Annotated in this window: 200 protein-coding genes, 5 tRNA genes, 1 other RNA gene and 1 pseudogene (2 of these 207 cut by a window edge); 92 read left to right on the top strand and 115 right to left on the bottom strand. The window is 63.9% G+C overall.

The window, feature by feature from the left end; translation table 11 throughout:
- The 6 genes from AC1DKY_RS13580 to AC1DKY_RS13555 form a co-directional block, all read right to left on the bottom strand.
- A protein-coding gene (locus AC1DKY_RS13580) for a hypothetical protein (RefSeq protein ID WP_441604114.1) crosses the window boundary here: on the bottom strand, positions 1 to 86 show its beginning. It extends 115 nt beyond the left edge of the window; 86 of the gene's 201 nt are visible here — the first part of the coding sequence; its start codon is at positions 84 to 86; its stop codon lies beyond the left edge, outside the window.
- Positions 87 to 93: 7 nt separating this feature from the next.
- Entirely contained in the window at positions 94 to 1,851 is a 1,758-nt protein-coding gene (bcsE, locus tag AC1DKY_RS13575; protein ID WP_441604113.1) for a cellulose biosynthesis protein BcsE, read from the bottom strand.
- 31 nt (positions 1,852 to 1,882) lie between these two features.
- Positions 1,883 to 5,686, bottom strand: a complete 3,804-nt coding sequence (locus AC1DKY_RS13570; protein ID WP_441604112.1) for a cellulose synthase subunit BcsC-related outer membrane protein — start codon at positions 5,684 to 5,686, stop codon at positions 1,883 to 1,885.
- A complete protein-coding gene (gene bcsZ, locus AC1DKY_RS13565) occupies positions 5,668 to 6,831 on the bottom strand; it encodes a cellulose synthase complex periplasmic endoglucanase BcsZ (protein ID WP_441604111.1) in 1,164 nt (387 codons plus the stop codon). Before bcsZ ends, AC1DKY_RS13570 begins: the two co-directional genes overlap by 19 nt.
- A 3-nt stretch (positions 6,832 to 6,834) precedes the next feature.
- A complete protein-coding gene (gene bcsB, locus AC1DKY_RS13560; RefSeq protein ID WP_441604110.1) occupies positions 6,835 to 9,111 on the bottom strand; it encodes a cellulose biosynthesis cyclic di-GMP-binding regulatory protein BcsB in 2,277 nt (758 codons plus the stop codon).
- Between the two features lie 533 nt (positions 9,112 to 9,644).
- Entirely contained in the window at positions 9,645 to 10,430 is a 786-nt protein-coding gene (locus AC1DKY_RS13555) for an SDR family NAD(P)-dependent oxidoreductase (RefSeq protein ID WP_441604109.1), read from the bottom strand.
- 290 nt (positions 10,431 to 10,720) lie between these two features.
- Here AC1DKY_RS13555 and AC1DKY_RS13550 point away from each other — a divergent pair, with 290 nt between their 5' ends.
- From AC1DKY_RS13550 to AC1DKY_RS13530, 5 genes are all read left to right on the top strand, one after another.
- Entirely contained in the window at positions 10,721 to 11,044 is a 324-nt protein-coding gene (locus tag AC1DKY_RS13550; protein WP_441604108.1) for a hypothetical protein, read from the top strand.
- A gap of 4 nt (positions 11,045 to 11,048) precedes the next feature.
- Positions 11,049 to 11,432, top strand: coding sequence for a GntR family transcriptional regulator (locus tag AC1DKY_RS13545; protein WP_441604107.1), 384 nt, complete (start codon positions 11,049 to 11,051; stop codon positions 11,430 to 11,432).
- Positions 11,429 to 12,286, top strand: coding sequence for an ABC transporter ATP-binding protein (locus AC1DKY_RS13540; RefSeq protein ID WP_441604106.1), 858 nt, complete (start codon positions 11,429 to 11,431; stop codon positions 12,284 to 12,286). Before AC1DKY_RS13545 ends, AC1DKY_RS13540 begins: the two co-directional genes overlap by 4 nt.
- The gene (locus tag AC1DKY_RS13535; RefSeq protein WP_441604105.1) at positions 12,283 to 13,248 is read left to right on the top strand and encodes an ABC-2 transporter permease; all 966 of its coding nucleotides are present in this window, start codon (positions 12,283 to 12,285) and stop codon (positions 13,246 to 13,248) included. Before AC1DKY_RS13540 ends, AC1DKY_RS13535 begins: the two co-directional genes overlap by 4 nt.
- A 115-nt stretch (positions 13,249 to 13,363) precedes the next feature.
- Positions 13,364 to 13,924 carry a DUF2884 family protein gene (locus AC1DKY_RS13530; protein ID WP_441604104.1) on the top strand — a complete coding sequence of 187 codons (561 nt, stop codon included), beginning with the start codon at positions 13,364 to 13,366 and terminating at the stop codon, positions 13,922 to 13,924.
- A gap of 92 nt (positions 13,925 to 14,016) precedes the next feature.
- Here the strand turns inward: AC1DKY_RS13530 and AC1DKY_RS13525 are convergent, their stop codons facing one another.
- Complete coding sequence (locus AC1DKY_RS13525) at positions 14,017 to 15,414, bottom strand: class II fumarate hydratase (protein WP_441604103.1); 1,398 nt, start codon at positions 15,412 to 15,414, stop codon at positions 14,017 to 14,019.
- A 523-nt stretch (positions 15,415 to 15,937) separates the two neighbouring features.
- Here AC1DKY_RS13525 and purB point away from each other — a divergent pair.
- On the top strand, positions 15,938 to 17,305 hold the full coding sequence (gene purB / locus AC1DKY_RS13520; protein WP_441604102.1) for an adenylosuccinate lyase: 1,368 nt from the start codon (positions 15,938 to 15,940) through the stop codon (positions 17,303 to 17,305).
- 62 nt (positions 17,306 to 17,367) lie between these two features.
- On the opposite strand, the gene gstA is transcribed toward purB, so the two are convergent.
- Positions 17,368 to 17,982: a glutathione transferase GstA gene (gstA, locus tag AC1DKY_RS13515; RefSeq protein WP_441604101.1), complete on the bottom strand. Its 615-nt coding sequence runs from the start codon at positions 17,980 to 17,982 to the stop codon at positions 17,368 to 17,370.
- A 154-nt stretch (positions 17,983 to 18,136) separates the two neighbouring features.
- On the opposite strand from gstA, the gene AC1DKY_RS13510 reads away from it, so the two are divergent.
- Complete coding sequence (locus AC1DKY_RS13510) at positions 18,137 to 18,508, top strand: winged helix-turn-helix transcriptional regulator (RefSeq protein ID WP_441604100.1); 372 nt, start codon at positions 18,137 to 18,139, stop codon at positions 18,506 to 18,508.
- A 206-nt stretch (positions 18,509 to 18,714) separates the two neighbouring features.
- Here the strand turns inward: AC1DKY_RS13510 and cysK are convergent, their stop codons facing one another.
- Together cysK and cysG are read right to left on the bottom strand one after the other, a co-directional pair.
- Positions 18,715 to 19,656 (bottom strand): cysteine synthase A, encoded by a 942-nt coding sequence (gene cysK, locus AC1DKY_RS13505; RefSeq protein ID WP_441604099.1) that lies wholly within the window; start codon positions 19,654 to 19,656, stop codon positions 18,715 to 18,717.
- A 75-nt stretch (positions 19,657 to 19,731) separates the two neighbouring features.
- Positions 19,732 to 21,168 carry a siroheme synthase CysG gene (cysG, locus tag AC1DKY_RS13500; RefSeq protein WP_441604098.1) on the bottom strand — a complete coding sequence of 479 codons (1,437 nt, stop codon included), beginning with the start codon at positions 21,166 to 21,168 and terminating at the stop codon, positions 19,732 to 19,734.
- A 333-nt stretch (positions 21,169 to 21,501) separates the two neighbouring features.
- Between cysG and AC1DKY_RS13495 the strand changes: the two genes are divergently transcribed.
- A complete protein-coding gene (locus AC1DKY_RS13495; protein ID WP_441604097.1) occupies positions 21,502 to 22,521 on the top strand; it encodes a LysR substrate-binding domain-containing protein in 1,020 nt (339 codons plus the stop codon).
- Between the two features lie 311 nt (positions 22,522 to 22,832).
- Here AC1DKY_RS13495 and AC1DKY_RS13490 read toward each other — a convergent pair whose 3' ends face one another.
- The 4 genes from AC1DKY_RS13490 to AC1DKY_RS13475 all read right to left on the bottom strand — a co-directional run bounded on the left by AC1DKY_RS13490 (position 22,833) and on the right by AC1DKY_RS13475 (position 28,855).
- Positions 22,833 to 24,599, bottom strand: coding sequence for a bifunctional sulfate adenylyltransferase/adenylylsulfate kinase (locus tag AC1DKY_RS13490; RefSeq protein WP_441604096.1), 1,767 nt, complete (start codon positions 24,597 to 24,599; stop codon positions 22,833 to 22,835).
- 68 nt (positions 24,600 to 24,667) lie between these two features.
- Complete coding sequence (locus tag AC1DKY_RS13485) at positions 24,668 to 25,390, bottom strand: phosphoadenylyl-sulfate reductase (RefSeq protein ID WP_441604095.1); 723 nt, start codon at positions 25,388 to 25,390, stop codon at positions 24,668 to 24,670.
- Positions 25,387 to 27,081 carry an assimilatory sulfite reductase (NADPH) hemoprotein subunit gene (gene cysI / locus AC1DKY_RS13480; RefSeq protein WP_441604094.1) on the bottom strand — a complete coding sequence of 565 codons (1,695 nt, stop codon included), beginning with the start codon at positions 27,079 to 27,081 and terminating at the stop codon, positions 25,387 to 25,389. The genes AC1DKY_RS13485 and cysI overlap by 4 nt, the downstream gene beginning before the upstream one ends.
- Before the next feature lies 1 nt (position 27,082).
- Positions 27,083 to 28,855, bottom strand: a complete 1,773-nt coding sequence (locus AC1DKY_RS13475; RefSeq protein WP_441604093.1) for an assimilatory sulfite reductase (NADPH) flavoprotein subunit — start codon at positions 28,853 to 28,855, stop codon at positions 27,083 to 27,085.
- Between the two features lie 224 nt (positions 28,856 to 29,079).
- On the opposite strand from AC1DKY_RS13475, the gene AC1DKY_RS13470 reads away from it, so the two are divergent.
- The 8 genes from AC1DKY_RS13470 (at position 29,080) to pilH (ending at position 39,070) form a co-directional block, all read left to right on the top strand.
- Positions 29,080 to 30,273, top strand: coding sequence for a JmjC domain-containing protein (locus AC1DKY_RS13470; RefSeq protein WP_441604092.1), 1,194 nt, complete (start codon positions 29,080 to 29,082; stop codon positions 30,271 to 30,273).
- The gene (locus AC1DKY_RS13465; protein ID WP_441604091.1) at positions 30,270 to 30,803 is read left to right on the top strand and encodes a DUF7931 domain-containing protein; all 534 of its coding nucleotides are present in this window, start codon (positions 30,270 to 30,272) and stop codon (positions 30,801 to 30,803) included. Before AC1DKY_RS13470 ends, AC1DKY_RS13465 begins: the two co-directional genes overlap by 4 nt.
- Before the next feature lie 251 nt (positions 30,804 to 31,054).
- Positions 31,055 to 33,901, top strand: a complete 2,847-nt coding sequence (locus tag AC1DKY_RS13460) for a 2-oxoglutarate dehydrogenase E1 component (RefSeq protein WP_441604090.1) — start codon at positions 31,055 to 31,057, stop codon at positions 33,899 to 33,901.
- Positions 33,902 to 33,983: 82 nt separating this feature from the next.
- Positions 33,984 to 35,186, top strand: coding sequence for a 2-oxoglutarate dehydrogenase complex dihydrolipoyllysine-residue succinyltransferase (gene odhB, locus AC1DKY_RS13455; RefSeq protein WP_441604089.1), 1,203 nt, complete (start codon positions 33,984 to 33,986; stop codon positions 35,184 to 35,186).
- 147 nt (positions 35,187 to 35,333) lie between these two features.
- The gene (gene lpdA, locus AC1DKY_RS13450) at positions 35,334 to 36,758 is read left to right on the top strand and encodes a dihydrolipoyl dehydrogenase (protein ID WP_441604088.1); all 1,425 of its coding nucleotides are present in this window, start codon (positions 35,334 to 35,336) and stop codon (positions 36,756 to 36,758) included.
- 239 nt (positions 36,759 to 36,997) lie between these two features.
- On the top strand, positions 36,998 to 37,594 hold the full coding sequence (locus AC1DKY_RS13445; RefSeq protein ID WP_441604087.1) for an LOG family protein: 597 nt from the start codon (positions 36,998 to 37,000) through the stop codon (positions 37,592 to 37,594).
- A gap of 30 nt (positions 37,595 to 37,624) precedes the next feature.
- A complete protein-coding gene (locus AC1DKY_RS13440; RefSeq protein ID WP_441604086.1) occupies positions 37,625 to 38,632 on the top strand; it encodes an oxidoreductase in 1,008 nt (335 codons plus the stop codon).
- Between the two features lie 72 nt (positions 38,633 to 38,704).
- Positions 38,705 to 39,070, top strand: coding sequence for a twitching motility response regulator PilH (pilH, locus tag AC1DKY_RS13435; protein ID WP_121880941.1), 366 nt, complete (start codon positions 38,705 to 38,707; stop codon positions 39,068 to 39,070).
- A gap of 65 nt (positions 39,071 to 39,135) precedes the next feature.
- Here the strand turns inward: pilH and AC1DKY_RS13430 are convergent, their stop codons facing one another.
- Positions 39,136 to 40,044, bottom strand: coding sequence for a DnaJ C-terminal domain-containing protein (locus tag AC1DKY_RS13430; RefSeq protein WP_441604085.1), 909 nt, complete (start codon positions 40,042 to 40,044; stop codon positions 39,136 to 39,138).
- A 224-nt stretch (positions 40,045 to 40,268) separates the two neighbouring features.
- On the opposite strand from AC1DKY_RS13430, the gene AC1DKY_RS13425 reads away from it, so the two are divergent.
- Together AC1DKY_RS13425 and AC1DKY_RS13420 are read left to right on the top strand one after the other, a co-directional pair.
- Positions 40,269 to 40,748, top strand: coding sequence for a peroxiredoxin (locus AC1DKY_RS13425; protein WP_441604084.1), 480 nt, complete (start codon positions 40,269 to 40,271; stop codon positions 40,746 to 40,748).
- Positions 40,749 to 40,860: 112 nt separating this feature from the next.
- Positions 40,861 to 41,241, top strand: coding sequence for a DUF427 domain-containing protein (locus AC1DKY_RS13420; protein ID WP_441604083.1), 381 nt, complete (start codon positions 40,861 to 40,863; stop codon positions 41,239 to 41,241).
- Between the two features lie 54 nt (positions 41,242 to 41,295).
- On the opposite strand, the gene gyrA is transcribed toward AC1DKY_RS13420, so the two are convergent.
- From gyrA to AC1DKY_RS13205, 43 genes are all read right to left on the bottom strand, one after another.
- Positions 41,296 to 43,890, bottom strand: a complete 2,595-nt coding sequence (gene gyrA / locus AC1DKY_RS13415; RefSeq protein ID WP_441604082.1) for a DNA gyrase subunit A — start codon at positions 43,888 to 43,890, stop codon at positions 41,296 to 41,298.
- A gap of 138 nt (positions 43,891 to 44,028) precedes the next feature.
- Positions 44,029 to 44,439, bottom strand: a complete 411-nt coding sequence (locus tag AC1DKY_RS13410) for a GtrA family protein (protein WP_441604081.1) — start codon at positions 44,437 to 44,439, stop codon at positions 44,029 to 44,031.
- Positions 44,436 to 45,449, bottom strand: coding sequence for an S-methyl-5-thioribose-1-phosphate isomerase (mtnA, locus tag AC1DKY_RS13405; protein ID WP_441604080.1), 1,014 nt, complete (start codon positions 45,447 to 45,449; stop codon positions 44,436 to 44,438). The genes AC1DKY_RS13410 and mtnA overlap by 4 nt, the downstream gene beginning before the upstream one ends.
- Before the next feature lie 61 nt (positions 45,450 to 45,510).
- Positions 45,511 to 45,696, bottom strand: a complete 186-nt coding sequence (locus AC1DKY_RS13400) for a PspC domain-containing protein (RefSeq protein ID WP_121880953.1) — start codon at positions 45,694 to 45,696, stop codon at positions 45,511 to 45,513.
- 31 nt (positions 45,697 to 45,727) lie between these two features.
- Entirely contained in the window at positions 45,728 to 46,795 is a 1,068-nt protein-coding gene (gene phaC / locus AC1DKY_RS13395) for a class III poly(R)-hydroxyalkanoic acid synthase subunit PhaC (RefSeq protein WP_441604079.1), read from the bottom strand.
- 9 nt (positions 46,796 to 46,804) lie between these two features.
- On the bottom strand, positions 46,805 to 47,866 hold the full coding sequence (locus AC1DKY_RS13390; RefSeq protein WP_441604078.1) for a poly(R)-hydroxyalkanoic acid synthase subunit PhaE: 1,062 nt from the start codon (positions 47,864 to 47,866) through the stop codon (positions 46,805 to 46,807).
- 343 nt (positions 47,867 to 48,209) lie between these two features.
- Positions 48,210 to 50,315 carry a polyribonucleotide nucleotidyltransferase gene (gene pnp, locus AC1DKY_RS13385; RefSeq protein WP_441604077.1) on the bottom strand — a complete coding sequence of 702 codons (2,106 nt, stop codon included), beginning with the start codon at positions 50,313 to 50,315 and terminating at the stop codon, positions 48,210 to 48,212.
- Positions 50,316 to 50,398: 83 nt separating this feature from the next.
- Positions 50,399 to 50,668 (bottom strand): 30S ribosomal protein S15, encoded by a 270-nt coding sequence (gene rpsO / locus AC1DKY_RS13380; RefSeq protein ID WP_102304155.1) that lies wholly within the window; start codon positions 50,666 to 50,668, stop codon positions 50,399 to 50,401.
- Positions 50,669 to 50,813: 145 nt separating this feature from the next.
- Complete coding sequence (gene truB / locus AC1DKY_RS13375; protein WP_441604076.1) at positions 50,814 to 51,746, bottom strand: tRNA pseudouridine(55) synthase TruB; 933 nt, start codon at positions 51,744 to 51,746, stop codon at positions 50,814 to 50,816.
- A gap of 129 nt (positions 51,747 to 51,875) precedes the next feature.
- Entirely contained in the window at positions 51,876 to 52,271 is a 396-nt protein-coding gene (gene rbfA, locus AC1DKY_RS13370; RefSeq protein ID WP_441604075.1) for a 30S ribosome-binding factor RbfA, read from the bottom strand.
- A 193-nt stretch (positions 52,272 to 52,464) separates the two neighbouring features.
- The gene (gene infB / locus AC1DKY_RS13365; RefSeq protein WP_441604074.1) at positions 52,465 to 55,341 is read right to left on the bottom strand and encodes a translation initiation factor IF-2; all 2,877 of its coding nucleotides are present in this window, start codon (positions 55,339 to 55,341) and stop codon (positions 52,465 to 52,467) included.
- Between the two features lie 125 nt (positions 55,342 to 55,466).
- Positions 55,467 to 56,972, bottom strand: a complete 1,506-nt coding sequence (nusA, locus tag AC1DKY_RS13360) for a transcription termination factor NusA (RefSeq protein ID WP_441604073.1) — start codon at positions 56,970 to 56,972, stop codon at positions 55,467 to 55,469.
- A 49-nt stretch (positions 56,973 to 57,021) separates the two neighbouring features.
- Positions 57,022 to 57,537, bottom strand: a complete 516-nt coding sequence (locus tag AC1DKY_RS13355) for a ribosome maturation factor RimP (RefSeq protein WP_441604072.1) — start codon at positions 57,535 to 57,537, stop codon at positions 57,022 to 57,024.
- Between the two features lie 222 nt (positions 57,538 to 57,759).
- Positions 57,760 to 57,836, bottom strand: a tRNA-Met gene (locus AC1DKY_RS13350).
- A 124-nt stretch (positions 57,837 to 57,960) separates the two neighbouring features.
- Positions 57,961 to 59,400, bottom strand: a complete 1,440-nt coding sequence (nuoN, locus tag AC1DKY_RS13345; protein ID WP_441604071.1) for an NADH-quinone oxidoreductase subunit NuoN — start codon at positions 59,398 to 59,400, stop codon at positions 57,961 to 57,963.
- Positions 59,401 to 59,412: 12 nt separating this feature from the next.
- Positions 59,413 to 60,921 carry an NADH-quinone oxidoreductase subunit M gene (locus AC1DKY_RS13340; RefSeq protein ID WP_441604070.1) on the bottom strand — a complete coding sequence of 503 codons (1,509 nt, stop codon included), beginning with the start codon at positions 60,919 to 60,921 and terminating at the stop codon, positions 59,413 to 59,415.
- A 13-nt stretch (positions 60,922 to 60,934) separates the two neighbouring features.
- On the bottom strand, positions 60,935 to 63,016 hold the full coding sequence (nuoL, locus tag AC1DKY_RS13335) for an NADH-quinone oxidoreductase subunit L (protein ID WP_441611283.1): 2,082 nt from the start codon (positions 63,014 to 63,016) through the stop codon (positions 60,935 to 60,937).
- A gap of 4 nt (positions 63,017 to 63,020) precedes the next feature.
- Positions 63,021 to 63,326, bottom strand: coding sequence for an NADH-quinone oxidoreductase subunit NuoK (gene nuoK / locus AC1DKY_RS13330; RefSeq protein WP_046970165.1), 306 nt, complete (start codon positions 63,324 to 63,326; stop codon positions 63,021 to 63,023).
- Positions 63,323 to 63,976, bottom strand: coding sequence for an NADH-quinone oxidoreductase subunit J (locus tag AC1DKY_RS13325; protein WP_441604068.1), 654 nt, complete (start codon positions 63,974 to 63,976; stop codon positions 63,323 to 63,325). Before AC1DKY_RS13325 ends, nuoK begins: the two co-directional genes overlap by 4 nt.
- 12 nt (positions 63,977 to 63,988) lie before the next feature.
- Complete coding sequence (gene nuoI, locus AC1DKY_RS13320; protein WP_046970163.1) at positions 63,989 to 64,480, bottom strand: NADH-quinone oxidoreductase subunit NuoI; 492 nt, start codon at positions 64,478 to 64,480, stop codon at positions 63,989 to 63,991.
- A 6-nt stretch (positions 64,481 to 64,486) separates the two neighbouring features.
- Entirely contained in the window at positions 64,487 to 65,515 is a 1,029-nt protein-coding gene (gene nuoH, locus AC1DKY_RS13315) for an NADH-quinone oxidoreductase subunit NuoH (protein WP_441604067.1), read from the bottom strand.
- Between the two features lie 4 nt (positions 65,516 to 65,519).
- A complete protein-coding gene (nuoG, locus tag AC1DKY_RS13310; RefSeq protein ID WP_477179987.1) occupies positions 65,520 to 67,841 on the bottom strand; it encodes an NADH-quinone oxidoreductase subunit NuoG in 2,322 nt (773 codons plus the stop codon).
- Positions 67,838 to 69,148: an NADH-quinone oxidoreductase subunit NuoF gene (gene nuoF / locus AC1DKY_RS13305; protein WP_441604065.1), complete on the bottom strand. Its 1,311-nt coding sequence runs from the start codon at positions 69,146 to 69,148 to the stop codon at positions 67,838 to 67,840. The genes nuoG and nuoF overlap by 4 nt, the downstream gene beginning before the upstream one ends.
- A gap of 12 nt (positions 69,149 to 69,160) precedes the next feature.
- On the bottom strand, positions 69,161 to 69,688 hold the full coding sequence (gene nuoE / locus AC1DKY_RS13300) for an NADH-quinone oxidoreductase subunit NuoE (protein WP_046970159.1): 528 nt from the start codon (positions 69,686 to 69,688) through the stop codon (positions 69,161 to 69,163).
- A gap of 18 nt (positions 69,689 to 69,706) precedes the next feature.
- Positions 69,707 to 70,960 (bottom strand): NADH-quinone oxidoreductase subunit D, encoded by a 1,254-nt coding sequence (locus tag AC1DKY_RS13295; RefSeq protein ID WP_441604064.1) that lies wholly within the window; start codon positions 70,958 to 70,960, stop codon positions 69,707 to 69,709.
- Positions 70,961 to 70,962: 2 nt separating this feature from the next.
- A complete protein-coding gene (locus tag AC1DKY_RS13290) occupies positions 70,963 to 71,691 on the bottom strand; it encodes an NADH-quinone oxidoreductase subunit C (protein WP_441604063.1) in 729 nt (242 codons plus the stop codon).
- A gap of 17 nt (positions 71,692 to 71,708) precedes the next feature.
- Positions 71,709 to 72,266: a NuoB/complex I 20 kDa subunit family protein gene (locus AC1DKY_RS13285; RefSeq protein ID WP_046970156.1), complete on the bottom strand. Its 558-nt coding sequence runs from the start codon at positions 72,264 to 72,266 to the stop codon at positions 71,709 to 71,711.
- A complete protein-coding gene (locus tag AC1DKY_RS13280; protein WP_121880989.1) occupies positions 72,257 to 72,613 on the bottom strand; it encodes an NADH-quinone oxidoreductase subunit A in 357 nt (118 codons plus the stop codon). Before AC1DKY_RS13280 ends, AC1DKY_RS13285 begins: the two co-directional genes overlap by 10 nt.
- A 284-nt stretch (positions 72,614 to 72,897) precedes the next feature.
- On the bottom strand, positions 72,898 to 73,254 hold the full coding sequence (locus AC1DKY_RS13275; protein WP_046970154.1) for a PilZ domain-containing protein: 357 nt from the start codon (positions 73,252 to 73,254) through the stop codon (positions 72,898 to 72,900).
- Between the two features lie 98 nt (positions 73,255 to 73,352).
- On the bottom strand, positions 73,353 to 74,282 hold the full coding sequence (locus AC1DKY_RS13270; RefSeq protein WP_441604062.1) for a PIG-L deacetylase family protein: 930 nt from the start codon (positions 74,280 to 74,282) through the stop codon (positions 73,353 to 73,355).
- Position 74,283: 1 nt separating this feature from the next.
- On the bottom strand, positions 74,284 to 75,906 hold the full coding sequence (locus AC1DKY_RS13265; RefSeq protein ID WP_441604061.1) for a hypothetical protein: 1,623 nt from the start codon (positions 75,904 to 75,906) through the stop codon (positions 74,284 to 74,286).
- Positions 75,907 to 75,988: 82 nt separating this feature from the next.
- Complete coding sequence (holB, locus tag AC1DKY_RS13260; protein WP_441604060.1) at positions 75,989 to 76,924, bottom strand: DNA polymerase III subunit delta'; 936 nt, start codon at positions 76,922 to 76,924, stop codon at positions 75,989 to 75,991.
- Positions 76,921 to 77,559: a dTMP kinase gene (gene tmk, locus AC1DKY_RS13255; protein WP_441604059.1), complete on the bottom strand. Its 639-nt coding sequence runs from the start codon at positions 77,557 to 77,559 to the stop codon at positions 76,921 to 76,923. The genes holB and tmk overlap by 4 nt, the downstream gene beginning before the upstream one ends.
- Entirely contained in the window at positions 77,550 to 78,587 is a 1,038-nt protein-coding gene (gene mltG / locus AC1DKY_RS13250) for an endolytic transglycosylase MltG (protein WP_441604058.1), read from the bottom strand. The genes tmk and mltG overlap by 10 nt, the downstream gene beginning before the upstream one ends.
- Positions 78,584 to 79,408 (bottom strand): aminodeoxychorismate lyase, encoded by an 825-nt coding sequence (gene pabC, locus AC1DKY_RS13245; RefSeq protein ID WP_441604057.1) that lies wholly within the window; start codon positions 79,406 to 79,408, stop codon positions 78,584 to 78,586. Before pabC ends, mltG begins: the two co-directional genes overlap by 4 nt.
- Positions 79,408 to 80,760, bottom strand: a complete 1,353-nt coding sequence (locus AC1DKY_RS13240) for an aminodeoxychorismate synthase component I (protein WP_441604056.1) — start codon at positions 80,758 to 80,760, stop codon at positions 79,408 to 79,410. Before AC1DKY_RS13240 ends, pabC begins: the two co-directional genes overlap by 1 nt.
- A 5-nt stretch (positions 80,761 to 80,765) precedes the next feature.
- A complete protein-coding gene (fabF, locus tag AC1DKY_RS13235) occupies positions 80,766 to 82,004 on the bottom strand; it encodes a beta-ketoacyl-ACP synthase II (protein ID WP_441604055.1) in 1,239 nt (412 codons plus the stop codon).
- Positions 82,005 to 82,211: 207 nt separating this feature from the next.
- On the bottom strand, positions 82,212 to 82,451 hold the full coding sequence (gene acpP / locus AC1DKY_RS13230; RefSeq protein WP_019466215.1) for an acyl carrier protein: 240 nt from the start codon (positions 82,449 to 82,451) through the stop codon (positions 82,212 to 82,214).
- 304 nt (positions 82,452 to 82,755) lie between these two features.
- A complete protein-coding gene (gene fabG, locus AC1DKY_RS13225) occupies positions 82,756 to 83,499 on the bottom strand; it encodes a 3-oxoacyl-ACP reductase FabG (RefSeq protein ID WP_441604054.1) in 744 nt (247 codons plus the stop codon).
- A 67-nt stretch (positions 83,500 to 83,566) separates the two neighbouring features.
- Positions 83,567 to 84,514 (bottom strand): ACP S-malonyltransferase, encoded by a 948-nt coding sequence (gene fabD, locus AC1DKY_RS13220; protein WP_441604053.1) that lies wholly within the window; start codon positions 84,512 to 84,514, stop codon positions 83,567 to 83,569.
- 222 nt (positions 84,515 to 84,736) lie between these two features.
- Positions 84,737 to 85,711 carry a beta-ketoacyl-ACP synthase III gene (locus AC1DKY_RS13215; protein ID WP_441604052.1) on the bottom strand — a complete coding sequence of 325 codons (975 nt, stop codon included), beginning with the start codon at positions 85,709 to 85,711 and terminating at the stop codon, positions 84,737 to 84,739.
- 147 nt (positions 85,712 to 85,858) lie between these two features.
- Positions 85,859 to 86,053: a 50S ribosomal protein L32 gene (rpmF, locus tag AC1DKY_RS13210; protein ID WP_046970143.1), complete on the bottom strand. Its 195-nt coding sequence runs from the start codon at positions 86,051 to 86,053 to the stop codon at positions 85,859 to 85,861.
- 18 nt (positions 86,054 to 86,071) lie between these two features.
- Positions 86,072 to 86,551 carry a YceD family protein gene (locus tag AC1DKY_RS13205; RefSeq protein ID WP_441604163.1) on the bottom strand — a complete coding sequence of 160 codons (480 nt, stop codon included), beginning with the start codon at positions 86,549 to 86,551 and terminating at the stop codon, positions 86,072 to 86,074.
- Between the two features lie 173 nt (positions 86,552 to 86,724).
- Between AC1DKY_RS13205 and AC1DKY_RS13200 the strand changes: the two genes are divergently transcribed.
- Together AC1DKY_RS13200 and AC1DKY_RS13195 are read left to right on the top strand one after the other, a co-directional pair.
- Positions 86,725 to 87,180 carry a hypothetical protein gene (locus AC1DKY_RS13200; RefSeq protein ID WP_441604051.1) on the top strand — a complete coding sequence of 152 codons (456 nt, stop codon included), beginning with the start codon at positions 86,725 to 86,727 and terminating at the stop codon, positions 87,178 to 87,180.
- Positions 87,177 to 87,761, top strand: a complete 585-nt coding sequence (locus AC1DKY_RS13195; protein WP_441604050.1) for a Maf family protein — start codon at positions 87,177 to 87,179, stop codon at positions 87,759 to 87,761. Before AC1DKY_RS13200 ends, AC1DKY_RS13195 begins: the two co-directional genes overlap by 4 nt.
- Before the next feature lies 1 nt (position 87,762).
- On the opposite strand, the gene AC1DKY_RS13190 is transcribed toward AC1DKY_RS13195, so the two are convergent.
- Entirely contained in the window at positions 87,763 to 89,358 is a 1,596-nt protein-coding gene (locus AC1DKY_RS13190; protein ID WP_441604049.1) for an ArnT family glycosyltransferase, read from the bottom strand.
- Between the two features lie 41 nt (positions 89,359 to 89,399).
- Here AC1DKY_RS13190 and AC1DKY_RS13185 point away from each other — a divergent pair, with 41 nt between their 5' ends.
- From AC1DKY_RS13185 to AC1DKY_RS13170, 4 genes are read left to right on the top strand one after another with little or no spacing between them, the layout of a single operon-like run.
- On the top strand, positions 89,400 to 90,341 hold the full coding sequence (locus AC1DKY_RS13185; RefSeq protein WP_441604048.1) for an AAA family ATPase: 942 nt from the start codon (positions 89,400 to 89,402) through the stop codon (positions 90,339 to 90,341).
- Positions 90,341 to 91,297, top strand: coding sequence for a DUF58 domain-containing protein (locus AC1DKY_RS13180; RefSeq protein ID WP_441604047.1), 957 nt, complete (start codon positions 90,341 to 90,343; stop codon positions 91,295 to 91,297). Before AC1DKY_RS13185 ends, AC1DKY_RS13180 begins: the two co-directional genes overlap by 1 nt.
- Positions 91,297 to 93,264 carry a transglutaminase TgpA family protein gene (locus AC1DKY_RS13175; RefSeq protein WP_441604046.1) on the top strand — a complete coding sequence of 656 codons (1,968 nt, stop codon included), beginning with the start codon at positions 91,297 to 91,299 and terminating at the stop codon, positions 93,262 to 93,264. Before AC1DKY_RS13180 ends, AC1DKY_RS13175 begins: the two co-directional genes overlap by 1 nt.
- A 47-nt stretch (positions 93,265 to 93,311) precedes the next feature.
- On the top strand, positions 93,312 to 93,929 hold the full coding sequence (locus AC1DKY_RS13170) for a Slp family lipoprotein (RefSeq protein ID WP_441604045.1): 618 nt from the start codon (positions 93,312 to 93,314) through the stop codon (positions 93,927 to 93,929).
- A 61-nt stretch (positions 93,930 to 93,990) separates the two neighbouring features.
- Here the strand turns inward: AC1DKY_RS13170 and AC1DKY_RS13165 are convergent, their stop codons facing one another.
- From AC1DKY_RS13165 to AC1DKY_RS13120, 10 genes are all read right to left on the bottom strand, one after another.
- Positions 93,991 to 94,335, bottom strand: a complete 345-nt coding sequence (locus tag AC1DKY_RS13165; RefSeq protein WP_441604044.1) for a histidine triad nucleotide-binding protein — start codon at positions 94,333 to 94,335, stop codon at positions 93,991 to 93,993.
- Between the two features lie 17 nt (positions 94,336 to 94,352).
- Positions 94,353 to 94,760, bottom strand: coding sequence for a GNAT family N-acetyltransferase (locus AC1DKY_RS13160; RefSeq protein WP_441604043.1), 408 nt, complete (start codon positions 94,758 to 94,760; stop codon positions 94,353 to 94,355).
- Between the two features lie 4 nt (positions 94,761 to 94,764).
- The gene (gene recR, locus AC1DKY_RS13155; RefSeq protein WP_441604042.1) at positions 94,765 to 95,358 is read right to left on the bottom strand and encodes a recombination mediator RecR; all 594 of its coding nucleotides are present in this window, start codon (positions 95,356 to 95,358) and stop codon (positions 94,765 to 94,767) included.
- 136 nt (positions 95,359 to 95,494) lie between these two features.
- Positions 95,495 to 95,818, bottom strand: a complete 324-nt coding sequence (locus AC1DKY_RS13150; protein ID WP_046970131.1) for a YbaB/EbfC family nucleoid-associated protein — start codon at positions 95,816 to 95,818, stop codon at positions 95,495 to 95,497.
- Between the two features lie 20 nt (positions 95,819 to 95,838).
- Positions 95,839 to 97,527 carry a DNA polymerase III subunit gamma/tau gene (dnaX, locus tag AC1DKY_RS13145; RefSeq protein WP_441604041.1) on the bottom strand — a complete coding sequence of 563 codons (1,689 nt, stop codon included), beginning with the start codon at positions 97,525 to 97,527 and terminating at the stop codon, positions 95,839 to 95,841.
- A gap of 135 nt (positions 97,528 to 97,662) precedes the next feature.
- Positions 97,663 to 97,759: signal recognition particle sRNA small type (gene ffs, locus AC1DKY_RS13140), an RNA gene on the bottom strand.
- A 60-nt stretch (positions 97,760 to 97,819) separates the two neighbouring features.
- Positions 97,820 to 97,912: transfer RNA gene (locus tag AC1DKY_RS13135), tRNA-Ser, on the bottom strand.
- Between the two features lie 101 nt (positions 97,913 to 98,013).
- Positions 98,014 to 98,517: a DinB family protein gene (locus tag AC1DKY_RS13130; RefSeq protein ID WP_441604040.1), complete on the bottom strand. Its 504-nt coding sequence runs from the start codon at positions 98,515 to 98,517 to the stop codon at positions 98,014 to 98,016.
- 24 nt (positions 98,518 to 98,541) lie between these two features.
- Positions 98,542 to 99,300: an MBL fold metallo-hydrolase gene (locus AC1DKY_RS13125; RefSeq protein ID WP_441604039.1), complete on the bottom strand. Its 759-nt coding sequence runs from the start codon at positions 99,298 to 99,300 to the stop codon at positions 98,542 to 98,544.
- Positions 99,297 to 100,022, bottom strand: a complete 726-nt coding sequence (locus AC1DKY_RS13120) for a 3-deoxy-D-manno-octulosonic acid kinase (RefSeq protein ID WP_441604038.1) — start codon at positions 100,020 to 100,022, stop codon at positions 99,297 to 99,299. The genes AC1DKY_RS13125 and AC1DKY_RS13120 overlap by 4 nt, the downstream gene beginning before the upstream one ends.
- A gap of 56 nt (positions 100,023 to 100,078) precedes the next feature.
- On the opposite strand from AC1DKY_RS13120, the gene AC1DKY_RS13115 reads away from it, so the two are divergent.
- The 3 genes from AC1DKY_RS13115 (at position 100,079) to AC1DKY_RS13105 (ending at position 103,974) form a co-directional block, all read left to right on the top strand.
- A complete protein-coding gene (locus AC1DKY_RS13115; RefSeq protein WP_441604037.1) occupies positions 100,079 to 101,122 on the top strand; it encodes a glycosyltransferase family 9 protein in 1,044 nt (347 codons plus the stop codon).
- 295 nt (positions 101,123 to 101,417) lie between these two features.
- Positions 101,418 to 102,353, top strand: coding sequence for a glycosyltransferase family 2 protein (locus tag AC1DKY_RS13110; RefSeq protein ID WP_441604036.1), 936 nt, complete (start codon positions 101,418 to 101,420; stop codon positions 102,351 to 102,353).
- 1 nt (position 102,354) lies between these two features.
- Positions 102,355 to 103,974 (top strand): hypothetical protein, encoded by a 1,620-nt coding sequence (locus AC1DKY_RS13105; protein WP_441604035.1) that lies wholly within the window; start codon positions 102,355 to 102,357, stop codon positions 103,972 to 103,974.
- A gap of 152 nt (positions 103,975 to 104,126) precedes the next feature.
- On the opposite strand, the gene AC1DKY_RS13100 is transcribed toward AC1DKY_RS13105, so the two are convergent.
- Positions 104,127 to 104,525 (bottom strand): DUF6165 family protein, encoded by a 399-nt coding sequence (locus AC1DKY_RS13100; protein WP_441604034.1) that lies wholly within the window; start codon positions 104,523 to 104,525, stop codon positions 104,127 to 104,129.
- Positions 104,526 to 104,690: 165 nt separating this feature from the next.
- Here AC1DKY_RS13100 and AC1DKY_RS13095 point away from each other — a divergent pair, with 165 nt between their 5' ends.
- Positions 104,691 to 105,167: a glycine zipper 2TM domain-containing protein gene (locus AC1DKY_RS13095; protein WP_441604033.1), complete on the top strand. Its 477-nt coding sequence runs from the start codon at positions 104,691 to 104,693 to the stop codon at positions 105,165 to 105,167.
- Positions 105,168 to 105,238: 71 nt separating this feature from the next.
- Here the strand turns inward: AC1DKY_RS13095 and lpxK are convergent, their stop codons facing one another.
- The 14 genes from lpxK to AC1DKY_RS13025 all read right to left on the bottom strand — a co-directional run bounded on the left by lpxK (position 105,239) and on the right by AC1DKY_RS13025 (position 118,162).
- Positions 105,239 to 106,207, bottom strand: coding sequence for a tetraacyldisaccharide 4'-kinase (lpxK, locus tag AC1DKY_RS13090; protein WP_441604032.1), 969 nt, complete (start codon positions 106,205 to 106,207; stop codon positions 105,239 to 105,241).
- 9 nt (positions 106,208 to 106,216) lie between these two features.
- Entirely contained in the window at positions 106,217 to 107,989 is a 1,773-nt protein-coding gene (gene msbA, locus AC1DKY_RS13085) for a lipid A export permease/ATP-binding protein MsbA (RefSeq protein WP_441604031.1), read from the bottom strand.
- A complete protein-coding gene (locus tag AC1DKY_RS13080; RefSeq protein ID WP_121881045.1) occupies positions 107,986 to 108,417 on the bottom strand; it encodes an ExbD/TolR family protein in 432 nt (143 codons plus the stop codon). Before AC1DKY_RS13080 ends, msbA begins: the two co-directional genes overlap by 4 nt.
- A gap of 3 nt (positions 108,418 to 108,420) precedes the next feature.
- The gene (locus tag AC1DKY_RS13075) at positions 108,421 to 109,071 is read right to left on the bottom strand and encodes a MotA/TolQ/ExbB proton channel family protein (protein ID WP_441604162.1); all 651 of its coding nucleotides are present in this window, start codon (positions 109,069 to 109,071) and stop codon (positions 108,421 to 108,423) included.
- Positions 109,072 to 109,219: 148 nt separating this feature from the next.
- Positions 109,220 to 111,517, bottom strand: a complete 2,298-nt coding sequence (locus tag AC1DKY_RS13070) for a DNA internalization-related competence protein ComEC/Rec2 (RefSeq protein ID WP_441604030.1) — start codon at positions 111,515 to 111,517, stop codon at positions 109,220 to 109,222.
- Positions 111,518 to 111,628: 111 nt separating this feature from the next.
- Positions 111,629 to 112,339: a lipoprotein-releasing ABC transporter ATP-binding protein LolD gene (gene lolD / locus AC1DKY_RS13065; protein WP_441604029.1), complete on the bottom strand. Its 711-nt coding sequence runs from the start codon at positions 112,337 to 112,339 to the stop codon at positions 111,629 to 111,631.
- A complete protein-coding gene (locus AC1DKY_RS13060; RefSeq protein WP_441604028.1) occupies positions 112,332 to 113,579 on the bottom strand; it encodes a lipoprotein-releasing ABC transporter permease subunit in 1,248 nt (415 codons plus the stop codon). Before AC1DKY_RS13060 ends, lolD begins: the two co-directional genes overlap by 8 nt.
- A gap of 70 nt (positions 113,580 to 113,649) precedes the next feature.
- Positions 113,650 to 114,105, bottom strand: coding sequence for a protein YgfX (locus tag AC1DKY_RS13055; protein WP_441604027.1), 456 nt, complete (start codon positions 114,103 to 114,105; stop codon positions 113,650 to 113,652).
- Positions 114,077 to 114,325, bottom strand: coding sequence for an FAD assembly factor SdhE (locus AC1DKY_RS13050; protein WP_441604026.1), 249 nt, complete (start codon positions 114,323 to 114,325; stop codon positions 114,077 to 114,079). Before AC1DKY_RS13050 ends, AC1DKY_RS13055 begins: the two co-directional genes overlap by 29 nt.
- 185 nt (positions 114,326 to 114,510) lie before the next feature.
- Entirely contained in the window at positions 114,511 to 115,293 is a 783-nt protein-coding gene (locus tag AC1DKY_RS13045; protein ID WP_109125947.1) for a succinate dehydrogenase iron-sulfur subunit, read from the bottom strand.
- Positions 115,294 to 115,314: 21 nt separating this feature from the next.
- The gene (sdhA, locus tag AC1DKY_RS13040) at positions 115,315 to 117,102 is read right to left on the bottom strand and encodes a succinate dehydrogenase flavoprotein subunit (RefSeq protein ID WP_441604025.1); all 1,788 of its coding nucleotides are present in this window, start codon (positions 117,100 to 117,102) and stop codon (positions 115,315 to 115,317) included.
- A 4-nt stretch (positions 117,103 to 117,106) separates the two neighbouring features.
- Positions 117,107 to 117,520: a succinate dehydrogenase, hydrophobic membrane anchor protein gene (gene sdhD, locus AC1DKY_RS13035; RefSeq protein ID WP_441604024.1), complete on the bottom strand. Its 414-nt coding sequence runs from the start codon at positions 117,518 to 117,520 to the stop codon at positions 117,107 to 117,109.
- The gene (gene sdhC / locus AC1DKY_RS13030; protein ID WP_441604023.1) at positions 117,517 to 117,912 is read right to left on the bottom strand and encodes a succinate dehydrogenase, cytochrome b556 subunit; all 396 of its coding nucleotides are present in this window, start codon (positions 117,910 to 117,912) and stop codon (positions 117,517 to 117,519) included. Before sdhC ends, sdhD begins: the two co-directional genes overlap by 4 nt.
- A gap of 82 nt (positions 117,913 to 117,994) precedes the next feature.
- On the bottom strand, positions 117,995 to 118,162 hold the full coding sequence (locus AC1DKY_RS13025) for a DUF1674 domain-containing protein (RefSeq protein ID WP_204634504.1): 168 nt from the start codon (positions 118,160 to 118,162) through the stop codon (positions 117,995 to 117,997).
- Between the two features lie 157 nt (positions 118,163 to 118,319).
- Between AC1DKY_RS13025 and ygfZ the strand changes: the two genes are divergently transcribed.
- The gene (gene ygfZ, locus AC1DKY_RS13020; protein WP_441604022.1) at positions 118,320 to 119,090 is read left to right on the top strand and encodes a CAF17-like 4Fe-4S cluster assembly/insertion protein YgfZ; all 771 of its coding nucleotides are present in this window, start codon (positions 118,320 to 118,322) and stop codon (positions 119,088 to 119,090) included.
- Positions 119,091 to 119,554: 464 nt separating this feature from the next.
- Positions 119,555 to 119,989, top strand: coding sequence for a cell wall hydrolase (locus tag AC1DKY_RS13015; protein ID WP_046970111.1), 435 nt, complete (start codon positions 119,555 to 119,557; stop codon positions 119,987 to 119,989).
- A 78-nt stretch (positions 119,990 to 120,067) separates the two neighbouring features.
- Here AC1DKY_RS13015 and AC1DKY_RS13010 read toward each other — a convergent pair whose 3' ends face one another.
- Both AC1DKY_RS13010 and AC1DKY_RS13005 read right to left on the bottom strand, forming a co-directional pair.
- Positions 120,068 to 120,520, bottom strand: a complete 453-nt coding sequence (locus AC1DKY_RS13010) for an outer membrane lipoprotein (protein ID WP_441604021.1) — start codon at positions 120,518 to 120,520, stop codon at positions 120,068 to 120,070.
- Between the two features lie 11 nt (positions 120,521 to 120,531).
- The gene (locus AC1DKY_RS13005; RefSeq protein ID WP_441604020.1) at positions 120,532 to 121,116 is read right to left on the bottom strand and encodes a glycine zipper 2TM domain-containing protein; all 585 of its coding nucleotides are present in this window, start codon (positions 121,114 to 121,116) and stop codon (positions 120,532 to 120,534) included.
- Positions 121,117 to 121,256: 140 nt separating this feature from the next.
- On the opposite strand from AC1DKY_RS13005, the gene AC1DKY_RS13000 reads away from it, so the two are divergent.
- The 22 genes from AC1DKY_RS13000 (at position 121,257) to AC1DKY_RS12895 (ending at position 144,039) form a co-directional block, all read left to right on the top strand.
- On the top strand, positions 121,257 to 122,024 hold the full coding sequence (locus tag AC1DKY_RS13000; RefSeq protein ID WP_441604019.1) for a TatD family hydrolase: 768 nt from the start codon (positions 121,257 to 121,259) through the stop codon (positions 122,022 to 122,024).
- 75 nt (positions 122,025 to 122,099) lie between these two features.
- Positions 122,100 to 122,618, top strand: a complete 519-nt coding sequence (locus AC1DKY_RS12995; protein WP_441604018.1) for a MarR family winged helix-turn-helix transcriptional regulator — start codon at positions 122,100 to 122,102, stop codon at positions 122,616 to 122,618.
- Positions 122,615 to 124,120 (top strand): efflux transporter outer membrane subunit, encoded by a 1,506-nt coding sequence (locus tag AC1DKY_RS12990; protein ID WP_441604017.1) that lies wholly within the window; start codon positions 122,615 to 122,617, stop codon positions 124,118 to 124,120. The genes AC1DKY_RS12995 and AC1DKY_RS12990 overlap by 4 nt, the downstream gene beginning before the upstream one ends.
- The gene (locus tag AC1DKY_RS12985) at positions 124,107 to 125,318 is read left to right on the top strand and encodes an HlyD family secretion protein (protein WP_441604016.1); all 1,212 of its coding nucleotides are present in this window, start codon (positions 124,107 to 124,109) and stop codon (positions 125,316 to 125,318) included. The genes AC1DKY_RS12990 and AC1DKY_RS12985 overlap by 14 nt, the downstream gene beginning before the upstream one ends.
- A gap of 12 nt (positions 125,319 to 125,330) precedes the next feature.
- Entirely contained in the window at positions 125,331 to 126,884 is a 1,554-nt protein-coding gene (locus tag AC1DKY_RS12980; protein WP_441604015.1) for a DHA2 family efflux MFS transporter permease subunit, read from the top strand.
- Between the two features lie 147 nt (positions 126,885 to 127,031).
- Positions 127,032 to 127,517, top strand: coding sequence for a polyhydroxyalkanoate synthesis repressor PhaR (gene phaR, locus AC1DKY_RS12975; protein WP_046970103.1), 486 nt, complete (start codon positions 127,032 to 127,034; stop codon positions 127,515 to 127,517).
- A 99-nt stretch (positions 127,518 to 127,616) separates the two neighbouring features.
- A complete protein-coding gene (phbB, locus tag AC1DKY_RS12970; protein ID WP_441604014.1) occupies positions 127,617 to 128,378 on the top strand; it encodes an acetoacetyl-CoA reductase in 762 nt (253 codons plus the stop codon).
- A gap of 96 nt (positions 128,379 to 128,474) precedes the next feature.
- Positions 128,475 to 129,875: an FAD-dependent oxidoreductase gene (locus AC1DKY_RS12965; protein ID WP_441604013.1), complete on the top strand. Its 1,401-nt coding sequence runs from the start codon at positions 128,475 to 128,477 to the stop codon at positions 129,873 to 129,875.
- Complete coding sequence (locus AC1DKY_RS12960; protein ID WP_441604012.1) at positions 129,868 to 130,287, top strand: DUF3293 domain-containing protein; 420 nt, start codon at positions 129,868 to 129,870, stop codon at positions 130,285 to 130,287. Before AC1DKY_RS12965 ends, AC1DKY_RS12960 begins: the two co-directional genes overlap by 8 nt.
- A gap of 101 nt (positions 130,288 to 130,388) precedes the next feature.
- Complete coding sequence (gene ccmA, locus AC1DKY_RS12955) at positions 130,389 to 131,027, top strand: cytochrome c biogenesis heme-transporting ATPase CcmA (RefSeq protein ID WP_441604011.1); 639 nt, start codon at positions 130,389 to 130,391, stop codon at positions 131,025 to 131,027.
- A complete protein-coding gene (ccmB, locus tag AC1DKY_RS12950; RefSeq protein WP_441604010.1) occupies positions 131,024 to 131,710 on the top strand; it encodes a heme exporter protein CcmB in 687 nt (228 codons plus the stop codon). Before ccmA ends, ccmB begins: the two co-directional genes overlap by 4 nt.
- 4 nt (positions 131,711 to 131,714) lie before the next feature.
- On the top strand, positions 131,715 to 132,473 hold the full coding sequence (locus AC1DKY_RS12945; protein WP_441604009.1) for a heme ABC transporter permease: 759 nt from the start codon (positions 131,715 to 131,717) through the stop codon (positions 132,471 to 132,473).
- The gene (ccmD, locus tag AC1DKY_RS12940) at positions 132,470 to 132,655 is read left to right on the top strand and encodes a heme exporter protein CcmD (RefSeq protein ID WP_441604008.1); all 186 of its coding nucleotides are present in this window, start codon (positions 132,470 to 132,472) and stop codon (positions 132,653 to 132,655) included. Before AC1DKY_RS12945 ends, ccmD begins: the two co-directional genes overlap by 4 nt.
- Positions 132,656 to 132,676: 21 nt before the next feature.
- Positions 132,677 to 133,144 carry a cytochrome c maturation protein CcmE gene (ccmE, locus tag AC1DKY_RS12935; protein ID WP_441604007.1) on the top strand — a complete coding sequence of 156 codons (468 nt, stop codon included), beginning with the start codon at positions 132,677 to 132,679 and terminating at the stop codon, positions 133,142 to 133,144.
- Positions 133,141 to 135,114 (top strand): heme lyase CcmF/NrfE family subunit, encoded by a 1,974-nt coding sequence (locus AC1DKY_RS12930; protein WP_441604006.1) that lies wholly within the window; start codon positions 133,141 to 133,143, stop codon positions 135,112 to 135,114. The genes ccmE and AC1DKY_RS12930 overlap by 4 nt, the downstream gene beginning before the upstream one ends.
- The gene (locus tag AC1DKY_RS12925; RefSeq protein WP_441604005.1) at positions 135,111 to 135,653 is read left to right on the top strand and encodes a DsbE family thiol:disulfide interchange protein; all 543 of its coding nucleotides are present in this window, start codon (positions 135,111 to 135,113) and stop codon (positions 135,651 to 135,653) included. The genes AC1DKY_RS12930 and AC1DKY_RS12925 overlap by 4 nt, the downstream gene beginning before the upstream one ends.
- A gap of 92 nt (positions 135,654 to 135,745) precedes the next feature.
- Positions 135,746 to 136,174 carry a cytochrome c-type biogenesis protein gene (locus AC1DKY_RS12920; RefSeq protein WP_477179988.1) on the top strand — a complete coding sequence of 143 codons (429 nt, stop codon included), beginning with the start codon at positions 135,746 to 135,748 and terminating at the stop codon, positions 136,172 to 136,174.
- Positions 136,171 to 137,220, top strand: a complete 1,050-nt coding sequence (locus tag AC1DKY_RS12915; protein ID WP_441604003.1) for a tetratricopeptide repeat protein — start codon at positions 136,171 to 136,173, stop codon at positions 137,218 to 137,220. Before AC1DKY_RS12920 ends, AC1DKY_RS12915 begins: the two co-directional genes overlap by 4 nt.
- Complete coding sequence (metX, locus tag AC1DKY_RS12910; RefSeq protein WP_441604002.1) at positions 137,217 to 138,320, top strand: homoserine O-acetyltransferase MetX; 1,104 nt, start codon at positions 137,217 to 137,219, stop codon at positions 138,318 to 138,320. The genes AC1DKY_RS12915 and metX overlap by 4 nt, the downstream gene beginning before the upstream one ends.
- Before the next feature lie 67 nt (positions 138,321 to 138,387).
- Entirely contained in the window at positions 138,388 to 138,966 is a 579-nt protein-coding gene (locus AC1DKY_RS12905; protein WP_121881108.1) for a cysteine dioxygenase family protein, read from the top strand.
- Between the two features lie 25 nt (positions 138,967 to 138,991).
- Positions 138,992 to 139,077: transfer RNA gene (locus tag AC1DKY_RS12900), tRNA-Leu, on the top strand.
- 372 nt (positions 139,078 to 139,449) lie between these two features.
- On the top strand, positions 139,450 to 144,039 hold the full coding sequence (locus tag AC1DKY_RS12895) for an RHS repeat-associated core domain-containing protein (RefSeq protein ID WP_441604001.1): 4,590 nt from the start codon (positions 139,450 to 139,452) through the stop codon (positions 144,037 to 144,039).
- 425 nt (positions 144,040 to 144,464) lie between these two features.
- Here AC1DKY_RS12895 and AC1DKY_RS12890 read toward each other — a convergent pair whose 3' ends face one another.
- Positions 144,465 to 145,004, bottom strand: a complete 540-nt coding sequence (locus tag AC1DKY_RS12890) for a transposase (protein WP_441604000.1) — start codon at positions 145,002 to 145,004, stop codon at positions 144,465 to 144,467.
- On the opposite strand from AC1DKY_RS12890, the gene AC1DKY_RS12885 reads away from it, so the two are divergent.
- The 6 genes and pseudogenes from AC1DKY_RS12885 to AC1DKY_RS12860 all read left to right on the top strand — a co-directional run bounded on the left by AC1DKY_RS12885 (position 144,933) and on the right by AC1DKY_RS12860 (position 150,211).
- Entirely contained in the window at positions 144,933 to 145,658 is a 726-nt protein-coding gene (locus tag AC1DKY_RS12885) for an RHS repeat-associated core domain-containing protein (protein ID WP_441603999.1), read from the top strand. The genes AC1DKY_RS12890 and AC1DKY_RS12885 overlap by 72 nt on opposite strands.
- Before the next feature lie 261 nt (positions 145,659 to 145,919).
- Positions 145,920 to 146,741: an IS3 family transposase gene (locus AC1DKY_RS12880; protein ID WP_477179986.1), complete on the top strand. Its 822-nt coding sequence runs from the start codon at positions 145,920 to 145,922 to the stop codon at positions 146,739 to 146,741.
- A 46-nt stretch (positions 146,742 to 146,787) separates the two neighbouring features.
- A pseudogene (locus AC1DKY_RS12875) lies at positions 146,788 to 146,943 on the top strand (hypothetical protein); the annotation flags it as partial.
- Positions 146,940 to 147,515 (top strand): suppressor of fused domain protein, encoded by a 576-nt coding sequence (locus AC1DKY_RS12870; protein WP_441603773.1) that lies wholly within the window; start codon positions 146,940 to 146,942, stop codon positions 147,513 to 147,515. The pseudogene AC1DKY_RS12875 and the gene AC1DKY_RS12870, both read left to right, overlap by 4 nt.
- Before the next feature lie 964 nt (positions 147,516 to 148,479).
- The gene (locus tag AC1DKY_RS12865) at positions 148,480 to 148,794 is read left to right on the top strand and encodes a HigA family addiction module antitoxin (RefSeq protein WP_441603772.1); all 315 of its coding nucleotides are present in this window, start codon (positions 148,480 to 148,482) and stop codon (positions 148,792 to 148,794) included.
- A gap of 316 nt (positions 148,795 to 149,110) precedes the next feature.
- Positions 149,111 to 150,211: an acyltransferase family protein gene (locus AC1DKY_RS12860; RefSeq protein WP_441603771.1), complete on the top strand. Its 1,101-nt coding sequence runs from the start codon at positions 149,111 to 149,113 to the stop codon at positions 150,209 to 150,211.
- Positions 150,212 to 150,299: 88 nt separating this feature from the next.
- Here AC1DKY_RS12860 and AC1DKY_RS12855 read toward each other — a convergent pair whose 3' ends face one another.
- Positions 150,300 to 151,004: a DUF2968 domain-containing protein gene (locus AC1DKY_RS12855; protein ID WP_441603770.1), complete on the bottom strand. Its 705-nt coding sequence runs from the start codon at positions 151,002 to 151,004 to the stop codon at positions 150,300 to 150,302.
- 355 nt (positions 151,005 to 151,359) lie between these two features.
- Between AC1DKY_RS12855 and AC1DKY_RS12850 the strand changes: the two genes are divergently transcribed.
- Both AC1DKY_RS12850 and AC1DKY_RS12845 read left to right on the top strand, forming a co-directional pair.
- The gene (locus AC1DKY_RS12850) at positions 151,360 to 151,581 is read left to right on the top strand and encodes a TonB-dependent receptor (protein WP_441603769.1); all 222 of its coding nucleotides are present in this window, start codon (positions 151,360 to 151,362) and stop codon (positions 151,579 to 151,581) included.
- A gap of 49 nt (positions 151,582 to 151,630) precedes the next feature.
- A complete protein-coding gene (locus AC1DKY_RS12845) occupies positions 151,631 to 151,810 on the top strand; it encodes a hypothetical protein (protein ID WP_441603768.1) in 180 nt (59 codons plus the stop codon).
- A 49-nt stretch (positions 151,811 to 151,859) separates the two neighbouring features.
- Here the strand turns inward: AC1DKY_RS12845 and AC1DKY_RS12840 are convergent, their stop codons facing one another.
- On the bottom strand, positions 151,860 to 152,378 hold the full coding sequence (locus AC1DKY_RS12840; RefSeq protein ID WP_441603767.1) for a 2'-5' RNA ligase family protein: 519 nt from the start codon (positions 152,376 to 152,378) through the stop codon (positions 151,860 to 151,862).
- 135 nt (positions 152,379 to 152,513) lie between these two features.
- Positions 152,514 to 152,834 (bottom strand): hypothetical protein, encoded by a 321-nt coding sequence (locus AC1DKY_RS12835; RefSeq protein WP_441603766.1) that lies wholly within the window; start codon positions 152,832 to 152,834, stop codon positions 152,514 to 152,516.
- A gap of 1,266 nt (positions 152,835 to 154,100) precedes the next feature.
- Between AC1DKY_RS12835 and AC1DKY_RS12830 the strand changes: the two genes are divergently transcribed.
- Positions 154,101 to 154,742: a response regulator gene (locus tag AC1DKY_RS12830; protein ID WP_441603765.1), complete on the top strand. Its 642-nt coding sequence runs from the start codon at positions 154,101 to 154,103 to the stop codon at positions 154,740 to 154,742.
- Positions 154,743 to 154,955: 213 nt separating this feature from the next.
- Positions 154,956 to 155,171: a hypothetical protein gene (locus AC1DKY_RS12825; RefSeq protein ID WP_441603764.1), complete on the top strand. Its 216-nt coding sequence runs from the start codon at positions 154,956 to 154,958 to the stop codon at positions 155,169 to 155,171.
- Between the two features lie 207 nt (positions 155,172 to 155,378).
- Here AC1DKY_RS12825 and AC1DKY_RS12820 read toward each other — a convergent pair.
- Positions 155,379 to 155,455 (bottom strand) — tRNA-Arg (locus AC1DKY_RS12820).
- 114 nt (positions 155,456 to 155,569) lie between these two features.
- Between AC1DKY_RS12820 and amaB the strand changes: the two genes are divergently transcribed.
- From amaB to murB, 6 genes are all read left to right on the top strand, one after another.
- Entirely contained in the window at positions 155,570 to 157,105 is a 1,536-nt protein-coding gene (gene amaB, locus AC1DKY_RS12815) for an L-piperidine-6-carboxylate dehydrogenase (protein ID WP_441603707.1), read from the top strand.
- 93 nt (positions 157,106 to 157,198) lie between these two features.
- The gene (locus AC1DKY_RS12810) at positions 157,199 to 157,528 is read left to right on the top strand and encodes a hypothetical protein (protein ID WP_441603706.1); all 330 of its coding nucleotides are present in this window, start codon (positions 157,199 to 157,201) and stop codon (positions 157,526 to 157,528) included.
- Between the two features lie 84 nt (positions 157,529 to 157,612).
- On the top strand, positions 157,613 to 157,921 hold the full coding sequence (locus AC1DKY_RS12805) for a DUF4190 domain-containing protein (protein ID WP_441603705.1): 309 nt from the start codon (positions 157,613 to 157,615) through the stop codon (positions 157,919 to 157,921).
- Positions 157,922 to 157,946: 25 nt separating this feature from the next.
- Positions 157,947 to 158,714: a class I SAM-dependent methyltransferase gene (locus AC1DKY_RS12800; protein WP_441603704.1), complete on the top strand. Its 768-nt coding sequence runs from the start codon at positions 157,947 to 157,949 to the stop codon at positions 158,712 to 158,714.
- Between the two features lie 2 nt (positions 158,715 to 158,716).
- On the top strand, positions 158,717 to 159,754 hold the full coding sequence (locus tag AC1DKY_RS12795) for a quinone-dependent dihydroorotate dehydrogenase (RefSeq protein WP_441603703.1): 1,038 nt from the start codon (positions 158,717 to 158,719) through the stop codon (positions 159,752 to 159,754).
- 10 nt (positions 159,755 to 159,764) lie between these two features.
- Positions 159,765 to 160,784: a UDP-N-acetylmuramate dehydrogenase gene (gene murB / locus AC1DKY_RS12790; protein ID WP_441603777.1), complete on the top strand. Its 1,020-nt coding sequence runs from the start codon at positions 159,765 to 159,767 to the stop codon at positions 160,782 to 160,784.
- 1,467 nt (positions 160,785 to 162,251) lie between these two features.
- Here the strand turns inward: murB and AC1DKY_RS12785 are convergent.
- Positions 162,252 to 163,484 carry an MFS transporter gene (locus AC1DKY_RS12785; RefSeq protein WP_441611400.1) on the bottom strand — a complete coding sequence of 411 codons (1,233 nt, stop codon included), beginning with the start codon at positions 163,482 to 163,484 and terminating at the stop codon, positions 162,252 to 162,254.
- 127 nt (positions 163,485 to 163,611) lie between these two features.
- On the opposite strand from AC1DKY_RS12785, the gene AC1DKY_RS12780 reads away from it, so the two are divergent.
- Together AC1DKY_RS12780 and ppk1 are read left to right on the top strand one after the other, a co-directional pair.
- Positions 163,612 to 164,394, top strand: coding sequence for an AraC family transcriptional regulator (locus tag AC1DKY_RS12780; protein ID WP_441603701.1), 783 nt, complete (start codon positions 163,612 to 163,614; stop codon positions 164,392 to 164,394).
- A gap of 316 nt (positions 164,395 to 164,710) precedes the next feature.
- Positions 164,711 to 166,891 (top strand): polyphosphate kinase 1, encoded by a 2,181-nt coding sequence (ppk1, locus tag AC1DKY_RS12775; RefSeq protein WP_441603700.1) that lies wholly within the window; start codon positions 164,711 to 164,713, stop codon positions 166,889 to 166,891.
- 59 nt (positions 166,892 to 166,950) lie between these two features.
- On the opposite strand, the gene AC1DKY_RS12770 is transcribed toward ppk1, so the two are convergent.
- Positions 166,951 to 167,529, bottom strand: a complete 579-nt coding sequence (locus tag AC1DKY_RS12770) for an NADPH-dependent FMN reductase (RefSeq protein ID WP_441603699.1) — start codon at positions 167,527 to 167,529, stop codon at positions 166,951 to 166,953.
- A gap of 331 nt (positions 167,530 to 167,860) precedes the next feature.
- Here AC1DKY_RS12770 and AC1DKY_RS12765 point away from each other — a divergent pair, with 331 nt between their 5' ends.
- Positions 167,861 to 169,597 carry a GGDEF domain-containing protein gene (locus AC1DKY_RS12765; protein WP_441603698.1) on the top strand — a complete coding sequence of 579 codons (1,737 nt, stop codon included), beginning with the start codon at positions 167,861 to 167,863 and terminating at the stop codon, positions 169,595 to 169,597.
- Between the two features lie 76 nt (positions 169,598 to 169,673).
- The gene (locus tag AC1DKY_RS12760; RefSeq protein WP_441603697.1) at positions 169,674 to 170,108 is read left to right on the top strand and encodes a VOC family protein; all 435 of its coding nucleotides are present in this window, start codon (positions 169,674 to 169,676) and stop codon (positions 170,106 to 170,108) included.
- Between the two features lie 13 nt (positions 170,109 to 170,121).
- Here AC1DKY_RS12760 and AC1DKY_RS12755 read toward each other — a convergent pair whose 3' ends face one another.
- Positions 170,122 to 171,006 (bottom strand): AraC family transcriptional regulator, encoded by an 885-nt coding sequence (locus AC1DKY_RS12755; RefSeq protein WP_441603696.1) that lies wholly within the window; start codon positions 171,004 to 171,006, stop codon positions 170,122 to 170,124.
- A 194-nt stretch (positions 171,007 to 171,200) separates the two neighbouring features.
- Between AC1DKY_RS12755 and AC1DKY_RS12750 the strand changes: the two genes are divergently transcribed.
- From AC1DKY_RS12750 to AC1DKY_RS12730, 5 genes are all read left to right on the top strand, one after another.
- Positions 171,201 to 173,126 carry a CocE/NonD family hydrolase gene (locus tag AC1DKY_RS12750; RefSeq protein WP_441603695.1) on the top strand — a complete coding sequence of 642 codons (1,926 nt, stop codon included), beginning with the start codon at positions 171,201 to 171,203 and terminating at the stop codon, positions 173,124 to 173,126.
- A gap of 113 nt (positions 173,127 to 173,239) precedes the next feature.
- Entirely contained in the window at positions 173,240 to 173,902 is a 663-nt protein-coding gene (locus AC1DKY_RS12745) for a TetR/AcrR family transcriptional regulator (protein WP_441603694.1), read from the top strand.
- A complete protein-coding gene (locus tag AC1DKY_RS12740; RefSeq protein ID WP_441603693.1) occupies positions 173,899 to 174,867 on the top strand; it encodes an HlyD family secretion protein in 969 nt (322 codons plus the stop codon). Before AC1DKY_RS12745 ends, AC1DKY_RS12740 begins: the two co-directional genes overlap by 4 nt.
- Positions 174,868 to 174,874: 7 nt before the next feature.
- On the top strand, positions 174,875 to 175,804 hold the full coding sequence (locus AC1DKY_RS12735) for an ABC transporter ATP-binding protein (protein ID WP_441603776.1): 930 nt from the start codon (positions 174,875 to 174,877) through the stop codon (positions 175,802 to 175,804).
- Complete coding sequence (locus AC1DKY_RS12730; RefSeq protein ID WP_441603692.1) at positions 175,801 to 176,892, top strand: ABC transporter permease; 1,092 nt, start codon at positions 175,801 to 175,803, stop codon at positions 176,890 to 176,892. Before AC1DKY_RS12735 ends, AC1DKY_RS12730 begins: the two co-directional genes overlap by 4 nt.
- A 64-nt stretch (positions 176,893 to 176,956) precedes the next feature.
- Here the strand turns inward: AC1DKY_RS12730 and AC1DKY_RS12725 are convergent, their stop codons facing one another.
- The 9 genes from AC1DKY_RS12725 to AC1DKY_RS12685 all read right to left on the bottom strand — a co-directional run bounded on the left by AC1DKY_RS12725 (position 176,957) and on the right by AC1DKY_RS12685 (position 188,026).
- Positions 176,957 to 177,451 carry a DUF3761 domain-containing protein gene (locus tag AC1DKY_RS12725; protein WP_441603691.1) on the bottom strand — a complete coding sequence of 165 codons (495 nt, stop codon included), beginning with the start codon at positions 177,449 to 177,451 and terminating at the stop codon, positions 176,957 to 176,959.
- 261 nt (positions 177,452 to 177,712) lie between these two features.
- Complete coding sequence (locus AC1DKY_RS12720) at positions 177,713 to 178,114, bottom strand: RcnB family protein (protein WP_441603690.1); 402 nt, start codon at positions 178,112 to 178,114, stop codon at positions 177,713 to 177,715.
- 256 nt (positions 178,115 to 178,370) lie between these two features.
- Positions 178,371 to 179,879: a chemotaxis protein CheW gene (locus AC1DKY_RS12715; protein WP_441603689.1), complete on the bottom strand. Its 1,509-nt coding sequence runs from the start codon at positions 179,877 to 179,879 to the stop codon at positions 178,371 to 178,373.
- Between the two features lie 14 nt (positions 179,880 to 179,893).
- Entirely contained in the window at positions 179,894 to 180,370 is a 477-nt protein-coding gene (locus AC1DKY_RS12710) for a chemotaxis protein CheD (RefSeq protein ID WP_441603688.1), read from the bottom strand.
- Complete coding sequence (locus AC1DKY_RS12705) at positions 180,363 to 181,196, bottom strand: CheR family methyltransferase (RefSeq protein ID WP_441603687.1); 834 nt, start codon at positions 181,194 to 181,196, stop codon at positions 180,363 to 180,365. Before AC1DKY_RS12705 ends, AC1DKY_RS12710 begins: the two co-directional genes overlap by 8 nt.
- Before the next feature lie 11 nt (positions 181,197 to 181,207).
- Positions 181,208 to 182,905, bottom strand: coding sequence for a methyl-accepting chemotaxis protein (locus tag AC1DKY_RS12700; RefSeq protein ID WP_441611396.1), 1,698 nt, complete (start codon positions 182,903 to 182,905; stop codon positions 181,208 to 181,210).
- Between the two features lie 405 nt (positions 182,906 to 183,310).
- Positions 183,311 to 184,933, bottom strand: coding sequence for an alpha/beta hydrolase (locus AC1DKY_RS12695; protein ID WP_441603685.1), 1,623 nt, complete (start codon positions 184,931 to 184,933; stop codon positions 183,311 to 183,313).
- A 91-nt stretch (positions 184,934 to 185,024) separates the two neighbouring features.
- The gene (locus AC1DKY_RS12690) at positions 185,025 to 186,299 is read right to left on the bottom strand and encodes an alpha/beta hydrolase family protein (protein WP_441603684.1); all 1,275 of its coding nucleotides are present in this window, start codon (positions 186,297 to 186,299) and stop codon (positions 185,025 to 185,027) included.
- A 71-nt stretch (positions 186,300 to 186,370) separates the two neighbouring features.
- Positions 186,371 to 188,026, bottom strand: a complete 1,656-nt coding sequence (locus AC1DKY_RS12685) for a serine hydrolase (RefSeq protein ID WP_441603683.1) — start codon at positions 188,024 to 188,026, stop codon at positions 186,371 to 186,373.
- Between the two features lie 138 nt (positions 188,027 to 188,164).
- Between AC1DKY_RS12685 and AC1DKY_RS12680 the strand changes: the two genes are divergently transcribed.
- Positions 188,165 to 188,968, top strand: a complete 804-nt coding sequence (locus AC1DKY_RS12680) for a phosphatase PAP2 family protein (RefSeq protein ID WP_477179985.1) — start codon at positions 188,165 to 188,167, stop codon at positions 188,966 to 188,968.
- Positions 188,969 to 189,128: 160 nt separating this feature from the next.
- Here the strand turns inward: AC1DKY_RS12680 and AC1DKY_RS12675 are convergent, their stop codons facing one another.
- The 5 genes from AC1DKY_RS12675 to AC1DKY_RS12655 all read right to left on the bottom strand — a co-directional run bounded on the left by AC1DKY_RS12675 (position 189,129) and on the right by AC1DKY_RS12655 (position 194,476).
- Positions 189,129 to 189,653, bottom strand: a complete 525-nt coding sequence (locus AC1DKY_RS12675) for an Ivy family c-type lysozyme inhibitor (RefSeq protein ID WP_441603681.1) — start codon at positions 189,651 to 189,653, stop codon at positions 189,129 to 189,131.
- Positions 189,654 to 189,739: 86 nt separating this feature from the next.
- On the bottom strand, positions 189,740 to 192,007 hold the full coding sequence (locus AC1DKY_RS12670; protein WP_441603680.1) for a thiamine pyrophosphate-dependent enzyme: 2,268 nt from the start codon (positions 192,005 to 192,007) through the stop codon (positions 189,740 to 189,742).
- Positions 192,008 to 192,237: 230 nt separating this feature from the next.
- A complete protein-coding gene (locus tag AC1DKY_RS12665; protein ID WP_441603679.1) occupies positions 192,238 to 192,732 on the bottom strand; it encodes a nucleotidyltransferase family protein in 495 nt (164 codons plus the stop codon).
- Positions 192,729 to 193,268, bottom strand: a complete 540-nt coding sequence (locus tag AC1DKY_RS12660) for a GNAT family N-acetyltransferase (RefSeq protein ID WP_441603678.1) — start codon at positions 193,266 to 193,268, stop codon at positions 192,729 to 192,731. Before AC1DKY_RS12660 ends, AC1DKY_RS12665 begins: the two co-directional genes overlap by 4 nt.
- Positions 193,269 to 193,306: 38 nt before the next feature.
- Positions 193,307 to 194,476: an acyl-CoA dehydrogenase family protein gene (locus AC1DKY_RS12655; RefSeq protein ID WP_441603677.1), complete on the bottom strand. Its 1,170-nt coding sequence runs from the start codon at positions 194,474 to 194,476 to the stop codon at positions 193,307 to 193,309.
- A gap of 254 nt (positions 194,477 to 194,730) precedes the next feature.
- Here AC1DKY_RS12655 and AC1DKY_RS12650 point away from each other — a divergent pair, with 254 nt between their 5' ends.
- The 6 genes from AC1DKY_RS12650 (at position 194,731) to AC1DKY_RS12625 (ending at position 206,511) form a co-directional block, all read left to right on the top strand.
- Positions 194,731 to 195,606, top strand: a complete 876-nt coding sequence (locus AC1DKY_RS12650; RefSeq protein WP_441611392.1) for a DMT family transporter — start codon at positions 194,731 to 194,733, stop codon at positions 195,604 to 195,606.
- Between the two features lie 374 nt (positions 195,607 to 195,980).
- The gene (locus AC1DKY_RS12645) at positions 195,981 to 197,144 is read left to right on the top strand and encodes an efflux RND transporter periplasmic adaptor subunit (RefSeq protein WP_441603675.1); all 1,164 of its coding nucleotides are present in this window, start codon (positions 195,981 to 195,983) and stop codon (positions 197,142 to 197,144) included.
- Between the two features lie 19 nt (positions 197,145 to 197,163).
- Positions 197,164 to 200,274 carry an efflux RND transporter permease subunit gene (locus tag AC1DKY_RS12640; RefSeq protein ID WP_441603674.1) on the top strand — a complete coding sequence of 1,037 codons (3,111 nt, stop codon included), beginning with the start codon at positions 197,164 to 197,166 and terminating at the stop codon, positions 200,272 to 200,274.
- The gene (locus AC1DKY_RS12635) at positions 200,271 to 203,564 is read left to right on the top strand and encodes an efflux RND transporter permease subunit (protein WP_441603673.1); all 3,294 of its coding nucleotides are present in this window, start codon (positions 200,271 to 200,273) and stop codon (positions 203,562 to 203,564) included. Before AC1DKY_RS12640 ends, AC1DKY_RS12635 begins: the two co-directional genes overlap by 4 nt.
- Positions 203,561 to 205,024, top strand: coding sequence for an efflux transporter outer membrane subunit (locus AC1DKY_RS12630; RefSeq protein ID WP_441603672.1), 1,464 nt, complete (start codon positions 203,561 to 203,563; stop codon positions 205,022 to 205,024). Before AC1DKY_RS12635 ends, AC1DKY_RS12630 begins: the two co-directional genes overlap by 4 nt.
- A gap of 608 nt (positions 205,025 to 205,632) precedes the next feature.
- Complete coding sequence (locus AC1DKY_RS12625) at positions 205,633 to 206,511, top strand: aldo/keto reductase (RefSeq protein ID WP_441603671.1); 879 nt, start codon at positions 205,633 to 205,635, stop codon at positions 206,509 to 206,511.
- A 148-nt stretch (positions 206,512 to 206,659) separates the two neighbouring features.
- Here AC1DKY_RS12625 and AC1DKY_RS12620 read toward each other — a convergent pair whose 3' ends face one another.
- The 4 genes from AC1DKY_RS12620 to AC1DKY_RS12605 form a co-directional block, all read right to left on the bottom strand.
- Entirely contained in the window at positions 206,660 to 207,589 is a 930-nt protein-coding gene (locus AC1DKY_RS12620; protein WP_441603670.1) for a 5'-nucleotidase, read from the bottom strand.
- A 122-nt stretch (positions 207,590 to 207,711) separates the two neighbouring features.
- A complete protein-coding gene (locus AC1DKY_RS12615; RefSeq protein WP_441603669.1) occupies positions 207,712 to 208,473 on the bottom strand; it encodes an NAD kinase in 762 nt (253 codons plus the stop codon).
- A 127-nt stretch (positions 208,474 to 208,600) separates the two neighbouring features.
- Complete coding sequence (locus AC1DKY_RS12610) at positions 208,601 to 213,535, bottom strand: NAD-glutamate dehydrogenase (protein ID WP_441603668.1); 4,935 nt, start codon at positions 213,533 to 213,535, stop codon at positions 208,601 to 208,603.
- 338 nt (positions 213,536 to 213,873) lie between these two features.
- The gene (locus tag AC1DKY_RS12605) at positions 213,874 to 214,155 is read right to left on the bottom strand and encodes a hypothetical protein (RefSeq protein ID WP_441603667.1); all 282 of its coding nucleotides are present in this window, start codon (positions 214,153 to 214,155) and stop codon (positions 213,874 to 213,876) included.
- A 491-nt stretch (positions 214,156 to 214,646) separates the two neighbouring features.
- Here AC1DKY_RS12605 and AC1DKY_RS12600 point away from each other — a divergent pair, with 491 nt between their 5' ends.
- The 3 genes from AC1DKY_RS12600 to AC1DKY_RS12590 all read left to right on the top strand — a co-directional run bounded on the left by AC1DKY_RS12600 (position 214,647) and on the right by AC1DKY_RS12590 (position 220,368).
- Complete coding sequence (locus tag AC1DKY_RS12600) at positions 214,647 to 215,861, top strand: efflux RND transporter periplasmic adaptor subunit (protein WP_441603666.1); 1,215 nt, start codon at positions 214,647 to 214,649, stop codon at positions 215,859 to 215,861.
- Positions 215,862 to 215,876: 15 nt separating this feature from the next.
- Positions 215,877 to 219,167 carry an efflux RND transporter permease subunit gene (locus AC1DKY_RS12595; RefSeq protein WP_441603665.1) on the top strand — a complete coding sequence of 1,097 codons (3,291 nt, stop codon included), beginning with the start codon at positions 215,877 to 215,879 and terminating at the stop codon, positions 219,165 to 219,167.
- A gap of 139 nt (positions 219,168 to 219,306) precedes the next feature.
- Positions 219,307 to 220,368: an FUSC family protein gene (locus tag AC1DKY_RS12590; RefSeq protein ID WP_441603664.1), complete on the top strand. Its 1,062-nt coding sequence runs from the start codon at positions 219,307 to 219,309 to the stop codon at positions 220,366 to 220,368.
- Positions 220,369 to 220,372: 4 nt separating this feature from the next.
- On the opposite strand, the gene AC1DKY_RS12585 is transcribed toward AC1DKY_RS12590, so the two are convergent.
- Both AC1DKY_RS12585 and AC1DKY_RS12580 read right to left on the bottom strand, forming a co-directional pair.
- Complete coding sequence (locus AC1DKY_RS12585) at positions 220,373 to 221,317, bottom strand: GGDEF domain-containing protein (RefSeq protein WP_441603663.1); 945 nt, start codon at positions 221,315 to 221,317, stop codon at positions 220,373 to 220,375.
- A 426-nt stretch (positions 221,318 to 221,743) separates the two neighbouring features.
- Positions 221,744 to 222,904 carry an acyl-CoA dehydrogenase family protein gene (locus AC1DKY_RS12580; protein WP_441603662.1) on the bottom strand — a complete coding sequence of 387 codons (1,161 nt, stop codon included), beginning with the start codon at positions 222,902 to 222,904 and terminating at the stop codon, positions 221,744 to 221,746.
- A 255-nt stretch (positions 222,905 to 223,159) separates the two neighbouring features.
- Between AC1DKY_RS12580 and AC1DKY_RS12575 the strand changes: the two genes are divergently transcribed.
- Genes AC1DKY_RS12575 through metH form a run of 3 tightly spaced genes read left to right on the top strand, consistent with a single transcriptional unit; the run spans position 223,160 to position 227,885 of the window.
- Positions 223,160 to 224,086 (top strand): ArsR/SmtB family transcription factor, encoded by a 927-nt coding sequence (locus AC1DKY_RS12575; protein ID WP_441603661.1) that lies wholly within the window; start codon positions 223,160 to 223,162, stop codon positions 224,084 to 224,086.
- Positions 224,087 to 224,102: 16 nt separating this feature from the next.
- Complete coding sequence (locus AC1DKY_RS12570) at positions 224,103 to 225,182, top strand: homocysteine S-methyltransferase family protein (protein WP_441603660.1); 1,080 nt, start codon at positions 224,103 to 224,105, stop codon at positions 225,180 to 225,182.
- 6 nt (positions 225,183 to 225,188) lie between these two features.
- Entirely contained in the window at positions 225,189 to 227,885 is a 2,697-nt protein-coding gene (gene metH / locus AC1DKY_RS12565) for a methionine synthase (protein ID WP_441603659.1), read from the top strand.
- Between the two features lie 235 nt (positions 227,886 to 228,120).
- Here the strand turns inward: metH and AC1DKY_RS12560 are convergent, their stop codons facing one another.
- Positions 228,121 to 228,462, bottom strand: coding sequence for a lipid-A-disaccharide synthase N-terminal domain-containing protein (locus AC1DKY_RS12560; RefSeq protein WP_441603658.1), 342 nt, complete (start codon positions 228,460 to 228,462; stop codon positions 228,121 to 228,123).
- Positions 228,463 to 228,594: 132 nt separating this feature from the next.
- Here AC1DKY_RS12560 and AC1DKY_RS12555 point away from each other — a divergent pair.
- Positions 228,595 to 228,669: transfer RNA gene (locus AC1DKY_RS12555), tRNA-Val, on the top strand.
- A 632-nt stretch (positions 228,670 to 229,301) separates the two neighbouring features.
- Positions 229,302 to 230,686 carry the 5' portion of a ShlB/FhaC/HecB family hemolysin secretion/activation protein gene (locus tag AC1DKY_RS12550; protein WP_441603775.1) on the top strand. Its footprint extends 262 nt past the window's final position, so 1,385 of the gene's 1,647 nt are visible here — the first part of the coding sequence; it begins with the start codon at positions 229,302 to 229,304; the stop codon falls past the right edge of the window.

Here is a 230,686-nt window from a genome sequence, read left to right as displayed (position 1 = left end):
GAGCCCAGCCGGAAACGCCAGAACAGCCACCATAGCGGCGCCGCCAGTATCAGGCCCAAGATGAAGTACCCCAGGAAGGTGCTCATGCCCGTCTCACCTCCCTGCCTTCAGCGGCAGCGATGCAGGACGTGGTGGACGGCGCATGGTGGCGGCCGCCGCGTTGATCGCCTCCACGCTGCCGAGCAAGGGAAGTCCGGACGGTGTCGCCTCGGTCATGACGCTCTCTGCCGGTGATTCGGCGACCGGTGGCGCAGGCGAGGCGATCGGTTCGGGAGGTGCGACCAGGCCGGTGTAATCGGGCGGCGGCAGTTCGGCGATTTCCTCTGCGAGACCATTGAGCGTGGAAATAATGGTTTCGCGGTCACCGCAGCGCAGCTCGCCGCGAAACAGCTCCGATAGCGGCCGCTCGAACACCTTTTCCATGGCCTCGCCAGCGTTCTCCACGTGGCAGGCAAAAAAGAACAGATACAGACTGTCGCCGCTGGCCGTGCACAGATCGCCGGTGCGACGGATGCGGCAGGCCTGCAGCGCATCGATGCCGGCCACGTCCGGCTCCAGCGGCAGCCGCAGCAAGACGTTGGGCAGGCGTATCGGGCGACTGCGCTCCACAGCCTCGCGCACCAATTGGATGAAGCGCTGCGCCGGCACGTAGCCGGTGGTGGAATCGCGCATCGCCGCCGAAAGCGCGCCGAGGTAGTCGTCCGGCACGGGGCGCGAGAACAGCTGCCCTTGCACGCCATCCACCGCGATTTCGACCTGCGCCATCGGCATGCTGCGCGCAATGATGGCGTTGGCGCCCAAGGTCAGCATCAGCAACTCGTAGCGGATACTGACGTTGTCTTCGCGGATCAGGATCTTCAGTGCCTTGCCGCATTGGCGGCGCAGGTAGTTCACCTGCCTGGCCAACGAAGCGACGCTTTCGTTGATGCCGTAGTGCAGGATCACCGTGGCCGCCACCGCCCGACTGGCCGCCGATACCAACGCCTCATTGTCCGGCAACACCTGCCAACCCTTGGGCACCACCCGCTCGCGCGCCACCGTGCCCTGGGCCACCATCACCACGCTCTCATCGGGTGCGAGCATGCCGGCCACTTCGCCGCTGGCGGGATCGTCCGGCACCGCGATCAAACGGTGATCATTGGCCGAAAAGCGCAGCGGAATGGATTCGCTGGCCGATAGCGCCCCGCGATTGTCGCGCCAGAACGCCACCTCCCAACGAAACTCGCCTTGCACATGCACCAGTTGCGCGGCGCCCGCGAACTGGATCTGGAAATCCGTGAGCGGCCGGAAGTCACCGCTCTGCTCCACCAGCGGCGGCAACATCACCAGCAGCACGGTGTGCCGCGTCTGTGCGCACCAGCCTGCCAGTGCAGCACCCTGCCGGATCAGCGCCGCCCGATCCTGCCAGGCAAAACAGGTCGCCACGCCTTCGACCAGAAACTGGCTTGCGGGCGTCGCGCATTGCGCGGACAGCGCCTGCAAGGATTCCATCAGCACGTCGCAACCGTCGCGGTTCGGCGGGATCTTCAGACTGCACACATTGGACTTGGGATGCACCGCACCCGGGTGGTCGATATCCATGCCGTGCTGGTGCAGTGCCTGCGCGACATCCTCCGCCGACCGCGTGGAAAGCACGGTCACCGGCGTGAGCAGCGCATGCGCCGCGGTCTTCCAGAACAGCGCGTCGCGTGCCGGCGAGCGACTGGCGTACACCGCATACACCTGCCCGGTCGCCAGCGCCGACAACGACGACGGCAGGCCTTCGATGGCCAGCGACTGATTCAGTCGCAGCAACGCACGTGGCGTCGCTCGATCGGTCGATTCGTAAGGCGATGGAGGCAGGTTCGTCACGACTCTCGTCCCTAGCGGCAAGGTGATCCCGTCAGTACGTGGAATACGGTTTGACGGGGTTGGGCGGGAACGGCACGGGCAGCCGTTGCTGGTCGAAGAAGTAACGCAGGTAAATCGTGCCAAGGTTGGGCGCGTAATCGCGTGAACGATCGAGCTTGAAGCGCGTGCCGATCACCCAGTGCGGCGTGAGCCGGTATTCCAGCGCCGCTGCCACCGTATAGCTGAAGCCGCCGCCCGAACCGGTGCCGAAATACGGCGAGCCCACATCCGCGGCAGCCATGCGGGCCACCGCCTGCTGTTGGAGATCCGGGCGCGTGGGGAAGTACGGCGCCTCCTCCTCATTGGTGGAAGAGTTCCCGACCGAGGCCTCCAACTCCCATGACCAGCGCCTGTAACGACCGGTCCAATCCAACGGGATGGAGGCCGAAAAATAGCGACCGGGGCTGTAATAGCCGCCGTTGCCGAAGGTGTAGAAATGCTGGTTGTTGGCGTAGTGCCAGTAGTTGATCACCAGGCCGCTGGAAAACTGTTGATCGACGCCCACGTAGACCGGCACGTCGATGCCGGTGCGTACTTTGAACTCATGGTTGGTCTCGGTGTTCTCGCCGGTGAGCACGCCAAAGCCAACGGATGCGAACAGCGTCGTGCGGCCCAGATCCTGTGCGCCGCGCACGGTGAAACCGCTGCGCACCACGCCGCCCCAGGCCTCGCCGGTAACCGGATCGCGCGCTCCGGCATACGACACCAGGCTGCTGGTCACCGGACGGCGCGACACATCCAGCGTCACCGATGCATCGTAGAAATCGTGGCGATAGAGAAATCCGCCGAGGATGCTGTTGACGGTGAAACCGATCGGCGTACTGCCGATGTCGGCGCGCCAGCTGTTGCTCGCGCCGTTGAAGTCGTAGCCGGCCGCCAGCGCGACACCCTTGTCGGTCTGATCCAGGGGTCGCAGCCCGGCATTGCCAAGCGCCGCGATCTTGCCGAACTCGAAGGCAGGATCGAACCGGTCCGCCGGCAAGGTGCCGGCATTGAGCAGGACCGTATCGGCATGGAAAAAGTAGTGCCCTGTATAGCCATCTGGAAGACGCAGGTAGACCGGAATCTCCGTGGCGTCCAGGCGCGACATGCCGCTGCTGCCCGATTCATTGGACTGCAGCACACCGGTGGCCACCTGCCCTTGCCGGCGATCATCCAGACCCTGCAAGGCACGCTGCGCCGAGGTGAGTCCGTCGTCCGCGCTGGGGGTTTCGCCCTCGGCCTGCTCCTGCGTCAACGCCGTGCGGTACAGCTGGGCTGCTTCGTCGTAGTGACCTTGCGACTGTTCAATGCGACCCGACTGCAGGGTGACATCGGAGCGATCGGTATACGGCTGCCGCAAGGGATCGACCACGGCGCGCGCCTGCTCGTTGCGGCCCAGGGCGGTGTAACGGCGCGCGATGGCCAGACGCGTATCGACATCGTCCGGCGGGGTATCGGCCAGCACCTCGTCGACCATGGCCAACGCGGCCTTGCGATGCCCCATGCGCTCTTCCATGCGCGCGATGGTGAGCCGCGCGTCGGCATCGCCAGGATGATCCACCAAGACTTTGCGGGCATAAGCTTGCGCGCCGCGATAATCGCGATGGGCCTCGCGTAGATCGGCCTGGGCAAGCAGCCAGCGCTTTTCCTGCTTGCTGTGTTCGGGTACGTCGTCCAGCGTGCGGTCGGCTCCCGCGAGATCGCCTGCATCGATCTGCCGCGCGGCCTTGCGCATGGACAGGCGCAGCAGCTGGTCGTCGAACTGCGCCTGCTGTTCGGGCGTGACTCCGGGGCGTGATCGCGCATCGGCAATCCACCTGCGCCACTCCTCGTCACGATTGGCTGCACCAAGCAGCTCGCCATAACGCAGGCGCACGCCGACGGCGGGATCGTTAGGGTGCGCATCCAGCCAATCGCGCACCAACTTCAAGCCTTTGTCGGGCTCGCCCAGGCTGATCCACTCTCGTCCGACGCTCGCGAGCATTTGAGGATCATGGCGCACGTCCAGCGCAATCCGGTCCAGCAGCGCTCGCGCCTCCTCTTGACGACCTTGAGCTTCAAGCTGATGTACTTCGCGCAGGTCTCGTTGCGCCTTGAGGTTGGCCGCGAGTTCGCGCATGCCGTCGGAACGCTCGCTCGCTGGCACCTGGGCAAGCACGCTGCTGGCGGTGTCGATATCGTCAAGCGAATTGAGATAGAGCGCGCTGGCGTAGCGCATGTCGGGTGCGGGCGCCACGCGCAGGCCGTCTTCCATCACCGAACGACCCAAGGCGGGCAGACCCAGGTCGCGATATTGGCGGGCCAGCGTGTAGCGCAGCCAGGCATTCTTGGGCGTCAGGCGTACAGCATCTTCCAGCTTCAATACGGCTGCGCCGCTTTTACCGTCGGCAATCAGCTGATCCGCTTCGATGGACAGCAGTTGCGCGCGCAGGGTGATCATGGCGTCGCTGGAACCGTTATAGCGCTGCTCCACCTGCGCGATGAGTGGCGTGAGCTCTTGCGTGCGATGCGCGGCGATCAACACCTTGGCCAACAATTCCAGCGCATCGACGTCCGGCTGCTCCGCCTCCACCATCGGGCGCAGCACTGCCTCGGCTTGAGCCCATTTCTCTTGCGCGATCAGCGAGGTCGCCAGCACCTTCTTGGCATCGCTCTGGTTGGGCTGCTGGCGCAGCGCCTCGCGGGCGAGGGTTTCGCCCTGCTCCGGGTGCCCCTGATCGTTGGCCGCACGCGCCTTGGACAAGGTGCCCCAGAACGTCGCCGTGGCCATCAGGCTGCGCCATTTGCCGGCGTTGTCCGGATCGAGCTGAAGCGCTCGCGCGAACAAGGCACGCGCTTCGTCGTGCTTGCCTTCGCGCATCTTGGCCAGGCCTTGCTCACCAACCGCTTCGCCTTGGCGAGAGGTGGAGGAGCGCACTGGGGCAGAGGACGTCGTCGAGGTTTCGCTGGACGGCGCTGCACCCTTCGGCGGCGGCACGTAGCTGGCACCGCCCTTCTTGGCCAGCGCAGCGAGCGCTGCCTTGGCGCTGTCGTCGTTGGGCACTTCCTTGAGGTAGCGCTGATACCACACGTAGTACGCGGGATCGTCGCTGCCGGCGCTGTTGAGCGCGCGTCGCCACAGTTCCAGGGCTTGCGGACGGTTGGCATCCTGCCGCTGGTAGAGGCGATAGATGATGTCCAGGCCTTCCAGTCGCGTCGACGCGCGATCGGTCAGCATGTCTGCCAGCGTCATGGCCAGGCCCAGATCATCCGGATCCTGCCGCACACGTTCGCGCAGTTCATTCAAGGCCTTGTCGCGCTGGCCTGCCGCGGACATCGCGCGATAGTAATCGCCAGCCAGCGATCCGTTGGGCGCACCGCGCGGAAACAGCGCCTGCATCTGCTGCCACGCTTCTTGCGACTGGCCGGCGCGCATCGCCAGGCGCGCCTTCGCCAGCGCGGTCTTGTCGGTGGTCGCAAGACGATAGGCATCCGCCAATTCGAGCGTGGCCGGATGCCTGGGATAAAGCGCCTGCAGCCGCTGCAGCAACTTTGCCGCTTCAGCAGGTCGATTGGAGCTGAGCTCGATCTGCCCCATCAAGGCCAGCGCGTCCGGCTGGGCGGGATCGATCAGCAGGGCTTTCTCCACGATGCCGCGCGCCATATCCGGACGATTCTTGGCCTGCCATACGCGCGCTGAATCGAGCAGCTGTTTCATCGCCGGACTGGGTGCGCCGGCCGTGGTCTGCGCCAACGCCAGCGACGGCATGGCGCCACCGGCAACCAGCAGCGCGATGGCAGGTGCGAACAAATGATTCAGTGCGCCGCGGGACACGTCGAGGTCCAGGCAGGAACGACTGCACCGTTCGCATCGAAGCGGTACTGGCCATCGAGATGGCCAAGACCGAACAAGGTCAGCACCTGGCTGTAATAGCCCAGCGGCGACTGCGCGGCGAGTGTGCGCGTGCGTTGCACCTGCGCTTGCGCGAGCTCGTTGCGGCCAAGAGCAGCGAGATACGGTGCCACCGCGGCGGAAAAACCGGCATTGCCTTCGTTGCTGGCCGCGACGCCGGTTTGCGTGTCCACGCGCTCAGGCGGAAAACCATGCGCGGCGACGAATTCAGCCAGCGGGCGGAACGTGTCGAGCACCGCGGCACGCTCCGGCGCATCCGGCGCCAGCAGTCCGGCCCACAGATACACACGTATCGCGTTGTACGCACTTTCAGCCTTGCTGGCCGGATCCGCGACAAAGCCCTGGTCGCGCTTGTACATCACCCAATCGGGGGAGAAGCCATGCGGCGCCGTGCCGGTGACCAGCCTGGTCGAGCTGTCGAGGATGGCCTTCCATTCCGTTTGCTGCGGCAACGCACTCACCAGATGGCGCATCACCTGCAGCGGGACATAACTGGGATTGAGTCGCCACACGTCGTCCTGCGGATGAAAACCCACGGGACCGGGCAACACGGTGCGGCCGAGTCCTGGCAACACCGCCGTTTCCTTCGCCACGATGGCCTGAGCCAGCACGGTGCCCAGCGCGGTGTAGCTGCGCTCGTGCCACAGGCGCCCCGCTTCGAGCAGCGTATAGGCGATCCAGATATCGGCATCGGAGGCTGCATTGCCGTCGAGCACGCCCCAGACCTGGGCGGCATCCTTCTTTGTTTGGCGTCCCCACTGCCAGGCCGGCAGATGCCTGGTCAGATCGCCTTGCGCGAGGTTGTTCTGGGTCCAGTTGAGCACGCGATCAAACGTGGCCCGATCATTCGCCACCAGCGCGAAGAACAGCGCATACGCCTGCCCCTCGGACACGGTGACCTGTTCGGGCGTGCTTGCATCGACCACGCGGCCGTCGGCACTGAGCGTGCCCTGCTTGAAGTGCTCCCAGTCCGGCCATGCGCAGGATGCAGCCTGTACATGGCTGGAGGCGAAGGTCACGCCGACCACCAGCAGCGCGCGTAGCAACGGAATCGAGGCGCGGCGCATGGATCACCGCTCAAGTCGATGTGCGGCGAGCCGACCCAGCGCCCAGAACACGGTGAGTGCCACGAACAGTCCCGCAAGTATGCCGGCCAGCGCCATCAAGGCCGGATATCGGGAAATATGGATCCACAGCCAGGCGTACCACGGCAGATGTCCCACGTAATAGGTATCGCCCACGCTAAGGCCCACCACCACTTTCTGCCGCACCACGGTGAGGTCACCGCGTACCTCGCCGAGCTTGGTGTCGTCGCCGAGCACGTCGAGCAGATCACCCAGGCGATCGGACGCATTGGCCGCCAGCGCCACCACGCTCCGGCCCTTGGTGTACGGCGACTGGAAACCCACGAAGGCGGCGGTCGGTCCATTCACGCTCATCGCAGCGCGCGCCACCGGGCCCTGCCCTTTGGGGCGATCAGTGAGTTCACGCACGGACAAATCGTTCTCGCTGCGTTCGATCAGCATGGGCAAGCCCTTGCCCCACTTCGCCATCAGCTCCCCGGCGGTACCGGTGCCGATTACCAGCAGATCGCGGTCGCGCACCGATTCCACGGCGCCAGCAGGCACCACCGATACACGCAGGGCCGGCAGTCCGCTCCAGCGTCCGAGCTGTCCGAGCATGGTGAACAGTGCTTCCTGTTCGTGCGCGTCTGGCGCATCGGGAATCACCACGGCCGTATCGGCCATATCCGCCATGCGCGTAAACGGGAACCCGCTGGTGGCGAAGAACGCCAGGTTCGGCATCGCCGTGTAGTGCACGAACTGGCTGAAGTCGACGTTTGAATCGGGATCCACTGCCGCACGTGCGCTGTCGGTAGCCGCGGTAACGCATAGCCCGTTCTTCTGCGAATCCATGTGGAACTGGAACTGGAACTGGTTGGTGCTGCCGATGCGCAGCGCCGGCACGCGGATCTCTTCCGCGCCGCGCGCTTCCGAACTGGACAGCAGAGGCACATTGAATTGCCTCTCGACGCCGGAAGGATCGGCCGGGCGCAAGCGCAGCGAGCGCAGTAGCTGATCGTTGACGCCGATATTGAGCACCGAGTCGTTGTAGTTGGACGGCGCCGTATATCGGTAGTGCACGTTCAACGGCACGCTGTGGCGCGCCCATGCAAACAGATCGGGCGGCAGGCGCATGTCGACGCGGATCGGCTGCGGATTGAAGCCGGCCGCTTCGAGCTGCGCCGGATCGGTAACCAGTTCCTTGAAGCTGACCGGGCGATCCACCGGCGCCCAGTTCGGCGCATCGTACGGTCGACGCTCCGGCCCCAGATCCACCGACTTCACGATGGCCTGGTCACCGGACATGCCCACCTGGCCAATCACCAGCGCATTGGCCGCTTCCTGCAACTCCTTGGTGTCGCGCCCGGCCAGCACCAGCAGCTTGCGACCTGACTGCGGCGGGCTGGCCGGATTGGCCATCACGATGACCGTGGGGCCTTTGATATCGCCCAGCTTCACGCCCTCAGGCATCGCGTTGGGCAGGGCGAAGGCGATGGCATGCCCATCCGTCGGCGGCGTCTGCGCCACCGGGAAGCGTGCACCGCGCCAGCCAGCCAGCGCGCCGAACCATGACGACACCACGCCTGCCGCACGCAGCGTCTGCGCATCGGCATGTGCGGGCAGCAGGAAGGGAACCACCAACGACCGGTTGTCGCGGCGATCGAAGAAAGGCGCCGGCAGCAGGGCCAGGCTGTTGGGCAGCCCGATTTCCGAGGTAGTGAGCGTGAGCGTGGTATCGGGGCTGATGTCGGTCCACAACGAGGTGTGATACGGGTCCTCGCAGTGATCGAGCGAGTAGTGCGCAATCATCTGCACACCGATACGGTTGAAGTCGGTGAACAGGCGCGGATCGAGCACGACATCCTTGCTCACCGTCTGCCCCGCCTGCTCCTTGTCCAAGGGCAGCGTGGCGACCACCTCGCCGTTGAGGAACACCTTGAGGTGCGAGAGCGAATAGATCAGCGACGGCGAATAGGTATAGACCAGCCGCAACTTTGCGCCGGTCACCACTTCGTCGTTGCGCACGGCCACATTCAAGGTGCCGTTGGGGTCCTGCCCGCGCAGTTTGATGGCGCCGTAGACGCCCATCTGTTTCAACGTAAGGTCGCGGGCCACCCCGGCGGGTGCCACTTGCGCCGAGGCGTCGCTGCTGGGCGCCGAAGTCGCGGGAGCTGGCTGAGCGACGCCGTGCGCTGCGTCCTGGAGGGGCTGCGCATCGGCGCTCGCCACCAGCCAGCCTCCCACCAGCAGTAAACCCCAACAAACATGACGTAGCTGCCGCATGGAATGTCGCCCTGGGTCAGTGACGGAACGTCGGAAACGGGCTGGCTGATCAGGCAATCCCCGTCCCCTGCGCTGCTGCCTCTACCAACGAACCCACACGATCCGCGGAAACCGATTGGCCAACGCCAATGAACCCTGCCCTCTACGGCGTCTCCACGCTCATGCCCCTGCTGACGATGGCTTGCTCGGCATCCACGATCAGGTGCTGACCAGCATTCCGTGGAGCATGTGCGCAACGCATGAAATCGGGGCTTTCGACCGGTTTCGCGCGCTGGCACAGCGGCACCTCGTCACTCGGCAGAGACGATTAAAGAAACCGGCATAAAAGAAACGTGAATAGTCACACGAAGCACAACCTGGCAACGCCGAAGTGTGCGGCCGTGCATGAACCTGCGAATTCCCTGGCGCGGCGCAGCAGTTTCCGGTGACTACATCCGAAAGGCCGTAGCGTCGATCGCCTGGTCGATCAATGCATCCCATCCATCGCACACAACCGTATGGACGTCTTTACGTCCGATGACAAAAGGCAACCATCAGGCCACGCCGGTCTTGCCGCCATCCATGGGAATCACCGCACCCGTGACATAGCTGGCCAGCGGCGAGGCGAGGAACACGGCGACGTTGGCGATCTCGCGCGGCTCGGCCATGCGTCCCATGGGAATTTCCGCCAACTGGTCAGCCAGCACTTCGTCGATGGTCCGGTGGCTGGCGCGCGCCAAGGCATCGAGGCCCTCTTGCAAGCGCCCGGTATGCGTCGGCCCGGGATTGATCACGTTCACGCGCACGCCCTTGGACGCGTACGCACTGGCGTAACCCACTGAAGCGAGCATCAAGGCCGCATTGGCCGCGCCGCCGCCGATATGCACGGTACTGACCTGACGCCCGCCCTGCCCCACCACATTGACGATGCTGCCGTGGCCGCGCGCCGCCATGCGGCGGATCACCGGGTCGATCATGTGCATATAGGTGAAGTACTTCGCCTGCATCGCGTCATGTAGCGCATCGGCGTGCAGATCCGCGATGGGCGTGCGGCGCGCGGCGCCCGCGCAGTTGACCAGGACGTCGATCGGGCCGAATTCGTTCTCGATGTACTCGGCCACCATCTGCGCGGCGACGATCTCGCGCAGGTCCGCCGCAGCAACGTCCATGCGCAGTCCTTCGCGCTCGAGGTCGTGCTGTGCGGCATGCAGGTGCGCGAGGTTGCGCGAGATGCCCACCACCTTCGCCCCTTCGCGTGCAAACGCTTGCGCACACGCCAGGCCAATGCCCTTGCTCGCGCCGGTGATCACCACGACATGCCCAGCCAGACCGACGTCCATGCAGCGTTCCTTGTACCCATAGCAACGAAGGTCATTGAAGCACGCTGCCCGCAGCGCGCGCGTGGAGGTGATGCCTGTCACCTGCGATGGCTGATGGCTGGCCCTGCCGCCGGCCTGCCTCCCTGGACACCATAAGCGCCAGCTTCCGGGCCCAGGCCTGCCCCGGACCTCGTTCAGCTTTATAGGCCATCAGTCATGTTGCGAATTTCAATCCCAGCTATTGACGCCTCAGGATATGGTGTTATAGTTCACTACAACACCGGTCCACGAGAGCACTAAAGGAGAACGCCATGAAAGCGAATAACCTGCTAGCCCTGACCGCCGCCGCCTTGTTTACTACGGTTGGCCTGGCCGCCATCAACTCCAACGTCAACAGTCTCCCCGTCAGTGAGATCAACGGCGTCAAGGTCATCGACCTGGCTCCGGTCACGGTCCGCCCGTCCGCTGAAGACCTCCGCGCCGCCGCCATGCTGGCCGACGCCAACGTCGCCACCCTGAGCACTGCCCCGCTGCTGTCGGCCGAAGCCGCCTCCAACGTGGTGCTCGGGAGCCAGCTGGCCATGCCCTACTATTCTTTCGGTAGCACCAAGTTCGGCCGTATCAGCAAGGAATAACAGTATGACCATCACCTGGAACGACAGCGTCCCGATCTACCGCCAGCTCCGCGAACGCGTTGTGGCGATGATTCTGGACGGCGCCTTGAACGAGGGCGACCCGCTGCCGTCAGTACGCCAGGTTGCTGCGGATTTCCAAATCAATCCGCTCACCGTCTCCAAGGCGTATCAGGAACTGGTCGACGATCAACTGGTGGAAAAAAGGAGGGGATTGGGCATGTTCGTCATCGATGGAGCCAGGGAAGCGCTACTCAAGTCCGAACGAGAGCGCTTCCTGCGGGAGGAATGGCCCGCGCTCTTCGCCCGCCTGCAACGCCTGGGGCTGGACCTGAAGACCCTGCTGCGCGAAGCCCCGAACAACGCGGGCAGCGAAGGGAGCCAGTCATGAACGCGGTCGTCACGGCCACTGGTCTGAACAAGAGTTACAAGAATGCGCACGCCCTGAACGACGTGAGTTTTCGCATCGAGTCCGGCCGCATCGTGGGCCTGATCGGTCCCAACGGGGCCGGCAAGACCACCGCACTGAAGGCCATCCTCGGCCTCACCGATTTCAAGGGCGAGTTGAATGTGTTGGGCTTCGATCCACGCACGCAGCGCGACCAGCTGATGGAACAGGTGTGCTTCATCGCCGACGTGGCGGTGCTGCCGCGCTGGATCCGGGTAAGCGAGGCCATCGATTTCGTGGCCAACGTGCACCCGCGCTTCAACCGGGCCAAGTGCGAAGCCTTCCTGGCGCGCACCAAGCTCACCCCCAATCAGCGCGTGAAGCAGATGTCCAAGGGCATGATCGTGCAGCTGCACCTGGCGCTGGTGATGGCCATCGACGCCCGCCTGCTGGTGCTGGACGAGCCCACGCTCGGGCTGGACATCCTCTACCGCAAGCAGTTTTACCAGAGCCTGCTGGAAGATTATTTCGACGAGAACAAGACGATCATCGTCACCACCCACCAGGTCGAGGAGATCGAAAACATCCTCACCGACCTGATGTTCATCCGCGACGGCAAGATCGTGCTGGATACCGACATGGACACGGTTGGCGAACGATTCGCCGAGGTGATGGTGAGTGCCGACAAGGCCGCCACCGCCCGCAGCATGAAGCCGCTCGATGAGCGACAGGTGTTCGGCAAGAGCATCTTCCTGTTCGACGGCGCCGACCGCGCCACGCTGGAAAGCATGGGCGAAGTCCGTCGCCCGACGGTCAGCGACCTGTTTGTTGCCACCATGAAGGGAACCTACGCATGAAAACCTTCTACTGGTTGCTGAAGCGAGAATTCTGGGAGCACCGCGGTGGCTTCCTGTGGGCCCCGATTGTCACGGGCGGCGTCTTCCTGGTGCTCAACGTGATGGCCATCATCACCGCCGAAGTGCTCAGCGCGCGTCATGGCGTACGCATCGGTGGCAACGACATCCAGATGATGATGCAGCACGCCGATGCCGGCGACTGGAAACAGGTCGGTGCGGCGGCCGACGTGGCGATGATTTCCTCGATGGGATTCATCGGCATCGTGATGGGCATCGTGGTGCTGTTCTACTGCCTCGGCTCGCTCTATGACGACCGCCGCGACCGCAGCGTGCTGTTCTGGAAATCCCTGCCGATTTCCAACACGAGCACCGTGTTGTCCAAGGTCGTCAGTGCCGCCATCGTGGCGCCGGTCATCGCGGTCGTGGTCAGCATCATCTGCGGCCTGTTGCAGCTGTTCATCTTCTCCATCGTGCTGTCCTTCCATGGCATCAACGTGTGGCAGTTGCTGGCACTGAGCCATCCGCTGCGCGCCGTGGCCTCGCTGGTCAGCAATGTCCCGCTGTATGCACTCTGGGCCCTGCCCGCGGTGGGCTGGCTGATGCTCTGCTCGGCCGGCGCACGCAGCAAGCCCTTCCTGTGGGCGGTGGCGGTGCCGGTGGTGCTCGGTCTGCTGGTGAGCTGGTTCGGCATCATGGGCTTGTTCAATCTGTCCTCCGCATGGTTCTGGACCAACGTCGTACAGCGCGCACTGTTGAGCGTGTTCCCGGGCTCCAACCTGGTGTTCGACAGGCACAGCGCGCTGAACATGGGCGACATGAACGACAACGATCCGCTGGCAATACTGTCGCCAATGCACACCTACGGCCTGCTCGCCTCGCCTGACCTGTGGATTGGTGTGATTGCCGGACTGGCCCTGATCGCCGCCGCCGTGTGGTTCCGCCGGGTTCGCGACGACAGCTGATTGACGGTCTTGTCCCGCCTGCATCTTCCGCAAGGACGCGGGGTGCAGGCGGGACAAACTTTTCCCGCCGCCCAAGCTGCGGCAGACTTCACCCCTCACACCACGGAGTGTCGCCATGTCGTTCCGCTACCTGCCCTGCGTGCTCGCCCTTGCCGTGCTGACGTCCGCTTGCAGCTCAGGCAATGATGTCCAGATCTTCGGCGGCGATACCGATGTGATCAACGGCCACATCACGCTCCATGATGGACAAGTCACCATCAAGGCGTCCGGCGCCCCCGACGCCACGGTCGATCAGAACGGGCAGTTGGCCATCGATGGCCACGAGGTGGCGATCAACGACGCGCAGCGTTCGCTGCTGCAGCGCTACAACGGCGCGGCGCGGCAAATGCGCGAACATGCGATGGAGGCGGGCAAGGCGGGCGTAGCTACTGCCACCAAGGAGCTGGGTGCCGTCACCGGCAAGATGACCGGTGCCGACACTGCCGAGCAAACCAAGCAGAAAGTCGAGGAAGCCGCTGCAACCATCAAGCAGGCCGCCGCCAAGATCTGCGAGGACGTGGCGGACATGAAAACCGCGCAGGACGCGCTGGCGACCCAGCTCGATGCATTCAAACCGTATGCCACGGCGGTAAGCGACGAGAACGTCGAGAAGTGCCGCAAGGACACCAGGCACTGACGGAACCGCCTTTGTGGGAACGCACCCTGTGCGCGACTTGCGATGCGTCACCTAACGCACGAGCGTCGCGTACAGGATTGGCTCCCACATTGTCAGCCGCCGCTGCCACCGCCGCCGTGGATACCGCCGCGCGTGAGCGTCATCGGATCCAGCAGCTTCTGCAGTTCGCTCTTTGAGAGCCCGGTGGTTTCCAGCGCCACATCCATGATCGGGCGCTTCTCTTTGTAGGCCTTCTTGGCCGTAGCGGCGCCCTTCTCGTAGCCGATCACCGGATTGAGCGCGGTGACGAGGATGGGATTCTTGTCCAGCGCTTCCTTCACCCGCGCCGTATTCACCTTGAAACCGGCGATCGCCTTGTCCGCCAGCAGCACGCTGACGTTCGACAGAATCCCGATCGACTGCAGCAGGTTGTGCGCGATGAGGGGCAGCATCACGTTGAGCTGGAAATTGCCCGACTGACCCGCGATGGTGATCGCTGCATCGTTGCCGATCACTTGCGCGGCGACCATCGCGGTGGCCTCCGGAATCACCGGATTCACCTTGCCCGGCATGATCGACGAACCCGGCTGCAGCGCCGGCAGCTCGATCTCACCCAGGCCGGCGAGCGGGCCGGAGTTCATCCAGCGCAAGTCGTTGGCGATCTTCATCAGCGCGACGGCCAGCGCCTTCAGCTGGCCGGACAGCTCCACGGCGGCATCCTGCGCAGCCATGCCTTCGAAATAATTGTCCGCCGCATCGAAACGCACGCCGCTCAGCTTCTTCAATTCACGCGCCACCGCGGCACCGAACTTCGGATCGGCATTGATGCCGGTGCCCACGGCCGTACCGCCGAGCGGAAGGCGGCGCATGCGCTTGAGGCTGTCTTCGATGCGTTCGATGGCGCTGCCAATTTGCGCGGCCCAGCCGGAAAGCTCCTGGCCAAAGGTCACCGGCATCGCATCCATCAGATGCGTGCGGCCGGTCTTGGGCACGTTGCGCAATTCGCGCGCACGCCGGTCGATGGTGCGCTTGAGGTGCTTGAGCGCCGGCAGCAGTTGTTCGCTGGTGGTCAGCGTGGCGCTGACATGAATCGCGGTGGGAATGACGTCATTCGAGCTTTGCCCGTAATTGACGTGGTCGTTAGGGTGAATCTTGCCGCCCGCCTTGTTGGCCAGATGGGCAATCACCTCATTCGCATTCATGTTGGTACTGGTGCCCGAGCCGGTCTGGAATACGTCGATCGGAAACTGATCGTCGTACTCGCCCTCAGCCACGGCCAGTGCCGATTTGCGGATGGCGTGCGCCTGGTTCTTCTTCAGGTAACCCAGCAGGAAATTGGCGTCGGCAGCCGCGGCCTTGATCAGGCCCAGCGCGCGGATAAAGGAACGCGGCAAATGCATGCCGGAAATCGGAAAATTGTCGACAGCGCGCTGCGTCTGGGCACCGTAAAGCGCCTTCGCCGGCACCTTCAACTCGCCCATGCTGTCGTGTTCGATGCGGAACTGGGTCATGTCCTTGCGATTCCTCTCGGGGGATTTCGGGAATATAGGTCGGGGCGTGTTAGGGCGCCGCCAAGGGGGGATAGCGTCCCAGCTTGTCTGTGGGAGCGCACCCTGTGCGCGACAAGCACGCAGCGGTGTACCGCTCCGTAGGTCTGTCGCGCACAGGGTGCGCTCCCACAAAGAGCCGACCGGCAAGATTGATCCGCCCCGCTCAGGCCTGCGTCTCCCTTGTAGGAGCGCACCTTGTGCGCGACCGCAGCGCTGGCGTGTACCGCTCCGCAGGGTGTTCGCGCACAGGGTGCGCTCCTACAAGTGAGCTGCTAGCCCGGGTAGCGCCGGCCGTTGTTCGGCTCTTGATGTGGCTCTCGCCCCCGGGGTCCCCGTATGACGCGGCGGGCGGGTGAAGGAAAGCCCAAAGGGATGACGAGCAAAAAGCGGCCTGCGGCGCATTGACCACCAAAACCCACCCCCAAAACCCCCTCCCCCTCCCCTGTTGTAAAATTCCCCCTTTCCCGCCTCCGGAACACCCCCGATGTCCTCCCATGCCCTGACCGCCCTGTCCCCCCTGGACGGCCGTTACGCCAGCAAGGTCGAAACGCTGCGCCCGATCTTCAGTGAATTCGGCCTCATGCACCGCCGCGTGCACGTGGAAATCGAATGGCTGCTGGCGCTGGCCGCGGACCCGGGCATCGTCGAGCTGCCGGCATTCACCGCCGACCAGGTGGCCAGGCTCAAGGGCATCGCGGGCGACTTCAGCGTGGACGACGGCGCGCGCATCAAGACCATCGAAGCGACCACCAACCACGACGTGAAAGCGGTGGAGTACTTCATCAAGGAACGCATCGGCAACGATGCGTCGCTGGCGCAAGCCAAGGAATTCGTGCACTTCGCCTGCACCAGCGAAGACATCAACAACCTCTCCTACGCCCTGATGCTGCGCGATGCGCGCGACCAGGTGCTGTTGCCCGCGCTGGACGGCATCATCGCCCAGCTGCGCGAGCTGGCTCATGCCAATGCAGGCCTGCCGATGCTCTCGCGCACGCACGGCCAGACGGCGTCGCCCAGCACGCTCGGCAAGGAGCTGGCCAACGTGGTCGCCCGCCTGGAACGCCAGCGCAAGCAGCTCGCCGCGGTGGACGTGCCCGGCAAGATCAACGGCGCCGTGGGCAACTACAACGCGCACGTGATCACTTATCCCGAACTGGACTGGCGCGGCTTTTCGCAGCGTTTCGTGCAAAGCCTGGGCCTCGATTACAACGCCTACACCACGCAGATCGAACCGCATGACGGCGTGGCCGAGTACTGCGACGTCGTGCGTCGCGCCAACATCATCCTGATCGATCTGGCGCGCGACATCTGGGGCTATATCTCGCTGGGCTACTTCAAGCAGGCCTTGAAGGCCGGCGAAGTGGGTTCCTCGACCATGCCGCACAAGGTCAACCCGATCGACTTCGAAAACGCCGAAGGCAACTTCGGCCTCGCCAATGCCCTGCTCGGCCACTTCGCCGAGAAGCTGCCGATCAGCCGCTGGCAGCGCGACCTCACCGACTCCACCGTGCTGCGCGCACTCGGCACCGCGTTCGGCCACACCATGGTCGCACTCGAATCGCTGAAGAAGGGCCTGGGCAAGCTCACCGTGAACGCCGACCGCCTCGGCGCAGATCTCGACGCCAGCTGGGAAGTGCTGGCCGAAGCCGTGCAGACGGTGATGCGCCGCTATGGCCTGCCCGAACCGTACGAACAGCTCAAGGCACTCACCCGCGGCCAGGGCATCACCAAGGACTCCATGCGCACCTTCATCACCGGACTGGACCTGCCCGCCGACGCCAAGCAGCGCCTGCTCGACCTCACGCCGGGCGGCTATATCGGACTGGCCGAGTCGCTGGCCACGCAGATCTGATCGCGTAACGTTACTTCTGTTTCACTACGAGGGCCGCGCATCGCATGCGCGGCCCTTCGTTTTCAGGCCGCCTTGAGCAGCCCTTCTGCCTGCAACGCCGACTGCACCTTCGGACGCGAGGCCACGCGTTGCTGGAAGGCGACGATTCCCGGGAAGTCCGACAGATCCAGCTTCACGTGCTGCGCCCAGTTCGTCACGGTGAACAGATAAGCATCGGCCGCGGTGAACTGCTCGCCGATCAGCCAGTCGTGCGTGGACAGACGCTGTTCCAGGAAGGCATAGCGCTTGCGCAGATAGGCCTGGCGCTCGTCGCGCACGGCGTCCGGCGTGTCGGGCTTGAACAACGGCGAGTAGCTCTTGTGCAACTCGGAGTTGATGTAACCCAGCATTTCCTGCAAGCGATAACGGGCGGTGGTGCCATGGGCGGGCGCCAGGCCGGTCTCGGGCTTCAGATCCGCCAGGTACTGCACGATGGCCGGTCCCTCGGTCAGCAACTCACCGCTTTCCAACTGCAACGCCGGCACATAGCCCTTGGGGTTGATCTGCAGGAAGTCTTCGCCGCTCGCGGTGCGCTTGGCCTTGTTGTCGACCTTGATCAGTTCCACAGGAATACCCGCTTCCAGGGCAACGATATGCGGCGACAGCGAACAGGCGCCAGCGGCGTAGTAGAGCTTCATGGTGGTTCTCCTTGAGGGGACGGGATCAACGCGATCCGGGTTCGCGAAGGCCACCGATGCTAGCCATCATGGTTACTGTTGGATACCACCTAACCGCCGGTAACCTCTAAAATCCGGTAACCGCCGAGTTACCGAAGCCCCCCAGGAGCACCCCATGGGTCTGCCGCTACGCAAGAGCAAAGTCTGCCCAGCACCCACCTGCCCTCTCAGCGAAGTGCTGGGCCTGCTGCGCGGCGCCTGGGCGCCCAACGTGATCTGGCAACTCAGCGGCGAACCACGTCGCTTCGGTGAGTTGCGCCACGACATGCCGAAAATCTCCGCACGTGTGTTGAGTGCGCGTTTGCGTGAGCTGGAAACGCGAGGGCTGGTGACGCGGCGCGTGCTCGATTCGTCGCCGCCATCCGCGGAGTACTCCCTGACGACGCTGGGGCGCGAGTTGCTACCGGCCATCGATGCGTTGGCGAATGTGGGGAGGAAGTTGATTGAGGAGTGGGAGATGCATCAGCGGAGGGCGGCGGTGCGCTGAAGCTATCACCTTCGCCCGCTGAGGGCCTGTGGCGCCTTAGAACAGAGGCGCGTCATCCCGCCTCTCCGTGGGGCGGCTATCTCCTGTAGGAGCGCACCCTGTGCGCGACAGCCACGCCTGGGTGTATCGCTCCGTCGGTTCGTCGCGCACAGGGTGCGCTCCCACAGATTTCTGCCCACGCCCAAGGCTGCGGGCAGAACACATCTTCACTCCACCTCGTCCGACCCCTCATTAACTCCCTCGAACAGGAAGGTCGACAAGTAGCGCTCGCCGGTATCGGGCAACATCGCCAACAACACCGTCCCCTCCGGCGCATCCTTCGCCACCTGCAGGGCCGCAGCCAGCGTGGCACCCGAGGAAATGCCGACGAAAATGCCTTCCTTCTGCGCCAGATCGCGCGCCGTATCGCGTGCCAACACATCGTCGACAGGAAGGATTTGGTCGGCGACCTCGCGATTGAGCACCGCAGGCACGAAATCCGGCGTCCAGCCCTGGATCTTGTGCGGCTGCCATTCCTTGCCGGAAAGCAGCGCTGCACCGACTGGTTCGCTCGCGATGATCTTCACTTCCGGGCGCGCCACCTTCAGCACCTCGCCCACACCGGTGAGGGTGCCCCCCGTGCCCCAGCCGGTGACGAAGTAATCCAGCCGCTTGCCGGCGAAATCGCGCAGGATTTCCGGGGCCGTGGTATTGCGGTGATAGGCGGGATTGGCCGGATTGTCGAACTGGCCGGCCAGGAACCAGCCGTGCTTGTCGGCCAGCTCCTTGGCTTTGCGCACCATGCCGCTGCCACGTTCCGCCGCGGGCGTCAGCAGCAGTTTGGCGCCATAGGCGCGCATCAGCTTGCGCCGCTCGACCGAAAAGGAATCGGACATCACCGCCACGAACGGATAGCCGCGCGCCGCGCACACGGCGGCCAGCGCCACGCCGGTATTACCTGACGTGGCTTCCACCACGGTCTGGCCGGGCTTGAGCACGCCGCGCTGCTCGGCGTCGATGATGATGGCGTAAGCAAGACGATCCTTGACCGAACCGGCCGGATTGAATGCCTCCACCTTGGCGTACAGCGTCACGTGCTTGGGCGCCAGACGGTGAATGCGCACGATCGGCGTGTTGCCAATGGTGTCGAGGATGCTGTCGTAGATCATGAAGTGACTCCGGTACGCGGCATGGATGAAGGTGGCACGAGGCGCGATGGTGCACCCGTCAAGGGAAAGGTTGTGTCAAGCCGCAACCGCTTTCGACGAATGCGGCAGCGACGGGACGAGGGCGCCCAGCGGCCGGCTGCCGAACCATGACAGCGAGGTGGCGAGGCTGGCCACCTCGCCGATGATGAGCAGCGCCGGCGACCGTACACCGTGTCGCCCCGCCTGCTCCGCCAAGTTAGCCAGCGTGCCGACGATCACCCGTTGTTCCGCTCGCGTGCCGTTTTCCACCAGGGCGAACGGCGTGCTCGCTGCGCGGCCGTGCTCAACCAGCTGCTGCGCGATCAGGTCCAGCTCGCCGGTACCCATGTAGACCGCGAGCGTCTGCCGCTCCTGTGCCAGCGCCGGCCAATCGAGCGTGTCGATGGACTGCTGGCAGTGCGCCGTCACCAGCCGCACGGACTGCGCATGATCGCGATGCGTCAGCGGCACGCCGGCGTAGGCGGCACACGCCAGGGCCGCCGTGATACCTGGCACCACCTCATAGGCAATGCCGTGGCGGCGCAGGAATTCCAGCTCCTCGCCACCGCGACCGAATACGAATGGATCGCCGCCCTTCAGGCGCACCACACGGCGACCTGCAGCGGCATGTTCCAGCATCAGGGCGTGGATCTGCTCCTGCGTGGTGTGATGGTTGCCCGCCTGCTTGGCCACTTCGATGCGCTCGGCGTCGCGGCGCGCCAGGCCTAACACCTCCACGCTGACCAGGCGGTCATGCAGGATCACATCCGCCTCGTTCAATGCACGCAACCCACGCAACGTGAGCAGGCCGGGATCGCCGGGGCCGGCGCCAAGCAAGACCACCGAACCGACAGGCCTGGTTTCGGTCGCTTCGAGCAAACGCTCGGTCGAGGCTTCGGCCAGTGCCCATTGGCCTCGACGCAGCAGGCTTTGCACGGGTCCGCTCAACAGACGCTCGTAGAAACGACGACGCAACGCGACATCCGGCAGTCTCGCGCGGATGCGGTGACGCATCCGCGCCAACAAGGTGGCAACGGAGCCGACCACCGGATCGATCAACACTTCAAGCCGTTCGCGCAGCAGCCGCGCGAGCATCGGCGCGTGTCCACCGCTGGAAATCGCAATCGTCACCGGCGCGCGGTCAATCACGGCCGGCACGTGGAAGCTCGATTGCTGCGCGTCGTCGACGACATTGACGAAAATGCGCCGGGACTCGGCCAGGGCAGCGATATGCCGATGGAGCTCGGCATCCGGGGTGGCGGCGATCACCAGCCATGCCTGGTCAAGCCAGCCATCCTCGAAACGGCCACGCACCCATCGCACCCGCCCATCGTTGGCCAAACCGAGCAGCGCAGGCGTGAGGTCGGGCGCCCCCACCGTGACCTGCGCGCCGGCCTCCAGCAATGCGGCGACCTTGCGCTCACCCACCACGCCGCCGCCCACCACCAGGACCTGGCGGCCGGACAGATCGGCGAACAATGGGTAAAGCTTCATCGAACCTCAGGCTCCATGAGATGCACGGCTGGAGCACCCAAGCTAGGCACGCGCAGATGGCCGTACAAATGATTTCTGCTGCGCCAGACATGACGGCCCGTTATAAGGCGATCGGATCTACCGGCACGACGAAGTATTGACGCAACGCAGCAACCGCTGTATAGACGTCTAATTGTGACCGCCCCGTTACGGTAATCATGGACCATCATCGCCATTGGCTGAAAACCACCCCGACCGCCTGCCAGTGCAGCGCATCGGCGGATGAGCACGCGCGATGTATCCGCAGCGCGACACCGAGTCCCTACTCTCTCGATTGCCTGTGGAACCCCAACCATGACGCTGACCCAATTACGCTATCTCGTCGCCATCGCTGATGCCGGCCTGAACATCACCCTCGCGGCCGAGCGGGTGCATGCCACCCAGCCCGGCCTGAGCAAGTTGTTGCGCCAGCTGGAAGACGAGCTCGGCTTCCAGCTGTTCCACCGCAAGGGCCGCAGCCTGCACGCCATCACGCACGCCGGCACGCACGTGCTGGAACGTGCCCGCACCATCCTGGCGGAAGCGGCCAATATCCGTTCCATCGCGGCCAACCTGCGCAACGAATCGCGTGGCACGCTGCGCATCGCCACCACACATACGCAAGCTCGCTTCGCGCTGCCTTCGGCGGTGGCGGTGCTCAGTCGCAGCTATCCGCAGGTGAGCGTGCATTTGCAGCCGGTGAACGATTCGGACGTGATCTCCTTGCTCGAGGTCGGCCAGGTCGATCTCGCCATCGTCAGCACGGCCGCCAGCGGGCCGCCACCGAACGGCATCGCCCTGCCCGCCTACCGCTGGAACCGCAGCATCGTCGTGCCCAATGGCCACCCCCTGGCGCGACAAAAGCAGGCGCCCACGCTGGAACAGCTTGCTGCCCATCCGCTGATCAGTTACGACTCTTCATTGAAGCCCGAATCCTCATTGACCCGCGCCTTCCAAAGCGCCGGGCTCGATCCGCAGATCGTCATGACCGCCAGCGATGCCGACCTGATCAAGACCTACGTGCGCGAGGGATTGGGCATCGGCGTGCTGGCTGAAATGGCCTATCAGCCGGAGCACGACACCGACCTGTGCGAACTGGGCGCGGACCAGCTGTTTGCCGCTTGCACGACGTGGATCGTCTTGCGCCGTGAGAGTGTGCTGCGCGAATACACGCTCGATTTCATCAGTGTGTTTGCGCCGCACCTGGAGCGTCGTGCGGTGAGTCGCGCGCTTGCTTCCGGGGGCACGGGGACCTCGCATTGGGCGGGGGTGCCGCATTGGCGGGAACGGAAGGTGGCGCACAAAGCGACGGAGACGCTCGTCGAGGCGCAGTAATACGTAGAGGTTGTTGGGCCACAAAAGAACAACCATGACCCCGGCTGCGGGTGAATAGGTGCGGAGCGCTCCTTGTGGGAGCGCACCCTGTGCGCGACAAACCTACGGAGCAGTACACCCCAGCGCTGCGGTCGCGCACAAGTGCGCTCCTACAAAAGAACAACCACGGCCCCAGCTGCGGGTGAATAGGTGCGGAGCGCTCCTTGTGGGAGCGCACCCTGTGCGCGACAAACCTACGGAGCGCTACACCCAGGCGTGGCTGTCGCGCACAGGGTGCGCTCCCACAGACAAACCAAAGGGCGCTGCCACGCCTAACTGCGCAACAACCCCCGCTGCTCCAGCAGCGCCACAATATGCCCCGCCAGCACCAGCGGCTGCGACGCGCTCCCGTCAATCCGCAACTCAGGCTGCACGGGCTCCTCATAGGGATCACTGATCCCCGTGAAATGCGTGATCGCCCCGGCGCGCGCTTGCGCATATAAACCCTTGCGGTCGCGCGCTTCGCAAACATCCAATGACGTCGCCACATGGATTTCGATGAAATCGCCGTGCCCTTCCACCAGGGAGCGCGCTTCGGCACGTGCATCCGCATAGGGCGCAATCGGCGCGCAAACCGCCACGCCGCCGTGGCGTACGATCTCGCTGGCCACATAGCCGATACGCGTCACATTGGCATTGCGATCCTCGCGCGAGAAACCCAGGCCGCGGGACAGATGCTTTCGTACCTCGTCGCCATCCAGCACGGTGACCGCGCGAGCCGTGCGTTCCAGCAACTGCGCGACTACCGCCTGCGCAATGGTCGACTTGCCGGCACCGGATAGGCCAGTGAAGAACAAGGCGAAGCCCCGCGACGCCTGCACGGGATGGCGCTCGCGCAGGATCTTCACCACGTCGGGGAAGGAGAACCATGCGGGAATATCGCTGCCATCCTGCAGGTGGCGACGCAGCTGCGTGCCCGAGATATCACGGACTTCGTCGCCGGGCTGGACCTCATTGGAGGGCATATAGGCGTCGCGGTTGGCCACATACACCATCGCGGGGAACGGCACGATGCGGATGCCGAGTTCATCCTGGTGACGCTCCAGCAGATGTTGTGCGTCGAAGGGACCGTAGAACGGTTTGCCAGCGGAGTCGTTGCCAGGCCCCGCATGATCGCGCCCCACGATGAAATGGCTCGCCCCATAGTTCTTGCGGATGATCGCGTGCCACAGCGCCTCGCGGGGACCGCCCATGCGCATCGCCAGTGGCAGCAGCGAAAGCCGCGCGCTGTTCACCGGGTACTGCGGCAGCAAAGCCTGGTAGCAGCGCACGCGAGTGTAGTGATCGACGTCGCCGGGCTTGGTGCGCCCCACCGATGGCTGCAGCAGGAGTTTCGCACCCACTTGCTGGGCAGCGCGCAGGGTCAGTTCACGATGCGCGCGATGCATGGGGTTGCGCGTCTGGAACGCCACGATGCGATGCCAGCCCTGCGAAGTGAACCATGCTCGCAGACTGCGCGGTGTATCGCGCAGCGCAGCGAAGTCGTAGTGCGACGGTGACTGGATGCCGCGCACGCGTCCACCCAGATTCACCGGGCGATACCGATCCAGCAGGTCAGCCACACCGGGATGCCCGCGATCCAGCGTGCCGAACACGTGTTGTGCTTCGTGCTCGCGATCCGGGCGATAGATGTCTTCCACCTCGAGCACCGCGATGGGGACGCCTTCCACGTCGCGCAGGGCGACCTCGCTGCCTACGGTCAGGCGTTCGGCGAACGCCTCGCTCACATCCAGCGTGATGGGTATCGGCCACAATGTGCCGTCGGCCAGGCGGTATTCGGCAACCACCCGATCGTAGTCGCGCTGCGAGAGGAAACCTTCCAGGGGCGAGAACGCGCCATTGAGCAGCAGCTCCAAATCGCACAACTGGCGCGTATTGAGATCGATCGCCGGCAGGCCCGCGCTGCGCTGCTTGAGCACGGCGGCCTCTTCCGCCTGCAGATACAACTCCTTCAGCACGCCGCCGTGAGGCGCGATCAGCGAAACGGGGGCGTCGTCGAGCAGCGCAGCTTGGGGCTGCGCAAGGGCACTCTGGCTCATGGTGTCGTTCTTCTTCGGTCGGGGCGAAAACCGGCGGCGTGCGCCGGGGCGGTTCTTAGGGTGTTCGGTCAGGCCAGGCCGTGAAGCCCGCATTCGCGCTTCAGGCCAAAGAAACGGGTGGCATCCAGCTCGGAGCCAGGCTCCCAGCGGTGCGTGGTATGTACGTCGCCAATGGAGATGTAGCCCTGCTCCCACAATGGGTGGTACGGCAGGCCGTGCTTGCGCAAGTACAGGCCCACGTCGCGATCGGTCCAGTCCGCGATGGGATGGAATTTCCAGCGGTTGTCGCGACGCTCGGCATAGGGAATGGCAGCGCGCGTGCGTGCCTGGCTGCGACGCAATCCCGCGAACCACGAACCCGCTTGGAGTTCGCTCAGCGCTCGCTGCATCGGTCTCACCTTGCGCAGCTGGTTATAGCGATCGATGCCCGCCACGCCCTGCTCCCACAAGCGCCCTTCCCGCGCTTCGAGCCAGGCAGCACTTTCCGCCGCGCTATACACCTTGACGTTAAGCCCGAGTCGCTCGCGCAGCTCGTCGATAAAGCGATACGTCTCGGGAAACAGATAACCGGTGTCGATCAGCACGATGGGAAGATCCGGCCGCTGCCGCGTCAACAGGTGCAGCGACACCGCCGCCTGCGCGCCGAAGCTCGACGACAGCACATGCGTACCCGGTGCATGGGCCAGTGCCCAGATCACCCGCTGCTCCGCCTGCAGACCGCCCAGCCACACATTCAATTCATCGAGAGCGCGCTCGCCGTGCTGCGCATCCTCGAGCAGCGCCTGCTTCATGCCACCACCTCCAACGGGATCTGCCGTGTCGATGCGGCGATCACGCCGCTGCGCAGCAGGAAATCACCGAAGCCCTCATCGACTACCCGCTCATCCGCGTAACGTGCGAACAGCGGCGACAATGCATCGAGGATCGCCGGCTCGTCGACGTTCTCCCGATAGACCTGGTTGAGTCGCTGGCCACGAAAATCCGCGCCCAGTCGCAGGTCGTAGCGGCCCGGTCCACGCCCGACCAGGGCAATCTCGCCCAGATACGGGCGAGAGCAGCCGTTGGGGCAACCGGAGAGTCGCAGCAGGATGGGCGCGTCGCGCAGACCGAAGGACTCCAGCAGTGCTTCCAGCCTGGGCAGGATATCGGGCAGATACCGTTCGCTTTCCGCCATCGCCAGGCCGCAGGTGGGCAGCGCTACGCAGGCCACGGCGTGACGGCGGACACCGCTGTCGGTGCGATAACCATCCAGCCCATGTGCCGCGACGATCGCGTCGATGCGCGCACGCTGATCCGTACTCACGTTGGCGACAATCACGTTCTGGTTGCAGGTGAGGCGAAAATCGCCCTCGTGGATCTTCGCCAGCTCGCGCAATCCGCTGAGCCAGCGACGCTCGCCCACATCCGCAAGCCGACCCGATTCGATCTGCAGGGTCAGATGCCAGCGCCCATCCTCGCCTTCGATCCAGCCGTAGCGATCGCCGTTGTGGTCGAAGTGGTAGTCACGCTCCGCTTCCAGCGCAAAGCTCACGCGCCGTTCCACTTCCGCCTTGAAGACGTCCACGCCGCGATGATCGAGCGTGTATTTCAGGCGTGCATGCTTGCGCTCGCTGCGGTTTCCCCAGTCGCGCTGCACCGTCACGATGGCTTCGGACACGGCGAGCAGGCGTTCCGGCGGCACGAAGCCGATGATCGTTCCCAGCCGCGGATACGTGCTCGGATCACCATGGGTCGCGCCCATGCCGCCGCCGATGGCGACATTGAAGCCCTTCAGTTCGCCATGCTCGATGATCGCGATCAGACCCAGATCCTGCGCGAAGACATCGACATCGTTGAGCGGCGGGACAGCCAGGCCGATCTTGAATTTGCGTGGCAGATAAGTGCGGCCGTACAGCGGCTCTTCGTTTTCCGGCTCGTCGACCAGCGGTTCGCCGTCGAGCCAGATCTCGTGATAGGCGCGTGTACGCGGCGACAGTTCTTCGGAGAGTCGCGTCGCCCACGCATAGGCGAGCGCGTGGGCGCTCGATTCCACCGGATTGGCGGTGCTCACCACATTGCGCACGACATCACCGCAAGCGGCGATCGTGGTCGCCAAGGCGTCGTGGATGGCGGCAATGGTGGGCTTGAGCTTGTGCTTGATGATGCCGTGCCATTGAAACGTCTGGCGCGTGGTGATGCGTAACGTGCCGTTGGCGTAGTCGCGCGCAAGACGATCGAACACCAGCCATTGCGTGGGCGTGACCACGCCGGACGGCAGGCGTGCGCGCAGCATGAAAGAGAACGCTGGCTCGAGCTTCTGCTTGCGGCGTTCCTCGCGCTGGTCGCGATCGTCCTGCTGGTAGCTGCCGTGAAATTTCAGCAGCTTGTTGTCATCGTCGCTGATCGCGTTGGTGACCGGATCGCGCAGGCCTTCGACGATGCCGCCGCGCAATTGGCGGCTCGCAGCCTTGATGCGTTCGAAATCGGAGAGCGGTGTCGTCATATCAGTACACGTCGCGGGCGTAGCGGCCCTGCTGGAGTAAACCGGACAGCCATTCCTTCGCCTGTTCGTGCGATTGGCCGCCGTGCGTCACCGCCACGTCGATCAAGGCGGCATGAACGTCCTTGGCCATATGGTTGGCGTCGCCACACACGTAGATGTGGGCGCCCTCCTGCAGCCACGCATAGAGATCACGGCCCTGTTCACGGACGCGCTGCTGCACGTAGACCTTGGCGTCACTGTCGCGCGAGAACGCCAGGTCGAGCCGATCCAGTGAGCCATCGCGCAGCGCTGCCTGCCATTCGGTCTGATAGAGGAATTCGCTGGTGAAGTGACGGTTGCCGAAGAACAGCCAGTGGCGTCCACGCGCAGCCGTTTCGCGGCGCTCCTGCACGAAGGCGCGAAACGGCGCCACGCCCGTGCCCGGGCCGATCATGATCACGTCGCGGCTATCGTCCCGGGGCAGGCGGAAGCGCTCGTTCTCTTCGATGAAGATCGGCACGCGGCGTTCGTCGGTCGAAGCGGCAAGGAAGGAAGACGCCGCGCCCCAGCGTTGTTCGCCATGTGCCTGGTAATCGATCACGGCCACAGTCAGATGCACTTCGTCGCCCACCGCTTTCTGGCTGGAAGCAATCGAATACAGGCGCGGCGTCTGCGGACGCAGTGCGGCCACCAGTTCGTCCGCTGACCAACCCTCGGGATGGCGACGCCACAGGTCGATCGGTTGTTCGTCCGCCAACAGCGCGGCCAGGCGTGAGGATTGATCGGGGCGCAGCAGCCCCGCGAGTTCCTGATCGCCACTCACATCGGCCACCGCGGCGATCACCGGCCGACTCAGGCGCGTGAGCTCGCGCTCGTGCGTCAGCCACTGACGTAATGGCAACTCCCGACCGTCGTGGAACACCGCTCGCTCGCCGTCGAGCTTGAGCAGGTTCAGCCATCGATCGACCAGCGCAGGTGGGTTCTGCGGCCACACGCCCACGGCGTCGCCGGGCTCGTAACGCAGGCCCGATCCTTCGAGCGACAACTCCACATGACGTACGTCCCGGCCGGCGTCGCGCGCCACGATCGGCTGGTTGTCGAGGACCGGCGCGGCAAACGGGCGATCCCGATGATGGCTGGCGCGCGAAGGCACCGGTTGCAGCGTCGCCAGTCGTGCCGCCGGCTGGGTTGTACCAAGCGCCTGCCTGGCCTGTTCGAGCGTGCGCTCCGTCCATGGCACCGCGACCGCGTCGACGTCCACGTCCGCTTCGCCCAGCGGCGCCAGACGCGAGGCACCGAGTTCGGCAAAACGCTGATCGAGCTGCTGACCGATGGCGCAGAATTGCGGATAGCTCGAATCGCCCAGCCCCAGCACCGCGTAGCGCAGGCCGGGCAACTTGGGCGCGCGCTTGCCCAGGATGAACTCCACCAGGCCGCGGGCATCGTCTGGTGGCTCCGCATCGCCCTGAGTGCTGATCACCACGACCAGATGCGTTTCCCTGGCCAGATCGCGCTGGGCGTAGCCATCGGCCCGCACCAGGCGCACCGCCAGCCCGGCAGCTTCCGCACGGGCGCTGAGTTGGGTGGCGATGCGCTTGGCCTGCCCGGTCTGGCTGCCGTACAGAATGGTCAGCCGCTCGCCGATGGCTTTGGCCGCCTGCAACGGCACGATGCCTCGCTGCAGCTGGTCGGCGCGAGCCGCGCTCCAGGCCGCGACCCAGTAGAGCTCGGCGGGATTCAGCCCCTCGGCCAGGCGCTCCAGTGCCGACAACTTGTCGCCATCGATGGAGCCCATACCGGCTTGCGTTGCGACGACCGCGTTCACTGTCCACCTTTGGACGTCCAGACACCTGGACACTCAAACTAGTCATCACCTCTTGTCATGTGAAAGGACGTGTTGGCATAACCATATGTCCGTCGGCTCATTTCCGGCAGGCAGGCCGCCCTGACCGACCCGCCGTGGCTTTTCCCCTGACGACGATCAACGGGACCGTCATCGCCTTCGCTTAGAATGGGCAGATGACCAAGTCCCCCACCCTCCCCATCGAAGTCCGCGGCAGCGCCAAGCAGCCGCTGGGCATGAGTCCCGCCCAGTTCCTGCGCGATTACTGGCAGAAGCGCCCGCTGCTGATCCGCCAGGCGTTTCCTGATTTCGCCTCGCCGATCGAGCCGAACGACCTCGCCGGCCTGGCGATGGAAGAAACCGCGCTGTCGCGCCTGATCATCCACGACGAAGGCCGCGACCGCTGGAAGGTCAAGACCGGTCCCCTGACCGAAAAGGACTTCGCCAGCACGCCGGACAAGAACTGGACCCTGCTGGTGCAGGATGTGGACAAATGGGATGCCGACGTGGCCGCGCTGCTGGAAGACTTCAACTTCCTGCCCAGCTGGCGCCTGGACGACATCATGATTTCCTACGCCGAGCCCGGCGGCGGCGTCGGCCCCCACGTGGACCAGTACGACGTGTTCCTGCTGCAGGGCCTGGGCCAGCGCCATTGGGCGATCGACACCAACCCCGAAGCTCCCAAGGATTTCCGCCCGGACGTGGAACTGAAGCAGCTCCAGGTCTTCGAGCCAGACCACGAGTGGCTGCTCGAACCGGGCGACATGTTGTATCTGCCGCCGGGCGTGCCGCACGACGGCATCGCGTTCGGGGGACCGTGCCTGACCATCTCGGTCGGCATGCGTGCGCCGTCGCAGGCCGAGCTGACCGGCGACCTCGCCGACTATCTGGCCGAACGCCTGCCGGATGAGCTGCGCTACACCGATCCCGACCTGACCCCGGCCAAGGCCGTCGGCGAAATCGACCGCGCCGCGCTCGCACGCCTCAAGCAGGCCCTGCCGTTTGCCGCAGCGCTGGACGACGCCACGCTCACCGACTGGTTTGGCCGCTTCATCACCCGCTACCGTAGCGCCCAGCAGCCTGTGCCGCCGGAAAAGGAACTGACGGAAGCCGCCCTGCGCAAGCAACTGGACGCAGGCGCCGCCCTGCTGCGCCACCCCTGGGCACGCATGGCCTGGGCGCGCGCCAAGCGAGGCGCCATGCTGTTCGTCAACGGGCATGCCTACCCGACGTCGGTGGATGTCGCCGAGCGCCTGTGTGCCGAGCGCGAACTCACCCCGGGCACCAAGGTGCCGGAAGCCGAGCTCGCCTTGCTGCTCACCCTGGTCAACGACGGCCACCTGGTCGCCCACAAGCCGCGCCGCCGATGAGCGAGCGGGACGCCCACGACGATGCACCGAACGCGGGCGAAGGGCCGGCCACGCCGCCCCTGCCCGTGCGCGACCGCACCGAACTGGCCGATGCCCGCCTTCGTCTGCTGACTGCAGCCCGGCGACGGATCGCGATCTACCAGCCGGTCCTGAGCGACGATGTCTATGGCGGCGTCGCCGAGCTGGCCGAGCTTCGGCGCCTTGCCACCTCCGGCCGCGGCGCCGAAATCCGGCTGATCCTGCATGCGCCGGAGGACGCACTGCGCGACAACCATCGGCTGGTGGCCCTGGCCCAGCGCCTGTCCAGCATCGTGCTGGTGCGCACGCCGCTGGAAGAAGTCGACCTGGCCTACGCCTCGTCTTACCTGCTCACGGATCAAGGCGGCTATCTGTTCCTGCCCGATGCCCGCCGCGCCGACGGCCGCGCCGCGCTCGCCGATCGGGCCGCGCAGGCGCCGCTGCTGCAGCACTTCAACGAAGTGTGGGAGCGCTCGGCACGCGCCACCGCCTGGCTGCCGCTCGATCTGTAACTGAACGGAAGCCTCCCGTCGCGCCGGGCGGTGACATCGGCGCCAAACGCGCTTTCAACGATGCAAATCCGCGCTCTACGACGATCGTCGGTACCCGATAACTCGAAATATCGATCATCGACCCCACTTAGAGGTGCAACCTGGGTTGCCGCGTCGCAGCACCCCAAGGCTATAATTAACGGGATTTTTCCCAGCCATCCGGCCAACCCCGGTCGGAACGGCTGCTGCTTCCCTTCCTCACCGGTGGTGACGTGAGCACTAATCTGATCCGCGAGTTTTTCGAATCCTCCCAACTCGCCGGCGGTAACGCCGATTACGTTGAACAGCTCTATGAATCGTGGTTGGCAGACCCTTCGTCGGTCGAAGCTACCTGGAGCAAATACTTCGAGACTTTCAAAGGCCGCGAGTCAGGGGACGTTCCCCACTCTGCGGCCATTGCGCGTATAGAGGCCGCACAAAAGCAGCGCCGAAACGGGGTTGCCGTCGCCGGCGCTCCGGTCGACGACGCCCACGCCCGCAAGCAGGCCGGCGTCCTGCGCATCCTCACCGCCTACCGTTCGCGCGGCCACCTGGCCTCGAACCTCGACCCGCTCGGCCTGGCCGAGAAGCTGCCGGCTCCGGATCTGGAACCCTCGTTCCACGGTCTGTCCGATGCCGACCTGGACACCGAGTTCGACTGCGGCAACTTTGCCGGCGGTGGCCAGCGCATGAAGTTGCGCGAGCTGATTGCCCGACTGAAGAAGGTGTACACCAACACCCTCGGCGTCGAGTTCATGCACATCAGCAATCATGAGCAGCGCAACTGGATCTACACCCGCCTGGAGCAGGCCAACGGCACCGCCGGCCTCGACGCCGCGGGCAAGAAGCGCGTGCTCGCCGAGCTGACCGCTGCCGAAGGCCTCGAGCGCTACCTGCACACCAAGTACGTGGGCCAGAAGCGTTTCTCGCTGGAAGGCGGCGACAGCTTCATCCCGATGGTGGACGACATCGTCCGCGCCGCCGGCGACAACGGCATCAAGGAAGTCGTGATCGGCATGGCCCACCGCGGCCGCCTCAACATGCTGGTGAACATCCTCGGCAAGCCGCCGCGCACGCTGTTCAACGAGTTCGAAGGCAAGTTCGACCACCCGGATGATCCGGCGCACTCGGGCGACGTGAAGTACCACATGGGCTTCTCCGCCGACGTCAAGACGCCCAACGGCGGCACCCACGTGGCGCTGGCGTTCAATCCGTCGCACCTGGAAATCGTCAACCCGGTGGTGGCTGGCTCGGTGCATGCGCGCCAGGTCCGCCGCCGCGACACCGAGCGAAAGCAGTCGATGGCCGTGCTGGTGCACGGCGACGCAGCGCTGGCCGGCCAGGGCGTGAACATGGAATTGTTCAACATGTCCCAGGCCCGCGGCTTCAAGATCGGCGGCAGCCTGCACATCGTGATCAACAACCAGGTGGGCTTCACCACCTCCAACCCGCAGGACGCCCGCTCCACGCTGTACTGCACCGACCTGGCCAAGATGGTCAACGCGCCGGTGTTCCACGTGAACGGGGACGACCCGGAAGCGGTGATCCAGGCCACCCGCCTCGCCTACGATTTCCGCAAGCAGTTCCGCAAGGACGCCGTGCTCGACCTGGTGTGCTACCGCCGCCACGGCCATAACGAAGCCGACGAGCCGGCAGCCACCCAGCCGGTGATGTACCAGATCATCCGCAAGCGCCCGACCACCCGCGACCTGTATGCGCAGGAGTTGGTGAAGCAAGGCGTGATCGCCGAAGGCGACGGCCAGAAGATGTTCGAGGACTACCGCGCCCGCCTCGAGGCCGGCGAGCCGATGACCGAGCTGACCAGCTCGCTGGTGAAGGACATCGAAGTCGACTGGGACCGGTTCATCGGCGGCAAGCTGTCCACCGAGACCCCGACGGGTTACTCCAAGCAGCGCCTGGTGGAGCTGGCCAACCAGATCCTCAAGATGCCCAAGGATCTGACCCTGCAGTCGCGCGTGGCCAAGATCTACGAAGACCGCGCCAAGATGGCCGCCGGCGAGCAGCCAGGCGACTGGGGCTTTGCCGAAAACCTGGCCTACGCCTCGCTCATCGACGAAAACTACAACCTGCGCATCGTGGGCCAGGACGTCGGCCGCGGCACCTTCTTCCATCGCCATGCCGTGCTGCATGACCAGCAGACCGGCTACACCTATATGCCGCTGGCTGATGTGCGCAGCGGCGCCGACGTCGAGATCATCGACTCGCTGCTGAGCGAAGAAGCGGTCATGGCGTTCGAGTACGGCAGCGCCACCGCCGACCCGTACACCATGCACATCTGGGAAGGCCAGTTCGGCGACTTCGCCAACGGTGCCCAGGTCGTCATCGACCAGTTCATCAGCTCGGGCGAATCGAAGTGGAACCGCCTGTGCGGTCTGTCGCTGTTCCTGCCGCACGGCTACGAAGGCCAGGGCCCGGAGCACTCCTCCGCCCGCCTCGAGCGCTTCCTGCAGCTGTGCGCGCTGGACAACATGCAGGTCTGCGTGCCCACCACGCCGGCCCAGGCGTTCCACATGATCCGCCGCCAGATGGTGCGCCCGACGCGCAAGCCGCTGATCGTGATGACGCCCAAGTCGCTGCTGCGCCACAAGCTGGCCGTGTCCTCGCTGGACGAGCTGGCCAACGGCAGCTTCCAGCTGGTGATCCCGGAGCATCGCGAGCTGGCCGCCAAGAAGGTCAAGCGCGTCGTGCTGTGCTCGGGCAAGGTCTACTACGACCTGCTGGAAGACGCCGAAAAGCGCGGCCAGACCGACGTGGCCATCGTCCGCGTGGAGCAGCTGTATCCGTTCCCGCGTCCGCAAGTCACTGCCGAGCTCGAGAAGTACGCCGCCGCCAAGGAAGTGGTGTGGTGCCAGGAAGAGCCGATGAACCAGGGCGCCTGGTTCCAGATCCGCCATCACCTGCAGGCCTGCATCAACAGCAAGCAGAGCCTCTCGTACGCGGGTCGCGCGCGCTCGCCGGCACCGGCTGCCGGCCATCTCAGCACGCACGTCGTCGAACAGGCGGCGCTGGTTGAGCAGGCGCTGGTTACGCCGGTCGGCACCGACCATTCCGCAGAATAAAATCCTGAAAAGTGCGGCCATGGATGGCCGCTTTTCCACTTTTTAGCGTTCAGGGATGAGCGCACTTATCCAAGGAATCCACATGTCTATCGAAGTCAAAGTTCCCGTCCTGCCCGAGTCCGTCTCCGACGCCACCATCGCTACCTGGCACAAGAAGGCCGGCGAAGCGGTGAAGCGTGACGAAAACCTGGTCGACCTCGAGACCGACAAGGTGGTGCTCGAAGTGCCCTCGCCGGTCGACGGCGTGCTCAAGGAAATCAAGTTCCAGTCCGGCGACACCGTGAACAGCCAGCAGGTGATCGCGGTGATCGAGGAAGGCGCCGCCGCTGCTGCACCGGCTCCGGCCGCTGCCGCCCCTGCCGCTGCCCCGGCTGCTGCACCCGCCGCGCCGAAGGCTGGCGCTGCCGGCAATGCCGACCTGTCGCCGGCCGGCCTGCGCGTAGCCACCGAGCAGAACATCGATGCATCGAAGGTTGCCGGCACCGGCCGCGACGGCCGCGTGACCAAGGAAGACCTGCTCAACGTCGGCAAGGGTGGCGCCGCTCCGGCCGCCGCTGCGCCGGCTGCCAAGCCGACCCCGGGCTCGCGTCCGGAAGAGCGCGTGCCGATGACCCGCATGCGCGCACGCATCGCCGAGCGTCTGATGCAGTCGAAGAACTCCATCGCCATGCTCACCTCGTTCAACGAAGTGAACCTGGCCGAGGTGGTGAAGATGCGCAAGGCGCTGGGCGAGTCGTTCGAGAAGGCCAACGGCGTCAAGCTCGGCTTCATGAGCTTCTTCGTCAAGGCCGCTGCCGAAGCGCTGAAGCGCCATCCGCTGGTCAACGCCTCGGTCGACGGCAACGACATCGTCTATCACGGCTACCAGGACATCTCCATCGCCGTGTCCACCGACAAGGGCCTGGTGACGCCGGTGCTGCGCGACGTGCAGGACATGAACTTCGCCGACGTCGAGCGCGGCATCGTCGATTACGCCAAGAAGGCGCGTGACGGCAAGCTGGGCCTGGACGACCTGCAGGGCGGCACCTTCACCATCACCAACGGCGGCACCTTCGGTTCGCTGCTGTCGACCCCGATCGTGAACCCGCCGCAGAGCGCCATCCTGGGCATGCACGCCATCAAGGAGCGCGCCATCGTCGAGAACGGCCAGGTGATCGCCGCCCCGATGATGTACCTGGCGCTGTCCTACGACCATCGCATCATCGATGGCAAGGACGCGGTGCTGTTCCTGGTCGATATCAAGAACCAGCTCGAGAATCCGCAGCGCATGCTGCTCGGTATCTGATCGCGCGTACGGATCGTCTCGGCGATCCGTGCAACCAGGTAACGAAGCTCTGGCGGCGAGCGTTGGCATTGAATCCACGCTCGCCGCACATATCTCCCGCTTCATAAGTGACGAGCTCCCCGGCCCGTCACACAGCTAGGAAACATCATGAGCGAAAAATTCGACGTCATCGTCATCGGCGCCGGCCCGGCCGGCTATGTGGCCGCGATCCGCGCCGCGCAGCTGGGCCTGAAGACCGCGTGTATCGACGCGTTTGTCGGCAAGGACGGCAAGCAGGCTCTCGGCGGCACCTGCCTCAACGTGGGCTGCATCCCGTCCAAGGCGCTGCTCGATTCGTCCAAGCAGTACTACAACATCGCGCACAACCTGCCGGTGCACGGCATCACGGTGGAAGGCGCCAAGGTTGACCTGGGCACCTTCATCGGCCGCAAGGACAAGATCGTCAAGCAGTTCACCGGCGGCATCGGCCAGCTGTTCAAGGCCAACAAGGTCACGCCGTTCTTCGGCACCGGCAAGCTGCTCAAGGGCAACGACGTCGAAATCACCGGCAACGACGGTTCCAAGCAGACCATCAGCGCCACCAACGTGATCCTCGCTTCGGGCTCCGTGCCGATCGAGCTGCCGTTCGCCAAGTTCGACAACAAGTTCATCGTCGACAACGCCGGCGCACTGGATTTCACCGAAGTGCCCAAGCGCCTGGGCGTGATCGGCGCCGGCGTGATCGGCCTGGAACTGGGCAGCGTGTGGAAGCGCCTGGGTTCGGACGTGACCGTGCTCGAAGCGCTGCCGGACTTCCTCAGCGTGGCCGACGCGGACATCGCCAAGATCGCCTTCAAGGAATTCGGCAAGCTGGGCCTGAACATCAAGCTCGGCGCCAAGCTCACCAAGGCCGAGATCAAGGGCAACGAAGTCGCCCTGACCTATGAAGACAAGGACGGCGCGCACGAGCTCACCGTCGACAAGCTGCTGGTCGCCGTGGGCCGCCGCGCCTACACCGACGGCCTGCTGGCCGCCGACACGGGCGTGAAGCTGGACGAGCGCGGCCGCATCGTGGTCGACGAGCACAACCACACCGGCGTGAACGGCGTGTGGGCCATCGGCGACGCCGTGCGCGGCCCGATGCTCGCGCACAAGGGTTCCGAGGAAGGCGTGGCCGTGGCCGAGTGGATCGCCGGCAAGGCTGGCCACATCAACCTCGACACCGTGCCGTGGGTGATCTATACCGAGCCGGAAATCGCCTGGGCCGGCAAGACCGAGAAGCAGCTGAAGGACGAAGGCATCCCGTACAAGGTGGGTACCTTCCCGTTCGCCGCCATCGGCCGCGCCGTGGCCATGAACGAGGCCATCGGCCAGGTGAAGATGCTGGCTCATGCCGAGACGGATCGCATCCTGGGCGTGCACATGGTCGGCCCGGGCGTGTCCGAGCTGATCGCCGAGTGCGTGGTCGCGATGGAGTTCAAGGGCTCCTCCGAAGACCTGGCCCGCATCGTCCACGCGCATCCGACGCTCTCGGAAGCCGTGCACGAGGCCGCCCTGTCGGTCGACAAGCGCGCCATCCACAAGGGCAACTGAGGACACCGCGCCGCGCCTTCACGGCAGGCGACACGGAATCCGCGGCCCGCTCGTGGCAACATGAGCGGGCCGTTTTGTTTTTTCCGTCATTCCGGCGCAGGCCGGAATCCAGGAGCCGCAACGCACGGTTATCGCGAAAAAGGGCCGACCAACGGCTACGCGACAACCCAACATTGCCGCCACTGGATTCCGGCCTGCGCCGGAATGACGAATTTATTCCCACAGGTTCGTCGATCCCCATGCCCCAACCCACCGCCCTTTGCGTCTACTGCGGCTCCAGCAGCGGCAGTCACCCTGAATACGTCGAACAGGCCCGTGCCTTCGGTACGGAAATGGCCCGCCGCGGCATCGCGCTGGTCTATGGCGGCGGCAAAGTCGGCCTGATGGGCACCGTGGCCGACGCGGTACTGGCCGCCGACGGCAAGGTAATCGGCGTCATTCCGCGCCAGCTGGTCGATCTGGAAGTGGCCCACGTCGGCCTCAGCGAGCTGGTAGTCGTAGACACCATGCATCAGCGCAAGACGCGCATGTTCGAGTTGTCCGATGCCTTTGTCGCCCTGCCCGGCGGCTACGGCACCATGGACGAGATGTTCGAAATGCTGACCTGGGCCCAGCTGGGCCTGCACCGCTATCCCTGCGCCTTCTACGACGTACGCGGCTACTACACACAGCTGCGCGCCATGATGGATCACATGGTGACCGAACGATTCGTGCGCCCCGAGCAGCGCGAAAGTGTATGGTTCGGACAGGACATGGCGCAGCTGTTCGACTGGCTGGACAGCTACGAGGGCGTCCACACGCCCAAATGGATCGACCGCAGCAGCGTCAAAGCCTGACCCCGGCACGACGCCTTTTAAGGATTGGCCATGAGTACACCCAGCGCCTTTCGCGCCTTCCGTATCCATAACGATGACGCCGGCTATCGCGGCGGCATCGAAACCCTCGCCGCCGATGCGCTGAGCCCCGGCGAAGTGCTGGTGCAGGTCGCTTATTCGTCGATCAATTTCAAGGACGCCTTGGCCGGCACCGGCAAGGGCAAAATCCTCCGCCAGTACCCGCTCAATGGCGGCATCGACGTGTCGGGCACCGTCGTCGCCTCGACCGACCCGGCCTTCAAGGAAGGCGATGCCGTGCTTTGCACCGGCAGTGGCCTGTCCGAAACGCGCGATGGCGGTTATGGCGAATACATCCGCCTGCCCTCGGCGTGGACCATCCACCTGCCCAAGGGTTTGAGCCTGCGCGACAGCATGATCATCGGTACGGCCGGCTTTACCGCCGCGCTTGCCCTGCTGCGCATGGAAGACAACCGCCAGACGCCTGCGTTGGGCCCGCTCGCCGTCACCGGCGCCAGCGGCGGCGTGGGCATGCTGGCCATCGATATCTTCACGCGCGCCGGCTACGCTGTGCATGCGATCAGCGGCAAGGCGTCCCATTTCGACTTCCTGCGCGACCTCGGCGCGGCCGAGTGCATCGATCGCCACCAGCTCGTTTTCAGCGGCAAGCCGATGGATTCGGCGCGCTTCGGTGGCGCGCTCGACAACGTCGGCGGCGCCATGCTGGCCGGCCTGCTGCCGTTGATCGCGCCCTACGGCAACGTCGCCATTTGCGGCAATGCCGGCGGCATCGGCTTCGAAAGCACGGTAATGCCCTTCATCATCCGTGGCGCCAGCCTGCTGGGCATTGCCTCCGCCGGCACGGCGCGCGACCTGCGCGACCGCGTCTGGGAACGGCTGTCCAGCGACTGGAAACCGCAACATCTTGAGCGCATCGCCACGCGCGAAGTCACTTTGGAGCAGTTGCCCGACGCATTTCCCCGCATGCTTGCGGGCGATTCGTTTGGGCGTACCGTAGTACGCGTAGGTAGCGCAAGCTGAGCTTACGCTCAGCTTGGAAGCTCTGCCTCAGCGTCATAGAATCCAACGAAACAACAAGGGGAATTCCACCTTATGGCACGCATCCTGATCGTCGACGATTCGCCGTCGCAGCTGTTGGGCATCAAGCGCATCGTCGAAAAGCTCGGGCATGAAGCGCTGACCGCCGAGGACGGCGCCGCCGGTGTGGAGGCTGCCCGGCGCGAGCGCCCCGACCTGATCCTGATGGACGTGGTGATGCCCAACCTCAACGGCTTCCAGGCCACGCGCACCATCAGCAAGGATCCGGACACCCAGCACATCCCGGTCGTGCTGGTGACCACCAAGGATCAGGAAACGGACAAGGTGTGGGGTCTGCGCCAGGGTGCGAAGGCCTATGTGACCAAGCCGATCCGTGAGGAAGAGCTGGTGAGCACGCTGAAGGAACTGCTGCCGGCGTAAGCGACGCGGCTGGCTTCATGAAAAACGGCGCCCTCGGGCGCCGTTTTTCGTTGGATCGCTGGGGCTCAATGCCGCGGATCGTAATCGCCAAACTCCTCACGCAAGGCTTCGTACGCCTTCTTCTGCGCATCAGTGTCCGCCAGCGGTGCACGTATCGACAACTCCACCAGCTGATCGCCGGGGTGCGCGCCGGGAAGGCCGCGCCCTTTCAGGCGCAATTTGCGACCCGATTGCGAGCCTGCCGGAATGCGCAGATCCACCGTGCCGGCCAGCGTCGGCACCGGCACCGTGGCGCCCAACGCGGCTTCCCAAGGCGCAATCGGCAGCACGTGCAGCACGTTTCGGCCGTCCAGACGGAAGCGGCCATCGTCGCGTATGCCCACTTCCAGCAGCAGGTCGCCGTTGGATGCGCCACCCGAACCACTATGGCCCTGCCCAGCCAAACGTATCACCTGACCTGGTTGGATGCCTGCTGGAATCTTTACTTCCAATACGCGCTCGCCACCGCTGCCATCCTGCAGCGCCAGGCGCGTGCGACCGCCGTCAAAAGCGGTCTGCAGATCGATCTGCACATGCGCATGCACATCGCCGCCACGACGCGCGCGTGGCGCGCCGCGCGGACCGGGGCCAGCTCCGCCGCGTCCGCCAAACAGGCTTTCGAAAAAGTCGCTGAAGTCGCCGCCGCCGTCGCCGCCGAAATCGAAGCCGTGGTTCTGGTTCCAGCCCGGCGGCGGCCGGAACTGTTCGCCGCCGCGGTAGCCGCCAGCGCGCAGCTCATCGTAGGCACGACGTTTTTCCGTGTCGCGCAGCACTTCGTTGGCTTCGTTGATTGCCTTGAATTTCTCTTCCGCTCCCGCGTCTTTGTTCTTGTCGGGGTGAAACTTCCTGGCCAGCTTGCGATAGGCAGTCTTGATCTCTGCCTCGGTCGCTTCCGGCTTCACGCCCAAGATGTCGTAATAATCTTTGAATTCCACTGCCACTCCCCGGCAATTCAGCCGCCCAGACTCACGGGCGGAACGCTCGATCTGCACCCATCGGCCGGCACCCTTCGCCCGGCTCGCATGGGTCACGCATGGCGAGGCCCCGCCTGCGTCGCTATGGTCGACCACATGGGTGCGAAAACGGCGTGATTCAAGGCGACAAGCCGGCCCCATGGCGCTAGCATCGCCTCCTTCCCCATCATCACAGGCACTCTGCCATGAGCATCCAGGTCGGCGACACCCTGCCCGACGTCGAGATCCGCGTCGTCCACGATGGCATCGAACCCGCCCAGACAGGCGCCTTGTTCGCGGACCGGAAGGTCGTGCTGTTTGCCGTACCGGGCGCCTTCACGCCCACCTGCTCCAACAAGCATCTGCCAGGCTATGTGAAGCATTTCGCCGAGTTCCAGCAGCGCGGCGTGGAAGTGATGTGCCTGGCCGTGAATGACGCCTACGTGATGCAAGCCTGGGCCGCCTCGCAGAACGTGCCGGCAGGCATGTGGATGCTCGCAGACGGCAACGGTGCGTTTACCAAGGCGCTCGGGCTCGAACTCGATGGCAGCGGTTACGGCATGGGCCTGCGCGCGCGACGTTTCGCACTGTATGCCGAGAACGGCGTGGTGAAGCAGCTGCAGGTCGAAGCGCCCGGTGAATTCCGCGTTTCCACCGCGGAAGCCATGTTGGAAGCGCTGGGCTGATAACGGCGCCGCTGGTGCGGCGTCCCAGGCGTTGAACATCCGCTGCACTGTTTCTTGTCGTGACGGCGAGTAACGTTGGACCCTTCAGTTCCCATCAAAGCGGAGCCACGCCATGTCCAGCCGAGTTCAGCGCATTCCCGGACCCGATCATCCGATCGAGGTGACGCCGAGCAAAGACCACGTCGTCGTGCGCGTGGCAGATCGCGTCGTTGCCGATACGCGACGTTCGCTGAGCCTGCAGGAAGCGAACTATCCTGTAGTGCACTACATCCCGCGCGAGGATGTGGACATGTCCCTGCTCGAACGCACGGAACACAACACCTATTGCCCGTACAAGGGCGACGCTTCCTACTTCAGCATTCCCTCCGCAGGCGACCGCGGCACGAACGCGGTTTGGACGTATGAACATCCGTATGACTCGGTGACGCCGATCAAGGATTACGTGGCGTTCTACGGCACGCGTGTGGATGCGGTCGAAGTGACGCCGGGCTAACCAGGCAAAAAAAACCCGGCCGTAGCCGGGTTTTTTTCACCAAGCGAGCAAGGCTCACTCGCCGTCGGCAGGTGCTTCCGGAGCGGCATCGATCGGGCCTTCTTCGCCCTCGACTTCGCCGTTTTCCACTTCCGCATCGAGACGCACGACGCTCACCAGCTTCTCGTCGGACGGCAGGCGGATCAGCGTGACGCCCTGGGTGTTGCGACCCAGCTGCGAGACTTCCGCCACGCGGGTACGCACCAGCGTGCCCTGGTCGGAAATCAGCATCAGCTCGTGCGCTTCGCTGGCCTGGATGGCAGCGACCAGATTGCCGTTGCGCTCGGAGCACTGGATGCCGATGACGCCCTGGGTGCCGCGGCCCTTCTTCGGGAACTCGTCAAGCGTGGTGCGCTTGCCGTAGCCACGCTCGGTCGCGGTGAGGATATCGCCCTCGGCGGCAACGATCAGCGAGACCACTTCGGCGCCTTCGCCAAGCTTGATGCCACGCACGCCGGTGGCCGTCCGGCCCATCGAGCGCACTTCGGATTCATCGAAGCGTACCGTCTTGCCGTTCGACGCAAACAGCAGCACATCGCTGTTGCCGCCGGTGAGCGCGACGTTGACCAGCGCATCGCTCTCGTCGAGGTTGATGGCGATCTTGCCCTTCTGCAGTTGGAACGCGAACTCGGTCAGCGGCGTCTTCTTCACCGTGCCCTGCTTAGTGGCGAAGAACACGAACTGGTCTTCGGTGTATTCACGCACCGGCAGCACCGCCTGCACCTTCTCGCCCGGACCCAGCGGCAGCAGGTTCACCATCGGCTTGCCGCGCGCGTTCGGGCCGGACTCCGGCAGCTGATACACATTGAGCCAGTAGACGCGACCGCTGCTGGTGAAGGTGAGCAGCGTGTCATGGGTGTTGACCACCCACAGCTGCTCGACGAAATCCTCGTCCTTCAGCGCAGAGGCCGAACGACCCTTGCCGCCACGGCGCTGCGCGCGATACGTGCTGGCCGGCTGGCGCTTCACGTAACCGGTGTGCGACAGCGTGACCACCACGTCTTCCGGCGCGATCAGGTCGAGGACGTTGAGGTCTTCCTGCGAATGCTGGATCTCGGTGCGACGCTTGTCGCCGAACTCTTCCTTCACTGCTTCAAGTTCATCGCGGATCACGGTGAGCAGACGCGCCGGGTCTTCCAGGATTTCGATCAGACCACGAATGGTCTCCAGCACCTGGCGGTACTCGTCGGACAGCTTTTCCTGCTCCAGGCCGGTGAGGCGATGCAGGCGCATGGCGAGGATTTCCTGCGCCTGCACTTCGGACAGCTGATAACCCTCGGCCTTGAGACCTTCGCGCGGATCCATGTCCTCCGGACGCGAGGCTTCAGCACCGGCCGCTTCCAGAAGCGTGGCGACCATGCCCGGCTGCCACTTGCGCGCCAGCATGCGCTCGCGCGCTTCGGCCGGCGAGGCGGATGTGCGGATCAACTCGATCATCTCGTCGATATTGGCCAGCGCAACCGTCAGGCCTTCGAGGATGTGCGCACGGGCGCGAGCCTTGCGCAGATCGAAGATGGTACGACGCGTCACCACTTCACGGCGGTGGCGAATGAAGGCCTCGAGAATGTCCTTGAGGTTCAACAGGCGCGGTTGGCCGTCCAGAAGCGCGACCATGTTGATGCCGAACGTAACCTGCAGCTGCGTCTGCTGGAACAAGTTGTTGAGCACCACGTCGCCCATCGAATCGCGACGGATCTCGATGACCACGCGCATGCCGTCCTTGTCGGACTCATCGCGCAGTTCGCTGATGCCTTCGAGCTTCTTTTCCTTGACCAGCTCGGCGATCTTTTCGATCAGGCGAGCCTTGTTCACCTGATACGGCAGCTCGTGGATGATGATCGTTTCGCGGCCGTTCGACTCGGTTTCGATCTCGGCGCGTGCGCGCACCAGGATGCGGCCGCGACCGGTGCGGTACGCCTCGACGATGCCCGACGAACCGTTGATGATGCCGGCGGTCGGGAAATCCGGACCGGGGATGTAATGCATCAAATCGTCGATCGACAGCGTGGGCTCGTCGATCAGCGCGATGGTGGCCGACACCACCTCGGTGAGGTTGTGCGGCGGCACGTTGGTGGCCATGCCCACGGCGATACCGGCCGAGCCGTTGATCAGCAGGTTCGGCACGCGGGTGGGCAACACCAGCGGTTCGTGTTCGCTTTCGTCGTAGTTGGGACCGAAGTCGACAGTGTCCTTGTCGATGTCGGCGAGCAGCTCCTGCGTGAGGCGCGACATGCGCACCTCGGTGTATCGCATCGCTGCCGCGTTGTCGCCGTCGACCGAACCGAAGTTACCCTGGCCGTCGACCAGCATGTAGCGCAGCGAAAACGGCTGGGCCATGCGCACGATCGCGTCGTACACCGACGAGTCGCCATGCGGATGGTATTTACCGATCACGTCACCGACCACGCGGGCCGATTTCTTATAGGGCTTGTTCCATGCATTGCCCAGTTCGTTCATGGCGAACAGAACGCGGCGATGGACCGGCTTCAGACCATCGCGGACATCGGGAAGGGCGCGTCCCACGATCACGCTCATGGCGTAATCGAGGTAGCTCTGACGCATCTCGTCTTCGATATTGACGCGAATGACTTCTTTGGCGAGTTCTGCCATCAATCGGCTTCCATGATGAAGGTAGAGGGCCCCGGCGCGCTCCCCCAGGAACTAGGCGCGGGCTGCCTTGAGATAACCCGTGAAGTGTACCACGTTTGACGCGGGATTCACAGTATTTTCACTATATGGATCAATGGCTTACGCGGACGTTTTGGCGCCCTTGAAAAGCATCAGGCGCGCTGTCGAAAAATTGAACACGGCAGCCACGAAAGAACCGCCCGCGGTGGCGATGGCAGGCCAGCGGTGCAGCATCGGAAAGCCCATCAAAAGCGCGGCATAGGTGCCGTAATTGACCAGGGCGCCCACGCCCATCAGGGCCATCCAGTGCAGCCATTCGGAGAACAGCCCGCGCCCGCTTTCGCTGTGCTTGAAGGTCTGCCGGCGATTCCACAGCCACGTTGCGGTGGCCGCCAACGGAATGGAGACCAGACGCGCGTAATACGGATTCCAGCCATTCCAGCTCACCAGAGCCTGGGCGAGGCCGGCGTCAACGATGAAGCCGATGACGCCACCGATGGTGAAAAGGAAGAATTGCCGGGATAGCTTCATCGACCAAACAGCGCCTGCATGGCGATGGTGGTCGGACGCTCGATCACGCCGCGCTCGGTGACGATGGCATCGATGAGCTCGGCCGGCGTCACGTCGAATACCGGATTCCACGCATCGGCGCCTTCCACCACCGTGCGGCGGCCGGCCACCGCCAACAGCTCCGCCGAATCGCGCAGTTCGATCTCGATGTCGTCACCCGACGCGGTCGCCATATCGACCGTCGACGACGGCGCCACCACCATGAACTTCACGCCGTGATGGCGTGCCGCGATAGCGAGCTGGTAGGTGCCGATCTTGTTGGCGGTGTCGCCATTGGCGGCAATGCGATCGGCCCCAACAATCACCCATTGCACCGCACCCGAACGCATCAGATGCGACGCGGCGGAGTCGGCGATCAGCTTGGCGGGAATGCCGTCGCGCACCAGCTCCCACATGGTCAGGCGCGCGCCCTGCTGCCACGGTCGCGTTTCGCCCGCAAACACTTGCTCGATGCGACCGCCAGCCACGCCTGCGCGGATGACGCCCAGCGCCGTGCCGAAACCGGACGTCGCCAGCGAGCCGGTATTGCAGTGCGTGAGCACGCCCGAATGCGGCGCGATCAAGGCCGCACCCAGTTCGCCCATATGGCGATTGGCGGCGAGGTCCTCGTCCTGGATGGCCTGGGCTTCGCGTTCGAGTGCGGCAGCATCGGCGCCCGCGGCGATGCGCGACTTCATCCGATCCAGCGCCCACATCAGGTTGACCGCGGTGGGACGGGCTGCGCGCAGCATGGCCAGCGCCGGTTCCAGCGGTTGACCCTGCTTGGCCGCCAGCACCACACCCCACGCCGCCGCGATGCCGATCGCCGGCGCACCGCGCACAGCCAGGTCCTTGATGGCCTGGGTGACATCGGCGGCGTTGGCGCAGTCGATCCAGCGTTCTTCCTGCGGCAGCAGGCGCTGATCAAGCAAACGGAGATGGTCACCCTGCCACTGCACGGCACGGATGCGGTCGTAACGGTCGTAATCCATAAAGCAAAAACCCAGCGATGAAAACGAAAGTCGGCGGCGCGTCAGCGCGCCAGCCGGGAGATCAGGGGCCGTCGGGCATGACGAGCCAGAGAATGAGATAAGCCACGATGCCCGAGCCACCCAGGAAGGTGAGCACGATCCACAGCACGCGTACCAGGGTCGGATCCCAGCCGAGGTACTCGGCGATACCGCCGCAGACGCCGGCGATTTTGCGGTCCGTCAGTGATCGATGCAGGCGCTTTTCCATGACTGTGCCCTGTGGTTGCGGTGGATGAAACTCAGTTTCTCGTACTGAGCCACTGATGGATAGCCGGCGGCACTTCGCGCTGCGCGCGTCCCGACACATAGATGCCGATATGGCCGCCCTTGAAGGCGATCTGCGTGTAGTCGGTGCTGCCCACATGCTGCTGCAGTGCGCGCGATGCATCCGGCGGCACGAGGTGATCCTGCTCGGCGAAAATATTCAGCACGGGGTGCGTGATCATGCCCAAGTCCACCGGCTTGCCGCCGATGATCAGGTCGCCCTTGATCAGCTTGTTCTGCTGATAGAAGTCCTTGATGAATTCGCGGAACGCTTCGCCCGCCTGGTCCGGCGAATCGAAGATCCAGCGTTCCATGCGCAGGAAATTCTGCAGCTCCTTGGGGTTGTCGAGGATGTCGACCAGGCCCACGTATTTCTGCTGATTCAAGCGCACGGGCTTCAACGTGAGATACACCCAGTTGAGCAGTTCGGCGGGAATATTGCCCATGGTGTCGACAAACAAATCGACGTCCATCTGCTGCGACCAGCTCGACAGCATATTGTCCGGCGTCTGGAAATCGACCGGCGTCACCATGGTGATCAGGTTCTTGACCTTCTCGCCGTGCGTGGCGGTGTAGCACAGCGAGAATGTGCCGCCCTGGCAGATGCCGAGCAGGTTGATCGCGTCCACGCCCGCGTGCTTGCTCACGGCATCCACGCAACGGTCGAGATATCCGTTGATGTAGTCGTCGAGTCCCAGCCAGCGGTCGGCGGCATCGGGATAGCCCCAGTCGAGCAGGTAGATGTCTTCACCCTGTTCGAGCAGGTTGCGCACCATCGAACGATCGTCCTGCAGGTCGGTCATCCACACGGTGTTGACCAGGGCATAGACGATCAGCGTCGGCGTCTTCGCCGTCGGCTTGCCCTGCCCCTTCATGTGCCACACCGAGAGTTTGTCCTCGCGGTACACCAGCTCGCGCGGCGTATTGGCGTATTCGGGCTCGAGCTGGCGCTTGAGATGCTCCATGCCCGCAGCCAGCTTGCGCTGGAAAGCGGTGATTTCGCCCATCAGCGCGGCCGGATCGAGGCGTAGCGGTGGTTGCATAAATAGTCCTTACTTGCGCGTGCGCTTGACGCCGCGCGCAACGGTCTTGCGGGCGGCCACGGCAGATGATTTCTTCGAGCCGCTGACGTCGATGCTTTCGGTGGCCCGCTTGGTGCCGCGCGACGGCGCCTTCTTCTCGACCGGCTTGACGGTCTCTTGCTTGGTCGCCAGCTGGCGCTTGAGCGCTGCCACTTCGGCGCGAAGGCTCGTCAATTCATCCTCGCGCTGCGGTGCACGGCCTTCACGCAATTCGCGACGAAGCTCATGCAGGCGCTTGCCGAGCGCGGTGACCTCGCTGCGCGTCGGCATACCCATCTCGCGGCACAAGGCATCGAGCTGTTGTTGCTGCAACTGGCGCACGCGGCCCTGTGCATTGACCATCTCGCCATAGGCATGGCGGAATTCTTCCGACAGCGCGATCTGCGCGTAGGCCTCTTCGGCCGCATCCACCCACAGATCGTAGAGCGCCTTGAGCGATTCGATCTGCTTGGGCGACTCGGCCAACCCGGCCAGCTTGGACTGCAGGCGTTCAAAACCTTCCGTATTGGCGCGCTGGATCAGGGCCTGGTACTTGCCGGCCCATTCAGCGTAATCCTGCATGGCCGTCGCCAGCGCCTGATGCATGCGCTGGCGTTCGCGCGTGTAGCCAAAGGCGGCCATATGCTCGACGTCGAACTTCATGCCGCCAAAGCTCGGCGGGTTGGTTTGCATCCAGCCCTGCCACATCTGCGCGAAGCTCTTGGCGGCCTCGCTGTCGATGCTGGCAAAAGCATGCGCAAACGGCTGACCGCCCAGCGAAGAAAAGAGCTGCTGCAAGGACTGCTGCCAATCGGCGGGCCCCTGCCCAAGGCCACTGCTCGCGGCGCCTTGCAACCAGTCGCCATAACCCTTGAGCGCGGCCATGCTGCGCGCCATCAAGTCGTCGCCGGCGCCCATCGATCCGAACGGCGAGGCTCCTGCACCGAATGGCGCCGAAGCGGTCGGCTGCTGCAGATAGCGTGTCCAGGCTTCCCAGGATTGCTGCGCCATCGCCTGGTAGTCCTTCAGAAAGTCATTCGCCGGGTCGGCCATGCCCACGTCCTCTTCATGCTCAAGCCATCGTAGCAAAAGCCTGTTGCGACGGACGCAAAAAGCGCATTAGTTCGGGCCCAAACTCGAGCGCATCGCAGCGCACCATCAGCGGGCAGTCATGCAGGGCCCAAGAGCCTGTTGACGCTCTCCGCATGGCCCGCGCCGGGAGCTGTTTGCGCTCAGGGCAAGGAAGAGCGAAGGAGTGTACGTCCGTACACGACTGAGTGATGACGCCGACCTGTGTGCAAACAGACCCGGCCCGGGCCATGCGGAGAGCGTCAACAGGCTCTAAAGCAAAAGCCCGGCTTTCGCCGGGCTTCTGTTGGTACCTTGGATCGACGACTTAGGCGTTGGTGCCTTCGTCCTCGGTCACGGCCTTCATGGACAGGCGGATACGGCCCTGCTTGTCCACTTCGAGCACCTTGACCTTGACGATGTCGCCTTCCTTGAGCTTGTCGGAGACCTTTTCCACGCGCTCGCTGGAGATCTGCGAGACGTGCACCAGGCCGTCCTTGCCCGGCATGATGGTCACGAACGCGCCGAAGTCCATCAGCTTGGCAACCTTGCCTTCGTAGATGCGGCCCGGCTCGACGTCGGAGACGATCTGCTCGATGCGCGCCTTGGCGGCGTTGGCGGCTTCGCGGTTGACCGAGGCGATGATCACGGTGCCGTCATCGCTGATGTCGATGGTGGTGCCGGTCTCTTCGGTGATCGAGCGGATGGTCGCGCCACCCTTGCCGATCACTTCGCGGATCTTGTCCGGATGGATCTTGATGGTGAGCAGGCGCGGGGCATACTCGCTCATCTCGGTGCGGGCGGTGCTGATCACCTTGGCCATTTCGCCGAGGATGTGCAGACGACCACGCTTGGCCTGTTCCAGCGCCACCTTCATGATCTCTTCGGTGATGCCGTCGATCTTGATGTCCATCTGCAGCGCGGAGATGCCATCGGCGCTACCGGCCACCTTGAAGTCCATGTCGCCGAGGTGATCTTCGTCACCCAGGATGTCCGACAGCACGACGAAGTCGCTGCCTTCCTTGACCAGACCCATGGCGATACCGGCGACCGGCGACTTCAGCGGAACGCCCGCGTCCATCATGGCCAGCGACGAACCGCACACCGAAGCCATCGACGAGGAACCGTTGGATTCGGTGATTTCCGAAACCACGCGCACCACGTACGGGAACTCTTCGATGCTCGGCTTGACGGCCTGCACGCCGCGCTTGGCGAGGCGGCCGTGGCCGATTTCGCGACGCTTCGGCGCGCCGAAGCGACCGGCTTCACCGACCGAGAACGGCGGGAAGTTGTAATGGAACAGGAACGGATCCTTCGACTCGCCTTCCGGCGCATCGATGATCTGCGCATCGCGGGTGGTGCCCAGCGTGGTCACGACCAGCGCCTGGGTTTCGCCGCGGGTGAACAGTGCCGAACCATGGGTGCGCGGCAGCACGCCGACACGAATGGAGATCGGGCGGACGTCGTCCAGGTTGCGACCGTCGATGCGGATCTTCGTCTTGAGGACGCCGTCGCGCATGGTGCGGTACTCGAGCTCGGCGAACTCCTTCGACAGCTCGGCCTTGTCCCAGCCCTGGGCTTCGACATCACCAGCCAGCGAAGCGAGCACGTCGCTCTTGATGGCGGCGATGGCGTCGCGGCGCTGCAGCTTGTCGCGCACCTGGAAGGCGGCTTCGAGCTGGTTGCCGACGGCGCCGGTGAGGGCGGCGATCAGCGACTCGTTGCGGGCCGGAGCGGACCATGCCATGGACGGACGAGCCGCCTCGGTGGCCAGCTCGGCGATGGCGCGGACGGCCACCTGCAGCTGCTGGTGACCGAACACCACGGCGCCGAGCATCACTTCCTCGGACAGCAGCTTGGCTTCCGATTCCACCATCAGCACGGCGTTGGCCGTACCGGCGACGACCAGGTCAAGCTCGGAGGTCTTCAGCTCGGTGGCGGTCGGGTTCAGCAGGTACTTGCCGTTGGCGTAACCGACGCGGGCAGCGCCGATCGGACCCTTGAACGGGATGCCGGCGAGGCTCAGCGCCGCGGAGGCGCCCAGCATGGCCGGGATGTCGCCGTCGACTTCCGGGTTCAGCGAAACGACCTGTGCGATGACCTGCACTTCGTTCTTGAACTCTTCCGGGAACAGCGGGCGCACCGGACGATCGATCAGACGCGAGGTCAGCGTCTCTTTCTCGGTCGGGCGGCCTTCGCGCTTGAAGAAGCCACCCGGGATACGGCCCGCGGAGTAGAACTTCTCGACGTAGTCGACGGTGAGCGGGAAGAAATCCTGCCCTTCCTTCGCCTTGGCATTGGCCACCACGGTGACCAGCACAACCGTGCCGCCCATGCTGACCATGACGGCACCCGAAGCCTGGCGGGCGATTTCGCCCGTCTCCAGTGTGACTTCGTGATTACCGAACTGGAATGACTTGGTTACTTTCGCCACTGTCTTTTCCTGAATTGGGAAGTGCGGCCAGAGTTGGCCGCTTTTTGATCTTCGCGATCACGAATGAACGCGAACACCAACACTTAGCGACGGAGGCCGAGGCGCTCGATGAGGCCCTGGTAACGAGCCAGGTCACGATCCTTCAGGTAGGCAAGCAGACGCTTGCGCTGGTTGACCAGCTTCAGCAGGCCACGGCGGGAATGGTGATCCTGCTTGTGCTCTTTGAAGTGGCCGGTGAGGTGGTCGATGCGAGCCGACAGCAGGGCGACCTGCACTTCCGGCGAACCCGTATCGTTCGGCACGCGGCCGAAGTCAGCGATGATTTTGCCGGTCTGTTCAGCGGTAAGGGACATTGGTATCTCTTCCTAAAAAAGCGGTGCGAAGCTTGCGCAACATCACGTGGGTGACGTTGCGCAAGCTTCGCCTAGATGAATGAAAAGTCTGGAACAAGCTCCGTATTGTAGCGACCGGAGCCCTATGACAACAAGACCGTCATAGTCAGTGCTTATGTTTGCCATCTGCGGGCAGGTTAAAACCCCGCACGATGCACAGTTTTCCGCCCACCGCCTCGCTCAGGGCAAGCAGGCGACCGTCGTCGGCGAATACGGCATGCCGACCGGCCAGGGCCGGATCCACCGGAATCTGCTGGCCCTGTGAGACAGCCAGGCTGCGCTCGGCGTCCAGGTGCATGGCGGGCAGATCGGCCAGGGCCGCGGAAACCGGCAGCAAGAGCGGCAGCAGCGCATCGTCCCCCTGCTCCAGCGCCGCCTGCAGCTGCTCCACCGTCACCATGGCCGGCTCCCGGAACGGTTCGACCCACAGCCGGCGCAACGCCGTCAGATGGGCGCCGCAGCCCAGGTCCTCGCCCAGGTCGACGGCCAGACTGCGCACATAGGTCCCCGAGCCGCATTCCACGTAAAGCGTGAGGCTGTCGTGGGTACGCGACACCACCTCCAGCCGGTAGACCTCAACCTCGCGCGAGGGCACATCCACGGCCTCGCCGCGACGCGCCTTCACGTACAGCGGCTCGCCGTCGAGCTTGATGGCTGAATAGATGGGCGGCACCTGGGTGATACGTCCGCGCAGCTTGGCCAGCGAGGCTTCGATAGCGTCGTCGGTGAGCGCGGGCACCGGCCGCTCCAGCACGATCTCGCCTTCAAGATCCGCAGTCGAGGTGGTGGCGCCCAGCCGGCACTCGGCCAGATAGGCCTTGCGCGAGCCCAGCAGCATGCCGGCCAGCTTGGTCGCCTCGCCGAAGCACAGCGGCAACAGGCCGGTGGCCAGCGGATCGAGCGCGCCGGTGTGGCCGCCCTTTTCCGCCCGGAAAATACCTTTGCGGACCAGCTGCAGGGCCGCGTTGGAGCTCAACTCCAGCGGCTTGTCCAACAGCACGATGCCGTGCAGGTCGCGAAATCGAATCTTCCGCTTCATGGAAGTTTTACTCATGGAGCCTGTTCTGCATCTGGCATGTGCGCCGCCTATACCCTCACCGTCGTTCCGGCGCAGGCCGCAATGAAGTGGGGAAGAGACGAATGTCGAGGCGAGATAGGAAGCCGACGCTCAGCCCTTCTCGCCTTCGCCCTCGCCTTCCTCATCGGCAGCCGGCATGCGTGCAGCTTCCTGCCGCAACAGGCTCTCGATGCGCTCGCCCTTGTCGACCGAATCGTCGTACTTGAAACGCAGCTCAGGCACGCGACGCAGGCGCATCGAGCGCGACAGCTCGCGGCGGAATTCCACCGCCAGCTCCTTCAGCGCCTTCATGGCTTCAACGGAACGCTCCGGCTGCAAGGCCGTGATCCACACCGTGGCCCAGTCGAGATCGCGGGTGACTTCCACGTCCGACACGCTCATCAACGGCAGGCCGTGGTCGCGCACGGCGGCATGGACCAGCAGGCCCAGTTCGCGGCGCAGTTCGGCGCCGACGCGGTCGGTACGTTTGAAATCGCGTGAGGGCATGACGCACTCCTAGGTGTTTGCGTTCATCCGTGAACGCGAAGGTCAAAAAGCGGCCGTCCCTGGCCGCACTCATCCATTTAGAGCACGCCAGCACGGCGTGTCCTGAAAAACAAAGCGAGCGATGTGGTCATCCACACCGCCCGCCTCAATACCACCACTGCGAGGGTCGGCCCGACGTGCGGACCGGCCACTGTTACAGCGTGCGGGCAACCTCGATACGCTCGAAGCATTCGATCTGGTCACCGGCCTTGACGTCGTTGTACTGCTTCACGGCGATACCGCATTCCATGCCGTTGCGCACTTCGTCGACCAGGTCCTTGAAGCGACGCAGCGATTCCAGTTCGCCCTGGAAGACCACAGTGTTGTCGCGCAGCACGCGGATCGGCTTGCTGCGCTTGACCGTGCCTTCGATGACCATGCAACCGGCCACTGCACCAAACTTGGAGCTGCGGAACACTTCACGCACCTGCGCGATGCCGATGATCTCTTCGCGAATCTCCTTGCCAAGCAGACCCGAAGCGGCCTGCTTCACCTGGTCGATCACGTCATAGATGATCGAGAAGTAGCGGACATCCAGGCCCGAGGTATCGATCACCTTGCGGGCCGAAGCATCTGCACGGACGTTGAAGCCGATCACCAGCGCCTTGGAGGCGGCGGCGAGCGTGGCGTCGGACTCGGTGATGCCACCGACGCCGGCGGCGATCACGTTGACCTTCACGTTCTCGTTGCCGATCTGGCTGAGCGATTCGCGCAGCGCCTGCACCGAACCCTGCACGTCGGCCTTGACCAGGATGTTGAGCGTCTGCTGCTCGGCGCCCTGGGCCATCTGCGCCATGATGTCTTCAAGGCGGTTGGCCTTGCTGACCATGCGCGTTTCGCGACGCTTGAGCTGACGCTCGGCGGCCACTTCACGAGCCAGGCGTTCGTCGGCCACCACCACGAAGTCGTCGCCGGCTTCCGGCACGCCGGACAGACCCAGCACCTGCACCGGAATCGACGGACCAGCTTCCTGCACGGTCTTGCCGGCTTCGTCGATCAGCGCACGCATGCGGCCGTACTCGATACCGCAGACGACGAAGTCGCCGCGCTTGAGCGTGCCCTGCTGCACCAGCACCGTCGCCACCGGGCCGCGACCGCGGTCCAGGCTGGATTCGATCACCACGCCGGAGGCGGGGCCATCTTCCACAGCGGTCAGCTCCATCACTTCGGCCTGCACCGAAATGGCGTCGAGCAGGTCGTCGATGCCCATGCCGGTCTTGGCCGAGACGGCCACGAACGGCGTGTCGCCACCCCATTCTTCCGGAATCACTTCCAGGTTGCCGAGGCCTTGCTTGACGTGGTCCGGATTGGCGTCGGACTTGTCCATCTTGTTGAGCGCCACGATCAGCGGCACCTTGGCGGCGCGTGCATGCTGCACGGCTTCGGCCGTCTGCGGCATGACGCCGTCATCGGCTGCCACGACCAGCACCACGATATCGGTGGACTGGGCGCCGCGGGCACGCATCGAGGTAAACGCCGCGTGGCCCGGGGTGTCGAGGAAGGTGATCACGCCCTTGGGCGTTTCCACGTGGTACGCGCCGATATGCTGCGTGATGCCACCGGCTTCGCCCGAGGCCACCTTGGTGCGGCGGATGTAATCGAGCAGCGAGGTCTTGCCGTGGTCGACGTGGCCCATGATGGTGACCACCGGCGGACGCGGCTTCTTCTCGCCCTCGAGCTCGGCGTTCTGCGTGTGGGCAGCCAGCGCGGCTTCGGCGTTGTTCTCGCTTGCCGCCACCGGGGTGTGGCCCAGCTCTTCGACCACCAGCACCGCGGTGTCATGGTCGATGGTCTGGTTGATGGTGGCCATCACGCCCATCTTGAAGAGGGCCTTGACCACTTCCGAACCCTTGACCGCCATCTTGTTGGCGAGATCCGCCACCACGTTGTGGTCACCGATCACGACCTCACGCACCACCGCAGCGGTGGGACGGGTGAAGCCATGCGGGCCGCTGGAGGACGGGCTGCTATACCGCGAGGTATCGCGGCTCGGGCCACGGCCGGACTTGCCGCCACGCTTGTTGTTGCTTGAGCGGCGCGCACGGTCGGCGTCGCTCAGGTGCATCTCGCCTGCCGCAAAGCGCTTGCCACCAGGGCCTTCCTCGCGCTCGCGGGCATAACGGGTCTTGTTGCTGCTGCCGGCCGGTGCCGCGGCGCCAGCCGCAGCATTGGGAGCACCCGGCGTGCGGGCTGCAGCTGCGGCGGGCGCTGCTGCAGCCGGGGCGGGCGCAGGGGCCGGCGCGGGCGCGGGGGCCACAACCACGACCTTCTTCTCGCGACGACGCGGCTCGTGGATGGTCGGCACGATCATGCCCAGCGCACTGTGATCGATGCGCTGGACCGACTGTTCGACCGGGGCCTGCTTGTCGGCAGCCTCGGCGCTGACCGGCTCGGCCACCACCGGCGTCGGCTCGCTGCGTGCGGGGGCAGAGGCAGCTTCGGCGGCCACCTGGCGCTCCTGCTGTTCCCTGGCGCGTGCAGCGGCCTCAGCCTCGGCCTGCTGGCGACGCTGTTCTTCTTCAGCCTCGCGCTGGCGCTGAGCTTCGTCGGCGCGCTGCTGGGCTTCTTCCTGGCGGCGGCGATCCGCATCCAGGCGCTCGGTTTCTTCGTGGTCGCGCTGCGTCTGAGATTCCTGCAGCTTGCGCACGGCGTCTTCGCGCTCGACGTCATTGCCCGCTTCTTCGGCGATGACGCTGCGCTTGACGTAGGTTCGCTTGGCGCGCACTTCGACGTTCACCGTCTTGGCGCTGGCAGCGGCACCGCGGCCGCCCGGCGTGGCGACTTTGAGCTCGCTGACCTTGCGGCGCTTGAGGGTGATCTGGCGGGGCGAGCTGTCGTCCGCTTCCGCGGGACTGATCTCGGTTTTGCCATGGGTACGGCGCAGGAAGCCCAGCAGCTTCACCTTTTCGGTGCTGCTGATGATCTGCTCCGGATCGGAGAATTTCATACCAGCTTCGCCCAGCTGCCCAAGCAGCCTGTCCACCGGCATGCCAAGTACCTTGGCAAGTTGTTTGATCGTTACGTCCGACATCGTGTTCTTTCTCCGCCGTTCCCGCGCTTAACGTCCGTGCGGCTTCGCCTGCACAGCCAACCCATCCATGGTGGAGGCATCTCAGCCCTCCTCGGTGCGCTCTTCCAGAGCGCTACCGCCCGCGGTTAGCCACCTTTCTCCAGACGAGCGATCATCGGCGCACGTGCTGCCATGATCAGCGCCGCAGCGCGTTCCTCGTCCATGCCATCGATGTCGATCAGGTCATCAACCGCGAGGTCGGCCAGATCGTCCACCGAGACCACTTCACGCGAAGCCAGCGCAAATGCGGTGGCCTCGTCCATGCCCGGCAGATGCAGGAGTTCATCGGACGGCTGATGCTCGTCGATGCCCTCTTCCACGGCCAGTGCTTCGGTGAGCAGCGCGTCGCGGGCGCGGGCGCGGAGCTCTTCAACAATGTCTTCGTCGAAACCTTCCACGGCCAGCAGCTCGGCGCTCGGCACATAGGCGATTTCTTCGACGCTGGAGAAGCCTTCCTGCACGAGGATGTTGGCGATCTCCTGGTCCACTTCCAGCTTTTCCATGAACAGCTGGCGTGCGGCTTCCTGTTCGGCCTCGCTCTTGGCGGCGACCTGGTCCTGCGTCATCACGTTGAGCTGCCAGCCGGTGAGCTTGCTGGCGAGGCGCACGTTCTGGCCACCGCGACCGATGGCCTGGGACAGCTTGTCCTCGGCGACGGCGATGTCCATCGAGTGCTTCTCTTCGTCCATGATAATGGACTGCACTTCGGCCGGCGCCATGGCGTTGATGACGTACTGGGCCTGGTTTTCGTGCCACAGGATGATGTCCACGCGCTCGCCATTGAGCTCGTTGGACACGGCCTGCACGCGCGAACCGCGCATGCCGATGCAGGCGCCGATGGGATCGGTGCGGGTGTCGTGCGCAACCACGGCGATCTTGGCGCGGTCGCCCGGATCGCGGGCGCAGCCCTTGATCTCGACCAGGCCCTGGCCCACTTCCGGCACTTCGAGCTTGAACAGCTCGATCATGAATTCCGGTGCGGCGCGCGAGACGAACAGCTGCGGACCGCGGGCTTCCGAACGCACCTCGTAGAGGTAGCCGCGCACGCGGTCGCCGACACGGGCCGATTCGCGCGGAATGGTGCGGTCGCGCGGGATGAAGGCCTCGGCATTGCTGCCCAGGTCCAGATAGACGTTGCCGCGCTCGACGCGCTTGACGATGCCGGTAACCAGCTCGCCCACGCGTTCGCGGAAGGCGTCGACCACCTGCATGCGCTCGGCTTCGCGCACGCGCTGCACGATCACCTGCTTGGCGGCCTGGGCGGCGATGCGGCCGAATTCGGCGTTCTCGACCTGCTGCTCGATGTATTCGCCGACCTCAGCGTCTTCGCGCTCGTCGACGGCGTCCATCAGGCGCACCTGGTGATACGGCGATTCCATCTCACCGTCGTCGGCGATGATTTCCCAGCGACGGAACGTTTCGTAATCGCCGGAGTGGCGATCGATGACCACGCGGACATCCGGATCTTCATCCGGATAGCGCTTCTTGGCGGCGGACGCGAGAGCCGCTTCCATGGCCTGGAAAATCACTTCACGCGGCACGCCTTTTTCATTGGCAACCGCGTCAACCACCAGCAAAAGTTCTTTGCTCATTGCAGCAACTCCGTAGACGCCGCCGGCGCCCCATCGGTTTTAAGTTGATTTACTTCGCGGCCTTCTTGCCCGGGGCTTTACCCGGCTTGGGCTGCGGCACATAACCGAGCGCCACCCAGTCGGGCACCACGCGCGCGCTTTCCACCGCGTCATGGTCGAACTCGAAGGTCTTGCCTTCGGCTTCCAGCGAGATCCGCTCGCCTTCGACCGAGATCACCTTGCCGCGCAAGCGGCGACGTCCTTCCATGGGCGCCTTGAGCAAAATCTTCACTTCCGTTCCCGCCACCTTGGCGAACTGYGCCGCGGTAAACAGCGGACGGTCGATACCGGGCGAAGAAACTTCCAACACGTAATGCCCCGGGATCGGATCTTCCACGTCGAGCATGGCCGAGATTTCCCGGCTGGCCGCCTCGCAGTCTTCGACGTTGATCTCGCGGCCCTCGGTGTCGAGGAAGACACGCAGGGTACTCTGCCCCTGCGACGGGGTGAACTCCACGCCGATGCATTCCAGGCCCAGATCGGCCAGAACTTCCGTAAAGCGTTGAGCCAGTGCCTGCGTATCCATGATTGCCCTACCGTTACTGATCGCCAGAAACAAAAAATGGGCTCAAGCGGCCCATTCCATGCTCTAAAAATAGAGCGTCTCGCCGATGTCCCGACCCATCCAGACTCTTTCGGGGCACCTGGGGCGCAGCCAGCATCTAAGCGGCTTGTGACGCACGTGCGACGCTTCCTTGCGCCCAACAAAAAAGCCTCACGAGGAGGCTTTCTTGTTCTAAGAAAGATCTGGTAGCGGGGGTAGGATTCGAACCTACGACCTTCGGGTTATGAGCCCGACGAGCTGCCAGACTGCTCCACCCCGCATCAGAGTCCGCAAAGATTAGCGAGATGGCCGAATTCTTGCAAGCCTTTTCGCTAACTAATTTCACTTCATCGACAAGAAAGCGTCACGGAGATGCGGCCGTGACGCCCAAAAATCAAGCAATCATCAACCGACGAAAACGCTCTGGCACCAGCCGAACAGCGGGCCCCAGACGATGCCGAGCACCAGCAGCGCCAGCACGTTCAACGACAGTACCAGGCGCACCGAGACGTCCTTCTGCAGATGCACTTCGGTGCCTTCCACCGGCTTGTCGAAGTACATCACCTTGACCACGCGCAGGTAGTAATAGAGGCCGATGATGGCGAACACCGCGCCGACCAGGGCCAGCCACAGGAAGCCGGCATGGATCGCCGCCTGGAACACCAGCAGCTTGCCGAAGAAGCCGAACAGCGGCGGCACGCCGGCCAGCGAGAACATCACCAGCATCATCAGGAACGCCGCCCACGGCGAGCGCTGGTTGAGGCCCTTGAGATCGTCGATCTCTTCGCACTCAAAGCCGGCACGCGCCAGCGCCAGGATCATGCCGAACGCTGCGGCGCTGGTGATCGCATAGCTGATCGCATAGAACAGCGACGAGGCATAGCCTTCCGGACCGGCATTGACCAGGCCGACCAGCAGGTAACCCATGTGCGAGATGGTCGAGTAGGCCAGCAGGCGCTTGAGGTTGGTCTGCACGATGGCAACGATGTTGCCGATCGCCAGCGACAGCACCGCCAGGCACGCCAGCATCAGCTGCCAATGCTGGGACAGGTCGCCCAGGCCCGACGCCAGCAAACGGTAGGCCATACCGAACGCCGCCAGCTTCTGCGCGGAACCGATGAAGACGGTCACCGCGGTCGGCGAACCCTGGTACACATCCGGGATCCACATGTGGAACGGCGCGGCACCGAGCTTGAAGCCGATACCCACGATCATGAAGATCAGGCCGAACACCAGCAGATGCGGCATGCCCGTGTGGCCGGCGGCCATGTGCAGGCGCACGAGGTCGAGCGTGCCGGTGGCACCGTAGACCATCGACATGCCGTACAGCAGCATGCCCGAGGCCAGCGCACCCAGCACGAAGTACTTGATGGCCGCTTCCGAGGACAGGCGCGAATCACGGTTGAGTGCGACCAGCGCGTACGACGACAGCGTAAGCAGTTCCAGGCCCAGGTACACCATGATCAGGTTGCCGGCCGACACCAGCAGCATGATGCCGATCACCGCGAAGATGGTCAGCGTGTAGAACTCGCCCACGAACAGCTTGCGGTCCTGCAGATAGGGCTTGGCGTAGAAGAACACCAGGACGGTGGTGAGCAGCGAGAAGACCTTTAGGATCTCCGAGACGCCGTCGCGGATGAACATCCCGTTGAACGCGGTGACCGCCTGGCTGGGCTGGCCGGCGACCACCAGGTAGATGGCCACCAGCAGCACGGCAATCGACAGCCAGTGCAGCACCGGGCGCTGCTCGGGCTTCATGAAGGCATCCAGCAACAGCAGCAAACACGCTGCCGCCACCAGATAGAACTCCGGCAACAGGATCAGTATGTCATTGAAATTCGGCATGATCAGTCCTGCTTAGATCTTGTGGTTGCCAAGCTGGGTCACCAGCTGCGTGACCGACGAATCCATCAGATGGATCAGCGGCTGCGGCCAGATGCCCAGGGCGAACACGGCTGCGGCGAACGCGCCCAGTACAAACCATTCGCGTCCGTTGAGGTCCTTCATCTCCGCCACATGGGGATTGGTGATGTCGCCCCACAGCACGCGCTTGACCATGTACAGCGTGTAGGCGGCACCGATGATCAGGGTGAACGCGGCAAAGAACGCGATCAGCGGATTGGCCTGGAAGCTGGCCAGGATCACCTGGAATTCGCCCACGAAACCGCTGGTACCCGGCAGGCCGCTGTTGGCCATGGCGAACACCACGTAGAAGAAGCCGAACCACGGCATCACGTTGATGACGCCGCCGTAATCCTTGATCTGGCGCGTATGCATGCGGTCGTACAGCACGCCGATGCACGAGAACATCGCGCCCGAGACGAAGCCGTGCGAAATCATCTGCACCATCGCACCCTGCATGCCCAGCTTGGCGGCATCGAGGTTGTTGCTGCCGCGCACCAGCATGAAGGCGATGAAGATGCCCAGCGTGACGAAGCCCATGTGTGCCACGGACGAATACGCCACCAGCTTCTTCATGTCCTCCTGCACCAGCGCGATGTAGCCGATGTAGACCACCGCGATCAGGCTCAACCCGATCACCACCCAGGCGTACGCATCAGCGGCGTCGGGCGTAATGGGCAGGGAGAAGCGCAGGAAACCATAGCCACCGATCTTCAGCATCACCGCGGCCAGCACCACCGAACCACCGGTGGGCGCTTCCACGTGGGCATCGGGCAACCACGTGTGTACCGGCACCATCGGCACCTTCACCGCGAAGGCGATGAGGAACGCGAAGAACAGCCAGGTCTGCTCCTTCATCGACAGCGGCAGCGCCGCCAGCGTGGCGAGGTCAAACGAACCGGCCTTCAGGTAGAGGTAGATCAGGCCCACCAGCATGAAGATGGAGCCGAAGAACGTGTAGATGAAGAACTTCAGCGTGGCGTACACGCGACGCGGACCACCCCAGACACCGATGAGGATGAACATCGGGATCAGCATGGCCTCGAAGAACACGTAGAACAGCAACGCATCCGTGGCGCAGAACACGCCGATCATCAGGCCTTCGAGCACCAGCATGGCGGCCATGTACTGGTGCGGATTGGTCTGGATGACCTCCCACGCGCCCACGATCACCAGGATGCCGACGAAGCTGGTCAGCAGGATCAGGGCCACCGAAATGCCGTCGACCGCCAGGTTGTAGTGGACGCCCAGCGAGGCGATCCATACATGGCTTTCGGCAAGCTGCTTGGTGGCATCCGCCGCGTTGTACAGCGGCAGCATGTAGAGGCTGAGCACGAAGGTGAGCACGGCGACCGCCAGGGCGATCCAACGCGCAGCGTTGGGTCGACCGGAGCCGGCAAGCAACACCGGGACGGCGCCCACCACGGGGAGCCAGATCAGCAGGCTGAGCAAATGATTGAACATGGAGCAGGTTCCCTTATTGCCCGACCAGCCAATACCCGCCAAGCAGCAGGATAAGGCCGAGAATCATCGCGAAGGCGTAGTGATAGAGATAGCCGGACTGCAGGCGACGCATACCACCTGCAATACGGTCGACCAGACCCGCCGAACCATTGACCAGCACGCCGTCGATAACCGCCGCATCGCCGCCCTTCCACAGGGCACGACCCAGCGCCATACCGCCGCGTGCGAAGACGATGAAGTAAACCGCGTCGAACCAGTACTTGTGGTTGAGCAGGTTATAAATCGGCTTGAGCGCGTTCTTGATGCGATCGGCCACGGACGGGTTGAACAGGTAGATGTAGGTCTGGATGATGAACGCGGCGGCGACCAGCCAGAACGGCAGCTGTGCAAAGCCATGGAAGCCGGCAGACATCCAATTGCCGAACTCCTTGGCCATCTCGCCAAGCACATTGTTGGTCTCGTTGACGTGGATCGCCGAGCCAAACCATTCACCGTAGAGCAGCGGCTTCACAGCCAGCCCGCCCACGATGATCGACGGGATCGCCAGCAGGATCAGCGGCAGCGTCACCACCCACGGCGACTCCTTCGGCGTCTCGTGCATGATGCCCTGCTCGTGATGACCGTGGTCATCCTTGTGCGAGACATGATGGTGTTCGTCGTGCGCGGCATGGTCGTCGTGGCCGTGAGCATGGCCGTGGCCATGGCCATGATCGTGCACCACCACGAAGCGCTCCTTGCCGTGGAAGGTCAGATACATCTGGCGGAAGGTATACAGCGCGGTCACGAAGGCGCCGGCCATCACGCAGAAGTATGCGTAGGTGGCACCCCAGCGATGCGACTCGCCCACCGCTTCGATGATCGCGTCCTTGGAATAGAAGCCCGCGAAGAACGGCACGCCGCACAGCGCCAGCGAACCGATCCACATGGTGATCCAGGTAATCGGCATGTACTTGCGCAGGCCGCCCATGTAGCGCATGTCCTGCTCATGGTGCATGGCGATGATGACCGAGCCGGCACCCAGGAACAGCAGCGCCTTGAAGAAGGCATGCGTCATCAGGTGGAACACGGCGCCGGCATAAGCGGAGACGCCCAGCGCCACCGTCATATAGCCCAGCTGTGACAGCGTGGAGTACGCGACGACGCGCTTGATGTCGTTCTGCACGATGCCGATCAGGCCGGTGAACAGCGCGCCAGTGGCGCCGATGATCATCACGAAGCTGAGTGCGGTTTCCGACAGTTCGAAGATGGGCGACATGCGCGCCACCATGAAGATGCCGGCGGTCACCATCGTCGCGGCGTGGATCAGTGCCGAGATCGGGGTGGGACCTTCCATCGAGTCGGGCAGCCACACATGCAGCGGCACCTGGGCGGACTTGCCCATCGCGCCGATGAACAGGCAGATGCAGATGACGGTGGCGGCATCCCAATGCGTGTTCTGGGTGATCTGCAGGGTCTTGCCCACCAGGCCCGGCGCCGCGGCAAACGCCGTGGTGTAGTCCAGCGTGCCCAGGAAATACAGCACGCCGGCGATGCCGAGCAGGAAGCCGAAGTCGCCTACGCGGTTGACCAGGAACGCCTTGAGGTTGGCGAAGATCGCCGTCGGGCGCTTGTACCAGAAGCCGATCAGCAGGTACGACACCAGGCCTACCGCTTCCCAGCCGAAGAACAGCTGCATGAAGTTGTTGCTCATCACGAGCATCAACATCGAGAAGGTGAACAGCGAGATGTAGCTGAAGAAGCGCTGGTAACCCGGGTCGTCGGCCATGTAGCCGATGGTGTAGATGTGCACCAGCAGCGACACGAAGGTCACCACCACCATCATCATGGCGGTCAGGCGATCGATCATGAAGCCGACATGGGCGCTGTAGTTGCCGATCTCGAACCAGGTGTAGATGTTCTGGTTATAGATCGGCGCGCCGCCCGTGGTGAGCTGGTACAGCACGTAGAACGACAGGCCGCAGGCAATCGCCACGCCCAGGATGGTCACGCTGTGCGAACCGGCGCGACCGATGAAGCGACCAAAGAAGCCCGCCAGCAGGCAGCCGACGAGCGGTGCCAGGGCGATGGTCAGCAGAATGGAGGTAGACAATTCCATCGGGTCAGCCCTTCATGCTGTCGATTTCGGCGACATTGATGGTGCTGCGGTTGCGGAACAGCAGGACCAGGATCGCCAGGCCGATGGCGGTTTCCGCCGCAGCCACGGTGAGGATGAAGAACACGAACACCTGCCCTGCCACGTCGCCCAGGAAACGGGAGAACGCGACGAAGTTGATGTTCACCGCCAGCAGCATCAGCTCGATCGACATCAGCAACACGATGACGTTCTTGCGGTTGATGAACAGACTGGCCAGCGCGATGCAGAACAGCACGGCGCCGAGCACGATGAAGTGCGAAAGCGTGATCATGGGGTGGTCTCCTTGCCCGGTGCCGGCTGGGGCGCGACGGGAACTTCCGCGGCCATCTTCACCACGCGGACGCGGTCACGCGGGTTGACGCGAACCTGCTGCGAGGCCTGCTGGTGACGCACGCCGGTGCGCTGGCGCAGGGTCAATACCACGGCAGCCACCACACCCACGGTGAGGATCAGTGCGGCCACTTCGAACGGCAGCAGGAACTGCGTGTAGAGCGCAGTGCCCAGCCAGGCGGTGTTGGACATGCCAGCCATGGTGGCCGGATCGGCGCCCATCACGGCCTGGTGCATCGCACGCACGCCGATCAGCGCGAGCATTTCGCCCAGCATGACCAGGGCCACGATGATGCCGACCGGCAGGTATTTGATGAAACCCTCGCGTACGTGTTCCTGCTTGATGTCCAGCATCATCACCACGAACAGGAACAGCACCATCACCGCGCCCACGTAGACCACGATCAGGGCGATGGCGAGGAATTCAGCTTCGGCCAGCAGCCAGATGCAGGCGGTGCTGAAGAAGGTGAGCACCAGCGACAGCACGGCATGCACCGTGTTGCGCAGCGTGATCACGCCCAGCGCCGCCACCACGGTGACGGCCGCGAAGGCGTAGAAACACACGAGTTGGAACATATTCGTATCGATCATGATGTCCCGTCCTCAGCGATACGCGGCGTCTTGAGCGCGGGCAGCCGCGATGTCCTGCTCGAAGCGATCGCCGATGGCGAGCAGCTGCGGCTTGGTCACCACGTTCTCGCCACGCTGCTCGAAGTGGTACTCATGGATATGCGTTTCGACGATCGAGTCGACCGGGCAGCTCTCTTCGCAGAAACCGCAGAAGATGCACTTGAACAGGTCGATGTCGTAGCGCGTGGTGCGGCGCTGGCCGTCGCTCTCGCGCGGGGCGGAGTCGATGGTGATGGCGAGCGCCGGGCACACCGCCTCGCACAGCTTGCACGCGATGCAACGCTCTTCGCCGTTGGCGTAGCGACGCAGCGCATGCAGGCCGCGGAAGCGGTTGGACTTGGGGATGTGCTCCATCGGATAGCGCATGGTGTACTTGGGGCTGAACATGTAACGCATGGTCAGACCCAAGCCCTTGAACAGCTCGATGAGCAGCAGGCTTTTGAAATAGTGAGTTACGCGGGACATGTTTCTTCAGCCTCCCGTGCCGACGGTGACCCAGCCGAAAAACTTCATGCAGCCGGCGACGAGGACCCAGACGATGGTGATGGGAATGAATACCTTCCAGCCCAGACGCATGATCTGGTCATAGCGGTAGCGCGGAAAGCTCGCGCGGAACCACAGGAACATGAAGGCAAAAACGAACACCTTGACGAACAGCCACAGCACGCTGGCCTGCCCCACGATGCCCCACGAAGCCGGCAGCGGCGACAGCCAGCCGCCCATGAACAGGATCGGCGCCAGGAAGCTGATCAGGATCATGTTGGCGTATTCGGCCAGGAAGAACAGCGCGAAGGCCGAGCCCGAATACTCCACATGGAAGCCCGCGACGATTTCCGACTCGCCTTCCGCCACGTCGAACGGCGCGCGGTTGGTTTCGGCCACGCCCGAGATGAAGTAGATGATGAATACCGGCAGCAGCGGCCACATGAACCAGTCGAAGATGCCCTTGCTGCCGGCCTGCGCATGCACGATGTCGGTAAGGTTCAAGGAACCGGCCAGCACCAACACGCAGACCAGGCACAAGCCCATGGCCAGCTCGTACGAGATCACCTGCGCGGCCGAACGCATCGCACCCAGCAGCGCGTAACGCGAGTTGGACGCCCAGCCGGCCAGGATGATGCCGTACACGCCCAGCGAGGTCATTGCCAGCAGGTACAACAGGCCGGCGTTGACGTTGGCCAGCACCATCTTGTCGTTGAAGGGAATCACGGCCCACGCGGCCAGCGCCGGGATCAGCGCCAGCAGCGGCGCCATGTAATACAGGGTCCGGTTCGCGCTGGTCGGAAGAATCACTTCCTTGATCAGCAGCTTGGTCACGTCCGCGAAGGCCTGCAGCAGGCCGAACGGACCGACCTTGTTGGGCCCCATGCGCACGTGCATCCAGCCGAGCACCTTGCGCTCCCACCACACGTACAGCGCCACCGTGATGACCAGCGGCAGGACGATGCACAGGATGTAGATGACCGGCATGACCACCTGGTTGAAGATCTGTTCGCCCATGTGCTTACGCCTTGCTCAGGGTGAGGGCTGCGCCGTAGGGCGGCAGCGAGACAGTGTCGTCGTGTGCGGCTTCGATCCAGGCCGCGCCATCGGGCACGGTCGCATCGATCGCCAGCGGCAGCACCGCGTCGGCCACGCGCACCGCATCGCCCTCGCCCAGACCCTGGCGCTTGGCTTCGTCCGCATTGATGCGGACGGCCGGCGCATGGTTGAGCGGGTGCTTGCTGAGTGCGGTCGCACGACGGAGCACGGCATCGGTACGGTAGATCGGCCAGGTGGCGAGACGGCTCAGGCCAACCGCCGACGGACGCGAAGCCAGCTCGGCGCGCGGCTGATGCGCACGCTCGCTGATGCCTTCGCGCAGACCGGCCAGGTCATCGAACTCGAAGCCCGCGACCTTCATCACGCCGCCCAGTGCACGCAGCACCTTCCAGCCCGGACGCGCATCGCCCGGCGCCTTGGCGCCGGCGGCCACGCTCTGGGCGAGACCATCGACATTGACCAGGGTGCCGTCGATTTCCGGCAGCAGACCAATCGGCAGAATCACTTCGGCCACTTCGCGCAGCGCATCGCTGGCATAGGCCGTAAACGCCACCACCTTCTGCGCGCCCTTGAGCGCCTTCAGCAAGGCCGCGCCATCGGCGACGTCCTGCGGCTCGACGCCGTACAGCACATAAGCCTTGCGCGGCTGGGCCAGCATCGCCTGAGCATCGAGGCCGCCGTTACCCGGCAGCACGCCGACGCGGCCCAGGCCCACGGCGTTCGCACCGACCGGCAGTTCGTTGTAACCCGCACCCGTCGCCTGCGCGATGAACTGCGCCACGGCCCGCAGCCACGAGGCCTGCGGATGGGTGACGGCGGCTTCGCCGAGGATGACGACGGCGCTGCCACTCTTCAGATCGGCAATCGCGTCCTTGTCGCCCTCGTCGCACGACGCAGCGTGGATCGCATCGGCCAGTGCGGCCGGCGCGGTGGCACCCGCTTCGACCACGCCCTTGGCCAGCGACAGCAGCGCATCGACCAGGGCCTGCGGCGCCACGATGGCTTCGCCGGTCAGCTTGTAATTGAAGTTGAAGCTCGCCGGATTGACCGCGTAAACCTTGGCGCACTTCTTCACCGCCTGATGGATGCGGTGATTGAGTAGCGGCATCTCGTGACGCAGATCCGAGCCCACCAGCAGCGCAGCCTTGACCTTGTCCAGCTCGGCGACCGGCTTGGCGAACGCGGTGGCGATCGCGTTGTCGGCGAAGTCCAGCTGACGCACGCGGTGATCGATGTGCGCACTGCCCAGACCACGGGCCAGGCGCACCAGCAGGTCGCCTTCCTCGTTGGTGGTGGCCGGGTGCACCAGCACGCCCAGCTCGCTGCCCGGCACCGCCTTCAGCGATTCCACGGCGGCGCTCAGCGCGTCGTCCCAGGTGGTGGTGACCCACTGGCCGTTGCGCTTGACCTGCGGCGCGCCGACGCGATCGGCCGCGTACAGACCTTGATGGCTGTAACGGTCGCGATCGGACAGCCAGCACTCGTTGATCGATTCGTTGTCGCGCGGCACCGTGCGCAGCACCTCACCGCGGCGCGTATGCAGCCACAGGTTGGAGCCGAGCGCATCGTGATAGGCGACCGACGGCTTGGCGATCAGTTCCCAGGCGCGCGCCTGGAACTGGAACGGCTTGTTGGTCAGCGCGCCCACTGGGCAGACGTCGATGATGTTGCCCGACAGTTCCGTCTCGATGGTCTTGCCGATGTAGGTACCGATCTGCAGGTTGTCGCCGCGGCTCATGCCGCCGAGCTCGTACGTACCGGCGATTTCGCTGGTGAAGCGCACGCAGCGCGTGCACTGGATGCAGCGGGTCATCTCGGTGGCGACCAGCGGACCGAGGTTTTCGTCGGCGATGGTGCGCTTGCGTTCGGTATAGCGCGACACGCTGCGGCCATAGCCCAGCGCGACGTCCTGCAGTTCGCACTCGCCGCCCTGATCGCAGATCGGGCAATCCAGCGGGTGGTTGATCAGCAGGAACTCCATCACGTCCTTCTGGAACTTCAGGGCGGAGTCGGAGCGCGTGGTGACCTTCATGCCTTCGGCCACCGGGGTGGCGCAGGCCGGCTGCGGCTTGGGCATGGGCTTGCCGCCCATTTCCACTTCCACCAGGCACATGCGGCAGTTGGCGGCGATCGGCAGCTTGCGGTGATAGCAGAAGCGAGGAATGTTGATGCCGATGGCATCAGCCGCCTCGATGATCATGGCGCCCTTGCGGATCTGCGTGGGCTTGCCATCGACCTCGATGTTGACGAGGTCGAGATTGGGTGCTGCGGGCTGCGCACTCATGCGGCGGCTCCAAGCTTGTCGTCGACAATGGAGCGGCCATTGACGATGTAGTACTCGAATTCATCCCAGAACTGGCGCAGGAAGCCCTGCACCGGCCACGCCGCGGCTTCGCCGAACGCGCAGATGGTGTGGCCTTCGATCTGGCCGGCAATGGCCTTGAGACGATGCAGGTCTTCCATGGTGCCCTGACCTTCCACGATGCGATCCAGCACGCGGTGCATCCAGCCGGTGCCTTCGCGGCACGGCGTGCACTGACCGCAGCTTTCCTTGTGGAAGAACTGTGAGATGCGGCGGGTGAAACGCACCGTGCAGACGGTGTCGTCGAGCACCACGATGGCGCCCGAGCCGAGGCCCGTCTTGAGGTCACGCAGCGTGTCGTAGTCGAACGGCAAACCCTTGAGCTGTTCGGCGCGCAGCACCGGCATCGACACACCGCCGGGAATCGCACCCTTCAGCGTGCGGCCCGGACGCAGGCCACCGGCCATTTCCAGCAGCTCGTCGAAGGTGGTGCCCAGCGGCACTTCGAAGTTGCCGCCCTTCTGCACGCAACCGGAGACCGAGAAGATCTTCGGACCGCCGTTCTTGGTCTTGCTCTGCGCCAGGAACCAGTCCGCACCCTTGCGCAGGATGGCCGGCACCGAGGCATAGGTTTCGGTGTTGTTGATCGTGCTGGGCTTGCCGTACAGGCCGAAGTTGGCCGGGAACGGCGGCTTGAAGCGCGGCTGGCCCTTCTTGCCTTCCAGCGATTCCATCAGCGCGGTTTCTTCGCCGCAGATATAGGCACCGGCGCCGAGCGCGCCATAGATGTCCACATCGAGGCCGGTGCCCTGGATGTTCTTGCCCAGCAGACCGGCGGCGTACGCTTCCTTCAGCGCCTCTTCGAAATGCTCGAAGGGCTCGTGATGGAATTCGCCACGCAGGTAGTTGTAAGCCACGGTGGAACCGGTGCAATAGCACGCGATCGCCATGCCTTCGATCACCGCATGCGGGTTGAAGCGCAGGATGTCGCGATCCTTGCAGGTGCCCGGCTCCGATTCGTCGGAGTTGCAGAGGATGTACTTCTGCATGGTGCCCTTGGGCATGAAGGACCACTTCAGGCCAGTCGGGAAGCCTGCGCCGCCGCGGCCGCGCAGGTTGCTCTTCTTGATCTCGTCGATCAGGGCAGTCGGGTCGGGCTTCTCGGCGAGGATTTTCTTCCACGCTTCATAGCCACCCACCTGGGTGTAGCTGTCCATCGCCCACGGCTTGTCGAAATGCAGCGTGGTGTAGACGACCTGATGTTCTTGGGGTGCGGGTCCGTAAGCCATTGCGCCCAGCCCTTACTTAAGACCATCGAGGATTTCATCGATCTTCTGGATCGAGAGTCGCTCGTGGTAGTGACCATTGACGGTCATCGCCGGCGCGCTGGCGCAGGCGGCGATGCATTCTTCTTCGCGCTTCAGATACACGCGGCCATCGGCGGTGCTTTCGCCCAGCTTGATGCCCAGCTTCTGCTCGCAGTGTTTCACCAGATCATCGGCGCCATTGAGCCAGCACGAGACGTTGGTGCAGATGGCCACGTTGTTGCGGCCCACCGGCTTGGTCTCGAGCATCGAATAGAAGCTCGCCACCTCGTAAGCCCACACGGCGGGCAGGTCGAGGTACTTGGCAACGGCGGTGATCAGCTCGTCGGTGAGGAAGCCTTCGTTCTGCTCCTGCGCGGCAAACAGCGCCTGGATCAGCGCCGAACGCTTGCGGTCAGGAGGAAAACGGGCAACCCACTCTTCGATGTGATGACGAGTGTGTTCGTTCAGTACGACGAGCGGGTCGACATTCTTGACCTGCGCGTAATTTCCGGTGGCTTTCATGTGTGGTTTCCTCCGGGCTCAGCGATCGACTTCGCCGAACACGAGGTCATAGGTACCGATCATCGCCACCACGTCGGCCAGCATGTGGCCGCGCACGGTGACGTCCATCGAGGACAGATGGGCGAAGCCCGGCGCGCGCAGATGCACGCGGAACGGCTTGTTCGCACCATCGGATACCAGGTAGCAGCCGAATTCACCCTTCGGTGCTTCCACGGCGGCATAGGTCTCGCCCGCAGGCACGCCATAGCCTTCCGTGAACAGCTTGAAGTGATGGATCAGCGCTTCCATGTCCTCCTTCATGCTTTCGCGATGCGGCGGCGCCACCTTGTAGTTCTGCACGATGACAGGACCCGGGTTGGCCTTCAGCCACTTCACGCACTGCTGGATGATGCGGTTGGACTGGCGCATTTCTTCCACGCGCACTAGGTAACGGTCGTAGCAGTCGCCGCCCACGCCCACCGGGATGTCGAAATCGACCTCGGCGTACTTGGCGTACGGCTGCTTCTTGCGCAGATCCCACTCGATGCCCGAACCGCGCAGCATCACGCCGGTCATGCCCCAGGCCTGCGCCTTTTCCGGCGGGATCACGCCGATGCCGACCGTACGCTGCTTCCAGATACGGTTGTTGGTGAGCAGTTCTTCGTACTCATCCACCTTGGTCGGGAAGTCGCTGGTGAACGCTTCCAGATAGTCGAGCATGGAGCCTTCGCGCCAGGAGTTGAGGCGCTTGAGGTCCTTGCCCTTGTGCCAGGGCGACTCGCGGTACTGCGACATGTGGTTGGGCAGATCGCGGTAGACGCCGCCCGGACGGTAATAGGTCGCGTGCATGCGCGCGCCCGACACCGCCTCGTAGACGTCCATCAGTTCCTCGCGCTCACGGAACGCATACAGGAACACTGCCATCGCACCCAGGTCGAGCGCGTTGGAACCGATCCACATCAGGTGATTCAGGATGCGGGTGATTTCGTCGAACATGGTGCGGATGTACTGCGCACGCTCCGGCACCTCGATACCCATCAGGGTTTCGATGGAGCGCACGTAGGCGTGCTCGTTGCACATCATCGACACGTAATCGAGGCGATCCATATAGCCGATCGACTGATTGAACGGCTTGGACTCGGCCAGCTTCTCGGTGCCGCGATGGAGCAGACCGATATGCGGATCGGCGCGAACCACGGTTTCGCCGTCCATCTCCAGCACCAGGCGCAGCACGCCGTGCGCAGCGGGATGCTGCGGGCCGAAGTTCATGGTGTAGTTGCGGATCTCTTGCATGATCAGTTATTCCGCCAGTTATCGGCCGCTTCGGCCTTGGCCTGCTGCAGGTCGGCATCGTCACGGATGACGCGCGGCACCAGCACGCGCGGCTCGATCGACACGGGTTCGTACACCACGCGCTTCTGCTCGGGGTCGTAACGCACCTCGACATTGCCAATCAGCGGGAAGTCCTTGCGGAACGGATGACCCACGAAGCCGTAGTCGGTGAGGATGCGGCGCAGGTCCGGGTGACCGTCGTAAATGATGCCGTACAGGTCGAACGACTCGCGCTCAAACCAGTTCACGCCCGGCCAGATGCCGGTCAGCGAAGGCACGATCGGCAGCGAGTCGTCGTCGCAGAACACGCGCAGGCGCAGGCGCTGGTTGTTCTCCAGCGACAGCAGGTGAACGATGGAGGCGAAGCGGCGCGGCGAGGAGTCGGCGTGCGGGCGGTCGGCCCACTTGAAGCGGCCCATCGCCTCGCCTTCCACACCGCGCGAGAAGCCGGTGCCGGACACGGTTTCCGTGTCCCATTCGGTCTGGCCGTAGCCGAGGTAATCGATGCCGCAGACGTCGATCGGCACGCCGAAGCGGAACGATGCTTCGTCACGCAGCGCGGTAGCCACCGCGAGCAGGTCGGCGGCGGCCACTTCGGCGGTGACTTCATTGCGGACGACGCTGATCGTCAGCATTTCGCCGAATCGCGCGGACAGGCGCTCGGCCAGCGAGTTGAAAGAGGTATCAGTCATGCTCTGCTGCGCCTTTGTCAGGAACGCGCGATGGTGTTGGTGCGGCGGATCTTCTTCTGCAACTGCAGGATGCCGTGGATCAGCGCTTCGGCCGTTGGCGGGCAGCCCGGCACGTAGATGTCCACCGGCACGATGCGGTCGCAGCCACGCACCACGGAATACGAGTAGTGGTAGTAGCCGCCGCCGTTGGCGCAGCTACCCATCGAGATCACCCACTTCGGGTCGGGCATCTGGTCATAGACCTTGCGCAATGCCGGGGCCATCTTGTTGACCAGCGTGCCGGCCACGATCATCACGTCGGACTGGCGCGGGCTGGGGCGGAACACCACGCCGTAGCGGTCCAGGTCCAGGCGCGCGGCGCCGGCATGCATCATTTCCACGGCGCAGCAGGCCAGGCCAAAAGTCATCGGCCACATCGAACCGGTGCGCGCCCAGTTCATCAGGGCGTCGACGCTGGTCGTGGCAAAGCCGCGCTGCATGACGGGGTTGTCTTCGGCCGGACGCAGGATGTCGTCCACCAGGTTCAACGGCTGCGGGTTGTGCATCACCCGGTCAAGCGACGAGATCACTCCCATTCCAGTGCTCCCTTCTTCCACACGTAAGCAAAGCCGATGACCAGCAGCAGCAGGAACAGCGCCATCTCGACCAGGGCAATCAGGCCGATCTTGGTGAACACCACGGCCCACGGAAACAGAAACGCAATTTCCAGGTCGAAGATGATGAACAGGATCGCCAGCAGGTAATAGCGCACGTCAAAACGCATGCGCGCATCTTCAAAGGCTTCGAAGCCGCACTCGTACGGCGAGAGCTTCTCGGACTCGGGGCGACGCGGGCCGGCCAGCAGGCCGATGACCAGAAGCACCACGCCTAAGCCGGCGGCAACGCCGATGAAAAGCAGAATGGGCCAGTATTGGGCAAGCACGATGAAACGTACCTCCGCGCCTTCATTGGCGCATCAGTGACCGTCGGGGAAACGGTCCGCGGAACTTGGGTTCGGCATGACCCGCGAGGGCCAAGGGCTAGGCGCCACGATCACGTGCATTGGGGGCAGCGAGCGTCCGACTTCCCTCGATCTGAATCGAGGGATCGCGACATTGTATCAGTGCGCTTAACAACAACAAGCCTTGACGGCTGTTTGGAAGGAGATTTGCAGGGGTTTCTTCCAGCGGTCGTAAGCCATTGCGACCAAGGTCTTAGAGCCTGACTCTACATCGTGTGCGTGGGGCGCTCGGATCCGGTCAGGCCGGCCAGGATGTTCTCAATGCGGGTACGCGCCACTTCGCCATCGGACGACTCGTTGAACTGCACGCCAATCCCGGCCGTGCGGTTGCCCTGCGCACCGACCGGGGTCACCCAGACCACCTTGCCGGCCACCGACAGGCGCTCGCCTTCATCGGTGAGGTTGATCAGCAGCACCACTTCGTCGCCCAGGGCGTACTTCTGGGCGGTAGGGGCGAACAGGCCGCCGTGCTTCAGATAAGGCATATAGGCGTTGTAGAGCGACGCCGTGTCCTTGATCTTCAACGAAATGATGCCCTGGCGGGCGGCAATGGCCGGATTCATGACTGCTCCTGTACACCGCTGATGCAGTGCCCCTCAGCCGCATCGTAGCGAGCGGTCGGCCATTGCCACAAGCGAGATGTCGACGGAATGTGACGGCGCTAGAGCTCGCACCAGCCCCAGCGGTCGAAGATCCAGGGCGATGGCAGATTCATATGCAGCTTGAGGAAGCGCGGCCCAGGCGCGGCCGGGTCCAGGCCATGCAATACGTAACGCCCCTGCCCGTCCATGGTCAGTGGCGCCTGGCGCCACGGCCACTGGCGAACGCCCCGCTCGTCGACCAGGGTCAGGTGCAACCAGCGATGGAGCGAAGGAGATGGCTGCCATGGCAGCACGGCCGACTCGGTGGAAACAGCGGTTCCCCGCACCGACTGATACCGCTCGCCACGGTCCGCCAGACGGCGCATCCGCTTGCCGCTCAAGGCCATCTGGCTGCGATGACAGGCCAGCGCGGCCATCTTGGTGGCATGGATGCCGACCGAGGAGTCGAGCTTGACCCGGCCTTTGCCGATGACCTCCTGGCCGTGCACGAGATAGGCCAGCATGCGCGGCGTCTCGACGTTGGCGCGGGCCACCGCCAGGCGGGTCAGGACATGGGCGGCGCCGTGATCGGGGTGGTGATCGCCCAGCGCGGGCAAGGCGACCAGGTTGGGGCGAAACGCCTCCAAGTGCCGGCTCACCATCTCGACGCTAACATCCAGCTGGTCGCAAAGGCGGCTGGTGATGCCCATGTCGGGCCAGCCCAGGGGCAGCAACGCCTCGCCGGTCACGCCCAACTGAGCCAAGGCCTGGGTCACTTCGGCACGCCGGCGCTCACCCCAGCGGCGGCGCTCGTAGGGGCCGATGCGCAACCGGCGCTCCACCCAGCGTTGTGGCCAGGGATTGTTGTCGCCATTGGTGAGCAGGAGGATCTGCACTTCGCCGCCGGCCTGCCGTACCTGCAGGATCAGCTCGCCGGTGGCGATCGATTCGTCATCCGGGTGCGGCGCGACGACCAGCAGTCGCGTCCTGGCATTGAGGCTCAAGCTCACGTCAGCCCCCTGTGACAGGAGGCGCCGGACGCCAGCCGCGATCGAAGGCCTGCGACCACACGAAAGCCACAGGCGTGCCGCCGCTCACCACCAGATGGTGGGTGCCGCGGCTCAGGAACCAGTGGTCCGCCGGCGCGGCGCCATCGAGGCTGCCGCTGAGGCGCTGGTGTCCATCGGTCACCACATAGTCTCCGGGTACGTTCACGTCTATCGTCTGCTGGGGCTGGTGATCGGCAAGCATACGGCCCGCGATCCAGATATCTCCGCCAGCCTCCACATAATTGAGCATCACGAAGCGCGCGCTCGAAGGCGGCAGGCGCCGCAACACCACCAGCATGGTCCGGTGATTGACCAGGTCGTCGACGATGGTGTCCGCCATCTGCCCACGGCGCAGGCGCCGCATGGCCAAGCTTTCCAGCACGGGATAGTAAGGGCGCATGCGGAATATCGTGTCGCCCTTGGGGTCCATCACCGTGTCGGTTTCGTTCGTGTAACGCAGCACGGTCGACAGTTCATTGCGTTGCGCGGCGAGATCGTCCTGCCATGGCGGCGCATCGGCAATGACGGCTGCCATTTCCGCCACCAGCAAAACCATCAACAACACGCCGCGCAGTCGCGGACGCGAGTTCAACCACTGCCAAGTCGCCGCCAGGCCGGCAGAGGCAATGGCAAGCGTCGGCAGCACAGGCAGGAAATCCTGCTTGGTGATGAGTGGCCAGATGAACCAGATCAGCAGCAGGTACAGACCGCCCTGCAAGGCAAAGAACACGGTCCAGTCGAAACCGCCTTCCGAGCGCTGCCGCGCTTCACGCACGCACATCACCACCAGCACCGCTGCAAAAATCAGAAACCACAAACCTTGCTGCGCCGCATGCCGTTTGTTGGCGCCGCCGATGTTGTACTCGGCCAGCCCGTACCACGCGTCTTCGAGCAAACCGTGCGTGCCCAACCAAATGGCAAAAATGGCGGGCACCAGCAGTACGCCCAGCAACGCGGCGATCCAGCAACGCACGCCGGCCCGCGGCGCGTGCGAGGGCCGCATCATCCGCACCACGCCGGCCGCGACGACGGTGGTGACCAGCAGCACCAGTGTTTTCTGCGATACCGACAGTGCACAGCCCATCGCCAGGCCGGCCACGAAGTAACGCCACAGGCGCGGCGGTGCGCCCGCCACGAACGCCAGGCCGAGCAACCACATCGCCATCCACATGTCGTCGGTGCGGAACTGTCCGCTGACGACGAAGAACCGCGGGAATAGACCGGCCACCAGCACAACCACCGCAGCGACGCGCCAGCCGTAGAGGCGTTGCGCCATCCAGCCCGCCGAACCCAGGGCGATCACATACCAAAACTGCATGGCCAGGCGCAGCCAGGTCAGCACGTCGGGACGGTTGTCCAGCCACTTCAGCAGCGGCGAGTGCAGCCATCCGAACAGCGGGCCGTGGTTGTCGAAAACATCACGGTAAGGCAGCAGCCCTTGCGTCCACGCCCATGCGACGTGCGCGTGCTGCGCTTCGTCGGAGTTGAGCGTGTACGCATTAAGCCATGCCAGTCGAAGGACCAGCAGGAACAGGAGCGAAATCCACGGCCAAATGGGGAGCTGGCGTTGGGGGACGAACTTCATCGGCGAAGCGTAGGCAGGCGGCCTGTCAGCGGCCTTTCCCTAGGGGAAACGCGGTGACTGCAACCCGGTTGTCACGCTGGCATCAGTGCCAGCGGGCAAGCAGCTCCAGCAAGAGCAGATCGCCGCGCAACGGGCCACGCAGGGATTCACGCGTGCGATTGGCCGCCATGTACCACTGGTCGAGGCCTTCGGCGTCCAGCTGACTGGCCAGCGGCCCCTGCCCCGCGGTGGCGCGCAATTTCAACTCTTCCGCAGCCGCCTGCGCGGCAAACCACAGGCGTTGTTGCGGCTCGTTGTCCAGCCAGCGACGCGCTACTTCCATGGCCTCGCCACGACCTGCCGCCAAGGCGCCAAGGTCCTTGCGGACTTCCAGCCGGCGCGCGAGCGCACCCTGCTCCGCCCAGGCACGCGCCAGGCCGGGATTGCCGCCCGCCGCGTCGAGCGCAGCAGCTGGGTCTTTGACGCCCTGTTGCTCAAGCCACGCCAAGGACTGCTCGCGCGAGGGCAAATGGAACTCGATGCGCTGGCAGCGGCTGCGAATGGTCTGCGGCAAGCGCCATGGCGCATCGGCGACCAACAGCAGCAGCGTCTGCGGCGAGGGTTCTTCCAGCGTCTTGAGCAAGGCGTTGGCTGCCGCGGTATTCATGGCATCGGCCGGATCGATGCACACGATCTGCCATCCACCGAACTGGCTCGACATGGCAAGACGGGCGGACAGCTCGCGAACCTGGTCGACCACGATCTCGCTGCGCTGCACGCCATCCTTGCGCAGGCCAAAACTCAACGTGGCGAAATCCGGGTGCGTGCCCGCTGCAAACAACAGGCAGCTGCGGCACTGGCCGCACGGCTCGCCGTGTTGCGGGTGCTGGCACAGCAGGCCTTCGGCGAAGCGACGCATGAAGTCGCGCTTGCCCAGGCCTTCGGGCCCGCACAGCAAGAGCGCGTGCGGCATCGCGTTGCGCTCACGCCTAGCCTGCAGGCGTTCCCAATGCTCGCCATGCCATGGCATCAGATTCATGCCGGAGTCCCAAACAGGTGACGGGTGGCATCGATGGCGGCCGCCAGCACTTCCGGCGGCGTCAGCGTGGCGTCGATGATGCGGAAGCGCGCCGGCTCCGCGGCGGCACGCGCACGATAAGCCGCACGCACGCGCTCAAAAAATGTATCGCCTTCCACTTCGATGCGATCCGCTTCGCCGCGGCCGGCAGCGCGCGCACGCCCGGTCGCCACGGGAAGATCGAGCAATAGGGTCAGGTCAGGCGTCAAACCATGTGTAGCCCACTGCTCCAGCGTGGCGATGCGCTCATTCGGCACCCCGCGACCACCGCCTTGATAGGCGTAGCTCGCATCGGTGAAACGATCGCACAACACCCACTGCCCCGCCGCCAGCGCAGGCTCGATGCATTCGCGCACGAGCTGCGCCCGCGAGGCGAACATCAGCAGCAATTCGGATTCGGCGCCCATGCCGCGATGCGCCGGATCGAGCACGATGGCGCGCACCGCCTCGCCCAGCGGCGTGCCGCCGGGTTCGCGCGTCTGCACCAGATCCACGCCCTGCGCGCGCAAGTGCTGCTGCAGGCCGGCGAGCAGTGTGCTCTTGCCGGCCCCCTCGCCACCTTCGAGCGTGATCAACTTGCCTCGTGTCATTGGCATCGCTTCAGCTGAAAACAGGCCACGTTGTGATTGTGTTCGTCCAGCGTACTGGAGAACACGTGCGTGCCGTCGCCACGCGCGACAAAGTAAAGCTCCGACCCGGTTGCCGGATGCAGCGCCGCCTCGATGGCGGGCTTGCCAGCCATGGCGATCGGCGTCGGCGGCAGGCCGGCGCGGGTATAGGTGTTGTACGGCGTGTCGGTGGTCAGGTCCGACTTGTGGATGTTGCCGGTGTAGGACTCGCCCATGCCATAGATCACGGTGGGGTCGGTCTGCAGCAGCATGTGCTCCTGCAGCCGACGCACGAACACGCCGGCGATGCGCGCACGCTCATCGGCGCGGCCGGTTTCCTTTTCCACGATGGACGCCAGGATCAGCGCGTCATACGGCGTGGCCAGCGGCACATTCTTGTCGCGTTGGGCCCACAGCGTGTCCAGCATCTTGGCCATCGCGGCATGCGCGCGGCGCAGGATGTCCAGGTCGCTGTCGCCCTTCACATAGGCGTAGGTCTCGGGAAGAAAACGTCCCTCGGGCATTTCGCCAGGCGCCCCGATCCTGGCCATCAGCGCGGCGTCGTCGAGACCGGCGCCTTCCTGCTTGAGCCGGTCCGCCTTGGCCAAGGCCTGGCGCAGGTCTCGGAAGTTCCAGCCATCGACGATGGTGAAATTGCGCTGCAGGACCTTGCCCGCAGCCATATTGAGCAACAGCTCGCGCGGCGTCATGCCCGCGCTCAACGCATATTCGCCCGCATGCAGGCGACCGGCCACACGCAACTGCTCGGCCAGCACACGCCAATACAGCGTGCGCGAATTCGTCACGTGCTGCTCGCGCAACTGGCCAACCACATCACGCAGGCTGCTGCCCTTGGCCACATCGACGCTGGGCGTCTGCGGCGACACCGCCAACGGCATGCCGACGAAGCGCTGATAGTCCATCCATCCATAGGCGACGCCGCCGGCTACCGCCAGCAACACCAGCACGATCAGGCTGCGCCAAAGCGCCCGCCCCTGCATCTTGTGTCCACTCATGCCTGCTCCATCGGGAAACCCAGGCCGCGCCAATGCTGCTGCAAAGCGCGGGTGACCGGCCCGGCAACATACACGGTATCGCCCAAGGCCTGAACAGGCAGGATGCCGCGTACGCTGGAACTGAGGAAGACCTCACTGGCCCGGGCGAGCTCCGCCGGGCGCAGTCCCTGGATGCGCACGCCTGGCCGGCTGGCGAGAATCTCGGCGCGAGCCACCCCCGCCACGCCGCAGCGATCCAGCGCCGGTGTGATCAGGACGCCATCGAGCACGGCGAACAGATTAGTCATGGTGCCCGAGATGAGCTGTCCCTCGGCATCGCAAAGCAGGCCCTCGCCCAGCGCGGGGTCGGACCATTCGGCGCGCGCCAGCACCTGCTCCAGCCGGTTGAGGTGCTTCATGCCCGCCAGCAGCGGCTGCGCGGCCAGACGCGTGTCGCACCAACGCACGCGCAGGCCTGAGCGATACACATCACCCGCCATGGACGGCGCCTCGAAGCCGGCCACGACACGGGTGGGCGCAGCAGCCTGAGGCGGTGCATAACCGCGCTCTCCAACGCCGCGAGTGAGCGTGATGCGAACGACGGCATCGTGCATGCCCTCGATCACCAGCGCCGCTTCGCGTGCCAGCTGCGGCGCATCGGGCGCAGGCAAGCGCAAGCGGATGCAGCTCTCGCGCAAACGGTCCATGTGTCGCGACCACAGCGGCGCCACGCCATCGACGAAACGGATGGTTTCGAACAAGCCGTCGCCGTAGGACAAGCCTCGATCAAACGCGGAGACGGTGACCGACGGCGCACCGTTGATGAGTACGCGGTCTGCCATCAGCCCTGCACTCCCAGTGCACGCAGCAGGCCGCGCGCCTTGGCACGCGTCTCGTCCAGCTCTTTATCCGACACTGAATCGGCCACGATGCCTGCGCCAGCGCGCAGCGTGACGTCGGAACCGGCCAGCGTGAACGTGCGTATGAGGATATTGAGATCGAGATCGCCGTTGCGGTCCAGATAACCGAGCGCGCCGGTATAGGCGCCACGCGGCGCATCTTCCAGCGCAGCGATGATTTCCATGCAGCGCACCTTGGGGCAGCCGGTGATGGTGCCGCCCGGGAAGGTGGCGGCAATCACTTCGCCCGGCGTCACATTGTCGCGCAGGCGACCGCGCACGTTTGAGACGATGTGGTGCACGTGCGCGTAACTCTCCACCACCATCAGCTCGTTGACTTCGACCGTGCCCGGCACGCAGACGCGGCCCAGGTCATTGCGTTCGAGATCGATCAGCATGACGTGCTCGGCGCGTTCCTTGGGATGCGTGCTGAGCTCAAGGATGCGCGCGGTGTCGTCATCACCCGGTGTGCGCGGCCGCGTGCCGGCGATCGGACGCGTCTGCGCCAGGCCATCGCGTACTTCGACCAGGCGCTCAGGTGATGAACTCACCACTGCCCATTCGGGCTGCTGGAACAAGCCCGCGAACGGCGCCGGATTGGCTTGGCGCAGCGACAAATACAATTGCGCAGGCGTCACAGGATTCGCGTAATGCGCGTGCCAAGCCCGCGAGAGATTTACCTGGAAGATGTCGCCGGCATGCAGATGTTCGTGGATGCGCGCCACGCCATCGAGAAACAGCGCCGGCTCGTCCTCGCTGCAAGCGTCGGGTGCAGGCAACGCAGGCAATTCCATCGGCGCGAAGAGATCAGCCTCCATGACATCGAGCAAGCCTTGATGCCCCTGCTCCGCCACCAACACCGTGCAACCACGCGCATGGTCAACGATAACCGCCGCAGGGCAGCGCAAGGCGATGGCAGTGGGCAAAACATCGGAGGGACGCAGCTGCAGGCGCGTTTCGATCTCGCCAACCAGTTCATAGGCAAGAAACAGCAGCCAGCCACCGTGGAACGGCAAGTCGCTTGCTCCGTCACGCGGCGATCGAACCGCGCACCATGCTTCATCCAGCGCATCGAGAAAGCCGCGCTGCAACGGCTCCCCCCGATCGTCGATGAGCCGCCCATCGGCGCGCAGGGTCAGCGCTTCCTGCGGAAACGCGAAAAGAATGTCGTAGCGCGACTGCGGCGTACCGTGGGTCACGCTCTGCAGCAGGCCCGGATAGCGCTCCGGAAATGCAGCGGCCGGCGCGAGTAGATCGCGCCGGCCGTGCAGGGTCTTGCGATGGAACGTGGTCACTTCGCTCAAATGCGACGGAATGCCAGCGTACCGTTGGTGCCGCCGAAGCCGAACGAGTTGGAGATGGCCACGTCGAACTTCGCTTCGCGCGCGGTGTGCGGCACGAAATCCAGATCGCAGCCTTCGCCCGGCTCGTCCAGGTTGATGGTCGGCGGCAATACCTGGTCGCGCAGGGCGAGGATGGTGAAGATCGCCTCCACGCCGCCAGCGGCACCCAGCAAGTGACCGGTGGCCGACTTGGTCGAGCTCATCGCCAGCTTGTAGGCGTGATCGCCGAACACGCGCTTGGCGGCCAGCACTTCACCCAGGTCGCCCAGCGGCGTGGACGTGCCGTGTGCATTGACGTACTGCACGTCGGTCGGGTTCAGATGACCGTCCTTCAGTGCCGTGTCCATGCTGCGCGCCGCACCTTCGCCACCTTCGCTCGGGGCAGTGATGTGGAAAGCATCGCCGCTCATGCCGAAGCCGACCAGCTCCGCATAGATCTTCGCGCCGCGTGCCTTGGCGTGTTCGTACTCTTCCAGCACCAGCACGCCGGCGCCGTCGGACAGCACGAAACCATCGCGGTCCTTGTCCCACGGACGACTGGCCTTGGTCGGCTCATCGTTGCGGGTGGACATGGCCTTGGCCGAGCAGAAGCCCGCCATCGCCGTGCCGGTGGTGGCGAACTCGGCGCCGCCGGCGATCATCACGTCGGCATCGCCGTACTGGATCATGCGCGCGGCCAGGCCGATGTTGTGCGTACCCGTGGTGCAGGCCGTGACGCAGGCGATGTTCGGGCCCTTCAGGCCGTACATGATCGACAGGTGACCGGACACCATGTTGATGATCGACGAGGGCACGAAGAACGGCGACACGCGACGCGGCCCCTTGTCGTGCAGCTCGATCGACGTATGTTCGATGGTATGCAGGCCGCCGATACCGGCAGCCACGGCCACGCCGATGCGCGGTGCGTTTGCTTCCGTCACTTCCAGGCCGGAATCGCGCAGGGCTTGCGTGCCCGCGGCGATGCCGTAATGGATGAACGGATCCATCTTCTTGATTTCTTTCTGGGCGATCCACTGCGCCGGATCGAAATCACGTACCTGACCGGCGATGCGCGTGGCATAGGCGGTGGCGTCGAAATGGGTAACCTCACCGATGCCGCTGACGCCCTTGAGGATGTTGTCCCAGGCGGTCGCGACTTCGTTGCCGACCGGGGAAATGATGCCCAGCCCGGTTACAACCACACGTCGTTTGCTCATGCTGATCTTCCCTTGTGTATCCGTGGCTCTATCGATGGCGGCAGGCAATCTGCGTCATTCGTGGCCACGTCATCCGGGCCGTGCAGTGCGCCGTGCGCACCATACGGGATCGGACGTTGCAAAATGCAGAAACGAAAACTGCGCCAATGTGGCGCAGCTTCCGGTATCGCTAGTGGACAGACGCATGGCGTCGTCGCAGCAGAGCGATCACTCCTTGGTGTGGGCCTTGATGTAGTCAACAGCCTGCTGCACCGTGGTGATCTTCTCGGCCTCTTCGTCCGGAATCTCGGTCTCGAACTCTTCCTCGAGGGCCATGACCAGCTCGACGGTGTCCAGCGAATCAGCGCCCAGATCGTCCACGAACGAAGCGTTCGCCGTGACTTCCTCTTCCTTCACGCCCAGCTGCTCGATGACGATTTTCTTGACGCGCTCTTCGATGGTGCTCATGTTGCCAATACCTCCCAAGGAGTAGTTACCTGATCAACGCCGGACATAAGGCCGACATATGGCCGGCGGATTGTAGTGGTTAAGCCGCAAGGCCGCCATGATCCGCCAGCAATGGTGATACGCAGGCCACGGGGCCGGCGCGAAAGAAGCAATTGTCGCCTAAAACGATGTAGCTTGCGACAACTCCGTGTTAAGCCGGCCCGCGCCGGCGCACCGGACTGCCCGTCCCCATAGATGGAGGGCAATTCGGCCGTTTCAAACAATTGGGGGCCAACAGAAGGGCTTGCCGCCCTTTCTTGAGGGCTTACGGCATGTACATGCCGCCGTTCACATGCAGCGTCTCGCCGGTGATGTAAGCCGCCGACGGGGACGCCAGAAAGCCCACGGCCTTCGCGATATCGGTCGCCTGACCCAGGTGCCCGAGCGCAATCTGACCCAGCAGCGCCGTACGGGCGTCTTCAGGCAGCGCACGCGTCATATCGGTATCGATGAAGCCCGGCGCCACCACGTTCACGGTGATGCCGCGCGAACCGATCTCGCGCGCCAGCGACTTGGAGAACGCAATGATGCCAGCCTTGGCCGCCGCATAGTTGGACTGGCCCGGGTTGCCGGTGACGCCGACCACCGAAGCGATCGAGATGATGCGGCCCTTGCGCGCCTTCATCATGCCGCGCATCACCGCCTTGGAGGCGCGATACACCGAGGTGAGATTGGTATCGAGAATGGCCTGCCAGTCTTCATCGCGCATGCGCATCAGCAGCTGATCGCGCGTGATGCCGGCATTGTTGACCAGGATCGAGACCGGGCCGAATTCCTTGGCGATGCTGTCGATGAGCGCATCGATGGACGCGCCATCGGTCACATTGAGCATGCGGCCATGGCCGCCGTGCGCGGCAAGACGCTCGCCGATCGCCGCCGCACCGCTGTCGCTGGTGGCGGTGCCGATGACCGTGGCGCCCTGCGCCGCCAGTTCGTCGGCAATCGCCGCACCGATGCCGCGGCTGGCGCCCGTGACGAGGACGATTTCACCTTGCAGTGTCTTGCTCATCTGTTATTTCCTTTGGATGGCTAAACGGCAATCCGTCCAGCCGCATGAATCGGGAAAGTGCCGGGAATCAGGCCCACTCGGTACGGGCGGCTTCCAGCTCGGCCGGCGTACCGATGGCGCGCGCTTCCACGCTCTTGTCGATGCGCTTGATCAGGCCTGCCAGCACTTTGCCCGGACCAGCTTCGGCCATGCGCGTCGCACCGCCTGCGACCAGCGCCTGCACGCATTGCGTCCAGCGCACCGGCAGATACAGCTGGCGCTGCAGCGCGCCGCGAATATCGTCCAGGTTGTCGTAGCTGCGCGCTTCGGCGTTCTGCACGACCGGCACAGACGGCAATGCCCAGTTGATGGACGCCATGCGCTCGCCCAGGCGATCGGCCGCGTCGCGCATCAGTGCGCAATGCGAAGGTACCGACACGGCCAGCTTGATGGCTTTCTTCACGCCCTGCTCCGCCAGCTTGGCCAACGCGCGATCCACCGCTTCGGCATTGCCCGCGATGACGAGCTGGCCGGGCGAATTGAAGTTGGCCGGCGACACGACCTGGCCCTGCGCGACTTCTTCGCACACCGCCGCAATCTGCGCATCGTCGCCACCAAGGATGGCCGCCATCGCGCCCACGCCCGGCGGCACGGCGGCCTGCATCAGGCGACCGCGCTCGGCGACCAGTGCAGCAGCGTCATGCAGCGACAAGGCGCCGGCACATACCAGAGCGCTGTACTCGCCCAGGCTGTGGCCGGACATCTGCGCAGGCGTCGCGCCACCCAGCTTCTGCCACACGCGCCACACCGCCACGCTGGCGGCGAGCAGTGCCGGCTGCGTGTTCTCGGTGCGGTTGAGGTCCTCTTCCGGACCCTGCTGGCTGAGCGCCCACAGGTCGGTGCCCGCGCCCTGCGATGCCTCGTCGAACGTGGCCTTCACTTCCGCATGCGCAGCGGCCAGCTCGGCCAGCATGCCCACGGATTGCGAACCCTGGCCAGGGAAAACGAAAGCTAGCGTGGCGGCGGTATCGGTCATGGATAGGGGTTTTCTGAAATCGAAAAACGGAATGGTGCCAGTAATCAGCGCCATACGCAGCTGTATTCAGTCATTTCGACACGCGACACCTGTAGGAGGGCACCTTGTGCGCGACCACAACGCCCCTCGGTCAGCCCTGAGGCCAGTCGCGCACAGGGTGCGCTCCCACAGGAAAGACAAAGGCCGCCCGGAGGCGGCCTTGTATCTCGTGCAACTGGACAATCAGTAGCGCAACAGCGCCGAAGCCCACGTAAACCCGCCACCAAACGCTTCCAGCAGCAGGTTCTGACCACGCTTGACCTTGCCCGAACGCACGGCGTAATCGAGCGCCAGCGGCACCGAGCCGGACGAGGTATTCGCATGCTCCTGCACGGTGACGATCACCTGCTCCATCGGCATCTTCAGGCGCTTGGCCGTGGCCTCGATGATGCGCAGGTTGGCCTGGTGCGGAATCAGCCAGTCGATCTGCGATTCGTCCATGCCAGCGGCCTGCAACGTTTCGTCGACCAGCGAGTCGAGCGTCTTCACGGCGACCTTGAACACTTCGCGGCCCGCCATGTTGATGCGCACGCCGTGGTTGGGCTCGTCCTTGAAGCCGACCGAGACGCCCACCGGGTTGTACAGCAGATGCTTGAAGCCGCCGTCGGCATGCAGCAGCGTGGCGTAGATGCCCGGCTCTTCCGAGGCTTCCAGCACCACCGCGCCGGCGCCGTCGCCGAACAGCACGCAGGTTTCGCGCTCAGTCCAGTCGACCATGCGGGTCAGCGTTTCCGCGCCGATCACCAGCACTTTCTTGGACTGGCCGCTGCGGATGAACTTGTCGGCAATGCCCAGCGCGTAGACGAAGCCCGAGCAGGCCGCATTGACGTCGAACGCGGCGCAACCGTTGGCGCCCAGGCGATGCTGCACGAGGCAGGCGGTGGACGGAAAAATAATGTCCGGCGTGGTCGTGCCGAGCACGATCAGATCAATCTCTGACGCCTTGACGCCGGCAGCTTCGAGGGCGCGCTCCGCGGCTTCGGTGGCCAGGTCGCCGGTGGTCTGGCCTTCGGCGGCGATGTGGCGGCGCTGAATGCCGGTGCGGCTGACAATCCATTCGTCACTGGTCTCGACGATCTTCTCGAGATCGGCGTTGGTCACCACTCGCTCAGGCAGTGCGCTGCCGGTGCCGGTGATGCGGGCGTAAATCTGGGCCATTAACTTTCCATGCGACGGATTGGGATGAAGCGGCCTCAACAGCTCAAGCCAGCTTCCAAACCGCCAACGTTACGTGGGTGATCGCATAAACGCAAAGCGGCGCGAAATCGCGCCGCCATGCGGAACCGTATCCCTTGCGGGAAACGATTAATCCTCTTCGACCACCGCGCCGGCGGTCTGGATGACCTTCTTGCCGCGGTAGTAGCCGTCCTTGGTGACGTGGTGGCGCAGATGCACCTCGCCGCTGGTCGGATCGGTCGACAGCTGCACGGTCTTCAGCGCATCGTGCGAACGACGCATGCCGCGGGTGGACGGGGTCTTGCGGCTCTTGGCAACGGCCATGGCGAATCTCCAGCTAAATCAGTTTTTCTTGAGTTCGCGCAAAACCGCGAACGGGTTATCGGAACGCCCTTCGCTGGAGACTTCCTCCGGCGTGGGGCCTACTACGTCTTCAGGCAATGTGCTGTCCGGATTGACCGGGACCAGCGGCAGCGCCAACAACAATTCGTCTTCGATGACTTCCAGCAGGTTGAGCTTGCTGTCGTCGGCGATCAGCAGCGGCTCGACGTTGGGCGGCAAGGCCGCTTCATCGCGCTCGGAGCGGATCAATCCCAGCCGGCTATCAACCGCCATGGGCAGTACAAACGGCTCCAGGCTGCGCTGGCAGGTCAGCGTGACAGGAACCTGGACACGCACGTCGAGGTACGCCGTACCAAACTCGTCCCGGCCAAAATCCAGCTCGTAGTGCGCCGTCCCTTCCGTACCGGCCAAGGCCTCGCCCAATCGCTTCATGGCGACTACGGGGAACTCCCCCTGGAACGAACGCCGCGCCGAGACCATGCGCCAAGCGTCCACGGACTCTGGCAGTGTCACGGACATAGACCCGAAATCATAGGATTACAACCCATTGAAGTCAACGGGCTGGCGGGTCCGCGAGCGCTGACTTGGCCAATTTTGCCTGAACGGCCCCGGTACGGCAGACTTTGACCACCTCTCCTGCGAGCTGGCCGCCCGTGAACCCCTACCTGACGCTCGGCATCGCTGCGCTGCTGATCCTTGCCGCTGCCCTGGTCGGGGCCATCCTGGCCTATCGGCGTCGTGCCGATCGCCGGACGCTGAGCCTGCTTCAGTTGCTGGAGCTGGCCGACAAGGTGGAAGCGGATCTCAAGACCTGTCGAGCCGGCCTGCAACAGGCCCACGCCGTCATGTCGCTCAATCCGGATCTGCCCGCCAGCAGCGAACAGGAGGCGCGCCACGCGATCGACGCGGGCCTGCGCTCCCTGCTGCAACAACGCATCTGGATCCGCGACGCCGCACCGAAAGCCTCGCAGGAGGAACTCGATAGAGCCGTCGCATCCATGAATGATACCCGCGATCGCCTGCAGCCGCTGCTGGCAGCCCTGGATCGCGCCCAGCACGATCTGGACAGCGCCATGCGGGAACACCTGCGCCGCGAGCACGACGCATGAGCCTGCCCACCCTGGTGCTGGGCTCGACCTCGCGTTATCGGGCCGAACTTCTACGCCGCATCGTCGACGATTTCGAACAACGCGCTCCCGGCACCGACGAGACCGCCCTGCCCGATGAAACGCCACGCGATCGCGCCAGTCGGCTCGCCATCGCCAAAGCGCGCGCCGCAGCCGCCGGACTGGACGATGCGCTGGTGATTGGTTCCGATCAAGTTGCCGAACTGGGCGGCATGGTGCTCGACAAACCTGGCACGGCCGAGCGCGCCCGCGAACAGCTGCTGGCGAGCTCCGGTCGCGAGGTGCATTTCCATACGGCGCTGTGCCTGCACGACACCCGCACGGGTGAGGATCGCGTGCATGTCGACCACACCGTGGTGATGTTTCGCAGCCTCACCGTGGACGAGATCGATCGCTACATCGAACGCGAGCAGCCGCTCGATTGCGCCGGCAGCTTCAAGTGCGAAGGACTGGGCATCAGCCTGTTCGAGCGGATCGACAACCAGGATCCGTCGGCCTTGATTGGCCTGCCGCTGATTGCACTTGCACGCATGCTGCGCGAAGCAGGCATCGCCCTGCCCTGACTCAGGGTTGTTCGTCGTTCACCGCGGCGATTCGCCAAATCGGGCAGGCATCGCTGGCCGTCGCCATGGCTGGCAGCGACAACGGGACCGTTCCTGCATAAAAAGCGATCCGGCGGCGCCCGTCGAACAGATCCAGCCGCGTCAGCGGTGCTGGCTGGTTGATGCGGCCGCACAGCGCACGCAACCAGTCCGCCCGCTCATGCACGCGCAGCGCTTTTTCATCCACCGCGAGCAACATGAGTTCGCCACCATGCCGTCGGCCCAAGGCGGTTTCGTCCAGTTCCCACCAGACCAGCTGCGGTGCGCGCCCGTGCTTGACGTTGAGTGGACTGTCGAGCACGTAGACCGGCACGCTGCCGCCCAACTGGAAATCGATTTCTGCCGCCAGCATGAAGTTGTCGGCGACCACCACGCCTGGATGCGAGGCGAGCAGTTCGCGCGCCATGTCGCCACTTTCGCGCCAGCCAACGAAACGCGCCGGGAACGCCTTGAAGCCGGCCAACACAGGCGCACCGTTGTTGCTGGCGGCCAGGCCGAGATACGCAAGGCCGCCAAGCAGACCCGCCGCCGCCAGCACGAACGCAGCGGTCAACCACGCCTGGCGCCACGGCCGGCGTTCGCGCAGCAAGACAGGCAATGCGGCCAACAGCGGCAGATAGCCGGGCAAAGGCCAGTGCGCCCGAAAGCGTATGTCGTCCGCAAACAGGCCAAGCGCGAAATAGACGACGAGGAAGCAGCCGGACACGATCGCGATGAGGTCCCACGGCCGCCCCTCCTCACGACGCCGCCAGCTCACCCATGCCGCCCACAGCAGCAGCAGGTATAGCAACGGCGTGCAGGCCACCGCCTGCTCCAGCGGCTGCACCAGGGCGTCGGCATGGAATTGCCAGGGATTGCGTTCGACCAGTTGAAAGGCCAGGCCTGCAGCGTGGTGCTGCCAATTGGAAATGACCAGTGGGATCAGGCCCAGCGCAGCCATCGCCATGGCCAGCCACAGACCTGGACGGCGCCACTGCGCCCGACCACGCGGGGTCATCACGCAAAACAGCAGGCCGGCCAACATCGGCATGGCGGCCCGGTAATGGGTCAGCCAGCACACGCCCAGCGAGAGGCCGAGCAGCAGCCAGTCGCGCAAATAGTCGCGATCCAGCGCCCGCACCAGGCCAAGCAGGGCCGCCGTGATCGCCACGGTCAGCGGCACGTCCGGTAAAGCGAGCACGCCCAGACTGCCCGCCAGCGGCAAGACCAGGCACAGCAGGCCGGCCTGCCAGCCGGTGCGTTCGTCGAAGGCCTCGCGGGCAAAGGCTCGCACCAGCCATGGCAGGAGGCTGCCGATCAGCAGGAAAGGCCAGCGCATGCCGAACACGCCGTGCCCGGCGATGTGCTCGCCAAAGTGGATCAGCAGGGCCGTGAGCGGCGGCAAGTCGCTATAGCCCCAGGCCAGGCGGCGACTCTCTTGCCAGTAAAACGCCTCGTCACCAAACGGTGACAGGCTTGCAGCAAGCATGATCTTGAGCACGCAGAGCACTGCGAAGGCGATCACGAACACCGCTCGCCAGCGCGAGAAACCCACGGCTACACTGGGGGTGTCACGCATGAGCTCTGTTCCGCATCACCCTTCCCCGCTGCCAGAAACCCATGTCCGCCATTACTCCGCTACACGAAGAATCACTACGCACGCGGCTGGAGGCCAGCATGGCCCAGGTCAATCGCGTGCTGCTTGGCAAGCCGCGCCAAGTCAAGCTGGCCTTCACCTGCCTGCTTGCTGGCGGCCATCTTCTACTGGAAGACGTGCCCGGCGTTGGCAAGACCACCCTGGCCCATGCCCTGGCCGCCAGCTTTGAGCTGGATTTCCAGCGCGTGCAGTTCACCAGCGACCTGCTGCCCTCGGACATTATCGGGGTGAGCGTCTACGAGCGCGAGACAGGGCAGTTCCGATTCCATCCCGGTCCCATCTTTACCGGCCTGCTGCTGGCCGATGAAATCAATCGCGCCACGCCCAAGACGCAGAGCGCCCTGCTCGAGTCGATGGCGGAAGGCCAGGTCACGGTGGACGGCCAGACGCATATCCTGCCGCAGCCGTTTTTTGTGGTGGCCACGCAGAATCCGCTCGATCTGGCCGGGACCTTCCCGCTGCCGGACTCGCAGCTGGACCGCTTCATGTTGCGTGTGTCGCTGGACTATCCCGACGCTGCCGCAGAACGCGCGCTACTGACCGGCAGCGACCGACGCGACCTGCTAGCCCAACTCACGCCGCAACTGGATGTGGCCGGACTGGCCGAACTGGCGCGGCGAGCGCAATCGGTGACGGCGAGCGCCGCACTGCTGGATTACCTGCAGGCCTTGCTGGCCGCCAGCAGGCGTCATGCGGACGTTCGCGTCGGCCTGTCGCCACGCGCCGGCCTGGCGCTGCTGAGCGCCGCGCGCGCGTGGGCCATGCTGAGCGGCCGCCAACATGTATTGCCGGAGGACATCCAGGCGCTGTTCGTACCGCTGGCGGCGCATCGCCTGGTCACCACCCGGGGCGCGAGCGGCGACAGCCTCGCGCGCAGCCTGCTTGCCGACGTCGCGGTGGATTAATGCTCGCCGCGATTCGTCGCGTCCAGACCTGGGCAGAACGACGCCTGCCCGCACTCACTCGCTACAAGCGCCCCGAATCCCTGCCGATCGTGCTGCATCGGCGGCGCGTCTACATCGTGCCGACCGCCTTTGGCGCTGCCTTTACGGTGCTCCTGCTGATCATGCTGGTGGGTGCGTTGAACTACACCAACAACGCCGCACTGATGCTCACCTGTCTGCTCGGCTCGGCCACCTCGGCGAGCATGCTGATTGCGTTTCGCAGCCTTGATGGACTGAAGCTCACCGGCATCCGGCAAGGCCAGGCGATCGCGGGCGAGCCCATGGCGATCACCCTGGTGTTCAGCGGCAGCGGCCACGCGCATACCTCGGTACACGCGGACATGAACGGCCAGGCCGAAGCCTTTGCCGTCGAGGCACACGGCGAAACCCTGGTCTCCCTGCAGCTGGATACCCGGCGTCGTGGCTGGCGCCCCATGCCGCGCATCAAACTGTGGAGCAACTGGCCGCTCGGGCTGTTCCATGCCTGGAGCTGGATTCATCCCGAGCAGTCCGTGCTGGTGTGGCCGCACCCTGAAACCGGCGGCCCACCGCCGCTGCTGCCCGGTGATGCCAGCAAGCAGCAACGCCTGCATCAGGGCGAGGATATTGCGGCCTTGCGCGCCTATCGCGCCGGCGATCCCCAGCGGCATATCTCGTGGAAGCACAGCGCACGCCACGACAGCTTGCTGGTGAAGGATTTCGAGCAACCCGAGGCGCAGGAGGAGTGGCATCTGGACTGGCGCCAGCTCGCCCAGCTCAGTCCCGAAGCACGCATCGAACGCCTGGCCCGCTGGCTGGGCGAAGCGGAGACGGTGGGACGGCCCACCAGTTTGTGGCTGCCCATCGAAGACATCGGCCTGGGGCATGGCCGCAGCCACTACAGCCACTGCATGAATGCGTTGGCCCGGATGCCGTGATGCGTCTTTCCCTGTTCCGGCACAAACACCAGGCGCCGCTGGAGCGACGCCCGTTCGACCTGTTGTGCATCACCGTCACCGTGGTGCTCGGCGTACATGCTCCCCATCTGCCGGCGTGGTTCACGCTCGCGCTGGCAGTGATGCTTGGACTGCGCTGGTGGCAACGCCGCCAGCGACCGGGACGCGCGCCGGCCTATCTGAAACTGTCGCTGCTGGCGCTGCTGACCGCGGCGGTAATCTCCCAATACAGCACCTTGTTCGGGCGCGAGCCTGGTGCGGCGCTGGTGGCGGGCCTGCTGGTGCTCAAGCTGTTCGAAACGGAGACACCGCGCGACGCGCGCGTCGGTGCGGCATTCTCCTGTTTTGCATTGATGACGGCGCTGCTGTTCGATCAAGGCATGGTGGCCACGGTGCTGGTGGCGCTAGGCTTGCTGCCCGCCTTGGCGACGCTGCGCGCACTGCAGCCCGCAAGGCCGGCAAGCAGTCTTCCGCGCGAACTGCTGCCCGCGCTCAAACTGCTCGCCGCATCGTTGCCGCTCGCCTTGCTGGCCTTTGTCTTCGTTCCGCGCCTGAGTTCGCCGTTATGGGGAGCCCCCGGTAGCACGCAGGGCCGCACTGGCCTGAGTGCTGACATGTCGCCCGGGGACTTCGCCGCACTGTTCGAGGATGAGCGACCCGCCATGCGCGTGGCCTTCGCCGGTACGCCGCCGCCCAATCAGCAGCGCTACTTCCGTGCGTATGTGCTGTGGAATTACGACGGTCGCACCTGGAACGGCAGCGAGCGCAACGGCAGTCCGGCAACCGTCGAACACGGCCCAGTCACCCAGTACACCGTGACCTTGGAAGCGACCGGTCAACGCGTGTTGCCTGCGCTCGACGTGCCGCTGGAAGCGCCGGCCCAGGCAAGCATGAGCGCGGACCGCGAAATGCGTGCCGATCGTCCGGTCAACGATCCCCTCGTCTACTCGCTGCGCTCGGCGCCCAGCTACCGCATGCAGGGGCAGCTCAGCGAACGCGATCGGCGACGGGCCCTGCAATTGCCGCCGGGTTTCGATCCGCAGGCGCGGGCACTGGGGCAACGATGGCGCGGCCAATACGGCAGCAACGATGCCGCGATCGTCCAGGCCGCGATGACGCTGTTCCATGACGGCGGCTTCAGTTACACGCTGACGCCCACCCCGCTGGGACACAACACGGTCGATGATTTCCTGTTCGGCACGCACGAAGGATTCTGCGAGCACTATGCCTCGTCCTTCGTGGTGCTGATGCGTGCGGCCGGCATTCCCGCCCGGGTCGTCACCGGTTACCAGGGCGGCTACTGGAACAGCATGGGCAACTACCTGCTGGTGCGCCAAGCCGATGCCCACGCATGGAGCGAAGTCTGGCTGCCCGAGCGTGGCTGGGTACGCATGGATCCCACCGCGGCCGTGCGTCCGGAACGCGTGAGCCAGGGGTCCGCGGCAGCCAATGCCACGGCAGCTGACTGGGCACCCAACCAGTGGTGGCTGTCATGGCGCAACCGTTGGGACATCGTCAACCAGTGGTGGATCCAAGGCGTTATCGGCTTTGACACGCTGCGGCAGCGCGGCCTGCTGACGCCGTTCGGTGTGCAGGACACCAATGTCGGCATGCTGGGTTTGTTGCTCGCCATCGGCGGTTCGCTATTTGCTGTAGGCGGTTTGCTATGGGCCATGTGGCAACGTCCGGAAGCGGATCGAGCACATACAAGCATGCGGTTGTTGGAGAAACGACTGGCCGCGGCGGGCGTGACCCGTCGCCACAGCGAAGGACCGCAGCACTACTTCAGCCGCGCCGCGCGGGCCCTCCCCAGCCAACGCGACCAGCTGGAACACTTGAAGAGGACGTATCTGGAACTGCGTTACGCGCACGACGAACCGCCAGCTGACTTGCTTAAAAACTTTCGACAGGCTGCGCGGGACTTTCGACCGCGTCGCGTGGTCAAATGATATTGAACCGTGGATGCGCCGCATCCACCACACGATGGAGAAGCGTCATGTCCATGTACAAGCCGTTGATTCTCGCGACCGCCGTGGCCACGCTGGCGGCCTGCGCAACGGTGCCGCAACCGCTGCAGGGCACGTTCACCCAGGTCAACTCCGTTGCCGCCCAGCAGGAAGGCAATGGCGCCGCCGGCGCCCAGGTTCGCTGGGGCGGCCAGATCATCGAGACCAAACCCGGTCCGCAGGAAACCTGCTTCTACGTACTGCAGCGCCCGCTGGATGACCAGGCCCGCCCGGAATCGGCGAGCACGGACGGCCAAACGCAGGGCCGCTTCGTAGCGTGCCGAGCCGGTTTCTACGATCCGGAAGTGTTTACCGCTGGTCGCGACATCACCGTCACCGGCGTCATCCAGGGCACGATGTCGGAGAAGATCGGCGAGTACAACTACGCCTATCCGCGCATCGAAGCCAACGTGGTGTACCTGTGGCCCAAGCGCGTGATCGTGAACTACGGCCCGGGCTACTACGACCCGTTCTGGGGTCCCTACTGGGGTCCGGGCTGGGGCCCGTGGGGTGGCTGGGGTGGTTATTACGGCGGTTACGGTGGTTACTACGGCGGCTACTACCGCACGCGCGTGATCGTGCGTCCGCCTCCGCCGCCGCACCACTGATCGCGTCCAGAGAAAACGCCGGCGCAAGCCGGCGTTTTTTTGTGCCCGCAACCGCGCAGGTTCAGCCCGGCGGCCAATGCATCCGACGTCCGCCCAGCAGGTGCACGTGCAGATGGAACACCGTCTGGCCGCCATGCTCGTTGCAATTGATCACCGTGCGATAGCCCTCATCGGCCAGGCCCTCGTGACGCGCATACGCGGCGGCAGCCAGCAGCAGTTTTCCCAGCAGTTCCGCATCGGCCGCCGTGGCGCCATCGAGCGTGGCGATCGGCTTCTTGGGCACGAACAGCACATGCACCGGCGCCTGCGGATTGAGATCGCGGAATGCCAGCACGTCATCGTCCTCATAGACGATATCGGCGGGAATTTCACGACGGATGATCTTGCCGAAGATGGTGTCGCCCATGACTGGTTCCTTAGCTTTTATGACAGCCGCAACAGCATACCCTGTGCGCCTGGCGCCACCAGCTTGAATCCGAACTTGGCGTAGAGCTCGTGCGCCGTGCCATCAGCGATGAGGGCCACCATGGTGCGCAGCGGAGCGCGCGCATGCACTTCATCCATCAGTGCCTGCATGATGCGCCGCCCCAGGCCCTTGCCCTGCCAAGCCGGCGCTACCGCGATATCGACCACGAACAGGAACAGGCCGCCATCGCCCACGACGCGCCCCATACCGATCAGCTCGCCCTCGTGACGCACGCCCACCGAGCACCAGCTGGCCGGTAGACCGATCGCCGCACCTTCTTCGGACATCATGCTCAGGCCGGCTGCGCTGCGGAGCGCCCGGTATTCCTGGTTGCCGGGAATCTCCAGGCTGAGCGTGGGCGTCATCGCCTCAATCCAGCTGCTGGCGACTGCCGAAAGCGTGGGCCAGCGTGCCGCGATCGACGTACTCCAGCTCGCCACCCAGCGGCACGCCATGGGCCAGTCGCGTCGGCCGCACGTTTGCCGCACGCGCAAGCTGCGCCAGATAGTGCGCGGTGGCTTCGCCTTCGACGGTGGGATTGGTAGCGATGATCAGCTCTTCGATCTCGCCTTCGCCCAGGCGTTCGGCCAGGCGATCCAGACCGAGCTCTTCGGGACCCAGGCCGTCGAGCGGCGACAAACGACCCAGCAGCACAAAGTACTGCCCGCGATAGCCGGTAGCCTGTTCGATGGCGGCCAACTCGGTGGGCGACTCCACCACGCACAACACCTGGCGATCGCGGCTGCTGCTGGAGCACAGGTTGCACACCGGCGTCTCGCTGAAATTGCGGCAGCGCGAGCAGTTGCCGATCTCACGCATGGCCTGTTCCATCACCTGGGCGAGACGCTGGCCACGTTCGCGGTCGCGCTCCAGCAAATGGAAGGCCATACGCTGCGCACTCTTGCCGCCCACGCCAGGCAGGCAACGCAGCGCTTCGATGAGATCGGTGAGTAGCTTGCTCATGATTCCAAAGTCATTGTGGGAGCGCACCCTGTGCGCGACCGCGGCGATGATGCGCAAAACCAGTCATCGGCTTTCGCAACGGCATCCCAGCTCCGTAGGCTGTCGCGCACAGGGTGCGCTCCCACAGAAGAGTGCGTTAGAACGGCATCTTGAAGCCGGGCGGCAGATTCATGCCCGAGGTCACGCCACCGAGCTTGTTCTTGCTGACATCCGCCACCTTGTTCACCGCGTCGTTGATCGCCGCAGCGACCAGGTCTTCGGCCATTTCCGGATCATCGGCAAACAGCTTGCGGTCGATCTGCACGCGGCGCACCTCATGCACGCCCGTCATCAGCACGGTGACCAGGCCACCGCCGGCGCTGCCGGTGACTTCGAGCTTGGCGATCTCTTCCTGCGCACGCTTCATTTCTTCCTGCATGCGCTGGGCCTGCTGCATCAGCTGACCGATCTGTCCTCTCATGGGTAACTCCGCTATCTCGTTCAGTGTTCAAACGGCTTGATCGACTGTGGCACCACTCGCGCGCCGAATTCGCGCTTGAGCGACTGCACCAGGGGATCTTCCTCGATGGCCTGCTCGGCAGCCGACTGGGCTGCGACGCGGGCGGTGGCGGCGCGTGCCGCAGGGGTCTGGCCGGCGGCGCCGTGTTCTTCGACGAAACGCAGCTTGATGCGTTCGCCCAGCGCCTGGCCGACACGATCTTCCATCTGGCCAATCATCGGCTCGACGGCAAGATGCATATGCATGGGCTGCAAGGCCAGCACCAGGGTGTGGCCCTCGCGGTCGCGCAGCACGGCATTCTGGGCAAGCTGCCCCAACGGTCCGCGCAGGTTGGCCTGTTCGATCAGGCTTTCCCAATGCGGCAATCCGCGTGCATCGACGGCCACCGGGGCACGCGGCGCGGGCGCAGCGGCAACCGGTGCAGCCACGGGCGGCGCCGGCGCAGCGCGCGCGGGCGACGGCTCGGCCACGCTGGCCATGTGCATGCGTTCGTTGGCCACCGGTGCGGCGGCACGCGGCGGCGGCGTGGCCACGCGCGCCGCGGCGCCCGCCGAAGGCCGTTCAGCCGGTGCGCCACCGCCATCGGCCGGACGAAACGCCAGCATGCGCAGCAGGGACATTTCAAAACCGGTACGCGCGTCGGGCGCCAAGGCCAGGTCGCGGCGACCGCTGGTGGCGATCTGGTAGTACAGCTGCACGTCTTCCGGCGCCAGCTGCTGGGCCAGATCGACCAGCGCGCTGTCGTCGTTGCCGTTCTCTTCCGGACGATAACCCGGCACCAGCTGGACCAGCTGGATGCGATGCAAGACGCTGGCGAGATCGTCCAGCACGCCGCCGAAATCCGGCGAGAACGAGGCGATGCGCGTGCACTCGGCCATCAGCGTGTCGCCATCACCGGCAGCCAGCGCCTGCAGCAGGCCAAGCACCTGTCCGCGCGCAACGCTGCCCAGCATGGCGCGCACGTCGTCGATGCGCAGCGAACCGCCACCGTAGGCGATGGCCTGGTCGAGCAGCGACAGACCGTCGCGCAGTGAACCATCCGCGCCGCGCGCGAGTTCGACAATGGCTGCGTCTTCGTACGCGATGTTTTCCGCGCCGAGGATGTGGCGCATCTGGCCGGAGATCTGTTCCGGCAGCAGGCGCTTGAGATTGAACTTCAGGCAGCGCGACAGCACCGTCACCGGCAGCTTCTGCGGGTCGGTGGTGGCGAGCAGGAATTTGACGTGCGGCGGCGGCTCTTCCAGCGTCTTCAGCAAGGCGTTGAAAGCCGGCTTGGAGAGCATGTGCACTTCGTCGACCAGGTAAACCTTGAAGCGACCGCGCGCCGGTGCGTACTGCGCGTTCTCGATCACTTCGCGCACATCGTCCACGCCGGTGTTGCTGGCCGCGTCGATTTCCAGCAGATCCACGAAGCGGCCCTGGTCTACCGCCGTGCAGACCGCGCACTCGCCGCAGGGATCGGCCGATTCGCCGCGCTCGCAGTTCAGCGACTTGGCGAAAATGCGTGCAATCGTGGTCTTGCCCACGCCGCGGGTGCCGGTGAACAGATAGGCGTGGTGCATGCGACCGGTGTCGAGCGCATTGGTGAGCGCGCGCACCACATGCTCCTGCCCGACCAGTTCGGCGAACTTGCGGGGGCGCCACTTGCGAGCGAGTACCTGATAAGACATACCGTGCCTATCTTTGGGCGAAAGTCGATTGTGCCAAGTCGCGGACAGCAAGTCAGTAACGGCCGGCTCATCCAGCAGTATGACGCGACGGGATCGAAGGGGACTGAAAGATCGATGGGCCTGAAAAGGCGGCGGCCCTGCCAGCCACACCCCGGCACCCGAATCATTCGCTACCGTTGCTCCCTTCCGGGCCTGGCGGAATTTACGAACTATCGTCGCGGGGGGACCGACAGGGCCACCATAGAGACGTACATTGTGCGTCGGCTCAAGGCCGGCGCCAGGTTTCACTCACTGGCGGAGAGGGCGGGATTCGAACCCGCGATACGGGGATAAGCCGTATACACACTTTCCAGGCGTGCTCCTTCAACCACTCGGACACCTCTCCGCAATGGTGAAACCCCTTGCCAGCACCCTTGGGCCCCGGCAAAGAAGCGAGAGGATAGCGGGGCCGGGCCGTTCATACAAGATATCGACCCACCGCCAGGTTCATTCCTGGGGCACATCCCGGAAGAAAACGGGCAAGTCGGTCGCCGGCGGCTTCACGGGCACCTGGTAGAACATATCCGCCACAAAACCGCGGTGATAGGTGGCGTGATTGACCACGTGCAGCACCATGTCCTCGCGGCTCATGCGCCCTTGCACGCCACCAATGAACTCAAAAGTGACGACCTCGGCGGCTTGCGCCGGCGTGAGCGAACTGGCGTACTCCAGATACCAGGCATTCATGGCCTGCTGGCGCGCCCGCAGCTCGTCGAACGGCAGCGGCTCGGGCGTGTTGCGACTGGTGTAGCCGTGCGGACGCCCCTGCAGGTGGGCCTGGAAGATGTCGTCAACCACCCAGCTATGACTGAGCGTGCGCAACATGTTCCCGAAAATGGTGGCGCGGGGCGCGGTGGAGGCGCCTTCCGGCAGTGCGGCCACGGCGTCATAGATCAGCTCGTCGGCCCAGGCTCGATAACGCAGCAGCTTGCGCAGGTGTGGCGTGGACATGGATCGGAAAGTCCTGCAGTGGGGTCAACCGGCTTCGGGACGCGGTGGCATCGGCGCAGGCAGGGCGACTCGCTCGCCTGTACGAGCCACGGTGTATCCCCGTGCAGCCAGTGCCTGTCCATCGGCCTCGCTGCCGTAGTGATACAACCGCAACCGCGCTTGCCATGCTTGTGGATATTCGCGCTCGATGTCGTCGATGCCGGTATGGGAGGGGTTGCCTACTAGACCGCAATCGTGGGCAATGAGTTCAGTGCCGGCCGCAACGCGAGCAAGCACCTCGGGAATCGGACGCGTATCACCCGTATAGGCAAAACTGCCCGCCAGCGCCACGCCGTAGGACGTGCCAGCCATGTGGTGGCGCGTGCCAAACACATCGAACCACAGCCCATCCAGCCAGAAGCCGCGCGTGCACGGAACCAGCCGGAAAGCCTCCCAGAAATTGACGCCGCCTTCGGCCAGCACGTTCGGATAATCCGCCACGCGCGCCTGCAGCCAGGGCAGCAATGCGGCATGCACGAACACCTGCGTGCGTCCCCGCCACTGCTCGTCGAACCACAGGCGGAAGAACAGCCGCTCCATGCCGCCGATGTGATCCATATGCGTATGCGTGATGTAGAGCGCACGCGGCGGCTCGCCATACGCGGCGACGTAGCGATCCAGCGTGTCCGGACCGCAGTCGATCAGCAGCAGCGGCTTGCCGTCGCGCTCAAGCACGACGGCCGAGGAACCCAGTTCCACGGCGTGCGCCGCACCCACACCCAGGAAATGCAGGGACCAGTTCATGCTCTCAGCGTACGCTCGTAGCGATAGATCAGGGGTTTCCACAACTGCTCGTCGAACGCGGCCTCGCCTTGTGCGGCCGCGCCCAGCTTCAGCAGCGAACGGCGCAGGCGTTGCAGATTGGCCTGCTGCCAGCTCTCGGCGGGCTCGCGCAGACAGCCGCGGTCGAAGTCGATCAGGTACAGCTCATCGCTCGTCACCAGCACATTGTGGGCATTGAGGTCGGCATGCCAGATGCCGGCGCGATGAAAACGCGCCACCAGCGCGCCGACCAGCTCGGCCATTTCACCGTCCAGTTGCCCAGCTGCCAGACACTCGGCCAGCGTTTGCGCATGGGCGATGCGGCGGGTGATCAGGTCGGCGGTATAGAACCAGCCATGACGCTGGTAACGGCAGGCGACCGGCTGCGCGCTAGGCAGTCCGCGCGAGGCAATGAAGCCCAGCAGGCGGAATTCCGCGAAGCAACGCGTGTGCTGCGCGCCGCGCCAGAAGTAGCGGTCGCCCATCAGCTTGGCCACCATGCCGCCGCGCCGATAGTGCCGCAGCACGCACTCACCCGCCGAGGTCTCGATGATGGCCACGCCGCCGCGACCACCTGATTGCTGGCGCAAGCCACCGCGTTCGCGCCATGCTTCGGGCTCGAACCAATCGTCTTCGACTTGTGGGGACACCGCGGCGTCGAACAGAATCACACCAGCGGCGTTCTCGCGAATTCGTTCCTGCATCGCCCTCTGCGCTTCAGACGCCCGCCCCGAGCCCTAAGTCCGATGATTCTAGCCTAATGCCCACGCCTGCCTCGATCTGCCTGCTCCGCACCTCCGCCATCGGCGACGTCACCCACGTCGTGCCGCTGGTGCGCACCCTCCAGGCGGCGTGGCCCCAGGCCGAGCTGAGCTGGATCGTGGGCAAGCTCGAACGCAAGCTGGTGGGCGACCTGCCCGGCGTCAACTTCGTCACCTTCGACAAGGGCGCAGGCCTGGCCGGCATGAGGGCCGTCGGCGCGGCTCTGAAGGGGCAACGCTTTGACGCCCTGCTGCAGATGCAGGTGGCGCTGCGCTCCAACCTGCTGAGCCTGTTCATCAAGGCCGGTCGCCGCATCGGCTATGACCACGCCCGCGCCAAGGATGGTCACGGCCTGGTGATCGGCGAACGCATACCCGCTCGCACCGGCGAACACGTGCTGGACGCGATGGGCAGCTTCTGCGAACCCCTGGGCCTCAAGCAGACCCAAGTGCGCTGGGATATTCCCATCCCCGAGGAAGCCCATGCCTGGGCCGCCGAACAACTGCCCGGCGATCAACCAACCCTGCTGGTCAGCCCCACTTCCAGCCATACGGTGCGCAACTGGCGCCCCGAGCGCTACGCCGCCGTGATGGACCACGCCGCGGCGAAAAACTGGCGCGTAGTGCTGGTAGGCGGGCCATCTGCTCTCGAGCGCAGCATGGCCGACGCCGTGCTCGCGGCCTGCCGCCATGCCCCCCTCGACCTCACCGGCAAGGACACGCTGAAAAAGATGATGGCCATGCTGGTGCGCGCACCGATCCTGCTGACTCCCGACTCCGGCCCCATGCACATGGCCAATGCAGTCGGCTGCAAAGTGCTGGGCCTGCACGCCGCCAGCAACCCGAACCGTTCGGGGCCTTATTCCGACCGCCGATGGTGCGTGGACAAATACAACGAAGCCTCGCTCGCCTTTCTCGGCAAGCCCGCCAGCGACATACCCTGGGGCACCAAGATCGAGAAACCCGGCGTGATGGATCTGATCGCCGTCGATGAGGTGATCGATCGATTCGAGGCGTGTACAGAGCACCTTCGCCTGTCCTGAGGAACCCGCCCCTCCCTTGTAAGAGCGCACCCTGTGCGCGACGGCCCGATCGCGCCCGGCGGTCTGCCCGCAGCGGTCGCGCACAGGGTGCGCTCCTACAAGGGGTGATGTGCGATCCATTGGCGTGGCGGATCCGGGGCATTCTCCGGCAGATCCGCCGGAAATGACTGATGGCGCCGTACGGTCGAGGCAGACAAGGATGTAGCCGCCCAACCTGAAGCTGCCTGCACACCTCATTCCAGAGGTGCTCTGCACCTAGCCAGGGCACCTCACCGTATGGACGAGTCGCACACGGATGTCCCGCATCGCTGTTTTGATCCCCTGCTACAACGAAGTCCTCTCCGTCCCCGTCGTGATACGCGACTTCCAAGCCGCGTTGCCCGAAGCCCGCATCTACGTTTACGACAACAACTCCACCGACGGCACATGGGCCGCCGCGCGTGCAGCCAATGCTGTCGTCCGGCAACAGGACCTGCAGGGCAAGGGACATGTCATCCGCCGCATGTTTGCCGATGTGGACGCCGATATCTACGTGCTGGTCGACGGCGATGCCACCTATGACGCTGCTGATGCGCCCGTCATGATCCGGCGTTTATGCGACGAGCAGCTCGACATGATCGTGGGTTCGCGCGTGAGCGATGAACTGGAGGCCTATCGGCGCGGACATCGCTTCGGCAACTGGCTACTGACCCAGCTGACAGGACACATCTTCGGGCGCACTTTCACCGACATGCTTTCGGGTTACCGGGTGTTCTCGCGGCGCTTCGTGAAATCTTATCCAGCTCACGCCAGCGGATTTGAAGTGGAGACCGAGCTGACGGTTCATGCGCTTGAGCAACATATGCCCGTGGCCGAGCATCCGACCCGCTACGTGTCGCGCATGGATGGATCGCAAAGCAAGCTTAGTACCTGGATGGATGGTGGTCGCATCCTTTGGACCATCGTAAAGCTCACCAAGAACGGCAAACCATTGGCCTTCTTTTCGATAGGCGCTGTCGCCTGTGCCGCGCTGTCGTTGGGTCTGGCCATTCCACTGTTCAGAACATTTCTTGAAACCGGCTTGGTCCCTCGTTTTCCGACGGCCGTGCTATGCGCTGCACTGGCGTTGCTGGCCGGTGGCCTACTCGTCTGTGGGCTCATCCTTGATACGGTGACGCTGGGTCGACGGGAGCGGAAGCACTTGACGTATCTTGCCTATCCGTCGCCCCTTGGTAAGGAAGAGCCGCGCTGAGATGGCCGCCCTGCTGAATCGAGGGCGGCGTCAGCTGCTCGTTTTCGCCTTGTGCCTGGCCTTTGGCGCAGGCCTTTCGGTTGGCCTCGGCCAGGATGCTCTCTGGGACACCAAGAACTATCACCTGTACAACGCCTGGGCCTTCCTTCACGACCGCTATGCCCAGGACATTGCCCCGGCGAGCATGCAGAGCTACTTCAATCCGCTCGCTGATCTGCCTTATTTTTGGCTGGCTCAAGGCCCCCTCCACGCCTGGCCGCGGACGCTTGCTGCCGTACAAGGCCTTTGGTTTGGCGCCTTGGTTTATCTGATTGCTGGAATCGCCCGTCAGCTTGCGCGGTTGCAGGAAAGGCCGTTCGGCCTGGCAGACATCTGTGCCGCACTGATCGGCGCCACAGGCACGATGGCGGTGTCGCAGGCAGGCAGCACCACCAACGAAATCCAGTTGGCGGTGTTGGTGCTGCTGGGTTTGTATGTACTCATCCGGGCACTGCCGCAGTGCGAAAACGCGGTTCGTCTAAAACCGGCGTTGTTCGCGGGCCTTTGCTGCGGCGTGGCCGCGGGCCTCAAGCCTACGGCGATGGTGTATCCACCGGCGCTGGCATTGGCACTGTTGGTCACGCTGGGTGTCCGGTCTCGAGTGGCCTGGCAAGTCACGGTCGTCTTTGGTGCAGGCGTCGTTGCCGCCTTCCTGGTCGCTTATGGCCCCTGGGGTCTACACCTTTATCGGGAGACCGGAAATCCCACTTTCCCCATGTTCAATCAGCTGTTTCATTCGGCACTGACGGCTGCAAGCGACGGGACCGACGGACGATTTCGACCGCGCACCCTGCTGCAATGGCTGTTCTATCCGTTCTTCTGGCTAAAGAAGCAGCGCGATATCGTGACGGAAGCTGCCTTCGCCGACCCGCGTTATGCACTTGCCATGCTTGCGCTGCTTGCCATCGGCCTTGCCCGCTGGTTTCGTCGATCACTTCGTTCAAAACAACACGATCGCGGCCTGCATCTGCTGATCACCTTCACCAGCGCAAGTTATGTCCTCTGGCTAGCTTCGTTTTCCATACTTCGCTATGCGATCCCCATCGAGGCGCTCACCGGCATCCTGATGCTCAGCGCCATGTGGTCCTGGCGCCCTGCGGGAAGCCGCAGGATGGCGCTCCACCCTGCGGCAGGATTGCCACTCCTCCTGGCCATCCTCGCCATGACGACATACCCGAACTGGTGGCGCACCGCCTATGCCCAGCATGTACTGGAAGTCGATACCGGCACGGTCGAGCCGAATAGCCAGATCATCCTGGCGGGAACGCCGGACGCTTATCTCGCCCCCATGTTCCCGGGGAACGAAACGATCAGCTTTGTGGGGCTCAGTTGGTTTGTCCGCACATCACAGGGATATGGCTTGTGGAGCCGGGTTCAGCAACGGCTTCGCGATCACCCGGGTCCACGCTATGTCGTGCTTCGCGACGACCCTTCGAACACGCTGGAGGAGGCTTTGATAGTGGAGATGCTTCCGGACTATCGCATCGCCGACTGCAGGGATATCCCGTCGAACCTGGAGATGGGTCGTAAGGGGAACAGCTACGCCCAGGGGCTGCGCTTGTGTCGGCTGATTCGGGGATGAAGCCAGCGCCTTAAGCGATAGGAGAGGTGCGAACCCCGGTGGCATTAGGCAGATGTAGGAGCGCACCCTGTGCGCGACAGCTGCGGGCGAGCGGCGCGGCGCAGCGGGCCGGTCGCGCACAGGGTGCGCTCCTACAACAAGGCGGAGGCGGATTATTTCGCCTTGTAATCCTGGTACGACTTTTCTTCCACCAGCTGTGAGCCCAGCTTGAGGTTGATCTCACGCTTCACTGCAGCGCGGTCGTCGTTCTGAAAGTACACCGCGCGGGCCAGTTCGATGAACTCGGCGTCGAAGGCCTGGGCTTTTTCCTTCAGGCGGATGCGATCTTCGATGTCCCACAGCGACTCGTTCACGGCCAGAAGGCGGGCGCGTTCGGCGGTGATGTCGGTCTGCGAGGCTGGATGGCTGGCCCAGGTGGTGTTGAGCAGGTCCAGCTCCGTGCGCACGTTGGCCAGCTTGGCCGCGTCGGTGATCTGCTTGGATTTGATTTCCAGGATGGTGATCTTGTCGATCAGCTCGCCGTAAGAAACCGGGACTTGGATAAGGCTCATGACAGCTCCGAGGGTGCAGGGCTTTCGCAACGTGCCGCAGGGGTCACGGCAGTCGGCCGGAAAAGTGCACATGATAGAGGGTCTTTGTCGGATCATTCAGTTCGCCATTCAGCCTGCCTCGCTAGACTGGTGACGCAACGCCCACCCAATGGAGAGAGAGAGTCCATGTTCACCCCCCGTATCGCCGTGTTGTCCCTGGCAGCCCTGCTGGCTATCAGCCCGTTTGCCGCCAGTGCCCAGTCCCAGCAGCCGGCGCGCAACGGCGTGCTGGTTCGCAACGACGGCATCTATATCCGCTGTGACCAGTGCGGCACGGTGGAGTCGATCGACCAGAGCATCACCCAGGGCAACGACCACAGCATGGCCGGCACCATCATCGGCGGCATCGCCGGCGGCGTGCTGGGCAACCAGGTCGGCAAGGGCAAGGGCAACACCCTGGCCACGGTGGCCGGCGCCGTCGGCGGCGGCTACGCGGGCAACCGCATCGGCGCCAACAGCGGCCGTCCGAACGCCAGCTACAGCTTGCGCATCCGCATGGGCAATGGCTCCTACGCCAATGTGACGGTGCCCGATGCCAGCGCGATCCGCACCGGCGATCTGGTGCAGATCGATCCGCAAGGCAATATCACGCGCATCCAGTAAGTCGCTGCACGATTCAAACAAGAAAGCCGGCCTGCGAAGGCCGGCTTTTTTCTTGGCTGACGTCAGTAAGGTCAGCGGCGCAGGCGCGCGTCGATGTCGTCGAAGAAGGCTTTGGGCAATACCGCCCGCACCGGCACCGACCACCAATGGGCCTGCGCGAAGGTCCGGCATTTCACGGCATCCTTTTCCGTCATCAGGACTGGCTTGCCGTCGAACGGAAAATCGTTTGGCACAAAGGCGTGGTGATCGGGAAACGGATGCTCGATCACCTGCAGGCCCTGCGCACGCAGGCTTGCAAAAAATCGCGCCGGGTTTCCGATCGCGGCGACGGCATGCACGGTCTGGTCGGCGAAATCCGCCAGTGGCTGCGCGTGATCGTCGACCAATGCGCGTGCCATGCCGCCGCGCAATTCCATTGCGATATCGCCGGGCGCCACGGCACCACCGTTGCAGACGCGATAGTCGACCTGCTGCAGACGCGACATCGGCTCGCGCAAAGGACCGGCCGGCAACAGGCGGCCGTTGCCGAAGCGGCGCACGCCGTCGATCACGCAGATCTCCAGGTCGCGCGCCAACGCATAGTGCTGCAGGCCGTCATCGGCGATCACGATGTCGCAACCGGCGTCGATCAGCAGCTTCGCCGCTGCGGGTCGATCGCGACCTACCGCCACCGGCACGCCGCTGGTGCGGATCAGGCAGGGCTCATCGCCGACTTGCGACGGCTCGGCCGATGCATCCAACAAGAGGGGAAGTTTTTGCGTGCCGCCGTAGCCGCGACTGACCACGCCAGGCGTGTAGCCGCGCTCGCGCAGCCCTTCGGCCAGAGCGATCGTCAACGGCGTCTTGCCGGTACCGCCTACGCTCAGATTGCCGATCACGATCACCGGCACAGTCAACCGTGTGCTGCGCAGAATGCCCGCGCGATACAACGCACGCCGCAACGCGGTGATCGCGCCATAGAGCCATGACAGCGGCCCCGTCCACCATGGCGCAGGCGCTCCGCCGTACCAAGCCGATTGGAGACGTTCGGCCGTCGTCATGCCATGGCCTCAGTCACTGGCCTGGCTGTGGAACTGCATGCGATGCAGCGCTGCATAGTGGCCGTTCAAGGCCAGCAGGTCGGCGTGCGTGCCGCGCTCGACGATGCGGCCCTGGTCCATCACGGCAATCTGGTCGGCGTGTTCGATGGTGGACAGGCGATGCGCGATCACCAGCGTGGTGCGGTCCTTCATCAGGCCCTGCAGCGCTTGCTGGATCAATCGCTCGGATTCGGTATCCAGCGCGCTGGTCGCTTCGTCCAGCACGAGGATGGGTGCGTTCTTGAGGATCGCACGGGCGATGGCCAGGCGCTGACGCTGACCGCCGGAAAGCAGATTGCCGCCCTGCCCGATCACGCTATGAATGCCTTGCGGCATTTTCTGGATGAATTCCCACGCATTGGCGGCCTGCGCGGCCGCGATGATGTCGGCCTCGCTTGCACCGGCAAGTTCGCCGTACGCGATGTTTTCCGCGACGGTGCCGTCGAACAAGACCACGCTCTGCCCCACCCAGGCAATCTGCCGGCGCAACGACGCCAGCGTGATGCTCTCGTAGTCAGCGCCATCAAGGAGGATGCGCCCCGTCGTGGGCGCATTGAAGCGAGGCAGCAGGCTGACCAGGCTGCTCTTGCCGCTGCCCGATCGCCCCACCAAGGCGGTGACCGTGCCCGGCGCGCAGTGCAGGTTGATGCCGCGCAAGGCTTCGAACTCGCCGCGCGGATATACCAGTCCCACGTTTTCGAAACGGATATCGCCCTGGGTGCGTTCCAGCACACGCGTGCCCGCGTCCACCTCGGGCGCCGTATCGATGATCTCGAACAGGTTTTCGGCCGCGGAAATGCCGCTCTGGATATTCGACTGGATATTCGCCAGCCGCTTCAGCGACGGCATCATGCCGCCCATGGCGGTCAGCACGGTGATGAACACACCGGCCGACATATGCTGGATTTCGAATGGCCGCGTCGCCAGAAACACCATCACCGCAAGCGCCAGCGCGGCCACGGTCTGGATCGCCGTGCTCGACTGCGCATTGGTGGAGGCAATCTTGAGGTTCAGTCGTCGCGTGCTGTCGGTGACGTCCCTGAAGCGCGCAGCCGCCTGCTCCTGGCCACCGTAGATGCGGATTTCGCGATGCGCCTCGACCGATTCTTCCACCGTACCGGTGACCGAACCCATCATGCCCTGGATGCGGCGACTGATCGAACGATAGCGACGGCTGACGATGCCAGCGATCAGCATGATCAGCGGCACCATCACGAACAAGGCCAGCGTGAGGTACGCACTGGTGCTCAGCATCACGTAGATGAAGCCGATCACGGTGACGCCTTCGGTCACCACCACCTTCACCGAGTCGGTCGAGGCGGATGCGACCTGTTCACTGGTATAGGTGATGCGCGAAACCTGGTGCCCGGAATGCTCCTGGCCGAAGAACGTCGCCGGCAGGCGCAGATAGGCGCCAAACACGTCGCGCTGCATCGCGTTGACGACGTTGCGGCCGATGTAGGACACGCCGTAACTGCTGGCGAAGGTGCCAACACCGCGCACCAGGAAGATCAGCACGATCCAGATCGGCATCCAGAAAATCAGCACCGGATCCTTATCGACAAACAGCTTGTCGATCATCGGCTTCAGCAGCTTGGTGAACACGGCCAAGCCGCCGCCGTCAACGATCATGCCGACGATGGCGATCACGCCCACCACCCAGAAGCGCCGGGTGTAGCCGAACAGGCGCTTGTAGATCTGGCGCGTGTGCGCGTCCCAGATCTTGACCTTGCCGTTGCTCACTGAGCGCTATCCGCCTGGCTGGGGGTCGTGGCGATGGACAACTTGGTGAAGCCGAGCTGGCCCAGCGCGTCCATGGCGGTGACCACGTTCTGATGCGGGGTCATGGCATCCGCGCGGATGGTGACCTGGCGCTCGCGATCGTCGCCGGCCACGTTGCCGATGGCCTGCTTGAGCGGCTCGACGCCTTCGCCGTGCACTTCATCGCTGCCCACGAAGAAGTGGCCGTCGCGGTCCACCACCACGGTGAGCGCGGGTGCCTGCATGTCGCGTTCTTCCGCGCTGGCCTTGGGCAGGGTCACCTGCAGCCGCGAGTGCTGGATAAACGTGGTGGTCAACACGAAAAACATCAGCAGGGTAAGCAGCACGTCGATCAGCGAGATCACGTTGATCTCGAAGTCGTCTTGCCGACGGTCGTTGCCGATACGCATGCGTCAGCTCGCGCTCGACTCGGCAGCGGCAGCGCGCGGCGCACGCGTGCGGGGCGCAGGAGCCGGTTGGTTGATGGTGAGCTCGTCGAGCAGTTCGGTGGCCTGCTTTTCCATTTCAACGCAGTAGCCAGCGACCTTGGAGCGGAAATAGCGATGCAGCACGTACGCGGGAATGGCGACGATCAGGCCAGTGGCGGTACAGATCAGCGCTTCGCCGATGCCGCCGGCCATCTTCATGGGATCACCCACGCCACCGTGCAGCACTTCCATGAACATGCGGATCAGGCCGATCACCGTGCCGAGCAGGCCGAGCAGCGGGCCGATCAGTGCGATCGTGCCCAGCGTATTGAGATAGCGCTCCATGCGATGGACCACATGGCGACCGGTGTCCTCGATGCGCTCCTTGATGAGTTCACGCGGACGGTTGCGCACAGCCAGCGCCGAGGCCAGCAGCTCGCCCAGCGGCGAACCGTTGGCGAGGGTGGTGAGATGGCTCGGATCGAGCTGGCCCGAGCGGGCCCAGTTGCGTACTTCCTCGCCCAGGCCGGGCGGCAGCACCGACTTGCGGCGCAGGGTCCAGCAACGCTCCAGCACGATCGCCAGGGCGACCGCCGAACAGATCAGGATGGGCAGCATCGCCCAGCCACCAGCCATCAAGATATCCAGCACAACGACTCCGAGCCACTTCGCCAGTCAGGAGGGACGCATCATAACAGTCTCGTCCGGMCGTTCCGCGGCACCGGTGGCAGTTGCGAAAGTCGCCTTTTTGGGGCCTCCGGTGACGTCCGGCAAGGTCCCGGGCTCATTCGCGCCAGTAGCGAGACTGGCGCTGCCGCCAGGTGGCCGCGACATGGGGCGGTCGATCCGGCGGCGCATCGACCTGGATGGCCCCGGCGGTCGCCGTGTTCATCCATGGCACGCCGGCCTCGTCGTAGCGCTTGATCACGACCGGGCTGGGATGGTGGAAGCGATTGCGCCAGCCCGCCGAGACCAGCGCCAGCTCGGGCGAGATCGCCTGAATGAAGCTCGCACTGGATGAAGTCTTGCTGCCGTGGTGCGGCACCGTCATCACCAAAGGAGGTCCCGGCCGCAGTGACAAGGCCACTGTGGGCTCGACGGCTGCCGTGATGTCGCCGGTCAGCAGCGCCCGGCCGGCCGCCCCTTCCACGAGCAGGACGCAGGAGCGGTCATTGGCCGGGCCACCGCTCCCGCCCGAGGGCAATACACGCAGGCTCACGCCGTCCCACTGCCAGCGCCTGCCAACCTCGCATGCCGCCATCGGCACAGGCGATCGCTCAGGCTCACCCGAGATGCGTTCCGCTGCGGGAAATGCAGCGGCAACGGCTGGAATGCCGCCTGCGTGGTCGTTGTCGGCATGACTGGCAACGATCAAGTCGAGGTGCCTGATGCCGAGCGCGTGCAATGAAGGAAGCACCGCCGCCTCGCCCAGGTCGAAATCCGACGGATAGCGCGCACCCGCGTCATAGACGAGTACGTGGTGCTCGGTGCGAATCACCACCGACAGGCCCTGCCCCACGTCCAGCATCCACAGCTGGAAGCCGCCCTGCGTGGGCAGCGTTCGCTGCGGAAACAACAGTGGCAGGAACAACAGACCGGCGAGCCATCGCATGGGCAAGCCTCGCGGCGCGAACAGCCACAGCGCGCCCAAGGTCGCCAGCACCAGCGCCCATGCGCTGACTTCGGGCAGATACCAATGGGCGCCCGGCCAGGTTGCCATCCGCTCCAGCAGCCACCATTGCCCATGCGCCATCCACGCCGCGCAGCGGAACACGGGCTGCGCCAGCGGGGGGCAGATCCCCAACATGATCATGCCAATCAGCGCGGCGGGCACGATGACGAAGCTCACGAAGGGCACGGCGATCAGGTTCGAGAATGCACCAACGAGCGACGATTCGCCGAAGAACCACATCGTCAAAGGCAACAGTGACAGCGTCATCACCAACTGACCGGCGGACAGCTCGTGCAGGAAGCCGCGCAGTCCTTTGCCGTGTATCGACAGGCTCACCATCAGGAACGCCACGCCGATAAACGACAACCAGAAGCCTGCCGACAATACCGACAAGGGATCCATCAGCAACACGGCCAACAGCGCGAGCGAGAGTGTCTGCGCGCCCGTCGGATGACGCCGGGAACATCGCGCCAGCGCCACGATGGCGATCATCAACAAGGTGCGCACCGTCGGCAGGCCAAACCCCGCCAATGCGCTGTACACCCCTGCCGCTGCCAGCGCGGCCATGGCCTGCGCCTGCACTCTCGGAAGTCGCCATCCGCAACGCGGCACCAGCAGATAGATCAGGCGCGCGAACCACACGCCAAACAACGCCGATACGCCGACATGAAAACCTGAGATAGCGATGAGGTGTGGAATGCCGTTTGCACGAGCCACTTCCCAATCGTGCTGGCTCAAACCTCGCGTATCACCCACGGAGAATGTCTGCAGCAAGGCCACATCGTGTGGATCGCTCACACGCGCAGCGATCCCGCGACTGATCGCAGCGCGAACGCGGTTGATGCAGAAACCTGGACTTTCGAGTGGCCGATTATCCTCGCCGTCACGCACGTAACCCACCGCCACGATGTGGCGCTCGAGTGCGCTGCGTTCGCCGTCGGCGCCGCCGGGATTAACCAACCCGCGTGGACGCTTGAGGCGCAAGCTGAGCTGCCAGCGGCTGCATGGTGGTATCTGGGGAGCGTCGCGATACCAATTCACGCGCACGCGTCCGTGCAAGGGCAACGGCGTATCGCCGAATGCGGCATGTTCGATGTTGAGCAAAAAGCCGGTGGCGTCGTTGCCGACGATTGGCAGATCGTCGACACGACCCACGACGGTGATGTCCTGCCCTTCCCGCTCGCGCGGCAGACGCGCGTCCATCGCGGCGCCGCCACGCCAGCACGCCCAGGCGATGCCGAACAGGCACCAGGCCAGTGCACGCCCATAGGCGCCCAGACGAAGCACGATGCATGCAAGTACGGCGAGTGCGCCGCAGAACCAGGCCGACGGCAACACCACCAGCCACTGCACGACCAGCACGCCGAGCAGCAACATGATCGCCGGTACCAGCGCGCCGTCCTTGCGCAATGCCGTCCCCTTTCCTGCGGAAGGGATCAGGTTAATGCGTGCGAGGCAACGACGGCGCCGAAAAACCTGTAGGCCTCAAACACGAAGGCCGCCTTGCGGCGGCCTCGGTCGTCAGGCGTGGATCTTCTCCACCAGGCTGCCGTTGTGCAGCTCAAGCGTGCGATCCATGCGCTTGGCGAGGCGGTTATCGTGAGTGACCAGGATGAAGCTGGTGCCGATCTCGCGGTTGAGCTCGATCATCAAGTCGTAGACCTGCGCCGCATTGGTTTCGTCGAGATTGCCGGTGGGTTCGTCGCCCAGCACCACGGCCGGACGCGTCACCAGGGCGCGCGCCACCGCACTGCGCTGGCGCTCGCCGCCCGAGAGTTCGGACGGTTTGTGATTCAAGCGCTGGCCCAGTCCCACCCGACCCAGCAACGACGCCGCCTGGCGTTCCGCTTCACTGATGGCCACGCCGCGGATCAACAGCGGCATGCACACGTTTTCCAGCGCGGTGAATTCCGGCAACAGATGGTGGAACTGGTAGATGAAACCCATCGAGCGATTGCGCACACGGCCGCGCTCGGCGTCGGAAAGGCTGGACAGGTTGCGTCCCTCCACTTCCACGTCGCCACGCGTCAACGTGTCCAGGCCGCCGAGGATGTGCAACAACGTGCTCTTGCCCGAGCCCGAAGCACCCACGATGGCCAGCGTCTCGCTGCGCTTCAGGGTGAAGCTCACGTCGGACAGCACGTCGGTTTTCAGATCGCCTTCTTCATACGTCTTGGCGATATGGCTTGCGCGCATCACCACGTCATTGGCGGAGTTCATCGGCTTATTCATAACGCAGCGCCTGCGCGGGCTGGGTGCGCGACGCACGCCAAGCGGGATAGAGGGTGGCCAGCAAGGAGAACAGGAAGGTGATCAGCGCCACCCAGCCCACGTCGCTCGCCAGCAGTTTGCTCGGCAGCTCGCTGATGTAATAGACGTCCGGCGAGAGGAAGGTGACGCCGGTGACATGTTCGATCCACTTCACGATGCCAGGCAGCTTCCACGACAGCAGCGAACCCAGGCCCACGCCGAAACCGATGCCGACAAAGCCGACCAGCACGCCTTGCACCATGAACATGCCCATGATGCTGCGCGGAGTGGATCCGAGCGTGCGCAGGATGGCGATATCGGCCTGCTTATCCGTCACCAGCATCATCAACATCGAGATGAGGTTGATCACGGCCACCAGGATGATCAGCGAGAGGATGATGAACATCACCTTTTTCTCCATCGAGATGGCGGAGAAGAAGTTGGCGTGGCTGTCCATCCAGGTATCCACGCGGTAGACCTGGCCCAGCTGATCGGCAAGTTCGCGTGCCACTTCGCGCGCGTTGAACATGTCGTCGAGCTTCAAACGGATGCCGGTGGGACCGCCCAAACGATTGAGTCGCTCGGCGTCGGTCATGTTGACCAGCGCAAGACCCGAATCGAATTCCTGCATGCCCATTTCGAACACGCCCGACACCGTGAACGTGCGCAGGTTCGGCACGCTGCCGGTGATCGGCGAAGACTGGAATGCCGGCACGGCCACGATGACCTTGTCGCCCACCGACACGCCCAGCTGCATGGCCAGTTCGCGACCGAGCACGATGTGCCAGCTGCCCGGCGTCAGCTCGGTGAGCTTGCCTTCCACCATGTGCTGATCGAGGTCGGAGACTTTGGGCTCCTGCGCCGGTTCGATGCCGCGCAGCAAGCCGCCGGTGGAACGGCGTGCCTGCAGGAAGGCTTCGCTCTCCACGTAAGGCGCGGCGCCGAGCACATGCTTGTTGGCGCCAGCGATCTTCACCGCCCGCGGCCAGTCCTGCACGGCTTCGCCCGGCATGCCGGAAACCGTGGCATGAGAAATGGCACCGAGGATGCGCGAGCGCAGCTCGTCGTCGAAGCCGTTCATCACCGACATCACCGTGATCAGCGCGGTCACGCTGATGGCGATGCAGACGATGGAGACGGTCGAGATGAAGGAGATGAATTGATTGCGACGCTTGGCGCGGGTGTAACGCAGGCCAATAAAAAGCTCTAGCGGTCGGAACATTAGGGCGGTCGCTTGTGGGTATCGAAGGGGCTGGCCGCCCGAATGCTGACGATTATCGCCTGTAACGCGGCTAAACCGTAGGACCGCGGCCAGAGGCGTAAGTGCCCGATGCCTCGACCTGGGCCAGCCGCATGCGCAGCCGGCGGCGGATATCGGCGTCGCTGTTGTCCGGCGCCAGCAGCAGGTTGGCGTGGCCCCCGTCGGCCAGCGACAGCCGCAACCAAACGAGCTGCTCGCCGATCACCCGAAACGATGCCAGGGTCGCCGCCCCGTCCTGCTCACCCCGCAATCTCAGGCTCCAGCCGCCATCACGCCCCCAGCCAGCCGCCTGCAGCGGTGCGTCGGACCAGCGCGCAAGCGTGCGCCAGAGGGCAAGGCCAATGGCGAAGCTGATGGCGAGCCTGGCCGGCCACGGCGCGGCGCACATCCACACGGCCAGTGTGGCGAGGGCACAGAGGAACCAGAGAAGCCGCCCCAGCCAGCGCGAGGGCCGGTATTCAAAGCCGATGGCGGGAGCGGATGTCATCGATGATCGCCTGCCAGTCCGGACGCGTCGCCTTGGCGTGCCCCATCACCCAGTCCCAAAGGTCCGGGTCCTGCACGTCGAGCAGTTCATCGAAGGCCTGGCGCTGGGCTTCGTCGGCGCTGGCGAAGCGTTCGTCGAGCCAGCCACCGAACAGCGCGTCGAGCTCGCGGGTGCCGCGGCGCGTGCGCCAGCGGAGGCGTTTGATGCGGGCTTCGTCCATTGCAACACGCCTCCTAGTTACTTCCTCTCCCCTCCGGGCGACCAGAAGGTAGTCCCTGTGGGAGAGAGGATTGAGGTGAGGAGTCAATCTTGGCCCAGTTTATCTAGAGCCAGATTGGAGGTTCTTCCGCGAGCACCCGCCCCTCACCCTAGCCCTCTCCCCGTCGGGGAGAGGGAACAAAAGCATCAGGTCCGACGCTCGACGATCAACTTCTTGATCTCCGCAATCGCCTTCGCCGGGTTCAGACCCTTGGGGCAGGTGCGGGCGCAATTCATGATCGTGTGGCAGCGATACAGCTTGAACGGATCTTCCAGATCGTCCAGACGCGCACCGGTGTCCTCATCGCGGCTGTCGATGATCCAGCGATAGGCCTGCAGCAGGATGGCCGGACCGAGGTAGCGGTCGCCGTTCCACCAGTAGCTCGGGCAGCTGGTCGAGCAGCAGGCGCACAGGATGCACTCGTACAAGCCGTCGAGCTTCTTGCGGTCTTCCGGCGACTGCAGGCGCTCCTTGTCGGCCGGTGCCGGGCTCTGCGTGCGCAGCCACGGCTTGATCGAGGCGAACTGGGCGTAGAAGTGCGTGAGGTCGGGCACCAGATCCTTCACCACCGGCATATGCGGCAGCGGATAGATCTTCACGTCGCCCGAAGCGCAATCCTCGATCGCCTTGGTGCAGGCCAGCGTGTTGGTGCCGTCGATGTTCATCGCGCACGAACCGCAGATGCCTTCACGGCACGAACGGCGCAGGGTGAGCGTCGAGTCGATCTCGTTCTTGATCTTCAGCAGCGCGTCCAGAACCATCGGGCCGCACGAAGCCATGTCGACTTCATACGTATCGATGCGCGGGTTCTGGCCGTCGTCCGGGCTCCAGCGATAGATGCGGAACGTGCGCGGCTTCTTGGCGTCCTTCGCGGGAAAGTGCTTGCCCGGCTGGACCTTGGAATTTTTGGGAAGCGAAAACTCAGCCACAGTGGCTCTCCAGTCCGGGTATCAGTAAGTGCGCTTTTTCGGCGGCACGACGTCGACGTCTTTCGTCATGGTGTACATGTGCACCGGACGGAAATCGAAGTTGGTCTTGCCAGCTTCATCGACCGACACCATCGTGTGCTTCTGCCACACATGGTCGTCGCGATCGGGGAAGTCCTCGCGGGCATGCGCGCCGCGGCTCTCGTGACGCTGCTCGGCCGAATACATGGTGGCCACGGCCTGGTCGAGCAGGTTGGCCAGTTCCAGCGTTTCGATCAGGTCGGAGTTCCACACCAGCGAACGATCGCTGACGCCCACGTCCTTGAACGACTCGCGCACCTTGGAGATCTTCTCGCAACCTTCCTTGAGCGACTCACCGGTGCGGAACACGGCCGCATCGGACTGCATGGTGCGCTGCATTTCAGCGCGGATCTTCGCGGTCGGCAGGCTGCCCTTGGCGTTGCGCAGGCCGTCGAAACGGGCCAAGGCCTTGTCCAGCACGCTGGCCGGCAGGTCCTTGTGGGCCGTGTCCGGCTTGATGATCTCGGCGCAGCGATGCGACACCGCGCGACCAAACACCACCAGGTCGAGCAGCGAGTTGGAGCCCAGGCGGTTGGCGCCATGCACGGATACGCAAGCCGCTTCGCCGATGGCGAACAGGCCCGGCACCACCGCATCGACGTCGTCGCCGCGCTTCTGCACCACTTCGCCGTGATAGTTGGTGGGGATGCCGCCCATGTTGTAGTGCACGGTCGGGATCACCGGGATCGGTTCCTTGGTCACGTCCACGCCGGCAAAGATGCGCGCCGATTCGGCGATGCCGGGCAGGCGTTCGTGGATCACGTTCGCGCCCAGGTGCATCAGGTTGATGTGGATGTGGTCCTTGTGTTCGCCCACGCCGCGGCCTTCACGGATTTCCATCGTCATGGCGCGGCTGACCACGTCACGCGAAGCGAGATCCTTCGCGTTGGGCGCATAGCGCTCCATGAAACGCTCGCCGTTGGAGTTGGTGAGGTAGCCACCTTCGCCACGCACGCCTTCGGTGATCAGGCAGCCCGAACCGTAGATGCCGGTCGGGTGGAACTGCACGAACTCCATGTCCTGCAGCGCGAGACCCGCGCGCAGCACCATGCCGCCACCGTCGCCGGTGCAGGTATGCGCCGAGGTGGCGCTGAAGTAGGCGCGGCCGTAACCGCCGGTTGCCAGCACCACCGCGTGACCGCGGAAGAAGTGCAAGGTGCCTTCGTTCATGTCCAGCGCAAGCACGCCGCGGCACACACCTTCTTCATCGAAGATGAGGTCGATGGCGAAGTACTCGATGAAGAACGTGGCGTCATGCGCCAGCGCCTGCTGGTACAGCGTGTGCAGGATGGCGTGGCCGGTACGGTCGGCCGCGGCGCAGGTGCGCTGCGCGGTGCCCTTGCCGTAGTGCGTGGTCATGCCGCCGAACGGACGCTGGTAGATCTTGCCTTCCTCGGTGCGCGAGAACGGCACGCCGTAGTGTTCCAGCTCGATGATGGCCGGAATCGCCTCGCGGCACATGTATTCGATCGCGTCCTGGTCGCCGAGCCAGTCCGAACCCTTGATCGTGTCGTAGAAGTGGAAGCGCCAGTCGTCCTCGCCCATGTTGCCGAGCGCGGCCGAGATGCCGCCCTGCGCCGCCACGGTGTGCGAACGGGTCGGGAACACCTTGGTGATGCACGCGGCCTTGAGGCCCTTCTCGGCCAGGCCGAAGGTGGCGCGCAGGCCAGCGCCGCCGGCGCCGACCACGATCACGTCGTACTTATGCTGTTGGATCTTGTAGCTTTCCATCGAATCAGGCTCCCAGCGCCACGCGCAGCACGGCCATCAACGTGGCCAACGTGCCGAGCACTGCAATGAACTTCACCAGCACCAGGAGGGACACCTCCACCCAGCGGGTATGGACGTAATCTTCGATCACCACCTGCAGGCCGAGCACCGCGTGCCAGCACATGGCCAGCACGAAGGCGACCAGCAGCAGGGCGTTCCACGGCTTGGCGATCATGGCGCGCGCGGTGGCGTAGTCGGCGTGCAAGGCGCCCAGCACCGTCACCACAAACCAGATGCCGAGGAACACCAGCGCCGCGGCGGTGATGCGCTGTGTCCACCAATGACCGACACCGGATTGCGCCGAGCCGAGGCCGCGGGCGCGCTTCAAGGGGGTGCGCAATTGCTTGCGCACGTCGTACTGCGGACCGTTGGCGCTCATGCGGCACCTCCGGCAGTCAGCACGTAAGCCCACACGATGATGGTCAGCACCACGCTGCCAATGATCGAAAGCCAGCTGGAACGGACGAACTGCGGAATGGCGTAGCCCATGCCGCCGTCCTGGATCAGGTGGCGGATGCCGTTGAGCAGGTGGAAAAACAGCGCCCAGCTCCAGCCGATCAGCAGGATCATGCCGATCGGGCTGCCGATGCAGGTCTTGAACTGGTTATAGCTGTCTTCGCCGCTGGCGAGGGAGAACACACCCCACAACACGAGCAAGGTTCCGACGGAAAGGGCGATACCGGTAGCGCGGTGCACGATGGAGGTCACCATCTGCACTTGCCACTTATATATGCCCATGTGGGGAGAGAGCGGTCGTTGCGTGTCTGCCATGGCGGCTATCCTGGGTGGAATCGCTGATGCCCTTTACCGCCCTTCCCGCTCCGACGACGCCGACCCGAGCCGGCGCGGCGAATCAGAAGTCGATACAGCGCCCGTTCTTTTCCCAATCGCCGTAGCGGGTGGGATCGGGGGCCGCTCGCTCCGTCGAAGTCTTGTCCGTGGCCGGAACCGCGGGCACGGGAACCTGCTCCACCGGAGCGGACGCGGGCTTGGACTCAGTTTGGGAGGAGGTATCGGACATGGTGTTTGAAAGCCGTAAAAGCGTAATACCTGCGTTAATGCAGCACAACCTTGACGACGGTGCGCTGCTCTGCCAGTAGGGCAGCGGCCCTTGTGACTTCCCCTGCCCGCCCTTACCTCCCTTTCTTATGCCTACCGACCTCTCCGCCCAGACCCTGTTGATCGAAGGCACCGACGCCGCGGCCTTTGCGCAAGCCCAGTTCACCAGCGATGTCCAGTCGCTTGCCGTCGGCCACTGGCAGTTCAGCGCGTGGCTCGATGCCCAGGGCCGCGTGCTTGCCTTGTTCCAGCTCGCACGTATCGCCGATGACTCGTTGCTGCTGCTGTTGCGCGGCGGCGATGCATCGTCGATGGCGGCATCGCTGCAACGTTTCGTGTTTCGCTCCAAGCTCAAACTGAGCGTGCCCGAACCGCGCGCACTTGCCACCGGCGCAGCACTCACGACGTACGCCGTGCATCGTGAAGGTGATGCGTACGTGTTCGGTTGCGGTGATCACAGCGTAATCGTCGGCGCTGCAACTGCCGACGATGCGTGGCGAGTGTTGCAGGTACGCGCGGGCTGGCCGTGGTTGCCAAATGAAGCACTAAGCGCATTGCTGCCGCCTGCTATTTCGCTCGAGCGTCTGCAAGCGGTTGCATTCGACAAAGGCTGTTATCCCGGCCAGGAGATCGTGGCGCGCCTGCACTACCGCGGTGGACACAAGCGGCATATGCATTGCGTCGTATTGTCGCAGTTTGTGAGCGGGGGCACCGTGCTGCACCGTAACGGTGACAACAGCATTCAATTGCTGGATGTGGCCAATGACGATGCAACCTTTCGAGCGCTTGCAGTCATAGACGATGGTCTAATGAATTCGCTTGATGATGCATCGCGTATCGACACTGACGAAGGCATTCGTTTGCATGTCGTGCAGAGTTGGTCTGCATGATGAAACAAACAGGCGCAAAGATTCACGAAGCGAGACGACAATGTGAGTGTGACGTGAACCTGAACTGCGAGGCACTTGCCAGATCAGAAATCGGCCACTAGTCTCGCCAACCAATTCGATAGACACCCACTGCCCTGGGTGTCCACATACGCGACGAACCGGAGGGGTCCGGATCAGCGCGACCCGACAGAGATGTCGGTGTATCCAATGCCGCCCCTTGGCGCGGCTGACGTTGCAGGCAACGCGGTCCTTAGTACCCGATCTATGCCCTTGCAGCACCACAAGTTTTGAGCGGCACCGGAACAGCCGCTCGACTGGCCACAATCCCGTGGCAAACCGCCTGACCACAAGTTTCGGTCGCGGCGATCAATCCAGGTGGAACGGCCTGCCCGCCCGTCCACCGCAACGGCGCGTGAAGTCAGCAGTACCGACCTCACGCGTACAGCACGTTGGAGGCAGACTCAATGAAACTTTCCATGCTGTTGTGGTTAGCGTCCGTGCTACCCCAGCCCCTCGCGGACCAGACCTGCCTGGCCACGACGGTGTATCTCGAGGCACGCAGTGAATCGACCCTCGGCCAGTACGCCGTGGCCGAAGTTGCTCTTCGTCGTCGCGACCGCGGTACGTGGGGCGACAATGTTTGTGAGGTGGTCAAGTCGCCGCGGCAATTCGCATTGACAACCACCGCAAGCACGTTCGAAGTGACCGATCTGAACTCCTGGACCAAGGCGTGGAAGATTGCTGGTGATTCGATCAGCAATTGGAGCCTGCCAAAGGGAGAGCGCACCGTGTACGTGCCGCAAGCAGATCACTTCGCCACGCTTGCCGTCACCACCGCGTGGTCGACGAAACGCGTCAAGACCATCGGCGAACATGCGTTCTACGCCGTCAGCAACTAAACACACCCCACCCCATAGAGAATAAAAAAAGGCCCTCTCGCGAGGGCCTTTTCATTTGGACGTCCAGACGTCTTTACGTCAGAGCCGATACACGAGGTTGTTGCGGATCTGCACGTAGTCGCCGGGGCGAACCTGCGGATCAGCTGCCTGCGTCACCGTGGCATAGCGACCGTCGTCGAGCTTGACGGTGACCTGCCATGCGACATCGGGACCGCTATTGTTCTTGCCGACCTGATTGCCGATGGCGCCGCCCGCCACCGCACCAGCCACGGTGGTCAGGGCCTTGCCGCTGCCGCCACCGAACTGGTTGCCGATCACGCCGCCAGCGATGCCGCCGATGACCATGCCCAGCGGCGACGATTCCTTCTGGGTCTGGATCTGCCGCACGTCACTGACCACGCCACACTGCTCGCAACGGTTGGAAGCGCCGCTGTAAGCCACCTGGCGCTGCGGTGGCGTCTGGCAACCGGAAAGCAGCGCAACAGCGGAAACAAGTCCTACGACAGCCAAATGTCTAAGCAGTGTTTGCATGGCGTGAATCCTCAGTGAGCGTCGGAAACGGCTACCACACCTTCCTGTACCTGCAGCCTGTCACCCGGATCGTGATCCATTCGTACAGTGCGGGTCACGCCGTTGTACTCGTAACTCACATCGTATGCCACCACCTTGTCGCCACCGCTGCCGGCCACTGTGGTGCATTTACGCTGCGTGGTTTGCTGGGTGGCGTTTGCCTGGTGATTGGCCTGGATTTCATGGCCTGCATAGCCACCACCGACCGCGCCCGCCACCGTTGCCAAGGTGCGGCCCTTGCCGCCGCCGACCTGGTTGCCGAGCAAGCCACCCGCCACGGCACCAATGGCCGTACCAGCAATCTGGTGGGTGTCCTGCACCGGCTTGTGCGTGGTCACCACCTCGTCATGACATACCTGCTGCGGCGCACTCGCGGCCTCACGGACCGGCGTCACGCTCGTCACGCGCGCGTACTTGGCACCATCGGCAGCCCCTTGCTGCTGCGCAGCGGCGCCCACGCCACCGTCAGCATTCGCGTCCCGATTACACGCCGAAAGACCCAACACCAATACACCGGCGAAACCGACATGCAGCGCCGAAACGACCAACCTGTTCATAATGCTCTCCTAGTGGGACCAGCGGAGCGCCCCCGCTCCTGCTTGAATTCGATCCCAGCGCAATCATTGAACCTCTGGGTCACTGAATGCTCGCTTAGACCGAAGCCGCGCATTGTTTCAAATTCAGGAAGCCCCGTACTGTGCTCGAACTCACCGACAGCCATGCGCACATCGATGATGCGAGTTTTGCATCCGACCGGGACGCCATGTTCCAGCGTGCCCGCGACGCCGGCATCAGGCACATCGTGGTTCCGGCGATCGACCATACATCATGGCCGCGCATTGCCTCGCTGGCGGCCGACCAAACCTGCGTACTCCCCGCGTATGGCATGCATCCGATCTATCTCGACGAACATCGTCCCGAGCATCTCGATGAGCTGAGCACTTGGCTGAAGACGCATCGTGCTGTGGCCGTGGGCGAAATCGGACTGGACTATTTCCTGCCCGAACTCGACGTCGAGCAGCAGCGGTTTTACTTCCAGCAGCAGTTGCAGATAGCGCGCGAGTTCGATCTGCCGGTGATCGTCCATGCGCGCCGCGCCATGGATGAAGTCACCTCCACCATGCGCCGCATGGGCGGATTACGTGGCGTGGTTCACAGTTTCTCCGGCAGCCAGCAACAGGCAGAGCGGCTATGGGAGCTGGGCTTCTACCTGGGCATCGGCGGGCCGGTTACGTATGAACGCGCACAACGACTTCGTCAGATCGTCGCGACCATGCCCGTCGAACGCTTGCTGCTGGAAACGGACGCACCCGACCAGCCCGGCGCCTGCCATCGCGGCGAGCGCAACGAGCCGTCGAACATGGTCGAAGTGCTGCACGTGATCGCCGACCTCCGCGGCGTCAGCCCCGAGGCCATCGCCGAAGCCACCACCCGCAACGCCCGGAATCTGTTCCGGTTCGATTGACCCTTGCGGGTCGCTCGAACCCAGTGCTAGCCTAATTACTTCACTGGCGAACTATTCTTTGGTGAAATGAAGCGCATGCATGAATGCCTCGACCATATGGACGAGGGAATTGGTCGCGTCAGCGAGATCTTCCCGGACCTTCCCGTCCAGGAAGTGGTACTCACGCGCCTGTTGCTGCTAGTCGGCGGCACCCTGCTCGGCGAGCTGGAAAGCAAACTCAAGCCGCACGGCTTGAACGACAGCGATTTCCGCACGCTGATGATGATCTACAGCAGCCCGACCGGCAGCGCGACGCCCACCGAGTTGTGCGAGTACGCGCAGCAAGGCGCCACCAATATGACGCGCATCGCCAACGTGCTGGTCAAGGGCGGCCTGATCACGCGGGCCACCAGCGCAGAAGATCGCCGCCGCGTCGTGCTCAGCATCACCACGGCCGGCAAGCGTCTCGTGCGAAAGATTCTCCCTCCGCTCTTCCCCAACGTTCATGGCGCTTTCGCCTCGCTCAGTGCCGCCGACAAGCGCACGCTCGACCGCCTGCTGCGCCAGATCGCCGTCAACATCGATTCGCTCACTCAGCCGGACGCTGGTCCATGACTCCTCACTCCCTCTTACGCCACGGACTCGGCCGTCGCGCGCTGCTTGCCTGCGCGATCGCTGTTGCTGTTGCGGGCTGCTCCATCCCTGCCAAATTGAATCGCCCACCGGTGCGCGACGACGTTCCGCTGGCCGGCCTTCAAACCGGCCATCGCGCCGGCTGGCCCGATGCCGCGTGGTGGAAGCAGTACAACGATCCGCAACTCGATCAGCTGATCGACCTGGCGATGCAGGATTCGCCGGATCTGGCCCAGGCCAAGTCGCGCGTCGATTCGGCGCAGCAGAATATCCGTGCAGCCACGGCACAGGCCGGACTCAGCGTGAACGGCAGCGCGCAGGTGGAACGTCAGCGCCTCAGCGAAACCGGCCTGATCCCGCCGAAATTCCTCGGTTTCACCTGGTACAACCAGGGCGATATCGGCGTGCAGGCGCAGTACGACTTCGACTGGTGGGGCAAGAAACGCAACACCATCGAGTCGGCGGTGGATCAGGCGCATGCAGCCGAAGCGCAGCACAGCGCGGCGGCACTCGCCATCCAAAGCAACGTCGCTGACACGTACTTCGGCTGGCTCGCCGATCAGAGCCGCATCGCCCTGGCCAGGCAAACCGTAAAGACGGCCGAACAGCTCGAGCAGATCGCGCAGCTGCGCGTGAAGCAAGGCGTGGATCGTCCGGACACGGTGCAGTCGGCCAAGGCGCAGACCGCGTCCGCACGGCAGATGCTGGTGGTGCTCGAAAGCTCCGCGCGCATTCGTGAGGCCGCGCTCGCCAGCCTGTGTGGCGTGTCTCCCGCGCAATTGCCGGCCCTGCAGCCGCGTGCGCTGCCGGAGGTCACCACCGGACTGCCGGACAACGTCGGCGTCGACCTGATCGCGCGCCGTCCGGATATCGCCGCCAGTCTCTGGCAGGTGGAATCGGCGCTGCGCCAGACCGATGTGGCACGTGCGGAATTCTTTCCCGACATCAGCATCAGCGCGATGGCGGGCCTGTCCAGTATCGATCTCGACAAGATGTTCAACGCCGGCAGCCGCGTGTTCGGCCTGACCCCGGCCCTGCACCTGCCGATCTTCACCGGCGGTCTGCTGGAGGCGAACTACGGGGTGAGCAAGGCTCAGCTTGAAGCGTCCGCGGCTCAATACAACAGCACGGTGCTGAGCGCTGCGCGCGACGTCGCCACGCAAAGCCTGACCGCGGATCAGATCCAGAATCGCCGCAAGGAACAGGCCCGCGAAATCGCCGCCAACCAGCAGCTGCTCGCCAACGCGCAATCGCGCGTCAAGCGTGGCGTGAGCGACAGCCGCGAATCGCTGAGTGCGCAGGCAGACCTTCTGCAACAGCAGGACAGCGACGTGACCCTGCAAGGCCAGGCGCTTTCCACCGATATCTCGCTGATCAAGGCGCTGGGCGGCGGTTACCGCGCCAGCCTGCCGGCACAGGCATCCAGCGATCGCCCCTCTTCCCCTTTGAACCTTTCCGGAGACGCCCCGAATGAGCGCCACTGATTCCGACGTCAAGAAGAACAACAACGACGACAACGACAGCGGCATGGCGGCAAAGGATCCCGCCAAGCGCCGTCGCGCGTTGTTCATCGTCGCCGCGGTCTTTGTGCTGGGCGCCGTTGCATGGCTGCTGCTGTGGCTGTTCGTGTTCTCCACCCGCGAGAAGACCGACAACGCCTATGTCGGCGGCAACCAGGTGGCGATTTCAGCGCAGGTGCCCGGCATCGTGGTGGCGATCCTGGCTGACGACACGCAGCGCGTCGAAGCCGGCCAGGTGCTGGTGAAGCTCGACAACACCGACGCCGACGTGCGCCTGCAGCAGACCAGCAGCGCGCTCGCGCAGGCCGTGCGCCAGGTGCGCCAGCAGACCGAGTCGGCGACCAGCGCCGACGCCCAGGTGGCCAAGGCCCGCGTCGATCTCAAGAAGGCGCAGGCGGATCTTGCCCGTCGCGCACCGCTGGTGGCCGCCCAGGCCGAAGCGCCGGAAACGGTGCAGCACCTGCGCGATGCCGTCGACCAGGCGCAGGCCTCGCTCGACGCGGCGCAGGCACAGGCCGCGGCTTCGCACGCCGCCATCGAAGGCACCCGCATCGCCACCAATCCGGCGGTGGAGCAGGCGCGCGCCAATTACCGTTCGGCCTGGATCGCTGCACAGCGCAACAACATCTACGCGCCGGTCACCGGCTACGTCGCCCAGCGCAGCGTTCAGGTGGGCAACAGCGTGCAGCCGGGCCAGCAGCTGATGGCGGTGGTGCCACTGCACGACCTGTGGGTGGACGCGAACTTCAAGGAAAACCAGCTTCGCCATATCCGCGTGGGTCAGCCGGCGAAGGTCGAGGCAGACGTCTACGGCGGCAGCGTCGAATTCCACGGCAAGGTGATCGGACTGGGCGCGGGTACCGGCAGCGTGTTCTCCCTGCTGCCGGCGCAGAACGCCACCGGCAACTGGATCAAGGTAGTGCAGCGCGTGCCTGTGCGCATTGCGTTGGACGACAAGGAACTCGACCAGCATCCGCTGCGCGTAGGCCTGTCCACCGATGTCACCGTCAATATCAGCGATGACAAGGGCGCCATGAATGCGGCGCTCGGCAACGGTCAGCCGATCGCGGCAACTTCCGTGTATGACCAGATGGCCAGCAAGGCCGACGAAGAGGCCGAGAAGATCATCAAGGCCAACCTCGGCCAGCAAGACGCGAACTGACAAAGCACCCACATGGCCGCCAACCCCTCCGAAGACAAGCCGCTACCGCCTTTGCACGGTACCGCGCTGGTCTTGCTGACCATCGCCGTCGCCTTCAGCACCTTCATGGAAGTGCTGGACATGACCATCGTCAACGTGGCTGTGCCGCATATCGCAGGCAGCCTTGGCGTGAGCGCGAGCGAAGGCACCTGGACGATCAGTTCGTACTCACTGGCCAGCGCCATCATGCAGCCGCTGACCGGCTGGATCGCCCGCCGCTTCGGCGAGGTGAAGACCTTTGTCGTATCGGTCGGCCTGTTCGTGGTGTTCTCCATGTTGTGCGGCCTGGCCACTTCGATGCCGATGCTGGTGTTTGCGCGCCTGATGCAGGGCGCCGGCTCCGGCCCGATGGTGGCGTTGTCGCTCACGTTGCTGCTGGCGAGTTATCCCAAGACCAAGCAAGGCGTCGCGCTCGCGCTATGGGCGATGACCGTGGTGGTGGCGCCGATCTTCGGACCGATCCTGGGCGGCTGGATCACCGACAACTTCTCGTGGCCGTGGATTTTCTACATCAACCTGCCGGTGGGCATCCTCGCCGGTGTGATCACCTGGGCACTGCTGCGCAAGCGCGAGACCAAGACCTACCAGTCGCCGATCGATGTGATCGGCCTGGTGCTGCTGGTGGTCGGCGTGGGCTCATTGCAGTTCATGCTGGACAACGGCAATGACCACGACTGGTTCTCCTCGCCCATGATCACCACGCTGGGCCTGATCGCGCTGATCTGCCTGGTCTTCCTGGTGGTGTGGGAACTGCACGCCAAACACCCGGTGGTGGAACTGAGCCTGTTCAAGGAGCGCAATTTCACCGCGGGCGTGGTGGCGTTGTCGCTGGGCATGTTCGCGTTCTTCGGCATCAACGTGGTGTTTCCGCTGTGGCTGCAGACCACCCTGGGCTACACCGCCACGTGGGCCGGCCTGGCCACGGCGCCGGTGGGCATCCTGGCCTTCCTGCTCTCGCCCATCCTGGGCCGCAATATGCACAAGCTGGAACTGCGGGCGGTGGTGACCTTCGCCTTCGTGGTGTTCGCCGCCACCTCGTACTGGTTTTCCACCTACGACAGCTCGGCGTCGTTCAACTCGCTGGTGTGGCCGCGCTTCGTGATGGGTATTGCCATCCCCTGCTTCTTCATCCCGCTCAACCAGATTTATCTGGCGGGACTGCCGGCAAATGAAATCGCCAGCGCCAGCGGCCTGGCCAACTTCTTCCGCACACTGGGCTCGAGCGTGTCCACGGCGGTGACGGTGACGCTGTGGCAGCACCGCGGCATCCTGCATCACGCCACGCTGAGCGAGAACGTGACCAGCGCCAGCCAGCCGGCCACCCAGGTCCTGTCGCAGCTCACCCATGCCGGCAACAGCCAGACCCAGGCGCTGGGCATCGTCGATCAGCTGGTTAACCGCGAAGCCCTCACCCTGGCGGTGAACGACATCTTCCTGCTCTGCGCCGTCCTGTTCCTGGTGCTGATCCCGGTGATATGGCTGGCCAAGCCGCCGTTTGGCTCGGCAGGAGGCCCTGGCGGGCATTAACCGGTGCCGGAACGTTCTTAATCCGGCACAAACCTGCAACAACCAGCAGGTATTTGATCTAACAGGAATTGCTGCGACTGGCCAGTGCAGCAATTAATACCACTTGGGCGACTGGTGCGCCGCAATACCTTCTGTTAGTTTGTGTGCATGGCACAAACGATGCGCACCATTAAGAAGTATCCGAACCGTCGACTCTACGACACGGAAATCTCCAGCTACATCACGCTGGAGGAAGTCCGTCAGCTCGTGCTCGACAACGAAACCTTCGAAGTCCGTGACGCCAAGAGCGGCGAGGATCTCACCCGCTCGGTGCTGTTGCAGATCATCTCTGAGCATGAGGAAAAGGGGCAGCCGATGCTCTCTCCTCAGCTGCTCAGCCAGATCATCCGCTTCTACGGCGACTCGCTGCAGGGTTTCATGGGGCCTTACCTGGAGCGCAGCCTGCAGGTCTTCCTCGACCAGCAGCAGCAGTTCCGCACCCAGCTGAACAGCCTGCTGGGCCAGACGCCCTGGTCCATGCTCAATGACCTGACCGAGCGCAACATGGATGCCTGGCGCAACATGCAGCGCGGCCTGATCGACGCCGCCACGCAGGGCCAGCCGCCGCGCAGCGGCACCAAGAAGCCCGGTTAATCCGCTGCGGTCGGCGCCGACGCGCCGACCTTCCTGCCGTCTCATTCGCCGCTGCAGCACAACACGTGCTGCCCTGCGGCATGTGCACGAGTCCTTCACATGAATTCCCACACTCGCAACTCACGCGTTGCCATCGTCACTGGCGGCATTGGCGGGCTCGGCACCGAAATCTGCCGACAGCTGGCTCAGGCAGGTCGACAGGTCATTGCCGTCGACCTGGCAGGGCGCGAGGAACGGCTGCACGCATTCCAGACTGAGCTGGCCGACCTCAATGGTGCGGTGAAATTCGAGCCTGCCGACGTCAGCCATTTCGACGGGTGCGCCGAGTTGATTGGGCGGGTGGAACGGCAACACGGCAGCGTCGACATCCTGGTCAACGCCGCCGGCATCACCCGTGACACCAGCCTGCGCAAGATGACGCCGCAGCAATGGCATGAGTTGATGCGCGTGAACCTGGATGGCGTCTTCAATATGTGCCGCAACGTGGTGGAAGGCATGACCACACGCGGTTTTGGCCGCATCGTGAACCTGAGCTCGGTCAACGGGCAGACCGGGCAGTTCGGCCAGACCAACTATTCCGCTGCCAAGGCTGGCGTGCACGGCTTCGGCATGGCGCTGGCGCGCGAGACGGCGCGCAAGGGCGTGACGGTGAATACGGTATCGCCGGGCTATTGCGATACAGCGCTCGTGGCCGCTGTGCCGCAGGATATCCGCGAGCAGATCATCTCGGATATTCCGGTGGGCCGGCTTGGTTCGCCGGGGGACATTGCCCGCGCGGTGGCCTTCCTGACCGCCGACGACGCCGGCTATATCACGGGCGCGAACCTGCCGGTCAACGGCGGGTATTTCATGAGTTTCTGAGGGGTCGCCACCGCCTTGCCGCACTGCGCATCGCCCACCCGAACGCGACACGCTACTCTCAGCCCTTTAAGCGTTGCGACCTGACAGCGGGACTCCATGGCGAAGCACCTCACTCTTATCGGCGGCGGCCTGGTCGGCGCCTTGCTGGCGCAGCAATTGGCGGGACGCGGTTTCGTCGTCGACGTCTTCGAAAAACGCCCTGACCCACGAATCGCCGGCTTCACCGGTGGTCGCTCGATCAATCTCGCGCTGGCCGAGCGTGGCCTGCAGGCGCTGCGCAAGGCCGGCCTCGCCGACGACGTGCTGCAGCGTGCGGTGATGATGCGCGGCCGCATGGTGCACACCACCGACGGTCGCTCCGGCCTGCAACGCTACGGCGTCGACGACAGCGAAGTGATCTGGTCCGTCTCTCGCGGCGCGCTCAATATGTTGCTGCTGGATGCTGCCGAAGCCGCGGGCGTCAAATTCCATTTCGGACAGTCGCTGGCCAATGCCGATTTTGATCGGCAGCGCCTGCAGTTGGTCGACGAACAAGGCGTATCGCGCGAGCTAGATGCCCCGATCGTGATCGGCGCCGACGGCGCGGGTTCCTCGCTGCGTGCCGCGATGAACGCGTACTCGCCGCTGGGCGAGCGGGTGGAATCGCTGGGTCACGCCTATAAGGAGCTGGAAATCCCCTCCGCCGGCGGACTCAGCGCCGAACTGATCAACCGCAGCGGCGGTCACGACCAGTTCGCCCTGGAGCCGCATGCGCTGCATATCTGGCCGCGCGGCGGCTATATGTGCATCGCGCTGCCCAATACCGAAGGCAGCTTCACCGTGACCTTGTTCCTGCCGGCGCAAGGCCCGCATCCGAGCTTCGCCACGCTGGGCGACGCTCATCATGCGCGAGCCTTCTTCGAGGAAGACTTCCCCGACCTGCTGCCGCTGATCCCGGATTTCGCCAACGATTACGACGGCCACCCAGTCGGCACGCTGTCCACGCTCTACCTGCAACGCTGGCATCTGGACGGTCGCGCGCTGCTGATCGGCGATGCTGCGCACGCCATCGTGCCCTTCCACGGCCAGGGCATGAATTGCGGCTTTGAAGACACCGTGGTGCTCGCCTCGTTGCTGGCCCAATCGCCGGACGACACGGGCGAGGTGTTCGCCGAATTCCAGCGCATCCGCCAGCCAAACAGCGACGCCATCGCGGCGATGGCGCTGGAAAACTACGTGGAAATGCGCGACTCGGTGGCCGATCCGCACTATCTCGCCAAGCGCGCGCTGGGCGCCTTGCTGGCCGAGCGCGCACCGGAACATTTCATGGCGCGCTATCGCATGGTCACCTTCACCCATCTGCCGTACGCATATGCCTATGAGCGCGGTCGAGCGCAGGACGTGCTGCTGGACCAGCTGCTGCGTGGCTCGGCTGACGCAGCATCGGTCGATCTGAACGCCGCCGTCGCCGCCCTGCGCGCCACGCTTCCCGCCCTGCCCGATCTGCGGCATGGATGAGGCACTGCTTGCCGCGTACCGGGCCACCGATTATCGGGTGCGCCTGGCACGTGGCGGCTGGGTGACCATCCATATCGATCAATCCTTGCCAGCGGAACTGCGCGATCTCGCGCGGAACTTGCCATGGGGTTTCATCACGGCATGGCATCCATTTTCCAAGCGGGTGCCTCGCCCGGACAACCGGATCGCGCAGCGCGCCCTGCTGTTCGAGTTGCGCGCGCTGCCCGAAATCGTGGTCATTCGCGCCGGAACGGGCGCGAGCCCCGATGGTCTGTGGAAGGAGGCCAGCCTCTGGGTGGTCGGACCGGGCGTCCCGGCACTCGACACGCTGGCCCGGCGATTTGGACAAATGGGCTACGTCCACGGCGGAGGCGCGACGATGGCTCAGCTCCGTCTCACACCGCCGGCCTGAGCCATGCCCGCCACGCCAGAAATGCACCCTGATATCGCTGATTTGGCTGGCGTCACCCCGCCGCATGGACAAGCCTGCCGGGCATTGCGGACAATCGAGGGATGACCGCTTCCACCGCCGTCGCCCCGCCTCTGCTCGAGGCCCGGGCGCTCTCGTTTTACCGCCAGGACGAACCCGTGTTCGGCCCGCTGGACTTCTGCCTCCACGAGGGTGAAGTGGCCTTGGTGGAGGGCGACAACGGCAGCGGCAAGACCACCTTGCTGCGCATCCTCGCCGGATTGCTGCATATCGACGAAGGTTCGCTGGAGTGGCGCGGCCAGGCTTGGCGACGCGACGAACACCTGGGCGACACGCAGTTCCTCGGCCACCACCTGGGCCTGAAGTCTGATCTCAGCGCACGGGAGAATCTCGCCGTGGCGGCCGGCCTGTACGGCGCCCGCGATGGACGCAGCGTTGATGGCGTGCTCGCCGACATCGGCCTCGCCGGCTATGAAGACGAACCCGTGCGCCGACTTTCCGCCGGTCAGAAGAAACGCGCGGCGCTCGCGCGCCTGCTGTTGCTGCCGGCCACCCTGTGGCTGCTGGACGAGCCGTACGCCAACCTCGATCGCACCGGCATCGAACTGGTAAATCGCCTGCTCACCCAGCACGCTGCCGAAGGCGGCGCCGCGCTTGTCACCAGTCATGGCGCGGTGAGCTTTCTCAACGGCGAGCCGAAACGGGTGCGCATGCACGCATGAATCACGCGCCGCTCGGTCCCGCCTGCGTCGCCGTCCTGCGCCGCGATCTCACCCTGGCCTGGCGTCGTCGTGGCGACATCGTCATGCCGGTGCTGTATGCGCTGATCGTCATCACATTGTTTCCCTTCGCGCTGGGACCGGAGGAGGCGCTGCTGCAGCGTATTGCCGGCGGCGCGGTGCTGGTGACCATGCTGCTGGCCATGCTGCTGGCGCTCGATGCCATGTTCCGCAGCGATATCGAAGACGGATCGCTCGAACAACTCATCCTTTCACCCCAGCCGCTGGCACTCATGCTTGGCATGAAAATTCTTGCGCACTGGATCACCACGGCTTTGCCGCTCATCGTCATCGCGCCTTTACTGGCGGGCATGCTGCATCTGCCGACCGCGGTGATGCCCGTGCTGGTCTACGCGCTGCTGCTCTCCACACCACTGCTGAGCCTGCTCGGCGCCGTGCTGGTGGCGCTCACGGCCGGCAGCAGGCGCTCTGGTATGCTGCTGGCGCTGATGCTGCTGCCGCTGTGCGTACCCGTGGTGATCTTTGCCGCCGGCGCTGTCGCCGCGGCTCAACAAGGGCTGCCGTGGCTCGCGCCCATCGCCTGGCTGGGCGCCGCGCTGGTCATGGCCCTGGTGCTTGCCCCCCTGGCGTGCGCCACCGCCCTCCGCATAGCTCTGGACGCTTAAGACAATGGCCAACTGGATACCCTTGTGGGTACACAAGCTCAGCTCGCCACCGAACTTCTATCGGTTTGCCGGCACGCTGCGACCCTGGGCCCTGGGCCTCGCCCTGTTGACGGGTGCAGTTGCGCTATACGGCGGCCTGGTGCTCGCGCCCGCCGACTATCAGCAAGGTGACGCCTACCGCATCATCTTCATCCATGTGCCCTGCGCGTGGATGAGCCTGTTCATCTATGGACTGATGGCGGTGGCCTCGTTTATTTCGCTGGTATGGCGCATCAAGCTGGCCGAAGTGGTGGCGATGGAATCGGCGCCGATCGGCGCAGCCTTCACTTTCATCACGCTGGTCACCGGTTCGCTGTGGGGCAAGCCCATGTGGGGCACCTGGTGGACCTGGGATGCACGCCTCACCTCCGAGCTCGTGCTGCTGTTTCTTTATCTGGGTGTGATCGGCCTGTATCACTCCTTCGAAGATCGTCGCCAGGGCGCGCGCGCCGCAGCTTTCCTCGCCATCATCGGCATCATCAATGTGCCGATCGTGCATTTCTCGGTGAACTGGTGGAACACGCTGCACCAGGGTTCCACGATTCGCATTCTCGGTCCGTCCAAGATCAGCACCGCCATGCTGTGGCCGCTGCTCACCATGATGGCCGCCACCAAGTTCTATTACGTCGCCAGCCTGTTCGGTCGCGTGCGTACCGACCTGCTGTCGATGGAGAGCGGCAAGGACTGGGTGAAGCAGATCGCACAACGCGAGGGACAGGCATGAGCGCGTTCTTCGCCATGGGCGGCTACGCCATGTACGTATGGCCTGCCTACGCGGTGTTCTTCATCGTGCTGATCGCCGACTACATCAATCCGTGGCTGCGCCGCCGCCGCAACCTGCGCGAGCTGCGCGGCCGCATGGCGCGCCAGGCGGCACGCCAGCAACGCAACCCTTCAGCGCCCTAAGACGCACCTACGCGAATGAGCATGAACCCCACACGCAAGCGCAGGCTTACCATTGTTCTACTCGTGATAGCCGCCGCCGTGGTGGCGGTGGCGCTGATCGTGTTCGCCCTGCAGCAGAACATGAACTACCTGTTCACGCCGAGCCAGGTGCAGACCGGACAAGCCACCAGCTACAAGACCTTCCGCCTTGGCGGCATGGTCAAATCCGGGTCGATCCAGCGCAGCAAGGAATCGCTGAAGGTCACCTTCACCGTGGTCGATGCAAGCGGCTCGATGCCAGTGGAATACACCGGCATCCTGCCCGACCTGTTTCGCGACAACCAATCCGTGATCGCCACCGGCCACATGGACAACGCCCGCTTCATCGCCACCGAAGTGCTGGCCAAGCATGACGAAACCTATATGCCCAAAGAGCTGAAGGACGCCATGGCCAAAGCCCATGTAGGCAAGAAAGTGAACGAGGAAGCCGGACAGGACAAACCGCAATGACGCCCGAACTTGGCCAACTCGCGCTGATCCTCGCGCTGCTGCTCGCGCTCGCGCAGGGTGTTCTGCCGCTGATCGGCGCCTGGAGCGGCAGCCGCGCATTCATGTCGGTGGCACGCCCGGCCGCAGCTGGACAGGCCGTGTTCGTGTCGCTCGCGTTCGGACTGCTGGTGTGGTCGTTCCTGTCGTTCGACTTTTCGGTGCAGTACGTCGCCGACAACTCCAACCTCGCCTTGCCGTGGTACTACCGCGTCGCCGCCGTGTGGGGTGCGCACGAAGGTTCGCTGCTGCTGTGGATCTTCATCCTCAACCTGTGGACGCTCGCGCTCGCGGTGCTTAGCCGCAACCTACCCGAAGTGTTCGTGGCGCGCGTGCTCGGCGTGCTGGGTCTGGTGGCGGTCGGCTTCCTCGCTTTCATCATCTTCACGTCCAATCCGTTTGCGCGCCTGTTGCCGATGCCGCCCGATGGCGGCGATCTCAATCCGGTGCTGCAGGATCCAGGCATGACCTTCCATCCGCCGGTGCTCTATATGGGCTACGTCGGATTCTCCGTCGCGTTCGCCTTCTCCATCGCCGCGCTGCTTGGTGGCGAACTGGAACAGGCCTGGGTGCGCTGGGCGCGTCCGTGGACGAACGTGGCGTGGGGCTTTCTCACCGCCGGCATCGTCGCGGGCAGCTGGTGGGCGTATGCCGAGCTTGGCTGGGGCGGCTGGTGGTTCTGGGATCCGGTGGAAAACGCGAGCTTCATGCCGTGGCTGGTCGGCGCCGCGCTGATTCATGCGCAGGCGGTGACGGAGAAGCGCGGCGGTCTGCGCGCGTGGACCATCCTGCTTTCCATCTTTGCGTTCTCGCTTTCGTTGCTGGGTACCTTCCTGGTGCGTTCGGGCGTACTCACCTCGGTGCACGCGTTTGCTTCGGATCCGCGTCGTGGCCTGTTCATCCTCTGCTTCCTCGCCATTGTGGTGGGCGGTTCGCTGCTGCTCTATGCGATACGCGCACCGAAAGTGGCGGGCGGCAAGCCGTTTGCCGTGGTGTCGCGCGAAACAGCCATCCTCATCGGCAACCTGATGTTTACCGTTGCCGCGGCCATGGTGCTGCTGGGCACGTTGTTCCCCTTGCTCGGCGATGCGCTGAATCTCGGCAAGATTTCGGTGGGCCCGCCGTATTTCGGTTTCCTGTTTACCCTGCTGATGCTGCCTGTGGTGCTGCTGCTGCCGTTCGGCCCGTACCTGCGCTGGGGTAAGAGCGATGTGCCGGTACTGAAGAAGGTGATGTGGCGTGCAGGTCTTGCGGCCATCGCCTGCGCCATCGTCGCGGCATTTGTCACCAGCGGCGAGAGCAAGGCGATCGCCGGCACTGCGGCGGCAGTGTGGTGCTGCTTCGGCACCCTGCTTTACGTGTTCAAGCGTTGGCGCGAGATGCCCGCCGGCCGACGTTATCCTGCCGAGATGGCCGGCATGCTGCTCGCCCATTTCGGCGCGGGCGTGTTCCTTGCCGGCGTATTGCTCACCAACGCGCTGAGCGTAGAGCGTGACGTGCGCGTGGCGCCGGGGCAGACCGAAAGCATCGGCGGCTACGAATTCCGCTTCGACGGCGTGCAGCACACGCAAGGCCCGAACTGGCAAGGTGATCAAGGCACGGTCACCGTGACGCGCGGCGGCAGCACCGTCGCCGTGATGCACCCGCAGAAGCGCACCTACCTGCGCGGCCAGGTGCAGACGGAATCGGCAATCAACCCCGGCCTGTTCCGTGATCTGTATGTGGCGCTCGGCGAGCCGATGGATGCCAAGCAGCCGGAAGGCGCGTGGGCACTTCGCCTTTACGACAAGCCGTTCGTGCGCTGGATCTGGGCGGGTGGCCTGTTGATGATGCTGGGCGGCTTCTTCGCAGCTGCCGATCGTCGCTTCCGCACCAAGCGTGTGGCCGAAACTGCAGCGATTCCCGCCACCGCGCTGCAGGAGTCGCGCGCATGAGCCGCTTGATTCCCTTCTTCGGCTTCCTGCTGCTGGTGGCCTTGTTTGGCTTCGGCATCTGGTGGAATACCCAGCACGACCAGCGCGAAGTGCCGTCGCCGCTGATCAACAAACCGGCGCCGGCGTTCGTGCTGCCCAAGCTGGACGATCCCGCGCAGACCGTCAGCCGCGACGCCATGCTTGGCAAGCCCTACCTGATCAACGTATTCGCCAGCTGGTGCATCGCATGTGGCGAGGAACACCCCGTGCTGATGACCGAAGGCAAGACCATCGGCGTGCCGGTGGTCGGCTATAACTACAAAGACGCGCCGGACGATGCCAAGGATTGGCTGGCCAAGCACGGCAACCCGTACGACATGATCATCGTCGATCGCGAAGGTCGCACCGCGATCGATTTTGGCGTGTATGGCGCACCGGAAAGCTTTCTGGTCGATGGCAAGGGCGTGATTCGCTACAAGCGGATTGGACCCTTGACGCCTGAGGTGATTGCGAAGGAATTGAAGCCGGCCATTGCGGCGTTGTCCAAGGAACAGCCATGATCCGCCGCCTTTTTGTGGGAGCGCACCCTGTGCTTGACTATCCTACGAAGCGGCCAGCCTGGCGTCGCGCACAGGGTGCGCTCCCACAGGTTCTGCTGTTGCTGTTGTTCTTCATGGCGACGGTCGCCTTTGCCCAGGCGATCGACCCCCTGCCCTTCAAAGACCACGCCCAGGAAGTGCGCTTCCAAAGCCTCACGCGCGAACTGCGTTGCCTGGTCTGCCAGAACGAAAACCTCGCCGACTCCAACGCCGACCTCGCACGCGACCTGCGGCACGAGGTCTTCAACCTGATGCAACAGGGCAAGAGCGACGAGGAGATCAAACAATACCTGGTCGATCGCTATTCCGATTTCGTGTTGTATGACCCACCGGTGAAAACCAGCACGCTGCTGCTGTGGTTTGGACCGTTGGTGATCTTGCTGGCCGGTGCGGCCGTGGTGGTGGTGACAGTGCGCCGGCGCGGTCGCGCTGCGCTCGCCGTCGCCAACGACAAGCCGACCGATGAAGGGGACGACTGGTGAGGCTGGCTTTTTATCTGATCGCCGCGGCGATGATCGTTGCGGCGCTGTTGCTGGTGTTGCTGCCACTGGTCCGTCACGGACGACGACTCGGCCGCCCACGTGGCCTCTTCGCACTCTCCATGATCGTGGCCTTCTGTCTGCCCGTGGCTGCCATCGGCCTCTACCTCGCCGTAGGCACGCCCGTCGTGCTCGATGGAGTGCCCAAGTCCGACGCTGGCATGAGCATCGACCAGGCGGTCGACGAATTGAACGCACACCTCGTGCAGAAACCCGACGACCTGCAGGGCTGGATGCTGTTGGGCCAGACCTATAGCGTGATGCACCGCGCCTCCGATGCGCGCCATGCGTACGACGAAGCCCTGCGCATCGATCCCGACAACAGCGTCGCGATGGTCGGCTGGGCCGAAGCCGATTCGCTGCTGCGCGAGGATCACCGCATCGAAGGCCGCGCTCAGGAACTGCTCGAACGCGCGGTGAAGATCGACCCGCAAAGCCAGCGTGGCCTGTGGCTGCTCGGCATCAGCCAGTTCCAGCACGACAAGTACGCAGAAGCTGCAGCCACCTGGCGCCAGCTGCAGCCGCAACTGGACCCGGATTCCAGCGTGGCCAAGGCCGTGGCCGAGCAGATCGCCGTCGCCGATGCGCGCGTCAACAGCCCGGGCAAGACCGCGGCGGAAACGCCAGCCGCAGCCGCTGCGCAGCCCTCGCTGCAAGTGCAAGTGGCGTTGTCGCCGGCACTCAAGAGCAAGCTTGCAGCGGGCGATACGCTGTTCGTCTACGCGCGCGCCGAGCACGGTCCGCCAATGCCGCTGGCGGTGGCCAGGCTGGACGCCAACGCCCTGCCCGCCACCGTCACCTTGAACGATGCGATGGGCATGACGCCGCAACTCAAACTATCCTCGGTGCCGCGCGTGTTCGTGGGCGCCCGCATCAGCAAGAGCGGCCAGGCCATCGCCCAGCCGGGCGACCTGGAAGGCGATGCCGGCGTGGTCGCGGTAAGCACGCAGTCGCCGATCAAGATCAGCATCGACAAGGTTCACGAATGACACATGACGCCCGCTGCTACTGCGCCCTGCCCTCGCCCTTTGCGATGAAACGAGGCGGAGTATTGCGCGAGGCCCGCGTGGCGTACGAAACCTGGGGCGAGTTGAACAGCGCGCGCGACAACGCCGTGCTCATCCTCACCGGCCTCTCGCCCAGCGCGCACGCCGCATCCAACGCGGAAGATCCGTCCGACGGCTGGTGGGAAGCGATGATCGGCCCGGGCAAGGCGATCGATAGCTCACGCTGGTTCGTCATCTGCGTGAACTCGCTGGGCAGCGACAAGGGTTCCACCTGCGCCCGATCGATCAATCCCGCCACGGGCGAAGCCTATCGCCTGGACTTTCCCGAGCTGTCGCTGGAAGACGTGGCCAACGCCGCGCACGTCGCCGTGCAAAGCCTCGGCATCGAACAGCTTGCCTGTCTGATCGGCTGCTCGATGGGCGGCATGAGCGCGCTGGCGTACATGGTGCTGCACCCGGGCAGCGTGCGTGCGCACATCAGCGTGGACACCGCCCCGCAGGCGCAGCCGTTCGCCATCGCCATCCGCTCGCTGCAGCGCGAAGCCATCCGGCTCGATCCACACTGGAACAACGGTCGCTATGCCGATGACGACTATCCCGTCGACGGCATGAGCATCGCGCGCAAACTCGGCGTGATCACCTACCGCTCCGCGATGGAATGGAACGGCCGCTTTGCACGCATCCGGCTCGATCCCGAGCAGCGCGACGACAATCCGTTCGGTCTCGAATTCGAGGTGGAGTCCTACCTCGAAGGCCACGCTCAACGCTTCGTGCACACCTTCGATCCGAACAGCTATCTCTACCTCTCGCGCGCCAGCGACTGGTTCGACATGGCCGAGTACGGCAACGGCAACGTGATGGAAGGCCTCAAGCGCATCAGCGTGGAAAAGGCCATGGTGATCGGCGTGAGCACCGACATCCTGTTCCCGCTGGAACAGCAGGAGCAGATCGCCGATGGCCTGCGCGCGGCCGGCGCCGCGGTGGAATTCGTGGCGCTCAATTCGCCGCAGGGACATGATGCATTCCTGGTTGACATCCCCAACTACAGCCGTGCCATAGGCGGCTTCCTCGGCGGACTCTGAACGAGCCGCCTGCGGCGCCCCGCCGGCGCTGCTAAGATGGCCGCGTAGCACGAACCTCGAGAACACCATGCTTACCCTGGACTTCCCCGGCTCCCGCAAGCTCATCGACGCCATCGACGCGGCCGTGTCTCAGGACACCACGCGCGCCGTCACCGACAGCCTGCGCAACAGCCTGTGCAGCCTCATCCGCAGCCAGCAGGTGACGCTGCCCGAGTGCGTCTTCGAGACCGCCGAGGGCCGTTACGCCCGCCGCGAGCTCTACCGCAGCGAGGATCACGGCTATTGCGTGGTCGCCATGACCTGGGGGCCCGGCCAGGGCACCCCGATCCACGACCACTGCGGCATGTGGTGCGTGGAAGGCGTCTGGAGCGGCGCGCTGGAAGTGGTCCAGTACGAGCGCCTCGCCGACGAAGACGGCAACTACTGCTTCCAGCCCGTGGGCTCCATCCAGGCCGGCCCCGGCTCCGCCGGCAGCCTGATCCCGCCCCACGAGTACCACACCATCCGCAACCCCAGCGACGACGCCGTCGCCGTGAGCCTGCACATCTATTCGGGCGCCATGACCCACTGCGCCGTGTTCCAGCCCCTGGGCCACAACCAGTACCAGCGCTCCGACCGCCAACTGGGGCTCGACCCGGTCCACTGAACCCGGCATAATGCGTCGCTGCAATGCCGGTGTGGCGGAATGGTAGACGCGGTGGACTCAAAATCCACTGGCAGCGATGTCGTGTAGGTTCGAGTCCTATCACCGGTACCAGATTTGATTTCAAAGAAAAGGCCCGACTATGTCGGGCCTTTTTTTGTTTTACGGCGTTTACTCGGGCCACTTCCTCTCGGACATCTGTCGATCACGGCATAAGTCCGCTCTGACCCCGTTTTGCCAGCACCACGCTGAGTGACCAACCTGGCCTCGCGGGACCTACTGGATTCTCATCCCCGTTCATTTGCCGTGAGCAATCCGGATCTAAGGTGTATGTCACCATCATCCCTAAGGACTATTGCGGCGCAAAATGTGAACTTGCTCACGCAAGCAAGCTGGTGGGCATCCGACTTAATTTGATAGAACCCTAATGACTGCGTTCAAAAGAACGCGAGCGAAGACAGATTGGAAGTCTTACAGGGGAAATGCATGAAGCTCTTTCGCATCGCCATGCTAATGATGATCTTGTGCTGTGTATGGCTGGCTAGTAAAGACATCGAAGCATCGGCTCAAGGTTCCCCCCCCTATCCGACAGCCACCTATCCTAGCCGCGCAGCAGCCACCGCAGCCTGCGAAGGCGACAAACCCTGGGCCATTGCATATTTTAACTTCCCTGCTCCTCATCCAGACGCAGGCTACATCGTCACTGGACAAGCCTGCTACGAAGTCTCCGCCGGCAATTGGGAAAACGCCTTCACTGTCCAGACAACTTGGTTCTTTGTGCCCAACCCACAAGAGGTCGCCGGTTACATAACTCTGAACGTACTGTCGCTGTACTACTTCAAAACCTATTGGTGTGGCGATCCGAATCTACCAGGAGGCGCAACTTGCGACTTCTTTTCTCACCCCAAAAGTTTGGGTTGCCCTTGCAACAACAAAAACGGTCCAAACTTCGCGGGCGACCCGATCAACATCGCTACCGGCAGTGAATATCAGGCTGAAGAGGACTTCGCCAGAGGTGATCTCAGTTTCGTGAGGTACTACAACAGCGACCAATCAGTACGGTCGTCGCATATGGGAATCGCTTGGCTAAATACCTTCGATAGAAGCATCACCATCAGCAACACTTCGACGAACGGCACAATCCCTTCGCCGAACCAAGTCACGGTGACGCGCCCCGATGGGCAAGAACTGTCGTTTTCAAAGTCAAATGGCGTTTGGGTCAGCGACAAAGATGTCCCCGCATCTCTCATCGAAACGGATAACAGCAATGGAACTGTCGCATCTTGGCTCTACTTTGACGCAGACGTGCGTCGCTATGAGGCGTACTCGGCCGCAGGCGTTCTTCGTACGATAAGCGACGAGAGTCGTATCCTGGTGAGTCTCACCTACACGGACGGATCCCAGACTTCGGATAGCGGCACCGCTTTGCCTCCTGCTTTGCTGTGGAAGGCTACCGATGCGAATGGCCGTTCGCTGACGTTTGGCTATGACAACCATTTTCGCATTACCTCTGCAACGCAGCCCGATGGCGGGATCATTCACTACGGCTATAACGCCAATAACTTGATCTCCAACATCACGTTTCCCGATCAGTCCGTGCGGCAATATGTCTACGATGAGTCGGCTTATAGCGCCGCCGGATCAAGCGGCGGAAAGCTTACAGGGATAGTAGACGAAGCGAACGCTCGCTTTGCGACCTACAGCTACCAGGCTGACGGCCGGGCCATATCGAGCTCACGCGCCGGAGGCGCAGAGCAATTGTCAGTGCACTACGGGAACGCCGGCGTGACCACTGTGACGTATCCACTTGGTCAGTCGATTGTTACCAACTTCAGCGCCCCTCAGGGCACAGCTCATTTGGACACAGTCAGCGGGCTCTGTGGAAAGAACTGCGGCCAAAATTACCGCAGCCAAACTCTCGACGTTAACGGCTATCCGGCGGCAACAACAGACTTCAACAACGGCGTCTCCAATACCACCTACAGCTCCTCAGGATTGTTGTCTCAGCAGATCGAGGCCGTAGGACAGAATACGCAGCGTACGACTAACTTCACTTGGGACGCGACGCTCCGCGTCCCACTCAATCGCAGCGTCCTTGACAACAACGGCAACACCGTCGCCTACGACGCATGGGTCTACAACAACGCGGGTCAAGCCACCGCCCGTTGCACGGCTGATCCTTCCATCGCCGGAGCTACCAGTTACACCTGCGGCAGCAGCGCCAATGCGCCTTCCGGTGTGCGCCAATGGCGCTACACCTACTGTGCCACCGTCGACACCACGCAATGTCCGCTCGTCGGCCTGCCGCTCTCCGTCGATGGTCCGCGCACCGATGTCTCCGACATCACCAACTACAACTACTACCTGGCCACTGACGAATCTGGCTGCGGCACGCCTGGCGCCGCTTGCCATCGCGCCGGTGACCTGTATCAGGTAACCAACGCGCTGGGCCAAGTCACCACACTTGCGGCTTACGACAAGAACGGGCGCATCATTCGCCAATCAGATGCCAACGGCGTCATCACCGACCTCACCTACAGTCCGCGCGGCTGGCTGCTGACGCGCACAATTCGCGCCACTACTAATGGCACGCCCTCCTCTAGCGACGCGCTTACCACGATCGGCTACACGCCCTATGGTTCAGTAGCGTCGATCACCGATGCTGATGGAGTCAAGGTGAGCTACACCTACGACGCCGCCCATCGCCTCACCGACATCACCGATGCCCTGGGCGATCGCATCCACTACACGCTGGATGCAGCGGGCAACAAGACGCAGGAGCAGACGTTCGATCCCAGTGGGACGGTACGTCGCATGTTGTCGCGCACGTACAACACGCTGGGCCAGCTCACCAAGGTGACGGACGGCCTGAGCCACGCCGTGTTCAACGCCACCTATAGCGACAGCTACGACCCCAACGGCAACCTGGTGCACACCGCCGATGCGCTGGGCGTCCAGCGCAAACAGGGTTATGACGGGCTGAACCGCCTGGTCAGCACCATCGACAACTACAACGGCACGGATACCGCCACGCAGAACACACAAAGCGTGTTTGCCTACGACGCCAATGATCGCCTGGAAGGCGTGGGCGATCCGGACGGGCTCAACACCACCTACAGCTACGACGGCCTGGGCAACGCGACCGGCGTGCAGAGCCCCGATACGGGCGGTACCACGTACGTCTACGATGCCGCGGGCAACGTCACTCAGCGCACGGACGCCAAGGGCGTGGTAAGCAACAGCACCTACGACGCGCTCAACCGTCGCACCGCCACCACCTATGCCGATGGCACGCTCAACGTGGCCTATGGTTACGACGAGCCCAACAGCGTCACAGGTTGCCCGGCCTCGTACCCGATCGGTCGCCTCACCCGCATCATCGAGACAGCTGTCACCACCGTGTACTGCTACGACGCGCACGGCAACGTCACGCGCAAGAGCCAGACGCAGGGCACCGTCACCGACGTCACCAGCTACGGCTACACGTTGGCCGACCGCCTCGCCAGCACGGTGACGCCCGCCGGCACGTCCATCCAGTACAGCCGCGACGCAGCCGGCCGTATCAGCGGCGTCACCACCCTGCCCCCAGGCACCAGCGGCGCGGGCGCCGGCAACGTAGTCACCGCCATCAGCTACCTGCCCTTCGGCCCCATCGCCAGCTACACGCTGGGCAATGGCCAAACCATCACCCGCACCTACGACGCCAACTACGCCCTCACCGACGTCGTAAGCCCGGCGCTGAACCTGCATTTCGCCCGCGACGCGATGGGCAACATTACGGCGCTCGGCAATGCCGCGGGCGTCAATCCGCCCCTGGAGACCTACAACTACGACCCGCTGTATCGCCTCACCGACTTGACCGATGGCAGCGGCAATGTCGAAGAGGCCTATACGTACAGAAAGTCCGGCGACCGTTTGAGCAAGACTGCCAGCGGCCTTGCAACAGGCGTCTACACCTATCAGACCGGAACACATCACCTGGCCAGCATCGGCAACGCCTCGCGCGCTTATGACGCCGATGGCAATACCACGGGCAGCGCGATCGGCGGCAGCACGTTTGGTTACGGCTACAACGGTCGTAACCGCATGACAGTCGTGCAGCGAGATGGCAGCACGGTGGGAACGTATACGTACAACGCGCTGGGGCAGCGTACGGCGAAGGTGGTGACGTTCCCTGCCGCTAGCAGCCAGCGTTTTGCGTACGACGAAGCCAGTCAGCTAGTTGGCGAGTACGGTAGCACCGCGCGTGACTATATTTGGCTCGGTGATCTGCCTGTCGCCGTGGTGGACACGACCAGCGGTGTCAGCACGGTGAACTACGTGCATGCTGACGGACTCAGTACGCCCAGAGCGGTCGCGGACGCAACAGGGGCTTCTGTCTGGCAGCTCGCCTACCAAGGGAATGCCTTTGGTGAGCAGCAGCCCTCAAGTGCGAGTGGCTACTCCTACAATCTGCGGTTCCCCGGCCAGTACTTCGATGTGGAGACGGGCCTCAATTACAACGGCGCGCGCTACTACGAATCGACGACGGGACAGTTTCCGCAGCCTGATCCGTCGGGCATCAATGGCGGTATGGGACTGTACGTCTACGGGTTGAACAACCCGTTGCTGTACTTCGATCCCGATGGTCAACAAGCAACCACTGCGCAACAAGGTGGGTTTGCGGTTCCAGTTGCTTCGCCTGGGCCAATGAGTCCCGGTGTACGTCCGGTGCCAATCACCGATCCGATTACAGGGCCGCGTGTGCCGAGCCCCGTTGGAGTTATGTCGGCGGTCGCCACCTTCTGTGGCTCAAACCCGTTCTCTGGTGCAGCATGCGTAATTGCCGGGTGCATCATTCCGCGTAGTACGGCAGATTCATGTGCGGATGAACCGAATCCACCTCCGGGGCAGTGCCCACGCGGCGATGAGAGTAAATGCAATGCGCTCTATGCAACCGATACGCAGACGTGCAATGGCATATCGCGCAGGCGAGGTGCAGCCGCTGGAGCAGCGTGTCATGCGTCAGCATCGGAGCGTTACGCAGCTTGCTTGAGAGGTGCGCCAATTCCCCCATTGAATACTTGGAATAACTAACGATGAACTCAGCTCACGACCACCTAGTAACTATTGATCCAGATAAACGATGCGTGCGCCTTTTTCGCGTCATGCCAGATGGAGAGAAAGTTCTTTATACCGAGCTAGAACTTCCCAAGGGTGATGCTCCCGGATGGACTGATGATGTGGTTAGGCTTGCTCAGCGCCTCGGTGAGGATTTGCTGATGGATTCACCGACGGCGCGGAACCTTCTCGCGCTTTAGGAAAACCCAAGAACGAAGAAACAAAACTGGGGTCAGAGTACACATTTAGGAGCATGACTCCTTGCGCGGCCGGCCCATCTTGGCCGGTCCCACGCGGCGCGCTAGTTGCGCTTCGATTGCGTCGCGGAATCGATAGGTTCCGAGCGCATGCTGTCGCTGAACATGACCGCGGATAGCCTCAAGGTCATCCTCAGAGAGAGCCTACGCTACGAGTGCGCGATAAGCGGCGCACCGTTCCTCCTGCGACACGCCAAGTGCCAAATAGTTGGCGTGAGGGCGTAGCAGGATGCTTTGCGTCCCCTCGGCATTGCTCCGATAGCTGGACCATCGATACTCGGCGGGCGTGGCGACCATGCATGCCCGCACTGGATTGAGTTCGATATAGCGATAGCAACGCAGGAGGTAACTATCGCTGTCGACGAGGCACGACTTGTACCGGCCCTCCCACAAAGTACCGCTGCGGCGATACTGGTCGTTGATATATCGTACATAGCGCCGCCCCAGTGACTGCATGATTCGTGCGATCTGGCCCGGCAAAGACGGCGTGGCAAGTAAATGCACGTGATTGGTCATCAGCACGTAGGCATGGATTTGGCATCCTTCACGAGAACAGATCTCCCGAAGATCCATTAGATATCGTTGGTAGTCTTGCTCTGTGAAAAAGCATGGTTGCCGATCGTTACCGCGCTGAACGATGTGTTGCGGGATATCGGGCAGATCGATGCGAGGTTGTCGGGCCATGGCAGACACCATAAGTCGGAGCTTTCATGGTCAGCCAATCAAGGCACCATGCATGCCGGCTCAGATCGTCCGATCACGAAGGAAAAGTGCACTCTGACCCCAGTTTCGTACAACCCCCGGTTCCCCGGCCAATACTTTGATTCAGAAAGTGGCCTCGCGTACAACGTCAATCGTGACTATGAAGCAGCAACCGGGCGCTACGTCCAGAGCGACCCCATCGGCCTTGATGGTGGAATGAGCACGTATGGATATGTGACTGGCAATCCACTGGCGTACATCGATGCATTAGGGTTGGCTGATCCAGTAGGTACAGTTCTCTGCGACGGCAAAGGTGGCTTCAAGATCATTAACAACGATCAGACCTCTACACGGGGATGCACTCAGCAGCACGAACAAAGTCATGTCGATGACTTCAAGAAATGGGCGCCAGATATCTGCAAAGGTGCGCCTGAAAACTATGCTCCGGGAGCCGATCTTGACCGAATGTCAAGACAATCAAACTCCACTGTGCCTAACTATCCGCTGCAGCGGAGTGAGTGCTCGGCCTACCGAAAGTCTCTTCAGTGCGATTCAAAATGCCCAGGCGCCGATGCACAGGTGAAGAGAGACAAGCGAGAACTTCAGCTCTATAAATGTGATGCGTGGGGGTGGTAAATGAAGATTCTTATCCTTTTTCTACTTAGTTTTTTCTGCTTCGGTTGTCACGCTGACGTTGATGGTTGCGTTCCGATGCAAAAGTCTCAAGAAGACGCTCTATTGCCACGCATAAAGGAGGCGTTCGCCAACGCGCATCGCCTCCCTCTCGATCAAGTAACAATCTCTCACGGCAGAGACTGTGGCGATGAGGTCTATTTTGGAGTCGAGGCTTTAGTGGACAAGTCCTAGTATCCACACGATCCGCTGAGGGTTTCGGCTATGTCCCCAGGCAAGCCCCTAAGTAAGGTCAGACAGGCATACAAGTTCATCGAAGCCCATAGGAACGAGTTCAGCATCCAGGCCATGTGTCGAGTTCTCGGCGTAGCCCGTGCTGGGTACTACACCTGGCTTGACCATCCTGTTTCTGATCGGGCTCAGGAAGATGCACGACTTCTGCGCCTGATTCGAACCTTCTTCATTGCCAGTCATGGTATTTACGGCGCCCCCAGAATCTTGCAGGACCTGCGTGAGCAGGGTGAGACCTGCAGCAAGCATCGGGTTGCCCGGTTGATGAGCGAGAACGGTCTGCGTGCATTGCACGGCTATCGTACTCGACACATCCCGGTAGCCAAGCCAGCCGCGTTGATTCCGAATCTGCTGCAACGTCAGTTCACGATGTCGGGGCCAAACAAGGCCTGGGTGACGGACATCACCTATATCCGCACGTGGCAAGGCTGGCTCTACGTGGCCGTGGTCATGGATCTTTTCTCGCGCAAAATCGTTGGCTGGGCGGCTAAGCCGACGATCCACAAGGAGCTAGTGCTGGAAGCGGTGAAGAAGGCTGTGCAATGCCGCCGACCTCGAAGAGCCTTGATCCATTCGGATCAAGGAACTCAGTACGGAAGCGATGCTTGGCGACGATTCTGCAAAGCCAACCATTTGGAACCAAGCATGAGCAGACGAGGAAACTGTTGGGACCTTGACGTATCCGAGTACATTGATCAGTTCTACAACCCGATTCGCCGCCACAGTTACCTAGGTGGCGTCAGTCCGAATGAGTTCGAGGCCGCGCATCGGCGACGACGATCAGGTGTCCACTAAATCCTGGTAACTCCACTCTGACCCCAGTTTCCATGGACTTCCTCGCGATTGGGATGTGAGCCACAATCCCTCATGGACTAATCGGACATTCCCGCCTGATGCATCAAGGCAAGATGTTATTGATAACTATCAGCAGGGAACTTCGCTTGAATGTCCATCATGTAATCGGAGTGGTGGCAACAACGATGGGCGTTTCAAATGACCACAGTTTATGAACACCTCGAATCCTATGCGGGCGAGATCGTCCGTGGTTGGACCTGTGACTCAAACGGTGACAAGCTCCCGTTCCAAGTGGTTCAAACGGCTGGAGGCCCGTATCTCGGCACGACAACCTTTGCGACTCTTGGGTTAAGTAATTTTCAATTACCGGCAGACAAGGCGAGTCATGCCTCAAAGTTGATTCGGCATGAGCTGCTGATGATTGTCCCTTCTGACGCAATTCCACCTAATCTGGTGGGGGTCATTCAACAGATCGGCCTAGAAGCAATTTCGCGTGGAGCCGCGTATTTACGCGGTGAGCTGTTGGGGCCTAGGGGTGAGCTTTTTGAAGGCCATGAACCCAAAGCGTTATACGCGTCTCTTCCGGTCTATTTTCCTGACGATTTTGGGTCTGTAGATGCTGATGGCGTGGGAGATGTCGCATTTGTCTGGCTCATCCCGCTGCTGGACAAGGAAGTGAACTATCTTTCTTCGCATGGATGGCCCGATTTTGAGTCTAGTCTGGTTTCGGAAGATCCCGATTTGGTCGGTCGACTGAGCACCACGAGCACGTGACATCGGTAGCGCGATACTCCGCTACCGGTGAGCTTGGTTGAGCTATCTCAGCCGGCCTTGCGTCCAATTGCCACTAAAACTGGGGTCAAAACTGGGGTCAGAGTGGACTACCCCCGATTTTTGAGATGGCCCGAGTTTGACGGACACCTTTGAAAGGGGATGCCGTGAAAAGGTGCCAGGGACAATTTCATGGGTCAGCGTGCACGGTTTTGAGGGCGCGCACCGTCTCCAAGTCCTCCAGGGGAATGCTGCTGACACTCGATCGGCCTGCCGCCGTCACGCGGCGCCTCGCCCAGGTGGACATCCATCTCGCCGATCCCTGACAGACGATGCCAACCCTGCTTGTTAGGGTCAGTCATTCGCGCTGCCGTGTTGCTCGGCCTCGCGAATGACCATGACCATCAGGTCATGAGGCGCGGGCCGTGAGTGCTGAAACACCCACGACCCGCTAACCATCACCAACTGATTGGAAGTTGACCATGGCTACCCGCGATCATACGGTACGCATTCGCTCGTCCGTTCCCCCTGACGACACCCTCACTCCTCTGCCTAATGACCCGTCATCCACGGCGGTGGCATGGCCCGAAACCCTGCGTCACAGCACTCGCGGTGACATCGCCCTGGCGGTGCTAGCCCTCACGCGGCTGCGTCTCGACAGCGAGCAATGTCGCCACGCGCAAGCACGGGGATTCCCCGGCAGAGCGCTGCCATGGCCGCTTCCCGTGGCCGTCGCGGCCAGCCTGGGCACGGCCATTTATTGCCTCCAGCAATACGCCCACCTGCTCGGTGACGAGCCTCGAGTGAACACCACACGCCTCCGATGATCGCCGTTACGGCGCATCGGCTGGCATGGCGATGCGCCGCTCTCGGGCGATCACCGACGAAGCTGCCAAGCATTCACTGACACGGAGCGCTGTAAGCGCCTGAGCCGCTGCGCGGCCGTGTCCGACAGGGAGGAACGACCATGGAACTGATCCAGCTCACCCCGCATTCGGAAGTGGACCCCTCGCAACCCCTGCGAGCCCCCGGCGACATCCTGCTCCACGCCTACCTGATCCCGAACGCCCTCAACCCCGCCCAACTCGCCCGTCGCACCGGCATACCCTCCAATCACATCAAAGCCTTCATCGCCGACACCCACCCCATCACACCCAAGATCGCCATCCGCCTTTCCCTCGCCTTCGACACCACTGCTTTTTACTGGCTGGCACTTCAGGCGCGGTACGATCTGGAAAGGGCGAAGCCCGTGGTCCGCGCTTATCGGCCCCTCGTTGATTGAGCGAAAACAAAATCCGGGTCAGAGTGGATCACCCCTGATTTTTCGGGCGATTTAACTGGGCACTGAAGCAAGACTCTCGAACAGCCCCGGTGGGCATTACCCCAAGCTGCTGTGCATTCGCTGGGGGCTATAGCGGCGCCTCGTCTCTGCCATGCGGAAACCAAGACAAAGTAAACCTGCGATAGCCCAACCATCGCATATGCGCTGCAATGCGCAGTCCACCAGAAGAAAAAGTGCATCCAGCCCCTGGTTCCCTCGTGCACTATATTCCGACGGTTGCAACCGGCAAAATGACGGATCCCAGCGGAATCTGCACATGACACGAAGCCTTGCCGACGTTATCGACGGAAGATCCAACAATTTCGATCTGATCCGGCTCGGCGCTGCGCTAGCGGTGATGTTTGGGCACTCGTTCTGGATACAGCCATCGATGGGCCGTATCGAGCCGATCCTTGCCCATACGGGCCTTGAGTACACGGGCAGCCTGGCTGTGTACACGTTCTTCCTGATCAGCGGCATGCTCGTCACGGCAAGCTATGTAAGGCAGAAGTCCGCGCTCAAATTCGCCACCTTGCGCGCAGCGCGCATCTATCCCGCGCTTTTTGTCTGTGTCTTGCTGAGTGCCTATGTGCTCTACCCTGCCCTCTCGACGAAGGGCGTCATGGGATCTCTGGCAAGCACCGATGCGTGGGATTATTTTGCAAGGAATGCGGCGCTTTTCCGTGGCACGGTTTGGGTGCTGCCAGGCCTATTTGAGGATGTCGCGCTCAAGGGTGTCGTCAACGGTTCGCTTTGGACTCTTCCGCTGGAAGTGAAGTGCTACGTCCTTGTGTTTGGCCTGGGTATCCTCGGGCTCCTTCGTTGGCGCTGGGCGATCATCGTCGGCGCCATGCTGGCGCTTGCCGGGATCTACTACGTCGTCTCGCATGGGGCGCCCTATGAATTCATCAGTCAGATCGCCAATAAGCCAACCGGATATTCCTTTTACCCAGCGTGCTTCTTTGTGTTCGGCATGATGCTCTACGCCATGCGTCGATCCATCCCTATCTATCCGTTGGCGTGGCTGGTGATGGCGATCAGCTACATCGCCGTTCGTCATCTCGCCGTGGCGCAGCCCTTGTTCTATCTCACGGTCATCTACGGCATCCTCTGCCTGGCGCACACCCCCTTGCTGCATCGATTTTCCCCCAAGGCCGATCTGTCTTACGGCATCTACCTCTGGGCATTTCCCATGCAACAGATCGTGGCGTCCATCTGGCCGCATGGCGACAATCTGATTTGTCTGTTCCTTTCGGTTCCGATGACCCTGGCGCTTGCCTTGCTGTCCTGGCACGCCGTGGAAAAGCCCGCGATGAAGCTTGCCCGATCCTGGGCATCGGCCAAGCCAGCTCTTGCTCATGAATCACTGGCTACGTGAGCGAGTCCGTGGCCACTGACCAGAGTGCAAAGAAAAGCCCGGCCATGTCGGGCTTTTTCTTTGCATGGATCGCAGCCGCCAGCTCGACTCACTTCTTCCGCAATCCCGGCAATCCCCCGCGATAACGCGGCAACAGCGCCGCGCATGTCGAGTGCAGCTGCCCGATCTGCCGAAATGTGCGATTGGCGTAGAGCTGCGCCTGCAGGCGGGCTGCGTCGAGTTGCTGAATGCTGTCGCGCAACTCACTTTCGCGTTCCATCGCGCGCTGCTTTTGCGTGGCGTTGCGTTGAATGTTGGCGCGAAGTCGCTCCGCCCGCGCTTCGGACTCGGCGATGACCCGTTGCAGTTGCATGTTGGCGGCATCGAGCTGGACGCGTCGCACTTCGCTGCGGGCGCGATGGTTGACCTGCGCGACGAAATCGTCAAACGCCTTTTCGGCGGCGTCGAAATCGGACGATTTCATCGCTCGCCACAGCAGGTCGTCCATGTAGATCGCGGCGTAGAACTTCAGTGCGGCGTTATGGAACAGGAGGCGCACGGCGTGGTTGAAGCTGTGCATCTCACGTACTTGCGTCACCGTATCCAGATGCATGAGTGCTTCGACTTCTTCCACGTCAGCCACTTCGACGACATCGCCTTCGGTGTAGTGTCGTGGCCAGACGCCATGGGTCAGTTCCGGTACCGCAAGATCGTCATGATCATGGACGGCATGCGCATCGGCGGTGGCGATGTCGTCCTCCTCGTCGCTGCGAAACACCACGGAAAACTCCCTCATCGATGACGTTTCACTCATGACTGCCTCTGTGCACGACGGCGTAGCGCTGGACCACCGAGACCCTCCAGGGTTTGCTTCAGGAAGATCGGGTGAGCCATGAGGCCTGCCACCCACGAGCGGCACCATGCTCGCTCACGGCGTTGCCGGTGGACGGGGGTTTCTATGCTAACCACGTCGACTGTCGCCAATACATCAGACGCCTCTTGAATCACCACGCCGGGCAGGGGCGACCGACAGTGGCGCAACCGATACCCCCGGGATCTCCTCGTCGGCCTTCCCAAGGCCCAGCCGACCGGCCGCCCTGCCGAATCATTCACACGCCGCGCAGCCAAGGAGAGTAGTGTCAGCTCGAAGGGCCGCGGAGGATGCGATCATGACTGAGGTCGCCGGCATGACCAGCAATGGTTTCAATTACACGGCGGAGTATCTCGGCGCCGTGCACGACAGCGTGTACTGGTCGGCTACGTTTCGCCTCAACGGCATTTATCGCGGCATGCGCCACGGCAGGATTTTCGAGGTTTCCGAACTGTCGAGCACGGAACTGCAGGTGGCCATCCAGGACGATATCGAAGACACCTGGGTCAACGAGCACTGACTCCGCGGTCACACGCCATACTCACGCAATCCAGGTATCTCTCCTCGCCATGTGGACGTGCATACGTTGCCAAACTGAGCTGACGGCCAAGGACACCTTGCCGTCGATCGACAGTTTCGGGGTGTATTTCATGTGCCCGGTATGCGGCAGGCGCAACAGTCTTCGCAGCATCGGCCGGCGCGGGCAGGACGCACCGCTGGTGCTCGCGCCGGTCGACGAATCGGACTGACTCGCGTCCACGGATTGGTCACACGTACTCTTTGAAGTGCGTGCCCGGATCAATGCAGAAAGGGAAACTCCCCCGCCCCATGCCAGCGCCGATGGTCGTTGACGAGCAGCGACAGCGATTCGCACCAGCCGTACACCGGGCCGTGATCGGCAAGCCGCGCTTCCAGTTCGTTGATGAGGGCAGCCTTCTCGTGCTGCACATGACGGGCGACCGATAGATGGGGAACAAAATCAGGAAAGGCGCCGCCTCCCTTGGGATGATCGGGAAAGGCGCGCTCCAGCGCGTTGGCGATCCTGGCGATAGGCTTGGCCGGCTCGGGCGCCAGCCATACGACGGAAGGAAACGTATCCACATGCGCCAGGCGAAACATCGGCGCGGGGATCTCCGCCGCCACGTCGCGCAAGCGCGCCAGCAGAGCAGGCGTGAGCAGCTCGCTGTCGATGAAGGGATAGATCAGGGTGATATGCGCCCCCAGGCCGCGACGCGCCGAAGGGTCGTACTGATCGCGGAAACTGCCGACCAGCGGCTCGGCCTCGGGCACCATCAGCGCTAGCAGGGTACGCGCCATGCTCGGCCCGTCGCCTTCCTCTCTTCCGGCAGATCGCCGTGTCTGCGCATTATGGCGTGCGCAGCGAGGGGAACGACACTCGGCCGTTGGGCCATGCAACGCCCGCGGTCTCGCGCTATGCCATGGGCAACGCCGTCAGTGCCAGTCGCCACCGCTGGCGCGCTTGAGCGGCATGCTGGGAGCGACTGGCACGGGTGCCCAGGCCATGGGCTCCAGCCCGTCATCACCCTGCAGTTCGCGGGCGAACGTCACGCCCTCTTCCTCGCCCGCCTGGATGGCGAGCTCAGGGCTGTCGAAGCAGGCCGCGGTTTCGCCGCTGGTCAGCGCTTCCCAATCCTGGCGATTCATCCATGGGGAACGGAACAGCGTCCACGTGCCGATCCATATCGTTCGACCGTCGCGCACGATGTCGAACAAGTCGCTCTGCACCAGATAAATGCCGACGAGTACCGCCATAAGAACTCCCTTTCGCGCTCTGCGCCATGTGGGGGAACCGGCGGTGGGGGCGCCGGCAACATGGAACGCTGAAAACTCGATGCGAAGCGAAAGCTTACGCATGACTTACATTGCGCGAGCGTGGCAAAGGTCATGCTTTGCAACCGCATGTTTTTACGTACTTTTTGCAATGCATCACGAGCATGACGTTACGCCCGTCCCGGCTTGCATGCGTCGGTCAGGGCGATTGAACGAGCCGGCGAGGGACTACACGCCGCTTGGAACCTCAGGAATGCTGCGAGACAACATCCACGGCGGCATTCGAGATGGATCGTCGACCGTCGCGCCGCAGTCCAGAAATCCACCTCAGGGACCGAGGTCATAGCGCAGCAAGGTCGATGCGCGCTGGCCCTGCCCTCGCCAATCGGTGTCAGCTCGATGTTCTATCCCCACGGATATTCGATGCCGAGTATCGCGCTCAGGCTGGCCTGCCTGGCCAAGTTGGGCGAACCATGCAGCGCCGACCGGACGAGCTCGAAGCAAAGAAGTCTGCTCCATCGGTGAAGGCTGAAATGTTGTCGCCAGCGTGTAGCACTCGCTGTCCAGCTGGCGGTGGAAGAGCTGAGGCCGTACGACGTATCGCCGCTACGGCTGCCGAAGACGTTGCTTTTGTAGAACCCTTTGGAGATGTCGCAATCCGTTCAGCAGCGAAAATCCACGGAAAAAGTGCTTTGCCGCGCGCTCGGGCCAGTGCGCCTGCTGGTGTCGAGCCCATGACTTTGTTGTCGATCCTCGAGGCAGGCATCACCAGGATCGGCGATGACTCGCCGTACTCGCGTCTCGCCGATTTCACGCAGGGCTTGCGCAGGGAGACTCCTGACTGGCACCTCCATAGCGCGATCACATCGCCGCAAATGTACCGACGCCCCCGCAAGTTGGTTTGCGCTGAGCAAGGGAGGAAACCCCGTGAACTATCGCGCACCCTGCGTGGATGACGCAGCTGGCGAGCTCAGTAGATTTTCGCTATGACGCAACGGCCGCGATCGGACTTATAATGGGAGTGCATCCTTCCATTGCGCGGGATGCGTCCCACCGGCCGATGCATCGCTGAACTCCACGTGTTCGCACCAGCATCGAACAGCTACTCACGATAGAAGACGTGACAAGCTTCATGAGCGCCATCTGAAGACTACACGCGCCGAGTAGGCTGAGACCTACAATGCGTTAGGCGTCGAGCAGCTACCCTAGTCCAGCTCTACAGACTCAGACACTCGGGACGGGCACACCGTGACCCTTCGCATCATCCTCGCTGACGACCATCCTATTTTTCGCAGCGGCGTACGCGCCCTGCTGGAAAACCATACGAATGCCAAAGTGGTCGCTGAAGTCGGCTCGCCGGTCGAGTTGCTCGATGCCGTCGACAAACACCCCTGCGAGCTCTTGATCACGGACTTCAGCATGCCCGGCGGTCAGATGGCCGATGGTTTGCAGATGCTGGGCATGATTCGCCGCCGCCGGCCCGAACTGCCAGTAGTCGTGCTCACCATGGTCAACAACGGCGGCGTGCTCAAGGCGATCCTGGAAACCGGTACGCGCGGCCTGATGAGCAAGACGGACGCTCTCTCGGAGCTGGCGCTTGCCGTGCAGGCCGTGACGCATGGCCGCCTGTTTCTCAGCACCAGCATCAGCCAGGTGCTCGACGATGGCGGCGCAGGCAGTCCTGCCGATGGCCACCCCGCCCTTTCCAAGCGCGAAACCGAAGTGTTGCGCCTGTTCGCGTCGGGCTTCACCGTGACCGAAATCGCCGGCCAGCTCAATCGCAGCGTCAAGACCATCAGCCGCCAGAAGATGGATGCCATGAACAAGCTGGGACTGAAGAACGACCTGGACGTGTACGCCTACGCACGCGAGCACGGCATCCTCGCCTGAGCCGATCGTCCCGGCCGGGCAGCCACGATGGCCGGCAGGACACCCAGCTGACACGACGCCGCTGATGCCCAGGCATCGACATGGCACGTTCCTTGATTGCGCTTGGCTCAAGCAAAGGCGCCTCGAAGAACCAAAACACTCGATGAGGCCCTCGCGATGGTTCGACCATCGCCAACCGATTGGCCGTTTCGCGGGCGTCAGGGGCGCCCACGCATGAACATGAATTTCTGCGTCGTGGATGAGACAGAGCACGAACTCCAGGTGCTTTGTGAAGTGGATCAGCTGCCCGGCCGGGTGGCCTGGCGCGCCCACATCTACGGCACGGTGTCGGCCCAGCAAGAGCTCAGCGGCGAAGCGATGGACCACGATGCCGTGGCTGGCCACGTCCAGGCCGAAGTGCTCGACCGGGGCATTTTCGCCAAAAACTGACCTACAGCGTCATGGCCCTGACCCGCAGCGACATCCGCCGGGAGCACCTGCCACGACAATAAGTGCGCGCTGCACTGCCGCATGCCCACAGCGACTTCGCCGACCGCGGCCAGCTCGGCAGAACTGCCACAAGGGTCGTCCAGGCGCACTCCGAAAACCGAAAAAACAAAGGCCGGCGTCTCCGCCGGCCTTTGTGCATCTGCGTCTTGGTGCCCCCGATACGATTCGAACGTACGACCTTCCCCTTAGGAGGGGGACGCTCTATCCAGCTGAGCTACGGGGGCAACGGGCGGAATTCTGGCATGGAACGGGGTGCGGCGCGAACCCGTTAACAGCCCCCTGCTAGAATGGCGGTTTTATTCCCGGCGCCTTCCCCGCGCCCCGGTCTGGAGTGAAGCATGTCGCACGAAATTCTCACCGCCCTTGGTCTTGGCCAGTCGCATTCGGGCACCTACCTGGGTCAGGGCGAGTGGTCCAAGACGACCGATGCCGGCACCTTGCATCCGGTCAATCCCGCCACGGGCGAAGTGATTGGCACGGTGCACGCCACCAGCGCGGCCGACTACGAAGTGATCGTCAAGCGCGCGCAGGAAGCATTCAAGGTGTGGCGTACCACGCCGGCGCCGCGCCGCGGTGAAGCGGTTCGCCTGTGCGGTGAAGCGCTGCGCAAGCACAAGGACGCGCTCGGCTCGCTGGTTGCGCTGGAGATGGGCAAGATCAAGCCCGAAGGCGACGGCGAAGTGCAGGAGATGATCGACATCGCCGATTTCGCCGTGGGCCAGAGCCGCATGCTCTACGGCTACACCATGCACTCGGAGCGTCCGGGCCACCGCATGTACGAGCAGTACCAGCCGCTGGGCCTGGTCGGCATCATCAGCGCGTTCAACTTCCCGGTGGCGGTGTGGGCGTGGAATGCGTTCCTCGCGGCCATCTGCGGTGATATCTGCATCTGGAAGCCGTCGCCGAAGACGCCGCTGTCGGCCATCGCCAGCATGAAGATCTGCAACGACGCGCTGAACGAAGCCGGCTTCCCCGACATCTTCTTCCTGTTCAACGATGCCGGCACCGATCTCTCGCAGGCCTTCGTGGACGATCACCGCATCCCGCTGATCAGCTTCACCGGTTCCACCAAGGTGGGTCGCCAGGTGGGCGAGCGCGTGGCCAAGCGCATGGGTCGCTCGCTGCTGGAACTGGGCGGCAACAACGCCATCATCCTGGACGAGAGCGCCGACCTGAAGCTGGCGATTCCGGCCATCGTGTTCGGCGCCGTCGGCACCGCCGGCCAGCGCTGCACCAGCACGCGCCGCCTGTTCGTGCATGAGTCCATCATTGGTGATGTCACCGAGAAGCTGGTCGCCGCGTACAAGCAGGTGGAAGGCAAGATCGGCGATCCGACGCTCGCCACCACGCTGATGGGCCCGCTCAACAGCCCGGATGCCGTGAAGGCTTATCTCGCTGCGGTTGAAAAGGCCAAGGCCACCGGCGGCAAGGTGCTCACGGGTGGCGCGGCGCTCAGCGACCGCAAGGGCAACTTCGTGTTGCCGACCATCGTCAGCGGCGTGAAGAACAGCGACGACGTGGTGCAGACGGAAACCTTCGCGCCGATTCTCTACGTGATGCCGTTCAAGACGCTGGATGAAGCCATCGAGCTGCAGAACAGCGTGCCGCAGGGTCTGTCCTCGGCGATCTTCACGCAGAACCTGAAATCGGCCGAGCAGTATCTGTCGGCGGCAGGTTCGGACTGCGGCATCGCCAACGTCAACATCGGTACCTCCGGTGCGGAAATCGGCGGCGCGTTCGGCGGCGAGAAGGAAACGGGCGGCGGTCGCGAGTCCGGTTCGGACGCATGGAAGGTCTATATGCGCCGCCAGACCAATACCATCAACTACTCCAACTCGTTGCCGCTGGCGCAGGGCATCAAGTTCGATCTGTAAGTAAGCAGCATCGGTGCAGCCCGGTGAAAGCCGGGATGCACGCACGACCAGGAAGCAAGTGCAGGCGTAACGGCATCGACGACAGGAGTTGTGATGATGGAAAACGCACAGGTAGTTCAAGCGGCGCCGACGTATAGCTCGCTGGCGATTTTCAGCCTGGTCTTTGCCGTGCTTGCCTGGACTGTGTTGCCGGTGATGGGCCTGGCCACGGTCGGCTTCAGCCTGTTCAATATGATCGCGATGCCGCTAAGCGGTTCGGTCATCGCGTCGCTATGTGCCTGGATCGCGCAGCGGCAGATTCGCCGCTCCGGCGGTGCGATTCGCGGCGAGGGACTCGCCAAGGCGGCGAGAATCATGGCGTACGCGCAGTACACGCTGTTTGGGTTGCTGGTTGCTTTCTTGTTACTGCAGATGCGCCATTAACGGAGCGGCGCGTCAACTATCATCAGCCACGCGAAAGCCGATGAGCCACCGTGTTTCGTCCATGACCTCACAGGGAGTGCGTCCATGAGTTACCAGCCCGCTGCTTACCGATCGACCAACACGCTCGCCGTCGTCAGCCTCATCGCCGGTATTGCCTCCTGGACCGTGCTCCCCTTTGTGGCGGCCGTCATCGCTATTGTTTGCGGGCACCTGGCGCGCAAGGAAATTCGCCTTGCTCCGCCGGGCACCGTGGAAGGCGATTCACTGGCCGTCATCGGCATGGTGATGGGGTACCTGCAGCTGGCGCTGATCGTCCTGGCCATGCTGCTGTTCTTCATTTTTGCAGCCCTGGGCATCGGACTGCTTGCGCATTTCTTTCCCTGGCACGGTTGATCTCCCGTGCGGTAACGGTGCAATCATGACCGACCTCAAGCCCACCGAACGTTTCAGCGACCGCGTCGCCGACTATGTGCGGTTTCGGCCCGACTATCCGATGGCCATGCTGCAATGGCTGCAGAGCGAGTTCGGCGTCACTCCGCAGTGGCTGGTGGCGGACATCGGCGCGGGCACCGGCATTTCCAGCAAGCTGTTCCTGGATGGCGGTTATCACGTGATCGCAGTGGAACCCAATGCGCCGATGCGCGCTGCGGCCGAGAGCTGGCTGGGCGACGATGCGCGTTTCAGCACCGTGGATGGCCACGCGACTGCGACCGGGCTCGACGACGCCAGTGTCGATCTCATCGTCGTGGCACAGGCGTTTCACTGGTTCGACCAGGCGGCCGCGCGTGCCGAGTTTCAGCGCATCCTGCGCCCTGGTGGACTGGCGGCGATCATCTGGAATTCGCGCCGACTGGTTGGCACGCCGTTCCTTGAAGGCTACGAAGCACTGCTGAAAAAGTACGGCACCGATTACACCAGCGTCGCCGAACGCTATGGCGACGAGCCTACCCTGCGGGCGTGGTTCGGCGAGGGCTATCTCGGCATGGGCCGTTTCGATCACGGCCAGCGTCTGGACTATGAAAGCCTCAGCGGCCGGCTGCTTTCCTCTTCGTATGCGCCGCGCGAAGGCCACCCCAATCATGAGGCCATGATGCGCGCCTTGCGCGAGCTGTTCGATCGCTGTGCGGTCAACGGACGCATCGGCTTCGACTACGACACCGTCATCTACGTGGGCCAACTTTCCTGACTATGTACGACCTTATTCGCCCACTGCTGTTCGCGCTGGATGCTGAAACCGCGCATCGTGCGACGCTCTACGGCCTCGACGTGGCCCATCGCAGCAACTTCATCCATCTTGTGGCCAAGCCGCCGCAAGAGCTGCCGACCACCGCGTTCGGCATACGCTTTCCCAATCCGGTGGGACTTGCGGCCGGCCTGGACAAGAATGCCGATCACCTCGATGCGCTGGGCGCACTGGGTTTTGGTTTCGTGGAAGTGGGCACCACCACGCCGCGTCCGCAGCCCGGCAACGACAAGCCGCGCATGTTCCGCTTGCCCAAGCACGAGGCGGTGATCAATCGCCTGGGCTTCAACAATGCCGGCGTCGACGCGCTGGTGCGCAATGTGCAGAAGTCGAGCTATCGCGGCGTGCTCGGCATCAATATCGGCAAGAACAAAGACACGCCCAACGATAAGGCGGTGGACGATTACCTGTTCTGCCTGGAGCGCGTGCATGCGCTCGCCAGTTACATCACAGTGAATATTTCCTCGCCCAACACGCAAGGCCTGCGCGATCTGCAGGAAGAAGCCACGCTGCGCCGCTTCATCGAGACCCTGCGTGAAGCTCAGGAACGCCTGGGCTCGCAGAGCGGCGCGCGCAAGCCGATGCTGCTGAAGATCGCCCCGGACCTCAGCGAAACCGAGCTCGACGCGATCGCCGACGTGCTGCTGGCCGCCAAGGTGGACGGCGTGATCTGCACCAACACCACCATCGACCACACTTCCGTCGCCGACGATCCGCAGGGCAATGAAACCGGCGGCCTCTCCGGCAAGCCGCTGTTCGCCCGCTCCACCGCGGTGCTGCGCGGCATGCGCCAGCGCGTGGGCGACCGGCTCGCCATCATCGGCGTCGGTGGCATTCTCGATGGCAGCGATGCAGCGGAGAAGATCACCGCCGGCGCCTCGCTGGTGCAGCTGTATTCGGGCATGGTTTATCGCGGCCCTGCCCTGATCGCCGAATGCGTGAATGAGATCCGCCGCCAGCAGGAAAGCACCGATGCCGGTTGAACGTATCGACATGGGCGGTTACACGCTGATCGAAAATGCTCCGCTGGCCACGCGCAACACGTTGCGCGTCAATGCGCGGGCGCGCCTGCTGGCCGAGATCAACGACGCCTCCAAGCTCACCGAACTGCTGGAATTCCCGGCCGTGCGCAACGGCAAGCTGCTGGTGCTGGGCGAAGGCAGCAATATGCTGTTTACCGGCGACTATGACGGCACCGTGCTGGCGATGGCCACGCGCGGCGTGCAGGTGGAACAGGATGGCGACGTCGCCCGCATCGCGGTGGCCGCCGGCGAGCGCTGGGACGATTTCGTGCGCTGGACGCTGGGCCAGGGTTTTGCCGGACTGGAAAACCTCATCCTGATTCCCGGCACCGTTGGCGCCGCGCCGATCCAGAACATCGGCGCCTATGGCACCGAGGTGGCGGAGTTCATCGACAGCGTGGAAGCATGGGATATGCAGGAGCGCCGCGTCGCTGTGCTCGATCGCACCGCCTGCGCCTTTGCCTATCGCGATTCGGTCTTCAAGCACGAGCCGGGTCGCTATATCGTCACCGCCGTGCGCTTTGCGCTGCCCCGCTCGCGCGAGTTGCGCACGGACTATGCGGGTATTGGCGACGAACTCGTGCGCATGGGCGTGGACAAGCCGGCACCGTTCCATGTGGCGGAAGCCGTGGTGCATTTGCGCACGAAGAAGCTTCCCGATCCCGCCGTGATCGGCAACGCCGGCAGTTTCTTCAAGAATCCCATGGTCGATGCAGCCCAGGGCGAGGCGCTCAAGCGCGAACATCCAGAGCTGGTGTCGTGGGTTGTCAGCGATGGGCGATGGAAACTCTCCGCCGCCTGGCTGATCGAGACGGCGGGCTTCAAGGGCATGCGCGAGGGCGATGCGGGTATTTCCAATCGCCATGCGCTGGTGCTGGTGAACCATGGTCGCGCCACGGGTGGCGAGCTATGGGCGTTTGCGCAGAAGGTGATCGAAGGCGTGCGCACGAAATTCGGCGTGCAGCTGGAGCCGGAGCCGGTCGTCGTTTGATCTCCCTCTGGCCTCTTCCCTGTGGGAGGGCACCCTGTGCCCGACAAACCTACAGAGCGCTACCTTCAGCGCACCGCGTCCTTGTAGGAGCGCACTTGTGCGCGACCACGGAACGCCAGCGTTTGCGCACCGCCGACCCGTCGCGCACAGGGTGCGCTCCCACAGGTGTGGGCGTCGCGCACGATTACGCCGTCTTGCGCTCCAAATTAAGCAGGAACACCGCAATGGCGTGCAGCTGGCGCCGGTCGTCGTTTGACGGCAGACCCGGCCCCTCCCCTGTGGGAGGGCACCCTGTGCCCGACAAACCTACAGAGCGCAACCTCCAGCGCACCGCGTCCTTGTAGGAGCGCACTTGTGCGCGACCACGGAACGCCAGCGTTTGTGCACCACCGACCCGTCGCGCACAGGGTGCGCTCCCACAGGTGTGGCGTCGCGCACGATTACGCCGTCTTGCGCTCCAAATTAAGCAGCAACACCGCAATGGCGTGCAGCTGGAGCCGGTCGTCGTTTGACGGCAGACCCGGCCCCTCCCCTGTGGGAGGGCACCCTGTGCCCGACAAACCTACAGAGCGCAACCTCCAGCGCACCGCGTCCTTGTAGGAGCGCACTTGTGCGCGACCACGGAACGCAAGCGTTTGCGCACCGCCGACCCGTCGCGCACAGGGTGCGCTCCCACAGGTGTGGGCGTCGCGCACGATTACGCCGTCTTGCGCTCCAAAATTAAGCAGGAACACCGCAATGGTGTGCAGCTGGAGCCGGTCGTCGTTTGACGGCAAACCCGGCCCCTCCCCTGTGGGAGGGCACCCTGTGCCCGACAAACCTACAGAGCGAAACCTTCAGCGCACCGCGTCCTTGTAGGAGCGCACTTGTGCGCGACCACGGAACGCAAGCGTTTGCGCACCGCCGACCCGTCGCGCACAGGGTGCGCTCCCACAGGTGAGGCGTCGCGCACGATTACGCCGTCTTGCGCTCCAAAATTAAGCAGGAACACCGCAATGGTGTGCAGCTGGAGCCGGTCGTCGTTTGACGGCAGACCCGGCCCCTCCCCTGTGGGAGGGCACCCTGTGCCCGACAAACCTACAGAGCGCTACCTTCAATGCACCGCCTCTTGCAGGAGCGCACTTGTGCGCGACCACGGAACGCCAGCGTTTGTGCACCGCCGACCCGTCGCGCACAGGGTGCGCTCCCACAGGTGTGGGCGTCGCGCTCGATTACGCCGTCTTGCGCTCCAAATTAAGCAGGAACACCGCAATGGTGTGCAGCTGGAGCCGGTCGTCGTTTGACGGCAGACCCGGCCCCTCCCCTGTGGGAGGGCACCCTGTGCCCGACAAACCTACAGAGCGCTACCTTCAGCGCACCGCGTCCTTGTAGGAGCGCACTTGTGCGCGACCACGGAACGCCAGCGTTTGTGCACCGCCGACCCGTCGCGCACAGGGTGCGCTCCCACAGGTGTGGCGTCGCGCGCGCTTACGCTGTCTTGCGTTCCAGATTCGGCAAGAACGCCGTGATGATGCCGATCAGTGGCAGATACGCGCACAAGCCGTAGACGTATTCGATGCCACGCGCATCGGCGATATGTCCCAACACCGCGGCGCCGATGCCGCCCATGCCGAAGGCGAAACCGAAGAACAGCCCGGACACCATCCCCACGCGGCCAGGAATCAGTTCCTGCGCGTAGACCAGGATGGCGGAGAAGGCCGAGGCGAGGATCAAGCCGATGATCACCGTGAGCACGCCCGTCCAGAACAGGCTGGCATGTGGCAGCAGCAGGGTGAAGGGTGCGACGCCGAGGATCGATGCCCAGATCACCCATTTGCGGCCGATGCGATCGCCCACCGGGCCACCGATCAAGGAACCGGCCGCCACGGCGAACAGGAACACGAACAGGTGTGTCTGCGCACTCTGCACGGACACGCCGAAGCGGTGCATCAGGTAGAACGTGTAGTAACTGCTCAGGCTCGCCAGATAGAAGTACTTGGAGAAGATCAGCAGTCCGAGGATCAGCAGCGACCACGCCACCTGCGACTTGGTCAGCACGAGATGCGACTCGCGCCTGGCTTTGGCCTTGCCGCGCTCGGCGTAGTGATCGCGATACCACCGGCTCACCTGCAGCAGCACCACGATGGCGAGCAGCGCGGCGAGCGAGAACCACGCCACGCTGCCCCGGCCATGCGGAACGATGATCCACGCCGCCAGCAACGGCCCCAGTGATGCACCGGCGTTGCCGCCGACCTGGAACAGCGACTGTGCCAAGCCGTGGCGACCGCCCGAGGCCATGCGCGCCACGCGCGAGGATTCGGGATGGAACACTGAAGAGCCGGTACCCACCAGGGCCGCGGCGATCAGCAACACGGTGAAGTTGGGCGCGGTGGCGAGCAGCAACAAGCCGCACAAAGTGAAACCCATGCCCACCGGCAAGGAATACGGCATCGGCTTCTTGTCAGTGACCAGACCCACCGCCGGCTGCAGCAGCGAGGCCGTGATCTGATAGGTCAGCGTGATCAGGCCGATCTGCGCAAAGCTGAGATTGAAGCCGCTCTTGAGGATCGGATAGATCGCCAGGATCAGCGACTGGATCATGTCGTTGAGCAGGTGCGAGAAGCTGATCGCGCCGAGGATCCTGAACTCGGTAGCGTGTTCGGTGGCTTGGCTGGCGGGCGGCACGGCGGCCAACGGCATGTCTTCGACGCGGGTTTGCATGGGGGCTCGTGAGGGAACGTGTGCGGCAAGGCGACGCGGTTGCGCCGCCGGGAACGTCACCTTAAAGTGAGCGAGTCCGGCCCGCACACGCAACCGGGTCAATTTCTGTCGAAAATGGGCCAAGCTCATGCGTAACGCCCGTGCCGAAGCCTATGACCAGACGCCCCGCGACGTCATCGCGACCGGTAACGACTATCCCCCGCACTATGTACTGCCCCCGCATTCGCACCGTCGCGGCCAGCTGCTGTACGCCTCCACCGGGGTGATCACCACCATCACCAGTGAAGGCAGCTGGGTGGTGCCGCCGCGGCGCGCGCTGTGGATACCGCCCGGCGTCTCGCACGAGGTGTTGATGGCCGGACCGGTGTCCACGCGCAGCGCCTACGTCACGCCCGAAGCTGTCGAGCATGCCGGCCTCTCACCACGTTGCCAGGTCATCAGCGTCTCTCCCCTGCTCCACGAATTGCTGATGGAGGCAGTGGATTTGCCGGCCGAATACGATCTGGACGGCCGCGACGGACGCGTGATGGCGTTGCTGCTCGATGAGATCCGCCGCATGCCGGTGCTGCCGCTCAGTACGCCGCTGCCGCGCGAAAAGCGTCTCGCCGCGCTCTGCCGCCATCTGCTGGAACAGCCTTCGCAGGAAGTGAAGATCGACGACATGGCACACCGTGCCGGCATGAGTCGGCGTCATTTCACGCGCACTTTCCGCGAAGAAACCGGCATGAGCTTCACCGCCTGGCGTCAGCAGGCATGCCTGTTGTCGGCCTTGACGCGACTGAGCAATGGCGAGGCGATCACGCAGGTGGCGGTCGATCTGGGCTATGGCAATCCCAGTGCGTTTACGGCGGCGTTCCGGCGTGTGTTGGGGATGGCGCCGAGCCGGTATCTGGCGACGCCCTTGGGATAAACCGTTGCGCTGGCGATATCTGTGTGGGAGCGCACCCTGTGCGCGACAGGCGTGCTGCGACGACGCTACGGAGAGGCACGCCCGTCGCGCACAGGGTGCGCTCCCACAAATGATTATCGGCGGCAATCACGGCTCCATAACATCCGACTATGCACTGTCACAGGTTCGTCAGATGCGATGGGCAATATGTCGGTCTTATGACAGCGCACACGTCTGCGCTTTCCTGCCATGGCCCGGTCGCAATTGACGGCTTACCATGCTTTCCATTCGCGGATAGCGCAGCCAGTCTCGCGCCCGCCCATCGAACGGTGAACCGATGAGTACCGATGTCGTCCGAACCAGCGCAGAGCGCGACGCCGCCATCACCGAACAGGTGCCCGCCGCACCCGTCCAGGCGCCTGCCGCGAGCGCTGCGCCGGACTTGAACGATCCCACCCTGTATATAAATCGCGAACTGTCGCAACTGCAATTCAACATCCGCGTGCTGGAGCAGGCGCTGGACGAAAGCAAGCCGATCCTCGAGCGGCTGAAGTTCCTGTTGATCTTCTCCAGCAACCTGGACGAGTTCTTCGAGATCCGCGTGGCGGGCCTGAAGAGCCAGATCGCCTTCGATCACGAAATCGTCGGATCCGACGGCGTGGCGCCACGCAAGGCGTTGGCCGAGATCAGCGAGATCACGCACAAGCAGATCGAACGGCAGTACGCGATCCTCAACGACAACATCCTGCCGGAGCTGGCGCGCAACGGTATCCGCATCGTTCGCCGCAACGAGTGGTCGCACAAACAGAAACTGTGGGTGCGTCGTTACTTCCGCCACGAAGTCGCCCCGCTGGTGACGCCGATCGGACTCGATCCCACCCACCCGTTTCCGTTGCTGGTGAACAAGAGCCTCAACTTCATCGTGCAGCTGGAAGGCACCGATGCGTTCGGCCGCGATTCGGGCCTGGCCATCGTGCCGGCGCCGCGCGTACTGCCGCGACTGATTCGCCTGCCCGACGAGGTATGCGAGGGCGGCGAGAACTTCGTGCTGCTGTCCTCGATCATTCATGCGCATACCGAGGAACTGTTCCCGGGCATGTCGGTTCGCGGTTGTTACCAGTTCCGCCTGACCCGCAATGCCGACCTCACCCTCGACCCGGAAGACGTCGAAGACCTTGCCCGCGCGTTGCGCGGCGAGCTGTATTCGCGCCGCTTTGGCGATGCCGTGCGACTCGAAGTGGCGGACAACTGCCCCACCGAACTGACCGACTACCTGCTGCGCCAGTTCGGCCTGACCGCCGCCGAGATGTACGAGGTGAACGGTCCGGTGAACCTGGCGCGCCTGTTCGGATTGATCACCAAGACGCTGCGCCCGGAACTGCAATACCCGCCGTTCACGCCGTCCATTCCCAAGGCTTTGAAAAAGGCCGAGGACCTGTTCCAGGTGATTGGCCGGCAGGATGTGTTGCTGCTGCATCCATACGAGTCGTTTGCGCCGGTGGTCGATCTGCTGCACCAGGCCGCGAAAGACCCGACCGTGCTGGCGATCAAGCAGACGCTGTATCGCAGCGGCGCGAATTCCGAAATCGTCGACGCGCTGGTGGACGCAGCGCGTTCGGGCAAGGAAGTGACCGTCGTCATCGAGCTGCGCGCGCGCTTTGACGAGGAGTCCAATCTCACCCTGGCCTCGCGCCTGCAACAGGCCGGCGCCATGGTGATCTACGGCGTGGTCGGCGTGAAGACGCATGCCAAGCTGATGCTGATCCAGCGTCGCGAAGGCGAGGAACTGGTGCGTTATGCGCACCTGGGTACCGGCAACTATCACACCGGCAACGCGCGCCTTTACACCGACTACAGCCTGCTCACCTCCGACCAGGCGCTGTGCGAAGACGTGCACAAGCTTTTCAGCCAGCTCACCGGCATGGGCAAGCTGCTGCAGATGAAAAAGCTGTTGCACGCACCGTTCACGCTGAAGAAGACGCTGCTGGAATTGATCGCGCGCGAGACCGCGCATGCGGCGGCCGGCAAGCCGGCGCAGATCATCATCAAGGTCAATGCGGTCACCGATGCCAAGATGATTCGCGCGCTCTACAAGGCCAGCATCGCCGGCGTGAAGATCGACCTGATCGTGCGCGGCATGTGCTGCCTGCGTCCGGGTGTGCCGGGCATCTCGCACAATATCCGCGTGCGTTCCATCGTGGGCCGCTTTCTGGAGCACAGCCGCGTGTACTGGTTCCTCAATGGCGGCGAAGAGAAGTTCTATCTGGCCAGCGCCGATCTGATGGAACGCAACCTGGATCGCCGCGTGGAAACCGGTTTTCCGGTGGAAGGAAAGAAGCTGCAGAGCCGCCTGAAGAAGGAGCTGGAACTTTATCTTTCCGACAACTCCAGTACCTGGCTGCTGCATGCCGATGGCCGCTATGCGCGCAGTCGGCCAGGTGCGAGCCAGACGGTGCGCAACGTACAGACGCAGCTGCTGGAAAAGATTTGCGGCTCAGGTGTCAGTGCCGATATGTGATGCGCCCGGGCCGGTTGCGCCGCCCGTGTTCTGGCAGAGGCAGCGCAGCACGTTCCGGCTCACCGGGCTCGGACGCCATCCTGGCGGTGGCGTTTCACCCAGGCGACATAGCGATCCATGAAGCCCTGCAGGAATTTCTGCGTGCCCTCGTTGGCGATCGAGCCGTCCTCGGCGAAAAGACCGTCCTTGGCGTGGATGAACACCTCGGGCTGAGCGAGCGTGGGCACGTCGAGATAGGCCAGTACGTTGCGCAGATGCTGCTGCGCCATCGCGCCGCCCTGGGCGCCCACGGAGACGCCGATCACGGCCGCCGGCTTGCCCGCGAATGAATTGGTGCCCCAAGGACGCGATGCGATGTCGATGGCGTTTTTGAGCACACCAGGGATCGAGCGATTGTATTCCGCAGTCACGAACAGCAGTGCATCGGCGGCGCCTATCTCCTGCTTGAGGCGTTTGCCTTCGGCAGGGTAGTCGGTATCGAAATCCTGGTTGTACAGCGGCAGGTTGTCGATGCGGATGTGTTCGAAGCTCAGCTCCGGCGGAGCCAGCGCCTCCACGGCGCGGGCCAGCTTCCGGTTGAAGGAATCCTTGCGCAGGCTGCCCACCAGAACGGCCACACGGATCTTCTCGTTGCTCATTGCCTAGCTCCCAGAGAGTGGAATTGGAAGTCGCCGAAAGGCATAGAGCATGGCATTGCAGGCAGTGAACCCCTCGTGATAAACCTCCGTCACACGGATGCTCTGGCCTTGTGGCATGATGGCCTTATAGCCTTCCATACCGCCCATCGAGTCTTGGCGTTATTGGTTCCAACAAGGCGCCGCCAGCCATGGCGGCCTTGGCAACACGCACGGATGATGCCCTGCCCGCGCCACCGGTAACGCGGGTTTCTGCTCACAGGATTGACCGGATCGGCCATAAAGCTGCGTACGACTCCCACAGCGGAGCGGTGCGAAGAAGGGGGACCGGTACATGGTTGGGCCACTCGCGACCATCGCGACGCGTCGCTACGGGCGGATGCTGGGCATCCTCGCCCTGCTGTTGTTCGCCTGCTCGGCGCATGCCGCCACGGCCCTCACCGGTGCGGCGCGAGAAGTCATGCCTGGCGATACCCCGCAGTCGGTGTTGGATGCCTATCATCGGGGCGAGTTGGTCGGTTTCGATCCCAATCTGCTGCAGCGGTTCTCCCGTCGCGGGCTGGGCACCTGGGTGGTGCTGCAGCCACAACCCCCACTCGTGAACGAAGAGCGGGTGCTTTCCGTCTATCCCCCGCCGCTGGCGCCGGTGACGCTGTTCAATGCCGACGGCTCGTCGCTGAGGATGTCGCTCGACGACTTTATGGCCACCGCCCACGGCAACGGCCGCCTGGCCTACCGCATCAGCGCCGACACGCCGGCTTCTTCGCCCATCCTGATGAAGATCGAGCCGGGTACGGTCAACCATGCCGTCGCCGGTTTTCATCTGCAGCCGTGGAACGAATATCTGCTGACCGATGCGCAATGGCTGGCCTTCGCCAGCGCCTGCTTCGCCGTCATGGTGGCCATGTCGCTGATGGCGCTGTGCCTCGCACTGATGCTGCGCGATAGCACGTTCGCCTGGTATGCCGGTTACGTGCTCTGCTACGCCCTGATCCAGGGCGTGCAGACGGGCTATCTGTTCCATCCGCTGGAGCTGACCTGGCTGGGCGGCGTGGCGCCGATGATCGCTTCGTCGGCGATGGCCTTGTCGCTCGCCTTTGCGGCCATGTTCGTCTCACGCTTCTGCGAATTGCCACGCTATGCAGCCATCCTGCAGACGCCGACCGTGGCGCTGGCCGTGGGCATGCCGCTGCTGGTGTTGCTCGACAACAGCCAGGTCGCGGTACTGCAGCAGACCGCCCAGGTACTGGTGACGCCCTTGCTGGTGATCGGCACGCTGTTGCTGCTCAGTGCCGCCGTGGTTGCCGCCGTGCAGGGCTCTCGCCCAGCCTGGTTCTTCCTGGTCGGCTGGACCCCTCTGCTCGCGCTCACCGCGCTGTACAGCTCGCAAATGACCGGCATGCTGCCGGATGTCACCTGGCTGGGCGATGCCTGCCTCGCCGCGGGAGCATTTGAAGCCATCGTGCTTTCGCTGGGACTCGCTGATCGCGCCCTGATGATGCGGCGTGACCGCCATGTGGTGCAGGAGCTGGCCGACAACGACGCGCTTACCAATGTGCTCAACCGGCGTGCCTGGACGGAGAGCGTGCAAAAGGTGCTGGGCAATTGCGGGACGCAACCGATCGCCCTGCTCTTCCTCGATCTCGATCACTTCAAGATGCTCAACGACCGCCAGGGCCATGCGGCTGGCGACCGCGCCCTGGTCGCGGTGGCCGAGGCCTTGCGCAACGAACTGCGCCCGCACGACCTGCTGGGTCGCTACGGCGGCGAAGAGTTCGTAGCCATGCTGTTTGGCATCGAGCAGAACCAGGCCATGCAGGTGGCCACGCGGCTATGCCGCCGCGTCTATCGCCTGGAGATACCGGTGAACCAGACTGGCCTGGTGCTCAGCGTGAGCATCGGCATTGCCATGCGCACGCACGAAGACACGGTCGACACCCTGGTGGAGCGCTCGGATCTGGCCATGTACCGGGCCAAGTTGGCTGGCCGCAACCGCGCCCGGCTGGACGAGAAGCTGGAAGGCGTGCGCCGTAGCTGGCCCCGCGCGGTAGAGAGCGACCGCAGCGCCTGAGCGGCACTCGGAAAATCGACAAGACATGGCCGCACAACAGGGTACGCTCGGCCCATCCCTGTCACGGAGCACGCCCATGAGCACGCCACACGCTACCGGCAGCACCATCATTCCCTGTCTGCGCTATCGCGATGCGCACGCCGCCATCGACTGGCTGTGCAAGGCATTTGGCTTCCACCAACAAGCGGTCTACGACGATGACCAGGGCGGCGTGGCCCACGCGCAGCTCACCTACGGCAGCGGCATGTTGATGCTCGGCTCGGTCAACGACAACGAGTTCGGTCGACGCATGGTGCAGCCTGACCAGGTCGATGGACGCGAGACGCAGTGCCCTTGCGTGATCGTCAAGGATTGCAAGGCGCACTACGAACAGGCCAAAGCCGCCGGCGCCATCATCATCGACGAGTACGCCGAGAAGGAATACGGCGGCGCCGGTTATAGCTGCCGCGACCTGGAAGGTCACCTGTGGTGGTTCGGCAGCTACGATCCCTGGGCCGAGACGGCCGGATGATCCGCGCATCGGCTCAGCAGCGCGCGACCGGCAAATAGACGTCCGCACGCAAGGAGGCTTCCGGCACTTCCTCGGGGTCATCGAGGAAATGCCGGAACGGATGTTCATCGCGCAGAACGTAGCCGCTATCGGGCAACCAGTGGCCGATCAGGCGATCGGTCAACCCGCCCAGTGCATCGTAGGAGCCCACGTGGCGCCAGCGCGCCCACAGGCCGCCGCCCAGTTGCAGCGGCTTGGTTTCCGAGTCGCCTGGCACCTCGTTTCCCTCGAAGGCCAGTGCACAATCGAAGGCGCCGTGGTCGGGCCGCGCGTCAGGGCCGCCATCGTGGGCAATCCCGTAGATGCCGGTCAGGCGCTCCAACAACGCACGCTCGGCGGCCCAGGCGAATAGACGTCCATAGGCCTGATCCAGTTCGCGATGCGCGCCCTCATAGCGCGTTGCCACGACGCGAAAAGGCTCGACCGAGACGACTTCGACCTCGAAGGCCTGCTCGGCCGCATCTTGCCTGGCGGGACGACGAAGGCGCTGCATCGCTTCGTGCAGTCGTCCCTGCTGCCCGCGCAGTTCGCTCGGCGTGGCATCGAAGGCCTGCCGGAACGCGCGTGCAAACGCCTGCGGTGTTTCGTATCCCACCGCCAGCGCCGTCTCGGTGACACGCTCGGCGGGCTCGGACAACAGCTGCAAGGCGCGCAGCCAGCGCAGGCGCGCAACCGTCTGGCCGATCGTTTCGCCAGCGAGCGCGCGGTAGATCCGATGAAAATGGAACGGCGAAAGATGGGCAGCGGCCGCCAGTTGCGCCAACTCCGGCAGCGCTTCGCCCTGGGCCACCGCCGACTGGAGCAGGGCGACCACGCGATCGATGCGTTGCAGATAGTCCTGACGCGTATGGGTTTTCATGACTGGGCTTCCTCTGGGAGTGGGCCCAGTGTGGTCGGCGCCTTCGGCGGCAGCGTTCCCATTCTTGCGCACTGGGCATCGTATAGGCAGGAAGTCATGGTGGGAGCTTGGGGGCCACTCGCTTACAGTCGTACCGGGGCTCCATCCACTCACTCGCCCGAACGGCTATCGCTAGCCGCTCGCCTGGAGGATTCATGCGTATCCGCCGTACCCTGCTCGCCGTTGCTCTCGCCACTGTCGGCGTCTCCTTTGTCCATGCGCAGACGGCGCCGCTCACGCCGGATATCACCTCCAAGGCCTACGCGGCCGACGCCGCCGGCTACGACTACGTGAAACGCGAGGTGATGATACCGATGCGCGACGGCGTGAAGCTGCATACGGTGATCGTGATACCAAAGAGCGCGCACAACGCGCCGATCCTGTTGACGCGCACGCCGTACGACGCGAGCGGCCGCGCCGAGCGCTTCACCTCCCCGCATATGGATGCCACCCTGCCGCAAGGTGACGAGGTGTTCGTGCACAGCGGCTACATCCGCGTGTTCCAGGATGTGCGCGGCAAGTACGGCTCCGAAGGCGACTATGTGATGACGCGTCCGTTGCGCGGGCCGCTCAACGCCAGCGACGTGGATCATTCCACCGATGCCTACGACACCATCGACTGGCTGGTGAAGAATCTGCCCGAATCGAACGGCCGCGTCGGCATGCTCGGCTCCTCCTATGAAGGCTTCACCGTGGTGATGGCGCTGATCCATCCGCATCCGGCGCTCAAGGTGGCCGCGCCGGAAAGCCCGATGGTCGACGGCTGGATGGGCGACGACTGGTTCCACTACGGCGCCTACCGCCAGACCAACTTCGACTACATCTACGGCCAGACCAGCAAGAAGGACGGCAAGAAAGGCGGCATCCCGCGCGTGGGCTACGACGACTACAGCAATTTCCTCAGCGCCGGTTCCGCCGGCGATTACGCGCGCGCAAACGGCCTGGAGCAGTTGCCGTTCTGGCGCAAGCTCGACGAACACCCCGCGTACGATGCCTTCTGGCAAGGCCAGGCGCTGGACAAGATCATGGCCGGGCAGCCGGCGGCCGTGCCCACCATGTGGCTGCAGGGATTGTGGGACCAGGAAGACATGTGGGGCGCGATCCACAGCTACGCCGCCACCGAAGGCAAGGACAAGGGCAACGACAAGAACTTCCTGGTGATGGGACCATGGCGGCACAGCCAGGTGAACTACGACGGGCGTTCGCTGGGCCCGCTGCAGTGGGATGGCGACACGGCATTGCAGTTCCGCCGCGATGTGCTCAAGCCCTTCTTCGATCAATACCTGGTCGCCGGCGCGCCGAAGGCAAACACGCCGCCGGTGCTGATCTACAACACCGGCGAAAACCATTGGGACCGCTATAAGTCGTGGCCGCTCAGCTGTGACAAGGGTTGCAGCAACAAACCGAAGTCGCTGTATCTGGGCAGCAACGGCTCGCTCTCGTTTACCGCACCCGCATCCGACGCCGCGAAATACGACGAGTACACCTCCGACCCGGCCAAGCCCGTGCCTTACCAGCCGCGCCCCGTGCATTTCGCCGATCACGATGCGTGGACGCGCTGGCTGGTCAACGACCAGCGTTTCGTGGATGGACGTCCGGACGTGCTGACCTACGTGAGTGAACCGCTCACTGCGCCCCTGCATATCGGTGGCGCGCCGCAGGTGAATCTGTATGCCTCCACCAGCGGCACCGACAGCGACTGGGTGGTGAAGCTGATCGACGTCTATCCGGATACGGTGCCGTCCAACCCCGAGATGGGCGGCTATGAGCTGGCCGTGTCGCTGGATATTTTCCGCGGCCGCTATCGCACCAGCTTCGAACATCCGCAAGCGCTGACGCCCGACCAACCGCTGCTTTACGCGTTTGGCCTGCCCACCACCAACCACGTGTTCCAGCCCGGCCACCGCATCATGGTGCAGGTGCAGTCGAGCCTGTTCCCGTTGTACGACCGCAATCCGCAGACCTTCGTGTCCAATATCTTCGACGCGAAGCCGGCCGATTACCGGAAGGCCACGCAGCGCGTATGGCACTCCCCGGGGACGGCCAGCTCCATCAGTCTGCCGGTGGTGCCCAACGGCTGACCGGCCGTTCAATCCACCCCGAAAGGCCGGCTCATGCCGGCCTTTCTTATTGGTAAATACCTATACCTTCCAGCCACTTGAAAATTAATTAAAGCTATGATTAATTAATGGGCATGACGACCAAACCACGCCCTCCGCAGTCGGCCGCCCGCCGCACCCCTGGCCGCCCCACCACGGACAGCCCCGACTTGCGCGCCAGCTTGATCGAGGCGGCCCTCGCCTGCTTCGTACGGGACGGCATCGCAGCGACCTCCTTGCGCAACATCGCCAAGGAAGCCGGCGTGACCCCCGCCATGCTCAATTACTACTTCGGCAGCAAACCGGCCCTGCAGAACGCCGTGTTCGAGGAACGCCTGCTACCCGCCGTCATGAGCCTGCGCGAAGTGGTGAGCACTGCAGGCGATGACGTGCACGCCATGGCCAGGCAATTCGTGCAGGGCGTGCTGGGACTGGTCGACGCCTTCCCATGGTTTCCCTCGCTATGGGTCCGCGAAGTCCTGTGCGAAGGCGGCGCCCTGCGGGAGCTCCTGCTTTCGCGCATCGGGCCCGAGCTGCCACAGATGCTGGCCCGCCGTTTTGCACAGGCGCAGCAGCGCGGACAGATCCATGCCTCGCTTGATCCACGCCTGATGGTCGTATCGCTGATCGGCCTGACGTTGTTCCCGGCGGCCAGCGCCCCGATCTGGCGGCAGATGTTCCAGGCCGACCTGGGCACGGACGTGCTGGTCCGCCACGCGCTTGCCCTGCTCGAACATGGCATGGGAGTCCCGCCATGAACATCCATCATCGTTTGGTCGCCACGCTGGTCGCCTCGCTGCTGCTGGCCGGCTGCCAAGACTCGCCCCCGCAGACGCTGGGCACCGTGGAATTCGACCGCATCACGCTACCCGCGCCGGCGGCCGAGCACATCGTGAAAATCGACGTACGCGAAGGCCAGTACGTTCCCGCCGGCACGCGCATCATGCAGCTGGAAACCACGCGTACGCAGGCCGCACTCAACTCCGCTCGCGCCGACCTGCAACAACAGCAGCAGGCTTTGCTCGAACTTCAACGCGGTCCGCGTGAAGAGCAGATTCGCCAGGCGCGTGCCAATCTTGCCGGCGCACAGGCGCAGTCCCGCGACGCCAATGCCTATTACCAACGGCTGTCCGCCCTGGGCAAACAGCAATTCATCTCCGCGGCGGATCTTGACCGCGCCAAAGCCTCGGCCGGCAATGCCGACGCAGCCGTGGCGGCCGATCGTGCAGCGCTCGATCAGCTCGTCAACGGATCGCGCGTGGAAGACATCGCCCAGGCACGCGCCGCCGTGACCGCGGCAACCGCCAACGCAGCTTCGCGAGCGGTCGATCTGGACAAGCTCGATCTGACCGCGCCGCGCGATGTACGCGTGGACAGCCTGCCCTACAAGTTGGGCGACCAGGCCCAGCCCGGCACGCCGCTGGTCATCCTGCTTGCCAGCGACACGCCCTATGCACGCGTCTACGTACCGTCGGCGCTGCGTCCGTCGATCAAGGTCGGCGACAAGGCGATCGTCAAACTGCACGACGGCAAGCAGCAATTCCATGGCACGGTGCGCATGATCCGCAGCGAGCCCACCTTTACGCCGTACTACGCCTTGAGCGGCGAGGACGCGACGCGACTGAGCTATCTGGCGGAGATTGCCCTGGGCACCGATGCCCGCGATCTTCCCCAGGGCTTCCCCGTTGCCGTTGCCTTCCCGGGCAAAGCCAGCCATGACTGACAACGCCATTCACGCGCAGGGACTGACCAAGCGCTTCGGCGCGCTGGTGGCCGTGAACAGCGTCAACCTGGACGTGCCGCGGGCCTGCGTCTATGGATTTCTGGGGCCCAACGGCTCGGGCAAATCCACCACGATACGCATGCTGTGCGGGCTGCTGACACCCAGCGAAGGCAAGATCGACGTACTGGGCTTGCGCATCCCCGAACAGGCCGAAGCGCTGAAGCGGCGCATTGGCTATATGACGCAGAAGTTCTCCCTGTTCGAAGACTTGTCGGTGCGCCAGAACCTGGAATTTCTCGCCACCGTGCAGGGCTTGTCGCGCCATGAGACGCGTGCACGCGTGGACGAGCTGTTGCAGCGCTATCGGCTGGACGATCGTCAGCAGCAACTTGCCGGCACCATGAGCGGCGGGCAAAAGCAGCGCCTGGCGCTGGCGGGTGCCATCGTGCACAAGCCGGAACTACTATTCCTGGACGAGCCCACCAGCGCGGTCGATCCCGAGTCGCGACGCGATTTCTGGGAAAAACTGTTCGAGCTCGCCGATGCCGGCACCACCATCCTGGTATCCACGCACTACATGGACGAGGCCGAGCGTTGCCATCGCCTGGCGATTCTCGACACCGGCAACCTGGTCGCCGACGGCACGCCCAAAGAACTGACCGAGACGTTGCTCGGCCGGACCTTTGTGATCCGCGCCCACTCCCCTCGCCAGGCGAAGGCAGCGCTGGATGACCGGCCCGAGGTGTTGAGCGTGGCCCAGATCGGCAACGAGCTGCGCGTACTGATGCGCGATGACAAGGTCACCGTGGAAACCCTGCGCCATGCGCTTGGCGATGCCGATGCCTCCATGGACATCCAGACCGTGGCACCCAATCTCGAAGACGTCTTCGTGGTCGCCACGCGCAGGCTCGGTCGACCTCAGGAGCGAGCGGCGTGAATCTGCGACGACTGTGGGCCATCATGGTGAAGGAGTTGCGCCAGATGCGGCGCGATCGCGTCACGCTCGCCATGATCATGGGCATGCCGATCCTGCAATTGCTGCTGTTTGGCTACGCCATCAATCTCAACCTGCGCAATCTGCCGGCGGCAGTCGTCGACCAGGCACATACGGCTGGCTCGCGCGCTGCCGTACAAGACATGCTGGCCAGCGGCGTCATCGAGCTCAAGGCCAGCGCGCAGTCGCCGCAACAGCTGGTCGACCTGCTTCGCGAGGGCCGCATCAGCGTGGGCATCGCCGTGCCGCCAGACTTCGAGCGTCGCAAGCTCGATGGTCGCGAGGCCATCCAGGTGATGGTCGACGGCAGCGACAACGTCGTCCAGTCCGCTGCCGCACAGCTGGCGCTGTACCCGCTCAACCAGCCGGACAATTTCCACGCGCTTGCGCCAACGCCGATCAGCGTGGTGAGTTTCTACAATCCGGAACGCCGCTCGCCGGTCAACATCGTGCCGGGACTGATCGGCGTCATCCTCACCATGACCATGGTGCTGTTCACCGCCGTCGCCATCGTGCGCGAAACCGAGCGCGGCAATATGGAGTTGCTGATCACCACGCCGGTCAGCCGCACCGAGCTGATGATCGGCAAGGTGCTTCCGTATGCCGCGATCGGCCTGGTGCAGACCACCGTGGTGCTACTGCTGGGCGTGTGGCTGTTTCGCGTGCCGATCCGCGGCAGCCTGTGGGACGTCTACCTGGCGTCGGGCCTGCTGATCCTCGCCAATCTGTCGCTGGGTCTGCTGATCTCGACGCGTGCACGCTCGCAGTTCCAGGCGATGCAGATGACGTTTTTTGTGTTCCTGCCATCGATCCTGCTCTCGGGTTTCATGTTCCCTTATGCCGGCATGCCGCTGCCCGCCCAGTGGATTTCCGAGGCCTTGCCGCTAACCCATTTCATGCGCCTGATCCGCGGCATCATGCTGCGCGGCGCTGACCTGGGTGATCTGTGGCATGACGCGGTCGCCCTGGTGGCGTTCATCGCAGTCATGCTCACGCTGGCCATTCGCCTGTTCCACAAGCGACTGGATTGAACCCTGCTCACGCCGGGCACAAAAAAAAGGCCCGCACGCGCGGGCCTTTTCAGGCGACACAGAATTACTGCGTACAAGCCTTGCCGTGATCCCCGTGATAACCCTTGGCCTTGGCATCGGCCTCGCTCATATACGCGCCCGACTTCGTCTTGCCGTACCACTTGTCGCCCTGGCAGTGATAGACCTTGCTGCTGTCGTTGACCCATACCATGCCCGGACCACCGCCCGGCGCGGCGTTGGCCGGCGGCTGCGGTCCCGCCGACTTGGCAGCGGCAGCGGGCGCAGCCGCCGTGCTCTTGGGCGCCATGCTGTTGCTGGCCGCAGCAGGCGCCGCTGCCGGCGCGGCTGCCGCTGCCGGAGCAGCCGTGGCTGCAGCGGTGTACCACTCCTTCACGCCCTGATGGCCCGAGCAGGCACCCTTCTTGGTGGCGTGATTGGTGTAGCTGCCGTCCTTGCACTGGCCGGTGGAACCGGCGGGTGCGGCGGACTGCTGAGCGTAGACGGCCGGCCCGGCCAAAAGACCTGCGAACAAAACGGCGATCAGACCATACGATTTCATCTTCGATCCCTCCTGCGAATGTCGCCTGCCTGATGGGCTGCTGCCCGGCGTGGCTGGCATGTCCCGGCGCCATCGACATCGACGGACCCACTGCCGATGCGTGACGCTTCCCAAGCGCCCGAGCGCTTGCGCGCAATATGCGCCTACCCCGTGACGCTTGGATCACGCTGCCGCACTCGGCGTTCATCTGGCGTGATGCTGTTTCGCAACTTCATACGACAACGGACCGCATCGCGATGCGCGCGATGCGGTCCGCGATCATCAGTGATTGATGACCAGGTCGGCGATCACGCCCGTGGCCACGGCAACCAGCAGGAAATCGCCGGTATCGCTGCGCACCCACACGTGTTCCGGCGGCGGCGGCGCGAGGTGGTAGGCGTGGTAGTCCACGTAGTAGCGACGGTCGTGGTAGTACTCCTCGGGCACGCGGCCACCGCGGTGATACCAGCCTTCGTGGTTGCCGCGGTCGTGCACGATCACGTAGTCGTGGCGATCGTGGTCGCGATCGCGGTCGTGGTCCCGGTCGTGACCCTGATCGCGGTGATCGTCGTGGCGATCCTGATCGTGCTGGTCATGGTGGTCGTCGTACTGAAACGGTGCTGCTGCGACGGTGGTGGAAGCCATCACTGCGCCCAGCATCAGTGCGAACAAGGTCTTCTTCATGCGAACTCTCCATGGGGTAGTGCCGTGGAGCAGGCGCGCCCCCTGGCGCACGTTTCCACGGCGGCGCCATGATGTGATTCGCAACGATGCACGATGGGTGAATCCGTTCGCAAAACGGTGCGCTTCAGGCGCGCAAGTTCATGCGTTGATGTGGCGTTAGGTTTGGGTGGTGCGATGCATCACCCGATAGAAGAAGCCATCCCTGGCCAGCCCCTGTTCCGTATGCGTAGATCAAGGGACATCCAAACGCGCCAACTCAATGCACCATCCGGCTGCTCAACCGCTGCTTGAGCGGCGCGGCATCGAGCAGCAGCAGGGTGCGGCGATCGGGCAGTTCCACCACTTCGCGCATGTCGTTGCGCAAATCCTGATCGATCTGGTTGCGCAGCACGCGGGGCACGCCGATCTTGTCCGCCGCGTCGATCGTCACGATGTTCTCGATCGCATCCACGATCAGGCCGAATTTTTCTTCATCGTTCTCCACCACCAGCACCTTCGCGCCATCCAGATCGGCATAGCCCTTCATGCCGTAGAGCGCACGCAGGTCAATGATGGTGATCAGTTTGCGGCGCAGATTGAGCATGCCGCGCACATAGTCCGGCGCTCCCGGCGGCTGCATCACCTCCGGCGGAAAATCGATCACCTCGCGCAGCTGGTCGATGCGCATGCCCATGAGCTGGTCGAGCTTGAAGGTCACATAGGTTTCGCGCGCGCCGCCGCGACGCTTACCCTGGCCGCGATCCGCCGCCGATTCGCTGGCGTACAACTCGCGATGGCCTTGGGTGAGGTCGGCGACCGTGGCGTCACTCAACAGAGCGGTCTCATCGATCAGGATGATGTCGGGCGCGCCCTCGCGACTGATGCAGCCGGTGAACAGCTGCGGCCGATCTGCATTGAATGATGGAATGGCCAGCAGTTCCTCGTCGCGATAGCCGACGATGCTCTCCACGTCATCTACCAGCAGACCGAAATCCATCGCCTGCTGGCGGATCACCACGATGCGCCGCGGATCCTCGAAGTCGCCGCAGGCCGCCGTCGCGGCAGCCGTGCCTGGCAGGCCAAGGAAACGGGCGAAATCCACGACGGGCACCGTATTGCCACGCAGATTGAGCAAGCCAATGCACAAATCGCTGGCCAGCACTGACTTGAGCAGCTCCGGCACGCGGATGATTTCGTGGATGGCGCCCATCGGCAGGGCAAGGCGCGTGTCGCCCACGCGGAAGGACACGCCCTGGCGACGCTGCCCCATGGCCGCACGCTGCCGGGCCGGTTCGGATGCAAGGCTGTCTGCCCTGGGCACCGGCATATCGTGCAGTTGATGGAGCGCGTCCACGCTCAGTATCTGCAGGATGCGGTTGCCGCCGTCGAGCTTGAGCGCGCCGCCTATCAGCGACGCTGCTTCGCCATCGCTGAAGATCACTTTCTGCTCGCTGGTCACGCGCAGGATCTCGCCGGTGGCATCGAACAGCAGGCCGATGCGGCCCTGGCGAAACTCCACGATGGCGATCTTCGAGGCATCGCGCGCGCCGCTCTCGGGCAGCTTCAATAACTGACCCAAATGCACGATGGGTATCAGGCGACCACGCAGGTTGAACAGCCCGAGCAGGTAGCTGGGAGCCAACGGCACCTGGGTGACCACGGCCGGGTAAGTCACCACTTCCTGCACCGCCGTCACCGGCAGTACGAGTTCGGTATCGCCCAAATGGAACGAACCGAACAGTTCAGTGGCTTCCTGCCGGGCCGACTTGGTAATGGAAGAGTCCATGACGTTGCTCCGGTTCACGTCGTGCGGCCGATGGTCTTGACCGCGTAGTGGTGTTGCGCGCAATCGATCACGAGCTGGCGGCCGTTCTCGCCACCTACGTCGAGGTGCACCAGCCTGATCCTGGTCTGGCCAATCAGCTGCTGCGCCATGCGCGCGTTCTGTTCGCCGATCAACCCGTGCCGTGGCGCCGCGGTGTGCTGCACCATGCAGGCACCGCCAACGATCACGGCTTCCACTTCATCCTGCCGCACGCGATCGAGCTCCATCATCGACAGCAAGGTGGGCACGGCGCCGGTGACGTATTTCGCGCCCTCGCCTGCCGGCCCCTGCGGCGACTCCGGCAACAGGCAGTGCGCCATCCCGTAGATGCCGCGACGACGCCAAAGCAGGCCGATGCCGACGCATGAGCCCAGGATCGCGCGCAGCACGTCATTGCCCCGGCCGATCCTCACCTCGCACATGCGTACCTGGATATCTTCCCCCTCAGGCATGCATGCGCTCCTGCCGGCGATAGATCAGCGGCTGCTCGAAATCGAATCCCACATTGAGCCGGGTCAGCGATTCCGATTCCCCGATGATCAGCACGCTGCCGGGCGCCATGGCGCGGCGCACGTTCTCCAGCGCGCTGCACTGCCCTTCCTCGTCGAAATAGATGAGGACATTGCGCAACAGGGTGATGTCGAAGCGGGTCGCGCCATCGAGCCGTTTATGCAGGTGATGCTCGCGGAACACGATGTGCGAGCGCAGCGTGGGCGACGCGAGATAGCCGTCGCTGCTCGGCTGGAAATACTTGGCCAACCAGCCGGGCCGGGCGCGCTTGAGGCCTTCGATGCTCTTGCCCTGATAGAAACCCGCCTTGCCCACGGCCAGCACCTGGCTGGCGATGTCGGTGGCGAGGATCTGGTACTTGAAGGCCGGATGATGTTCGCGAAATTCCTCGCACATCATGGCCATCGAGTACGCCTCCTCACCAGTGGACGCCGCCGCCGACCACAACTGCAGCGTGGCGCCGCGATGCTCGCGGAACCACTCCGGCAGCAGCTGCTGCCAGAGCTGATCCCAGATGCGCGGCGTGCGGAAGAACGAGGTCTCGTTGGTGGTCACCAGGTTGATGAAGGCAGACACTTCGTCCGGCTGCGCATCCAGCACCGCGAGATAGTCGCGGTACCGGTTGAGCGACAGCGCCTGCAGGCGGCGGCGCAGGCGCCCCTGCAGCAAGGTCCACTTGCGGTCCGCCATATGGATGCCCGTGTGGCGCTGCACCTTGTCCAGCAGCGCGCGCTGGGTGGCCAGGTCGATGTCGCTCTCGATCTCCATCGGCGCGATCCTCAGACCACGAACCGCTGGACCGTCCGATTCAGTTCATCGGCTCCCTGGGTGAGCGAGGTGGTGGAACGGGCAATGGTGTCGCAGGCAGTCGCCGACTTCTCGGTTTCTTCGGCCACCTGCTGGATCGCCGCGCTCACTTCGCGCGCCGCCACCAGTTGTTCGTCTGCGCCGCAGGAGATCTCGGAGATCGCCTGGGTAGTGCGGCCCACGCCGGCAACGATTTTCTCGAACGCTTCGCCGGCCTGCTTGGAGATCTCGCTGCCCTGCGCCACGCGCTTCACCGATTCGTTGATCAGCTTGGAGATTTCCTTGGTGGCCTGCGAGGAGCGTTCCGCCAGCTTGCGCACTTCGTCCGCCACCACCGAGAAGCCCAGGCCGTGCTCGCCCGCACGCGCCGCTTCGATGGCGGCGTTGAAGGCGAGCAGGTTGGTCTGGCTGGCGATCTCGCCGATCACCTTGATGATCTCGCTGATGTCTTCGGAGGATTTGTTGATCAGTTCCATCGACTCGATCGAGCGCGCAATCGCCTTGGCGCCGCGTTCGGCTTCCTGGTGCGTGTCCTTGGCGAGCTGGTCGGCGCTGCGGGAGTTGGTGGCGATGGAATTGATCGAGGCGGTGAGTTCTTCGATCGACGCATTCATTTCTTCCACCGTGGCGCCGAGCAATTGCGCGCCACTGGCCACGCCGCTGGCGCGGCCGGCGATCTCCTGCGAACTGCCGGAGAAGCCGCCGGCGTTGTCGACCACCTTGCCGATCACGCTGCGCAGGTCGCTCATCATTTGCTGGATGCCGTCGGCGAGCTGATCGATGGGATCGCTGCCCTCGACGCGTACTTCGCCGGTGAGATCGCCTTCCGCGGCCAGTCGCACCGTTTTGAGCAGGGCCTCGACCTTGCGCTGGTCGTCGGCGGCGCGGAGCTTCACGCCCTCTTCCATGGCCACTTGCGCGGTGACGTCGGTGGCAAACTTCACTACCTTGCTCAGTCGACCGTTGCCGTCGTAGATCGGGTTGTAAGTGGCCTGGATCCAGATCACCCGACCGCCCTTGCCCATGCGCTTGTAGCGGCCTGCGTCGAATTCGCCGCGGTTGAGCTTGGCCCAGAAGTCCGCGTAGGCCGCGCTGGCCGTGTAGCTGTCCTCGCAGAACATGCGGTGATGGTGGCCCTGGATTTCCTCCAGTTCATAGCCCATCGCCTTGAGAAAGTTGTCGTTCGCGCTGATCACGTGGCCACCGAGATCGAACTCGATCATCGCCTGGGCCTTGTCGATGGCGTTGACCTTGCCTTCGAACTCCGCCTTCTGCTGGCGATTGGCGGTCACGTCCGTGGCGAACTTGATCACCTTGTACGGCTTGCCGTTCTCGTCGAATACCGGGTTGTAGGAGGCGTTGATCCACACTTCGCGGCCGTCGCCGCCGATGCGCTTGTACTCACCGCGGTCGAGCACGCCTTTGCCGAGGTTTTCCCAGAATTTCTTGTACTCGGCGCTGGCCGCGTAGGCAGGTTCGCAAAAGATGCGATGGTGCTGGCCGCGAATATCCTCCAGCGTGTAGCCCATCGCCTTGAGAAAGTTGTCGTTGGCGTGGAGCACCTTGCCCTTGAGGTCGAACTCGATCACGGCCTGCACGCGATGCAATGCGTCACTGACGGCGCGAAGCTCATGCGGCACGAGCTGCAACTCCGGTGTCTCTTTTCCCATGGCCCTCTCCCCCGGTTTTTGAGCACGCATTGACTGCATGCCCGTGAAATCTCTGCGGGAGGGCGCTGGCACGGATCGCTGCGCGCAGCGATCCGGCTCCTCTTCCAACGACACAGCGCCGCCCCAGACACGTCGCGCGTGGGGCGTCGGCTACTGCGTTTGTCTCTCCCGCGTGAGAGGTATCGGCGTGGGAAAGATGCCCTTGAGGCCTGAAAACAAGGTGAAAAAGCGTGAGATTCGCAAGATGCGTGAGATTGGCGTGCCGATGGCTACCGCGTTGTCCGTTTCCCGAAAGTTGGATCGAGGCAATGTGATGGCCATCACAATGGATGGCCATCACATCATCAAGCATCACACCGACGGTCTATGGCTTAAGACATAGCAGTTTCGTCGGCGCGACGAACCTCAAGGTGCCGCTGCCCGCTTCAGATTCGACTGCGGACGCGCCACCGCATACATCTCCCAGGCGATCTGCTTGAGCAAAGCCGTGCGGTCCGCACCGACGGCGTACAGATCAAAGTGGGTCTTATTGGGCAGGAAGCGGATGTCCGACTTTGCATGCAGTCCATCGAGCACCGTCTTGAGTCGATGCGCCGAGCCATCCAGGTAGAACGTGTCGGCCGTACCCACGATGAGGTGGATCTTGCCGTCCAGGTCCGGCGCCAGCTGCGGCCACTGGGCCTGCAGGTGATGGGCGATGTCGTAATGGTCGCGCCAGTAGTCGACCACGTTCGTGTTCACCTCACCGGTATCGCGATCGAACATCGCCAGCGGACGGCCATCGGCGCCGCGCGGCGAAAACACCCATTCGAACGACGCCATCTGGCCGCCGTAGCTGCCGAACACGCGTTCCATCTGCGCGTACTGCTGGAAAGAGGCGACCACCTTGCCCTGGTCGCGGATCAGCGGGTACGCGGCGCCCTCAGGGTTGCGATAAACGTTGGCGTGCGCCGCATACAGATCGACGCCGGTGAAATCATGGAAGTCGCTGGAATCGGGCGAGGTGGACCAGGTGCCTCCAAACGTCTTCGGATAGCGCGTCTGCAGCCACAGCGTGGCCCAGCCGCCGGACGAGTGGCCGTTGAGGAACCGGCCCGACACTTTGGCGTCCATGCGATAGCTCGATTCCAGCTGCGGAATCAGCTCTTCGGTGAGCGCCTTGCCCCACGGTCCGTTGTTCACCGAGTCGGCAAACTCGTGTGTGCCGGTGGGCAATGATTCGTCGAGCAGCACCCAGATCATCGGCGGCATCTGGCCGTTGGACATGGCCAGCCAGGTGTTGGCGACGACGCCGGCGAAGTGATCCATGCCGCCGCCAAAGCCATGCGTGTAATACACCACGGGATAGGTCACCTTGGCCTTGGCATCGTAGCCAGGCGGCAGCAGGACCAGGCCGCGCATATGGATCGGCCGGCCCCAGAAAGCAGTGAGTGCGGGACTGACGAAGTCGATGGTCTGCACGTGCTTGCGCGCTTCGGGCAGCGCCTCGCGCGCGGCCGGATTGATCGAAGGCGACAGCGCCCAGGGATCGGCGGCAGGCAATCGGGTCGCGAGTTTGATCGGCGGCAGGCCGGTGGCCGGCAGATGCACCTTCATCACGCTGCTGACCAGATCGCCTTCGCCGCGGCCGCCATAGTTGTAGCTGTGGTTGGCGTCGAGCACCGCCTGCACGTAGTAATCGCCGGGCGCCAACTTGCTGAAGGCCGCCGGATAGGCCAGCTGGTCGGCGTCGATGTCGACGCCCTGCCCCGCCACCAGGCGATTCACTTCGCGCGCCGCCACATTGACCTTGTCCGGCGAGAGCTGATCAAGATCCACCTCCGCGACCTTGCCGTTCTTGGCTTCGGCCTCGGCGAGCTTGGCCGGTTCGGCGAACACCAGCAGCCGACCGGACGCGACGTCCGTGCCCGCTACCGCCAGGTCCACGTGGAAACGCTGCGCCACGCTGGCCGGCTCGGCGGCCATGCAAGTGGCGGTGGCCAGTCCCAGGCACAGCAGGACGGCAAGCTTCGATCGGTGTGACAGCATGACTAACTCCCTAGTGGGTGATCCCCTTTTAAACGAACCTTCAACGGAATCGCCGACAAAGTCCATCACCCTGGCTCACGCCGAAGCAGCGTCAGGGGATGCGTTCACCGGTGCCATACGGCGGCGCGTCCTGCTGCCTGATCCAGTCCGCGAGCAGGCGAAAATAGCCCTCGGTGATGCGCGTGACGCGGCGGCTGCCATCCGGGTTCTGCACGAATTCGTACATGCCGTGATCGGTGTGCGGGAACACATAGAGGTCGATAGGCTTGCCTGCGTGTTTCAGCGCGACCAGGCGTTCGCGCGTCACGCTGCCCGGCGCTTCGCGGTCGTCACCGGCCAGCACCCATAGCTGCGGGATGTTCAGCGCGCGGATGGCGGCTGTCGCGTCGTAGTTCCAGAGGATATTGAGATTGTCGTGGCGGGGCGCCCCAGTGCGGCGCAGATCAGCTTCCTGTTCGGCCAGCAACTCGCCGGTGAACTCACCTTCGATGGTGTGCAGCCAGGGTTCGTTGGCGAACTTGCGCTTCACCGCGGCCAGCTGGTCGTAGCCGGCGGTGAAGTGCGAGGCCATCACCGCGTCGGTGGCGTCGGTCACTTCGCGTGCCTTGGCGATCGCCGCCGTGTCATAGCCTTTCTCCTGCACCTCCAGCGCGACTTGCTGCTGGTCTTCCTCCAGCGGTGTCATCACCAGGCCGAAACCCACGGCCACATAATCCGCATGCGCCAAGGCCGCCGCGCGCGGCGCCACCCAGCCGCCCTGGCTGCCGCCGAAGAAACCGGCACGCGAATAGCGGCCCGCCGCCAGCTTGCGCGCCTGGTCGAGCGCGGCGGCGGCATCGTCGGCGAGCAATTCGAAATTCTGCGTGTAGTCACCGGCGGATGCACCGGTGCCGCGTTTGTCGTACGCAAACACGGCCAGGCCTTCGGCAGCGAACACCAAGGGGTAATAGCCGCCGATGCCAGGCGTCTTTTCCGAACCATGCACAAACACCACCAGTGGCGGCTTGCCGTTGGACTGCGCCGGTTCGATCAACACGCCCGCCAGTTCGGTGCCGTGGCTGGTGAAGTGCGTCGGCGTTTCGCGCAACGCCACTTTTGGCTGCGCGAGGTAGCGTCCATCCGACTGACGCACGCTCACCACGCCTTGTTCGCAGCGTACCGGTGCGTCTGCGCCGTTGACGTCGCCGCGATGGCCATCCACAAACGTATAGCGTTCCGGTGCACTCGCACCGCTGGCCGTGGGATTGGAGATGACGACGAGCGGCTTGCCCGCCTCGCCATACACACCGTAGTCGCACGTGGCCGGAGCGGCGAACGCGATACCGGCAACCGAAACACACAGCAAGCCTGCAACGAACCGTTTCATGCAACCTGCACTCCACCGTGGGGACGCCGCCACTATAGGCAGCGTCCCGCACGCATCGCCCCTGCTATTGGTCAGGGCGCGCTGGAGGTCTTGGCCGCCTTGGCGGGCGTCAGGCGCAGATCCTGGAAGTCGAAACTGAAATCGGTGAGTGGCGACACCGGTTCCATGCGCACGTCGCGAATCTTGCCATCGGCATCCAGCGCGTAGCTCACGAAGGCATCGGCGTTGAGCGCGCGATCATCCCAGCGCACGATGAAGGTGTCGTGCTGCCACGGCGTCATGGTGCCCACCAGTTGCGCGGTCTTTGAGAAACGCATGCGCAGCTTGCCGCCCTGCTGGCTGACCTCGATATCGCCGTACCACGGATCGTGGAACGTGCCCGCATAACTGGCCAACGGCAGCGTGGGCTTGCCGCTCTTGGCGCGCGCCGCCTCGTGCTTGCTCCAGCTGTCGTCGGCATTGCCTTCGGACTTCTTCACCGCAGCGGCATACGCGGCACACCAATCCTTCTTGTCCTTGCCCAGGTAAGCATCGAGCACGCGATATGTCACTGCGTTGAAAGCCGCGCCCGACTCCTGGTTGGTGAGCACCACAACGCCCAGGTGAAGTTCCGGCACCAGCGTCACGCGCGACACCATGCCCGGCCAGCCACCCGTGTGCCACACCAGGCGTTGACCCTGGTAATCGGAGAGGAACCAGCCTTCGCCATAGCCGGAGAAATTCGGGCGCATCGATTTGAGTTCCGGCACCGGCGGCTCGGAAATCTTCATCGGCGTGAGCATCGACCACATCTGCTTCTGGCTGTCTTCGGAGAACAGCGCCTTGCCGTCCGGCAGCTTGCCGCCGGCCAATTGCACGTTCATCCACTTGGCCATGTCGTGCACGCTGGCGTAAATGCCGCCCGCGCCGGAGTTGTTCGACCAGGCCATCGGCGGCACCGGTTTGAGTTCGGTGAAGTTGAACTTGGCGTGGCCCATGGCCACGTCCATCCCGGGTTTGAGCTGGGTCATGTCGACCAGCGACTCATCCATACCCACCGGCGCGAAGATGCGCTGGCTGATGAAGTCGGCATAGCTCTGGCCCGACACCTGCTCGATCACCAGGGTGGCCACGGCAAACAAAATATTGTCGTAGGCATAGGCGCTGCGGAAGCTGGTGGCCAGCGGCACGTTGCGCAGGCGCTGCACCACTTCCTTGGTCGAGTACGAAGTGGGCGGCCAATACAGCAGATCGCCTGCGCCCAGGCCCAGGCCGCTGCGGTGGGCCAGCAGATCGCGGATGCGCATCTCGCGCGTCACATACGGATCGGACATCTGGAACCACGGCAGATGATCGATCACGCGATCGTCCATGCTGAGCTTGCCCTGTTCGGCCAGCATCTGCAGCGCTGCAGACGTGAACGCCTTGGTGTTGGAGGCGATGGCAAAGCGCGTGCGCGCATCGACCGGCTCGGGCTTGCCCACTTCGCGCAGGCCGTAGCCCTGCTCCAGCACGATCTGGCCGTCCTTGACGATGGCGACCGCGATGCCCGGCACGTCGAACTGCTTGCGCACGCCGTCCACGTAGGCAGTGAAATCCTGCAGCTGGGCCGGCAAGGCCGGCTGTGCGCTGCTGGAGACGACGGCCGTCGGCACGCTCGCCGAGGTGGTCTGCGCACAGGCCGGCGCGGCCAGCACCAAAAGCGCGATACAGCCCGCCAGTCGCGGGGAAAGGGTACGCAAGAACATTCGGCCACTCCGCCAGGGCAAAGGGCAACACTATCGCGGCAAAGGCCTTGCTGATCCAGCACTGAAAGTCATGCTGGCGACCATCTCGACGCGGAGGCTCGCGCCCCGGATCATGCAACGTTGCATCGAGGACTGCGCATGAACGACTGGATTGAATGGATCGCCAAGCACGCCCTGCCGCTGTGGGCGGTGTTGCTGGTAGCGGCCTTGCTGGCCGGCGATCTGGCATGGCAATGGAATCGCCATCACGGGGTAAAGACCTTGGCCGCCGGCCGTGAGCCCGTGGCATTGCGCGGCTTCACGGCGTTTCTGCTGCTGGTGACGATGTGCCTGTTGTTTGCGGCCATCGCCATCGCGCTCAAGGAGGAAGCCACGCGCTGGCTGCCGACCTTCGACGAGACGCTGGCCGAAGACCTGCGCAGCGCCGTGCAGCCCGGCGCGCTGCGACTGGTGGCGGCCGTGTCCCACCTGGGCGATCTCGGCACGGTGGCGGCCATCACGGTGGTGGTCCTTGGCGTGTTGTTGTTCAAGCGGCAGCTGCGGCTTGCCGCTTGCTGGACGCTCGCCATGGCCGGCGTGGTGCCGATCAACAGCGGCCTGAAGGCATGGTTCGAGCGACCGCGTCCGCTGCACAACCATGGCTACCTGGTGGAACACGGCTGGAGTTTTCCCAGCGGCCACGCGTTTGGCGCGATGGTGTTCTACGGCATGCTCGCCTATGTGCTGCTGCGCCTGCTGCCGCATCGCTGGCATCGCTGGGTGGTGGCCGGCGCGGTAGCGATGATCAGCGTGATCGGCCTCAGTCGCATCGTGCTGCAAGTGCATTACTTCAGCGATGTGATGGCYGGGTATGTCAGYGGRATGGCGTGGTTGGTGGTGYGTATTGGGGGTGCGGAGTGGTGGAGGTTGCGGGGCGCGCGGAACCCGCSATCGTCGTTGTAGGAGCGMASCCTGTGCGCGAGAGCACCWCAGTTYCGCCCTTGTGGGAGCGCACCCTGTGCGCGACTGCCTCAGTTCTACCYAAGACWTCGACCTCATCGCGATAACCAGTCGCGCACAGGGTGCGCTCCCACACAGGGGAAACGGAACGCGAGGGCTGCCCTCAATTCGGCGAATAAAGCTTCCGCCGCAGCAACTCTTTCGACGCCTCATCCGGCGACCCCAGCCACAGCAAATCGTCATTGGCCGGATCATTGCTGTCCGCATCGTTCAACGCATTGGCCTTGCGACGCGCAAACAACCCGGACATCGCGTGCGTGTTCTCGTCGTAGAGAATCAAAATGCGTTCGGCCGGGCAGTCATGCGGCTTGCAGGCGGTGGCGAGCAGTTGCGTGTGGCCATGGACGATGACCTGCTGCGCCGGTGTCGCGACGCCGCCCTGGCTGGTCCAGGCAGGCAATTGGTCGCCGCCGTACAGCGCGGCGAATGCCGTGGAGAAATCCGGGCGCTGCATCAGGTCGTAAAGATAGGTCAGGCCGCTGGGATTGCTCGCGCTCGTGGCGAGCGCGGGCGCTGCGGCAGCGACCGTGGCCGGCGTTGCGGCGGCGGCCGTCTTGTCTTCCGGCTGCTGCGAACAGGCGGCGCTGGCAAGCACGAAACCCAGCATCACTACGTAGCGGTAATCCATGAACGCCTCCTCGCGTGGCCGTGCACTCGCGCCCGTCGCGATGGAGACGACGTGGCGCCGGCAACCCGGCGCCACCATGCCACAGCTCAGCCCAGCTTGCGCGCCGCGGCGACCACATCGGCATCGCCGGGCAACACCAGCAAGGCAGCGCCAGCCAGCGGCGTATAGGTGTCGGCACCTACCACGCGCTCCAGCGGCGTGCCACCGCAACCGCCTTCGGCGATGGCGGTGATGATGCCCTCGCCCACGCCAGCACTCTTGCGACCTTCGTCCAGCACGATGATCCGTTTGGCGGACTTTGCCTGCGCCGCGATGAAGGCGTCGTTGAGAGGCGCCAGCCAGCGCAGGTCCACCACGCGCACCTTCCAGCCCAGCTCCGCTTCGATCGTGCGGGCGGCGCGCAAGGCCATCGTCACGCCATTGCCAAAGGTGAACACCACCAGGTCGTTGGCGTCCTGGCCGTAGACGCGGCCTTCGCCCAGCGTCATGGCCTCGCCCGGCGCGGGATAGCCGAATTGCCACTGGCCATCGCCCGCCTCGTACAAATCCTTGGTCATATACAGCGCGATCGGCTCGAGGAACGCACACACGCGGCCGTCGACCTTGGCCAGCGCCGTCATCGTGCGCAGCATCGTTGCCGCGTCGTCGCCGCGGCTCGGGCAGCCGACCACCAGGCCGGGAATATCGCGCAGCGCGGCGATCGAGTTGTCGTTGTGGAAATGCCCGCCAAAGCCCTTCTGGTAACCCAGGCTCGCCACGCGCATCACCATCGCATTGCGGAACTGGTCGTTGGAGAAGAACTGCAGCGAGGCCGCCTCGCCGCGGATCTGGTCGCATGCGTTGTGGAAATAGGCCAGATACTGGATTTCCGGCAGCGGCAGCATGCCCATGTTGGCATAGCCCTGCGCGAGACCGAGGATGATGGTCTCGTCCAACAGCGTGTTGAACACGCGGCTGCCCTTGAAGGTTTTGTTCAAGCCCTTGGTGACGGTGTAGACGCCGCCCTTCTGCGCCACGTCTTCGCCGAACAGCAGCGACTCGGGATACTTGGCCATGATGTCGTGCAGCGCCTGGCCGATCTGGATGGCCAGATGACGCGGCGGCTGATTCTCCGGCAGCTTCTCTTCGCTGCCGAAGGCGGCAAGGCGACGCTCCTGATAGTCCGTGCGCTCCGCTTCGGCCTTCACGGCCGCCGGCGTGTACGGCGCGAGCGGCTTCATCACCTGCTCCAGCGTGCTCAGGCGCGGGCGGCGGTCGGCATCTTCGGCCGCCTCGAAGCAACGCTTGCGCGTGGCTTCGTACAGCGCGAGCAGCGACTCCTTGGTGTACAGACCCGACGAGAGCGCGATCTCCGCCGAGCGCAGCAGCGGATCGGAGGCTTCGACGGCAAACAACTCTTCCACGCTGCGCCACTCGATTTCGAAATCGGTGCCGGCATGGCCCATCACGCGCGTGGTGCGCAGATGCAGGAAGGTCGGTCGGCGCGTGGTGCGGCAGTGTTCCACCGCCTCCTGCACCTGGGCATAGCCTTCGGCCAGGTCCAGGCCGTCGGCGTAGAAATAATCGAGATCGGCGCGATGACGGAAGTTGTTCGCGACCCAGCCGTTGGGCGTCTTCACCGAGATGCCGATGCCGTTGTCTTCGCACACATAGAGAACGGGCGCCGGCAGCTTCTGGTAGGCCGTCCATGCCGCGGCGTTGAATGCAGTCTGCGCGGTGGCGTGGTTGGACGAGGCATCGCCGAACGAGCAGACGGCGATGCTGTCCTCCGGAATCGGCAGCTTGTGGCCGATGCGGCGCGCCTGCTCGATGGCCACGGCCGTCCCCAGTGCCTTGGGCAAGTGCGAGGCGATGGTGGAGGTCTGCGGCAATACCCACAACGGCTTGCTGCCCCAGACCTTGTGGCGGCCACCGGAAGCGGGATCTTCCATGCTGGCGGCGAACGACAGCGCTGAATCCATCACCGGATCCATGCCCGGCAGCTTGCGGAAGCGCTCGGCCATGAAGCCGCCGGAACGGTAATGCAGGAAGGCCGGATCGGTATGCCGCGTGAGGCGCGCCACCATCGCATTGCCTTCGTGGCCGCTGGAGCCGATGGTGTAGAACACCTTGTTCTGCACGCGCAGCACGCGCGCCATCAAATCGAGATGTCGACTGATCAGCTGCGATTCGAGCAGCTCGCGAAAGCCCTGGCCGTTGAGCGCGCTACCCGGCAACACCGGCGAGTGGCCGCCCAGCGGCGCATGCACATCGCCCTGCCAGAGCTGCACGAACTCGATGAAATTCTGGTCGACGATCTCGGCGCGGTTGAAGCCTTTATGGCGGGCCGTGAGGGTGTAGGGGATGGCAGTCATGGTGGCTTGAGGTCTCGTCAACGAGTGGCCGTTTGGACGGCTGAAATTTGGTGTGTCAATTCGAAGCGAAGCAGCGCGAGCGGGCTGCGCCTTTGCTCCCTCTCCCCTGCGGGCGACCCGAAGGTAGTCCCCTCTTGGGAGAGAGGGCTGGGGTGAGGGGCCACGGTCGCGGCATGGCCTGTTCGAAGCAGGCTTCGTAGCAGCGTCATCGCGAGCACCCGCCCCTCACCTCAGTCCTCTCCCCGCAGGGGAGAGGAAGCTAGAGCGCGCAGCGCTTTCGCACGTTGTGCGTCCTTCTCACGTCCGAAGCTTTCAAGTATGCGAATCTGATCGTCGAGCGAAGGCACCGGCACCGCGAGACCATTGAGGCCCACCAGGGTCAACCGTCCGGCCTCCACCGGCCTCCAGCCATCGCCCTGATTGAGCTCCAGCCCGCCCATCACCTCGACGGGCAGCCCAGGAAACTGAAAGCGTGCGAAATGCGAACGGAAACGTTCGGCGCCTGCCGGTTCGTAGACCGATTCACGTCGCTCAGCCCACAGCGTCATCAAAGTATCCGCATCAGCGCGCGACACCAGCAGATCCACATCGGCCACGCCGACATCCGCACCGGCAAGCAAGGCCGCAGCACTGCCGATCACGCACCACGGCTCCACGCAATGCACGTGCAGCTCCGGCACGATCTCGGCCAGGGTGGCGTAGAGCGCGGGAGTGACGTGGCTCATGCGCGTTGCCGCCATTGCTCGCGGGTCTGTCCCCAGATTTCGATGGGGATATGCTCGAACGGTTCGGGCAGCCGACCGGGCCCACGCAGTGCGGAGCCGAGTTTTTTGGCCAGGGCCTTGGACGATTCGTTGGCCGGATCGATGCTGTGGATCACTTCATCCCAGCCCAGCCGATCGAAGGCAAAGTTCATGCAGGCGGTCGCGCCTTCGACGGCGTAGCCCTTGCCCCAGGCGTGGCGCGCGAGGCCCCAGCCGACTTCGCGACCGGGCCAGCCTTCGGGAAACCAGGGGCCCATGCGGCCGATCCACTGGCCGCTGCTTTTCTCGATCACCGAGAACATGCCGAAGCCCTGCACCGCCCATGCACCCACCATGGTGAGGAAGCCGCGCCACGCGACGGCGCGCGACTGCAGGCCGCCGATGAAACGCGCGGATTCGGCGTTGGCCAGGTTGGCGGCCCAGGCGTCGAAATCCTCCGCCTGCGGCGGGCGCAGGAGGAGGCGTTCGGTTTCGATGCGGGTGGTTTGCCAGCTCATGCCGAAAATCCCAACGTCGTGGCGATCAACGGGCAACCTCAGAACGCGTTGATCCCCGTCAACTCACGGCCCACCACCAGCTGATGCACCGTCTCGGTGCCCTCATAGGTGATCACCGATTCCAGGTTCAACGCATGGCGAATGGCCACGTGTTCGGTGGTGATGCCCGCGCCGCCGAGGATGTCGCGGCATTCGCGCGCGATATCGATGGCCATGCGGCAGTTGTTCCACTTGGCCATCGACACCTGGGTCGGCTGCATATTGCCGGCGTCCTTCAGGCGGCCGAGCTGCAGCGACAGCAGCTGCGCCATGGTGATGCGACGGGCCATCTCGGCCAGCTTGATCTGGATCGCCTGGTTGGAGGCCAGCGGGCGACCGAACAGGATGCGGTCCTGGGTGTAGTTCAGCACTTCCTGCAGGCAGGCCTGGGCCGCACCGATCGGGCCCCAGGTGATGCCGTAGCGCGCCTGCGTGAGGCAGCCCAGCGGACCCTTCAGGCCCTTCACGTTCGGCAGGCGGTTGGCCTCGGGCACGCGCACGTTGTCGAAGAACAGGCCCGACGTCACCGACGCACGCAGGCTCATCTTCTTGTGCACTTCCTGCGCGGCGAAACCCTTGCTGTCGGTCGGCACGATGAAGCCCTGGATGCCGTCCTCGGTCTGCGCCCACACGATGGCGATGTGCGCGACGTTGCCGTTGGTGATCCACATCTTGGCGCCATTGATGACCCAGTCGCCGCCGTCCTTCCTGGCGTTGGTCTTCATATTGGCCGGGTCCGAGCCGCCGTGCGGTTCGGTCAGGCCGAAGCAGCCGATGATTTCGCCCGCCGCCATCTTCGGCAGGTAGTGCATTTTCTGCTCTTCGGTGCCGTAGGCGTAGATCGGGTACATGCACAGCGAGCTCTGCACCGAGGCGAAGCTGCGCAGGCCCGAATCGCCGCGCTCCAGCTCCTGGCAGATCAGGCCGTAGCTCACGCCGTTCATGCCGGCGCAGCCGTATTTCTCCGGCAGCGTGGCGCCGAGCAGGCCCAGGCTGGCGATTTCAGGCACCAGTTCCTTGGGGAAACGGGCCTGGTCGAAGCAGTCCCCGATGATCGGCAAGACGCGCTCGTCGACGAAACGGCCGACGGTGTCCTGCACCATGCGCTCCTCATCGGAAAGCAGGGAGCGGACGTCATAGAGATCGAGGGGATTCAGGCGAGCGGGCATGCTTGAAGTTCCGTGACGTAGGGGACAATCCCCCATTCTAGCCCGGCCCACGGGATGAATCATGGCGGGGTGCAGCAGGCCCGGGGTAGGCGTGCGTGACGGGCTGTGGGACCATGCGCATTCCCGCGTCCCAGCCCCGGCTGGGACGCACGCGCCGTCTAGCCCGACGTCGAGCCCGGATCACCGCGGTACCGCCTGCGGCCGGCCTGGCCGGGGCATGACGGCCGACATTCCGCTTCCCCGCCGGATCGTCCATGTTGAAAGGTGTGTTACTCGGCTTTGCCTGCTACGCCGCCTATGCGATCAGCGATGCGTTCGTCAAATCGCTGCACGGCACGTTGCCGGCCTATGAAGCGGTGTTCTTCGGCGCGGTGCTGATGCTCAGCGCCCTGCCCTTCATCCGTAACCCCGGCGATCGCTATCTCGACGTGTTCACCGCACGCAAGCCGCACCTGTGGTGGATCCGCGCGATCACCGGCGCCATCTGCAATATCTCCGCCGTGATCGCCTTCACCGCCTTGCCGATGGCCGAAGCGTTTGCGCTGATTTTCTTGTTGCCGATCTTCGTGACGCTGCTGTCGGTGATTTTCTTGAAGGAACACGTGGGCTGGCGACGCTGGTCGGCGGTGATCGTAGGCTTCCTCGGCGTGCTGGTGGTGCTGCGGCCGGGTTTTCGCGAGCTCGGCGTGGGGCACCTGGCGGCGATGACCTGTGGTCTTTCCGGTGCGGTGTCGGTGGTCGCATTGCGCATGGCCGGTCCGCATGAAAAACGCATCAGCCTTTACGGCGCCGGCGTGATGGGTCCGCTGGTGAGCGGCGGCGTGTTGATGCTGCCAAGTTTCATCTGGCCGGATCTGCATCAGTGGTGGTTGCTGGCCGGTTACGGTCTGCTCGCCGGGCTTGCCGGCGTGTTGCTGATGCTCGCCACCCATCACGCGCCCGCCAATCGCATCGCACCCACCCAATACAGCCAGATGCTGTGGGCGATTTTCTTCGGCTACTGGCTGTTCGGCGATCACCTGGATTGGTTCATGCTGATCGGCATCGCGCTCATTCTTGGTTCGGGACTCTTCACGCTGGTGCGCGAGGAAAAGGTCACGAACTGGTGGAAGCGCACGCGCATGGTCTGATCGACCTTAGATGAATATTTCTTAATCAAGCAGCTAAGGACCTGCGTCTTGCCGCGAGGCATCACTCGTCCGTGACAACGCTTGTGCCATCACTTTTTCCATTGCATGTCAGCCCCGCGCCCACGCGCTTTGCGGGCAAAGTCATGGCCGCGCGCGCCCCTGCCCGGGTCAACCACATGGACCACGGATCGTTAGAAGTCAGTCAACACGACGTCACGGCGCAACATCGTCGCCGCATCGTGCTCGCGAACAACGATACGAATGGTTGGTCTTGTGAATTGCATACTTGAGTTGCTGGGAGATGGTCGATGAGTGCCGACACTGCCCAAACGTCCGGGCACCCTCGTAGGAAGCGTGGCGTACTGATCGCGGCCGTGATCATCGTGATCCTGCTCGTGCTGATCGTGGTCCATATCCTCTCCGGGCAAAAAACCAAAACTGGGCAGCCACCCCAAGTGGTGAGTGCCGCCACCGCCACGCTTGGCGATATGCCCGAAGTGCTCACCGCGCTGGGCACGGTCACGCCGGTGGCAACGGTCAACGTGCTGCCGCAACTGAGCGGCTACCTGACGGGCGTGGGCTACCAGGAAGGCCAGGACGTCGAGAAAGGCCAGTTCCTCGCGCAGATCGACCAGCGCCAGTACGAGATCAACAAGCAGCAAGCGCAAGCGCAGCTGGCCAAGGATCAGGCGACGCTCGATCAGGCACGCGCTGACCTGGTCCGCTTCACCCAGTTGCATGAGCAGAAGTCGATCGCCGAACAGACCTATGCCGACCAGAAGTTCACGGTGGCGCAGAACGAAGCGGCCGTGAAAGCGGACAAGGCCGCCATCGCGCAGGACGATCTGGACATCGCCTATTGCCATATCACTGCGCCGGTAGCCGGCCGTGTGGGTTTGCGCCTGGTTGATCCGGGCAACTACGTGACGCAGTCCACCTCGCCCGGCATCGTCACCATCACGCAGATGAAGCCGACCACGGTGCAATTCACCGTGCCGCAGAATTCGCTGGGCAAAGTACTGCAACGCGTGAACGGCGGCGCCAAGCTGCCGGTCACCGCCTATAGCAGCGACAACAGCAAGCAGGTCGCCACCGGCACGCTGTACGCGCTGAGCAACCAGATGGCCACCAGCACCGGTACGGTCACGCTGCGCGCCACCTTCGCCAATGACGACGAAGCGTTGTTCCCCAACGAATTCGTCAACGTGCAGATGCTGGTCGACACACTGCAGAAGGCGGTGCTGGTGCCCACCTCGGCGGTGCAGAGCGGCGCGCCCGGCGACTATGTGTATCTGGTCAATGCGGACCAGACGGTATCCGTGCACAAGGTGACGCCCGGCCCCAGCGACGGCAAATCCACCGCCATCCTTGCTGGCCTCACCGCCGGCCAGCAGGTGGTGACCGACGGCATGGACCGCCTGAGCGACGGCGCGAAGATCCGCATCGCGCAGCCGCATCCGGCCGGCGCCAGCAGCGCAGGCGCGCCTGCCGCCACGCACACTGGCAAGCGCGCGCACGCCGCCAGCGCGTCGTCGTGAGTCGCGGGCGCAAGAACCGATGAATATTTCCCGCCTGTTTATCATCAGGCCGGTAGCCACCTCGCTGCTGATGATCGCCCTCGTGATGGTCGGCCTCGTGGCGATGAAGTTCCTGCCGGTGTCATCCCTGCCCAACGTCGACTATCCGACGATCCAGGTGCAGACGTTTTATCCAGGCGCCAGCCCATCGGTGATGGCCACCACGGTGACGGCGCCGCTGGAAGTGCAGCTGGGTGAAATTCCCGGCCTGCAGCAGATGACCTCCAATAGTTCGGCGGGTGCGTCGATCATCACGCTGCAGTTCGACCTGTCGCTCAATCTCGACGTGGCCGAACAGAATGTGCAGGAGGCGATCAACGCAGCGAACAGCTTGCTGCCCTCCGGCCTGCCGGCACCGCCCACGTACGCCAAGGTGAATCCGGCGGATCGCCCAATCCTCACGCTGGCCGTCACCTCCAATTCCATGTCGCTGCCCCAGTTGCAGGACGTGGCGAACAATCGCCTGGGCGCAAAGATCTCGCAGGTGCCCGGCGTTGGCCTGGTGACGCCGGCGGGCGGCAACGTGCCGGCCATCCGCATCGAGGCCGATCCCAAGAAGCTGGCTGGCTACGGCCTCAATATCGATGACCTGCGCTCGCTGATCGCCAACGTCAACGTGAGCCAGCCCAAGGGCAACTTCGACGGCCCCGATCTCGACTACACGATCAACGGCAACGATCAGATCCAGAATCCGCAGGATTATCTGGACACCGTCATTTCGTACCAGAACTCGTCGCCGGTTTATCTGCGCGATGTGGCCCGCGTCACGCAGGCCGCGCAGAACACCGAGCAAGGCGCGTGGTTCAACAAGACCCAGGCAATTGTGCTCAACGTGCAACGCCAGCCCGGCGCCAACGTGATCGCCACCGTCAACCAGATCATGAAGCAGCTGCCGCAGCTGGAGTCCACCCTGCCCGCGGGCATGAAGGTCGAAGTGGTTACGGACAGCACCGGCGTGATCCGCTCCTCGGTCAATGACGCCGCGTTCGAACTGATCCTCGCGGTGATCCTGGTCGTGCTGGTGATCTTCGTGTTCCTGCGCAACCTGCCGGCCACCATCATTCCCAGCATATCGGTGCCAGTCTCGCTGGTCGGCACGCTGGCGCTGATGTACGAGCTCAACTATTCCATCGACAACCTGTCGCTGATGGCCTTGATCATCGCCACCGGCTTCGTGGTGGACGACTCGATCGTGATGATCGAGAACATCGTGCGCTACCTGGAGGAAGGCAAGACGCCGCTGGAAGCCGCGCTCGAAGGCGCCGGCCAGATCGGCTTCACCATCCTCTCGCTGACGGTGTCGTTGATTGCCGTGCTGATCCCGCTGCTGTTCATGGGCGGCGTGATCGGCCGCTTGTTCAGCGAGTTCGCGGTGACGCTGGCGGTGACGATCGTGCTGTCGGCGGTGGTGTCGCTGACCCTGGTGCCGATGCTGTGCGCGCGCATTCTCAAGGCGCAGGCCGATCGTCATCCCAGCCGCTTCGAACGCATCAGCGAAGGCTTGTTCGACAAGACGCTGGCGGCGTACAAGCGCGGCCTGCACTTCGTGATGGCGCATCAGATGGCGACGCTGCTGACGTTCTTCGCCACGCTCGCGCTCACGATCGTGCTTTACATCGTCATCCCCAAGGGCCTGTTCCCGGTGCAGGACGTGGGTGTGCTGCAAGGCATCAGCGTCGCGGACAACTCCGTTTCCTATGGAGTGATGGTGGATCGCCAGAAACAGCTGGCCGATGCCATTCTCAAAGACGAGGACGTAGCCAGCCTCACCTCGTACGTGGGCATCGACGGCACCAATACCACGCTCAACAACGGCCGCTTCCTGATCAACCTCAAGCCGCGCGACGACCGCTCGTCCACCGCTGCGGAAATTTCGCGTCGCATCCAGCAGGAAGTGACCAACATCCCGGGCATCAAGCTGTACATGCAGCCCGAGCAGGACCTCACGCTCGACACCACCATCTCGCCAAACCAGTACCAGTTCGTACTGCGCGGGCCCAACCAGCAGGCCTTCCAGCAATACGTACCTGAGCTGATCACGCGACTGAAGAACATCAAGTCGATCACCGACGTCACCAGCGATCTCAACAACGATGGTCTGGCCGTCAATGTCGAAGTGAACCGCCAGCTGGCGGCGCGCTACGGCATCACTGCCGCCACCATCGACAACGCGCTTTACGATGCGTTGGGCCAACGCATTGTTTCCACCATCTTCGAACAGGCCAGCCAATACCGCGTGATCCTGGTGGCCAAGCCGGAAAGCATTCCTACGGTGGAATCGCTGGGTGATCTGTATCTGCCCAGCCAGACGGCGAGCAGCGGCCAGGTGCCGCTCAAGGGCATCGCCACCATCAAGATCACCAAGTCGCCGCTGGTGATCAGCCATCTCTCCCAGTTCCCGGCCGTCACCGTGTCGTTCAACCTGGCCAAGGACGCCTCGCTGAGCAAGGCTGTGAAGGAAGTGAACGCGGCAGAGGCAGCGGTGCATCTGCCGACGTCGATCACGTCCACCTTCCAGGGCGCGGCGCAGGCGTTCCAGGATTCGCTGTCCAGCGAGGTCTACCTGCTCATCGCCGCCCTGATCGCCGTCTATATCGTGCTGGGCGTGCTGTACGAGAGCTTCATCCATCCGGTGACGATTCTCTCCACCCTGCCCTCGGCCGGCATCGGCGCGCTGGTCGCGTTGATGATTGCCGGCAGCGATCTGGATGTGATTGGCATCATCGGCATCGTGTTGCTGATCGGCATCGTGAAGAAGAACGCGATCATGATCGTGGACTTTGCGCTCGAAGCCGAACGCGAACACGGCAAGCCCGCGGAGGAAGCGATCTTCGAGGCGTCCCTGCTGCGCTTCCGTCCCATCCTGATGACCACGCTGGCGGCGATGCTGGGCGCCTTGCCGATGTTGCTGGGTTCGGGCACGGGTTCGGAGCTGCGTCGTCCGCTGGGCCTGGCCATCATCGGTGGCTTGCTGCTCAGCCAGTTGCTGACGCTGTTCACCACGCCGGTGATCTACCTCTACTTCGACCGGCTGGCCCAGCGTTTCCGCCGCCAGCGCCTGCCTGAAGAGGCGGCTGGGGAAGGCGCGTGAACATCCCTGGCGTCTTCATCAAGCGGCCGGTGGCGACCACGCTGCTGGCCGTGGCGATCCTGCTGTCGGGCATGCTCGCGTATTTCCACCTGCCGGTGGCGCCGCTGCCGAACATCACCTTCCCCGTGGTGGTGGTGCAGGCGAGCATGGCGGGCGCCAGTCCCAGCATCATGGCTGCGACCGTGGCCGAGCCACTGGAGCGTCGACTGGGCACGATTGCCGACGTTTCCGAGCTGACCTCCACCAGCACCGTCGGCTCGGCGCAGATCGTCATCCAGTTCGGCCTCAACCGTGATATCAACGGCGCGGCGCGCGACGTGCAGGCGGCGATCCAGGCGGCTCGCGCCGACCTGCCGACGACGCTGCGCAACAACCCGACCTACCGCGAGTTCAATCCGGCCGACTCGCCGATCATGGTGCTCGCGCTCACGTCAAAAACGCTGACCCGCGCGCAGCTGTACGACTCGGCCGATTCGGTGATCCAGCAGCAGCTCTCGCAGGTCGATGGCGTGGGCCAGATCACCCTGGGCGGCAGTGCGCTGCCCTCAGTGCGTGTGGAACTGGAACCGGACCAGCTCAATAGTTACGGCATCGGGCTGGAGGATGTTCGCGCCGCAATCAGCGCGGCGAACGCAGACAGCGTGAAGGGTCATATCGACCAGACCGGCCAACGCTTCGAAGTGCTGTCCAACGACCAGATCAACAAAGCCGCGCCGTATCGCGATCTGATCGTCGCCTATCGCAATGGTTCGCCGGTGCAGTTGCGCGACGTGGCGCAGGTGCTCGATTCAGCGGAAAACCTGCGCAACGCCGGCCTCTACAACGGCCAGGACGCCGTGCTGGTGATCGTGTACCCGTTGCCGGGCAGCAATATCGTCAAGACGGTGGCGCAGATCCGCAAGGCGCTGCCGTCGATCGAAGCCACCTTGCCGCACAACGTGCATGTGGGCGTGGCGGTGGATCGCTCGCAGTCGGTCAACGCGGCAGTCAACGACACCGAGCGCACGCTGTTCATGGCCGTGCTGCTGGTGATCGGCGTGGTCTATATCTTCCTGCAATCGCCGCGCGCCGTGCTGGTGCCGGCGGTGGCCTTGCCGCTGTCCATCGTCGGCACCTTCGGGCCGATGTACCTGCTGGGTTACAGCATCGACAACCTCTCGCTGATGGCCTTGACCATCGGCACCGGCTTCGTGGTGGACGATGCGGTGGTGGTGCTGGAAAACATCGTGCGCCATGTCGAAGCGGGCATGGACGTACGCGAGGCCGCGATGGTCGGCAGCGCGGAGGTGAGCTTCACCGTGATTTCGATGAGCCTTTCGCTGATCGCGGTGTTCCTGCCGATCCTGCTGATGCCGGGCATCGTGGGCCTGCTGTTCCACGAGTTCGCCGTGACGCTGTCCATCGCCATCCTGTTTTCGCTGGTGATCTCGCTCACGGTGACGCCGGCGATGGCGGCCTTTGTGATCAGCCGCAAGTCGCTGCATTCCAAGGCGCGCTGGGCCGTGTGGTACGAGCGGCAGTTCGAGCGCTTCCGGCAGGCGTATGCGCGCTCGCTCGCGGTGGTGCTCGATCATGCGTTCGCGGTGATGCTCACCCTGATCGGCCTGATCGTGCTCAACGTGGTGCTGATCCGGCTGGTACCGTCGACCTTCTTTCCCGAGCAGGACAACGGCATCCTCAACGGGCAGATCATTGCCGACCAGAGCATCTCCTTCCAGGCGATGCAGAAGAAGCTCGCGCAGTTGCAGGCCATCGTGCAAAAGGATCCGGCGGTGGCCTCGGTGGCCGGCTTCACCGGCGGTCGTGCGCTGAACACGGCCAATGTATTCATCGAATTGAAGCCGCTGGCCGAGCGCAAGATTTCCGCCGCGCAGGTGGTGGATCGCCTGCGTCCCAAACTCAACGCGGTGTCGGGCGCCAAGCTGTTCCTGCAGGCGGCGCAGGATCTGCGCATCGGCGGCCGGCAATCGGCCTCCGAATATCAGTACACGCTGACCAGCGACGATCCGGAGGCCTTGTTCACCTGGGTGCCGCGCCTGGTGACGGCGCTGGGCAAGTACCACGACCGCATCACCGACGTGAATTCGGACCTGCAGCAGAACGGCTTGCAGCTGTATGTGAACATCGACCGCGCCACCTCGGCGCGCTACGGCTTCGCGCCCAACCAGATCGACAGCGTGCTCTACGACGCCTTCGGCCAGCGCACCGTCTCGACCATCTACAACGAACTGAACCAGTACTTCGTGGTGATGGAAGTGGCGCCCAAGTACTGGCAATACCCGCAGACCATCAATCGCATCCGCTTCAGTACCGCCGCGGGCAATGCATCGGGTACGCAGCAGACGCAGATGTCCAAATCCATCGTGAGCGGCGTCGCCGCCAGCACCACGAGCACGACGACATCCAGCACCAACTCGCGCAACAGCGACGCCGAGGCCAACCAGCTCACCAATGCCATCGCCAACGCCAAGGGCGGAAGCTCCAGCGGCAGTGCGGACAGCACCTCGGCGGAAACCCTGGTGCCCTTCCCCGCGCTGGCGTCATATGTGAGCAACCACACGGCCACCCAGGTGAATCACCAGGGCGGCCTGGTCGCCGGCACCATCTCGTTCAACCTGCCGCCGGGCGGCTCGCTCAGCGACGGCCTGGCCGCCATCAATGAAGCGGCGCAGGAGTTGGGCATGCCGGCTTCCATCCATGGCGCGACGGCAGGTGCGGCTCAAGTCTACGCACAGTCCATGGGCACCATGCCGTTGCTGATCCTCGCGGCACTCGCAGCCGTCTACATCGTGCTCGGCATCCTGTACGAGAATACGGTGCATCCCATCACGATTCTTTCCACCCTGCCCTCGGCAGGCATCGGCGCGACGCTGGCCTTGCTGATCTTCGGCACGCCGTTCTCGGTGATCGCGATGATCGGCATCATCCTGCTGATCGGCATCGTGAAGAAGAACGCAATCATGATGATCGACGTGGCCATCCACCTGCAGCGCGACGAAGGTCTGGAGCCGCGCAAGGCGATCCACGACGCCGCCGTGGTGCGACTGCGCCCCATCATGATGACTACGGCGGCAGCCGTGCTGGGCGCCGTACCGCTGGCGATCGGCATCGGCCAGGGCGCGTCGCTGCGCCAGCCGCTGGGCATCACGGTGATGGGCGGCCTGATATTCAGCCAGGTGTTCACCTTGTACACCACGCCAGTGATCTACTTATACCTCGACCGCCTGCGCGCACGCCTGGCGCGTTGGTCCGAGAGCCTGCCGTGGAACCGATCGGACGCAAAAGCATGAACAAGATCTTTTCCCGCCATCTACTGGCCGTTTCGCTGGCGACGCTGCTCGGCGGCTGCATGGTGGGTCCCGACTACCACCGCCCGCAGGTCAACGTACCGACCCAGTACAAAGAGATGCCCGGCTGGACCTCTGCCACGCCCGCCGACGACGCACCCAAGGGCGACTGGTGGAAGGCCTTCAACGACCCGCTGCTCGACGAGCTGGAACCGCAGGTGGCCGTGTCCAACCAGACCGTGGCGCAGAGCTACGCCAACTATCAGGCCGCCGTCGCCGAAGTGCAGGTGGCGCGCAGCGCGCTATTCCCCACCATCGGCATCACCGGCTCGGGCAGCAAGCAGCGCTCGGCCGCCGGTAACGCCGGCAGCGGCGTCGAACACCTGACTCCAGTGAGCACCTCCGGTTCACTGGAGGGCAATGTGAGCTGGGCGCCGGATCTGTGGGGCAAGGTTCGCCGTACGGTGGAGGAGAACAAGGCCACCGCACTGGCGAGCCAAGCGACTCTCGCCAACGCCACCTTGTCCGAACAAATCGCGCTTGCCACGGCGGTGATCAACTTGCGCGTCTCCGACGCCAACATCGACCTGCTACAGCAGACCGTCGACGCGGACAAGGAATACCTGCGCGTCGTGGCCAACCAGGACAAGGCCGGCACCATCGCGCCCTCGGATGTCATCACGGCGCGCACGCAGCTGGAGAACGCGCAATCCAAACTGATCGCGCTGGGCGTGGCGCGTGCGCAAGACGTGCATGCCATCGCCGTGCTGGTGGGCAAGAACCCCGAGGAGCTCGACGTTCCCCACAACGCCACCCTCCCCACCCTGCCCCAGGTCCCCGCCGGCGTACCTTCCACGCTGCTGCAGCGCCGCCCTGATATCGCGATAGCCGAGCGTCAGATGGCTGCGCAGAATGCCGCCATTGGCGTGGCGATCGCCGCCTACTATCCGTCGCTGTCACTCTCTGCCGCGGATGGTTTCTCGCAGTCCCCGCTCGCTGGCCTGCTGCATGTGGCCAATCATGTGTGGTCGCTGGGCGCCGACGCGAGCGAAACGATCTTCGACGCTGGCGCACGCCACGGCGAAGTCGCTGCTGCCCGCGCGAACTACGAAGCCGCTGTCGCCAACTATCGTGGCACCGTGCTGGGCGCTTTCCAGAACGTTGAAGACGATCTCTCAGGCATCAACATCCTCGCCCAACAAGCGCAGGTGCTCGACGCTGCGGTCAAAGATGCCACTCGTGGATCGCAGATCGCATTCAACGAATACCAGGCCGGCACGGTGGATTACACGACGGCCGCTCTGGCGCAGACGACCGAGCTGAGCACCAAGCAGGATGCCTTGAGTGTGCAGCAGCAGAGGCTGCTGGATGCCGTGTCATTGATGGGCGATGTGGGTGGTGGCTGGTCGGCGGATGAATTGGCGCATGCGCCGGTAGCGGCGACAGCGTCTGCGGCGCAATAGAGACCAGCCGTTGTAGGAGCGCACCCTGTGCGCGACCGCCACGCCCGGGCGTATCGCTCCGTAGGTTTGTCGCGCACAGGGTGCGCTCCCACAATAAAAGCCGACCAAAACCGTTATCCACACCCATGACCTGCGTCCCCTTGTAGGAGCGCACTTGTGCGCGACCGCAGCGCTGGGGTGTACCTCTCCGTCGGATGGTCGCGCACAAGTGCGCTCCTACAAGGTCACCGCAACTCTAAGCGCACGGCTCTGGCTCTAGGCCTTTGGCTCTTGGGGTCCCCGTATGACGCGGCGGACGGGTGGAGGAAAGCCCGCAGGGTGGCCGCATGGATGCGGCCAGTTTTTCGACCGCGCACCTGGAGGGCGCAGCCCGGAAGGCGCGCCATCCGGGGGGCCCTTCTCTTTGGTTACTTTCTCTTGGGCAAGCAAGAGAAAGTGACCCGGCCTCCGGCAGGAGGTCGGAAGCCCGCGGCAGGCAAGCTCATGAAAGCGAAACAACCAGCCCAGTAACGCTGCGCGCACACTGCAAACAAACCAAAAGATCTGAAGCTGGCGACAATCCCCCTAACCTTGTCACACTGCTCCCTCAACCACCCCAACCATTACCCATGCCAACCCCCAACCTCCCCCTCTCCCCCATCATCGCCGGCCTCTGGCGCATCACCAGCTGGCAACTCACCGTGCAAGAGCGCGTGCGCTGGATCGAACAAGCGCTGGAGCTGGGCATTACCTCGTTCGACCACGCCGACATCTACGGCGACTACCAGGCAGAAACGCAATTCGGCGAAGCGCTCAAAACAGCGCCGTCACTGCGCGAACGCATGCAGCTGATCACCAAGTGCGGCATCCGCCTTCGCTCCGCGCAACTCCCGTACCGCATCAACTACTACGACAGCTCCGCCCACTACGTGCGCCAGCAGGTCGAACAATCACTGCGAAAGCTGCACACCGAACAACTGGACCTGGTGCTGATCCATCGCCCCGACTATCTGATGGATGCCGCGGCGCTGGCACAGACGTTCGACACGCTCACGCGCGAAGGCAAGGTGGCGCACTGGGGCGTGTCCAACCACACGACCAGCCAGTTCGCCCTGCTGCATCAGCATCACCCGTTGCTCACCAACCAGGTCGAACTGTCGCCGCTGCAAATGGATGCGCTTGACGACGGCACGCTCGATCAGGCGCAGCAGCTGGGCCTGCGGCCGATGATCTGGTCGCCGCTAGGTGGCGGGAGGTTGTTTACCGGCGAGGATGAACAAGCCGTGCGCGTTCGTGCCGAGATGTCCGCGATCGCGGATCGCTGTGGCATCACGCTCACCACGCTGGCCTTCGCCTGGTCGCTGCGTCATCCGTCGCGTCCGCACGTCATCACCGGTACCGGTCGTATCGATGGTCTGCGCGAGGCGGTGGCGTCGCTGGATGTGAAGCTGGATGCTGAAGATTGGTATGCGATTTGGACGGCCAGCAAGGGGCATTCGGTACCCTGACAGCAGCCAAAACTGTGGGAGCGCACCCTGTGCGCGACTGCGACACCGCAACCTACATGATGGGCCGCTCAACTGAGCGGCGACTATGCACGGTGAGGGGCCTGTCGCGCACAGGGTGCGCTCCCACAAGGTGTCGTCAGGTTGGCGCTTAGCGGTTGCTTACGCCATGCGGCACATGCCCCGTCGCCACGTGCTTGCGCGCGGACTCCACGTTCGCCGGTGAATCATCGAAGAAGATATCGGCGCCGAACGCATCGAGGAACGGCCCCTTGTCGCGCCCCCCGAGAAACAGCGCTTCATCGATACGCACGCCCCAACGGCGCAGGGTCAGGATCACCCGCTTATGCGCCGGTGCAGATCTCGCAGTGACCAGTGCAGTGCGAATGGGTGAATCCTCGGCCGGAAACGCTGCCTGAAGGCGGTGCACGGCAGTAAGGAAACCGCGGAACGGCCCAACCGAGAGCGGCTCGTTGGCAAGCTTGTGCTCACTGCGATGGAACGCTTCGAGCCCTTCCTCACGCGATACCCGCTCGCCTTCATCGCCGAAGATCACCGCATCACCGTCGAAGGCGATACGCAATTGCTCGGTGGCACGCGGCGGCGCGGTCGACGGCAGGATGGTGGCGGCGGCCACGCCAGCGGCGAGCGCGCGACCCACGTCTTCGGCATTGGCGGAAAGGAACAGGTCGGCCTTGAACGGGGCGATGTAATCGGAGGTGGGCGCGCCGCTGGTGAACGCGGCGCGGCTGATCTCCAGCCCGTAATGCTGGATCGCATTGAATATACGCAGGCCGGTGTCGCCGGAGTTGCGCGACAACAGGATCACCTCGACCGGCGGCACATCGCCCGCCAGCTTGTTCAAGCCCAGCAGTTTCTGCACCAGCGGAAACGCCACGCCGGGCTGCAGCAGTTCGTTTTCGTGTTCGATCTGGAACGCGCGATAAGCATCCAGCCCCTGGTGCTCGAACAGCTCGTGACTGTCGCCCAGGTCAAACAAGGCACGCGAGGAAATGGCGACCACGAGACGATTGTCGCTGGCGGCCTTGGGATCGTGGGCGTCGGGTGTGGGGCGGGTCATGAGGGAAATCTATCACGCGGTCACGTGATGGGATGGGGGATGGGGCGCGGAGGCGCTAAAACCCGTGGGTTACGCACGGACACAAACGCGCGCCAACCACCCACTCCGCGATCCCAAGAACCTCAATCCGGCGCGAACTGCTCATCAAGAATACGCTGTTCCAGATTGTGCTCCGGATCGAACAACAAGCGCACACCCTGCCCCGCCGACTGGCGGATCTCCACCTCGCGGATGTCGCGCACCTCGTGATAATCGGCGGTGGCGCTGACCGGGCGCTTGCCGGGATCGAGCACCCGCATGGTGACCAGGGTGCGATGCGGCAGGATCGCGCCGCGCCAGCGACGCGGGCGGAACGGGCTGATCGGGGTCAGCGCGAGCACGTTGGCATCCAGCGGCAAGATCGGCCCGTGCGCGGAGAGGTTGTAGGCCGTGGAACCGGCCGGCGTCGACACCAGTACGCCGTCGCAGACCAGGTTGGGCAGCTTCACGGTGTCGTTGAGCTTCACTTCCAGATGCGCCGCCTGATTGCTCTGGCGCAGCAGGGACACTTCGTTGAACGCCAGCGCGTGATGCACATCGCCGTTGATGTCGACCGTGCGCATTTCCAAGGGATAGAGCACTGCGGCATGCGCGCGTGAAATGCGCTCTTCAAGCTCGTCGATGCGGTGCTTGTTCATCAGGAAACCGACGCGCCCCAGTTTCATGCCATATACCGGGGCCGGCAGCGCGCGATAGGCGTGCAGCGTGCGCAGCATGAAGCCGTCGCCGCCCAGCGCCACGATCACATCCGACTGCTCCGGCACCGCATCGCCATAGCGGTCGATGAGTTTGCGCCGGGCCTGCTGGGCGACATTGGTTTCGCTGGCGACGAAGGCGAAGCGCATAGGGTCGGGCAACGGTCAGGGCGAGGACGCCAGTTGAGCGTAGATGGACGAAGGGCGCAAGACCGTCGCCGGTTTGCGCCCTTCGTTGACCTTCACCGCGTCGGCGCCGTGAGACGCCGTGCGGGCGTTACTGGTTCACCGGCACCTGCGCCAGCTGAGCCAGGCGGCGGACCGCCACCGAGGCGATCGGGTAGTCCGCCTTCTCGGTGAGGATTTCCGCCAGCATGTTGCGCGTGTACTTGAGCGTGGCGTCGTCACGCTGCAGCCACGCCTGCACCGGCGAGACATCCTTGGCGCTGCCGGTCATCGACAGCACCTGCAGGGCCAGCGCGCGGTGCTGGTGGTTGAGCTCGTCCAGCAGCGAACCGCGTGCCTGCGCGTGCCATGCACCTTCCACCGGCAACGCTTCGATCTGGCTGCGCAGCCACTCCAGGTCCAGCGCCTGGCCCAGCTCGTAGAACACGCCGGCCACCTTGGCGATGGGCTGGCTGCCCTGCTGGGCCACCTCGACGATGTCGAGCATGGCGCGCAGCTCCGGCAGGCGGGCCATGCGCAGCGCGAGTTCGCCCGGCATGCCCAGGCCGTCCCACTTTTCCTGGCTGGTGGCGAAATCCTGCTTGCCCGTCTCGGTGAGCACGCCCGGCAAGGCCGCGCGCAGCTCGGTCACGCCGGTCTGGTAGCGCTCCACGTTGGCGTTGATGTCCAGCGTGCCGCCCGGACGGTTCAGCAGCCAGCGGGTGGTATGACGCAGCAGCGACCAGATCTGCAGAATCGCGTCGATCTGGGTGTTCTCCGCCACCTTGCCGTCCAGCGCCTCGATCTGTGCCCACAGTTCACGCGCATCGAGAATCTCGCGCGCTGCCGTGTACGCCTTGGCGATGGCTGCCGGACCCTGACCGGTGTCCTCCTGCATGCGCATCATGAAGGTGGCGCCCATGCGGTTGATGGTGGAGTTGGTCACGGCCGTGGCGATGATGTCGCGCTTCAGGCGATGGCGCTGCATGTGCTCGGCGTACTTGCCGTGCAGCGGCTCGGGGAAGTAGCGCACCAGTTCCTTGGAGAGATATGCATCTTCCGGCACGTCCGAGTCGAGCAGCTGCTGGTACAGCTTGATCTTGTCGTAGGACAGCAGCACCGACAGCTCCGGACGCGTCATGCCGATGCCACGCGCCTTGCGCTCGGTCAGCTCGGTTTCGCTCGGCAGGTTTTCCACCTGACGATCGAGCAGGCCTTCCGATTCCAACTGGCGGATGAAGTGCGCCATCGAGCCGATGCGATGCACCGACTGGTGCTCCATCAAGGTGATGGCCTGGTTCTGGCGGTAGTTGTCCCATAGCACCAGCTGGCCCACTTCGTCGGTCATGCTGGCCAGCAGCGTGTTGCGCTGCTCGGTGGTCAGCTCGCCGCGCTGCACGGCGTCACCGAGCAGGATCTTGATGTTCACCTCATGGTCGGAGGTGTCCACGCCGGCGGAGTTGTCGATGAAGTCGGTGTTGAGCAGCACGCCGTGCTGGGCAGCTTCGATACGGCCCTTCTGGGTGAAGCCCAGGTTGCCGCCCTCGCCCACCACCTTGCAGCGCAGCTCCACGCCGTTCACGCGCAGCGCGTTGTTGGCGCGATCGCCCACGTCGGCATGCGTTTCGGCACTGGACTTCACATAGGTACCGATGCCGCCGTTCCACAGCAGGTCCACCGGCGCCTTGAGGATGGCGCTGAGCAGATCGTTCGGCGCCAGCTGGGTCACGTCCGGCTTGAGGCCGAGCACCGCACGCACTTCCGGCGAAATCGGGATCGACTTGAGCGTGCGCGGGTACACGCCGCCGCCCGCGGAAATGAGCTGCTTGTTGTAATCGTCCCAGCTCGAACGCGGCAGTTTGAACATGCGCTCGCGCTCGACGAAGGAACGCTCGACATCCGGGTTCGGATCGAGGAACACATGGCGATGATCGAACGCCGCCACCAGCTTGATGTGGCGCGACAGCAGCATGCCGTTGCCGAACACGTCGCCCGACATGTCACCAACGCCCGCGCAGGTGAAGTCCTGCGACTGGCTGTCACGGCCCAGCGCACGGAAGTGGCGCTTGACCGACTCCCACGCGCCCTTGGCGGTGATGCCCATGCCCTTGTGGTCGTAACCGTTGGAGCCGCCCGAAGCGAACGCATCGCCCAGCCAGAAGCCGTGCTCGACCGAAATCGCGTTGGCGATATCGGAGAACGTGGCCGTGCCCTTGTCGGCCGCCACCACCAGGTACGGATCGTCGTTGTCATGGCGCACCACGTCGTGCGGCGGCACCACCTTGCCTTCGATCAGGTTGTCGGTGATGTCGAGCAGGCCGCTGATGAACATGCGGTAGCACGCGATGCCCTCGGCCAGCTGCGCATCGCGGTCGCCGTTGACCGGCGGACGCTTGACGAAGAAGCCGCCCTTCGAACCCACCGGCACGATCACGGTGTTCTTCACCATCTGCGCCTTCACCAGGCCCAGCACTTCGGTGCGGAAGTCTTCGCGACGATCCGACCAGCGCAGGCCGCCGCGCGCCACGGCACCAAAGCGCAGGTGGATGCCTTCCACGCGCGGTGCGCTGACGAAGATTTCGCGGTACGGCACCGGCTTGGGCAGATCCGGCACGCGGTGCGAGTCGAACTTGAAGCTGATGTAGCTGCGGTACTGGTCGTTCCACTGCTGGAAGAAGCTGGTACGCAGGGTGCCGCGGATCAGTGCCACGAAGCTGCGCAGGATGCGGTCGTCGTCGAGGCTGGAGACCGTTTCCAGCAGCGTGCCGATGGTCTCTTCGATCACCGCCAGCTGCTCGTCGCGCGGCTTGGACAGCGCCGCCACCAGGCCATCGACGAGGGCCGGATGTGCCTGGCGCAGCGGCTCGGGAATCAGCACCTGCATTTCGCCGCGCAGCAGGTCACCGGCGCGCTTGAGCTCATCCGTCGACAGCGACTCGCGGCGCGGATCGAACTTGGCCAGGAACAGCTCCACCAGCAGGCCGGCAATCGCCGGATAGCGGTTGAACGCGTCTTCCATATAGCTCTGCGAGAACGCCACGCCGGTCTGCAGCAGGTACTTGCAGTAGCCGCGCAGCATGGCGATCTGGCGCCAGCTCAGCTTGGCGCCAAGCACCAGGCGGTTGAAGCCGTCGTTCTCGGCGTTGCCGCGCCAGATCTGCTCGAAGGCGTCTTCGAACAACTGGTCCACCTGCTCCACGCTGAAAGCGAGGCTGCCGGCGGTCTGCACTTCGAAGTCCTGGATGTACAGCATGCTGTCGCCGACATGGATGTCGTACAGGTGCTCGGTGAGCACACGCAGGCCCAGGTTTTCCAACTGCGGCAGCACTTCGGACAGCGCGATGTCGCCGCCGCTGCGATAGATCTTGAAGCGCAGTTCTTCCGGGCGCGAGGCCGGGTGATAGAACGACATGCGCACGGCGTCGTCGCCCTTGAGCAGCGACAACTGGTGCACGTCTTCGGCGGCGGTGGCCGGCGAGACGTCTTCCACATAACCGGCGGGCAGCGCCTTGGCGTAGCGATTGGCCAACACCACGCCGTCGTGGTCGCCCAGGGTGCGCACGAGTTCATCGCGCACATCGTCGTGCCAGTTGCGCACGATGGTCGCCACGCCCTTCTCGAGCTCGGCCACGTCGTAATGCACCTGGTCGCCGATCTTCGGACGCACCACCACATGCAGGCGCACCAGCGCTGCTTCGCCCATCAGCACGGACGAATCGAGGCTTTCGCCGCGCATGGCATCCTTCAGCAGCGCTTCGATGCGTTCGCGCACCGTGGTGTTGAAGCGGTCACGCGGCACATAAACGATGCAGGTGACGAAACGGCCATAGCGGTCGCGGCGCACGAACAGGCGCGTGCGAGCGCGCTGGCGCAGTTCCAGCGTGCCCATGGCGGTGGTGTAGAGCTCTTCGTCGCTGCTCTGGAACAGCTCGTCGCGCGGCAGCGTTTCCAGGATATGGCGCAGCGCCTTGCCCGAATGCGAATCGCGCTTGAGGCCGGAATGCTCCATCGCGTATTCGAACTTCTGGCGTACCAGCGGCACATCCTGCGGACGCGCCATATAAGCGTTGGACGAGAACAGGCCGAGGAAGCGCTGTTCGGCCACCGGCTTGCCATTGGCGTCGAACTTGAGCACGCCCACGTAATCCATGTAACCCGGACGATGCGCGTGCGATCGCGCATTGGTCTTGGTCAGGATGATGGCGTCGGTCGAACCGGACTGCGGCAGGTCGCTGGCCACCAGCGAACGCAGCGAACGCGGCGCCAGCGAGCGCTCGCTCTTGTGCAGGATGCCCATGCCCGAGCTTTCATTGGCGCGCAGCACTTCCTCGCCATCGGCTTCGGTCACTTCGTATTCGCGGTAGCCGAGGAAGGTGAAGTTGTCGTCGGCCAGCCAGCGCAGGAAGGCGGAGGCTTCCTTCACGGCGGCGGCGTCCAGCGGCAGCTGGCGCGACGGCAGGTCGTCGGCGGTGGCGAGCGCCTGGTCGCGCATTTTCTTCCAGTCGGCGACGACCACGCGCACGTCTTCCAGCGCGCCTTCGAGTTTGGCCTTGAGCTTGGCCAGCTCGTCGTCGTCGGCCACGCGGTCCACTTCGAAATGCATGACCGATTCGGGCTGGCCGTCGGGGGCGCCGATCTTAAGCAGCTTGCCGGAGGCATCGCGTGCCACTTCCACCACCGGATGGATCACGGCGTGGATCTGCAGCTGCTCGGTCGCGACCATGGTGACGGTGTCGACCAGGAACGGCATGTCGTCGGTGACGACCTGGATGTAGCTGCGACCGGCGTGGCCCGTGGCCGGGTTGACCACGCGCACCGCGGCGCGGCCCGGCTGGCGCTGCTGCATGAAGCTGAGCAGGTCGGCGATCAGGGCAGCCCACTCGCGGGCGGTATGGAGCTGGAGGTCGCCGTCGGCGATGCGCGCGAAGAAAGCGCTGATAAAAAATTGCGCCTCATCAAGGCGCCCGGTAGGAAATCCGCTTTGCTTCAGTTCTTCGAAAACAACACTGGGGAACGAGCTGTTGCTAGCCGCACGAATCGCGTTCATGGCATCTACTGTGTTGGGGAGACGGAATGAGGCCGGGAGCCTGTTCTCGATCTCCGCATAACCCGTGTTGCTCACCTGCGCCCGCTAGCGAGTGCCGTGTGGCGCAGCGCCTGACTGGCTGTCAGGTCCAGCCGCACGGCACTCGCTAGCGGGCGCAGGTGAGCAACCCTCCGGGCCGGATTTGTTTGCCCACCATCCATCGTCATCACTCGGTTGTGTATCGACATACACGCCCTCGTTCTTCCTTGTCTGGCGGGCAAACAAATTCCGGCACGGGTCATGCGGAGATCGAGAACAGGCTCCAAAAAGCCTCAAAAGAATACGCCTCGCGCCATACCTTATCCACCTTTGCGAAAGATGCACTTCAGCTTGCGGCAGGCCATGACGCCCGTGCAGCAATGGCTGTGCATCGGAATCTTCGCGACGTTTGCGTGACAGCCCAGTGCATCGGCAACGTTTGCGTACGCGGACGAAAAACTTGCTGCGCTCGCGTGTTGCCGTTGCAGCGCCGCTGATTCCCGTCCATCGCGGGCCACCGATACCGCTGCGTATGTCACGACAGCGACGCATGCAAAACGTTGCAGCGCAGCAGATGAAATCATCGACTGACTGACCGCCATGCCGGCAACCCTGGTCCCGGCTTTCGCTGGCGTGGGAGCGTGTTGCAAGCAAGCGCGCTGCCGCTGCAACCGGACCATCGGCACAGGCGTTCGCAAGCCACCGCAGGCACCATAAAGCGGACGGCCGTCCCCCTGTCTTTGTGGCCGACACCCTTCCTTCACGGAATTCAGCCAAAATTAGCTCGCACGTCCCGTTGGGAGTACAGCCACCCAACCCAGCGGAACACATAGGACGCGTCTGAATGGCCCTGGGAGGCCGATCCGGCGTATCAGGGGTGTCTCTACAAATTGTAAACTGTACGGTATAGTCCAAGCTCGCCTGCCTGAACGAGCCACGGCTTTGCCGACCCTGCCCTTCCCGGCCTGCCCGTTCACGGGACGCTCGGACTAGCGGGGCCGTTGCGTGTTCGTTGCAAGCCCCCTTTGTCGTCGCCCGGAGAGGCGTCGACGCGCTGCATCCCCGACCACATTAAAAAAGAAATGGAGCCCACATGAAGTCCACGTCACTGCGCACACCTCTGCTGTGCCTTGGCCTGCTCTCACTGGCCGCCTGTGGCAAAGGCAAGGATCAAGGCCCGCCGCAGGCGCCGCCGCCGGAAGTCGGTGTCGTCAAGGCCCAGGCTCAGAGCACGCCGCTAGCCAAGGATCTTGTGGGCCGCGTGTCGGCTTACCGTAGCGCCGATGTGCGCGCCCGCGTGTCGGGTGTGCTGCTCAAGCGCGTCTATCAGGAAGGCACCGACGTCAAAGCCGGCCAGGTCATGTTCGAGATCGACCCGGTGATCTATCAGGCAGCGCTGGACTCGGCCAAGGCCAATCTGGCCGCCGGCCAGGCGACCTATGTGAACTTCCACAACCTGGCCGAGCGCGACCGCAAGCTGCGCCCGCAGAACTACATCTCGCAGTCCGACCTCGACGCCGCCGAAGCCAACGAGCGCAGCGGCGCCGCCTCGGTCAAGCAGCTTCAGGCCGCCGTGGAAAGCGCCAAGATCAACCTGAGCTATACCCGCGTGGTAGCGCCCATCGACGGCCGCGCCGGTCAGCAACAGGTGACTGAGGGTGCCATCGTCGGCAACGGCGCCGCCGATTCCGGTTCCAGCTCGACGCTGTTGACCACGGTCGACCAGCTCGATCCGCTGTACGTCAACTTCACCGTCAGTGCCGCCGATCTCGATCGCCTGCGCGCCGCCCAGGCCGCTGGCAACGTGTCGCTGAGCGACCAGGGCAAGACCACCGTGAAGGTCACCCTGCCCGACGGCAGCAAGTACGCCCAGGACGGCACGCTGGACTTCTCCGGCGCCACCGTCGACCCGACCACCGGCTCGATCAACCTGCGCGCCCTGCTGGCCAACCCGGACCGCCGTTTGTTGCCGGGCACCTACATCACCATCACCGCCAACCTCGGCGAGCTCCACAACGTGTTCCTGGTGCCGCAGGCGGCCATCCAGCGCGACGTGGTCGGCGCCTATGCGCTGGTGGTGGGCCAGGACGGCAATGTCGCCCGCAAGAACGTCTCCGCGGACAACCTGGCCGGTTCGAACTTTATCGTCACCAGCGGCCTGAGCAACGGCGACCAGGTGATCGTCTCCGGCCTGCAGACGGTGCAGCCCGGCAAACCGGCCAAGGCGGCGCCTTACCAGCCCGACCAGAAGCCCGGCGCGCAGGGGCAGCCGGCAGCAGCGGGTCATGCTGCTGGCGGCAAGCAGTAAAGGGAGTCGACCGACATGCCGAGTTTCTTTATTGACCGCCCCATCTTCGCGTGGGTGGTAGCCATCCTGATCACCCTGGTTGGCACCATCTCCGTGTTGAACATGGGTATCGAGTCGTACCCGAACATCGCGCCGCCCCAAGTGGTGGTGTCCGCGACGTATCCGGGCGCCAACGCCGACACCATGGAGAAGAACGTCACCCAGGTGATCGAGCAGCAGCTCACCGGTATCGACCACCTGCTGTACTTCAGCTCCTCGTCCAACTCCAACGGCACGACCTCGATCACGCTGAGCTTTGAAACCGGCACCGATCCGGACATCGCCCAGGTGCAGGTGCAGAACAAAGTGCAGCTGGCCTTGCCGCGCCTGCCGACCGCCGTGACCCAGCAGGGCGTGGTGGTGGCCAAGAGCAACCCGGACTTCCTGATGTTCGTGTCGCTGGTGTCCAACAACCCGGACATCGACGGCAACCGCCTGGCCGACGTGATTGCGTCGCAGGTGGCGGACCAGGTCGGCCGTATTCCCGGCGTGGGCGCCACCCGCCTGATCGGCGCCGAGTACGGCGTGCGCATCTGGCTCAATCCGGACAAGATGCACGGCTACGGCTTGTCGCCCAGCGCGGTGTTCTCCGCCGTGGCGGCGCAGAACGTGCAGTTCGCCGCCGGTTCGCTCGGTGCCGATCCGTCGCCGAAGGAACAGGGCTTTACCGCTACCGTCTCCGCTGAAGGCCGCTTCTCCTCCCCGCAGGAGTTCGGCGAAATCATCCTGCGCGCCAACAGCGACGGCACGGTGGTGAAGCTGAGCGACGTGGCGCGCATCGACTTCGGCCCGCAGAGCTACGGCCTGGGCGCGACGTGGAACGGCCAGCAGGTCGGCGGCCTGGGCGTGCAGCTGCTGCCCGGCGCCAACGCGCTGGACGTGGCCGACGCCGTCAAGGCCAAGATGAACGAGCTGTCCAAGGACTTCCCCGAAGGCGTCACCTGGTTTGCTCCGTACGACACCACGCCGTTCGTGACGATCTCCATCAAGGAAGTGGTGCACACCCTGATCGAGGCCATCATCCTGGTCTTCCTGGTGATGCTGATCTTTCTGCAGAACTTCCGCGCCACGGTGATCCCCACCCTGGTGATCCCGGTGGCTCTGCTGGGTACCTTCATCGGCCTGGTGGCGCTGGGCTTCACCATCAACCAGCTGACCTTGTTCGGCATGGTGCTGGCGATCGGTATCGTGGTGGACGACGCGATCGTGGTGATCGAGAACGTCGAACGCATCATGAGCGAGGAGCAGCTCTCGCCCAAGGAAGCGACACGCAAGGCGATGGGCCAGATCACCGGCGCGGTGGTGGCCATCACCGTGGTACTGGCAGCGGTGTTCGTGCCGTCCGCGCTGCAGCCGGGTGCCTCGGGCGTGATCTACAAGCAGTTCGCGCTGACGATCGCAGTGTCGATGGGCTTCTCCGCCTTCCTCGCGCTGTCGTTCACGCCGGCGTTGTGCGCCACGCTGCTCAAGCCTGAGCACGAGCACAAGAAGAACATCGTCTACCGCAAGTTCAACCAGACCTTCGACTGGGTCACGCGCACCTATGGCGGCCACATCGGCAGCGCCACCCGCCATGCGCCGCGCTGGATGATCGTGTTCGCCCTGGTTGCCGTGCTTGCCGGCTTCCTCTACACGCGCCTGCCCACCAGCTTCGTGCCCAGCGAAGACCAGGGCTTTGCACTGGCCATCGTCAACCTGCCGCCGGGTGCCACCCTGCAGCGCACGCAGGCCGTGATGGCCGAAATGCGCGAGCGCGTCAAGAAGAGCCCGTACAACGATGACATCATCGGCATGTACCAGATCAGCGGCTTCAGCTTCATCGGCCAGAGCGAAAGCACCGGCATGGCCTTCATCAAGCTCAAGGACTGGGACTCGCGAGCGATCACCGCCGATGAGCTGATCATGAAGTTGAACGGCGTGTTCCACGGCATCCGCGACGCGCAGATCTTCGTGGTCAACCTGCCCACCATCCGCGGCCTCAGCCAGTTCGGCGGCATCGACATGTATCTGCAGGCCCGTGCCGGCCAGACGCATGGCGAGCTGATGCAGGCGATGGGCACCGCGGTGGGCAAGGCGAAGGACAACAAGGCGCTGTTCGGCGTGCGTCCCAACCAGCTGCCCGATGCTCCGCAGTGGGATATGAAGGTGGATCGCACGCAGGCGCAGGCGATGGGCATGTCGGTCAGCGACGTGTACTCGGCCATCCAGCTCACGCTGGCGCCGGTGTACGTCAACGACTTCGTCTACGGTGGCCGCGTGAAGCGCGTCTACCTGCAGGCGGACCAGGCCTACCGCATGGGCCCGGATGCGCTGCAGCACATCTACACGCCCAGCAGCCTGGCACCGGGTGCGGCGGCCAACAGCAGTTCGTCGAGCTCGTCGTCGTATCAGGCGACGGTCAATCCGTACAACATGATTCCGATCTCCAGCGTGGTCAACACGAAGTGGGACATGGGCTCGCCAGCCCTGACCCGCTACAACGGCTACGCTGCGGTCGAAATCGTGGGTAACGAAGCGCCGGGCTACTCGACCGGCCAGGCCATGAACGCCTTGCAGGGCATCGTCGACCACGACCTGCCCAAGGGCTTCGGCGCGGACTGGACGGGTCAGTCGTACCAGGAAATCCTGGCCGGCAACTCGGCCACCCTGCTGCTGGCACTGTCGATCCTGATCGTGTTCCTGTGCCTTGCCGCACTGTACGAGAGCTGGTCGATCCCGGTCGCCGTGCTCCTAGTGGTGCCGCTGGGCCTGCTCGGTACGGTCGTGTTCTCGATGTTGCGCGGCTTGCCGAACGACATGTACTTCAAGATCGGCATGATCACGGTGATCGGCCTGGCAGCGAAGAACGCGATCCTGATCGTGGAATTCGCGGTGGAGCAGCAACAGGACGGCAAGTCGCTGTTCGATGCCGTCATCACGGCGGCCCGCCAGCGACTGCGTCCGATCCTGATGACCTCCATGGCGTTCATCCTCGGCGTGTTCCCGTTGTTCATCTCGACGGGCGCCGGCGCCAACTCCCGCCATGCCATCGGCACCGGCGTGATCGGCGGCATGATCTTCGCCACCTTCCTGGGTCTGCTCTTGATCCCGGTGTTCTACGTGACAGTGCGCCGCGCACTGGGCGACAAGCTGGACGAACCGTCCCGCAAGATTCGCCCGGCCCATGGCGAAGCCGCTGCGGGTACGCCGCAGGGTGGCGGTGGCAACGGCGGTACGCCGAGCAGCGCCATGCAGCCGTTCGATTCGGATCCGCGTCGCGGCGGTTGATCCGGATCTGCGACAGTCAAAGCAAAGCCCCGGTCGAAAGGCCGGGGCTTTTTCTTTGGATCACCCTGCGTTTCCGAAAAGGCCGCGCGCGCCGCCCGCTGATAATGTGCGACTACGGCCATCTCCTGTTTTCGCCCGCATGCGCTCATTCGTCGACTGGCTTGAACGTATCGATCCCGGCACGCATCGCCGGATCAAGGGACTGCGGCTGGTCACCGCCTATGGACTGGCGGCTGCCATTGGCACCTTGCACGACGTGGCGCATCCGTTCGGCAGCCTCGTCGCCGTCGGCTCGTTGGCGGCGAATTTTGCGTTGTGGGCGAGTGTTTCGGAGGCGCGGCATACGCGTTTGGAATCCAGCCGCGATCTCGCCCTGCTCTGCCTGGCCGCCACGCTGGGCGCCTTGATGCAGGCTCTGATGGTGCCGGTACTTTCTCCGCTGTCGCAAAACGGCGCTGAATTCACGCTGGTCAGTGGTGCCTTCCTGGCCAGTTACCTCAAACGCTATGGCGTCACCGGCGCAGGCGTCGGTTCGCAGATCTACATTGGCCAGTTGCTGGCCTACACCATGCGGCTCGACGCTTCTGCGTGGCCGGCCATCCTGATCGCCGGATGCATCGCGGCACTGGCTTCCGTGGTGCCGCGCTTGCTCTCCGGTCCCGCCGAGCGCCCCGCCGAACTGGCGGTGCTTTCACCCGCGGACATTCCCGGCCGCTGGCATCTGTCGGCGCCCTTCATCATGGGCGTGCAGGCAGCGGTGGCAGCGCTGATCGTGGTGGCGCTCAATGCGCGACTGCACCTGCCCGAGTCGGCATGGGCGGTCACGGCCTGTACCTATGTGGTGGCCGGCAGCGCCACGGGCACCTCGCAACGCGTGCGACGGCGCATCGTGGGCACGCTGATTGGCGTGCCGCTCGGCCTCGCCTGTCTTCCGCTGGCCGAGCATGCGCCGCTGCTGATCTGGGCGCTGGCCGCCGTGGCGATGGTGGTTTACGCGATGGCGTTGCCGGAACGCTACGACATTGCCTGCGCCGCGTTCGCCTTCACCCTGATCGTCACGCTTGCCGCATCGGGCGAGCACTCGATCATGTTCCTGAGCGCGCGCATCTGGCAGACACTGCTCGGTGGCTTGCTCGGCCTGCTCGCCGCCCATCTGATCCTGCCGCTGCGCACCGCAGAATCACCCGCGGTGCGCGCATGAGGCATCAATCGTCGGCGTTGACGGTCGTATTGCGACCTTGCTGCTTGGCCTGATACAGGCGCCGGTCGACCAGCTCCAGGAACGACAGACGCTCATCGCCATGCATCGGCACCACCGTGCCCACGCCGATGCTCATGGTCAGCGACTTGCGCGCCATCGAGCGCTCATGCGGAATCCATTCCTGCTCGATCAGCGCGTGGCAACGCTCGGCCACTTCGCGCGCCGCGGCGGCGTCGGTATCGGGCAGCACCAGCACGAACTCCTCACCGCCGAAGCGCGCCAGGAAATCGTGCGAACGGCGCACCGCCTTCTCCAGCACCTTGGCCACCAGCTTGAGCGTATAGTCGCCCTGCACGTGGCCGTAGTGATCGTTGTACTGCTTGAAGTAATCGATATCGAGCATCAGCAGCGACAGCGGCCGACCGCTGCGACGCGCCTGCTCCCAGTCTTCCTCGAACACGCTGTCGAAGCGACGGCGATTGGCGATGCCGGTGAGGCCGTCCTTGAAGGACAGCGCCTCAAGTTCGCGCTGCAGTTCGATCAGGCGCTGCTCGGTACGCTTGCGTTCGCTGATGTCGAACATGAAACCGACCAGCGCATCCACGCTGCCGTCATCCTTGCGCACCACGTGCACCACGTCGCGGATCCACACATAGCTGCCGTCCTTGCACAGCGCGCGGTAATCGGCTTCGTGATCGACGCCCGCCTTGGACTGCGCCACGCAGAAATTGACCGCCCAGTCGCGATCTTCCGGATGGATGCGCTCGGCCCAGTCCTGCACGCTGACCCAGCTGTCCGGCGCCCAGCCGAGCAGATGCTCGATCTGCGGGCCGATATACGAGAACGACAGGCTGTCCCACTGGATGCGCCAGGGAATGGCCTTGGTGGACTCGAGCAGGGTCTTGTAGACCATGCTCTCTACTTCCAGCTTCTCAACGACATCGGTCATGGCGGCTCGCGGCGGGTGGTTGCGGATCCCTGGTGGGAAGCAACCATCGTGCCGCGGCGATGATTGGGCGTGAAAGCCTGCAAAAGCGCGCTTTGCGCCATCGAGCCATAGCGACCGCCTGAAGTCGATCTAGCCCAGCTCGGTCAGTTCCCGACGTGACGTGACGAGCCCGGGAGAGTCGCCATCCTTGGCGGGAGGGGACCTGTCTCCGTGGTGATCGCAAGTATTTGCGATGGCTCCCACGCCAGTCAACAAACCAAGGCCCCCTTGTGGGAGCGCCCCCTGTGCGCGACAGTCCGAGGGTGCCTCGGACGCCACGCCGTCGCGCACAGGGTGCGCTCCCACAAAAAAGCAGGTTGCGATTTCCCGGAAAAGAAAAGCCCCCGGTTCTCACCGAGGGCTTCGCCACACGAAAACCTTGCCGGCTTATCGCAGACCCGTCTCCGCACGCGCAATCACAATGCGCTGAATCTCACTCGTGCCCTCATAGATCTCCGTGATCTTGGCATCGCGGAAATAACGCTCCAGCGGCATTTCCTTGGAGTAACCCATGCCACCGTGGATCTGCACGGCCTGGTGCGAAATCCACATCGCCGCTTCCGAGGCGGTGAGCTTGGCCACGGAGGCCTCGGTGCCGAAGCGGCCGCCGTTCTTTTCGGCCTCGCCCTTGGTCCAGGCGGCGCGCAGCGTGAGCAGCGTGGCGGCGTCCAGCTTGCACTTCATGTCGGCAATCTTGGCCTGGGTCATCTGGAACGTACCGATCGGCGTGCCGAACGCCTTGCGGTCACGCACCCACTGCAGGGTGGCTTCGTACGCAGCGCGCGCAATACCCACGGCCTGCGATGCAATGCCGATGCGGCCGGCGTCGAGCACACCCATGGCGATGGAGAAGCCCTTGCCCTCGTCGCCCAGCAGGTTTTCCTTGGGCAGCACGTAATCGGTGAATTCGATTTCGCAGGTGGCCGAGGCGCGGATGCCGAGCTTGGGCTCGCTCTTGCCGGCGTGGAAACCCGGCAGCTGGGTGTCGACGATGAAAGCCGACACGCCCTTGGCGCCGATGCCCGGCGTGGTGATCGCAAACAGGATGATGTAGCGAGCGACCGGGCCGGAGGTGATCCAGCTCTTCTTGCCGTTGATCACCCAGTCGCCATTGGCGTTCTTGGTGGCGCGCGTATGCATGGCCGACGCATCGGAACCGGACTGCGGCTCGGTCAGCGCATAAGCGCCGATGGCCTCGCCCTGGGCGATGGCACGCACGTACTTCTGCTTCTGCTCCTCGGTGCCGTGCTTGAGGATGCCGTTGCAGAACAGCGAATTGTTCACCGACATGATGGTCGAGGTGGCGGCATCGGCCGCGGCGATCTCGACCATGGCCAGCACGTAGGCCACCGGGTCCATGCCCGCGCCGCCGTACTCGGTCGGCACCTCGATGCCCATCAGGCCCAGCTGGCCCATCTCGCGGATGTTCTCGAGCGGGAATTCACCCTTGGCGTCCAGTTCGGCGGCCACCGGCACGATGCGCTTCTGCGCGAAATCGCGGGCAATGGCCTGGATGGACAGCTGATCGTCGGTAAAGCGGAAATCCATGGAAGACTCCAAGGGGAATGGGAGACAGGAAGCCCACTATTTTAACCCGGCCAGCCAAGGGACTTCTGTGCGGGTGCAGCAAGGCCCCATCCCCTTGTAGGAGCGCACCCTGTGCGCGACCGCGGCCCCCAGGGCTTGCCCCTCCGTTCAGCTGTCGCCCACAGGGTGGGCTCCTACAAAAGAACGGCCCGACTTGACGCCCTGCACGCCGAAGCCTAGCCTTATGTATCTCTGCATCGCGATATAAGGATAACGATGGACCTGGCCACCGCCTCCAGCGTTCTGCGCCTGCTGGCGGATCCGACCCGGGTTCGTCTGCTGGCCTTGCTTGAGCGCGAGGAGCTGACCGTGGCGGAACTGGCTGCGGTCCTGCATCTGGCGCAGCCGCGCGTGTCCACCCATCTGGCCAAGCTCAAGGAAGCCGAGCTGGTGCGCGACCGCCGTGCCGGCGTGTCCGCCTATTACCGGGCCAACGCCGAGACGGACGAACACCTGCAGGTCCTGCTGAGGTCCCTGCGCGACAACATCGACGATGCCCTGCTGCGCGAAGACGCCGCGCGCCTACCCGGCGTGCTGGCCGAGCGCGCCCGCGAAGAAGGCTGGGCCGACACCGTCGCCGGCGACATGGAACGCCATTACTCCCCCGGCCGCACCTGGGAAACGCTGGCGCGCTCCCTGCTGCAATTGCTGGAAACCGGCGACGTGCTGGATATCGCCTCGGGCGACGGCATCACCGCCGAGCTGCTGGCGCCACACGCCCACTCCATCGTCTGCGTGGACAGCAGCGAGCGCGTGACCGAGGCCGCCGCGCAACGCCTCAAGTCCTTCGGCAACGTGGAAGTGCTCAAGGGCGACATGCACGCACTCGACCTCGGCGACCGCCGCTTCGACCTTGTGCTGATGCTGCACGCCCTCACCTATGCCGAGCACCCGGCCAAGGCCGTCGCGGAAGCCGCGCGCGTGTTGCGCAGCGGCGGGCGATTGCTGGCCGTCACCCTGGGCAAGCACGATCACCGCGCCGTGGTGGAACCCTTCGATCACCGCAACCTCGGTTTTTCATCCGACGAACTGACCGGCTTCGCAAAGCAGGCCGGCCTTCAATCCTTGAGCTGTACCCGCTTGAGCCGCGAACGCAAGGCACCTCACTTCGAAGTGATCAGCCTGCTCGCGCGCAAGCCTTGAAGCGAGGCATCCATCCATGAGCACCCTCCCCTGGCTTCACCCCGAACGCGTCGCCCTGCTGGAACGCCTGCTGCGCGAGCGCATCCTGATCATCGACGGCGGCATGGGCACCATGCTGCAGCAGCATCCGCTGGACGAGGCTGCTTTTCGCGGCGAGCGTTTCGTGGAAGGCCACGACAGTTCGCACGCGCATGACCATCCCGGCAGCTGCGACCTGAAGGGCAACAACGACCTGCTCACGCTCACCAACCCGGACATCATCCGCGGCGTGCACGTGGCCTATCTCGAAGCCGGCGCGGACCTGGTTGAAACCAATACCTTCAACTCCACCCGCATCAGCCAGGCCGATTACCACCTCGAACATCTCGCCTACGAGCTGAACCTCGAAGGCGCACGCCTCGCCCGCGCCGCCTGCGACGCCGTGGAAGCGAAAACGCCGGACAAGCCGCGCTTCGTCATCGGCGTACTCGGCCCCACCAGCCGCACCGCGTCGCTGTCGCCGGACGTCAACGATCCGGGCTTTCGCAACGTCACGTTCGAAGAACTGGTCGCCAACTACATCGAATCGGCCAGCGGTCTGGTCGACGGCGGCGCGGATCTGATCATGGTCGAAACCATCTTCGATACGCTCAACGCCAAGGCCGCGCTGTTTGCGGTGAGCGAACTGTTCCGCGAACGTGGCGTGCGTCTGCCCGTGATGATCTCCGGAACCATCACTGATCGTTCCGGCCGCACACTCTCGGGCCAGACCGCTGAAGCGTTCTACTACTCGGTGCAGCATGCGCGCCCGATCTCGGTGGGACTGAACTGCGCCCTGGGCGCAGCCGACCTGCGCCCGCACGTGCAGGTGCTGTCGCAAACCGCCAGCTGTTTCGTCAGCACGCATCCCAATGCCGGCCTGCCGAATGCGTTTGGCGAATACGACGAAACACCCGAACAGATGGCCTCCGTAATCGGCGGCTTCGCGCGCGACGGCCTGCTCAACATGGTTGGCGGCTGTTGCGGCACGACGCCTGCGCATATCAAGGCCATCGCCGAAGCCGTGGCCCATTGCGCGCCGCGCGCCCTTCCCTCCCAAAACGCCAAGGCTGCCTGAGTCCCGATGATGCCCCGCTACACCCGACTCTCCGGCCTTGAACCGCTGGTCATCACGCCCGACCTGTTGTTCGTCAACGTCGGCGAACGAACCAATGTCACCGGCTCGGCGCAGTTCCGCAAACTGATCAAGGAAGAACGCTACGAGGAAGCCGTCGATGTGGCGCGCCAGCAGGTGGCCAACGGCGCGCAGATCATCGACGTCAACATGGACGAAGGCCTGATCGATTCGGAAGCGGCGATGACGCGCTATCTGAACCTGATCGCCGCCGAACCGGACATCGCCCGCGTGCCGGTGATGGTCGACTCCTCCAAGTGGACGGTGATCGAAGCCGGCCTGCGCTGCCTGCAAGGCAAGGGCATCGTCAATTCCATCTCGATGAAGGAAGGCGAAGAGGTTTTCCTCGAACACGCGCGCAAGGTGCAGCAGTACGGCGCCGCCGTGGTGGTGATGGCGTTCGACGAGCAAGGCCAGGCCGACACCTGCGAGCGCAAGGTGGAAATCAGTTCGCGCGCTTATGAGCTGCTCACCACCAGGCTCGACTTCCCGCCCGAAGACATCATCTTCGACCCGAACATCTTTGCCATCGCCACCGGCATCGAAGAACACAACAACTACGCGGTGGACTTCATCGAAGCCACGCGCGAGCTCAAGCGCCGCTTTCCGCACTCGCACGTGTCGGGCGGCGTGTCGAACGTGTCGTTCTCGTTCCGCGGCAACAACATGGTGCGCGAGGCGATCCATTCGGTGTTCCTCTACCACGCCATCAAGGCGGGCATGGACATGGGCATCGTCAACGCCGGCGCGTTGATGATCTACGACGACCTGCCCGAGGACCTGCGCGAGCGCGTCGAAGACGTGGTGCTCAATCGCCGTTCCGACGCGACCGAGCGCCTGCTGGAAGTCGCCGATCAGTTCAAGGCGAAGAAGGGCGAAGTCATCGTCGAAAACCTCGCCTGGCGCGACAAGCCGGTGCGCGAACGCCTGAGCCACGCCCTGGTGCACGGCATCGACCAGTACGTGGTCGAAGACACCGAAACCGCGCGCCTGGAAACCTCGCGCCCGCTCGATGTCATCGAAGGTCCGCTGATGGATGGCATGAACGTGGTCGGCGACCTGTTCGGCGCCGGCAAGATGTTCCTGCCGCAGGTGGTGAAATCCGCCCGCGTGATGAAGAAAGCCGTGGCCCACCTCATTCCCTATATCGAGGAAGAAAAGGCGCGCACCGGCGATGCCGGCAAGTCCAACGGCAAGATCGTCATGGCCACCGTCAAGGGCGACGTGCACGATATTGGCAAGAACATCGTCGGCGTGGTGCTCCGCTGCAACAACTTCGATGTGATCGACCTGGGCGTGATGGTGCCCACGCAGAAGATCCTGGAAACCGCTATTGCCGAGAACGCCGACATCATCGGCCTGTCCGGCCTGATCACGCCGTCGCTGGAGGAAATGAGCCAGGTCGCGCGTGAAATGCAGCGCCAGAATTTCACGATACCGCTGATGATTGGCGGTGCAACGACGTCACGCGCGCACACTGCGTTGAAGATCGACCCGCATTACAAGTCGCCTACCGTGTGGGTAAAAGATGCCTCGCGCGCGGTGGGCGTGGCGCAGTCGCTGTTGAGCAAAGAGCTGGTCGACAACTTCATCGCCAAGGTGCAGGCCGAATACGCCGAAGTGCGCGAACGCCACAAGCATCGCGGCGCCGGCAAATCGCTGGTATCGCTGGAAAAGGCCCGCGGACAACGCTACACCACCGACTGGGCGAACTACACCCCGCCCCAGCCCAAGCAGCCCGGCATCACCGTGCTCGACAACTACGATCTTGCCGAACTGCGCCAGTACATCGACTGGTCGCCGTTCTTCAATGCGTGGGAACTGGCCGGCCGTTATCCCGCCATCCTCACCGATGAGATCGTGGGCAAACAGGCCACCGAACTGTTCAACGACGCGCAGGCGATGCTGGACACGCTGATTGCCGAGAAGTGGCTGACGGCGCGTGGTGTGATTGGCTTTTGGCCGGCTGCATCCGTGGGCGACGACATCGTGTTGTACGCGGAGGCGGAACGCTCAGGCAAGCCTCTGGCCACCCTGCACCACCTGCGCCAACAGGTCGACAAGCCCACCGATCGCCCCGACTTCTGCCTGTCCGACTTCGTGACGCCCAAGAACGCTGGCAAGCAGGACTGGGTCGGCGGCTTCGCCGTCACCGCCGGCATCGGCATCGACGAACACGTGGCACGCTTCGAAGCGGCACACGACGACTATTCCGCGATCCTGCTCAAGGCCCTGGCCGACCGTCTCGCCGAAGCCTTCGCCGAGCGCCTGCACCAGCGCGTGCGCCGCGAGTTCTGGGGCTACATGCCCGACGAGTCGCTCGACAACGTCGCACTGATCGAAGAGAAATACACCGGCATCCGCCCCGCCCCCGGCTACCCGGCCTGCCCCGACCACACGGAAAAAGGCACGCTGTTCCGTTTGCTCGACGGCACCGTCAACGCCGGCATCGAACTGACCGACAGCTACGCCATGTTCCCCACGGCCGCCGTCTCCGGCTGGTACTTCTCCCACCCCGACAGCCAGTACTTCGTCGTCGGCCGCGTCACCCGCGAACAAGTCGACGATTACGCCAAGCGCAAGGGCTGGACGCGCGAGCAAGCCGAGCGCTGGCTGGCGCCAAATCTGGACTACGACCCGGATTGATCAACCCGCCGATTGGCGTCTGCCCATAAGAGCGCTCCCCTTGCGGGAGCGCTTTCTTTTCTGTGGGAGCGCACCCTGTGCGCGACGGCCCACCGAAGCGGCAACGCCCGATGCCGCGGTCGCGCACAAGTGCGCTCCTACAGGTGATAGGTCGAGCTACGAAACTTGTAGGAGCGCACTTGTGCGCGACCGCAGAGCCTCGTCGTTACCGCTCCGCCCGGACGTCGTACCGTGGTCAAACCTCACTCTCAACCAACTCCCGCCGCCTAACCTCACGCATATGCACCACAAGGTTATAAATCGACACAAACGCCGGGAAGAAATTGGAAAGAATGCCCACCGAGTCGTTCTTGCCAAAAATGAAATACGACAGCAGCAACGCACTGCCAACCACCGACAACCACCAGAACGACAGCGGCATCACCACCCGCTTGAGCTTGCGCGTGTAGTACAGCTGCACAAACCAGCGACTGGTGAACATGATCGAGCCCAGCAGACCCACCATCTTCCAGGGCGTAAGCTCAAAGCGGCGCAAGGCTTCGAGGACGTGGCTGAGTTCGTGGGTCAGGAAGTCCATGGACGGCAGGCCGATAGCTGAAAAGCCGGATATTGTACTCGCCCACCTTTCAATCGCCTGCCATCCTGAGCACTTTTTTTGGCCGGGAGGCTTGACCTGCTAGGCGGCTCCTAATATATTTCCGGGCTCGGCGGGCGATTAGCTCAGCGGTAGAGCACTGCCTTCACACGGCAGGTGTCGCAAGTTCGATCCTTGCATCGCCCACCATCGAATCAAAGACTTAGGCCACCTCACAAGGGTGGCCTTTTTCTTTTCCGGTCCGCCGCGTCAGAAAAATCGGACCCAAAAGTCGCCATCTCTGCCGCTTGATGGTCCGCCATTGCCACGCCCTTTCGAGGGCGCGAACCGCGAAATGCCTCAGGGTGTGTCGCAGCATTTCCGGCGCCCCGCCCTTTTGATAGACGCGCCGGCGGTACGCCTGCGTTCTCAAAACTGACGCCCCAAGCCGCGCACAGCAAACTTCATCGCTGCCATCCCAGCGATGACATCCACGATCCGTTTGAGTCTGCAACGTCGGCGCATCGAGATAAATGTCTTGCGCTCTTTAGGACGCGTCCGATAGCCGTCGCACCGGCCGATCCATAGGCTGCTCTAGCCCTCTGACGCATCGGTTTCCCAACCCCGATCTGGCAGGACCGATGCGCTGGATGGCGCAGTTCGCGGAGAGGTGCGCCGTTTCGATTGCCCCGACAAGCGCCCTCCCGGTCCATGGAATTCATCACGTGATGGCTACGACTTTCGGTCGTGGCCATCGCGCGTCCGCGCGGGAAGGTGTGCAAGTGATTCAAGCAACGAAGATCGTCGGCTCGTGGCTGGTATTGGCGAGTGTGTGCCTGCCGATGACCGCAGCAATGGCGCAGTCAGCCGACACGGCCGCACAGGAACTCTTGCGCCAACAGGAACGCGAACGCGCGCTGCGCGAGCAACAACAGACTTCACCAGATGTGCGTCTGCCCACAGCGGCGCAAGCGCATGTCGATCGCCTGCCCACTGACGAAACACCCTGCTTTCCGATTCACACCATCCACCTGGAGGGCGACGACGCGGGCGCCTTCGCCTGGGCCGTGAGAGCTGCCAGCGCGCCGCATGACCCTGCCACCGGCCGCTGCCTGGGTACGCGTGGCATCGACATGGTGATGAAGCGGATACAGAACGCGATCATTGCGCGCGGCTACGTCACCACGCGGGTGGTGGCCATACCGCAAGACCTCAAGGCCGGTGTGCTGACCTTGACGGTTATTCCCGGTCGCATTCGCGCGATCCGATTCGCGCCCGGCACGGATGCCCGTGCCACTTCCTGGCGCGATGCCCTGCCCGCCCGTCCCGGCGATCTGCTCAATCTGCGCGACATCGAGCAGGCGCTGGAAAACTTCAAGCGCGTGCCTACGGCTGACGCAGACATAAAAATCGTGCCGGCCGATGGCGACTCAGCGCCCGGCGAAAGCGATCTGATGATCGTGTGGAAGCAGTCATCGCCTATGCGCCTGGCAGTCACGCTTGACGACTCGGGCAGCCAAGGCTCCGGCAAGGTGCAAGGCGGCACCACGCTGTCGCTGGACAACCTGCTGACCTTGAACGACCTGTTCTACGCCAATCTTGGGCAGGACGTGTTTGACGGCGACCGCAAGGGCACGCGCAGTTACACCCTGCACTACGACCTGCCCTACGGCTATTGGTTGCTCGGCGCCACCGCCAGCAGCTACGCGTATCACCAGACCATTGCCGGCTACGCGCAAGACTACGTCTATAGCGGTACCAGTCATAACGCCGATCTGCGCCTGAGTCGCCTCCTCTATCGCAACGCCACCATCAAGCTGAGCGCGTACGCGCGTGCGTGGGAGCGCGATTCCAACAACTTCATCGACGACACCGAAGTGCTGGTGCAGCGTCGTCGTCAGGCGGGCTGGGAAGCGGGCTTTACCTATAAGCAATTCATCGGTACGGCGACGCTCGACCTCGACGCGGCATATCGCCGTGGCACCGGCGCATTCAACGCATTGCATGCGCCAGAAGAGTCCTACGGTGAAGGCACCTCGCGTTCGGAAATCATCACCGCTGATGCCACGCTCACCGCGCCGTTCCAACTTGGTGATCAGCGCTTCCGTTACATCGGCAGCTGGCGTGCGCAGTGGAACCAGACGCCGCTCGTTCCGCAGGATCGTCTTGCCATCGGCGGGCGCTACACCGTGCGCGGCTTTGATGGCGAACTGCAGCTCACCGGTGA

This window comes from Dyella sp. 01N448 (genome assembly GCF_056399225.1).
This window is presented reverse-complemented; position numbering and strand designations above follow the sequence as displayed.

Bases quoted from the DNA above. Each gene is read 5' to 3' on its own strand.
- bcsZ (WP_441604111.1), bottom strand. From the start codon at position 6,831: ATGCGCCGCGCCTCGATTCCGTTGCTACGCGCGCTGCTGGTGGTCGGC.
- bcsB (WP_441604110.1), bottom strand. From the start codon at position 9,111: ATGCGGCAGCTACGTCATGTTTGTTGGGGTTTACTGCTGGTGGGAGGC.
- AC1DKY_RS13555 (WP_441604109.1), bottom strand. From the start codon at position 10,430: ATGGACGTCGGTCTGGCTGGGCATGTCGTGGTGATCACCGGCGCGAGC.
- AC1DKY_RS13550 (WP_441604108.1), top strand. From the start codon at position 10,721: ATGAAAGCGAATAACCTGCTAGCCCTGACCGCCGCCGCCTTGTTTACT.
- AC1DKY_RS13545 (WP_441604107.1), top strand. From the start codon at position 11,049: ATGACCATCACCTGGAACGACAGCGTCCCGATCTACCGCCAGCTCCGC.
- AC1DKY_RS13540 (WP_441604106.1), top strand. From the start codon at position 11,429: ATGAACGCGGTCGTCACGGCCACTGGTCTGAACAAGAGTTACAAGAAT.
- AC1DKY_RS13535 (WP_441604105.1), top strand. From the start codon at position 12,283: ATGAAAACCTTCTACTGGTTGCTGAAGCGAGAATTCTGGGAGCACCGC.
- AC1DKY_RS13530 (WP_441604104.1), top strand. From the start codon at position 13,364: ATGTCGTTCCGCTACCTGCCCTGCGTGCTCGCCCTTGCCGTGCTGACG.
- AC1DKY_RS13525 (WP_441604103.1), bottom strand. From the start codon at position 15,414: ATGACCCAGTTCCGCATCGAACACGACAGCATGGGCGAGTTGAAGGTG.
- purB (WP_441604102.1), top strand. From the start codon at position 15,938: ATGTCCTCCCATGCCCTGACCGCCCTGTCCCCCCTGGACGGCCGTTAC.
- gstA (WP_441604101.1), bottom strand. From the start codon at position 17,982: ATGAAGCTCTACTACGCCGCTGGCGCCTGTTCGCTGTCGCCGCATATC.
- AC1DKY_RS13510 (WP_441604100.1), top strand. From the start codon at position 18,137: ATGGGTCTGCCGCTACGCAAGAGCAAAGTCTGCCCAGCACCCACCTGC.
- cysK (WP_441604099.1), bottom strand. From the start codon at position 19,656: ATGATCTACGACAGCATCCTCGACACCATTGGCAACACGCCGATCGTG.
- cysG (WP_441604098.1), bottom strand. From the start codon at position 21,168: ATGAAGCTTTACCCATTGTTCGCCGATCTGTCCGGCCGCCAGGTCCTG.
- AC1DKY_RS13495 (WP_441604097.1), top strand. From the start codon at position 21,502: ATGACGCTGACCCAATTACGCTATCTCGTCGCCATCGCTGATGCCGGC.
- AC1DKY_RS13490 (WP_441604096.1), bottom strand. From the start codon at position 24,599: ATGAGCCAGAGTGCCCTTGCGCAGCCCCAAGCTGCGCTGCTCGACGAC.
- AC1DKY_RS13485 (WP_441604095.1), bottom strand. From the start codon at position 25,390: ATGAAGCAGGCGCTGCTCGAGGATGCGCAGCACGGCGAGCGCGCTCTC.
- cysI (WP_441604094.1), bottom strand. From the start codon at position 27,081: ATGACGACACCGCTCTCCGATTTCGAACGCATCAAGGCTGCGAGCCGC.
- AC1DKY_RS13475 (WP_441604093.1), bottom strand. From the start codon at position 28,855: ATGGGCTCCATCGATGGCGACAAGTTGTCGGCACTGGAGCGCCTGGCC.
- AC1DKY_RS13470 (WP_441604092.1), top strand. From the start codon at position 29,080: ATGACCAAGTCCCCCACCCTCCCCATCGAAGTCCGCGGCAGCGCCAAG.
- AC1DKY_RS13465 (WP_441604091.1), top strand. From the start codon at position 30,270: ATGAGCGAGCGGGACGCCCACGACGATGCACCGAACGCGGGCGAAGGG.
- odhB (WP_441604089.1), top strand. From the start codon at position 33,984: ATGTCTATCGAAGTCAAAGTTCCCGTCCTGCCCGAGTCCGTCTCCGAC.
- lpdA (WP_441604088.1), top strand. From the start codon at position 35,334: ATGAGCGAAAAATTCGACGTCATCGTCATCGGCGCCGGCCCGGCCGGC.
- AC1DKY_RS13445 (WP_441604087.1), top strand. From the start codon at position 36,998: ATGCCCCAACCCACCGCCCTTTGCGTCTACTGCGGCTCCAGCAGCGGC.
- AC1DKY_RS13440 (WP_441604086.1), top strand. From the start codon at position 37,625: ATGAGTACACCCAGCGCCTTTCGCGCCTTCCGTATCCATAACGATGAC.
- pilH (WP_121880941.1), top strand. From the start codon at position 38,705: ATGGCACGCATCCTGATCGTCGACGATTCGCCGTCGCAGCTGTTGGGC.
- AC1DKY_RS13425 (WP_441604084.1), top strand. From the start codon at position 40,269: ATGAGCATCCAGGTCGGCGACACCCTGCCCGACGTCGAGATCCGCGTC.
- AC1DKY_RS13420 (WP_441604083.1), top strand. From the start codon at position 40,861: ATGTCCAGCCGAGTTCAGCGCATTCCCGGACCCGATCATCCGATCGAG.
- gyrA (WP_441604082.1), bottom strand. From the start codon at position 43,890: ATGGCAGAACTCGCCAAAGAAGTCATTCGCGTCAATATCGAAGACGAG.
- AC1DKY_RS13410 (WP_441604081.1), bottom strand. From the start codon at position 44,439: ATGAAGCTATCCCGGCAATTCTTCCTTTTCACCATCGGTGGCGTCATC.
- mtnA (WP_441604080.1), bottom strand. From the start codon at position 45,449: ATGGATTACGACCGTTACGACCGCATCCGTGCCGTGCAGTGGCAGGGT.
- AC1DKY_RS13400 (WP_121880953.1), bottom strand. From the start codon at position 45,696: ATGGAAAAGCGCCTGCATCGATCACTGACGGACCGCAAAATCGCCGGC.
- phaC (WP_441604079.1), bottom strand. From the start codon at position 46,795: ATGCAACCACCGCTACGCCTCGATCCGGCCGCGCTGATGGGCGAAATC.
- AC1DKY_RS13390 (WP_441604078.1), bottom strand. From the start codon at position 47,866: ATGGCCGACCCGGCGAATGACTTTCTGAAGGACTACCAGGCGATGGCG.
- rpsO (WP_102304155.1), bottom strand. From the start codon at position 50,668: ATGTCCCTTACCGCTGAACAGACCGGCAAAATCATCGCTGACTTCGGC.
- truB (WP_441604076.1), bottom strand. From the start codon at position 51,746: ATGAAGCGGAAGATTCGATTTCGCGACCTGCACGGCATCGTGCTGTTG.
- rbfA (WP_441604075.1), bottom strand. From the start codon at position 52,271: ATGCCCTCACGCGATTTCAAACGTACCGACCGCGTCGGCGCCGAACTG.
- infB (WP_441604074.1), bottom strand. From the start codon at position 55,341: ATGTCGGACGTAACGATCAAACAACTTGCCAAGGTACTTGGCATGCCG.
- nusA (WP_441604073.1), bottom strand. From the start codon at position 56,972: ATGAGCAAAGAACTTTTGCTGGTGGTTGACGCGGTTGCCAATGAAAAA.
- nuoN (WP_441604071.1), bottom strand. From the start codon at position 59,400: ATGCCGAATTTCAATGACATACTGATCCTGTTGCCGGAGTTCTATCTG.
- AC1DKY_RS13340 (WP_441604070.1), bottom strand. From the start codon at position 60,921: ATGTTCAATCATTTGCTCAGCCTGCTGATCTGGCTCCCCGTGGTGGGC.
- nuoL (WP_441611283.1), bottom strand. From the start codon at position 63,016: ATGGAATTGTCTACCTCCATTCTGCTGACCATCGCCCTGGCACCGCTC.
- nuoK (WP_046970165.1), bottom strand. From the start codon at position 63,326: ATGATCACGCTTTCGCACTTCATCGTGCTCGGCGCCGTGCTGTTCTGC.
- AC1DKY_RS13325 (WP_441604068.1), bottom strand. From the start codon at position 63,976: ATGATCGATACGAATATGTTCCAACTCGTGTGTTTCTACGCCTTCGCG.
- nuoI (WP_046970163.1), bottom strand. From the start codon at position 64,480: ATGTCCCGCGTAACTCACTATTTCAAAAGCCTGCTGCTCATCGAGCTG.
- nuoH (WP_441604067.1), bottom strand. From the start codon at position 65,515: ATGGGCGAACAGATCTTCAACCAGGTGGTCATGCCGGTCATCTACATC.
- nuoG (WP_477179987.1), bottom strand. From the start codon at position 67,841: ATGAGTGCGCAGCCCGCAGCACCCAATCTCGACCTCGTCAACATCGAG.
- nuoF (WP_441604065.1), bottom strand. From the start codon at position 69,148: ATGGCTTACGGACCCGCACCCCAAGAACATCAGGTCGTCTACACCACG.
- nuoE (WP_046970159.1), bottom strand. From the start codon at position 69,688: ATGAAAGCCACCGGAAATTACGCGCAGGTCAAGAATGTCGACCCGCTC.
- AC1DKY_RS13295 (WP_441604064.1), bottom strand. From the start codon at position 70,960: ATGCAAGAGATCCGCAACTACACCATGAACTTCGGCCCGCAGCATCCC.
- AC1DKY_RS13290 (WP_441604063.1), bottom strand. From the start codon at position 71,691: ATGACTGATACCTCTTTCAACTCGCTGGCCGAGCGCCTGTCCGCGCGA.
- AC1DKY_RS13285 (WP_046970156.1), bottom strand. From the start codon at position 72,266: ATGGGAGTGATCTCGTCGCTTGACCGGGTGATGCACAACCCGCAGCCG.
- AC1DKY_RS13275 (WP_046970154.1), bottom strand. From the start codon at position 73,254: ATGAATCCGGCCATTGCCGCCCGCCAGGGCATCATTTCGTTGAAGATC.
- AC1DKY_RS13265 (WP_441604061.1), bottom strand. From the start codon at position 75,906: ATGAAGTTCGTCCCCCAACGCCAGCTCCCCATTTGGCCGTGGATTTCG.
- holB (WP_441604060.1), bottom strand. From the start codon at position 76,924: ATGAATCTGATGCCATGGCATGGCGAGCATTGGGAACGCCTGCAGGCT.
- tmk (WP_441604059.1), bottom strand. From the start codon at position 77,559: ATGCCAATGACACGAGGCAAGTTGATCACGCTCGAAGGTGGCGAGGGG.
- mltG (WP_441604058.1), bottom strand. From the start codon at position 78,587: ATGAGTGGACACAAGATGCAGGGGCGGGCGCTTTGGCGCAGCCTGATC.
- pabC (WP_441604057.1), bottom strand. From the start codon at position 79,408: ATGGCAGACCGCGTACTCATCAACGGTGCGCCGTCGGTCACCGTCTCC.
- fabF (WP_441604055.1), bottom strand. From the start codon at position 82,004: ATGAGCAAACGACGTGTGGTTGTAACCGGGCTGGGCATCATTTCCCCG.
- acpP (WP_019466215.1), bottom strand. From the start codon at position 82,451: ATGAGCACCATCGAAGAGCGCGTCAAGAAAATCGTCATCGAGCAGCTG.
- fabG (WP_441604054.1), bottom strand. From the start codon at position 83,499: ATGAGCAAGACACTGCAAGGTGAAATCGTCCTCGTCACGGGCGCCAGC.
- fabD (WP_441604053.1), bottom strand. From the start codon at position 84,514: ATGACCGATACCGCCGCCACGCTAGCTTTCGTTTTCCCTGGCCAGGGT.
- AC1DKY_RS13215 (WP_441604052.1), bottom strand. From the start codon at position 85,711: ATGGCCCAGATTTACGCCCGCATCACCGGCACCGGCAGCGCACTGCCT.
- rpmF (WP_046970143.1), bottom strand. From the start codon at position 86,053: ATGGCCGTTGCCAAGAGCCGCAAGACCCCGTCCACCCGCGGCATGCGT.
- AC1DKY_RS13205 (WP_441604163.1), bottom strand. From the start codon at position 86,551: ATGGTCTCGGCGCGGCGTTCGTTCCAGGGGGAGTTCCCCGTAGTCGCC.
- AC1DKY_RS13195 (WP_441604050.1), top strand. From the start codon at position 87,177: ATGAGCCTGCCCACCCTGGTGCTGGGCTCGACCTCGCGTTATCGGGCC.
- AC1DKY_RS13190 (WP_441604049.1), bottom strand. From the start codon at position 89,358: ATGCGTGACACCCCCAGTGTAGCCGTGGGTTTCTCGCGCTGGCGAGCG.
- AC1DKY_RS13185 (WP_441604048.1), top strand. From the start codon at position 89,400: ATGTCCGCCATTACTCCGCTACACGAAGAATCACTACGCACGCGGCTG.
- AC1DKY_RS13180 (WP_441604047.1), top strand. From the start codon at position 90,341: ATGCTCGCCGCGATTCGTCGCGTCCAGACCTGGGCAGAACGACGCCTG.
- AC1DKY_RS13175 (WP_441604046.1), top strand. From the start codon at position 91,297: ATGCGTCTTTCCCTGTTCCGGCACAAACACCAGGCGCCGCTGGAGCGA.
- AC1DKY_RS13170 (WP_441604045.1), top strand. From the start codon at position 93,312: ATGTCCATGTACAAGCCGTTGATTCTCGCGACCGCCGTGGCCACGCTG.
- AC1DKY_RS13165 (WP_441604044.1), bottom strand. From the start codon at position 94,335: ATGGGCGACACCATCTTCGGCAAGATCATCCGTCGTGAAATTCCCGCC.
- AC1DKY_RS13160 (WP_441604043.1), bottom strand. From the start codon at position 94,760: ATGACGCCCACGCTCAGCCTGGAGATTCCCGGCAACCAGGAATACCGG.
- recR (WP_441604042.1), bottom strand. From the start codon at position 95,358: ATGAGCAAGCTACTCACCGATCTCATCGAAGCGCTGCGTTGCCTGCCT.
- AC1DKY_RS13150 (WP_046970131.1), bottom strand. From the start codon at position 95,818: ATGAGAGGACAGATCGGTCAGCTGATGCAGCAGGCCCAGCGCATGCAG.
- dnaX (WP_441604041.1), bottom strand. From the start codon at position 97,527: ATGTCTTATCAGGTACTCGCTCGCAAGTGGCGCCCCCGCAAGTTCGCC.
- AC1DKY_RS13130 (WP_441604040.1), bottom strand. From the start codon at position 98,517: ATGTCCACGCCACACCTGCGCAAGCTGCTGCGTTATCGAGCCTGGGCC.
- AC1DKY_RS13125 (WP_441604039.1), bottom strand. From the start codon at position 99,300: ATGAACTGGTCCCTGCATTTCCTGGGTGTGGGTGCGGCGCACGCCGTG.
- AC1DKY_RS13120 (WP_441604038.1), bottom strand. From the start codon at position 100,022: ATGCAGGAACGAATTCGCGAGAACGCCGCTGGTGTGATTCTGTTCGAC.
- AC1DKY_RS13115 (WP_441604037.1), top strand. From the start codon at position 100,079: ATGCCCACGCCTGCCTCGATCTGCCTGCTCCGCACCTCCGCCATCGGC.
- AC1DKY_RS13110 (WP_441604036.1), top strand. From the start codon at position 101,418: ATGTCCCGCATCGCTGTTTTGATCCCCTGCTACAACGAAGTCCTCTCC.
- AC1DKY_RS13105 (WP_441604035.1), top strand. From the start codon at position 102,355: ATGGCCGCCCTGCTGAATCGAGGGCGGCGTCAGCTGCTCGTTTTCGCC.
- AC1DKY_RS13100 (WP_441604034.1), bottom strand. From the start codon at position 104,525: ATGAGCCTTATCCAAGTCCCGGTTTCTTACGGCGAGCTGATCGACAAG.
- AC1DKY_RS13095 (WP_441604033.1), top strand. From the start codon at position 104,691: ATGTTCACCCCCCGTATCGCCGTGTTGTCCCTGGCAGCCCTGCTGGCT.
- lpxK (WP_441604032.1), bottom strand. From the start codon at position 106,207: ATGACGACGGCCGAACGTCTCCAATCGGCTTGGTACGGCGGAGCGCCT.
- AC1DKY_RS13080 (WP_121881045.1), bottom strand. From the start codon at position 108,417: ATGCGTATCGGCAACGACCGTCGGCAAGACGACTTCGAGATCAACGTG.
- AC1DKY_RS13075 (WP_441604162.1), bottom strand. From the start codon at position 109,071: ATGGCTGGTGGCTGGGCGATGCTGCCCATCCTGATCTGTTCGGCGGTC.
- lolD (WP_441604029.1), bottom strand. From the start codon at position 112,339: ATGAATAAGCCGATGAACTCCGCCAATGACGTGGTGATGCGCGCAAGC.
- AC1DKY_RS13060 (WP_441604028.1), bottom strand. From the start codon at position 113,579: ATGTTCCGACCGCTAGAGCTTTTTATTGGCCTGCGTTACACCCGCGCC.
- AC1DKY_RS13055 (WP_441604027.1), bottom strand. From the start codon at position 114,105: ATGACATCCGCTCCCGCCATCGGCTTTGAATACCGGCCCTCGCGCTGG.
- AC1DKY_RS13050 (WP_441604026.1), bottom strand. From the start codon at position 114,325: ATGGACGAAGCCCGCATCAAACGCCTCCGCTGGCGCACGCGCCGCGGC.
- sdhA (WP_441604025.1), bottom strand. From the start codon at position 117,102: ATGGAAAGCTACAAGATCCAACAGCATAAGTACGACGTGATCGTGGTC.
- sdhD (WP_441604024.1), bottom strand. From the start codon at position 117,520: ATGAGCGCCAACGGTCCGCAGTACGACGTGCGCAAGCAATTGCGCACC.
- sdhC (WP_441604023.1), bottom strand. From the start codon at position 117,912: ATGGCAGACACGCAACGACCGCTCTCTCCCCACATGGGCATATATAAG.
- AC1DKY_RS13025 (WP_204634504.1), bottom strand. From the start codon at position 118,162: ATGTCCGATACCTCCTCCCAAACTGAGTCCAAGCCCGCGTCCGCTCCG.
- AC1DKY_RS13015 (WP_046970111.1), top strand. From the start codon at position 119,555: ATGAAACTTTCCATGCTGTTGTGGTTAGCGTCCGTGCTACCCCAGCCC.
- AC1DKY_RS13010 (WP_441604021.1), bottom strand. From the start codon at position 120,520: ATGCAAACACTGCTTAGACATTTGGCTGTCGTAGGACTTGTTTCCGCT.
- AC1DKY_RS13005 (WP_441604020.1), bottom strand. From the start codon at position 121,116: ATGAACAGGTTGGTCGTTTCGGCGCTGCATGTCGGTTTCGCCGGTGTA.
- AC1DKY_RS12995 (WP_441604018.1), top strand. From the start codon at position 122,100: ATGCATGAATGCCTCGACCATATGGACGAGGGAATTGGTCGCGTCAGC.
- AC1DKY_RS12990 (WP_441604017.1), top strand. From the start codon at position 122,615: ATGACTCCTCACTCCCTCTTACGCCACGGACTCGGCCGTCGCGCGCTG.
- AC1DKY_RS12985 (WP_441604016.1), top strand. From the start codon at position 124,107: ATGAGCGCCACTGATTCCGACGTCAAGAAGAACAACAACGACGACAAC.
- AC1DKY_RS12980 (WP_441604015.1), top strand. From the start codon at position 125,331: ATGGCCGCCAACCCCTCCGAAGACAAGCCGCTACCGCCTTTGCACGGT.
- phaR (WP_046970103.1), top strand. From the start codon at position 127,032: ATGGCACAAACGATGCGCACCATTAAGAAGTATCCGAACCGTCGACTC.
- phbB (WP_441604014.1), top strand. From the start codon at position 127,617: ATGAATTCCCACACTCGCAACTCACGCGTTGCCATCGTCACTGGCGGC.
- AC1DKY_RS12965 (WP_441604013.1), top strand. From the start codon at position 128,475: ATGGCGAAGCACCTCACTCTTATCGGCGGCGGCCTGGTCGGCGCCTTG.
- AC1DKY_RS12960 (WP_441604012.1), top strand. From the start codon at position 129,868: ATGGATGAGGCACTGCTTGCCGCGTACCGGGCCACCGATTATCGGGTG.
- ccmA (WP_441604011.1), top strand. From the start codon at position 130,389: ATGACCGCTTCCACCGCCGTCGCCCCGCCTCTGCTCGAGGCCCGGGCG.
- ccmB (WP_441604010.1), top strand. From the start codon at position 131,024: ATGAATCACGCGCCGCTCGGTCCCGCCTGCGTCGCCGTCCTGCGCCGC.
- AC1DKY_RS12945 (WP_441604009.1), top strand. From the start codon at position 131,715: ATGGCCAACTGGATACCCTTGTGGGTACACAAGCTCAGCTCGCCACCG.
- ccmD (WP_441604008.1), top strand. From the start codon at position 132,470: ATGAGCGCGTTCTTCGCCATGGGCGGCTACGCCATGTACGTATGGCCT.
- ccmE (WP_441604007.1), top strand. From the start codon at position 132,677: ATGAACCCCACACGCAAGCGCAGGCTTACCATTGTTCTACTCGTGATA.
- AC1DKY_RS12930 (WP_441604006.1), top strand. From the start codon at position 133,141: ATGACGCCCGAACTTGGCCAACTCGCGCTGATCCTCGCGCTGCTGCTC.
- AC1DKY_RS12925 (WP_441604005.1), top strand. From the start codon at position 135,111: ATGAGCCGCTTGATTCCCTTCTTCGGCTTCCTGCTGCTGGTGGCCTTG.
- metX (WP_441604002.1), top strand. From the start codon at position 137,217: ATGACACATGACGCCCGCTGCTACTGCGCCCTGCCCTCGCCCTTTGCG.
- AC1DKY_RS12905 (WP_121881108.1), top strand. From the start codon at position 138,388: ATGCTTACCCTGGACTTCCCCGGCTCCCGCAAGCTCATCGACGCCATC.
- AC1DKY_RS12895 (WP_441604001.1), top strand. From the start codon at position 139,450: ATGAAGCTCTTTCGCATCGCCATGCTAATGATGATCTTGTGCTGTGTA.
- AC1DKY_RS12890 (WP_441604000.1), bottom strand. From the start codon at position 145,004: ATGGCCCGACAACCTCGCATCGATCTGCCCGATATCCCGCAACACATC.
- AC1DKY_RS12880 (WP_477179986.1), top strand. From the start codon at position 145,920: ATGTCCCCAGGCAAGCCCCTAAGTAAGGTCAGACAGGCATACAAGTTC.
- AC1DKY_RS12870 (WP_441603773.1), top strand. From the start codon at position 146,940: ATGACCACAGTTTATGAACACCTCGAATCCTATGCGGGCGAGATCGTC.
- AC1DKY_RS12865 (WP_441603772.1), top strand. From the start codon at position 148,480: ATGGAACTGATCCAGCTCACCCCGCATTCGGAAGTGGACCCCTCGCAA.
- AC1DKY_RS12860 (WP_441603771.1), top strand. From the start codon at position 149,111: ATGACACGAAGCCTTGCCGACGTTATCGACGGAAGATCCAACAATTTC.
- AC1DKY_RS12855 (WP_441603770.1), bottom strand. From the start codon at position 151,004: ATGAGTGAAACGTCATCGATGAGGGAGTTTTCCGTGGTGTTTCGCAGC.
- AC1DKY_RS12850 (WP_441603769.1), top strand. From the start codon at position 151,360: ATGACTGAGGTCGCCGGCATGACCAGCAATGGTTTCAATTACACGGCG.
- AC1DKY_RS12845 (WP_441603768.1), top strand. From the start codon at position 151,631: ATGTGGACGTGCATACGTTGCCAAACTGAGCTGACGGCCAAGGACACC.
- AC1DKY_RS12840 (WP_441603767.1), bottom strand. From the start codon at position 152,378: ATGGCGCGTACCCTGCTAGCGCTGATGGTGCCCGAGGCCGAGCCGCTG.
- AC1DKY_RS12835 (WP_441603766.1), bottom strand. From the start codon at position 152,834: ATGGCGGTACTCGTCGGCATTTATCTGGTGCAGAGCGACTTGTTCGAC.
- AC1DKY_RS12825 (WP_441603764.1), top strand. From the start codon at position 154,956: ATGAACATGAATTTCTGCGTCGTGGATGAGACAGAGCACGAACTCCAG.
- amaB (WP_441603707.1), top strand. From the start codon at position 155,570: ATGTCGCACGAAATTCTCACCGCCCTTGGTCTTGGCCAGTCGCATTCG.
- AC1DKY_RS12810 (WP_441603706.1), top strand. From the start codon at position 157,199: ATGATGGAAAACGCACAGGTAGTTCAAGCGGCGCCGACGTATAGCTCG.
- AC1DKY_RS12805 (WP_441603705.1), top strand. From the start codon at position 157,613: ATGAGTTACCAGCCCGCTGCTTACCGATCGACCAACACGCTCGCCGTC.
- AC1DKY_RS12800 (WP_441603704.1), top strand. From the start codon at position 157,947: ATGACCGACCTCAAGCCCACCGAACGTTTCAGCGACCGCGTCGCCGAC.
- AC1DKY_RS12795 (WP_441603703.1), top strand. From the start codon at position 158,717: ATGTACGACCTTATTCGCCCACTGCTGTTCGCGCTGGATGCTGAAACC.
- murB (WP_441603777.1), top strand. From the start codon at position 159,765: ATGGGCGGTTACACGCTGATCGAAAATGCTCCGCTGGCCACGCGCAAC.
- AC1DKY_RS12785 (WP_441611400.1), bottom strand. From the start codon at position 163,484: ATGCAAACCCGCGTCGAAGACATGCCGTTGGCCGCCGTGCCGCCCGCC.
- AC1DKY_RS12780 (WP_441603701.1), top strand. From the start codon at position 163,612: ATGCGTAACGCCCGTGCCGAAGCCTATGACCAGACGCCCCGCGACGTC.
- ppk1 (WP_441603700.1), top strand. From the start codon at position 164,711: ATGAGTACCGATGTCGTCCGAACCAGCGCAGAGCGCGACGCCGCCATC.
- AC1DKY_RS12770 (WP_441603699.1), bottom strand. From the start codon at position 167,529: ATGAGCAACGAGAAGATCCGTGTGGCCGTTCTGGTGGGCAGCCTGCGC.
- AC1DKY_RS12765 (WP_441603698.1), top strand. From the start codon at position 167,861: ATGGTTGGGCCACTCGCGACCATCGCGACGCGTCGCTACGGGCGGATG.
- AC1DKY_RS12760 (WP_441603697.1), top strand. From the start codon at position 169,674: ATGAGCACGCCACACGCTACCGGCAGCACCATCATTCCCTGTCTGCGC.
- AC1DKY_RS12755 (WP_441603696.1), bottom strand. From the start codon at position 171,006: ATGAAAACCCATACGCGTCAGGACTATCTGCAACGCATCGATCGCGTG.
- AC1DKY_RS12750 (WP_441603695.1), top strand. From the start codon at position 171,201: ATGCGTATCCGCCGTACCCTGCTCGCCGTTGCTCTCGCCACTGTCGGC.
- AC1DKY_RS12745 (WP_441603694.1), top strand. From the start codon at position 173,240: ATGACGACCAAACCACGCCCTCCGCAGTCGGCCGCCCGCCGCACCCCT.
- AC1DKY_RS12740 (WP_441603693.1), top strand. From the start codon at position 173,899: ATGAACATCCATCATCGTTTGGTCGCCACGCTGGTCGCCTCGCTGCTG.
- AC1DKY_RS12725 (WP_441603691.1), bottom strand. From the start codon at position 177,451: ATGAAATCGTATGGTCTGATCGCCGTTTTGTTCGCAGGTCTTTTGGCC.
- AC1DKY_RS12720 (WP_441603690.1), bottom strand. From the start codon at position 178,114: ATGAAGAAGACCTTGTTCGCACTGATGCTGGGCGCAGTGATGGCTTCC.
- AC1DKY_RS12715 (WP_441603689.1), bottom strand. From the start codon at position 179,879: ATGGACTCTTCCATTACCAAGTCGGCCCGGCAGGAAGCCACTGAACTG.
- AC1DKY_RS12710 (WP_441603688.1), bottom strand. From the start codon at position 180,370: ATGCCTGAGGGGGAAGATATCCAGGTACGCATGTGCGAGGTGAGGATC.
- AC1DKY_RS12705 (WP_441603687.1), bottom strand. From the start codon at position 181,196: ATGGAGATCGAGAGCGACATCGACCTGGCCACCCAGCGCGCGCTGCTG.
- AC1DKY_RS12700 (WP_441611396.1), bottom strand. From the start codon at position 182,905: ATGGGAAAAGAGACACCGGAGTTGCAGCTCGTGCCGCATGAGCTTCGC.
- AC1DKY_RS12695 (WP_441603685.1), bottom strand. From the start codon at position 184,933: ATGCTGTCACACCGATCGAAGCTTGCCGTCCTGCTGTGCCTGGGACTG.
- AC1DKY_RS12690 (WP_441603684.1), bottom strand. From the start codon at position 186,299: ATGAAACGGTTCGTTGCAGGCTTGCTGTGTGTTTCGGTTGCCGGTATC.
- AC1DKY_RS12685 (WP_441603683.1), bottom strand. From the start codon at position 188,026: ATGTTCTTGCGTACCCTTTCCCCGCGACTGGCGGGCTGTATCGCGCTT.
- AC1DKY_RS12675 (WP_441603681.1), bottom strand. From the start codon at position 189,653: ATGGATTACCGCTACGTAGTGATGCTGGGTTTCGTGCTTGCCAGCGCC.
- AC1DKY_RS12670 (WP_441603680.1), bottom strand. From the start codon at position 192,007: ATGACTGCCATCCCCTACACCCTCACGGCCCGCCATAAAGGCTTCAAC.
- AC1DKY_RS12665 (WP_441603679.1), bottom strand. From the start codon at position 192,732: ATGAGCCACGTCACTCCCGCGCTCTACGCCACCCTGGCCGAGATCGTG.
- AC1DKY_RS12660 (WP_441603678.1), bottom strand. From the start codon at position 193,268: ATGAGCTGGCAAACCACCCGCATCGAAACCGAACGCCTCCTCCTGCGC.
- AC1DKY_RS12655 (WP_441603677.1), bottom strand. From the start codon at position 194,476: ATGCCCGCTCGCCTGAATCCCCTCGATCTCTATGACGTCCGCTCCCTG.
- AC1DKY_RS12650 (WP_441611392.1), top strand. From the start codon at position 194,731: ATGTTGAAAGGTGTGTTACTCGGCTTTGCCTGCTACGCCGCCTATGCG.
- AC1DKY_RS12640 (WP_441603674.1), top strand. From the start codon at position 197,164: ATGAATATTTCCCGCCTGTTTATCATCAGGCCGGTAGCCACCTCGCTG.
- AC1DKY_RS12630 (WP_441603672.1), top strand. From the start codon at position 203,561: ATGAACAAGATCTTTTCCCGCCATCTACTGGCCGTTTCGCTGGCGACG.
- AC1DKY_RS12625 (WP_441603671.1), top strand. From the start codon at position 205,633: ATGCCAACCCCCAACCTCCCCCTCTCCCCCATCATCGCCGGCCTCTGG.
- AC1DKY_RS12620 (WP_441603670.1), bottom strand. From the start codon at position 207,589: ATGACCCGCCCCACACCCGACGCCCACGATCCCAAGGCCGCCAGCGAC.
- AC1DKY_RS12615 (WP_441603669.1), bottom strand. From the start codon at position 208,473: ATGCGCTTCGCCTTCGTCGCCAGCGAAACCAATGTCGCCCAGCAGGCC.
- AC1DKY_RS12610 (WP_441603668.1), bottom strand. From the start codon at position 213,535: ATGAACGCGATTCGTGCGGCTAGCAACAGCTCGTTCCCCAGTGTTGTT.
- AC1DKY_RS12605 (WP_441603667.1), bottom strand. From the start codon at position 214,155: ATGGCGGTCAGTCAGTCGATGATTTCATCTGCTGCGCTGCAACGTTTT.
- AC1DKY_RS12600 (WP_441603666.1), top strand. From the start codon at position 214,647: ATGAAGTCCACGTCACTGCGCACACCTCTGCTGTGCCTTGGCCTGCTC.
- AC1DKY_RS12595 (WP_441603665.1), top strand. From the start codon at position 215,877: ATGCCGAGTTTCTTTATTGACCGCCCCATCTTCGCGTGGGTGGTAGCC.
- AC1DKY_RS12590 (WP_441603664.1), top strand. From the start codon at position 219,307: ATGCGCTCATTCGTCGACTGGCTTGAACGTATCGATCCCGGCACGCAT.
- AC1DKY_RS12585 (WP_441603663.1), bottom strand. From the start codon at position 221,317: ATGACCGATGTCGTTGAGAAGCTGGAAGTAGAGAGCATGGTCTACAAG.
- AC1DKY_RS12580 (WP_441603662.1), bottom strand. From the start codon at position 222,904: ATGGATTTCCGCTTTACCGACGATCAGCTGTCCATCCAGGCCATTGCC.
- AC1DKY_RS12575 (WP_441603661.1), top strand. From the start codon at position 223,160: ATGGACCTGGCCACCGCCTCCAGCGTTCTGCGCCTGCTGGCGGATCCG.
- AC1DKY_RS12570 (WP_441603660.1), top strand. From the start codon at position 224,103: ATGAGCACCCTCCCCTGGCTTCACCCCGAACGCGTCGCCCTGCTGGAA.
- metH (WP_441603659.1), top strand. From the start codon at position 225,189: ATGATGCCCCGCTACACCCGACTCTCCGGCCTTGAACCGCTGGTCATC.
- AC1DKY_RS12560 (WP_441603658.1), bottom strand. From the start codon at position 228,462: ATGGACTTCCTGACCCACGAACTCAGCCACGTCCTCGAAGCCTTGCGC.